This window comes from Bacteroides sp. OM05-12, from assembly GCF_003438995.1.
Lineage (GTDB): Bacteria > Bacteroidota > Bacteroidia > Bacteroidales > Bacteroidaceae > Bacteroides.
Window position 1 is genome coordinate 115,343 of the sequence record NZ_QSUN01000005.1, and the last position, 183,786, is coordinate 299,128.

145 protein-coding genes, 3 tRNA genes and 2 pseudogenes (1 of these 150 running past the window's edge) are annotated in these 183,786 nt (G+C 39.7%); 78 read left to right on the plus strand and 72 right to left on the minus strand.

What is annotated here, in order from left to right; all coding sequences use genetic code 11:
• Window positions 1-1,077, minus strand: the 5' portion of a protein-coding gene (locus DXB63_RS06475; RefSeq protein WP_158563648.1) for a LuxR C-terminal-related transcriptional regulator. The gene continues 669 nt to the left of window position 1, outside the view; 1,077 of the gene's 1,746 nt are visible here — the first part of the coding sequence; it begins with the start codon at window positions 1,075-1,077; its stop codon lies off the left edge, out of view.
• Window positions 1,078-1,190: 113 nt separating this feature from the next.
• Between DXB63_RS06475 and DXB63_RS06480 the strand changes: the two genes are divergently transcribed.
• A complete protein-coding gene (locus DXB63_RS06480) occupies window positions 1,191-2,825 on the plus strand; it encodes a hypothetical protein (RefSeq protein WP_122125594.1) in 1,635 nt (544 codons plus the stop codon).
• 156 nt (window positions 2,826-2,981) lie between these two features.
• Here the strand turns inward: DXB63_RS06480 and DXB63_RS06485 are convergent, their stop codons facing one another.
• From DXB63_RS06485 to DXB63_RS06495, 3 genes are read right to left on the minus strand one after another with little or no spacing between them, the layout of a single operon-like run.
• Window positions 2,982-4,568, minus strand: a complete 1,587-nt coding sequence (locus tag DXB63_RS06485) for a hypothetical protein (RefSeq protein WP_122125595.1) — start codon at window positions 4,566-4,568, stop codon at window positions 2,982-2,984.
• 3 nt (window positions 4,569-4,571) lie between these two features.
• Complete coding sequence (locus tag DXB63_RS06490; protein WP_122125596.1) at window positions 4,572-5,606, minus strand: HlyD family secretion protein; 1,035 nt, start codon at window positions 5,604-5,606, stop codon at window positions 4,572-4,574.
• Window positions 5,607-5,617: 11 nt separating this feature from the next.
• Window positions 5,618-6,937: a TolC family protein gene (locus DXB63_RS06495; RefSeq protein WP_122125597.1), complete on the minus strand. Its 1,320-nt coding sequence runs from the start codon at window positions 6,935-6,937 to the stop codon at window positions 5,618-5,620.
• A gap of 558 nt (window positions 6,938-7,495) precedes the next feature.
• On the opposite strand from DXB63_RS06495, the gene DXB63_RS06500 reads away from it, so the two are divergent.
• From DXB63_RS06500 to DXB63_RS06510, 3 genes are all read left to right on the plus strand, one after another.
• Window positions 7,496-7,567, plus strand: a tRNA-Glu gene (locus DXB63_RS06500).
• Between the two features lie 659 nt (window positions 7,568-8,226).
• Window positions 8,227-8,988, plus strand: coding sequence for a CDGSH iron-sulfur domain-containing protein (locus DXB63_RS06505; protein ID WP_122125598.1), 762 nt, complete (start codon window positions 8,227-8,229; stop codon window positions 8,986-8,988).
• A 137-nt stretch (window positions 8,989-9,125) separates the two neighbouring features.
• Window positions 9,126-9,707 carry a Crp/Fnr family transcriptional regulator gene (locus DXB63_RS06510; RefSeq protein ID WP_122125728.1) on the plus strand — a complete coding sequence of 194 codons (582 nt, stop codon included), beginning with the start codon at window positions 9,126-9,128 and terminating at the stop codon, window positions 9,705-9,707.
• Between the two features lie 139 nt (window positions 9,708-9,846).
• On the opposite strand, the gene DXB63_RS18205 is transcribed toward DXB63_RS06510, so the two are convergent.
• From DXB63_RS18205 to DXB63_RS06550, 9 genes are all read right to left on the minus strand, one after another.
• Entirely contained in the window at window positions 9,847-10,587 is a 741-nt protein-coding gene (locus tag DXB63_RS18205; RefSeq protein WP_233522812.1) for a hypothetical protein, read from the minus strand.
• Between the two features lie 2 nt (window positions 10,588-10,589).
• Window positions 10,590-11,315, minus strand: a complete 726-nt coding sequence (locus DXB63_RS18210; RefSeq protein ID WP_233522813.1) for a DUF3943 domain-containing protein — start codon at window positions 11,313-11,315, stop codon at window positions 10,590-10,592.
• 15 nt (window positions 11,316-11,330) lie between these two features.
• Window positions 11,331-12,716, minus strand: coding sequence for an LA_2272 family surface repeat-containing protein (locus DXB63_RS06520; protein ID WP_122125599.1), 1,386 nt, complete (start codon window positions 12,714-12,716; stop codon window positions 11,331-11,333).
• Window positions 12,717-12,903: 187 nt separating this feature from the next.
• Entirely contained in the window at window positions 12,904-14,562 is a 1,659-nt protein-coding gene (locus DXB63_RS06525) for an AMP-binding protein (protein WP_122125600.1), read from the minus strand.
• 130 nt (window positions 14,563-14,692) lie between these two features.
• The gene (locus tag DXB63_RS06530) at window positions 14,693-17,314 is read right to left on the minus strand and encodes a M6 family metalloprotease domain-containing protein (RefSeq protein ID WP_122125601.1); all 2,622 of its coding nucleotides are present in this window, start codon (window positions 17,312-17,314) and stop codon (window positions 14,693-14,695) included.
• A 145-nt stretch (window positions 17,315-17,459) separates the two neighbouring features.
• Window positions 17,460-18,440 carry a dihydroorotate dehydrogenase-like protein gene (locus tag DXB63_RS06535; protein ID WP_122125602.1) on the minus strand — a complete coding sequence of 327 codons (981 nt, stop codon included), beginning with the start codon at window positions 18,438-18,440 and terminating at the stop codon, window positions 17,460-17,462.
• Between the two features lie 11 nt (window positions 18,441-18,451).
• Window positions 18,452-19,117, minus strand: coding sequence for a YggS family pyridoxal phosphate-dependent enzyme (locus DXB63_RS06540; protein ID WP_122125603.1), 666 nt, complete (start codon window positions 19,115-19,117; stop codon window positions 18,452-18,454).
• Window positions 19,118-19,140: 23 nt separating this feature from the next.
• Window positions 19,141-19,623, minus strand: a complete 483-nt coding sequence (locus DXB63_RS06545; protein ID WP_122125604.1) for a DUF4494 domain-containing protein — start codon at window positions 19,621-19,623, stop codon at window positions 19,141-19,143.
• A gap of 290 nt (window positions 19,624-19,913) precedes the next feature.
• Window positions 19,914-21,149 carry a fucose isomerase gene (locus DXB63_RS06550; RefSeq protein ID WP_122125605.1) on the minus strand — a complete coding sequence of 412 codons (1,236 nt, stop codon included), beginning with the start codon at window positions 21,147-21,149 and terminating at the stop codon, window positions 19,914-19,916.
• A 171-nt stretch (window positions 21,150-21,320) separates the two neighbouring features.
• On the opposite strand from DXB63_RS06550, the gene DXB63_RS06555 reads away from it, so the two are divergent.
• The gene (locus DXB63_RS06555; RefSeq protein ID WP_122125606.1) at window positions 21,321-22,520 is read left to right on the plus strand and encodes a pyridoxal phosphate-dependent aminotransferase; all 1,200 of its coding nucleotides are present in this window, start codon (window positions 21,321-21,323) and stop codon (window positions 22,518-22,520) included.
• Window positions 22,521-23,765: an ABC transporter permease gene (locus DXB63_RS06560; RefSeq protein ID WP_199604173.1), complete on the plus strand. Its 1,245-nt coding sequence runs from the start codon at window positions 22,521-22,523 to the stop codon at window positions 23,763-23,765.
• Window positions 23,766-23,784: 19 nt separating this feature from the next.
• On the opposite strand, the gene DXB63_RS06565 is transcribed toward DXB63_RS06560, so the two are convergent.
• Together DXB63_RS06565 and DXB63_RS06570 are read right to left on the minus strand one after the other, a co-directional pair.
• Window positions 23,785-24,957: a glycosyltransferase gene (locus DXB63_RS06565; RefSeq protein ID WP_122125608.1), complete on the minus strand. Its 1,173-nt coding sequence runs from the start codon at window positions 24,955-24,957 to the stop codon at window positions 23,785-23,787.
• 72 nt (window positions 24,958-25,029) lie between these two features.
• Window positions 25,030-25,872 (minus strand): AraC family transcriptional regulator, encoded by an 843-nt coding sequence (locus tag DXB63_RS06570; protein ID WP_122125609.1) that lies wholly within the window; start codon window positions 25,870-25,872, stop codon window positions 25,030-25,032.
• A 147-nt stretch (window positions 25,873-26,019) separates the two neighbouring features.
• Here DXB63_RS06570 and DXB63_RS06575 point away from each other — a divergent pair, with 147 nt between their 5' ends.
• From DXB63_RS06575 to DXB63_RS06590, 4 genes are read left to right on the plus strand one after another with little or no spacing between them, the layout of a single operon-like run.
• The gene (locus DXB63_RS06575; RefSeq protein ID WP_178300636.1) at window positions 26,020-27,225 is read left to right on the plus strand and encodes a multidrug effflux MFS transporter; all 1,206 of its coding nucleotides are present in this window, start codon (window positions 26,020-26,022) and stop codon (window positions 27,223-27,225) included.
• Between the two features lie 30 nt (window positions 27,226-27,255).
• Complete coding sequence (locus tag DXB63_RS06580) at window positions 27,256-28,377, plus strand: efflux RND transporter periplasmic adaptor subunit (RefSeq protein ID WP_122125610.1); 1,122 nt, start codon at window positions 27,256-27,258, stop codon at window positions 28,375-28,377.
• Window positions 28,374-31,571 carry an efflux RND transporter permease subunit gene (locus DXB63_RS06585; RefSeq protein WP_122125611.1) on the plus strand — a complete coding sequence of 1,066 codons (3,198 nt, stop codon included), beginning with the start codon at window positions 28,374-28,376 and terminating at the stop codon, window positions 31,569-31,571. Before DXB63_RS06580 ends, DXB63_RS06585 begins: the two co-directional genes overlap by 4 nt.
• A 22-nt stretch (window positions 31,572-31,593) precedes the next feature.
• Window positions 31,594-32,961, plus strand: coding sequence for a TolC family protein (locus tag DXB63_RS06590; protein ID WP_122125612.1), 1,368 nt, complete (start codon window positions 31,594-31,596; stop codon window positions 32,959-32,961).
• A 548-nt stretch (window positions 32,962-33,509) separates the two neighbouring features.
• Here the strand turns inward: DXB63_RS06590 and DXB63_RS06595 are convergent.
• The 4 genes from DXB63_RS06595 to DXB63_RS06610 form a co-directional block, all read right to left on the minus strand.
• Window positions 33,510-34,925, minus strand: a complete 1,416-nt coding sequence (locus tag DXB63_RS06595) for an alkaline phosphatase (RefSeq protein WP_122125613.1) — start codon at window positions 34,923-34,925, stop codon at window positions 33,510-33,512.
• A gap of 54 nt (window positions 34,926-34,979) precedes the next feature.
• Window positions 34,980-35,237, minus strand: coding sequence for a hypothetical protein (locus DXB63_RS06600; protein WP_122125614.1), 258 nt, complete (start codon window positions 35,235-35,237; stop codon window positions 34,980-34,982).
• 7 nt (window positions 35,238-35,244) lie between these two features.
• Window positions 35,245-35,607: a phage holin family protein gene (locus tag DXB63_RS06605; RefSeq protein ID WP_122125729.1), complete on the minus strand. Its 363-nt coding sequence runs from the start codon at window positions 35,605-35,607 to the stop codon at window positions 35,245-35,247.
• A gap of 81 nt (window positions 35,608-35,688) precedes the next feature.
• The gene (locus DXB63_RS06610; protein WP_122125615.1) at window positions 35,689-35,892 is read right to left on the minus strand and encodes a YtxH domain-containing protein; all 204 of its coding nucleotides are present in this window, start codon (window positions 35,890-35,892) and stop codon (window positions 35,689-35,691) included.
• Window positions 35,893-36,093: 201 nt separating this feature from the next.
• Between DXB63_RS06610 and DXB63_RS06615 the strand changes: the two genes are divergently transcribed.
• The 28 genes and pseudogenes from DXB63_RS06615 to DXB63_RS06745 all read left to right on the plus strand — a co-directional run bounded on the left by DXB63_RS06615 (window position 36,094) and on the right by DXB63_RS06745 (window position 63,744).
• On the plus strand, window positions 36,094-36,861 hold the full coding sequence (locus DXB63_RS06615; protein WP_122125616.1) for an SDR family NAD(P)-dependent oxidoreductase: 768 nt from the start codon (window positions 36,094-36,096) through the stop codon (window positions 36,859-36,861).
• A gap of 46 nt (window positions 36,862-36,907) precedes the next feature.
• On the plus strand, window positions 36,908-37,405 hold the full coding sequence (locus tag DXB63_RS06620; protein ID WP_122125617.1) for an SPOR domain-containing protein: 498 nt from the start codon (window positions 36,908-36,910) through the stop codon (window positions 37,403-37,405).
• A 50-nt stretch (window positions 37,406-37,455) separates the two neighbouring features.
• A tRNA-Ser gene (locus DXB63_RS17895) sits at window positions 37,456-37,543 on the plus strand.
• 252 nt (window positions 37,544-37,795) lie between these two features.
• The gene (locus tag DXB63_RS06625; RefSeq protein WP_122125618.1) at window positions 37,796-38,608 is read left to right on the plus strand and encodes an AraC family transcriptional regulator; all 813 of its coding nucleotides are present in this window, start codon (window positions 37,796-37,798) and stop codon (window positions 38,606-38,608) included.
• Window positions 38,609-38,725: 117 nt separating this feature from the next.
• Entirely contained in the window at window positions 38,726-39,556 is an 831-nt protein-coding gene (locus DXB63_RS06630; protein ID WP_122125619.1) for a carboxymuconolactone decarboxylase family protein, read from the plus strand.
• Window position 39,557: 1 nt separating this feature from the next.
• A complete protein-coding gene (locus DXB63_RS06635; RefSeq protein WP_122125620.1) occupies window positions 39,558-40,124 on the plus strand; it encodes a flavodoxin in 567 nt (188 codons plus the stop codon).
• A gap of 231 nt (window positions 40,125-40,355) precedes the next feature.
• Window positions 40,356-40,595 (plus strand): annotated as a pseudogene (locus tag DXB63_RS06640) (5-amino-6-(5-phosphoribosylamino)uracil reductase); the annotation flags it as partial.
• 49 nt (window positions 40,596-40,644) lie between these two features.
• Window positions 40,645-41,715, plus strand: coding sequence for an alpha/beta hydrolase (locus DXB63_RS06645; RefSeq protein WP_122125730.1), 1,071 nt, complete (start codon window positions 40,645-40,647; stop codon window positions 41,713-41,715).
• A 1,032-nt stretch (window positions 41,716-42,747) separates the two neighbouring features.
• Window positions 42,748-43,560 (plus strand): 3'(2'),5'-bisphosphate nucleotidase CysQ, encoded by an 813-nt coding sequence (gene cysQ, locus DXB63_RS06650; protein WP_122125731.1) that lies wholly within the window; start codon window positions 42,748-42,750, stop codon window positions 43,558-43,560.
• Window positions 43,561-43,582: 22 nt separating this feature from the next.
• Entirely contained in the window at window positions 43,583-45,139 is a 1,557-nt protein-coding gene (locus tag DXB63_RS06655; RefSeq protein ID WP_122125621.1) for an SLC13 family permease, read from the plus strand.
• A 14-nt stretch (window positions 45,140-45,153) separates the two neighbouring features.
• Window positions 45,154-45,762 (plus strand): adenylyl-sulfate kinase, encoded by a 609-nt coding sequence (gene cysC, locus DXB63_RS06660; RefSeq protein WP_122125622.1) that lies wholly within the window; start codon window positions 45,154-45,156, stop codon window positions 45,760-45,762.
• A gap of 15 nt (window positions 45,763-45,777) precedes the next feature.
• Window positions 45,778-46,686: a sulfate adenylyltransferase subunit CysD gene (gene cysD, locus DXB63_RS06665; RefSeq protein ID WP_122125623.1), complete on the plus strand. Its 909-nt coding sequence runs from the start codon at window positions 45,778-45,780 to the stop codon at window positions 46,684-46,686.
• Window positions 46,687-46,715: 29 nt separating this feature from the next.
• Window positions 46,716-48,146, plus strand: coding sequence for a sulfate adenylyltransferase subunit CysN (cysN, locus tag DXB63_RS06670; protein ID WP_122125624.1), 1,431 nt, complete (start codon window positions 46,716-46,718; stop codon window positions 48,144-48,146).
• A 6-nt stretch (window positions 48,147-48,152) separates the two neighbouring features.
• Entirely contained in the window at window positions 48,153-49,259 is a 1,107-nt protein-coding gene (locus DXB63_RS06675; protein ID WP_122125625.1) for a sulfotransferase, read from the plus strand.
• A gap of 76 nt (window positions 49,260-49,335) precedes the next feature.
• The gene (locus tag DXB63_RS06680) at window positions 49,336-50,268 is read left to right on the plus strand and encodes a PCMD domain-containing protein (RefSeq protein ID WP_233522817.1); all 933 of its coding nucleotides are present in this window, start codon (window positions 49,336-49,338) and stop codon (window positions 50,266-50,268) included.
• Window positions 50,269-50,271: 3 nt separating this feature from the next.
• Entirely contained in the window at window positions 50,272-50,688 is a 417-nt protein-coding gene (gene ruvX / locus DXB63_RS06685) for a Holliday junction resolvase RuvX (RefSeq protein ID WP_122125627.1), read from the plus strand.
• A 16-nt stretch (window positions 50,689-50,704) separates the two neighbouring features.
• On the plus strand, window positions 50,705-51,259 hold the full coding sequence (gene def / locus DXB63_RS06690; RefSeq protein WP_122125628.1) for a peptide deformylase: 555 nt from the start codon (window positions 50,705-50,707) through the stop codon (window positions 51,257-51,259).
• Window positions 51,260-51,488: 229 nt separating this feature from the next.
• Entirely contained in the window at window positions 51,489-53,495 is a 2,007-nt protein-coding gene (locus DXB63_RS06695) for a tetratricopeptide repeat protein (RefSeq protein ID WP_122125629.1), read from the plus strand.
• A gap of 79 nt (window positions 53,496-53,574) precedes the next feature.
• Window positions 53,575-55,515: a threonine--tRNA ligase gene (gene thrS, locus DXB63_RS06700; protein ID WP_122125630.1), complete on the plus strand. Its 1,941-nt coding sequence runs from the start codon at window positions 53,575-53,577 to the stop codon at window positions 55,513-55,515.
• A gap of 118 nt (window positions 55,516-55,633) precedes the next feature.
• On the plus strand, window positions 55,634-56,197 hold the full coding sequence (infC, locus tag DXB63_RS06705; protein WP_122125732.1) for a translation initiation factor IF-3: 564 nt from the start codon (window positions 55,634-55,636) through the stop codon (window positions 56,195-56,197).
• 64 nt (window positions 56,198-56,261) lie between these two features.
• On the plus strand, window positions 56,262-56,459 hold the full coding sequence (rpmI, locus tag DXB63_RS06710; RefSeq protein ID WP_122125631.1) for a 50S ribosomal protein L35: 198 nt from the start codon (window positions 56,262-56,264) through the stop codon (window positions 56,457-56,459).
• Window positions 56,460-56,561: 102 nt separating this feature from the next.
• Window positions 56,562-56,912, plus strand: coding sequence for a 50S ribosomal protein L20 (gene rplT / locus DXB63_RS06715; protein ID WP_122125632.1), 351 nt, complete (start codon window positions 56,562-56,564; stop codon window positions 56,910-56,912).
• A gap of 1,089 nt (window positions 56,913-58,001) precedes the next feature.
• Window positions 58,002-58,964 (plus strand): PstS family phosphate ABC transporter substrate-binding protein, encoded by a 963-nt coding sequence (locus DXB63_RS06720; protein WP_369869583.1) that lies wholly within the window; start codon window positions 58,002-58,004, stop codon window positions 58,962-58,964.
• 5 nt (window positions 58,965-58,969) lie between these two features.
• The gene (gene pstC / locus DXB63_RS06725) at window positions 58,970-59,878 is read left to right on the plus strand and encodes a phosphate ABC transporter permease subunit PstC (protein ID WP_122125633.1); all 909 of its coding nucleotides are present in this window, start codon (window positions 58,970-58,972) and stop codon (window positions 59,876-59,878) included.
• A 12-nt stretch (window positions 59,879-59,890) separates the two neighbouring features.
• Window positions 59,891-60,739 (plus strand): PstA family ABC transporter permease, encoded by an 849-nt coding sequence (locus DXB63_RS06730; RefSeq protein WP_122125634.1) that lies wholly within the window; start codon window positions 59,891-59,893, stop codon window positions 60,737-60,739.
• Window positions 60,739-61,608, plus strand: a complete 870-nt coding sequence (locus DXB63_RS06735; protein WP_122125635.1) for a phosphate ABC transporter ATP-binding protein — start codon at window positions 60,739-60,741, stop codon at window positions 61,606-61,608. The genes DXB63_RS06730 and DXB63_RS06735 overlap by 1 nt, the downstream gene beginning before the upstream one ends.
• 12 nt (window positions 61,609-61,620) lie before the next feature.
• A complete protein-coding gene (locus DXB63_RS06740; RefSeq protein WP_122125636.1) occupies window positions 61,621-62,958 on the plus strand; it encodes an alginate export family protein in 1,338 nt (445 codons plus the stop codon).
• Window positions 62,959-62,967: 9 nt separating this feature from the next.
• Window positions 62,968-63,744: an EFR1 family ferrodoxin gene (locus DXB63_RS06745; RefSeq protein ID WP_122125637.1), complete on the plus strand. Its 777-nt coding sequence runs from the start codon at window positions 62,968-62,970 to the stop codon at window positions 63,742-63,744.
• A gap of 126 nt (window positions 63,745-63,870) precedes the next feature.
• Here the strand turns inward: DXB63_RS06745 and DXB63_RS06750 are convergent, their stop codons facing one another.
• From DXB63_RS06750 to DXB63_RS06765, 4 genes are all read right to left on the minus strand, one after another.
• Window positions 63,871-64,455 carry an indolepyruvate oxidoreductase subunit beta gene (locus DXB63_RS06750; RefSeq protein ID WP_122125638.1) on the minus strand — a complete coding sequence of 195 codons (585 nt, stop codon included), beginning with the start codon at window positions 64,453-64,455 and terminating at the stop codon, window positions 63,871-63,873.
• Complete coding sequence (locus DXB63_RS06755; protein ID WP_122125639.1) at window positions 64,452-66,050, minus strand: thiamine pyrophosphate-dependent enzyme; 1,599 nt, start codon at window positions 66,048-66,050, stop codon at window positions 64,452-64,454. The genes DXB63_RS06750 and DXB63_RS06755 overlap by 4 nt, the downstream gene beginning before the upstream one ends.
• A gap of 74 nt (window positions 66,051-66,124) precedes the next feature.
• Window positions 66,125-67,156 carry an endolytic transglycosylase MltG gene (mltG, locus tag DXB63_RS06760; protein WP_122125640.1) on the minus strand — a complete coding sequence of 344 codons (1,032 nt, stop codon included), beginning with the start codon at window positions 67,154-67,156 and terminating at the stop codon, window positions 66,125-66,127.
• A 21-nt stretch (window positions 67,157-67,177) separates the two neighbouring features.
• Window positions 67,178-68,002 carry a DNA/RNA non-specific endonuclease gene (locus DXB63_RS06765; RefSeq protein WP_122125641.1) on the minus strand — a complete coding sequence of 275 codons (825 nt, stop codon included), beginning with the start codon at window positions 68,000-68,002 and terminating at the stop codon, window positions 67,178-67,180.
• 218 nt (window positions 68,003-68,220) lie between these two features.
• Here DXB63_RS06765 and msrB point away from each other — a divergent pair, with 218 nt between their 5' ends.
• Window positions 68,221-69,189, plus strand: a complete 969-nt coding sequence (msrB, locus tag DXB63_RS06770) for a peptide-methionine (R)-S-oxide reductase MsrB (RefSeq protein ID WP_369869585.1) — start codon at window positions 68,221-68,223, stop codon at window positions 69,187-69,189.
• A 628-nt stretch (window positions 69,190-69,817) separates the two neighbouring features.
• On the opposite strand, the gene DXB63_RS06775 is transcribed toward msrB, so the two are convergent.
• The 3 genes from DXB63_RS06775 to asnB all read right to left on the minus strand — a co-directional run bounded on the left by DXB63_RS06775 (window position 69,818) and on the right by asnB (window position 72,583).
• Window positions 69,818-69,890 (minus strand) — tRNA-Thr (locus tag DXB63_RS06775).
• A 120-nt stretch (window positions 69,891-70,010) separates the two neighbouring features.
• Window positions 70,011-70,775, minus strand: coding sequence for a glycerophosphodiester phosphodiesterase family protein (locus tag DXB63_RS06780; protein ID WP_122125643.1), 765 nt, complete (start codon window positions 70,773-70,775; stop codon window positions 70,011-70,013).
• 140 nt (window positions 70,776-70,915) lie between these two features.
• A complete protein-coding gene (gene asnB / locus DXB63_RS06785) occupies window positions 70,916-72,583 on the minus strand; it encodes an asparagine synthase B (RefSeq protein WP_122125644.1) in 1,668 nt (555 codons plus the stop codon).
• Between the two features lie 447 nt (window positions 72,584-73,030).
• Between asnB and DXB63_RS06790 the strand changes: the two genes are divergently transcribed.
• The 3 genes from DXB63_RS06790 to DXB63_RS17900 all read left to right on the plus strand — a co-directional run bounded on the left by DXB63_RS06790 (window position 73,031) and on the right by DXB63_RS17900 (window position 76,693).
• Complete coding sequence (locus DXB63_RS06790; protein WP_122125645.1) at window positions 73,031-73,783, plus strand: DUF4469 domain-containing protein; 753 nt, start codon at window positions 73,031-73,033, stop codon at window positions 73,781-73,783.
• A 268-nt stretch (window positions 73,784-74,051) separates the two neighbouring features.
• Entirely contained in the window at window positions 74,052-76,391 is a 2,340-nt protein-coding gene (locus DXB63_RS06795; RefSeq protein WP_122125646.1) for a leucine-rich repeat domain-containing protein, read from the plus strand.
• A 155-nt stretch (window positions 76,392-76,546) separates the two neighbouring features.
• Window positions 76,547-76,693, plus strand: a complete 147-nt coding sequence (locus tag DXB63_RS17900; protein ID WP_158563649.1) for a hypothetical protein — start codon at window positions 76,547-76,549, stop codon at window positions 76,691-76,693.
• Between the two features lie 57 nt (window positions 76,694-76,750).
• Here the strand turns inward: DXB63_RS17900 and DXB63_RS06800 are convergent, their stop codons facing one another.
• The 3 genes from DXB63_RS06800 to DXB63_RS06815 all read right to left on the minus strand — a co-directional run bounded on the left by DXB63_RS06800 (window position 76,751) and on the right by DXB63_RS06815 (window position 84,541).
• Window positions 76,751-78,157, minus strand: coding sequence for a glutamate synthase subunit beta (locus DXB63_RS06800; protein ID WP_122125647.1), 1,407 nt, complete (start codon window positions 78,155-78,157; stop codon window positions 76,751-76,753).
• Window positions 78,158-78,322: 165 nt separating this feature from the next.
• Window positions 78,323-82,864 carry a glutamate synthase large subunit gene (gene gltB, locus DXB63_RS06805; protein WP_122125648.1) on the minus strand — a complete coding sequence of 1,514 codons (4,542 nt, stop codon included), beginning with the start codon at window positions 82,862-82,864 and terminating at the stop codon, window positions 78,323-78,325.
• A 921-nt stretch (window positions 82,865-83,785) separates the two neighbouring features.
• Window positions 83,786-84,541, minus strand: coding sequence for a hypothetical protein (locus DXB63_RS06815; RefSeq protein WP_122125650.1), 756 nt, complete (start codon window positions 84,539-84,541; stop codon window positions 83,786-83,788).
• A 255-nt stretch (window positions 84,542-84,796) separates the two neighbouring features.
• Between DXB63_RS06815 and glmS the strand changes: the two genes are divergently transcribed.
• On the plus strand, window positions 84,797-86,641 hold the full coding sequence (gene glmS / locus DXB63_RS06820) for a glutamine--fructose-6-phosphate transaminase (isomerizing) (protein WP_122125651.1): 1,845 nt from the start codon (window positions 84,797-84,799) through the stop codon (window positions 86,639-86,641).
• Between the two features lie 31 nt (window positions 86,642-86,672).
• Here the strand turns inward: glmS and DXB63_RS06825 are convergent, their stop codons facing one another.
• A complete protein-coding gene (locus DXB63_RS06825; protein ID WP_122125652.1) occupies window positions 86,673-87,713 on the minus strand; it encodes a TQO small subunit DoxD in 1,041 nt (346 codons plus the stop codon).
• A gap of 169 nt (window positions 87,714-87,882) precedes the next feature.
• Here DXB63_RS06825 and pnuC point away from each other — a divergent pair, with 169 nt between their 5' ends.
• From pnuC to DXB63_RS06880, 10 genes are all read left to right on the plus strand, one after another.
• Window positions 87,883-88,455, plus strand: coding sequence for a nicotinamide riboside transporter PnuC (pnuC, locus tag DXB63_RS06830; protein WP_122125653.1), 573 nt, complete (start codon window positions 87,883-87,885; stop codon window positions 88,453-88,455).
• A complete protein-coding gene (locus DXB63_RS06835; RefSeq protein WP_122125654.1) occupies window positions 88,448-89,092 on the plus strand; it encodes a thiamine diphosphokinase in 645 nt (214 codons plus the stop codon). Before pnuC ends, DXB63_RS06835 begins: the two co-directional genes overlap by 8 nt.
• A 59-nt stretch (window positions 89,093-89,151) precedes the next feature.
• Entirely contained in the window at window positions 89,152-89,799 is a 648-nt protein-coding gene (pdxH, locus tag DXB63_RS06840) for a pyridoxamine 5'-phosphate oxidase (RefSeq protein WP_122125655.1), read from the plus strand.
• A 98-nt stretch (window positions 89,800-89,897) separates the two neighbouring features.
• Complete coding sequence (locus DXB63_RS06845; protein ID WP_122125734.1) at window positions 89,898-90,401, plus strand: RNA polymerase sigma factor; 504 nt, start codon at window positions 89,898-89,900, stop codon at window positions 90,399-90,401.
• A gap of 325 nt (window positions 90,402-90,726) precedes the next feature.
• The gene (locus tag DXB63_RS06855; RefSeq protein ID WP_122125657.1) at window positions 90,727-92,610 is read left to right on the plus strand and encodes an amidophosphoribosyltransferase; all 1,884 of its coding nucleotides are present in this window, start codon (window positions 90,727-90,729) and stop codon (window positions 92,608-92,610) included.
• 184 nt (window positions 92,611-92,794) lie between these two features.
• The gene (gene carA, locus DXB63_RS06860; protein WP_122125658.1) at window positions 92,795-93,949 is read left to right on the plus strand and encodes a glutamine-hydrolyzing carbamoyl-phosphate synthase small subunit; all 1,155 of its coding nucleotides are present in this window, start codon (window positions 92,795-92,797) and stop codon (window positions 93,947-93,949) included.
• Window positions 93,950-94,253: 304 nt separating this feature from the next.
• Window positions 94,254-94,661 (plus strand): endonuclease domain-containing protein, encoded by a 408-nt coding sequence (locus tag DXB63_RS06865; RefSeq protein ID WP_122125659.1) that lies wholly within the window; start codon window positions 94,254-94,256, stop codon window positions 94,659-94,661.
• Window positions 94,662-94,689: 28 nt separating this feature from the next.
• The gene (carB, locus tag DXB63_RS06870; protein WP_122125660.1) at window positions 94,690-97,935 is read left to right on the plus strand and encodes a carbamoyl-phosphate synthase (glutamine-hydrolyzing) large subunit; all 3,246 of its coding nucleotides are present in this window, start codon (window positions 94,690-94,692) and stop codon (window positions 97,933-97,935) included.
• 76 nt (window positions 97,936-98,011) lie between these two features.
• A complete protein-coding gene (locus DXB63_RS06875) occupies window positions 98,012-99,103 on the plus strand; it encodes a transglutaminase domain-containing protein (protein ID WP_158563650.1) in 1,092 nt (363 codons plus the stop codon).
• Window positions 99,104-99,221: 118 nt separating this feature from the next.
• On the plus strand, window positions 99,222-101,558 hold the full coding sequence (locus DXB63_RS06880; protein ID WP_122125662.1) for a PAS domain-containing protein: 2,337 nt from the start codon (window positions 99,222-99,224) through the stop codon (window positions 101,556-101,558).
• A gap of 59 nt (window positions 101,559-101,617) precedes the next feature.
• Here the strand turns inward: DXB63_RS06880 and DXB63_RS06885 are convergent, their stop codons facing one another.
• The 5 genes from DXB63_RS06885 to DXB63_RS06905 form a co-directional block, all read right to left on the minus strand.
• On the minus strand, window positions 101,618-102,046 hold the full coding sequence (locus DXB63_RS06885) for an Hsp20/alpha crystallin family protein (RefSeq protein WP_122125663.1): 429 nt from the start codon (window positions 102,044-102,046) through the stop codon (window positions 101,618-101,620).
• Window positions 102,047-102,246: 200 nt separating this feature from the next.
• Complete coding sequence (locus DXB63_RS06890; protein WP_122125664.1) at window positions 102,247-102,708, minus strand: hypothetical protein; 462 nt, start codon at window positions 102,706-102,708, stop codon at window positions 102,247-102,249.
• Between the two features lie 3 nt (window positions 102,709-102,711).
• Window positions 102,712-103,569: a DUF5074 domain-containing protein gene (locus DXB63_RS06895; RefSeq protein WP_233522814.1), complete on the minus strand. Its 858-nt coding sequence runs from the start codon at window positions 103,567-103,569 to the stop codon at window positions 102,712-102,714.
• A 386-nt stretch (window positions 103,570-103,955) separates the two neighbouring features.
• A complete protein-coding gene (locus tag DXB63_RS06900) occupies window positions 103,956-105,431 on the minus strand; it encodes an MBOAT family protein (protein ID WP_158563651.1) in 1,476 nt (491 codons plus the stop codon).
• A gap of 8 nt (window positions 105,432-105,439) precedes the next feature.
• Complete coding sequence (locus tag DXB63_RS06905) at window positions 105,440-106,234, minus strand: SGNH/GDSL hydrolase family protein (protein WP_122125666.1); 795 nt, start codon at window positions 106,232-106,234, stop codon at window positions 105,440-105,442.
• Window positions 106,235-106,562: 328 nt separating this feature from the next.
• Between DXB63_RS06905 and DXB63_RS06910 the strand changes: the two genes are divergently transcribed.
• Window positions 106,563-107,648 carry an HpaII family restriction endonuclease gene (locus DXB63_RS06910; RefSeq protein WP_122125667.1) on the plus strand — a complete coding sequence of 362 codons (1,086 nt, stop codon included), beginning with the start codon at window positions 106,563-106,565 and terminating at the stop codon, window positions 107,646-107,648.
• Between the two features lie 184 nt (window positions 107,649-107,832).
• On the opposite strand, the gene DXB63_RS06915 is transcribed toward DXB63_RS06910, so the two are convergent.
• The 4 genes from DXB63_RS06915 to thiD form a co-directional block, all read right to left on the minus strand.
• Entirely contained in the window at window positions 107,833-109,530 is a 1,698-nt protein-coding gene (locus tag DXB63_RS06915) for an alpha-amylase family glycosyl hydrolase (RefSeq protein ID WP_122125668.1), read from the minus strand.
• Window positions 109,531-109,558: 28 nt separating this feature from the next.
• Window positions 109,559-110,365, minus strand: coding sequence for a patatin-like phospholipase family protein (locus DXB63_RS06920; protein ID WP_122125669.1), 807 nt, complete (start codon window positions 110,363-110,365; stop codon window positions 109,559-109,561).
• 121 nt (window positions 110,366-110,486) lie between these two features.
• Window positions 110,487-111,368, minus strand: a complete 882-nt coding sequence (fabD, locus tag DXB63_RS06925; protein ID WP_122125670.1) for an ACP S-malonyltransferase — start codon at window positions 111,366-111,368, stop codon at window positions 110,487-110,489.
• Between the two features lie 62 nt (window positions 111,369-111,430).
• The gene (gene thiD, locus DXB63_RS06930) at window positions 111,431-112,264 is read right to left on the minus strand and encodes a bifunctional hydroxymethylpyrimidine kinase/phosphomethylpyrimidine kinase (RefSeq protein WP_122125671.1); all 834 of its coding nucleotides are present in this window, start codon (window positions 112,262-112,264) and stop codon (window positions 111,431-111,433) included.
• Window positions 112,265-112,445: 181 nt separating this feature from the next.
• Here thiD and DXB63_RS06935 point away from each other — a divergent pair.
• Window positions 112,446-113,384 (plus strand): annotated as a pseudogene (locus DXB63_RS06935) (UDP-glucuronic acid decarboxylase family protein).
• Window positions 113,385-113,411: 27 nt separating this feature from the next.
• Window positions 113,412-114,548 (plus strand): response regulator, encoded by a 1,137-nt coding sequence (locus DXB63_RS06940; RefSeq protein WP_122125672.1) that lies wholly within the window; start codon window positions 113,412-113,414, stop codon window positions 114,546-114,548.
• 152 nt (window positions 114,549-114,700) lie between these two features.
• On the opposite strand, the gene DXB63_RS06945 is transcribed toward DXB63_RS06940, so the two are convergent.
• Both DXB63_RS06945 and DXB63_RS06950 read right to left on the minus strand, forming a co-directional pair.
• On the minus strand, window positions 114,701-115,729 hold the full coding sequence (locus DXB63_RS06945; RefSeq protein WP_122125673.1) for an endonuclease/exonuclease/phosphatase family protein: 1,029 nt from the start codon (window positions 115,727-115,729) through the stop codon (window positions 114,701-114,703).
• A 37-nt stretch (window positions 115,730-115,766) separates the two neighbouring features.
• Window positions 115,767-116,942, minus strand: coding sequence for a glycosyltransferase family 2 protein (locus tag DXB63_RS06950; protein ID WP_122125674.1), 1,176 nt, complete (start codon window positions 116,940-116,942; stop codon window positions 115,767-115,769).
• A 139-nt stretch (window positions 116,943-117,081) separates the two neighbouring features.
• Here DXB63_RS06950 and DXB63_RS06955 point away from each other — a divergent pair, with 139 nt between their 5' ends.
• The 4 genes from DXB63_RS06955 (at window position 117,082) to DXB63_RS06970 (ending at window position 123,000) form a co-directional block, all read left to right on the plus strand.
• Window positions 117,082-118,248: a glycosyltransferase family 2 protein gene (locus DXB63_RS06955; RefSeq protein WP_122125675.1), complete on the plus strand. Its 1,167-nt coding sequence runs from the start codon at window positions 117,082-117,084 to the stop codon at window positions 118,246-118,248.
• A gap of 7 nt (window positions 118,249-118,255) precedes the next feature.
• Window positions 118,256-120,055 carry an asparagine synthase-related protein gene (locus DXB63_RS06960; protein ID WP_122125676.1) on the plus strand — a complete coding sequence of 600 codons (1,800 nt, stop codon included), beginning with the start codon at window positions 118,256-118,258 and terminating at the stop codon, window positions 120,053-120,055.
• A gap of 148 nt (window positions 120,056-120,203) precedes the next feature.
• Window positions 120,204-121,718, plus strand: a complete 1,515-nt coding sequence (locus DXB63_RS06965) for an oligosaccharide flippase family protein (RefSeq protein WP_122125677.1) — start codon at window positions 120,204-120,206, stop codon at window positions 121,716-121,718.
• Window positions 121,719-121,836: 118 nt separating this feature from the next.
• Complete coding sequence (locus DXB63_RS06970) at window positions 121,837-123,000, plus strand: polysaccharide pyruvyl transferase family protein (protein ID WP_122125678.1); 1,164 nt, start codon at window positions 121,837-121,839, stop codon at window positions 122,998-123,000.
• Between the two features lie 905 nt (window positions 123,001-123,905).
• On the opposite strand, the gene DXB63_RS06975 is transcribed toward DXB63_RS06970, so the two are convergent.
• From DXB63_RS06975 to DXB63_RS07030, 12 genes are all read right to left on the minus strand, one after another.
• On the minus strand, window positions 123,906-124,757 hold the full coding sequence (locus DXB63_RS06975) for a glycosyltransferase family 2 protein (RefSeq protein WP_122125679.1): 852 nt from the start codon (window positions 124,755-124,757) through the stop codon (window positions 123,906-123,908).
• Window positions 124,758-124,840: 83 nt separating this feature from the next.
• Window positions 124,841-125,776 carry a phosphoribosyltransferase family protein gene (locus DXB63_RS06980; RefSeq protein ID WP_122125680.1) on the minus strand — a complete coding sequence of 312 codons (936 nt, stop codon included), beginning with the start codon at window positions 125,774-125,776 and terminating at the stop codon, window positions 124,841-124,843.
• 19 nt (window positions 125,777-125,795) lie between these two features.
• Entirely contained in the window at window positions 125,796-126,431 is a 636-nt protein-coding gene (locus DXB63_RS06985; RefSeq protein ID WP_122125681.1) for a DapH/DapD/GlmU-related protein, read from the minus strand.
• A gap of 5 nt (window positions 126,432-126,436) precedes the next feature.
• A complete protein-coding gene (locus tag DXB63_RS06990) occupies window positions 126,437-127,642 on the minus strand; it encodes a glycosyltransferase (RefSeq protein WP_122125682.1) in 1,206 nt (401 codons plus the stop codon).
• Window positions 127,643-127,662: 20 nt separating this feature from the next.
• Window positions 127,663-128,775 carry a glycosyltransferase family 1 protein gene (locus DXB63_RS06995; protein ID WP_122125683.1) on the minus strand — a complete coding sequence of 371 codons (1,113 nt, stop codon included), beginning with the start codon at window positions 128,773-128,775 and terminating at the stop codon, window positions 127,663-127,665.
• Window positions 128,776-128,786: 11 nt separating this feature from the next.
• Complete coding sequence (locus DXB63_RS07000; protein ID WP_122125684.1) at window positions 128,787-129,986, minus strand: glycosyltransferase family 2 protein; 1,200 nt, start codon at window positions 129,984-129,986, stop codon at window positions 128,787-128,789.
• Between the two features lie 3 nt (window positions 129,987-129,989).
• Window positions 129,990-131,444, minus strand: coding sequence for an O-antigen ligase family protein (locus DXB63_RS07005; RefSeq protein ID WP_122125685.1), 1,455 nt, complete (start codon window positions 131,442-131,444; stop codon window positions 129,990-129,992).
• A 16-nt stretch (window positions 131,445-131,460) separates the two neighbouring features.
• Window positions 131,461-133,347 (minus strand): hypothetical protein, encoded by a 1,887-nt coding sequence (locus DXB63_RS07010; RefSeq protein ID WP_233522815.1) that lies wholly within the window; start codon window positions 133,345-133,347, stop codon window positions 131,461-131,463.
• Window positions 133,348-133,634: 287 nt separating this feature from the next.
• Window positions 133,635-134,408 carry a TolC family protein gene (locus tag DXB63_RS07015; RefSeq protein ID WP_122125687.1) on the minus strand — a complete coding sequence of 258 codons (774 nt, stop codon included), beginning with the start codon at window positions 134,406-134,408 and terminating at the stop codon, window positions 133,635-133,637.
• A gap of 3 nt (window positions 134,409-134,411) precedes the next feature.
• Window positions 134,412-135,575: a sugar transferase gene (locus tag DXB63_RS07020; protein WP_122125688.1), complete on the minus strand. Its 1,164-nt coding sequence runs from the start codon at window positions 135,573-135,575 to the stop codon at window positions 134,412-134,414.
• Window positions 135,576-135,587: 12 nt separating this feature from the next.
• Window positions 135,588-135,950, minus strand: coding sequence for a PleD family two-component system response regulator (locus DXB63_RS07025; RefSeq protein ID WP_122125689.1), 363 nt, complete (start codon window positions 135,948-135,950; stop codon window positions 135,588-135,590).
• Window positions 135,951-136,116: 166 nt separating this feature from the next.
• Complete coding sequence (locus DXB63_RS07030; protein WP_122125690.1) at window positions 136,117-138,267, minus strand: LruC domain-containing protein; 2,151 nt, start codon at window positions 138,265-138,267, stop codon at window positions 136,117-136,119.
• A gap of 360 nt (window positions 138,268-138,627) precedes the next feature.
• Here DXB63_RS07030 and DXB63_RS07035 point away from each other — a divergent pair, with 360 nt between their 5' ends.
• From DXB63_RS07035 to DXB63_RS07045, 3 genes are all read left to right on the plus strand, one after another.
• Window positions 138,628-140,946, plus strand: coding sequence for a polysaccharide biosynthesis tyrosine autokinase (locus DXB63_RS07035; RefSeq protein WP_158563652.1), 2,319 nt, complete (start codon window positions 138,628-138,630; stop codon window positions 140,944-140,946).
• Window positions 140,947-141,069: 123 nt separating this feature from the next.
• Window positions 141,070-141,864, plus strand: a complete 795-nt coding sequence (locus DXB63_RS07040) for a polysaccharide biosynthesis/export family protein (protein WP_122125692.1) — start codon at window positions 141,070-141,072, stop codon at window positions 141,862-141,864.
• A gap of 24 nt (window positions 141,865-141,888) precedes the next feature.
• Window positions 141,889-144,285, plus strand: coding sequence for a tyrosine-protein kinase (locus DXB63_RS07045; protein ID WP_122125693.1), 2,397 nt, complete (start codon window positions 141,889-141,891; stop codon window positions 144,283-144,285).
• A 61-nt stretch (window positions 144,286-144,346) separates the two neighbouring features.
• Here DXB63_RS07045 and DXB63_RS07050 read toward each other — a convergent pair whose 3' ends face one another.
• The 8 genes from DXB63_RS07050 to DXB63_RS07085 form a co-directional block, all read right to left on the minus strand.
• A complete protein-coding gene (locus DXB63_RS07050; RefSeq protein WP_122125694.1) occupies window positions 144,347-144,535 on the minus strand; it encodes a hypothetical protein in 189 nt (62 codons plus the stop codon).
• 324 nt (window positions 144,536-144,859) lie between these two features.
• Window positions 144,860-145,360 (minus strand): NUDIX domain-containing protein, encoded by a 501-nt coding sequence (locus DXB63_RS07055; RefSeq protein WP_122125695.1) that lies wholly within the window; start codon window positions 145,358-145,360, stop codon window positions 144,860-144,862.
• A gap of 52 nt (window positions 145,361-145,412) precedes the next feature.
• On the minus strand, window positions 145,413-146,912 hold the full coding sequence (gene hutH / locus DXB63_RS07060) for a histidine ammonia-lyase (RefSeq protein ID WP_122125696.1): 1,500 nt from the start codon (window positions 146,910-146,912) through the stop codon (window positions 145,413-145,415).
• Between the two features lie 2 nt (window positions 146,913-146,914).
• The gene (locus DXB63_RS07065; protein ID WP_122125697.1) at window positions 146,915-147,547 is read right to left on the minus strand and encodes a cyclodeaminase/cyclohydrolase family protein; all 633 of its coding nucleotides are present in this window, start codon (window positions 147,545-147,547) and stop codon (window positions 146,915-146,917) included.
• A gap of 42 nt (window positions 147,548-147,589) precedes the next feature.
• Complete coding sequence (gene hutI / locus DXB63_RS07070; protein WP_122125698.1) at window positions 147,590-148,834, minus strand: imidazolonepropionase; 1,245 nt, start codon at window positions 148,832-148,834, stop codon at window positions 147,590-147,592.
• Between the two features lie 3 nt (window positions 148,835-148,837).
• On the minus strand, window positions 148,838-149,740 hold the full coding sequence (ftcD, locus tag DXB63_RS07075; RefSeq protein ID WP_122125699.1) for a glutamate formimidoyltransferase: 903 nt from the start codon (window positions 149,738-149,740) through the stop codon (window positions 148,838-148,840).
• A gap of 25 nt (window positions 149,741-149,765) precedes the next feature.
• Complete coding sequence (locus DXB63_RS07080; RefSeq protein ID WP_122125700.1) at window positions 149,766-151,760, minus strand: urocanate hydratase; 1,995 nt, start codon at window positions 151,758-151,760, stop codon at window positions 149,766-149,768.
• 210 nt (window positions 151,761-151,970) lie between these two features.
• On the minus strand, window positions 151,971-153,194 hold the full coding sequence (locus tag DXB63_RS07085; RefSeq protein WP_122125701.1) for an S-adenosylmethionine:tRNA ribosyltransferase-isomerase: 1,224 nt from the start codon (window positions 153,192-153,194) through the stop codon (window positions 151,971-151,973).
• Between the two features lie 116 nt (window positions 153,195-153,310).
• On the opposite strand from DXB63_RS07085, the gene DXB63_RS07090 reads away from it, so the two are divergent.
• Complete coding sequence (locus tag DXB63_RS07090) at window positions 153,311-154,357, plus strand: DUF2027 domain-containing protein (protein WP_122125702.1); 1,047 nt, start codon at window positions 153,311-153,313, stop codon at window positions 154,355-154,357.
• A gap of 191 nt (window positions 154,358-154,548) precedes the next feature.
• Here the strand turns inward: DXB63_RS07090 and DXB63_RS07095 are convergent, their stop codons facing one another.
• The 4 genes from DXB63_RS07095 to hemW form a co-directional block, all read right to left on the minus strand.
• Window positions 154,549-155,148, minus strand: coding sequence for a histidine decarboxylase, pyruvoyl type (locus DXB63_RS07095; RefSeq protein WP_122125703.1), 600 nt, complete (start codon window positions 155,146-155,148; stop codon window positions 154,549-154,551).
• A gap of 440 nt (window positions 155,149-155,588) precedes the next feature.
• The gene (locus DXB63_RS07100; protein WP_122125704.1) at window positions 155,589-156,191 is read right to left on the minus strand and encodes a lysine exporter LysO family protein; all 603 of its coding nucleotides are present in this window, start codon (window positions 156,189-156,191) and stop codon (window positions 155,589-155,591) included.
• Window positions 156,188-156,463 (minus strand): LysO family transporter, encoded by a 276-nt coding sequence (locus DXB63_RS07105; RefSeq protein WP_122125736.1) that lies wholly within the window; start codon window positions 156,461-156,463, stop codon window positions 156,188-156,190. Before DXB63_RS07105 ends, DXB63_RS07100 begins: the two co-directional genes overlap by 4 nt.
• A 24-nt stretch (window positions 156,464-156,487) precedes the next feature.
• Complete coding sequence (hemW, locus tag DXB63_RS07110) at window positions 156,488-157,618, minus strand: radical SAM family heme chaperone HemW (protein ID WP_122125705.1); 1,131 nt, start codon at window positions 157,616-157,618, stop codon at window positions 156,488-156,490.
• 95 nt (window positions 157,619-157,713) lie between these two features.
• On the opposite strand from hemW, the gene rfbA reads away from it, so the two are divergent.
• The 8 genes from rfbA to DXB63_RS07150 all read left to right on the plus strand — a co-directional run bounded on the left by rfbA (window position 157,714) and on the right by DXB63_RS07150 (window position 167,372).
• Window positions 157,714-158,598 carry a glucose-1-phosphate thymidylyltransferase RfbA gene (gene rfbA / locus DXB63_RS07115; RefSeq protein WP_122125706.1) on the plus strand — a complete coding sequence of 295 codons (885 nt, stop codon included), beginning with the start codon at window positions 157,714-157,716 and terminating at the stop codon, window positions 158,596-158,598.
• 10 nt (window positions 158,599-158,608) lie between these two features.
• On the plus strand, window positions 158,609-160,066 hold the full coding sequence (locus DXB63_RS07120) for a capsule assembly Wzi family protein (RefSeq protein WP_122125707.1): 1,458 nt from the start codon (window positions 158,609-158,611) through the stop codon (window positions 160,064-160,066).
• A gap of 8 nt (window positions 160,067-160,074) precedes the next feature.
• On the plus strand, window positions 160,075-160,494 hold the full coding sequence (locus tag DXB63_RS07125) for a lipocalin-like domain-containing protein (protein WP_122125737.1): 420 nt from the start codon (window positions 160,075-160,077) through the stop codon (window positions 160,492-160,494).
• Between the two features lie 104 nt (window positions 160,495-160,598).
• A complete protein-coding gene (locus DXB63_RS07130; RefSeq protein WP_122125708.1) occupies window positions 160,599-161,657 on the plus strand; it encodes a mannose-1-phosphate guanylyltransferase in 1,059 nt (352 codons plus the stop codon).
• 18 nt (window positions 161,658-161,675) lie between these two features.
• Window positions 161,676-162,758: a GDP-mannose 4,6-dehydratase gene (gene gmd / locus DXB63_RS07135; protein ID WP_122125709.1), complete on the plus strand. Its 1,083-nt coding sequence runs from the start codon at window positions 161,676-161,678 to the stop codon at window positions 162,756-162,758.
• Window positions 162,758-163,831 carry a GDP-L-fucose synthase gene (locus tag DXB63_RS07140; protein WP_122125710.1) on the plus strand — a complete coding sequence of 358 codons (1,074 nt, stop codon included), beginning with the start codon at window positions 162,758-162,760 and terminating at the stop codon, window positions 163,829-163,831. The genes gmd and DXB63_RS07140 overlap by 1 nt, the downstream gene beginning before the upstream one ends.
• A gap of 359 nt (window positions 163,832-164,190) precedes the next feature.
• Complete coding sequence (locus tag DXB63_RS07145; RefSeq protein ID WP_122125711.1) at window positions 164,191-167,031, plus strand: bifunctional fucokinase/fucose-1-phosphate guanylyltransferase; 2,841 nt, start codon at window positions 164,191-164,193, stop codon at window positions 167,029-167,031.
• A gap of 5 nt (window positions 167,032-167,036) precedes the next feature.
• Window positions 167,037-167,372 (plus strand): L-rhamnose mutarotase, encoded by a 336-nt coding sequence (locus DXB63_RS07150; RefSeq protein ID WP_122125712.1) that lies wholly within the window; start codon window positions 167,037-167,039, stop codon window positions 167,370-167,372.
• Here the strand turns inward: DXB63_RS07150 and DXB63_RS07155 are convergent.
• Window positions 167,369-168,772 carry an undecaprenyl-phosphate glucose phosphotransferase gene (locus DXB63_RS07155; protein WP_122125713.1) on the minus strand — a complete coding sequence of 468 codons (1,404 nt, stop codon included), beginning with the start codon at window positions 168,770-168,772 and terminating at the stop codon, window positions 167,369-167,371. The genes DXB63_RS07150 and DXB63_RS07155 overlap by 4 nt on opposite strands.
• Before the next feature lie 228 nt (window positions 168,773-169,000).
• On the opposite strand from DXB63_RS07155, the gene tpx reads away from it, so the two are divergent.
• Window positions 169,001-169,504 (plus strand): thiol peroxidase, encoded by a 504-nt coding sequence (gene tpx, locus DXB63_RS07160; RefSeq protein ID WP_122125714.1) that lies wholly within the window; start codon window positions 169,001-169,003, stop codon window positions 169,502-169,504.
• Between the two features lie 95 nt (window positions 169,505-169,599).
• Here tpx and DXB63_RS07165 read toward each other — a convergent pair whose 3' ends face one another.
• The 4 genes from DXB63_RS07165 to gadC all read right to left on the minus strand — a co-directional run bounded on the left by DXB63_RS07165 (window position 169,600) and on the right by gadC (window position 175,230).
• Window positions 169,600-170,229 (minus strand): DedA family protein, encoded by a 630-nt coding sequence (locus tag DXB63_RS07165; RefSeq protein ID WP_122125715.1) that lies wholly within the window; start codon window positions 170,227-170,229, stop codon window positions 169,600-169,602.
• 25 nt (window positions 170,230-170,254) lie between these two features.
• Window positions 170,255-171,682, minus strand: a complete 1,428-nt coding sequence (locus DXB63_RS07170) for a tetratricopeptide repeat protein (protein ID WP_122125716.1) — start codon at window positions 171,680-171,682, stop codon at window positions 170,255-170,257.
• A gap of 61 nt (window positions 171,683-171,743) precedes the next feature.
• Window positions 171,744-173,483 (minus strand): glutamine--tRNA ligase/YqeY domain fusion protein, encoded by a 1,740-nt coding sequence (locus tag DXB63_RS07175; RefSeq protein ID WP_122125717.1) that lies wholly within the window; start codon window positions 173,481-173,483, stop codon window positions 171,744-171,746.
• A 235-nt stretch (window positions 173,484-173,718) separates the two neighbouring features.
• Window positions 173,719-175,230 (minus strand): putative glutamine/gamma-aminobutyrate antiporter GadC, encoded by a 1,512-nt coding sequence (gadC, locus tag DXB63_RS07180; RefSeq protein ID WP_122125718.1) that lies wholly within the window; start codon window positions 175,228-175,230, stop codon window positions 173,719-173,721.
• 178 nt (window positions 175,231-175,408) lie between these two features.
• On the opposite strand from gadC, the gene DXB63_RS07185 reads away from it, so the two are divergent.
• On the plus strand, window positions 175,409-176,188 hold the full coding sequence (locus DXB63_RS07185) for a potassium channel family protein (protein WP_122125719.1): 780 nt from the start codon (window positions 175,409-175,411) through the stop codon (window positions 176,186-176,188).
• Window positions 176,189-176,290: 102 nt separating this feature from the next.
• Entirely contained in the window at window positions 176,291-177,382 is a 1,092-nt protein-coding gene (locus DXB63_RS07190; protein WP_122125720.1) for a hypothetical protein, read from the plus strand.
• A 144-nt stretch (window positions 177,383-177,526) separates the two neighbouring features.
• Here the strand turns inward: DXB63_RS07190 and glsA are convergent, their stop codons facing one another.
• Complete coding sequence (glsA, locus tag DXB63_RS07195) at window positions 177,527-178,492, minus strand: glutaminase A (RefSeq protein WP_122125721.1); 966 nt, start codon at window positions 178,490-178,492, stop codon at window positions 177,527-177,529.
• Between the two features lie 205 nt (window positions 178,493-178,697).
• Window positions 178,698-180,122, minus strand: coding sequence for a glutamate decarboxylase (locus DXB63_RS07200; protein ID WP_122125722.1), 1,425 nt, complete (start codon window positions 180,120-180,122; stop codon window positions 178,698-178,700).
• Between the two features lie 208 nt (window positions 180,123-180,330).
• Here DXB63_RS07200 and DXB63_RS07205 point away from each other — a divergent pair, with 208 nt between their 5' ends.
• The 3 genes from DXB63_RS07205 (at window position 180,331) to phoU (ending at window position 183,238) form a co-directional block, all read left to right on the plus strand.
• Window positions 180,331-181,545, plus strand: coding sequence for an MFS transporter (locus DXB63_RS07205; RefSeq protein ID WP_122125723.1), 1,215 nt, complete (start codon window positions 180,331-180,333; stop codon window positions 181,543-181,545).
• A gap of 10 nt (window positions 181,546-181,555) precedes the next feature.
• Complete coding sequence (locus DXB63_RS07210) at window positions 181,556-182,467, plus strand: DMT family transporter (RefSeq protein WP_122125738.1); 912 nt, start codon at window positions 181,556-181,558, stop codon at window positions 182,465-182,467.
• A gap of 84 nt (window positions 182,468-182,551) precedes the next feature.
• Entirely contained in the window at window positions 182,552-183,238 is a 687-nt protein-coding gene (phoU, locus tag DXB63_RS07215) for a phosphate signaling complex protein PhoU (protein ID WP_122125724.1), read from the plus strand.
• Window positions 183,239-183,786: the final 548 nt, after the last annotated feature.

Here is a 183,786-nt window from a genome sequence, read left to right on the forward strand (position 1 = left end):
GCGTCCTTCGATTTTGTTTATTTCAATAATCTTATTATTTCCTGCTAATGAGTCTTTACAAAGATTATGATATTTCAAATAATAATAGGCGCTGTCTGATTGATTTAAGCAATCATAACAATCAGAAAGTCCCTGTAGGATATTAGCGGTAATATATGCATCGTTGTTTTTCTTCAGATAATTGTATGCTTTTTGATAAAAATATAGGGCGCTGTCATGTTTATTGTCATATCGGAGGTAATAACCTCCCAGATTAACTGAGGTATACATTAAATAGTATTCATTCTTTAATTGTTCTGCCATTTGGTAGGCTTTCTGTGCATATTTCTTGTGCATTTCTTTCGTCATTTCCATACAATCTGTGGAAACGATGACGCTTATAAGAAATAGTGTGTCATTTTGAACTATATCTTCTTTTAAAAGATTATTCAGTATCTCGATAGCCTTCTCATGTTTACCTTGTTGGGACAAGACATTGGCAATATTTAATTCGTTTTTAATGGCTTGTATTTCATGATTTCCTTTTATAAAAGCTTCTTTAGCCTTTTGGAGGTAGATTAACGGCTCTTGATATTCTTCTAATCCATTCAATATGTATCCGATGTTGATACATGTTTTACCTAGGAACAGGTAATCTTCGATCTCATTGAAATAATCTTCTAACTTTTTGTTGAGTAAATATGCCTGTAAATATTTGCCGTGACTTATCTGTATGTTGCTATAATTGAAAAGTATTCTTGCATAATCATATTTGTATTGGATAGTGTCTACTTTTTCTAGTGCTTCTTTAATCAAAGTTTCGGCAGAGTCTTTGTCGTTTTTCAACTGAATCCAAGATTCCCAGTATAAAGTGCGGGCTAATAAATTATCGTTTTTCTTTTGCTGCGCTATCCGATACATTTTATTCACTATGGGATAATATTGTGACGGGGTATCATCGGAACGCATCGCTTCTTCTAATTGAATGTTTAGACTGTCGAAACCGGGACTAATAGCTTTCCATTGGAGGTTATTCCCTCCAAAAGTATAAAATTGACAGATAAATAAGGCTAGAATAGACAAATAGTAATTTTTCATATAACAAAGGTATAAAAAAAGAGAGATGTAGAGTGCTTGTCTATCCGGTTTTTTTGTGAGAGTAGGCATTTAAGCCTATTTTTGCGTATATCGATAATTAAAAAAATAGAGTTATGAGAAAAGGATTACTATTTACTTTATGTATGTTTGGTTTCACATTAGTGAATGCCCAACATTTAAATTCAGACTTTTCGCTAAAGAATTTACCGGTAACAGCTGCGTCTGACGAGAACCAATTACGTTGTGACAGTATTGTGGCTAAAACTCCGGATGGCAAGAGTTATGATAAGATTATGAATGAATTTGATGCCGATGGAAATTTGATTGGCAGAACTCGAGTAATTTGGGATGATTTCTCCGAAACATGGATACCTGATTACCGTTATGTTTATGAATATGATGCGAATAAGAATGTGACATTACAAATGTCTTTGTCATGGAGTCAATCTTTAAAAGATTGGGTGTATCAGGAAAAGCAGGTGAGCGCATATAATGAATTGAATAAAATCCTTTCTATGGATGGATATGTCTGGGGGGGCAGTGATTGGATACCTTCTTTTCAAGGTAGGGCAACGTATGATGAACGGGGAAATCAGCTGACAGATGTAACTTTCATGTGGGATAGTGAAAGTTCTAAATGGATGTCTGTAGTCAAAAATGAGTGGGAATATAATGATAGAAACCAGATAACAATGGCTGCATTTTATGCTAATGTAAGTGGAACTGATCAATTTTCCCCTAGTTTTAAGACGGACTATACGTTTGATGCGAACGGAAATATGACGGAAAGATATATGCAGGATTGGGATATTGATTTGCAAAAGTATACAGGCACAACAAAAGAAACATTTGTTTTTGATGAGGCTGGTAATGAAACTAATTATGTCTTTTTTACTAAGAATTATGATACGGGTGAGTTACTTGAAACAGCGAAGCACGAAAAGTCTTATGATTCCCGTGGGAATATGCTTCAAAAATTATTCTATAATAAAGATACGGATAATAGTTGGGTTTTAAGAAACAAGGAAGAATATACTTATAATGAGATGGATAGTGTTCTACAGAAAATAACTTATTCTGCTGATTTTATGACAAAAGAACTTGTTACCGATTTTAAAAATGAGTATCAGTATGATGCGAATGGAAACCGAACATTGAATATTAATTATTATTGGGATGCAATGAGCGGTAGCTGGTCGAATTCTTCTAAAAATGAGTGGAGCTATAACACGAATAGTAAGTTAATTGCAGAAAGAAGGTATTCCTATGTAATAACAGATTTTGAATTAATGACAGGTGATTGGAGAGAGGATTATAAAGCTGATTATGATTATGATATTTATGGAAATAGAATATCTACGGCTATTATGGTTTTCGATGTAATGCAGAATTTCTGGTATGGACAATCTAAATCTGAAAACAGATATGATGAATATGGCAATCTTTTAGAAGAAAAAGTGTATCAATGGTTAGACTCGGCAGAGGATTGGAAATTAGTTGGTAGTATTGTTTATTGTTACTCAGCTCCTCCGACAGGTATTACCGACATGGAAATATCTTCATCAGAAGTTACGGTTCGTGATGGAGTGATTGAGATCTCTTGTCAGGAACAGACTGCAATAAGGATTTATAATGTTGATGGTAGACTGATTTCACAGAATCAGACTTCGGTTTCTGTTCGTCCGGGTTATTATATTATTGTTGTGGGCGACCGGAAGTACAAGGTTGTATGTCCTTCTGCTTTTTAGCTGATTTCACTGCCGGGACTAAGTGCCCGGCATTTTCTTACTTTTAAGCACCTTGATGTTTTTTTAAAACATCAGGACGATTGGTTACAAACGTACGGTCCTTTGTTTGCAAACTTCTATCGTTTGTAAACAAAGGACCGTATGCTGAAAATCAGTTTATATTTTGTTTTTACTGATTCGTAATTCATGTTTGACGTATCTTCGAATGGCCCTGTATCTAGGATGGATTGCATGTAATGGTCGGATAGAGTTTTCGTTTATCCAGAATAGGAAAAGACAAAATAAACTAACGATGGTAAGCCACCCATACAGTTCTTTCATGGAAACCATCAAAGCCTGCTGTTGTAATGTGCCATAGAGTTCTCCTGTAGATAATTGATTGGCCAAAGGGTTTACGTGGTCTAATGTCGCTCCCAGTTGGATCGTATTCTTCTTGACTGTCACGTTTAGTAAATGCCCCAATATTGAATTACCTATTGCTCCTCCTAGTCCGGCACTTACAAAACCTTGGATGGAAACGGCTTGAAAGAAATATTCAAAAGGTACACGGGATAAAGCGGTAATAAAACAAATGGCAATGATTACATAACCGAAACTACGTAAGAAAATAGGGAATATCAGAGTTTCTTTCGGTAGATTATAATCAATCGTGAAATATAAAATCATCAAATAACCTGTAATTGCCATAAATGCTATGACTGTCATAGTTCTATAACACCATTTATGGATTGCAAATGTATGATAGGTAAATACACTGCCGACAATAGTTCCCAAAACGATTACCCAATTGAGAGAAATGATATTTAGTGAATCATAACCAAGGATAGATTCCATATAAATATGTTCGAATAGATGTGCCGGAGCCAGTAAGGTATCAATGAGTATATATAACAAAAAAGTTGTATATACTACTTTGAAACGCCAAGTTGCCAGCGCAAAAAACGGATGGCGTATGAAAGAGGATCTCCATATATTTAATAGCAGCATTATGATAGCTGCAATGGTTGTTGCTTGTATATAACCGGAGTGATACCAGTCATAGTGCTCTCCATATACAGATATAAATATGATACATAATGCAATTGCTGCCCACATCATAGCACCTAACCAATCGATTCCCCATAATGGGAGTTTACGCATGGAACGGTAATTCCGAAACAACAGCATTGTAGCCAGCATTACAATGAGCAATAGACCTATTATCAACCAATGCATATATTCCCATTTAGTCCAAAACGCAGTATATACAGTTATTAATCCGGATAATTGGATACATGTTTGCACCAGTAAGTAGATGTAACAGAAGAATATGGATAAATCTCGTTTAGGCGTTATCCATAATTGGATGGTTGAATTACATTCAAATGTGCCCCACATCCTGAAGATCCCGGCAATAAAACAAGTGATGACGAGTAAGGGAATACTACGGGTGTACATACATATCAGGTTACAAATGATTATGGCTATACAACAGGTCATTAAAGATGTTTTGGAGGAAAACCGGAATTTTAGCCGGAACATAATGTTGAATGTTAATGCCATACCAACCATGGAGGCATACCCTGCCATCATGATATCTTCTTGCATTAAAGCTAGAGAGCCGACCATTTCGCTGACTGCGGCTAAATATATTCCTCCTGAGAATTGAAAGACAATAACAAATAAGATGATAATCCACGGTCTGATTCCTTTCGGTACGAAATCTCGGATGGCAGGAATTGAAAAAGGAGTTATTTCATGCATAAATTAATAGTTTACTACACATTCTACATTCATACCGGCACGTAAACGTTTCATATCTTCCGGTTTATTTGTATCCGAGAATTCAATGCGAACAGGAATTCGTTGTTCTACTTTTACAAAATTGCCTGCGGAATTATCTTGTGGAATAAGCGAGAAACTAGCTCCTGTAGCTTGTGATACGGACTTTACATAACCTTTGAAGATGATGTTTGGTATAGCGTCGACTTCAATATCTACTTCATTTCCTTCTTGAATATTGGATGTTTGTGTCTCTTTATAATTGGCAACAATCCATTTATCATTATCGTCTACCAAATCGACAAGCGTTTGTCCGGGCTGTATCAGTTGTCCTTCCTGTATTTCTTTTCTACCGGTTTTTCCATTGCACGGAGCGATGATTACGGTATAGGAGAGATTCAGTCCGGCTATTTTTAAAGCAGCTTCGGCAAGTTTTATATTTGCTTCTGTTTGTTCCAAACGTTGAGTCTGCTCCTGTTTAACAAGAGATGTTGATTTCTTCTGGCGTACAAGAAGCTCATATCTGGCTTTGGAGGCTTCATAATTAGTTTTTATAGCATCATATTGTTGCTTGGTGACGGCGTCTTTTTCCAATAGGTTCTTATAACGATTATATTCGCGTTCGGAATTATCAAGACGTATTTTAGCTTCCTGTACCCCGGCATCAGATACGGAAATATTATTTTGAGTGGTGTTGATAGTCGAGGTCATGACTGTTTTGCCGGATAATGCGTTTTGATAGTCGGCTTCGGCTTGAGCCAATCTGAAACGGAATTCAGAATCTTCGATGAGTGCCAAAGTATCTCCTTTTGATACATTTTGATATTCTGTAAAATATATCTTTTTTATAAATCCCTGTACACGGCTATTGATTGGAACTATATGCTGGCGCACTTGTGCATTGTCGGTGAATTCTACGTTACCTAAATGAATGAAGTGCGAGCAAACCCATACAATGGCTGTTGCTAATGCTATGATAACAATGATATTAAATGCGAGTTTCTTATTTCTTTTATTCATGATGATCTGTTTTATAATGTTCCTGAAATATATAGAAGTTTGTAATAATTGTAGATGATGTTGATTTGTGCATTGACTAATTGTACCTCTGCTGTCAGTTTGGAATTGCTGGCGTCAAGCATATCGGTAATCAGTGCCATATCATTTTTATATCGATCCCGGATAACTGTATAGTTTTGATTTGCTAACTCCACGCTTTTTTGTTGTGTATTTAGTTCTACATAAGTTTCCAGATATTTGATATGATCTGCTTTGACGGCTAGTTCAATTTGTTCTTTGGTATCTTCGTATTGTTCGACATTTCGTTGGATGGAGAATTTACTCCGGCTGACTGCTTTATTCGTTTTGTACAATGAAGAGATATTATACTTCAAACCGACTCCGACATACCAGTAATTGAAATTCTTATTGATAGGTGGTACCTCGATAATAATCGGACCATCGAACTTATTTCCGGCGAATAAAGCCAGCTTCGGTATCCGTTCCGATCTGATTATTTTATCCTGATATTTACTCATTTGCACGGCTAAAGATGCTTGTCTTAAAGTAGGAGAACTTGTAATGGTCGTTGTAATCCAACTTTCTTCATTATTTATAGGTAGTACCCGTGACAAAATAGTAGTATCAGGTGTCAGCATTATATTATTGGACAATCCTAGAGTTGTGGTCAGATGATTATTTAAGATTGTTATCGTATTTTGTATTTGTGTATGGGTAAGTTCAAGATTGGATAAAAGGAGTTCATATCTCGTTATATCGTTTTTCAGAACAATACCTTCACTTCCTTTTGCCTGAAGTTCTTTTAATACCTGTTTAGTTTGCTCTATATTCTTTTCATATACTTTGAGCATATTTTGTTGCTTAAATAGGTCCAGATAATATCCAACTAAGAGAAAGCGTACTTTATTACGGTTATCTTCCAGGCTTAGAACGGCATTTTCTTCTTGTAATTTGGCTATTGCTATCCCATTGGAGACAGCTCCACCTGTATAAATAACTTGCGATGCTTCTATCGCGAAGTTATTGCCGAAATGGGGCATTGGGGCATTGGTGCCATTAGAAAAATCCCGGTCTGTCATGAAACCATCTCCTATATAACTAAATGACAGTGCAACATCGATTTCCGGTAAACGGGCATTTTTAGCTACTTTTACACCTTTGCTCGCCTCATTTATTCCTGTAGCGAACGGACGCAATGATTTGGAGTTTTGGTCGGCAAGTGAAAATATGTCATTGATAGACATAACCTGCCTGACCACTTCTTGGGCATATATACCCGTAGTGCATAATGACGTGTAAAACGACATTATGAACAAAGTGAATTTGCTCATACGTTATTAATATTTAATGAATTTGAACTACGAAAAGATTTTTAAGTATGAAGAATACTTAATCGGAGTTTTCTCTTCCCCATTGATGGAAGAGTGATAGTTTGGTTAGCACACCATTAAAAAAATATGAATACGGCTTTTGATTTTGCTTTTTCATTTATTGCATGGAACTTTATGCTCCATTCGGGTGCGAAGTTACAAAAAAAGATGTGATTAATAAAATAGGAGATAGAAATAAAATTTGTATTAGTGGCGTAAATTGAATGCATAACTACCTACTATTGCAAAAGTGTTGCGGGAACTTGTAAGTAAAGATAATCCGGATTCTTTTATTTGGGATGATGTGTTAGGTGCTAACGTTTAATGGGGTTATTGGATTTTTCTTGTATATTAAATATGTCTTTGTAGATAACGAGAAAGAAGATACTTTGGAACTTTACTTTCGTGAAGTATTTGAAACTATCTTCTTTCTTTATCTGTTTAAATTTGTAACATTTTAACGTTCGCATCCTTGTTGCCTTATTATTTTTGCTTATCTTTGCAGCGCAAAAATAGCTTGGTGGATTCGTCTAACGGTTAGGACGCATGCCTCTCACGCATGAAATACGAGTTCGATTCTCGTATCCACTACAAGAAATGAAAATTAAATTTTAGATATAGACAGAGGTTCTGCATCTTAATTTTACTGCTTCTATATTTTATATGTTTTATACCCCCTAGTTTATTTTTGTCGCGGAGCTCATTATCAATACTTTATCTTTTAAAAAGCCTCAAAAAAGAAAACTTGTGACATTAATCTCCCTTATGAGCGTTGAAAATTTGTCGCGCTTTTTGCATGGGAATGCACTACATCTTTATGTATGACACACTACGTCTTTATCCTTGATGCACTACGTCTTTTGGAACATGCCTATAAAGGAATACGGTTAGGCATAGGGACGAAAAATGATACTACTAGTGAAGACAACCTTTAATGGTATTGATGCTTGAAACAAGATATGCAGGCTTTCTAAAAAATAAGAATGATTAAAAAACAATAGTCGACCGTATGCTGAACAACAGGCGTCCTAAACCAATAAGGAGATGCCCCCAATAGATAAATGCATGGTTTTATACGAAAGCCAATTTACATTTATTCCCGACAATTATCGGTGAGTCTAATTATATTTTTTCAGGTAAAGATATGAATTTGCGAAATGATAAATTGGAACTAGGAACATTTCATTAAATTTGTTTGTTTATTATATGAGATAGAATATCCTTATACATTCTCCTTAATTCGTATTATTATGACTAGAAATGAATCAGTTCCGGTAGAAAAGGGTAGCAAGCAGGCACCCGAAAAGTTTTTTATTAAGATTACTGCAGATGGTCCGTATTTAATTTATGGAAATCCGCCTATTGATCAGGAGATTATACTACCAAATGAAGAAGGTTCTTCATGGGTGTATCAAAAAGGTAAAAGTTTTGATAATTCTGAGAATCCGGTGCATTTATGCAGATGTGGTTATTCAAAGCATAAACCTTTTTGTGACGGCTCGCACACACATGCCGATTGGGATTCTGCTGAAACAAGTTCGAAACATCCTTTGTTGGAGGGTGCAGAACAGTTTGAAGGGCCGACCATGATACTTGCCGATAATGAGAAATATTGTGCTTTTGCTCGTTTCTGTGATGCCTACGGAAGAATATGGAATCTTGTTCAAACAGCGGAAAGTGAGGAGGAACGTAAACTAGTTCGGCATGAAGTCGGTCACTGTCCGGCTGGCAGATTGGTCTTGTGGGATAAAGAAACGCAAAAGGTTTTTGAACCACCTTTTGATCCTTCCATCGGTATTATAGAAGATCCGGGAATAAAAGTGAGCGGACCCATTTGGGTAAAAGGTGGAATCCGTATTGAGGGAGCTGATGGGAAAAGTTATGAGATTAGGAACAGGGTTACTCTATGTCGTTGCGGACAATCATCTAATAAACCTTTCTGTGACGGTACGCATGCGAGTATGCATTTTCATGACGGACTGCCTTTAGAGAAGGGGAAGGGAGAATGGTAGCATTTGTTTTTGTGTGATAAGTAAAAAGATAGATATTTATTTGATTAAGGAGACTGATTCGAAAATAGATTCAGTCTCTTTTTTATTTTATGTTTGGAAAAGTCGTATATTTGGCAAATGTTAAAACAGTGGTTTACATGGAAACAAACAAATCTATCGCAAAAAGGATAATAGAATCATATTCATTATCATTCAATAATGAGATAACATCTCGGTTGGCTGATATTGTGTATTCGCGAGAATTGGGTAGGGGAGAGCTATTTCTTGATGAAGGCCAGGTAAGTAAAAGCATGGGATATGTGGAAAAGGGAATTGTACGTCAGTTCTATTATAAAAATGGTAAGGATTTGACGGAGCACTTTTCTTCGGAAAACAGATTGTTTATTTGTATTGAAAGTTTTTTGAAACAAGAACCTACCCGTTTGATGGCGGAGGCTTTAGAACCGGCATTAGTGTGGGGTATTCCGCATGATGCTTTTTTTCAACTGGTATCCGATAGTCCGGAAATGGCATTGCTTTATCGCAAGATGTTGGAACATTCGCTGATTGAATCTCAGGTTAAGGCTGATATGTTTCGTTTTGAAACGGCTCATGACCGTTATGAGAAGTTTTTAAAGTTGTTTCCTGAGCCGGCAAAAAGGGCTCCTTTAATACATATTGCTTCTTTCTTACAAATGACTCCGGAGACATTGAGTCGTGTTCGTGCCGGTTTACTTTGATTTTTTGATATATGTCAAGCTCTCTTTTGAGGATAAAACTTACTTTTGTGATGCGATAGAGTTAAGTTTTAGTTTTCATAGGTAGATGTTTGATTTTGAAGTTAAGAGGCAACGTTTTAGCGTTGTCTTTTTTCTTTTGCTATTGAAAATGGTAGCTCATGCCAAGGCGGGTTTCGAATGTGCGATAGCTGATGTCTTTATAGGCTGAATAATGAGTTTGTCTCAAATAGTAGTTTGCTTCGACGTTCGCTTTTATATGTTTTGTAATATTAAGTTTAATTGTTGGATTAATGACTGTAAGCATCGTGTTTCCTTTGTCTCCTTGTGCATTTAAGTAGAGGGGATCTATGTGCTCAAGATCCTTTCCTTCATATCCTTTCCATGTGAAAAGGTGGAAATGGTGCAGATTCAGAATAAAATCACCATAGCGCCCGAAATCAATCTTAGTTCTGTTTTTGATACTGAATCCACTTCCCATATTATAGTTCCGGTCGATTACATTGTAATAATCAGTGAGACTTCCACCCAATAAAATACCGTTTACGAATACTCCTTGTTCTACTTTCACGAAGTTGTTAACCACTGGAAATTTATAGATCATGCCTGGACCGAAACTGGCGGCTTCTGATATTTTAAAAGGGATTTTGCTGGTATTGTCAATTACGGCTTCCGAATCGAAATAATTGAAATGTTGAAAAATTCCGAATAGCATTTCCATTCCGGTAGTAGTTTTAAGAGGTTTTCCCCACAACTTAGCCATAAGATTTACTTCGCTGATGATAGGTTGGTTTCCTGTAATGTTGAATAATGCGTCCAGCATAAAATGATCGTATGGAGCTGTTTCTTCCTTACTGAATGCATCTCCATAATTTAAATTCATTTCTATATAAGCAGTATGTTCCCCTTTAAATAAGAAATTGTCATCGGCAAGATAACGATCTCCTGTTCCGATAGAAAAGTCAACGGGAAGCCTTTCGAAGTTATGATATTTATAATGTGTCGTTTTATGCTTCCACATATATCTCCGGTAATGAGTCGGTTAAATCCTCTGACCGGTGAAGTTACGAATCCTACAACTTCTCTCCATGCGCGACTGAATCCGTACTTCGAATCGTCCAATACCAATAAAGACATACGGTTAGTGACTTCTCCCAATGCAATACCGCTGATGGTGGTTGCTATCAAATCATTAATGGCAGGCGGTTCTATTTCAGCAAAAAATTCCCAAGTTAAACTACCTGCAAATGAATAGGGTGCCGATTGCCAGAAATTCAGGCCATTGCTTCTTGCTGTATTAAAATATAAACTTCCGTGATATGGATGTGCAAATAAGTTGGTGGAAAATTGATCGTTATCCCAAACAAAACCGGTCTTAAAATTTCTTTTTATTGTCTTAAAGTTTATTCGAGCAAAATCTTCGTTCATGGCAAAGCGGTCAAATCCCCATACGAGTACATTCAAACCGATTGTTTCAAAGCCTGCGCGCCATGGATGTTTCTTTATTTGATAAGTGCTGTCATTATATACATAAGCAGAAGCGGGCAATTGAGCGTTCAATTCTATTACCGTGGATAGTATGATGATAAAACAACATAGTATCTTTCTCATAGATTGAGTCTTTTATTAGAACAGCACAATACCGAATTCAATGATGGGTTTCTTCTCATACATTTTGTTTTTATCATAATAACGGGTAACTCCGTAACCTCCTGAGGCGAAAAGACCGAATTTCTTTGTAAAATGATATTCCAAGTTAACCCGTGCCTGAAGTGAATACATTCGTTCCGGAGTATTGTCGTCTTTGTTTTCAAAGTTCTCAATATGATAATAGCCTAAATCACCGCTAAGGCGGAGGTTCTTTACGATTTCCCAATGAAGTCCGGCGCGGTAAAAGAGTGCTCCTGAAAATTTGTCGTCAAGATGTAGATAGGGAGTTCCCATGCCAAGCATCGTATATGTCAATTTGTTCTGGAAGCGGACAGCGGCATTAAACTTTGCTGCATTTCCACCATATACTAACATTTGTATCCGAGTTTTTGGGTTGACATTAACGAGACCGATTTTAATGGTAGATGTGTCTTTACTATGATTAATGAGTCCTATTTGTACCCCTTTTACTTCTCCACCACAGATATTCAGTAAGCCTATTTGTGTTCCTTTCACTTTCGTTGCATAGTTTCCCAAACCGATTTGTGCTCCTCCCATTCCTTGCATACAAATATTGGCTAGTGGGGCTATTTGTACTCCCTTATCCATCTTCATTGCGATGTTTACCGCTGCACAGGTTTGCAGACCGGTCATTTCTGCTGCAACAATGTTACTGACACCGGCTATCTGTAGGCCTTTTAAGTTGACACTTACATTGCCCAATGCAGAGATTTGAGCCCCTATCGCATCATTTCCGCTAACATTTAATAAGGAGGAAATTTGTACTCCTTTTAAATCACGGGCATTTACATTCATTAATCCGGAAACAGCAAGACCTTTTTTATCTCTTCCCGAGATCCCTGCCAGTCCTGTTATTGATATTCCTTTTGTATCTTCACCTGCTACATTTATTAATCCTCCCAATACCAATCCTTGCATAGATTTACCCGTAACGTTTAACCCTCCGGTAAATATTAGTCCATTAGCGTTATTTCCTGTAAGGTTGATTAATCCGGATGTTGCTATTCCATTCGTATTGTAACCGTTAATGTTTGTAATACCTGCCAATTGAACACCGTTCATCGTTTGTCCGGCTATATTTGCCAAACCGGAAATCTGCGCACCGCTTACTTTTGTCTTTGCTGTACTTGATATCAAATTTATACCTACTCCTTTTACTTGGTATATATTTGTTAGTAGCCCTAGGTTAAAATAAGCTGTTTTAGTAGAATCATTGATAGATTTCCCTATATTTAATGATACGTTCGGAGATTTGCGCTTTTTCTTTGGTTGCGCTGAAGCTGGTAAACTTAATGTAATACAGAATAGTATTAGAGTGATATTTTGAAAATTTAGTCTCATACAGATCCTTTATTTAACAATGAGAGTACAATATTAGCTATTTTTACTCAATTCTTCCGCAATATTTGTAATTAATGGTTCGCGTTAAATAAGATTTTGTTTAGTTAACAATATAGAGGGGTATACAAAAACAATCGCCTCTACATGATAATAGTCATATAGAGGCGAACAATGTATGTTTTTGATTTTATCCTTTAGCTTCCTGATATAAGAAACGTTTAATGCTCTTTTTAGGAGTCTTTTCAAACTCTTCCGGATAAATCTTTATTTTGGCTATTTGCGAATAAGCCGGAAGTTCACCATTTAACGCAACACGGTTTTCTTCCATAGTTCGTTCTATGTCTTCATTAGTCAGTCCGTGAGCAAATGCATCGTCAAAGTCCGGATATATTAATCCTACCAGCTTTTCATTCTGCTGTACAACAATACTTTCTGCCACGTAAGGCATATTATTAAGTTTATCCTCAATCTCTTCAGGGTAAATATTCTGTCCGGATGCTCCAAGCAGCATATTCTTACTTCTGCCTTTTATGGTAATGTTACCTTCTTCATCTATTATACCGAGGTCTCCGGTATGCATCCATCCATCTTTGTCAATAACTTGTTCGGTAGCTTCTTCATTTTTGTAGTAGCCTAGCATTACATTAGGGCCTTTGCATACTATTTCACCGACAATGCTTTGAGGATCGGGGGACAGAACTTTAACTTCCATTCTTGGAGCTGCTTTTCCACATGAATACGGTTTAAAACGTTTCCAATCTTCGTAAGCAAGGATCGGACCGCATTCAGTCATTCCATAACCTACGGTGTAGGGGAAGTCTATCATTTTGAGGAACGTCTCTACATCATGGTTGAATGCTGCTCCGCCGACAATAATTACTTCAAAGTTACCTCCGAAGCTATTAATAATCTGTTCGCGTATAGTTGATTTGATTTTATCATTGACAATCGGAACCTTTAATAACAGTTTCATTGCCGGAGTCTCCAACTTTGGCAACACATTCTTCTTGATTATTTTCTCAATGATTAATGGAACTGATATAATAAGGTTGGGTTTGATTTCAGCGAAAGCCTGGAAGATAATCTTTGGACTCGGCATACGTGTCAGGAAGTATATATGGCAACCAGCAGAGAACTCATACAAGAATTCGAAAGCCATTCCATACATGTGTGCCATTGGCAACATGGAGACTAATTTATCTCCGGGTTTCATGGATAGCACTTCAAATGCGAACTTAGTATTTGACCAAAGGCTGCTATAAGGAAGCATTACTCCTTTGGAATAGCTGGTTGTTCCCGATGTGTAGTTTATTACAGCGAGTTCTCTCGGTTGGTCTTTGTGGTAATTGATGTGTTCTGTGCGGAAATTCTTTGGATATTTCTGTCCGAACAGTTCATTCAAGTGTTCACGGGCATGAGTTAGCTTTTCAGAGCGCGACACCAATAAGGTGAAGTCATTCATTAAAATAACCCCTTCCAATAACGGCATTGCTGATTCATTCAGGTTTTCCCAAACCACATCACCAACAAAAAGTAATTTGGCTTCCGAGTGATTTACTATATTATGAACGTTGTCTGCTTTAAATTCGTGAAGGATTGGAACGGCAACCGCTCCGTAGGTTAATATGGCAAGAAAAGTAACTCCCCAATGGGAACTATTGCGACCGCAAATAGCTATTTTATCTCCTTTTTTAATTCCACTTTCTTCAAAGATAATATGAACTTTTTCAATTTTTCTAGCGACATCTTTGTATTGAAGAGTTGCACCTTTGTAATCGGTTAATGCATCTAAATCCCAATTATTTTTGATACTTTCTTCAATGTAAGCAATAAAACTTTGTTCCATGGTTTTTGCACATTCGTTTTTAGATTGTGCAAATATATACCTTTACCTTTACTTTGCAAATAAAAAGGAAGAGAAAATGCCATCAATAGCATTTTTTCTTCCTTAGTATTATGATCAGTTAATTTAAAGATTATTTGCCCGAAACTACTACTTTGACGGATTGATTACCTATTCGAACAATATAAATTCCATTTGCTGCAGTAATATGGTTTTCTCCGTTTTCTGTAACAATACTATTTCTCAATACTCCGTCGATGGAATAAACCTGAACTAGTTTACCAACTTCTGTAGAAACGATGATTTCATTATCATTTGTATAAACTAACTTGGCTACTTCTAGCGGATCACATGAGATGCCGGTAGCCATACTCAAATCTACTTTGATTGTATTAGAGAATGTAGATTCCTTATTTTCTTTGTTTGCCTTGACACGGTATGTATAAGTGGCATTCTCTTCTAGTCCTGTAACTTGATAAGATGTTTCTGATGTGGTGAATGTCATATCTTCTTCAGAAGCTGCTTTAGCAATAGATGTTTTTTGCTTTTTGATTAACTTGGATTTATCAGTTTTAGTTACGAGGCGTTTGATGTTTTGTGCATCCAATGGCATACTTATATCTCCTGAATAGATGGTTATGTCATCGATATATACACGAGGTTTTGTTCCATCTGTTTCCAGTTGGATATATGAGGTAGCATCACCGCCATTCAAAACTGCATAATACTTTTCTAATTTATCTGTTAGTTCTGTTTCTGCTTCGTCAATAAGTTCTTCCTCATCCATATTGGCTAGTCCGATAAATAATGTGGGAGTATTATCTTTTGAGTTGAATTTTCCAGCAGTGATTACTACGGTTACCGCTTCATTACCTGAAAGGTCGTAATTAGGTGTTAATAGATATCCTGCATTTTTGGCTGTACCGATTCTGCATTGATCTTTTTTACTCTCATTATTGCTACTATAAATGTAATCTCCTTCCCATCCGGGTTCTTTAGTATATAAATCCAAGTCAGTAACTTCTGCGTCTTTATTAAGTGTTGCAAATCCGGAGAAATCTTCATCCATAATGAGCTCTCCTTCCATCACTTGTTTAGCTTTTGTTACTACTAAGGTGTAAGACTCTGCATCTTCTACTGCCTCCCAGTTTGCAATAAAACTTGTTGTCGTAAGATTGCTGGCTGCTTGAGCAATAGGAGTCTCAATAGAACCTTCCATGAAATCAAAAGAAATTATTTCATCGTTTTCTTTGATATTCGTGATAGGGGTAGTTAATGGTGTTCCTGTAAATACTTTAAATGATAGAATAGAAGTGGTTTTCACAGTACCGGGATAAGGATCTCCTTCCAAGCTTCTTGTACTCAATGAACCATCTGCCGGAAGAATTGTCATACGTTGATGGCTTGTTGTATTATTGACCGTATTGCCGTTCCAAGCATTTGCATTATAGTCTACATGGATTGCAAGCATACCATGACCTGCCATTGCTGAATCCCATCCTGTCTGTTGCCTGTTCTCCAATAGATAATATTCATTTTTATTCGCACTATTAACAATCCGGTATGCTTGTCCGTCATCTGTATTCAGTGCATTCAGTTTGATAGAAGCCGGAGTGTCTAATGTTGTAATATCCATCCATCCCATAAATTCGCGTTCGTAAGATGTATATCCACATGGAGTGTGCCCATCATCATTATATGAACCATAGTCCATAAGGCTCCATGCATTCATTCCAAAGTTATTTCCCACTGTATCATAGAAATCTGGTAGACCTAAGCAATGGCTGAATTCATGGCAGAAAGTACCGATACCATCTATTTCGTTACCATACAGTTCATTATTACATGCATATTTATCTATTTTTATACCTTTGGAAGAATCAATAGTGACAGCACCGCCTAATGCGCTTGATAACTCCCATTGGTGAGGCCAAATACTATTCGCTTCATTACTTGATGCTTCTCCCACTCCTGCATAAATAGTATAGACTACATCGACTGTTTTGTCTCCATCGTTATCATATACAGAAAAATCAGGAATTAATCCTTCATTTTTAGCTATTTCGCATGCTTCTTTAATCATTTCTCCCGGACGTACATCATCGCCATTGCGGTTATTTGCTCCATAGTATGCTCTATCGTTGCTTAGAGTTACAGGACCGATTACATCAAATTGAGGATCAAATTTACCTCTGGACTGTGCTATGAAATAATCTCTGACGCTTCCGTGATCTCTTCCGTCTGTATAATCTTTTTGGCTTATCCTTTTTGTATATTGTGCTTTAGTTTGGTTTCCCTCACTAAACTTAATATCATCATATTGTATAAGTAAGACGAGAATTCTAGGGGTTCCGTTATTCGGTACTTCCTTTACTTTGAGTGGACTGTTTCTTTTATTACTTTTAGCGAATCTGGAAGTAATTTTTTCTCTTATATCCTGATCGTTTAACTGATTAATGAAGTTTGTATCTATTGTTTTACGATTATCTTTGTTATGCGCAAGAATAGATGATGCTTCTACAATTCCATTATTATTAATAGTTGCGTAATAAAAATGTCCGTCTTCTCCTTTGCTTACCATTACTCCGTCTGTTGTAGCATAATAATGGAAATGCTCGTCACCTTGTAATACTACCGTAACAGTAGTACCGTCAGGTTGTGTAAATGTCATTGGAGTTCGTTTAGCCGGGATAGCCCATAATATAGAGGTACCCAAGCATAGAAATAATGTAAATGCTGTTAGAAATCTTTTCATATGTTTTAATTTTAGAATCGAATATGCAAATTAAGTAATTTAAATTATATTTTAAGACAAAAGGGCAAAAAAATAGACGCCTATTAGTTTTTTTAATATAAATAGGCGTCTTTTATCTATGAGTTCTTGACTCTGAACTTACTTTTTATTCTTTTGTTCCGAAATATTTCAGGAATTGAGTACGCTCAAACATATTGACTCCTTTTATAGTCTTAGCGTTCATCAAACCTTTGAATTGTGCGATATGCTCGAATCCTTTCTGATACATCCAGCTTTCTACGCGTCCCAGCATATCTTGTATGATTGCGTTCCCGTTCATATATATTGTGCTGCATATTTCAACGGCGGTTGCTCCTGCAAGAATTGCTTTAACAATGGCTTCACCATTGTGTATGCCGCCGGATGCCGCATAATCAATCTTATCGATTTCTGCGGATGAAATGCCTATCCAACGTATAGTGGTTGAGAGGTCTGCCGGAGTGCTGAATACTTCTCCTGATATATATTCCATTTTATCGATATTGATGTCCGGCTGGTAGAAACGGTTGAATAGTACAACGGCTGCTGCTCCGTTAGCATAAAGTTGATTGATCAATGATACCGGATTGGTCAGGTTTGTACCTAACTTTACGATAACGGGGATATTGACATGTTTTTTTATGCTGCTCAGAATATCAATATGGCGTTGCTCAAACTCTCCGTATTTATATTCCGGTGCAGTTTGTACGGCAAGGATATTTATTTCCAAAGCATCAGCTCCTGCCAATTCTATTTTATGGGCAAAGTCTACCCATTCAGCGTTTGTATAACAATTTATGCTGGCGATAATCGGAATATTGCAAACAGCTTTGCTTTCCTTGATCAGATTTATATATTCAGAAAGGTGATGCAAACGAACATAACCGCTTAGATATTCTTCTCCTTCAGGATATTGGGAGGTCGGGTCTTGCAATTGCTCTACTTGAAGCATGATTTGTTCTTCGAATAATGATTTAAGAACGATTGCGCCTGCTCCTGCTTCTTCCAGTTTTTTGTTTTTGGATGCGCTGTTGGTTAATCCTGAACTACTGATAATTATCGGATTCTTTAATTGTAGTCCGGCAAAAGTGGTTTTTAAATTGTTCATAACATTTGATTTTAATAGTTTCTTTCTCCGAATATTTTGCTGCCGACACGGACGAGGGTACTTCCTTGCTTAATAGCTTGATGGTAGTCATGGGACATACCCATTGAAAGTTCTTTGAACTCGGTGTTGTCGGTAAAATATATTTGTTTTAAGTCTTTGAAATAGTTATTTAACGAGCAAAACTCTTTGTTGATCTGTTCGATAGAGTCTGTGTTCGTTGCCATTCCCATTAAACCGCTGATACGGATGTTTTTAAGCGATTTCCATTCTCCGGCAGATAACATTTCCTTGCATTCGTCAAAACTGAAACCGAATTTCGTTTCTTCCTGTGCGATATGAATTTGTAGCAGGCAGGGAATGATACGGTTTACCTTTGCGGCTTGTTTATCTACTTCCGCCAATAATTTGTAAGAATCGATACCGTGAATCATTGATACATAGGGAGCCATGTACTTTATCTTATTTGTTTGTAAATGCCCGATAAAGTGCCATTCTATATCTTTGGGAAGTGATTCGTATTTCTGCGTCATTTCCTGTACTTTACTTTCTCCGAATATCCGTTGTCCGGCTTCGTATGCTTCTAATATCGCTTCATTGGGGTGAAACTTGGATACGGCAACCAGCCGTACCTGTTCCGGAAGTTCGGACAAAACGCTAAGTAAATTATCTTTTATCATACTTTATTAACGTTTTTGTCAATTTATTGTTTTGCTGCATCCGGGAATTCCGGCTTGTCGTTTGGTTCCGCACTATAGGGATATACATCCATGATGGCCGTTTCGGCTACGGATGCGATAACATAATCCGCCATTGTACCTTTCATCCCTTCATCCAACTTCTTTACGGCATCGCGCAGGTCACTGGCTTGAACGAGTACTTGGGTGGATGTTTTCTTTTCCGCACCGCTCTTTTCATCTAAAGTAATGAATAGGATTTTGCATTTAAACCAACGGTCGGCAGCATCTTCTTCACTGAAAAATAATTCGCTGTAATTGGCGCGTTTGATGTCTGAAACTGTAAATTCTCCGGATATAAACGGACTTATCTCCTCGATGATGCGTGCTTCCGCTTCTGTAAAGCTGAGTGCATCCACAAGGTATGGTTCAGTGACTTTTTTGTTCATTCCGTTTTCCATTACTTTCTCATATCTTATCTTGCACTCGAACCAAGTATGCATTGCCATAATTGTATCTTATTAGTAGGTTTATAAAAATGGTTTCTTCTTTTGATTCCGCAAATATAGTTTAAAATCATTTGCTGCCGTATCGCTTTCGGTCATTTATTTTGTATTTTTTTAGTGAGGACGGGATGTTTACATCGTTTCTCCTGATAAAAATGTATAACCACACGGACGAAACAAGAGTTTCACAATATATGGAACTCTTGTTTCAGATTTTGTGAAACTTTAGTTCCATATATTGTGAAACTCTTTACGCATAAGGGGGAATATATTAAAAGGTACGGGAGAGTTTATCATTCTACCCGTTTACAACAGTTGCCTTGCAGGAAGTCGTGTAATTTTTTCTCATGGTTTCCGAAAAGCAGGATATGATGATTGCCGATCGGATTGCGGAAGAAGTAATCTACGGGATTATCCAGTTGCACCCGTACTTGTGTACGGCATACGTTTACATAGTTGGTGTTTTCTATCAGTCTGCCTGATGATACGAAATATTCGTCCAGACATTCACCGCCGTATTTAACCAGTGTTATATCTCCGGTAGGTAGGATGCCTTGAATGGCTATGCCTGTTTCCGACTCAAAATGATTGCGGATAATAAACTGTTCGGTCAGTTTTGTTCCGATGGTGCAGTGAGCCAGTACCAATTCGTTGTTTTTCTCGTTGATAATGGATGGATTGGCCATAAACCCGGTTTGTCCCGTGATGATTTTTGCAGTCAGTAGCGTAAATATAGCCTGTAAGTCTCCTTCACATCCGGCTAAGATACCTTCGTCATTCAGCAGAGAAAGCGCCAGGCAGCCTGTTGTTCCCAGTTTTTCTATCAGTGCAAAGCAGTTGAGGGTAAATGCGTCCAGCTTTTCTTCTTCGCATATTCTTTTCACAGCTTTATAAAGTCGCATGGCTTTCAGCAGGTCTTGCGGTGTTCCTTCCCGGCAGGCTAATGCCTTTCCGGCGAACTCGGATGCCTGTTCACCTATTTCTTCTTCCGTCGTCTGTTTGTAATATTGGTAAACCCGTTCCAATGGTATATCCGTGTATTCCGTTCCCCAACGGCGTTTGGCAAGTAGATAATCTACGTTGCTGGCTACCAACCATGATGAAGACCCTCCGATGACGCCAATACGTTTCTCTCTGATCTCTTTCATCGCCTTGAAATTATTGTAACAAGCAAACAGTTGCAGCAGTGTTTGTTGGGTCTCTCCGTGAATAATCTGGGATTTTAAACTTTTACCTCGTATCCATGCGGCTATCTCGAGTGCTGCGGCTAAAGAATTTTGAAGCCCGTCCGTCAGTAGTATCGTGGGATGCGGAAGCTCTTCATAGTGCTGGGTGAATGTTCTTTCAACCCCTCCACTGGCGATGAACACCACCTTAAAGTCGTCTTCGTGCAGTTTGTCTATTTCCTGATAAGGAATCAGGTGTACTGTGAAATATTTTTCAATTTCACTCAGTAGTATCTGATGAGAGTTCTCGACTGCTCCTTGTTTATTTAGTTCGGATGAAAAAGTTATCAGGCTTATCTCCATTTCTTTTTTATTTTGTTGCAGAAGCAAACTTACATATTAATTTTGAATTGACATAAAATATATTAGATAAGATAACATTCGTTCATTTTGTTAAGCATTTGTTTGTTTGGTTACACTCGAAGTCATATCTTTGCACTTCAATTGCAAAATGTATTTTAATAAAACCAATATATGCCAATAATATCCGTCCGCGGGAATGAGATGCCCGCATCGCCAATTCGGAAACTTGCTCCATTGGCTGAAGCTGCAAAGCAAAGAGGAGTCCATGTGTTTCATTTAAACATCGGTCAGCCGGATTTGCCTACTCCGAAAGCAGCGTTGGATGCGATTAGAAATATAGACCGTACGGTACTTGAATATAGTCCGAGTGCAGGATATAGAAGTTACAGGGAAAAGTTGACGGGATATTATAAGAAGTATGACATAAACCTGACGGCAGATGACATCATCATTACGACAGGAGGTTCGGAAGCGGTATTGTTTGCTTTTCTTTCCTGCCTGAATCCGGGTGATGAAATCATTGTTCCCGAACCGGCTTATGCCAACTATATGGCGTTTGCCATTTCTGCCGGAGCTAAAATCCGGACGATTGCCACTACGATAGAAGAAGGCTTCTCATTGCCGAAAGTAGAGAAGTTCGAAGAACTGATCAACGAACGTACCAAAGGTATCTTGATTTGCAACCCGAATAATCCGACAGGCTATCTTTATACCCGTAAAGAGATGAATCAGATTCGAGATTTGGTGAAGAAGTATGATCTGTTCCTCTTTTCCGATGAAGTGTATCGCGAATTTATCTATACCGGTTCACCTTATATATCTGCCTGTCATCTGGAAGGCATCGAAGAGAATGTTGTTCTGATAGATTCTGTATCCAAACGCTATTCCGAGTGCGGTATTCGTATTGGAGCTTTGATTACGAAGAACAAAGAAGTGCGTGATGCTGTTATGAAATTCTGTCAGGCACGCCTGAGCCCTCCGTTAATCGGTCAGATTGCTGCTGAGGCCTCACTGGATGCACCGGAAGAGTATTCCCGTGAAACTTATGATGAATATGTGGAACGTCGTAAATGCCTGATTGATGGTCTCAACCGTATTCCGGGTGTGTATTCTCCTATTCCGATGGGAGCTTTCTACACCGTTGCCAAATTACCGGTTGACGATTCGGATAAGTTTTGTGCATGGTGCTTGTCCGAGTTCGAGTATGAAGGGCAGACTGTATTCATGGCTCCGGCTTCCGGCTTTTATACTACTCCGGGAGCAGGGAAGAATGAAGTGCGTATTGCGTATGTATTGAAGAAAGACGACTTGACCCGTGCGCTTTTCGTGCTTCGGAAAGCATTGGAGGCATATCCGGGTAGAACGGAATAAATTATGTTTGAACTCTTTATCGCTAAACGGATTTATTTGAGTAATGACAGTCGTAAGCAGGTGTCTAAACCGGCTGTACGTATTGCCATGCTGGGAATTGCTATCGGTTTGGCGGTAATGATTGTTTCGGTATCAGTGGTTATCGGTTTCAAGCAGGAAGTCCGTGAAAAAGTCATTGGCTTTGGTTTTCATATACAAATCAGCAACTTTGATTCCAATCAATCTTATGAAACTCGTCCGGTTGCGGCGACCGATAGTCTGTTGTCTGCATTGGCTTCGGTAGATGGTGTCTCACACGTGCAACGCTTTTCTACCAAACCGGGTATCATAAAGACAGATGAAGATTTTCAGGGTATGGTATTGAAAGGAGTAGGACCGGAATATGATTTGAGCTTTTTCCGTGGCCATTTGCTTGAAGGTGAGATCCCTTCTTTTTCGGATTCTTCGGCTACGAATAATGTTGTTATCTCCAAGGCTTTGGCCGATAAGCTCCAACTCAAGTTGGGAAACAAAATCTATACCTATTATATACAGGATGATGTGCGTGCCCGGCGTCTTACGGTAAAAGGCATCTATCAGACGAACTTTTCCGAATATGACAACTTGTTTATATTAGGGGATATTTATACTGTGAATCGCCTGAATAAATGGGAACCGGAACAAGTGAGCGGCATTGAGATTCAAATCGGAGATTACGACCAGTTGGATGACACAGAAGAAAGAATCTCTGCACAGGTAAACGGGCGTCAGGATGAATACGGGTCTACTTATTATTCACAAACCATCCAGCAATTAAATCCACAGATATTTGCGTGGCTCGATTTGCTTGATTTGAATGTGTGGGTAATTCTTATCTTAATGATTGGTGTGGCGGGTTTTACCATGATTTCGGGTTTGCTTATTATCATATTGGAACGTACGAATATGATTGGTGTATTGAAAGCTCTTGGTGCGAACAACCTGATGATTCGTAAAATATTTCTTTATTTCTCCGTGTTCTTGATAGGGAAAGGAATGTTATGGGGAAATATTGTAGGCTTTGCTATTTGTTTTATCCAAAACTATTTTCACGTGATTAAACTTGAACCGGAAACTTATTATGTAGATACCGTTCCTATCGGTGGGAATATATGGATCTTTCTTTTGCTTAATATCTGTTCATTATTAGTTTCCGTACTTATGTTATTGGGACCTTCCTATTTGATAACGAAGATAAATCCGTCCAAATCTATTCGCTATGAATAGATAAAAGTACTTGATAGCCTCACTTTCTCATGAAATTTCTTTTTCTTCTGAAACGACGGATTATTTTGAACCTAGCGTTGCATAATGGTTGTAAGAGGTCAAATATCGGTAGTGTAAACCAATAGCCTGATTCACCGAAGTCTTTCGTCGTTTTATTTATGACAATTGCCTGGCACATGTATCTGGTGATATAAATTAACGTACAGATACCTGTTATTCCCCATGATTTATTTTGTATGCTTAATACCAGAAGTAAGATAAATGATACATAAAAAAGCAGTCTGCTAAAGGTTTCCAAACCTAGCAGATATCTTTGTATTCCTTTATAATATTGGGATGTAACGGCATAACTGATTTTTTCCTCTTTCCATTGCTTTTTATATTCTATGGGTTTCATGCAGACACAAGCGTTCATGTCTGTCTCTACACGGGTATTCCCGGAAGTTGCTATTCTATTAATGAACAAATCATCGTCTCCCCGTTGTAAATTCAGGTGGGCAGAGAATCCTTTATTCTTGAAAAACAGTTCTTTACGATAAGCCATATTGCGTCCGATACCCATATAAGGTTTGCGGATGAGTGCAAAACCTAGAAACCGGATTGCATGGAAAAGATTATCGAATGAAACTTTACGTTGGAACCAACCTTTCCCACGTTCATATCCGCTATATCCGAGAATGATATCTGTTTCATTAGTGAAGTTCCTTGCTATTAGCTTCAGCCAGTCCTTGCTGACAGGTTTGCAGTTAGTTTCTGTCATAACCAGCCAATCATATTTACTAGCTTTGATACCTACTGTCAATGCTAGTTTTTTATGGCTGATATATCTTGCACTGTCCGGTGTGAAGGTATGGTATAAATGTGGATACTTATTTTCCATTAGAGTGAGCAGGTCTTCGCTTTCATCGGATGAGTTGTTATTAACGACGATTACTTCAAACTCGGGATAATCCTGTTCCAGTATGGAAGGCAGGTTCTCTTCCAACTCTTTTGAAGCATCTTTGGCACAAATGATGACGGAAAGTGGGGGATATTCTGTTGAGAATGCGATTTTCCCTTTATTGGCTGAGAGGTTATGTCGATGTATTCTATTATATAAGGTGGAATAATAAATTATCTGTGTGAGAAGTGTAATTCCGAGAATAGATAGAATGATAACTTCCGTATTATTGGCAATAAAAATATCCGTCATAATTCATTTCATTTATTTGGGACACAAAGGTACAATTAAAATTTGTACTCCTAAATTTATAAAGATATTAGTTTATGAAAACTTCTTTCGATATTCCATTGGAGATATTCCTTCGTGGCGTTTGAAATATCTTCCTAAATAAGATTGATCAGGAAAGTTGAGCTTATCCGCAATTTCTTGTACTGTTAATTCTGTGGATTGTAATAGAACCTTTATTTCCAGAATCATAAAGTCGTCGATAATCTTTTTGGCAGAATCTTTCGTTTCGTTACGGCATATACTTGTCAGGTACTTAGTCGAAATGCAGAGTTCGTTTGCATAGAAACTGACTTCCCGTTCTGTACTACTGTATTTATGGATTAATTGCATAAATTTACCGAATAGTTCATTTTGGCGGTTACCTCCTTCTATTTGTTTACGAGAGAAAAAACGGTAAACTTTATCATAAATATCTAATAAAAAGCTTTGCAAATGGTTTTTGGCTATTTGGTTCCTAAATCGGTTTTCTCGATCAATGTAAATTGCATAGGTGGCTTTCATCAATCCATTGACTGCTCCGGTATTTTCTTCCGGAAGTATGTAATGGGGATTATTTTTTATGAACTGGAAAAAAGTGGATTCCAGCCTCATCACTGCTTCTGCAAACATAGTTCCTGAACAAGTGAAGTAGGATGCATGGAAATCTTTGCTTGTTTCATCGATACTTAGTACACTATTAGGCAATAAGACAACTTGTGAATTCCTTTTTATTTCATATTCCTTTAAATCTATCGTAAATTTAGCCCGACCATTATGACAAAATAGGATGGTTGAACCTTTCTGTTTACATAAGCGGTGTTCAAATTCTGCCAGATTGCCGGTTCCGGCTATGAATAGTTCTTCGGTATCAGTAAGTAATGGGTTCTTTTTGTTCATCTTTTATTCTTTTATGAAAAGCAAAAGTAAGCTTTTATAGCGAATACTTCAATAAATTACTCCTAAAATGAACAATACTGTGCAGATAATGAAATTTTTGTAATACCGGAAAGGATTTACCTTTGCGGCGTATTAAAGAATAAAAATATGAAAGGTAAAAAGACTAATTCAAAGAAATTTGTTCTGATATTTGCTGCTTTACTTTCAGCATTTGGACCATTTATGACTGATTTGTATTTGCCGGCTTTCCCTGAAATAAAAAACTATTTTGCAACAACAGCTTCGTTGGTTCAGTTAAGTCTTACATTCGGAATGATTGGGCTTGCCGGAGGCCAGTTAATTATTGGACCTTTAAGTGATAAATATGGTAGACGCTATCCATTGGTTTTATCATTGGTTATATTTGTAGTTTCTACAATCGTATGTTTGTTTAGCCGAACTATAGGGCTTTTTATTTTATTTCGTTTATTCCAAGGCCTTTCTGCTGCAGGAGGTGTGGTTATAGCCCGTTCAATAGTTGTAGATTTGTACGAAGGAAAAGAATTTAGTCATTTTTTTGCTTTGTTGAGTGGAGTACAAGGATTAGCACCGATAGTAGCTCCGGTAATAGGAGGAGCATTGCTTGAAATAACGAATTGGCAGGGAATTTATATGGTATTGTTATTAATAGGTGTAATAATATTGCTCATGTCAATGCGTTTTAGGGAATCTTTGTCTATGGAAAAGCGAGTTACAGGGAGCGTTATGGCAACTTTTGTCCGTTTCCGTTCAACAATTAAAAATAAACGTTTTATTTGTTACGTATTAGTATTGTCATTCGCAATGAGTGTCATGTTTGCTTATATATCAGCTTCACCTTTTATTTTTCAGGTACACTATAACTTGAGTCCGATCATGTATAGTTATTGTTTTGCTTGTAATGCATTTGCTATAATGATAGGGAATCTGTTCGTCAGTCGCTTTTCCAGTGGACGGAAACCTCTTTTCATGGCAGCTATTTGTCTTCCGGTTGTAGCTATGGCAGTAGTTGTAGGCTTAGTTGGTAATTTTTCTATTTTTTATGTTGAGTTGATGCTTCTCCTGCTTTTATTTTTTGTGGGAATGATCTTTGCGTCTTCTACTGCTCTTGCATTGGATTCGGAACGTCAGAATACAGGAAATGCTTCAGCTATTTTGGGCTTTTCTCAATTTCTATTTGCTGGTTTGGTAGCCCCTCTTGTCGGAATAGGTAATGTACTTCATACTACGGGTTATGTTATTTTAATAGGAAGTTTCATTGTGTTGGAACTTGTTTATCAATTGAGAGTACGGGATAAAAAGTCCGTTTTTTCTACAGTTCATTTAAAGGAATAATCATATCATTTTAATTATATAAACAGACAAATGAAAATTCAAGTATGTAAATTATGCCAGACGGCAATTGCCGTCTGTTGTTTTGTAGTGGCAGGATGCCGTCAGACAGCTCCGACAGTAGAAGATGCCGGGTACGAAGTTATGACAGTAAAACCTACCGATAGAATATTAAAGAGCATTTATTCAGCAACGATTCGCGGACGTCAGGATATTGAGATTTATCCACAGGTTTCGGGATTTCTTACGAAAGTGTGTGTGAAAGAGGGGGAAAAAGTAAAACGTGGTGAAACATTGTTTATTATAGATCAGGTTGGTTATGAAGCGGCCTTGCAAACGGCAAAGGCTAACGTGAATGCTGCTGAAGCAACATTAGCTACAGCACAATTAACATATGACAGCAAATTAGAACTCCATCGTCAGAATGTAGTTTCTGATTTTGATCTTAGTACGGCAAAAAACTCTTTATTAACGGCAAAAGCACAGTTGGCGCAAATGAAAGCGCAAGAAATTAGTGCTCGTAATAATCTTTCATATACGGTGATAAAAAGTCCGTCGGATGGGGTCGTGGGAACGTTACCTTATAGGGTAGGTGCTTTAGTTAGTGCCTCTTTGCCGGAAGCATTGACTACTGTTTCTGATAATTCAGATATGTATGTCTATTTTTCAATGACGGAAAACCAATTATTAGATCTTATTCGTCGTTACGGTTCTAAAGAAGAAGTCTTACAGGAAATGCCTTCTATTGATTTATTACTGAATGATAAATCCGTTTATCAGGAAAAAGGGAACATTGAAACGATTAGTGGAGTGATTGACCGTTCTACGGGTACGGTAAGTCTGCGTGCCGTTTTTCCAAATAAGAATGGATTGTTGCATAGTGGTGGAGCCGGTAATGTTGTTATTCCGATACAAAAACAAAACTGTTTGGTTATTCCGCAGACGGCTGCATTTGAGGTCCAGGATAAGGTATTTATCTATAAAGTGGTAGATGGTAAGGCACAATCTATTCCTGTGAGTGTAACTCGTGTGAATGGCGGACAAGAATATATAGTAGAAGATGGGCTTGCTTCCGGCGATATTATTGTGACCGAAGGTGTAGGTTTACTTCGTGAAGGTATGCCCGTAAAGATAAAAGGAGGAGAGAGCAAATGACATTAAGAACTTTTATCGAACGGCCCGTATTGTCGGCTGTCATTTCTATCTCAATTGTAGTAGTAGGCATCATTGGTTTGTTTAGTTTACCGGTAGAGCAATATCCGGATATTGCTCCACCGACAATTCAGGTAAGTACTACTTATTTTGGTGCTAGTGCCGAAACTTTGCAGAAGAGTGTTATTGCTCCGTTGGAGGAGGCTATTAATGGTGTGGAGAATATGACTTACATTACTTCCACTGCATCCAATGCCGGTACGGTTTCCATTACTGTGTATTTTAAGCAGGGTACGGATCCTGATATGGCAGCTGTGAATGTACAAAACCGCGTATCAAAGGCTACGGGGCAGCTTCCTGCTGAAGTGACACAGGTAGGTGTAACTACCACTAAACGTCAGAGCAGTATGCTTCAAATCTTTTCTTTGTATAGTCCGGATAGCTCATACGATGAAAATTTCTTAGGTAACTATATCAGTATCAATTTGAAACCTGAGATTCTCCGTATTTCAGGTGTTGGAGAATTGATGATTATGGGAGGTGATTATAGTATGCGCGTATGGATGAAGCCCGATGTTATGGCTCAATATAAACTGTCTCCGTCAGATGTAACAATTGCACTTGGAGAACAAAATATTGAATCGGCAACGGGATCGATGGGAGAAAACTCAAAAGAGACCTATCAATACACCATGAAATATAAGGGGCGTCTGGTTACGCCGGAAGAATTCGGCGAAATAATAATACGTTCTACTCCGGATGGTGAAGTACTGAAATTAAAAGATATAGCCGATATAGAATTAGGAAAGGAAAGTTATGCTTATGTTGGTCAGACAAATGGTAAGCCGGGTATTTCATGTATGGTGTTTCAAACAGCAGGCTCTAATGCAACTGAAGTAAACAATGCCATAAATGATTTTTTGGAGGAAGCGCGTAAGGATTTACCTAAAGGTGTTGAAATAGTTCCGTTAATGAGTTCCAACGATTTCCTTTACGCTTCTATTCATGAAGTAGTCAAAACCTTGCTTGAAGCAATTTTGTTGGTGATTCTCATTGTTTATATCTTTTTGCAAGATGTTCGTTCTACTTTGATCCCGTTGGTAGGTATAATTGTTTCGCTGGTCGGTACGTTTGCTTTTATGGCCGTTGCCGGGTTCAGTATTAACCTGATTACATTATTTGCACTTGTTTTAGTAATCGGTACGGTAGTGGATGATGCCATTGTAGTGGTAGAGGCGGTACAAGCCAGGTTTGATGTGGGGTACAGATCTTCTTACATGGCAAGTATAGATGCAATGAAAGGCATCAGTTCCGCTATTATTTCGTCATCATTGGTGTTTATGGCAGTGTTTATTCCCGTATCGTTTATGACTGGTACTTCGGGTACATTTTATACCCAGTTTGGTTTGACAATGGCTGTTGCCGTTGGAATTTCTGCTGTTAATGCTTTGACATTGAGTCCGGCTCTATGCGCTTTGTTACTAAGACCATATATTGATGAAAATGGAAAAGAGAAAAATAACTTTGCAGCTCGTTTCCGTAAAGCATTTAATGCCGCCTTTGGAGTGATTATAGAGAAATATAAATATTGTGTATTGTTCTTTATCAAACGCCGTTGGTTAACTTGGTCATTATTAGTCTGTTCTCTTGTGATTTTGACACTATTGATGCGGAGTACAAAGAGTGGGTTAGTACCGGATGAGGATCAGGGAGTTGTCTTTGTTAATGTAAGTACAGCTGCCGGGAATTCATTGGCGACAACAGATAGAGTAATGACTCGTATAGAAGAACGTATTAAAAATATTCCGCAAGTGAAAGCTTATTCTAAAGTAGCGGGATACGGTTTGTTGGCAGGTCAGGGTAATTCATTCGGTATGTTCATCCTGAAACTGAAACCTTGGGATGAACGCCCGGACAAGGAAGATGCGGTTCAGACTGTTATCGGACAAATCTATGGGCGGACGGCAGATATAAAAGATGCTTCTGTGTTTGCGATTGCTCCGGGTATGATTCCGGGATACGGTATGGGAAATGCGTTGGAAATGCATATGCAAGACAAAACTGATGGTGATCTGACAACTTTCTTCAATACTACTCAACAGTATTTGGCTGTTCTGCGTGAACGTCCTGAGATTGCGATGGCATATTCTACTTTTAGTATTAACTATCCACAATGGATGGTAGAAGTTGATGCTTCGAAATGTAAACGTGCGGGAGTGACCCCTGATGCTGTATTGGGTACGCTTTCCGGTTATTATGGGGGACAATATGTTTCTAACTTCAATCGTTTTTCAAAAGTCTATCGTGTGATGATTCAAGCAGCTCCCGAATATCGTTTGGATGAGGCTTCTTTGAATAATACTTTTGTGAAGGTCGGCAATGAAATGGCACCGCTTAGTCAGTTTATAACATTGACCAGGGTATATGGTGCAGAAACTTTAAGTCGCTTTAATATGTATAATTCGATAGCGGTCAATGCCATGCCGGCGGACGGATATAGTTCAGGTGATGCCATCAAAGCGGTGAAGGAAGTAGCCGGGACATCTTTGCCAAAGGGGTATAGTTTCGATTTCGGTGGCATCACCCGTGAGGAAAATCAACAAGGTAGCGGAACTACAATTATAATCTTCGCAATCTGTATTCTGATGATCTATTTAATTTTAAGTGCTCTTTACGAGAGCTTTATCATTCCGTTTGCTGTTATTCTGAGTGTGCCTTGCGGATTAATGGGAACTTTTCTTTTTGCTAAAATGTTTGGGTTAGAAAACAATATCTATTTGCAAACAGGATTGATTATGTTGATAGGTTTGTTGGCAAAGACGGCTATCTTACTTACCGAATATGCAGCTGAACGCCGTGCGGCAGGTATGGGGTTAATTTCTGCTGCTCTTAGTGCTGCCAAAGCTCGTTTGCGCCCTATTCTGATGACTGCGTTGACTATGATATTCGGTTTGTTGCCATTGATGGTTTCAAGTGGGGTAGGAGCCAATGGTAACCGTTCATTGGGTACAGGTACTGTCGGTGGTATGGTTATCGGTACGTTGGCTTTACTCTTTATTGTTCCTTCATTATTTGTAGTTTTTCAATATTTACAGGAAAAAGTTCGTCCGGTTCATATAAACGAACATCCGGATTGGGAGATACAGGTAGAAAAAGAAAAGAGTGAACAGGAGAAAAAAGAAGTCGGTAAAAAATAATATTCATAGATAAATAGCAAGTATGAAAAGAATAATCATATTATCTGTCGCAGCCCTTATTATGAGTGGTTGCGGCATCCATACCAAATATAAATCGGTGACGGAAGTACCTAAAGAACTTTATGGAAATACTGATTCCATAGTTGTGGCAGATACGACAAATTTCGGTAACCTTAGTTGGCGTGACGTATTTACAGACCCATATTTACAGGCATTGATAGATACAGGATTGCAACGTAATACTGACTTGCAGACTGCTCATCTGCGTGTGAAAGAGGCGGAAGCTGCATTATTGTCGGCTAAACTTTCTTTTTTACCATCTCTTTCGTTTGCACCGGAAGGCTCGATCAGTAGTTTTAATCATAGTAATACAACAAAGACTTACACCTTGCCTGTATCTGCAAGTTGGGAGATTGATGTATTCGGTCGGCTTGCAAATGCAAAACGTAGTTCCAAAGCTGCTTATCTGCAAAGTAAAGAATATATGCTTGCCGTACAAACCCAACTGATTTCCGGGATAGCTAATACTTATTATACATTGTTGATGCTTGATGCGCAACTGGAAATAACGGAAGCTACTGAGGTTAATTGGAAAGAAAGTGTAAGGACTACCCGTGCCATGAAAGCTGCAGGAATGGTGACAGAGGCAGCATTGGCACAAACGGAAGCTACATATTATAGTATTCATACAACATTATTGGACTTGAAAGAACAGATTAATCAAACGGAAAATTGTTTGTCTTTACTTTTAGCTGATGTTCCTCATTGTGTGCAACGTGGGAGGTTGGATAATCAGCAATTGCCACGACAATTCTCTGTCGGTATTCCTGTGCAAATGCTTACTAATCGTCCGGATGTAAAAAGTGCAGAACTTTCTCTTGCACAAGCTTTTTATACGACTAATGCTGCCCGTTCCGCTTTTTATCCGGCGCTGACTTTGGGCGGAACTTTAGGGTGGACCAATTCTGCCGGTTCGATGATTGTCAATCCCGGAAAGTTAATTATGACTGCTTTTGCTTCATTGACTCAGCCTTTATTTAACCGTGGAAAGAATATTGCACAGTTAAAAATAGCGAAAGCACAACAGGAAGAGGCTAAATTGGCTTTTCTGCAAACCTTGCTTAATGCCGGTAGTGAAGTTAACAATGCATTGACACAATATCAGACAGCCTGTAGTAAATCCGAGTATTTCGCTAAACAAATAGCATCATTGGAAACAGCTACCCACAGTACGAAATTGCTGATGAAACATGGAACAACTACCTATCTTGAGGTCTTGACGGCACAGCAAAGTTTACTTAGTGCGCAGTTAAGTCAGGTTGCTAACCGTTTTGCAGAGATTCAGGGAGTGATAAACCTCTATCAGGCACTTGGTGGCGGAAGAAAGTAACTAAATAACTAAAGCTACGCTCACCCGATAATTATTTGGGATAGTAAAATCTGTTTTCAGCATACGGTCGATTGATGGCAAACTCCTATCGTTTGCAGACAATCGACCGTATCTTTGTCTACAAACGTCTTGATGTTTTTTTCAATCAACCTGATGTTTTTAAAAAACATCAAGGTGTTTATAAGTGAAATACAGTGTAAAAAACGAATTACTCTCAAATAACCTTCAATCTTTCAGTTTACGAATTTAGGTTTGATTATCAGTGCGTTATCCTGAACCATCTTTAGAAAAAAGGTTCAGCCGATAATGAATGATGAGTATATCTGCTGAATGATTCCATCTTTCAGGATAACTCATTCAGTATCAATATAAAATTGGTAAACTGAAGGATGAAGCTTACAGGTAATTGTTGCACTGAGAGTATACAAAAAAAGGGATATCTGTGTTCATCCCCTATAAATATCGGGTGAGCCTAAAGCTACGCTGTACAACATGATTTATTTGATTGTACAGCGTAGCTTTTTATTTATTATAGATAATAGCAATGTTTAATATCCGGCAGCTTTTGATATGAATTTTGGAATATCGGTGTTATCGATTCTTCCGTGAAATTGTTCAGCGCCTACTCCGATAGCGAATACCGGTACATATCCATCGGAATGACCTCCACTGGTCCAGCCAACCAAAGCTATGTCGTTCAGAATCTCTTTTGCCAAAGCAGCCATAGGCTCATCTTTGAAATATTCGCTTTCTTTCATTTTAACTTCTTTTCCGGAAAAAGAGTGTTGATACTCTTCTTTCAAAAGTTGTTCCTGTTTTTCATTTAAAGTAATAGCATCCCAGAATCCCATATTTTCTTTGAGTAATGCTTGAATATCTTCCCAGGAAACTTGATTCTTTTTGTTCTTTCTTAATTCATTAATCTTTTTGGAAAGTGCTTCTTGTGATATTTTCTGATTAGCCAATGCCTTTAGGTTTAATTTATAAGGACCTTTCCCAAGAACGATTCCTCCGGTTTCATGATCGGCAGTGATAACGATAAGTGTTTCATCGGGATGCTTTTGGTAAAAATCGTATGCCAGTTTGACGGCGTTATCCATATCTATTACTTCTTGGAATACAGTTGCTGCGTCATTACTATGACATGCCCAATCTATTTTTCCGCCTTCTACCATGAGAAAGAATCCCTTATCTTCACCTTTGGTAAGGAATCGTATCGCACTTTCCGTAATTTGTGAAAGAGTCAAGTCATCAGCTTTACGATCAATAGCAAAAGGCAAGCTGGCATTGTCTTTTCCATCCTTTTGCATCAGAATCATTTTATCTGTTTGCTGGCATTTCATGTTAAATTCGTCAAAACCTTTGGTTATGGTATAACCGGACTTGTCAAATAAAGTATAGATGTTTTCAGCATTTTTATCTTTTTTGCCGGTTGGTTGAAGAAAACCTGAGCCTGCATAAAAGTCAAAACCGGCTTTAGGCAAATCGGTTGCTATTTCATAATACATTTTTCTGCTTGGTTGGTGGGCATAGAACGCTGCAGGCGTGGCATGGTCAATGCTGACACTTGTTGTAATACCGACTCTTCTTCCGGCTTCTTTTGCTTTAACTGCAATGCTATATATGTTAGTAGTGTCTTCGTTTACACCGATTGCGCTATTATAGGTTTTTTCCCCTGTGGCAAGGGCTGTACCTCCGGCTGCGGAGTCGGTAACTCCATTGGTTGCAGAGAAAGAAGTAGCCATTGTAGCCATTGGGAAACTGGCAAAGCATAAAGGAACTGTTCCTATTTTTCCTTGAAGTTCTCCCAAATACATTTCTGTACCATTTACTTGGTTCACACCCATACCATCACCAATAAAGTAAAATACGTATTTAGCTTGCTTGCCTTGAGCAACTCCTGCTGTTGTAAAGCTGAAAAATGCAATGAATGCAAATGCCAGCACATAAAATCTTCTTTTCATTTAATATGGTTTTATATTCTTTGGGGACAAAGGTCGTAAAAACGTTTGAAATAGTTATTTCATTCGTTTTAAAAAAGCTTTAACTCGTCTCATGATTTTAATTCCTGTCATAACGCCGTCAAATATGGCCAAACCGGTATTGAAACTTTGCATGATAGGATGGGCGGCTTTTTCAGTGGGGGTAGGAGCAAATGTCTTTTTTACAGATGAGATAATCACACTTCTTTGTTTCTCTATTTGCAGACGGAGCGCTTCTTTACGCTTGCCGATTTCTTCCAAAGTGATTGTTTTCTGTTGAGTCGTATTATCCATAATCCGTCTATTTATTTGAGTCATTAAGAAATAAGTTGGCGAGGAAATTAACCATCGGGTTTATGAATAACTTCTTTCTGAAAAAATAGGCGATTGCCATTAACAAGAATGTTATTCCGGCTATAATGACAAAACTGTATTGTAATCCGCCAACTATGGGAGCGAGAAAGTGGGCGAAAGCAAATAATAGATAAAACAGGGCTATCATTCCCAATACGACAAGAATCAGCACCATTGTAAAGGTGGAGATGAGAATTGTCATCTTTTCTACAATTTCCAGTTTGGTATAATCCTTTTGTAGGATAATATACTTTTTAATGTCAGCATATAACTGCTGTAGGTTATCTATATTTTGGTCGTCTGAGAACATTGTTTTGTTATCTATAAGAGTATACAACATAATAAAGAGTGTCTAAAAAGAGATAATCACTTTTTAGACACTCCATTTAATTCATTCTTCACCTTTAATTTCGGATGCGATCTGATCGACCAACTCGTCCATTTCGTTACGATTTAATTTGATTCCTTTTTTACGAAGGATTTCAACGATTCTTGCACGAGTGTCTTCTCCTTTCTCTGGAGCAAATAAGATACCAAGGGCAGCTCCTACGGCAGCTCCGCCTAAAAATGCTGCTAATACACTTAAACTTTTCATAATTTTTTTGTTTTGAGTTTCTACAAATCTAACGAATTTATCGTGAAGTTGTTCGATTGTTAAGTTATTTTTTATAAATAATGAGTTGCTAACAGATGAATCTATAAATTCGTGACTTCGGTTAAATAAATTTAACCTGTTTAATCGTTCTCTCTATTGAATATAGCGTACTTTTGCCATATTTAATAATGTTAGAAAATCATGAAGGATAAAATAGTATTAATAACAGGTGCAACAAGCGGTATTGGCGAAGGCTGTGCGCGCAAGTTTGCCTCACAAGGAGCTAATCTTATTCTGAATGGAAGAAACATTCAGAAGTTGGATGCTTTGAAAGCAGATTTAGAGAACCGCTTTGGTGTCCGGATATTACTTTTGCCTTTTGATGTACGTGACCGCGAAGCTGCTACGACAGCGATTGCTTCTTTATCGGGTAAATGGGCTGACATTGATATTCTGGTAAATAATGCCGGTTTGGTTATTGGTGTAGATAAAGAATTTGAAGGTAATCTGGATGAATGGGATATTGTTATCGATACGAATGTGAAAGGATTGCTTGCTATGACACGCCTTGTTGTACCGGGTATGGTAAAGCGTGGACGCGGACATATTATTAACATCGGCTCTATTGCCGGAGATGCCGCATATCCCGGCGGAAGTGTGTATTGTGCAACAAAAGCTGCTGTGAAAGCCCTTTCCGACGGACTTCGCATTGATTTAGTGGATACACCCTTGCGTGTGACAAATATAAAGCCCGGTATGGTGGAAACAAATTTTACGGTGGTGCGTTATCGTGGTGATAAAGAGCGTGCCGATGAATTTTATAAGGGTATCAGACCGTTGACCGGTGATGATATTGCCGAAACGGTTTATTTTGCAGCTTCTGTTCCCGAACATATTCAAATTGCAGAAGTGTTAGTTATGCCTACCCATCAGGCTACCGGTACGATTTCGTATAAAAAGATAGATTGAATAATAGTTGAATAAGGTAAAATATTAATTAAAGCAGAGAATAGATATGAAAAAGTTAGCGATTTTAGGTGTCGGACTTTGTGTAGTGCTGGCATTTACCTCTTGTAAGTCTAGTGAAAGTGCGTATAAGAAAGCGTATGAGAAAGCAAAACAACAAGAATTGGCAGAACCGGAAGTTACGGCTCCTGTAGAAGTTGCTCCGGTGGTAACGGCTCCGGTTGAAGCTCCTAAAACTACTTCGACAGCTTCCGTACGTGAAGAGAAAGTGACAGTAGTGACCGGTGACGCAAACGGATTGAAGAATTACAGTGTTGTTTGCGGAAGTTTTGGCTTGAAAGCAAATGCCGAGAGTTTGAAGGATTTCTTAGACGGACAAGGATATAATGCAATTATTGCATTCAATGCGGATAAAGCGATGTATCGTGTGATTGTCAATACATTTGATGACAAAGCGTCTGCTGCCAATGCAAGAGATGCATTCAAAGCAAAATATCCGAATCGTGAAGATTTCCAAGGTTCTTGGATCTTATATCGCGTATATTAATAAAGGGATTAGGTTCCGGTGGTAAGAGTTTTTTCTTATCACCGGTTCAAGGAAAGATGCCAGAGTGATCGAATGGGGCGGACTCGAAATCCGCTATACGGCTTTGCTGTATCCAGGGTTTGAATCCCTGTCTTTCCGCTTTTAATATTGAAAAACAATAAGTTATGGAGATGGAACTTGTGGGTTCTATCTCCATTTTTATTATGAGCATTTATTGGAAACATACTTCTTATGAGTGGTTTTAGCAAGAATGTTTAGAATATGTTTAGAGAATAATCAGTGTTCGCTAAATACAGTTTTATAAATATTCTTCTGATGTAAAAATGAGCTTTACAGCAAATAATATACGAAACTAACGCGTTATATTTGCAAAAATAAAAAGCTAATGATATGGAACAATTAGATGTATTCGATTGCTCGAATGTGCTTATAGCGTGTTATTTTACTGATGATCGGGGATGTGCTCACGAAAACCGGGAACATACGCTTATTTACTTGTGTTCCGGAGAATTGGAAATAGAGGAACGTGGAAAGAAAACTATTTTGCATCCTGGAGATTGCGCCTTTATGCGACGTGACAATCGAATGTGGTTACATAAAAGAGTCAAGGAAGGTAAACCGTATCGTTCTGTTGTACTGAAGTTTTCAAGGGCTTTTCTTCGAGAATTTTATCAAACACTTGGTCGGCAACAAGTTCCGACAGATTCTAAACGAGAAAAAGTAAGTCTGCGTGTATTGCCGAAAAACAGATTGGATATACAATCATTGTTTGGATCGGTTATTCCGTATTTTGATGCGGGTAAGAAACCTTCAGAGGAGGTTTTGAAACTGAAGATGATTGAAGGAGTCTATGTCTTGCTCAATACAGACAGGAATTTCTACGCTTCTTTATTTGATTTTGTAGAACCTTGGAAGATTGATATTATTGATTACCTGAATGAAAATTACATGTGTGATCTTTCCATGAATGAAATTGCAAGTTACACAGGACGTAGTCTGGCTACATTCAAAAGAGATTTTGCCAAAGTGAGCGATTTAACACCCCAAAAATGGATTATCAAACGACGTCTTGAAGCAGCACATGATTTAATTAAATCAGGGAAAAAGAAAGTTACCGAAGCCTGTTTCGATGTGGGATTTAAGAACTTGTCTCATTTTTCCAGAGTATATAAGGAAACCTACGGTGTTGCACCGTCATGGTAGAATGAATCTTTCAATAAAAAATGAGCTTTTTGGCAAATATCGTAAGACTCTTTTGGCGTTTTATCATGAAAGTTAAACATTGATCATTGTGAATGTCTGATTTAAAAATCGTATGATATGAAAATAAGAGTAACTTCATTCGTTTTATTATTAATTTTAATATTTCCTGTAATGGTAAGATCACAAGTTAAAATCCAGCAAACGGTCGGGCATGATGCACTCGGCGATTTTGCACCCGAGTTTGCGCGTCTCAATGACGACATTCTTTTCGGAGAAGTGTGGAGTCGAAATGACCTTCTTTCTCTCCGGGATCGTTCTGTAGTAACTGTTGTTGCGCTTATGGCACAAGGACTGACCGATTCTTCGTTTAAGTATCATCTTGAATCGGCAAAAAAGAACGGAGTAACAAAAGATGAAATAGCGGAAATCCTCACTCATGCCGCTTTTTATGTGGGGTGGCCTAAAGCGTGGGCGGCTTTCCGTATGGCAAAGGAGGTATGGACCGGTGATGCTGAAAGTATCGCTATTGATTCACTTAATGCGTATGCACAATCTATTATTTTTCCGGTTGGTAAACCGAATGATGCCTATGCTAAATATTTCATCGGGAAAAGCTATCTCGCACCTATTGTGGCGACAGGTGTTCCCATCGCTAATGTTACTTTTGAACCGGGTTGCCGTAACAATTGGCATATACACCACGCTACTAAAGGCGGCGGACAAACACTCGTATGTGTTGGGGGTCGCGGTTATTATCAGGAATGGGGAAAGGAACCGGTAGAGCTATTGCCCGGTGATGCTGTTCATATTCCGGCAGATGTAAAACATTGGCATGGAGCAGCTCCTGACAGTTGGTTCTCTCATCTTGCCATAGAGGTTCCCGGTGAGAATAGTAGTAATGAATGGCTTGAGCCTGTTAATGATAAAGAATATTTTAAATTAAAATAAGATGAAACATATAATATTGATATTTATGAGCCTTATCTGTTTTAGCTGTTCGTCAAAAGCACAGAAACAAACAGCAGATATTAACGCACAGTCCGACAAGAGAATTCTTGTCGCCTATTTCTCTTGTACCGGAACCACTGAAAAGACGGCAGATGCCATTGGTAAAGCGGTTGGTGGAAAGCTCTATCGGATTACTCCGGCCGAAGCCTATACATCGGCAGATCTTGATTGGAACAATAAGGCAAGCCGAAGTTCAGTTGAAATGACTACTGAAAACTCACGTCCGGAGTTAGGCGGTGAGCAGATTGACATTGAGGATTACGATGTAGTATTTCTCGGCTATCCGATATGGTGGGATTTGTGTCCGCGTCCTGTCAACACATTCCTTGAAAAGTATGACTTTTCCGGTAAGACTGTTATCCTGTTTGCTACTTCTGGAGGAAGTTCAATAACCAATAGTGTAAAACAGCTCAAGAAACTTTATCCAAAGATCGTATGGGGAGAAAGCCGATTACTTAACGGAGGTGTCAAGCAAGCCGGAGAATGGGCGAAACAAGTGATTGAATAGTCTTGTGGAAGAACTTTGCGTCGCCGTGGATTTCTCATGATAGTTGCATTGGCTACCTACCGGACTTGATTAGTTTTCTGCTTATTGGAGATCGTTATAATGCCGAATAGCAGAAATAGGTAGAACGAAAAAATCAGCAAAAAAGGTAACTTAATCCGTGATTTGTTTAATATCGGAGCAGATAAACTGTACTACCTTTGTTCCATATTATTAATTAAACAACAAAAAGATATGAAACCTTACATTATCAGTCATATGATGACATCTGTTGATGGCCGTATCGACTGCCCAATGGTTGGGCAACTGAGTACAGACGAATATTACATTGCATTAGAAAAACTTGGCTCTTGTTCAAAACTGTCAGGACGTGTAACCACTGCATTGGAATGTTCGGTAGTAAAAGAGGAAGGAACCCCGATGGTGGGAAAAAAGATTGGCGGAAAATCGGTACATGTTGCCCGGCAGTCAGATATAGTCTGGTTACGCTACAAAATGAAATGAAACTAATTATGTAAAAATGATGAAGATACAGACAATTGCCATCCTGACGTTTCTAACCTTTACAAACGTCATAGCATCAGAAATAACAACGGTAAAGGATATAAAATCAATTGATATGGATACATTAGAATTAACGCAAGAGTGGGATAAGAGATTTCCGCAGAGCGACAAAGTGGAACACTCTAAAATAACCTTCCATAACCGCTACGGTATTACGCTTGCCGCAGACTTGTATAAACCGAAAAATACGCAAGGACGTCTGGCTGCTATTGCGGTAAGCGGTCCTTACGGAGCTGTGAAAGAGCAGGTTTCAGGCCGTTACGCACAGATTCTTGCCGAGCGTGGCTTCTTAACCATTGCATTTGATCCTTCGTTCTACGGAGAGAGCAGTGGTACACCCCGTTACCTCACTTCGCCCGAGATTAGCACGGAAGATTTCAGTGCGGCAGTCGATTATCTGACTATCCGTGATGATGTAGATCCGGAACGTATCGGCATCCTTGGTATTTGCGGTTGGGGTGGTTTCGCCCTCAATGCCGCGGCTAATGACCCGCGCATCAAGGCTACAGTAACCTCGACCATGTACGACATGAGCCGTGTGAATGCCAACGGGTATTTCGATACCATGAGTGCAGATGACCGTTACAGGTTGCGTGAACAACTCAATGCGCAGCGCACCGAAGATTATCGCAACGGCAGTTATGAACGCAACGGTGGTGTGGTAGATCCTGTTCCTGAAGATGCCCCGCTTTTTGTTCGTCAGTATCACGACTATTATAAAACGGCGAGGGGATATCACCGTCGTTCGCCCAATTCCAACGAGGGAATCAGTAAGACCAGTTCTTTGGCATTTATCAATATGCCGCTCCTTACTTATATCGGTGAAATACGCAGTGCCGTCCTGATGGTACATGGAGCTGAAGCTCATTCACGGTATTTCAGTGAGGATGCCTACAAACGGTTGATGGGTGATAATAAAGAACTTTTGATTATTCCCGGTGCCAATCATGTCGATCTATATGATAACCTTGATGTAATACCTTTCGATAAGATAGACGAATTCTTTAAGGAAGCCTTGAAAGGAAAATAAACACTGAACTTCCGAACAAAGCAAATTGAGCCTCGCAACAAAGACGTTGTGGGGCTTTACTTTTACTTTTGTACCAAACTAATGGATAAAAGCTTATTCTTTTTGAGTAGCAAAGAATTAACTTGGATCAGTTAATGTTTGGATGAGTACGGTCGATTGTTTGCAAACGATAGGAGTTTGTCATCAATCGACCGTATGTTTGTTTACAAACGTCCTTATGTTTTTTTCAATCAACCTGATGATTTTAAAAAACATCGAGGTCATTTTTAGAAATTTCATGCTGTATTTGCATAAATCGAAATTACTTTTTTCTACCTTCACCTTATCACTTTTGCTGTTTTATTATTGATTGGTAGCTTGTTGCGGTGAAGGTACTTTTTTAGTTGAGAGTAGAGAAAGCCGATGGTTTACGGATGACACGGATGGAGCTGATGAAGACGGATTTCTTTTTATTAATCTGTTATAATCAGCCTAATCAGTGTTATCCGTGTACCAAGTTCTCTAAATCTCTTGTATAAAAAGTTGATCTATATTTTTGCAGTTCAATTCTGAACTACTTTCACTGTAATCGTTTGTTTATAAATGATTTATGCTCGAATGGTGAAGAGTGAAGGCAAGATGAGTTAAATTACTCAAATAAGCAAATTAAAGAAAAAACAGGTTGAAAACACCTAAGGGAGCGCTGCCCTACGCCTAAGAGGGTGTTGCCTTACACCTAAGGGAGCGTTACCTTTCGTCCCCTTGTGCGTAAGCCATCACTTACGGGGGCGATAGATGATGACGTGTGGATGCGCGTAGATTGTTCTATTTCTAAAGAAAGTGTTCTGTTTGAAATATACTTTTAGTTAAAGTTTTGCATAGTAAAAAGATGTAGTATAATTAATAATCAAATATTTGCATCCTGTTCATTTTTTGTCTACTTTTGACGCCTCAATCGAAAAAGTAGACGGATGAAATGTCTGCTTTTTATTTGTCATTACGCCCTTTATGAAAACTTTTTTTGTTTGTGGCGTTTTTACTAAGATGAAAAAGATGGATAAAGATACTTTATTTAGTGCAATAAAGGCTGCATTGAGAGCCGGATTCGATATATTAGAGATTTATAATGATCCCTTATCTGATTTTGGTATTGAAAAGAAAGCAGACAATTCACCCTTGACAATTGCAGATAAAAAAGCGCATGAGACAATTGCTTCGTTTCTTGTAAATACACCTTATCCGATATTGAGCGAAGAAGGTAAAAAGATGGATTTTGCAGAACGTGAGAATTGGAATACTTTATGGATCGTAGATCCGTTGGACGGAACAAAGGAATTTATCAAGAAAAACGGTGAATTTACGGTGAATATTGCATTGGTGAAAAATAGAGTTCCGGTGATGGGAGTGATTTATGTGCCGGTAAAACAGGAACTTTATTTTGGGGAAGAAGAGTTAGGGGCTTTTAAATTGTCGAATATTTCTTCTTTGGATGAAAATGACTCGATAGATAAATTGATTGCCCGTTCCAATAAACTGCCTTTGGATAGTGCGAACGATGATGACACGTATGTTGTTGTTGCATCCCGTTCCCATCTAACTCCGGAAACGGAAGCCTATATCGCAGAGGTACGAAAAGAACATCCGTCTGTTGAAATGGTATCCAGTGGCAGTTCCATCAAAATATGTTTGGTAGCTGAAGGAAGTGCAAATGTATATCCTCGTTTTGCTCCTACAATGGAGTGGGATACGGCAGCGGGACATGCTATTGCGAGAGCCGCCGGAAAGGAAATTTATCAGGCGGGAACTAACAAGCCTCTTGTATATAATAAGGAGGATTTGTTGAACCCTTGGTTTATTGTAAAGTAGAAGTAGAAAGGTAAAGAGATACATGAACTTTGAAGTCATATTTGTATTACTTGTATTAATCGGGATGGTAGCCGCTTTGGTCTTAGACAAGATGAGACCGGGTATGGTACTGTTTTCTGTCGTTGTTATCTTTCTCTGTGCCGGTATTCTTTCTCCTAAAGAGATGATTGAAGGGTTCAGCAATAAAGGGATGATAACAGTTGCCATGCTTTTCCTTGTAAGCGAAGGGGTACGCCAAAGCGGAGCATTGGGACAGGTGATTAAAAAACTGTTACCGACAAAGAAAACCACCGTTTTTAAAGCGCAAGCCAGGATGCTTCCGACGATTGCCGTTATTTCAGCTTTTCTGAACAATACGCCGGTAGTGGTTATATTTGCACCGATTATCAAACGTTGGGCGAAGAAGGTAAACCTGCCTGCTACAAAATTTCTTATTCCTTTATCATATGCGACAATATTGGGAGGGATTTGTACTTTAATCGGTACTTCTACCAATTTGGTTGTTCACGGTATGGTATTAGAGGCCGGCTATGAAGGTTTTACAATGTTTGAACTAGGTAAAGTCGGTATTTTTATAGCTATAACAGGTATTGCCTATCTGTTTTTATTTTCCAGTAAATTATTACCCGATTCACGTGCGGATGTTGCCGGAGCGGAAGTGGAAGAAGAAGCGGAAGTAGAACATTTACACCGGGTAGAAGCAGTATTAGGACCTCGTTTCCCGGGTATAAAAAGAACACTGAAAACCTTTGACTTTAAACGTCACTATGGAGCTGAGGTGAAAGAGATAAGGAGAGGTGGACGCAGTATTGTAACGGGGATGGATGAAGTTGAGTTACGTGAAGGTGATACGCTTGTTTTGTTGGCCGACAGTTCCTTTATTCCTACATGGGGAGAGTCCTCTGTCTTTATCATGCTTGCCAATGGAAGTGATGTGGACCCTTCTGCCGGAAAAAAGAAACGCTGGTTTGCACTTGTTTTATTGATTTTTATGATTGTAGGTGCTACAGTCGGTGAACTTCCTGTGACAAAAGAAGCTTTCCCCAACCTTAAACTGGATATGTTCTTTTTTGTCAGTATTACCACCGTATTGATGGCTTGGACAAAGCTTTTCCCACCGAAGAAGTACACGAAATATATATCTTGGGATATTCTTATCACGATTGCTTGTGCTTTTGCTATTAGTAAGGCGATGGAGAACTCCGGTTTTGCGGCTCTTGTTGCTAAATATATAATAGGTCTTGCCGACAACTACGGACCTTATGCCTTGTTGGCAGTTGTGTTTATTATCACTAACTTATTTACTGAGTTGATAACTAACAATGCGGCAGCGGCGTTGGCTTTTCCGGTAGCGCTATCTGTTGCCGACCAGTTGGGAGTGAGTCCTACACCGTTCTTTGTCGTTATTTGTATGGCTGCATCGGCTTCGTTCTCCACACCGATTGGTTATCAGACGAATTTAATTGTGCAAGGTATCGGCAACTATAAGTTTACGGATTTCGTAAAGATTGGTTTGCCGTTGAATATAATCGTATTTTTATTATCCATATTTTTAATTCCTTTATTCTGGAAGTTTTAATTTAATGTTTTAAGATGGAAGACAACCACATATATCCGATATTTGACCGTATGCTGGGTCGTAAAGATAAAGAAGAAATGCTGAAACAGCATAGTGTGATGATTTGGTTTACCGGACTGTCCGGTTCCGGAAAAAGTACGGTAGCCATAGCATTGGAACGAGAGCTTCATAAAAGAGGATTACTTTGCCGTATCCTTGACGGAGATAATATCCGTAGCGGTATCAACAATAATTTAGGTTTTTCAGAAGCAGATCGTGTTGAAAATATCCGTCGTATAGCCGAAGTCGGGAAATTGTTTATAGATTCAGGTATTATTGCCATAGCCGCTTTTATCAGTCCGAATAATGATATACGTGAGATGGCTTCCAATATTATCGGAAAAGATGATTTCTTGGAAGTATTTGTGAATACGCCGTTGGAAGTGTGTGAAGAAAGAGATGTGAAAGGTTTGTATGCAAAAGCCCGTAAAGGTGAAATTAAAAATTTTACAGGTATCAGTGCTCCATTTGAAGCACCGGAACATCCGGCCCTTTTATTGGATACGTCCAAATTGTCTTTGGAAGAATCAGTCAATAAATTATTGGAACTGATATTGCCTAAAGTATGTAATTGTAGAAAATAATATAATATATAAAACATGTCAGAGTATAAATTAAGCCACTTGCAGGAACTCGAAGCTGAGTCGATACATATTATCCGCGAAGTGGCGGCGGAATTTGAGAATCCTGTAATGCTTTACTCCATCGGAAAAGATTCGTCAGTGATGGTTCGTTTGGCGGAAAAGGCTTTTGCGCCCGGTAAGGTACCGTTCCCGTTGATGCATATCGATTCAAAGTGGAAGTTTAAGGAAATGATTCAGTTTCGTGACGAATATGCTAAAAAATATGGTTGGAATCTGATTGTTGAGTCCAATATGGAAGCATTTCATGCCGGCGTAGGTCCGTTTACTCATGGAAGTAAGGTACATACGGATTTGATGAAGACACAAGCATTGTTGCGTGGATTAGATAAATATAAGTTTGATGCAGCCTTTGGAGGTGCACGCCGTGATGAAGAGAAAAGTCGTGCGAAAGAGCGTATCTATTCTTTCCGTGATCGCTTCCACCAATGGGACCCGAAGAATCAGCGTCCCGAGCTTTGGGATATTTACAACGGACGTGTACATAAAGGTGAGAGCATCCGTGTATTTCCGTTAAGTAACTGGACGGAACTTGATATCTGGCAATATATCCGATTGGAGAATATACCTATTGTTCCTCTTTATTTTGCAAAAGAACGCCCTTGTGTAGAGATAGACGGTAATTTGATTATGGCGGATGACGATCGTTTGCCGGAGAAATATCGTGATCAGATTAAGATGCGTATGGTTCGTTTCCGTACTTTAGGATGTTGGCCTTTGACCGGGGCTGTGGAGAGTAATGCAGATACAATCGAAAAGATTGTGGAAGAAATGATGACGACGACTAAGAGTGAACGCACTACCCGTGTCATTGATTTCGATCAGGATGCAAGTATGGAGCAAAAGAAACGTGAAGGGTACTTCTAATTATGAAGAATTAAAATCAAGAATTAAGAATGGATACAAAATTAGATATAAAGGCTTTCCTCGACAAAGACGAACAAAAAGACTTACTTCGTTTGCTGACTGCCGGTTCTGTGGATGATGGAAAGTCAACGCTTATCGGTCGTTTATTATTCGATAGTAAAAAGTTATATGAGGATCAGCTCGATGCCTTGGAAAGAGATAGTAAACGAATGGGTAATGCCGGTGATCATATTGATTATGCATTATTACTTGACGGTCTGAAAGCAGAGCGTGAGCAGGGCATCACAATTGATGTGGCTTATCGTTATTTCTCTACTAACAATCGTAAGTTTATCATTGCCGACACTCCGGGACACGAACAATATACCCGCAATATGATAACCGGCGGTTCGACTGCCAACCTTGCAATCATTCTCGTCGATGCCCGTACAGGTGTGATTACACAAACTCGCCGACATACTTATCTTGTTTCCCTGTTAGGAATCAAGCATGTGGTTTTGGCTGTCAATAAGATGGACTTGGTAGATTTTTCAGAGGAACGTTTTAATGAAATAGTGGGTGAGTACAAGAAGTTTGTGGAACCGCTTGGTATTCCGGATGTAAACTGTATTCCGTTGTCGGCTTTGGATGGCGATAATGTTGTGGAGAAGTCTGACCGTACTCCATGGTACAAAGGCATTTCTTTATTAGACTTTTTAGAAACGGTTCATATAGCTAGTGACCATAACTTCGATGATTTCCGTTATCCGGTTCAGTATGTATTGCGTCCGAATCTTGATTTCCGTGGTTTCTGCGGAAAAGTAGCTTCCGGGGTTGTTCGTAAAGGAGACACGGTGATGGCATTACCTTCAGGGAAAACGTCCAAGATTAAGAGCATCGTAACTTATGACGGAGAACTGGACTACGCATTTCCTCCCCAATCTGTGACGCTTACATTGGAAGATGAGATAGATGTGTCTCGTGGAGAGATGCTTGTACATCCCGATAATCTTCCGATGGTAGACCGTAATTTCGAAACGATGTTAGTGTGGATGGATGAGGAGAATATGGATATGAATAAACATTTCTATATCAAGCAGACCACAAATTTAACCCGTGCTCATATCAGCAATATTCGTTATCGTGTGGATATCAATACAATGGAACATATTGAAAACGTTCCGGCGTTGAAGTTGAATGAGATTGCCAATGTGGTATTGACTACAGCCAAACCTTTGTTCTTCGACTCATATCAAAAGAATAAAGCGTGCGGTTCTTTTATTTTGATAGATCCGATTACTAACAATACCAGTGCGGTAGGTATGATTATCGACCGTGTGGATTCTAAAGATATGATATCAGAAGAACTTCCTGTATTGAATCTTCCGAAGTTAGGAATAGGAGAGGAACATTATGAAGCGATTGAAAAGGCTTGTAAAGACCTCGAACGTCAGGGAGTAGCCATAAATATAATAAAGTAAAGAAAGATGGGATTACTTGAATTTAATAAACTGCCGATTAATACATTGGTAGGAGCAGATTGGAAAACCTTTCATGATATTACGAAAGGAAGGGATATTGATAAAGGTTACCGTCAGAAGTATTATTTAACGAAAGGTGTATGCCGTTTATTAAGTCTGTTGAAACCTATACAGGATAGCAAATACAGGAAATTATTGGCAGATAAACCTTTGGAAAATGACCCGGTGTTTATTTTAGGACATTGGAGAAGCGGTACAACCTTTGTTCATAATGTATTTTCTTGCGACAAGCATTTCGGTTATAATACCACTTATCAAACCGTTTTTCCTCATTTGATGATGTGGGGACAGGCATTCTTTAAAAAGAATATGTCTTGGTTGATGCCGGATAAACGTCCGACGGATAATATGGAATTGGCTGTGGATTTGCCGCAGGAAGAAGAGTTCGCTTTGTCGAATATGATGCCTTATACGTATTATAACTTCTGGTTTTTACCTAAATATATGCAGGAGTATTGTGATAAATATTTGCTCTTCAATGATATTCCTGAAGAAGAGTTGAAAGTATTTGAGGATGTCTTTACAAAGCTGATTAAAATTTCGCTTTGGAATACAGGCGGTACACAATTCCTTTCAAAGAATCCTCCTCATACCGGACGTGTAAAGGAGTTGGTGAAGATGTTCCCGAATGCGAAGTTTATCTATCTGATGCGTAATCCTTATACGGTGTTTGAAAGTACACGCAGTTTCTTTACGAATACGATTCAACCGTTGAAACTTGAGAATATTTCTAATGAGCAGATTGAAGAAAATATTTTGTCTGTTTATGCAAAGCTTTATCATAAATATGAAGAAGATAAAAAGTTTGTTCCAGAAGGGAATCTGATTGAAGTGAAGTTTGAGGATTTTGAAGTTGATGCGATGGCCAAGACAAAAGAAATCTATGAGAAATTGTCTATCCCGGGTTATGAAGCTGCTAAAGAGGATATTGAGAAATATCTGGGACAGAAGAAAGGATACAAGAAAAACAAGTATACCTATGATGCCCGTACCGTGCAATTGGTAGAAGCAAATTGGGATTTTGCTTTGAAAGATTGGGGATATACGTTATAGTTGGCGAATAACCATATTACTGAGAGATTTGAGTATTAATAAAATAAATAATAATATGTATAAGAAATTAGGCTTAATGTTATTTCTGGGAAGCATGTTCGTTTTTATGCAAGCTCAGGAGAGAGTAGTACCGATACCTTTTGGCGATATGAATAATTGGGTGACTAGAAAAATACACGAATCAGGAATTATAGGTGGTGCTACGAAATCTGTTTATGCCGTTGGTCCTACCCAAACAATAGAAAAAAACGAGGCTTATGAGAACTTGGGCGGTTCTCCATGGGCTACTTCCAATGTTTTTGCAAAAGTAGCGGGAATCAGTAAAACAAATGTTTCCGTGTTTCCTGAAAAGCGGGGTGACGGATATTGTGCCCGTTTGGAGACGCGTTATGAGAGTGTGAAAGTATTCGGATTAGTTGATATAGAAGTTATTGCTGCCGGCTCACTCTTTACAGGAAGTGTGCATGAGCCCATCAGTGGAACAAAAAATCCGATGAGAATGTTAAATATGGGTATTCCTTTTACGGAAAAGCCGAAAGCGCTTCGTTTTGACTATAAAATAAAAATGTCGGGAGAATCGGATAGGGTTTGTTCTACAGGATTCAGTAAAAAGACGAAAGTAAAAGGAACGGATTATCCGGTGGTTGTACTCCTTCTTCAAAAGAGGTGGGAAGACGGGAAAGGAAATATTTATGCTATACGTGTAGGCACGATGGTGCTACGTTATGACAAAAGTACCGATTGGGTCAATGGAGCCACTTATCCGATTCATTACGGGAATATCACTAAAGAACCTTTCTATGTGGAAGAATGGATGAAGATACAGGATCAAGAACGATATTCAACAAATAGCAAAGGTAAAAGCGTTCCTGTAAAGGAAATGGGATGGGGTACGGCAAATGATATGCCTACACACATGGTGTTGCAGTTCGCTTCCAGCCATGGAGGAGCATATATCGGTTCACCGGGTAATGCGATGTGGGTGGATAATGTTGCATTAGTCTATTAATTCATGGGGAGGATATTGGCTCTGGATTATGGAAGGAAGCGTACAGGTGTTGCCGTAAGTGATCCTTTAAAGATTATAGCGAACGGATTGACTACTGTGCCTACTCATGAGTTACTTGTTTTTTTGCAAAATTATATGGTAAAAGAACAAGTAGAAAGGATTCTTATCGGCCTTCCTAGGCAGATGTCCGGAGAACTGTCTGAAAGTATGAACTATATACGACCGTTTGTAGCCCGTTTGAAGAAAACATTTCCTGATATTCCGGTGGAGTTCGTTGACGAACGTTTTACTTCCGTCTTGGCACATCAAGCCATGCTCGACGGGGGATTAAAGAAAAAAGAACGGCAGAATAAGGCATTGGTAGATGAGATCAGTGCAACGATTATTCTTCAGTCTTATTTAGAGAGTAAAAGAACATAATTAAAAAACGATAAATATGATATTACCTATTTATACATACGGGCAACCTGTATTACGCAAAGTTGCGGAAGATATAACTCCTGACTATCCGGAGTTGAAAGAATTGATTGCCAATATGTTTGAAACAATGACGCATGCGGAAGGTGTGGGACTTGCTGCTCCGCAGATAGGACTTCCTATTCGTATAGTAACGATTGACTTGGATGTGCTTTCAGAAGATATGCCTGAATATAAAGATTTCCGTAAGGCATTTATTAATGCGCATATACTTGAAAAAGAGGGGGAAGAGGTTTCCATAGAAGAAGGTTGTTTGAGTTTGCCTGGCATTCATGAAGCAGTTAAGCGTAAAAACCGTATTCATGTAAAGTATCTGGATGAGAATTTGGAAGAACATGATGAATGGGTGGAAGGATACTTGGCCCGTGTAATGCAACATGAATTCGACCATTTGGATGGTAAAATGTTTATTGACCATCTTTCTCCGTTGCGCAAACAGATGATTAAAGGAAAATTGAATGCCTTGCTGAAAGGTAAAGCGCATTGCACCTATAAGGTAAAGACCGTGAAGTAATCGGTATGTCGGTATGACCCTGCCGTGGGTCACCCTGCCACCCTGCTGTGGGTTGCTTCATCACCCTGCTGTGGGTTACCTTACCACCCTGCCGTGAGTCGTCATGTCGCCCTCTGCAGGGTGTATTATGATTGCCGGACAGATCTTTGTTGCTGTGAAAAAAAGTTATATCCCTTGCCACTTCATTCTAAATCATTACTTTTGCTAACTATTGATAACTAGAAGGTAAATGGTGAAAAGAATTATAATATGCCTCCTGTTGTATCCGGCTTTGTTGTGTGCACAGATCAATACAGACAGGGTGATGACAATAGGACGGAACGCTTTATATTTTGAGGACTACGTATTGTCTATCCAATATTTCAATCAAGTGATAAATGCTAAACCGTATTTGTCCGAACCTTACTTCTACAGAGGTTTGGCAAAGATAAATCTGGATGATTATCAGGGAGCGGAAGAGGATTGTTCGGAAGCGATTAAGCGCAATCCTTTTGTGGTTAGTGCTTATCAGGTGAGGGGTTTGGCAAGAATTAAACAGGATGATTACAAGGGGGCGATAGAAGATTATAAGGTTGCTTTGAAATATGATCCGGAAAATGTAGGTATCTGGCATAATATGGCGCTTTGTGAGATTCAGGAAAAGAATTATGATCAGGCAAAGGATGATTTAAACAAGTTGCTTAAAATATCTCCTAAATATACAAAAGCTATTTTGATGCGTGGAGAAGTGTCTCTGAAACAGAAAGATACGATTCAGGCAATGAAAGATTTTGATTTGGCGATTGAAATGGATAAGTATGACGGTGATGCGTGGGCTTCGCGTGCGATACTGAATCTGCAGCAAGAGAGATATAAAGAGGCTGAAGGTGACTTGGATCAGGCTATTCATTTGACACCTAAGAATGCAGGTAATTATATCAATCGTGCATTAGCGCGGTTCCATCAGAATAATCTGAGAGGTGCAATGAGTGACTATGATTTTGCGTTGGATGTAGATCCGAATAATTTCCTTGGACATTATAACCGTGGTTTGCTTCGTGCACAGGTAGGTGATGATAACCGTGCTATCGAGGACTTCAATTTCGTTATCGAAATGGAGCCGGATAATATGATGGCTATCTTTAACCGTGCCGTATTGCTTGATCAGACAGGAGATTATAAGGGGGCAATAAAAGACTATTCCAAGGTAATCGAGGAATATCCTAACTTTTTGACCGGCTATCATTATCGTGCTCAGGCTCGTCGTAAGGTTGGTGATATCAAAGGTGCGGAAGCTGATGAGTATAAGGTGTTGAAAGCAGAGATTGACCGTCAGAATGGTGTAAAACAGAATGATGTCGCTGATGCTAACGGGGATAAGACCCGTAAGAAGTCGGATAAGAATATGAATAATTACCGGAAAATTGTAGTAGCCGATAATTCGGATTCCGAACCTACTTATAAGAGTGAATACCGGGGAAAGGTACAAGATAAGAATGTCACTATTACGCTTGAACCGATGTATGTGCTGACTTATTATGAGAAGCCGAGCGAAGTCAGACGTCAGGTAAATTATTATAAATATATTGATGATTTAAATCGTAGAAAAGCGTTGTCTTCCAGATTGTTGATAACTAATCAGGAAACAGCTCTGACGGAAGCACAGGTGAAAGAGCATTTTGCCTCTATCGATGAACATACTTCTGTTATCGTAGAGCATCCGAATGATGCGATAGCCCGTTTTGCACGTTCACTGGATTTCTATCTGGTGCAGGATCTCGACAATGCAATTGCTGATTTGACACAAGCTATTATCTGTGATGGTACATTCTTCCCCGCTTATTTCAACCGTGCGCTTATCCGTTATAAACAGTTAGAATACAATAAAGCGGAAGATGAAATGAACCGTACTGCGGGTAATGCTGTAATACCTAAACCGGAAGTGAAGGTGATGGATTATGATATTATAAAGAATGATTTGGATAAAGTTATAGAATTGGCTCCTGATTTTGTCTATGCTTATTATAATCGTGGTAATGTGCTGTCAGTCTTGAAAGACTACCGTGCGGCGATTGTGGATTATGATAAGGCTATAGCTTTAGATCCTAATTTCGCAGATGCTTATTTCAATCGAGGGTTGACACATATATTTCTTGGCAATAATCGTCAGGGTATAGCAGATCTGAGTAAAGCGGGCGAATTGGGTATTGTATCAGCTTATAATATTATAAAACGTTTTACAGAACAAAAGGAATAACATTTTTTAGATAAAAGAGAAGAAACTAAAAAGAATTAGTTATTTTTGCGTTTCAATTAAAGAGTATAAACATAAAATTATGATAAAGATAACATTTCCTGACGGCTCTGTTCGTGAGTACAACGAAGGAGTTACCGGTCTGCAAATAGCAGAAAGTATCAGTTCGCGCTTGGCGCAGGACGTTCTTGCTTGCGGCGTAAACGATGAAACACGTGATTTGAATTTTCCTATTAATGAAGATGCAACAGTTGTTCTTTATAAATGGGAGGACGAACAAGGTAAACATGCATTTTGGCATACGAGTGCCCACTTATTGGCAGAGGCTTTGCAAGAACTGTATCCGGGCATTCAATTTGGTATCGGTCCGGCTATTGAAAACGGATTCTATTATGATGTAGATCCGGGTGAAGCTGTAATCAAAGAAGCCGATTTGCCTGCTATTGAGGCTAAAATGGCAGAATTAGCTGCAAAGAAAGAGGTTTTGGTTCGTCAGAACATTGCTAAGACAGATGCTTTGAAGATGTTTGGAGAAAGAGGTGAAACTTATAAATGTGAGTTGATCTCCGAATTGGAAGACGGCCATATCACAACTTATACACAAGGTGCGTTTACAGACCTTTGTCGTGGACCGCACTTGATGAACACAGCCCCTATTAAAGCGATTAAGTTACTTTCTGTGGCTGGTGCTTATTGGAGAGGGCATGAAGATCGTAAACAGCTGACACGTATATATGGTATTACTTTCCCGAAAAAGAAAATGTTGGATGAATATCTGGCAGTTTTGGAGGAAGCAAAGAAGCGTGACCATCGTAAAATCGGTAAGGAGATGGATTTGTTCATGTTCTCTGATACTGTGGGTAAAGGACTCCCTATGTGGTTGCCGAAAGGTACTGCATTGCGTATCCGTTTGCAGGATTTCTTACGTCGCATTCAGGCACGTTATGATTATCAGGAAGTGATGTGTCCGCCTATTGGTAATAAACTGTTGTATGTTACTTCAGGGCATTATGCTAAATATGGTAAAGATGCTTTCCAACCTATTCATACTCCGGAAGAAGGAGAAGAATATTTCTTGAAACCGATGAACTGTCCGCATCACTGTATGATTTATAAAAATACGCCGCGTTCGTATAAGGATCTTCCTTTACGTATTGCTGAATTCGGTACGGTTTGTCGTTACGAACAAAGTGGTGAACTTCACGGATTAACCCGCGTGCGTAGCTTTACACAGGATGACGCCCATATTTTCTGTCGTCCGGATCAGGTTAAAGATGAATTCCTTCGTGTGATGGATATTATCTCTATTGTATTCCGTTCAATGAACTTTGAAAACTTTGAGGCACAGATTTCTTTGCGTGAGAAAGTGAATCGTGAAAAGTATATCGGTAGTGATGAAAACTGGGAGAAAGCAGAACAGGCTATTGTTGAGGCTTGCGAAGAAAAAGGATTGAAAGCGAAAGTTGAATATGGTGAAGCTGCATTCTATGGTCCAAAACTCGACTTTATGGTGAAAGATGCTATCGGTCGCCGTTGGCAGTTGGGTACTATTCAAGTGGATTATAACTTGCCGGAACGCTTCAATCTTGAATATATGGGATCTGATAACGTGAAACATCGTCCGGTAATGATTCACCGTGCACCGTTTGGTTCAATGGAGCGTTTTGTTGCTGTTCTAATCGAACATACGGCAGGAAAGTTCCCGTTATGGCTTACTCCGGAGCAAGTTGCTATTTTGCCTATCAGTGAGAAATTCAATGATTATGCAGCAGATGTAAAGAAATATCTGGCTACTCAGGATATTCGTGCGATAGTTGACGATAGAAATGAAAAAATCGGTCGTAAGATTCGCGATAACGAAATGAAACGTATTCCATATATGCTGATTGTCGGTGAAAAAGAAGCAGCAAACGGTGAAGTTGCGGTTCGTAAACAAGGTGAAGGAGATAAGGGAACCATGAAATATGAAGAATTTGGTAAGATTTTAGCCGAAGAAGTTCATAATATGATAAATAAATGGTAACTTTGTCGCCGCTTATAAAAGCATGGACATATTGTATGTCTGTAAACGTTGCTTTTAAGCTTAACTAATAAACAATTTGATAATAAACAAAAAACAAACAGGTACTAAAGGTTATTTAATGAAGAATGACAGTTTAAAAGGGCAACATCGAATTAATGAACAAATTCGTGCCAAAGAAGTCCGCATAGTGGGCGATGATATTGAATCTGCGGTTTATCCGATCTCTCAGGCCTTGAAGATGGCTGAAGAGCATGAGATGGATTTAGTTGAAATCTCTCCAAATGCCGTTCCACCCGTTTGTCGTATTATTGATTATTCAAAATTTCTTTATCAGTTAAAGAAGCGTCAAAAGGAACAAAAAGCAAAACAGGTTAAAGTAAATGTAAAGGAAATACGTTTCGGGCCTCAGACAGATGACCATGATTATAACTTTAAGTTAAAACATGCAATTGGTTTTTTGCAGGATGGGGATAAAGTGAAAGCTTATGTATTCTTTAAAGGCCGTTCTATCCTTTTCAAGGAACAAGGTGAAGTGTTGTTGCTTCGTTTTGCCAATGATTTGGAGGATTATGCAAAAGTAGAACAGATGCCGTTATTGGAGGGTAAGCGAATGACGATTTTTCTTTCTCCTAAAAAGAAAGATGCTCCTAAAAAAGCAAAGCCGACAGAAACAGAAGAATAAAATGTGTAACGTGCAGGTATAGTACGTTGCCATATAATTTAATAATTTAAAATAAATAATTAAGATGCCAAAGATCAAGACTAACTCCGGTTCTAAAAAAAGATTCGCTCTTACCGGAACAGGTAAAATCAAAAGAAAGCACGCTTTCCACAGTCACATTTTGACTAAGAAAACTAAAAAGCGTAAAAGAAACTTATGCCACAGCGGTTTAGTTGATGCAACTAACGTAGCACAGGTTAAGGAACTTTTAGCAATGAAGTAATCATAAGCGTACAACGTATTATTTTAAGTATTAACCGAATGCATTAGCTTGAAGTTCGCTACGTGAAGTAACGACGCTAACATTCAAAAAAGAATTAAAACTATGCCAAGATCAGTAAATCATGTTGCTTCAAGAGCAAAAAGAAAGAAAATTTTAGGACTTACCAGAGGTTACTTTGGTGCAAGAAAGAATGTATGGACAGTAGCAAAAAACACTTGGGAAAAGGGTTTGACCTACGCATACCGTGATCGTAAGAACAAGAAAAGAAATTTCCGTGCTTTGTGGATACAGCGTATTAATGCTGCTGCTCGTTTGGAAGGAATGTCTTATTCTAAATTAATGGGTGGTTTGCATAAAGCAGGTATCGAAATAAACCGCAAGGTTTTAGCCGATTTGGCAATGAATCATCCGGAAGCTTTTAAAGCGGTGGTTGCTAAAGCTAAAAACGCTTAATAAGAGATTTTTAAGAATTAATGAGGGACTGTTTACATTGTAGGCAGTCCCTTGTTTTTTATTATTAGTCCGAATGATATTTGCTAGTGTGAGTAAATTTTTCTTTTGATTGAAATCTAATTATCAATATACAGTCGATTGTTTTCAAACAATAGGAGTTTGTGAACAACGGACCGTATGTTTGTTTTCAATCGACCGTATGTTTTAAAATCATTAAGGTGCTTTCTTAATTCATCGGGATGTTTTTTTTATTCAACCGGCTTGGGGTAAATGCTGCATTTTGCTGACATAAATACCAGTTAAAACAGAATTATTCTCATTCATCCTTCAATCCTTCAGCCTCTGTATATTATATCTGATTATCAGTGAGTTATCATGAATCTTTATCATGGAGAAGATTCAGCCGATAAAACAGATTGCCCTACATATCTTCTGTCGAAGACTATCCTGTTGTAGGTTTCTCAAATATCTGTTTACTCAGTCTTTCAACTGAAGGATAGCATCCTTCAGTCTAATGTGTTATGAATCAAGCGAAAATCCGGAAACTGAAAGATGAAAGAGCTTTGAACGAATCAGAATTATCTATGGTTTGGTTGTCTTTCTGTTTAAACAGTTTTAGCTTTTATAAGCAAAGAAAAAGGGGCGTTTTCTTGCTTATTTAAAGCAAAACTTCTATATTTGTGTTAGTAAAATATTAGCCGCATTGGTTTGACTGGGAAACTCATCAAGTAAATCAGAAAACCGAGACAAGCTTCGCTTCTCAATGGCGGGCCACACCTTAGGGTAGCATTTATGCCAGTGGATTACAAAGAGGACGAGCACTCAAAACATGTCATTCGGAGTTTCATCACATCTATACCGGTGCGGCTTTTTTATGTCCTTTTTTAACGAATTGTGTCCGATTCTTAAAATGTCCTATTCCTAAGAAAAGTATTCTGATAATTAAAAACTGTCATTAAATTAATTGATTTAATAATAAAATCATATTATATTGATGAAAAAAGTTAGTGAAAACTTCATTTGTTTTAAAAGTTTGCTACCTTTGCCGCTATTCTTGTTAGTGGTAAATTCATTAAATTCAATTTAATTATGATGAAAAAAATGTTTATCGGTGCAATCTTGGCTGCATATATGTGCACTCCTTTGGGTAGTCAACAAGTAGTGGCTCAGCAAAAAGATAACTTGAAAGGAGAGATTTCATTATCCGGTGCTTTTGCTCTTTATCCAATGGTAGTGAAGTGGGCGGAAGAATTTAAAAAGATTCATCCTAATGTGCGTATTGATATCTCCGGGGGTGGTGCCGGAAAAGGTATGACGGATGCACTTGCAAAAGTCGTTGATTTAGGGATGGTTTCTCGGGATATTCATGATGTTGAGATAAAGAAAGGTGCGTTTGCTTTTGCTGTGATAAAGGATGCGGTTGTTCCGACTATCAATGCAAATAATCCTGTTATGGAAGATATAAAGAAGAAAGGATTAAGCCGTGAAGTTGCATTGAAACTTTGGAATGGGGAATATGAAACGTGGGGACAAGTATTAGGTACTGACAGTAAAGTTCCGGTTCATGTTTATACACGTTCGGATGCTTGCGGGGCTGCAGAAACATGGGCTGCTTGGTTTGATAAACGTCAAGAAGATTTGCAAGGTACGGCTGTATTCGGTGATCCGGGTGTAGCATCAGCTGTTCAAAAGGACAAGGTCGCTATCGGCTTCAATAATATAGCTTATGCTTTCGATCAGAAATCCAGACAACCTTATGAAGGTATGGCTATTATTCCTTTAGATGTTAACGGAAATGGAAAAATAGATCCGGAAGAAGATTTTTATTCAAGTTCCATGCGTTTGATTACTGCTATTATTAAGGGACAATATCCTTCTCCTCCTGCACGTAATCTGTTTTTGGTTGGTAATGGTGTGCCGACTAAACCTGAGGTAATAGAATTTATTAAGTTTATTCTGACTGACGGACAAAAATATGCTTTGGGTACAGGGTATATCCCTTTACCGAAAGCCACAGTACAACAAGAATTAGCTAAACTTAAAAAGAACTGATTCTCATGTCATTTTCTCTATTAAAACGGAGGATTTATAAAGATAACTGTGCAAAATCGTTGATGTTTACATTGACGGTTTTGTCTTTATTCCTCTTAGTCTTTATGGGAGTAGGGTTATACCTGAAGTCCCGTATGATTTTGGATGAATATTCCTTGTGGACATTGCTCTCTACGGCTGATTGGAAACCTTTGAAGGGTTCGTTTGGCTTTTTACCTTTCATTGTTGGTACATTGGCAGTAACGGCTCTTTCAATTTTAATAGCGTTGCCTATTGCTTTATTAACAGCATTATATCTATCGGAGTATGCTTATTCGTGGACCAAACGGGTGGTTTTTCCGGTATTGGATATATTGGCCGGTATTCCTTCTGTCGTATATGGGGTGTGGGGTACTTTAATTATTGTTCCATGGATTGCCGATAGTTTAGGGCCGAACTTTGTTGATTATACTAGTGGATATACGGTGTTGGCTAGTGGTATTGTTCTGGGTGTCATGATATTGCCGATTTTAGTAAGCCTTTTCATAGAGATATTTACGATTGTTCCGCAGGATTATAGAGACGCGGCTGCTTCGTTGGGAGCTACTAAATGGCAGATTTCCAGTAAAGTTATTTTGCGCAAATCATTACCGGGTATTATTGCTGCAATAGTACTTGCCATATCGAAAGCATTTGGAGAAACAATTGCGGTATTAATGGTGTGCGGTAATTTTGCTGAAATTCCTCGCTCATTGTTTGATCCTTGTTATCCGCTTCCGGCTTTGATCGCTAATAATTATGGAGAAATGCTTTCATTGCCCTTATATGAATCGGCTTTGATGTTTGCTGCATTTATTTTATTCTTTATTATATTGGTATTCAATGTAATATCTCGTATTATGCTACAGAAAATAGAAAAGAGTTTTAAACTATAAGAATAATGTGATATGAAGCTAAAATTTATAAAAGATAAACTGTTTCGGGTTCTGATGATTATTTCCATGCTTATAGTTTTTGCTTTTCTGGGAAGTATTCTTATCACTATACTGAAAAACGGTTGGCCTGCAATGTCTTGGGATATGGTTACTAAACTTCCGGGCGGTGGTTTTTATATCGGTAAAGAAGGTGGTGTCTTGAATGCTATTGTCGGTTCGCTTTATATTGTAGGAGCATCTACGGTATTGGGCTTGATAATCAGTATTCCGATTGTGTTCTTTATTAATATCTATTTGAAAAAAGACTCTAAGTTGGCAAACGTTACTCGTTTATCGTTTGATGTACTTTATGGTATTCCTTCTATCGTTTATGGAGCTTTTGCTTTCACTATCATGATATTCTTCGGATTGCGTACTTCGTTATTGGGAGGTATTATTGTAATTACTTTGCTTATTATACCGATATTTGTCCGTTCGATGGATGAAGTGGCCCGTCAACTGCCGAAAGATTTGTTGGATGCTACTTATTCGTTGGGAGCGACTCGTTTTGAAGTGATAAAAGTTGCCATTCGGCAAATAGCGCCGGGTATTGCTACTGCTACACTCTTATCTATTGGCCGTGCTATTGGTGATGCAGCAGGAGTTATGTTTACGGCAGGATTTACAGATAGTATACCGACTTCTTTGAATCAACCGGCGGCAACGCTACCTCTTTCAATATTCTTTCAATTAAGTAGTCCGACGCCGGAAGTAAGGGAACGAGCCTATGCAGCTGCATTGCTTTTAACGATCATCGTACTGATACTAAGTATAGTCGGGAGAATGATAACACATAGATTTTCAAAAAATAAGATAAAATAATGGAGAAAGAACCTTCAAATTTTGCGAATGCTTTCCAGCGTTTCCAGGAATGGAAAGACGGGAATAAAGAGAATAAACCGGAAGGTATTGATATAATAGGAGATAAACCTAAAAAAGATGCTACGATAGATATAGAGAAACTGCATGTTTACATACAGGATAATCATATTTTAAAAGATGTGTCTTTGAAGCTTTATGATAAAAAAATCACTTGTATCATAGGGCCCTCGGGTTGTGGTAAGACCACCTTGTTGAAGAGTATCAATCGTATGATAGATACAACCGAACATATTCGGGTGGAAGGAAGTGTTTTGGTAGATGGCGAGAATATTTATGATCGTAAGGCGGAGATTACCCATATTCGAAAGAAAATCGGATTATTATCCCAACGTCCTACACCATTGCCGATGTCTATTTATGATAATATTGCTTTTGGATGTCGCATACATGGAACTCGTAATAAGAAAGTGTTGGATGGTATTGTGGAAAAATACTTGCGTGCTACGGGATTATGGGAGGAAGTGAAAGATCGTTTACATAATGCTGCGTCTGCACTTTCCATTGGGCAACAGCAACGTTTATGTTTAGCAAGAGGATTGGCTGTTGAACCACAATTCATATTGGCAGACGAATCCACTTCTGCATTAGATCCGGTTTCAAGTAAGCATATAGAAGATTTGTTTATGAAACTTCGTGAACGTTATGGAATTATTATGGTGACACATACCTTGAGGCAGGCATTACGTATCGCAGATTATGTCGTATTTATGTATTTGGGTGAGGTAATAGAACAAGGTACGGCGGATGAACTATTTAATAATCCTAAACATGAGTTGACTAAGCAATATTTAAGCGGAGTATTTAGCTAAAAATATATATCTATGGAAAAGGCATATCTTTATCGGTTATTGAGTTCTCTCTCCCTGGGAGTGATATGTTTGTCTGTATTCGCTCAACATGAGTTTGATTTGAATGCCGAATATAGACCGAGAGCAGAGGTAAGAAGTGGTTATTCACAACCTTTGGCAAAAGATTTATCTCCTGATTTGCTGATGATGCAACGGGTAAGATTGAATGCCGCCTATAAGTCTAAGCTTATAAATGCACGTCTTTCTATCCAAGATTCCCGGGTGTTTGGTGAAGCCAATCAGAAAGGAGCTGCTGTGAATAAAGACGTAAAGGCTCCAAATCTCTTTCTTTATGAAGCGTGGGCGGAATTGGTCTTTCCTAAAGGAATTGCATTTCGTATAGGTCGGCAGGCTTTGAGTTATGATGACCAACGTTTACTCAGTGTGTGTAATTGGAATAACACAGGAAGTGCGCATGATTTGGCGTTGCTTACCTATCGTTTTAATGGGTTTAAAGCTGACTTGGGTTATGCATATAATAATGATCAAAGTAATCCTTTGACCTCCGATTATGATTATGGAACTACTTCGTTTTATAAAACGATGGCTTATCTTTGGTTATCTCAACGTTTTGGACATTCAGGGTGGAACATATCTGCCATTGCTGTCAGTACCGGCTTTCAGGAAACGATAAAAAATGAAGAGGGAGTGGAGTCTTACCAAAACCATTATAAATATACGTATGGTGGTAATGTAGAGTTTAAAAAGAAAGATATTCCTTTTAGTTTATATGCTACGGCTTATGGACAGTCAGGGGAAACGAATAAAGGTGTCGATTTGAGTGCTTTTATGCTTGCCTTAAAGTTGAATTATCAGATAGTGAAACCTTTGGATATAACGGGAGGTATAGATTATTTTTCGGGAACATCTAAAGATGTAGGCAAGAAGAAAAGTAATACTTTTACGGGACTTTATGGTACAAACCATCGCTTTAACGGAGCAATGGATTATTGGACTTCAACGGCGTTGCCTACCGGAGGTTTGATGGATTTATATCTTTCTGCCCGTTATAAGGTTTGTGACCAAGTGACTTTATTGGGCTCTTTTCATTCATTCCGTTTGGCGAAAGAAATGGAAATCAGTTCTAATAAAGGATTGGGTAATGAGATTGATTTGGATATGACCTATAAATTCTGTAAGATTGCTACGATACAAGCCGGATGGAGTACCTATCTGACTTCGGACTTAACGAACGTGGTTAGAGGAGTGACGGGCGTAGCATCGCCGACAAAAGATACGGATACTCGTTTGGCTCAATGGGCTTATCTGTCATTGACAATAACACCGGATTTTTTTACATTTAAAAAGTAAGGGCTATATATGATATTTTATTTCTCAGGAACAGGTAATTCTAAATGGATTGCGCAGCAATTAGCACAGGTGCAGCAGGAAGAACTTATTTCGATAGCAGCAGAATTGCAGCAAAAGGATAATCCGTTCAGGTATCAGCTTAGGAATAATGAAAAGATAGGCTTTGTCTTTCCGATATATTCATGGGGAATACCACCCATTGTATTAGAGTTTATCAGGAAGATTGATTTGGTAGAGTATCATCATCATTATTTGTTTTTTGTATGTTCCTGTGGAGATGATATCGGGCTTGCTAAAGAGATGTTTATAAAATCTGTCCATCGGAAAGGATGGGAATGTCAGTCCGGCTTTTCTGTAATTATGCCCAATAATTACGTGTTAATGAAAGGATTTGATACGGATTCCAAAGAGGTGGAACAAAGAAAACTGGAAGAAGCGGTTCCAACAGTTACAGAGATAAACGATTTATTGGCTAAACGGGTACAAAATACTTTTCATTGTGTAAAAGGTAAGTTTGCCTATGTCAAGACTCGTCTAATTTATCCGCTTTTTGTTAAATATCAGATTACTGCGAAACCGTTCTATGCAACAGATGATTGTATTGCTTGTAAGCTATGTGAGAAAGCTTGTCCGGTAAAGAATATAAAAGTAGATGGTAAACCGATATGGAGTAATAATTGTACTTCTTGTTTGGCTTGTTATCATATATGCCCTCGACAAGCTATTCAATACGGAAAAGAGACCAGAGGGAAAGGACAATATTTTAATCCGAATGTCCGGATATAAATATCTTTATTTTGTAGTAGGACGGAAGAAAATGATCGACCGTATGTTTGAAATCAATCGACCGCACGATTGTTTACGATCATACGGTCGATCGTTTTCAATCGACCGTATGCTGTAATTTGCTTATTATTTGATTAAACTTTGAGCAATTTCTCTGCCGGCAGCAAGTGCTTTCAGATTCATCTCCACAATGTCTTCTCCTTTGCGTCCGAATATATCTCGGATACTGGTTTGTATCTTTTCATAGTCAATACCAAGGAAAGGAGTAGTAGCTCCGAGCAATACGATGTTTGCTACACGTGTAGAACCTAATTCTTTAGCAACTTTGTCCACGTTGAGAACGATCTTATGGGGTAGCTTGTTGATTTCCGTCATAACTTTCTCCTGTTCCGGATAGTTCGGAATATTGATAAACGGTGTTTCATTGGTAACTAACCAACCATCCTGACTCAGATATTCTACATAACGAAGGCTTTCCATGGGTTCGAGCGATATAATCAGGTCGCATTTACCGTGAGGAATAAGGTCGGAAGAAATAGGACGGTCGCTAATGCGCAGGTTAGACTGTACGTCTCCGCCTCGTTGACTCATTCCGTGTACTTCTGCCTGTTTCATGTATAAATTATCTTTCAAGGCAGCCTGACCGATGATTGCTGCGATGGAGAGGATACCTTGTCCTCCCACACCGGATAGAATTATATCTTTTTTCATTTCTTACTTGCTCTTTTTTTTCTTGCCAATGTTTGGATACACTCTCTGCGAGGAATGATGACTGATACTCCTTTGTATTCAATCTCTTCCCGGATAATCTGTTTCATTTCCTCATAGTTCTTTTTCAAAGGAATGACCACGCGGATATGTTCGGGACTTACTCCCAGACCGATGCAGATAGATTCAATCTTTCCGGTTCCGGCAGAATCTTGACCACCTGTCATGGCAGTAGTCTCATTATCAGAGATAACGATAGTTACATTACTGTTCTCGTTGACACAATCCAATAAACCTGTCATCCCGGAATGTGTGAATGTAGAGTCACCTATCACAGCTACGGCAGGGTAGAGACCTCCGTCGGCAGCACCTTTTGCCATAGTGATGGAAGCTCCCATGTCCACGCAAGAATCAATGGCATTGAATGGGGCCATGGAACCGAGTGTATAGCAGCCGATATCACTGAATACTTTATGTGTTGGATATTCTTCTCTTAGCACTTGTGTTAATACGGTATACATATCTCGATGTCCACAACCTTCGCAGAGGGCAGGAGGACGCATTTCGACTAAATTAGGTACGGTAAATTCCGATTTGTTTTCTTTACCTACGGCCTTTGCTACGGAGTCCGGATTCAGTTCACCATCGCGTGACAGAGTTCCATCCAAGCGACCTTTTACTTTGATACCTATTCCGAGATAACCTTTCAGCATACCTTCTACAACCGGTTGACCGTCTTCGAGCACCAATATTTCTTCGCACTCGGAAACAAGTTTCATTAACTGTTTCTTCGGCAGTGGGTACTGACCTATTTTTAATACCGGATATTCGCAACCGTCAGGGTAGTTCTCCATCAGATAGTTGTAACCGATACCGCAAGCGATGATACCGAGTTTTTTATTCGGTGCATCGATGTATTTGTTATAGGGAGATTCTTCGGATGCTTTAACGAACAAGTCTTGCTTTTCGAGCAATACCTTGTAACGTTTGCGTGCGATACCCGGAAGAAGAATAAATTGTTTCGGGTCTTCGCTTAAAGATAGCTTGTTCTGTTCCTTTACGTTTTTGCGTTCCACACCGGAACGGGAATGTGCCAAGCGTGTTACCATGCGCATCAGAATAGGTTCACCCATCTCTTCGGAAAATTCAAATCCGCTGTACACCATGTCGTAAGCCTCTTGCTGGTTGGATGGTTCGTACATCGGTATCAATGCAAAGTCTCCGTAGAAACGGCTGTCTTGCTCGTTCTGTGACGAGTGCATACTGGGGTCGTCAGCTGCAATAACAATTAATCCTCCTTTTACGCCGGTGATGGCTGAATTAACAAAACAATCGGCTGCAACGTTCATGCCGACATGCTTCATGCAAACTAATGCCCGTTTACCGACAAAGGACATACCCAATGCTGCTTCCATTGCCGTTTTTTCGTTGCTGCTCCAGCGACAATGGATGTTTCTCTCCTTTGTGAGAGACGACAGTTGGATATACTCGGTGATTTCTGTGGAAGGTGTTCCCGGGTAAGCGTATACGCCGGACAGGCCTGCATCGATGGCAGCCTGTGCTATGGCTTCGTCACCCAATAAAAGTTGTTTGCTCATACCTTTTAAAAGTGTTAGTCATTTATTAGATACACAAAGGTAATTAATTAAGTGATATTTCAATAGCAAACAGGCTAAAAAATCTTCTTTTTGTTAAGCGCTCTTTGGTATTTTCGGGCGTTGACCTGGTGTTCAGCGTACGTTTTGGCAAAATTGTGTGTTCCGGAGAAGTCTTCTTTGGCACACATATATATATAAGGATGGTGTGTATAGTTGAGCACACTGTCTATTCCTTTTATTGATGGAATGCGAATAGGACCAGGAGGTAATCCTTGATTCTTATATGTATTATAAGGTGAATTTATATTGAGATGTATACCGTATATGCGTTTCAGACTAAAGTCTTGCAAAGCAAACTTTATAGTAGGGTCTGCCTGCAAGGGCATTCCTTTATGCAGACGGTTTATATAGAGTCCGGCTACCATTGGTTTCTCTGCATTATTGTTCGTCTCCTCTTCTACAATGGAAGCAAGAGTACTGACTTCTTCGGGGGTGAGTCCTATTGCTTGGGCTTTATCCAGTCGCTCTTTCGTCCAAAACTTACCATGCTCCTTCTGCATACGTTCAAAGAACTCATCTGCACTGATGTTCCAATACATTTCATAAGTATTGGGTATGAATAGGCTGACAATAGTTTCCGGTCGATAACCTAATCGGGCACAAAAAGCGGAGTCGGATAAGCGGTCGGCTATTTCGGCAGAATCAATCATCAATTGACTACCGATTCTCTGTGCAAACTGTTCTCGTGTACGGATATTATTGAATGATAAGTTGATAGGTGTCTGATGACCTCTGGATATTCGTAAGTATACATCAAGCATATTATCCGAGGACGAAATGGCATAACGTCCTGTACGTACTTGCTTGTAGCCGTTATATTGGGCAAGCCATTGAAACCCTTTTATACTGACAGGTGCTATGATTTTCTCTAATTTATAAAGAACAGAGTCTATATTGTCGTCACGGTCAATATATACGTAGGCTGTTTCTGTCATTCGGAAAGATTTGGAGAAAATAGAATGATAGACAATACCTCCGGTTATTATGGCAAGGATGATAAGGCAGCCGATGACGGAAAGCAGGATATTTCGTTTCTTTTTATTCATGTTATTCGTCGTTAATTGCAATTATAAGCCCCATTCTTCGGGTTGGGTTTTGGCTTCCACTTCTTTCTCGATAGCATCCGGCAGTTCCGGAAAGAAATCAATACCGGTTAGGCTTTCGATACTGTCTACACTGACAGCATAGGAGCGCAATGGATGGTTTCCTTTTTGGTGTTTCATAATGAAACCGATAGCCCTTGGTGTGGAAAGGTAGGGCGCAAGTATTACTTTATAGAAAGCGTCCGGTACAGCAACCTGACTGACACCGATTCGTTTCGGATTATCCCCGTTGATAATAGGACCGCTTACGATAATAATGGCACTGTCCCGTTGTGCCCATTCGCGTACTTTTTCTTCCAACTCTTTCCAATCGCCTGCATTCAAGTTATGTAGTTGCGGACATATATTGCTGAAGTAGAAAGATTCTTTCATCGCTTGTGTGCTCCATTTCATATCAGCGGCAGGAGCCATATGTCCACGGTCATAGCCGGAATGGGAATAATCTTGGTTATCGGCACTGATACCTTGTACAAGCGGATCAGGCTGGAAATGTTTGGCACGTGCCACTGTTCCTGTTATCTTTTCTCGTGTCAGCTCATAGCCTACCCAATTAGGTAACCGCAATAGCTCATTATAAGAGACTGAATATCCTGTATGATGAATAATTTGTTCTTCATGGTCAAAAAGCCGTGCGGGTATTTCCAGTCCTTCGTATTTTGTAGTAGGTTGGGAGAGTGGAACTCCTTTCCATTGCGTAGCAAAAATAGTGGAAATACCTATGATTAGTATTCCTAGTAGCCATTTGCTGAATGAACGTTGGGACTTTCTTTTACCTTTCTTCTTTGCCATTTTTCTTTTTTGAAACGAGTTGCAAATATAATAATATTATGGGGAGAGAATATATTATTTTTCATTTTATAAGATTATATTTGTCATGTGCATCAAACCGTTGGGTCGGTATGTGTGTTACAAAAGAAACAAGAGATATGAATGTATTGGTAACGGTAGTTTTGTTGTGCATCGGCGGATGGTTGGGTGTACAACCGGATAAAGCAAAAGATCAGATAATGGAAAATCAGAAGGAAATTTATTTTGCCGGAGGATGCTTTTGGGGAACAGAGCATTTTATGAAGCAAATCAATGGAGTAGAAAGTACACAAGTGGGTTATGCAAACGGAAATATTAAGAATCCGACGTATAAAGAGGTTTGTTCGGATCGGACGGGGTTTGCGGAAACAGTGAAAGTTGTGTATGATCCGCAGGTAGTAGGGCTGGATTTGTTGATTGATCTTTATTTTAAGACGATAGATCCTACTAGTTTGAACCGTCAAGGCAATGATAGGGGAAGTCAGTATCGTACAGGTATTTATTATACGGACAAGGCTGATCTTACTTTAATTGATTCGGTAGTGGGGGCATTGGCAAAGAACTATTCCCAACCTTTGGAAGTAGAAATAAAACCGTTGGAGAATTTCTATCCGGCGGAAGATTATCATCAGGACTATCTGGATAAGAATCCCGGAGGTTATTGCCATATCAATCCGGCTTTGTTCGAGTTGGCGAGGAAGGCAAATCCCTCCAAAAAGAAAGAATATAGGAAAGCAGATGATGCGACACTTCGCTGGAATCTGTCTCGCGAGCAATATGCCGTGACACAGCAAAATGCTACGGAGCCGGCATTCAAGAATGAGTATTGGGATGAAAAGCGTGAGGGTATTTATGTTGATATTACTACCGGCGAACCTCTGTTCATTTCTACTGATAAATTCGATTCCGGTTGTGGTTGGCCGAGCTTTTCAAAACCGATTGATAACCACTTAATCAAGGAGAATCATGATACTTCACATGGCATGCACCGGATAGAAGTCAGGAGTAAAACAGGGGATGCACATCTCGGACATGTGTTCAATGATGGTCCTGTGGATAGAGGAGGTTTGCGTTATTGTATTAATAGTGCTTCCCTGCGCTTTATACCAAAAGAAAAGATGAAAGAAGAAGGTTATGAAGCATATCTTCCTTTGTTGGATAAGAAATAATTGAATGATATCTTTTCTTATCAGCAGTTTGTCTGGCGTCTATATACTCTTTATTGAGCTTTCTTTCAGATTTATTATAGCATACGGTCGATTGTTTGCAGACGATAGGAGTTTATAATCAATCGACCGTATGTTTGTCTACAAACGCCCTGATGTTTTTTTCAATCAACCTGATGTTTGTTAAAAACATCAAGGTGGATTTTTACAGACTTCACTAGTAATTTATCAATTAGCAGATAAAAAACTGTATAAAAACAAATAGCTCTCTTTTATCCTTCAATCCTTCAGTATGTGAATTATTGTTTGGCTATCAGTGCGTTATTCTGAACCTTTCTTCGGAGAAAGTTTCAGCCGGCAGAAAGAGCAGAATAATATGCTGAATGATTCCATCTTTCAGGATAACTCATTATGTATCAATATAGAATCGGTAAACTGAAGGATGAAACTTATAGTCAATGATTAATCTGAGAGCATGCAATAAAGAGATATTTGTACTTGTGGAATACACTACATCAGGATTCAGTATAAGATTTAGATTTATAATGGCTAGACCATTCTGTTCTTTCTTTTACTGTCTTTATTACATAAAAAAAGCAGTTACTAAAATTGTAACTGCTTAATTATCAAGAGCCGAAACCCGGACTCGAACCGGGGACCTATTCATTACGAATGAATTGCTCTACCAACTGAGCCATTTCGGCAAACTGTTGTAATCGCTCTTGATTACGGGGTGCAAATTTACATCTTTCTTTGAATATATGAAGAAAAAAGAGATGTTTTTTTGTACATCTCCTTATTTTATCCTATATCTATGGTTAGGATTAACGTGATAATAGTTGCTGGAGTAGAAGAGGGTTGTTTGTTGTGATAAAGTCTACTCCGTTGTCAATCAGCCATTTCATTTGACTTTCCTTGTTGATTGTCCATGCATTGACCTGCATTCCCATATCATGAGCTTGTTTTATCCACTCAGGATTTTTCTTGATAGGTCTTAATGGATAGTCGAATCCCGCACAGCCGATGGCTTTTAATTCTTTTGGAGATAGTTCACCATTCAGGTAATAGACCGGAGTGTCGGGAGACTGACGGATGAATTCTTTGGTGGCATGCAGAGAGAAGGATATATATTCTATACGGTCTTCCAAACCGTACTTCTTCACCATTTCCACAATGCGTTTTACAGCTTCTGTTTCTCGTTGTTTCTTGTTATGTTCCTTTAGCTCAAGGATTAGTTTGGTTTTGTTGGGGAGTGTTTGGGCTGTCTGGAAATATTGTTCGAGAGTAGGCATATTTTCACCGTTGCTAAGTTTCAGAGCGGTAAGCTCTTGAGCAGTGGATGTCTCCATCCGTTTGCCTTTGAAGCGCGGGTCATGGTTAACGATAAGTACATTGTCTTTGCTGAGCCAAACATCGAACTCGCTACCATAGCAACCGATGGAGTCGGCTTTGATAAGGGCGGCTATGGAATTTTGTGCAGAACCGGGCGTATCCCAGAAACCGCGATGGGCTATCACTTTAGTTTGTGCTATGAGGGATAGAACGGATAGGCTCATGGCGAGGACTAATATACTTCTTTTAGTGTTCATAATATTAATGTGTTATATATTTGAATACATTTGCTTATCGCTTTAGCTGTGGCAAATATAGCAATTCCGTATAACGATAAACGGAACATCCCGACTATTGTTTGAAATGTTCCGTTTATTATGCAGATTATGTTACAATCCTATGAATAGGCTTCTTCATGTACTCCTTTTACGGCACGTCCGCTCGGTTCGTTGAGGTTGGAGAACTGTGTGTCCCATGCGAGGGCTTCGGCGGTGCTGCATGCCACGCTGGGGACACTCGGTACGCTGAGGGCGGCACTTCGGCTTGGGAAATGCTCCTCGAAGATGCTACGGTAGTAGTACTCTTCTTTGTTCATCGGGGGATTGACAGGGAAGCGTTCCGCAGCATGCGCCATTTGTTCATCGGTGACGGCTGCGTTGGTGACGGCTTTCAGGGTGTCTATCCAGTTGTAGCCTACGCCGTCGCTGAATTGTTCTTTCTGACGCCATACCACGCTTGCCGGCAGCATATCCTCGAAGGCTTCGCGGACAATCTTCTTCTCGATGGTCTTGCCGGGAGCCATCTTTGCCGACGGGTTGAGACGCATGGCTATGTCGAGGAACTCCTTGTCGAGGAAGGGTACACGTCCTTCCACTCCCCATGCTGCAAGGCTCTTGTTGGCACGGAGGCAGTCGTATAGGTAGAGCTTGCCGAGTTTGCGCACGGTTTCCTCATGGAAGGCACGGGCATCGGGAGCTTTGTGGAAGTAGAGGTAACCGCCGAATATCTCGTCTGCTCCCTCACCGCTGAGTACCATCTTAATACCCATGCTTTTGATGACACGGGCGATGAGATACATCGGGGTAGAGGCGCGTACGGTGGTCACGTCATAGGTCTCAATGAAGTAGATGACATCCCGGATGGCATCCAGCCCTTCCTGTACGGTATAATTGATTTCATGGTGAACGGTACCGATATATTCTGCCACTTCACGTGCCTTGGCGAGGTCGGGTGCGCCTTTCAGACCGATGGCAAAGGAGTGCAGACGGGGCCACCATGCATCCTGTTCATTATTTGTTTCAATGCGTTTGGCGGCATATTTCTTGGCTATGGCGGAGATGACGGAACTGTCCAATCCCCCGGAGAGCAGTACGCCGTAGGGTACGTCGCTCATCAGCTGACGTTGTACCGCCTCTTCCAATCCCTTGTAGACTGCCTCGATGGATGCGTCGTTGTACTCCACTGCGGAGAAGTCTGTCCAGTCACGGATGTACCAGCGATGCATTTGTCTTTCCTTACTCCAATAGTAGTGTCCGGGCAGGAAAGGTTCGTATTCATCACAGAAGCCTTCGAGTGCTTTCAGCTCACTTGCACAGTAGATATGTCCATCCTTGTCATGCCCTATATATAAAGGTATCACTCCGATGGGGTCGCGGGCGATGAGGTACTCGTCGCGTTCCTCGTCGTAGAGTGCAAAGGCGAAGATGCCGTTGAGATCTTCAAGGAAGTCGATGCCTTTGTCGCGATAGAGGGCAAGGATGACTTCGCAATCACTGCCTGTTTGGAACTCGTACTTGCCTTTGTAGCGGGCACGGATGTCACGATGGTTATAGATTTCACCGTTTACGGCGAGCACCTGCTTGCCATCGGGTGAGTAAAGCGGTTGCCCGCCGGATTCGGGATCGACGATAGAGAGGCGTTCGTGGGCAAGTATCGCACTGCCGCCTACGTGGATGCCGCTCCAGTCCGGTCCGCGATGGCGTATCTTCTGCGCCATCCGTAATGCTTTCTGCCTGAGTTCGGGCGTCTGCTCCTTGATATTAAATATGCCTACTATTCCACACATATTGCTTCTTTTGTTATTGCTGTCTTACTAATTGATAGCAAATATATGAATTATATTTCATATTATTACAAATATGGGATAATGTATGTCATATAAATAGCATGGTGCTTGTGTATGCTTACTATATGCTGTATAATGGCGGTGTGTGGTAACAGATTGTAGGCATTCCGGCGGCGGATGCTTATAAACCGTAAGTACGGGTAGCTCCACAATATTTCTCCACAATCTCCTTGCATCCAATGAAATAATCCATACCTTTGCAGCACATGACAAATATCTACACCATATTAACCACTATTAACTCCGCACATTTGTATGTCCCGGATGATTATATAATAAAAGTGACTCCTGCAAGAGGGCGCATCGCCTGCCTGCAGGAGTTCTTGCATATACCCCCAAAAAAGGGAAAACAACAACAGTATTCACATTTTTAAACCCCATTACATTATGGCAAAGAAAGTAAAACCAGGCAAGCTGCGTGGCAACACAACTCCCAATCTATTAACCGACGACCCTAACGACTTTATCCTCCAACTTATCGGTGGCATGAAGTATAGCCTCGCGGACATCGTTCAACTCGTGCTGCTCGACGGCGCGACCGTTAAAACCGCGCAAGACCTCGAAGAAAGCTTCCGCATGGTGATGGAGAAAGGCATCGAGATGTCCCTGATGGGCAACAACGTGAGCCTGGACTACATCCAGATGCGCGCCAGCGTGAGCGGCGTGTTCAACTCCTCCACCGAGCCCTTTTCTCGCCCCAAGCATCAGGTAAACCCCGTCTTGACGGCCGGACAAGCCTACTTGGAAGCCGCGCACAATACGCTGGTGGACAATATGGGCCCTGCGCAGAACAACCTCATCGCCGAAATCGTGAACCGCACCACCAAGCAGGTGAACACGGACATCACCGCCGGCGGCGTGCTGGAGCTGCACGGCAAGGGACTGAAAGTGGTAGGCAGCGAGGAGTACGCCGCATACGTCTACCTGATAAATGCCGACACCGACACCATCGCCGCGAGCGTCCCTGCTGATGACTTGCTGACGAACACCCCCACACAAGTGATGTTTCAAGTGCCCGCCAAGTTGGAAGCAGGCAAGAAGTACCGTGTGAAGATCATCACGCAAGCCAGCTCCGACCGCAGCAAACTGCTCAAACAGCCGCGCATGATACTCTCGGACATCACGCTGACCTGCGTGTAAAATCTGACGGGTACGTCACCCTCTAAGCTTACGCCCCCGTCATCCCCTAAGCTTACGCCCTCGTCACCGTATAGGCTGACATATACGTAAGCGTACAGGGGGGAGGAGGCACAGCCTCTCTTGATTCGCCAAGCGATGATAGGGGGCGAGTAGCCCAAAGTTCTCCCTCCGTTTGTAGCGGGAGTACCCCGCAGGGGGGGGAGGACAAGAGCACCTCGCGGCTAGAGCGCAAATAAACGAATAATATCGATTGATTAACAAGATAAGTATGAACATAAGAGAATTACTGAAAAAGACCACCCTTGCGGCAATCCTGTGCGCAACGATGGCAACAAGCGCATGGGCGCAATCCGTAGCCTGGACTACCGCCAAAGGCGCGCAATCCCCGATAGACTTCAGCACCGAGCAAGCCGTCGGTGCGCTATCCACCGCCACCACCATCACCGCGACCGGCACATGGAGTGCGGCGCAAGTAACCAACCTGCAGGCGGCCCTGAAGAGCGACGGCAACATCGAGACCGACAACAGCACTCTGCTCACGGTGGATATGAGCGCCGCCGTATGGAGTGACGGGGTTACTGCCGCCAGCCTGTTCCGGCAGTGCACGGCACTCACGAGCGTCATCCTGCCCGAAGCGGATAATGCCAACAGCATCAGCTTCTTCTGTACCTTCTATTACTGCGAATCGTTGAAGAGCATCACGAACTTAGAGAAGTTCACCAATGTGAATTACTTTTACAGCACCTTCTATGATTGCTCGTCATTGGAGAGCATCACCCTGCCGGCGGGCACCAGCTATGCCGGCATCAACTTCTCATGTGCCTTCTATGGATGCAGATCGTTGAAGAGCATCACGAACTTAGAGAAGTTCACCAATGTGAGTAGCTTTAACACGACCTTCTATGATTGCTCGTCATTGGAGAGCATCACCCTGTCGGCGGACACCAGCTATGCCAGCATCAACTTCGCACTTGCCTTTACTAACTGCACGGCATTGACGAGCGTCACGAACTTAGAGAAGTTCACCAATGTGAGTAGCTTTGAGACGACCTTCGAGGGTTGCAAAGCATTGACGAGCATCACCCTGCCGGCGGGCACCAGCGATGCCAGCATCAGCTTCTCCTATACCTTCGATGGATGCACGGCATTGACGAGCATCACGAACTTAGAGAAGTTCACCAATGTGAATAACTTTTTCCGCACCTTCTATGGTTGCACGGCATTGGAGAGCATCACCCTGCCGGAGGGCACCAGCTATGCCCCTGGCATCAACTTCTCAGGTACCTTCCTGGACTGCAAATCGTTGAAGAGTATCACGAACTTAGAGAAGTTCACCAATGTGAGTAGCTTTGATAAGGTCTTCTGTGGTTGCTCGTCATTGGAGAGCGTCACCCTGCCGGCGGGCGCCAGCGATACCAGCATCGGCTTCGCAGTTGCCTTTGATGGCTGCACGGCATTGACGAGCGTCACGAACTTAGAGAAGTTCACCAATGTGGGTAGCTTTGATCAGACCTTCGAGGGTTGCTCGTCATTGGAGAGCATCACCCTGCCGGCGGGCACCAGCAATGCCAGCATCAGCTTCTACTATACCTTCGATGGATGCACGGCATTGACGAGCATCACGAACTTAGAGAAGTTCACCAATGTGAATAACTTCAGATATGCCTTCCAGAATTGCTCAAACCTCACCTCTGTGGAGCTGGGAGTCGTGCCGACTAATAATATAGTGGATATATTCAAAGGCACCGACCCCAACTGCCTGAAGTACCTGCCAGCAGGCACAACCACCGTCCCCACCAATTGGACAAACTGCATTGCCGACGGCAAAGCCCTTGCCGACATCACCCTGACGGACGAAAAGCCCTTTCACTGCCCGCAGGCATTCTCAATGGACGGGCACACCATGACCTACACCCGCACGTGGAAGTACGCCACCAAGACCGGCGGCTGGAACACCCTCTACCTGCCCTTCGCCGCTACTGCCACTGCCGATAATACGCCTCTTACCCCCGCCACCGGAGGTGCGGACGGCGACTACATCCTCAAAACCCTTACCGGCAGCACTACAGGTACACTCACCATGACCTCCACCGGTACGGTGCAGGCCTACACTCCCTACCTCGTAGCCCTGCCTGGCAATACGTTCGGCGATGCAAGCTTGGAAGGCAAGACGGTGACGCTCGTCAGCGCAACGGATGCCGTCATCCCCGCCACCCCCGAGCAGACCGAGCAGGCGGGTGCCTACACCATGTACGGCACACTCGCCGACTATCAGGCGGACAACCTCTACCTGCTCACCAATGAGGCGGACGGCAGCAGCTTCGACCTCTACACGGACGGTGGCGGCGTACATGCTTTCCGTGCCTACATCACCGCAAACAATGCCAATGCCTTGAAAGCCCCGAGATTGGTGATAGGCGATGGCGGCGGTGTTACGGGGATACGCAGTGCCTCCGTCGGCACTAAGGAAGTGCCTGCCATCAGTCATGTATACAGCATAGACGGGCGTTTGCTCCGTACTGTCCCGGCTGAGGAATACGCTCATCGATTGGATGGTCTGGACAGAGGCATCTACATCGTGAACGGGGTGAAGGAAGTGGTAAGGTAATCAAGCCTCCCCGCTTGAGCGGGGATTGAGGGGTGTGTGAGGGTCTTAGACCCTTCCGTTTCGCCAAGCGGTGAGGGAAGATTCACACACCCCCTAACCCCCGCTCAAGCGGGAGGACAGGAACAAGAGTAATAATATTGAGAACAATAACCGATATGAAAATAATAGAATACATCGCTCCTGCGATAGAAGTCATAGAGATAGAGATCAGTGAAGCCATCATGATAGATTCTGATGATGTGAAGAACCCGGACATGGACGAGAGCGAGACGCACTCCGGTCAGAACTTCTGGGGAGACTGAGTAAACTCCCCTCCCCGATAAGGAGGGGGATGGAATGCAGATGACGCGGGTTAGGATTTAGTCTCTAATCCGCGTTTTTTGTGTCATCCACCTATCCATCTCTTCCGCCACCTGCCGTCCGCCGGCCATGGCTCGGACTACAAGGCTCGCTCCGCTCGCCACGTCGCCTGCCATGAACACGCCTTCGGGCAGCTCCATCGGTTCGGGGCGCAGGAAGCCCATGGCGAGCAATACCATATCCGCCTCGATGATTTCTTTCCGTCCGGTGGGCTTCATCACAGGGCGTGAGCCGTCAGCAGACGGTAGCCATTCCACTTCTTCCACTTCCACGCCGCACACCTTGCCGTTCTTACCGATGAAGCGGTTGCTGGTGAGGCTCCAACGGCGGGTGCAACCTTCTTCATGGCTGCTGGTGGTCTTGAGTATCTGAGGATACATGGGCCATGGGGTGGCGGGGTTTTCTCCTACAGGGGGTTGGGGCATGATTTCTATCTGGGTGACGAACGTGGCTCCCTGACGGATACTCGTGCCGATGCAGTCCGACCCCGTGTCACCGCCACCGATGACGAGTACCCGTTTGCCTTTGGCATTCACCAGTTGTTCTTTGGGGAAGGCGATGCCTGCCAACACCCTGTTCTGTTGTGCCAACATATCGAGGGCAAAATGAATACCTTTCAGTTCACGTCCTTCTATCGGAAGGTCGCGCGGGGTTTCGGCTCCGGTGCAGAGGCACACGGCATCGAACCCTTCGGCATCCTTCAGGGTGGGGAAGATGAACTTGCCATCCTTCCCTCTCTCTATCCTGTCTTTGAGGGGGATGGCGGTGGAATAGCGGAAGCGGATGCCTTCCTGCTCCATCAGTGTGATGCGGCGGTCGATGACGGCCTTGAGCAGTTTGAAGTTGGGTATACCATAGCGGAGCAGACCTCCGGCGGCTTCATGCTTCTCGATGACGGTTACTTCATAACCCTTGCGGTTGAGCCGGTTGGCAACGGCAAGTCCCGCAGGACCCGAACCGATGACGGCTACCTTCTTGCCGTTGCGTCGGATGCTTAACGGGCGGATATATCCTTCGCGCCATGCCACTTCGATGATGGCGGCTTCGTTCTCACGGATAGTGACGGCATCCCCGCAGGAGAGGCGTACTACGCAGCTCTTTTCACAGAGGGCGGGACAGATGCGTCCGGTAAACTCCGGGAAGTCGCACGTCTGTTCCAGCACCCGGTAGGCCGCTTCCCACTTGCCCTTGTAGAGCAGGTCTTGCCATTCGGACTGCTTGTTGCCGAGCGGGCATGCCCAGTGGCAGAAGGGCACGCCGCAGTCCATGCAGCGCGATGCCTGTTTGCGCCGTTCGTTACTGTTGAGGGTTTGTTCCACTTCTCCGTAGTCACGGATTCGGTCGTGCAGGGGGCGGTATCCTGCCTCCTGACGCGGTATCGTTATAAATGCTTTTGGGTCTCCCATTGTTATTTGGTTGTTATAGGGTTGTTGTTCTTGTTCTTATTCTGAATGCCGATGGTACGCGGATGACGCTGATGGAGCGGATGCAGACGGATTTAATCTGTTCATCCGTTCTAATCTGCCAGATCCGTGTCATCCGCGAACCTTGTTCTCAGGCTGATTAATCCATCAATAGTCCCGCTGCATATCTGCAATCTTCTGCTGGAGCTTGCGCATCTGCTCCTCTTGCAGCACCCGTTTATACTCGATGGGCACTACTTGAATGAACTCGCCTACATAGCGTTCCCAGTTGTCGAGCATCGTCTTGGCAAGCTGGCTTCCGGTGTAGAAGTAGTGTGTGCGAATCAGCTCGTGCAGCTCCTTGCGGTAGCTAGTCTCCTCGATGAGCGAAAGCTCTACCATCTCCATGTTACAGAAGTAGTCGAAGTCGCCGCGCGGGTTCCACACGTAGGCCACACCGCCACTCATACCGGCGGCGAAGTTGCGCCCCGTCTGTCCGAGCACTACCACCCGTCCACCTGTCATGTATTCGCAGCAGTGGTCGCCTACACCCTCCACGACAGCCGTTGCACCGGAGTTGCGCACGCAGAAGCGTTCGCCTACCCGTCCGTTGATGTACACCTCGCCGGAAGTTGCGCCGTAGAGCAATGTATTGCCCGCAATGGTGTTCCGTTCCGCCTCGAAGTTACTGCGGATGGGAGGCTTCACGGCTATCAGACCACCACTCAATCCCTTGCCGAGGTAGTCATTTGCTTCCCCCTCGAGGCGGAATGTAACGCCTCGCATCAGGAATGCACCGAACGACTGCCCGGCAGAGCCTTTGAACTTCAGGTTCAGGGTATGATCGGGCAATCCTGCCGCACCGTATTTTCCGGCTATGATACCGCTCAACATTGCACCTACGCTTCGGTCGGTATTGGCGATGGCATATTCCAATGACACCTCTTTGCCCTGCTTGATGGCATCTTGTGCAGCTTCGATGATGCTGACATCCTTCACATGGTCGATGTTATGCTGTTGGTTTATGACGTGCCGGATAGCTGCCTGAGAGTCCACCTTGTAGAGCAGTTTGGAGAAGTCCAGCAAGGCATACTTGCCGCCCTCTTTGACGGGCTTGCGATCGATAAGCTCCGTGTGCCCGATGATATCGTCCAGCTTCGTGAAACCCATCTCGGCAAGGTATTCGCGCACCTCTTGTGCGAGAAAGGTGAAATAGTTTACCAAGTATTCATAACGTCCACGGAAGCGGCGGCGCAGTTCGGGGTCTTGTGTTGCCACACCTACCGGACAAGTATTCTGGTGGCACTTGCGCATCATCACACAGCCCAGCACGATCAGGGCGGAGGTGGCAAAGCCGTATTCCTCCGCACCGAGCATCGCCATCAGGATAATGTCCCGTCCGGTCTTTAGTTGTCCGTCCACTTGCAGCGTCATCTGTCCGCGCAGGCCGTTCAGTACGAGCGTCTGTTGCGTTTCACTCAATCCCAGCTCCGGCGAGATACCTGCATACCGCACGGAGGAAGCAGGCGATGCACCTGTTCCCCCCTCTGCACCGGAGATGACGATGAGGTCGGCCTTTGCTTTTGCCACCCCTGCGGCGATGGTGCCCACACCACTTTCCGCTACGAGCTTCACACTGATGATGGCATGCGGGTTCACGTTCTTCAGGTCGAAGATGAGCTGTGCAAGGTCTTCGATGCTGTATATGTCATGGTGGGGCGGGGGAGAGATGAGCGAGATACCCGGAATGGAATGACGGGTTTTGGCTATCACCTCATCCACCTTGAAGCCCGGCAGCTGACCGCCTTCACCCGGCTTCGCGCCCTGTGCCACTTTAATCTGTATTTCATCGGCATTGACGAGGTATTCCGCCGTCACTCCGAACCGTCCGGATGCCACCTGTTTGATGGCGGAGCGCATCGGTATGCCGTCTTGTGTCTCGGTGAAGCGTTCGGCATCCTCGCCGCCCTCACCCGTATTGCTTCGTCCGCCTATCTTGTTCATGGCGAGTGCCATTGCCTCATGCGCTTCTTTGCTGATGGCACCGAACGACATGGCTCCCGTGACGAACCGACGGAGGATATTCTCTACCGGCTCTACTTGCTCAATGGGTATCGGGTTGCTGCGGAAACCAAGAAAGTCACGCAGGAAGATTGGTACTTCCTTTCCGTCCACCAGCCGAGTGAACTCCTTGAACTTTGCATATGACCCCGTTCGGGTGGCAAGTTGCAGGGTAGCTATCGTCTCCGGATTCCAAGCGTGCTGTTCGCCGTCTTTGCGGTAAGCGTAGATACCTTTGTCGGGGAGGAGTAGCTCTTCATTCTTCATTCTTAATTCTTCACCCTTCACTCCGAAGGCTTCCTCATGGAAAGCGGCGGCATCCCTCGCTATCTCGTCGAGCCGTATACCTCCGATGGTGGAGTTGATACCTCCGAAATAAGCATCGGACAGTTCGCTGCTCAGTCCTACCGCTTCGAATATCTTTGCCCCGCGATAGGAACGTATGGTACTGATGCCCATCTTGCTCATGATCTTGAACAGACCCTTGCAGATGGCTTTGATGTAGTTCTTCTCCGCCGTATCATAGTTGAGCTGTATCTCACCCTTGCGCACAAGGTCGTCCAGCACGGAAAATGCCATGTAAGGGTTGATGGCACTTGCGCCGAAACCCAGCAACAGGGCGGCGTGCATCACCTCGCGTATCTCGCCGCTCTCTACGATGAGGGCGGTCTGCACACGCTTCTGTACGGAAATCAGGTGATGGTGTACCGCACTCACGGCAAGCAGCGATGGTATGGCGGCATGCGTCTCATCCACATCGCGGTCGGAGAGTACGATATAGTTCACCCCGTCCGTCACCGACTGCTCCGCCTGTTTGCACAGGTTGGCGATGGCTTCCTGCATACCTGCACGTCCTTTGCTCACTTCAAAGAGAATAGGCAACTTAATGGTGTTGAAGCCCTTGTAGCGAATATTGCACAGGATGTCCAACTGTCCGTTGCTCAATACCGGGTGGTTGAGGCGTACCATCTTGCAGTGCGCTTCGCTGGGGGTGAGTATATTCATACCCACCGCGCCGATGTATTCCGTCAGGCTCATGACAAGCTCCTCACGCAAGGGGTCGATAGGCGGGTTGGTAACTTGTGCGAACTGCTGACGGAAGTAGTTGTAGAGCAGTTGCGGCTTCTCGCTCAACACGGCAAGCGGAGTATCGTTGCCCATAGAGGCGACGGGTTCCGCACCGGTGGTGCTCATCGGGATAAGGATACGTGCGATGTCCTCCTTCGAATAACCGAACGCACGGAGCATGCAGTCATAATGCTCTACCTTATGCTCCACCTTACGTCCGCTTTTCAGTTCGTCCAGTTCTATACGGTTGTTGGCTAGCCATGTGCGGTAAGGTTTCGCTTCGGCAAGCTCCTTCTTCAATTCGCTGTCATAGTATATCTCGCCTTTCTCCGTATCGATAAGCAGTATCTTGCCCGGTTGCAGGCGTCCTTTCTCCTTAATCTCGGATGGCTCGAAGTCCATCACGCCTACTTCGCTCGCCACCACCATCATATCGTTGTTGGTAATAAGGTAACGCGCCGGACGCAGACCGTTACGGTCCAGCATCCCTCCGGCATAACGTCCGTCACTGAAAAGCAACGCCGCAGGTCCGTCCCACGGTTCCATCAGGATGGAGTGATATTCATAAAACGCCTTCAAATCCTCGCTGATAGGATTCTTCTCGTTGAACGATTCCGGTACGAGCATCGCCATGGCGTGTGGCAGACTCATGCCCGACATGACAAGGAATTCCAATACATTATCAAGTGAAGCACTGTCACTCATACCCTCCTGAATGATAGGACGTATGGTGCGTATGTCGCCGAGAGCGGGAGAGGAAAGCACGCTCTCCCTTGCTTCCATCCATGCCCGGTTGCCGCGTATGGTATTGATTTCACCATTATGCGCCAAGAGGCGGAATGGCTGTGCAAGGCTCCATGTAGGGAATGTGTTGGTGCTGAACCGTGAGTGCACCAATGCCAGCCCGCTTGTGAAGTAGCTGTTCGTTAGGTCGGGATAGTAATGCCGCAGTTGCAGTGATGACAACATCCCTTTATAGATAATGTTACGGCTCGATAGCGACACGATGTAGAAGTCGCGGTTGCTTACCCGTTTCTCTATACGCTTACGGATGAGGTAAAGCTGCCGTTCGAGGTTCTCCACATCCGCACTGCCGGTAATGAATACCTGTTTGATGTCCGGCTCATTTGCCAGTGCATCCTTACCGAGAATCTCCGGGCAGGTGGGTACGTTGCGCAAATGCATCAGCGTCAGTCCGTCCTTCTCGATCTCGTCGATCATGATACTGAGGATGTCCGCCTGTTCCTTTTCGTCTTTCGGCAGGAATACCAATCCTGTGCCGTACTTTCCCTTTTCCGGTACGGGGATGCCTTGCAGCAAGATAAATTCGTGGGGAATTTGGAGCATGATACCCGCTCCGTCTCCTGTTTTGTTGTCGGCCCCTTCCGCACCTCTGTGGCGCATATTCTCCAATACCTTGAGTGCCGAGTCCACTATTTCATGTGATTTGTTACCGTGGATGTTCACCAACATACCTACTCCACATGCGTCATGTTCATTTGCAGCATCATATAGTCCTTTGCATTGCTGCTGGAAAGGTACAGCCCCTCCGTCGCTGTTAAATTGTTCTCTTTTTACCATGGTTGTTTCACTATTGTATGATAATCGTTGTATTTGCTTTCTAATTGACGGCAAAGATAACTATAATCTTTCATATTGTTATGAATTAAACGGTAAGGGGAAGCAATAAAATACCTGTATGTAGGTGATTGCTTACAATATGCCTTGTGAAAGTATGGTATTGTGATAGATTGTAAGTAAATTAAGTCTATTGTGTTTTATATTGTTAGAAGTGGATTGTGAAAAATAGAGGGTTACCTTATAATTACTGTATGGATTATGTGACTGTTTAACATACGGTCGTTTATTTGCAAACGATAGGAGTTTGTCATCAATCGACCGTATGTTTGTCAACAAACGACCTGATGTTTTTTTCAATCAACCTGATGATTTTTTAAAACATCAAGGTGTTTGTGAGAAACATCGAGATCATTTTATAAATTGCCTAAGGGAGCGTTGCCTAACGCACAAGGGAGCGATGGCTAACGCTCAAGGGGGCGATAGCTTACATCTACGGGAGCGTAAGCCATCACTCCCTTAGGCGTTTTAGCTTGCTCGTTTTGCTGATTCTGCTATTTCAACTTTTACTTTGATTTGCCTTCACCTTATCACTTTTATTCTTTCGTCGCTGATTTATAAATAGTTGCAGTGAAAGTAACTTTTTGTGACAAGCGATAAAAAGCTCTCCCTCTGTTTATAGAGGGAGTACCCGCAGGGGGAGGGAGTTCTTTCTTTAAGTTGAGAGTTGAGAGTGGAAGAACTCCTCCGTCACTACGTGACACCTCCTCTATAAACAGAGGAGGAGCTTTAACACACGCAGGAGGAGCTTTAACTCTCAATTCTCAACTCTTAATTCTCAACTAAAAAACAGCCTTCACTGCAATTACTTGTGTCATAGTATGTTCGTCCAAAAAGTGAAGACGTGAAGGCAAGAATAACTGATTAATAATCTATCTTTTGATGCTCCGAATAGGTGAAATTGGCTTTGGTTTTGTTTATTTCTTCATCAGTAATTCCTGTTCGCTCAATGATGTTCTGTCTGATATTTTTCAACATATTGGTGAACATACCGAGCACGACCGTGTGCGCTTTGTGCATCAGGAAATAGTGAGCGGTATAAGGTGCCTCCTGCAACGCTTCCATCAGTTCCTGAGCTCTTTCGTAATCACTGAGTGATTTCCTGTCCATGAAACTGTAGAGCACCTTTTCCCGTTCCTTTTTGTCTTCTGCTATTACATTGCTGAATTCGTCTTTTATCGCCTTACTGTTATTGATAAAGGCCAACAAAGAAAGGTCGGTCATGTTTTTAAGCATTTCGCTATTACTGTCGATAATATTTTTCGTGGGTATGGTGATAACGGAAATATCGGCGGTCAGGAATGTCGACAGGCAGATGTCTATCGAATCTTTCGGCATATCTTCGGCATCATTTTCATTAATGTAGTTGTATATACTGTCTTCATATAGGAATTTGTTGTACAAGCGTTCCATATCATGTATCTGATTACCGAAGTCTGCGATGGACAGGACTAATAAATTTCTCTCCATTTTCTTTTGCGTACGGTTATCCAGATATTGCGATGTTCCGAAAGTAACGATGATACCAAGACAAGACCCCAGAAATCCGCACATTAAGTTGCCCCACCAGCTTCTGCCGGGAAGTAAGGATTGCAACTTCTTTTTGATATTGTTTTTCATACAGGTAACAGATTGATTATTTATGCAAACATACATACTTTTGTCGAGATATATTGAGGTAAAAAGAAAAACATTAATATATTACCTCTTTTTGACTGTAGTTTGTATCTAAAAGGCGTGATATGTCTTTGCTTTGCTGTTAAATTGATACGTTTATATGTTTTCTATATATTTTTGTTGATTATTTATTCGGAACCTTATCAATAAGTAACCGGATATTTCTATATTTGCAACTGAAACTAAATTTAGGAGTTTATGTGTGGAATAGTCGGTTATATAGGTAACAGAAAAGCCTATCCTGTTCTGATAAAGGGATTGAAGCGGTTGGAGTATCGTGGTTATGACAGTGCCGGTGTGGCGCTGATTAGTGATAACAAAGACTTGAACGTCTATAAAGCGAAAGGTAAAGTGTCCGAGCTGGAAGCCTTTGCAGCGCAAAAAGATATCTCCGGTACCATCGGCATAGCCCATACCCGTTGGGCTACTCATGGCGAACCTTGTCAGGCAAATGCACATCCTCACTACTCTTCTTCCGAAAACCTTGCTCTTATTCATAACGGTATTATTGAAAACTATGCCGTGTTGAAAGATAAACTGCAAAAGAAAGGATATACTTTCCGTAGCACCACGGATACGGAAGTGTTGGTGCAACTGATTGAATATTTCAAGGTGACAAACCATCTCGACTTGCTCACCGCCGTACAGCTTGCCTTGCATGAAGTGATTGGCGCGTATGCCATTGCTGTGCTCGACAAAAGTAATCCCGACGAGATTATTGCTGCACGCAAGAGTAGTCCGTTGGTGGTAGGTATCGGAGCGGATGAGTTTTTCCTTGCTTCGGATGCGACTCCTATTGTGGAATATACCGATAAGGTGGTTTATCTGGAGGATGAGGAGATTGCGGTGATTAAGCGAGGAGAGGAACTGAAGGTGGTGAACCTGAACAATGTCCTGATGAAGCCGGAGGTAAAAACGGTTGAACTGAATCTCGGACAATTGGAGAAGGGAGGTTATCCGCATTTCATGCTAAAAGAAATCTTCGAGCAGCCGGATTGCATTATGGACTGTATGCGCGGTCGTATCAATGTAGAAGGTACGAATGTGGTCTTGTCTGCTGTTATCGATTATAAGAAAAAACTATTGAAGGCACGCCGCTTTATCATTGTGGCTTGCGGAACGTCGTGGCATGCCGCCCTGATAGGCAAACATCTCATAGAGAGCTTCTGCCGTATTCCGGTGGAAGTGGAGTATGCTTCCGAATTTCGCTACCGTGATCCGGTGATTTATCCGGATGATGTAGTGATTGCCATTTCGCAGAGCGGTGAGACGGCGGACACACTTGCTGCCGTGGAGCTTGCCAAGAGTCGTGGTGCATTTATTTACGGTATCTGTAACGCTATCGGGTCTTCCATTCCCCGTGCTACGGATACCGGTTCCTATATTCACGTTGGTCCTGAAATCGGTGTGGCGTCTACCAAAGCTTTCACCGGACAGGTGACGGTACTTACTATGCTTGCCCTGACACTGGCAAAGGAAAAGCAGAGCATCAGCGAAGAGCTGTTCCTAAGCATTGTGAAGGAACTGAACCATATCCCCGGTAAGATGAAAGAGGTTTTGAAGATGAACGACAAGATAGCCGAGCTGTCCAAAATGTTCACCTACGCTCACAACTTTATTTATCTGGGTCGCGGATACAGTTATCCCGTAGCATTGGAGGGAGCTTTGAAGTTAAAGGAAATATCCTATATCCATGCCGAAGGTTATCCGGCTGCCGAAATGAAACATGGCCCGATAGCCTTGGTAGATGCCGAAATGCCGGTGGTAGTTATCGCTACGCACAACGGTATGTATGAAAAGGTGTTGAGCAATATTCAGGAGATAAAGGCGCGCAAGGGACGTGTTATAGCTTTGGTGACCGAAGGTGATGAAGTCATCAGCCGGGTGGCCGATGACTATATCGAACTGCCTAAGACGATTGAATGTCTCGATCCGCTGGTAGCTACCGTGCCTTTGCAACTATTGGCGTATCATATTGCCGTATGCAAGGGTAAGGATGTAGACCAACCCCGTAATTTGGCAAAGAGCGTGACGGTGGAATAATCAATCGGTTAAATTATGCGGTACAGGTGGGCTACTTGGGCGTCACCTGTACGTTGCTCGTCCATGTTGCTCCGCTAATGTCTGTGAGTACCAGCTCATAATTACTTGCGGGCAGTTCTTTTGGTACGGCGTTCTTGCATGTCAGCACCGCTTTGGCTCCCAAGGGGATTACGAGACTGTGTTTTCCCGGTGCAACTTTGGCTACATATTCGTTGCGGATATCGTTGACCGGAAATTGCGCCAGTTCCTCTCCGTCTTTGTGATAGACTGTTTGTCCGTCCTTGTCTTTCAATGTGATGCCGATAAGGAATGAACCATACACATCGACGCCCTCCACACGATAGATTTCGAATGACAGTGTACCGTTATTAAGTTGTGCATCGGTTATTTCTACGATAGGTTTTACTGATTTGTTGTGCAACGGACCCCATACGCCGTTGTGAAAACTCTGGTTGGTGAATAAAGTCAGTGCCGAAAGCGTCACCGCCCCAATGACAGAGACACGTGTAATGTTTTTGATACTGACGGGCAATCTGCCGGAAGTAATCCACGTCATCCATCGTGTACGGGGACGTGAGGTTGCTTTACTGAACAGTAACCTGTCCAGCGAAAATCTGCCACCTCCGGAGAGGAAAATAGTGAACCCCGCAGCAACGCCCAAAATGCCTATCTGCCATTCGTCAAGGCAAGTAGTACCCAGCCATCCTGAGCCGAGCAGGATACCGAAGGCAAGGCCGAATACGCCGATACTCATTAATCGGGTGAAGAACCCCAACATATAAAGTAGTCCCACGATGCCTTCTATAAGGGTGAAAACTACCATCGCCCACCAAAGCAGTTCGGGGTGAGTGACAAGATATTCGATTATCGGTTTGATGCCCAGTGAATTGGGAAGAAAGTGGTTGAATTTCTCTCCGATGTAGCCGGCCGTGTCGGGAATCAATTTGTTCTCAAGTACTAATCTTCTCCAGAAAGCGGAGAAATACGTCCATCCTACAATCAGCCGCAGGGATAAAGTAAAAATACCGGCCAGTGTGTAGGCTTTCCATTGTTCTTCTTGTTGTTGTGTCATATTGTTTATAATTGGTAATTAATAAGACGTGTTTTATAGTTAACAGTTGTGCCTTTTAAATTGTTTTAAAGATAGTAATAATCTTATTGATGGGGTATATTAGAAGGATATTTCTTGCATAATAGGATAAAAATATCGTCCTTTACCATCCAATATACTATTTATTTATATGAACTACCTTGAAATAATAGGCGCATTGATCGGGTTGATTTACTTATGGCTCGAATATAGAGTAAGTATCTGGCTATGGTTGGCGGGAATCGTTATGCCTGCCGTCTATATTGTGGTGTACTATCAGGCGGGACTATATGCCGATTCGGGTATCAGCCTCTACTACCTGATAGCAGGTGTGTATGGTTGGGTGATATGGCAAAGACGTCCTGCACGGCAGGAAGAGCGGCAGATTACACAGACTCCTTGTTGCCGGTGGCTGCCTATGGCGGTGGTGTTTGTCGCCTTGTTTCTCGTGATAGGGGAAGTGTTGGTGAGATTTACGGACAGCACCGTACCTTGGCTTGACAGCTTTACGACAGCTCTGAGTTTTGTAGCCATGTGGATGCTGGCACATAAGTACTTGGAACAATGGCTTGTGTGGATTGTTGTAGATGTGGTAAGTTGCGGATTGTACATATATAAAGAACTCTATTTCACTTCCGTGCTGTATGGACTGTATGCCGTGATAGCTGTATTCGGATATATGAAATGGAGACAAATCATGAAATCAGTGGATACAAATGGATAAATATCTTCTTCCGACTTTGACGGATGTGCCGGAGACGATCATTCTTGCCGACGGTGATTTTCCTGTACATCCCTTGGTGGTGGCGTTACTCGATGCCTGCCCTTACGTGGTTTGTTGTGACGGGGCAGCCAATCGGTATATCCGTTCGGGGCGGATGCCGGTTGCCATTGTCGGTGATGGTGATTCACTCTTGCCGGAGGTCAGGGAACAGTATGGTTCGCTTATTCACAGTGAGGCGGAACAGGACACGAACGATCTGAGCAAGGCTTTCCGTTTCTGTCTCTCGCAAGGGCGTAGGAATATCCTGATACTCGGTGCAACGGGTAAACGCGAGGATCATACACTGGGAAACATCAGTTTGCTGATGGACTACATGGATTTGGCTACCGTCAGTATGCTAACGAATTACGGTGTCTTTACTCCGGTAAAAGGAAATGCAGAGTTTCAGAGTTACCCCGGTGAGCAAGTATCTGTCTTTAACATGGGTGGTTGTACATCGTTATCCGCGCGGGGGCTGATTTATCCTTTGTCGGTCTTTACCAACTGGTGGCAAGGTACGCTGAACGAAGCTGCCGGAGGGAACTTCACAATCCTGACGGATGGGAAGATTCTTGTCTTTCGGACATATATCCCATAGTTTGTCTAAACAAATAGGGAGGGTAGATTGTCTGTATTTATATAGTAGCTTGAACGAATATGAAACAGAATGAAATCTCCGGAATCCGACGTGAATATACCAAAGGGAAGCTGACAAAATGCAGTGTTTCCGACAATCCTTTTACACAATTCGACGAATGGCTGGACGAGGCTGTTGCGATAGAAGAGGAAGAACCTACCGCTATGATTGTGGCAACTGTCTCTCCCGAAGGACATCCTTCTACACGTACTGTTTTGCTGAAAGGTGTGGAAGACGGTAAATTTATTTTCTATACCAACTATGAGAGTCGTAAAGGACAGCAGTTGGCGGCTAATCCGTACATCTCACTCTCTTTTGTGTGGCATAAGCCGGAGAGGCAGGTGCACATCGAAGGTAAGGCGGAGAAGTGCTCACCGGAGGAATCGGATGCCTACTTTGCGAGCCGTCCTTATAAAAGCAGGATAGGGGCACGAATCTCACCTCAAAGTAAAGTGATAGACGGTCGCATTGGTATTATTCGTGCTTTTGCTCGTGAAGCGATCCGCTTGGCAGGGCAAGAGGTGAAGCGTCCGGATAATTGGGGCGGTTTTGCTGTCACACCCACTCGAATGGAGTTCTGGCAAGGCAGAGAGAACCGTTTGCACGACCGTATATTATACACTCGACTTGCCGACGGGAACTGGAAAAAGGAGAGGTTGGCACCATAAAGGGAAGAATTGCTAACTTATACGGCAAAATAGCCATTGGTTTACAGACTTAAATCATCGACCTTTGCATACACATAATATAGAAAGGTAATAAGATGATGGAGAACTTCAATTTTAATGAGAGAGTCGTTGGTATGCAGGCAGAGTTATATCGTTTTGCCTATAAGTTGACTACCGATTATGATTCGGCAAACGATTTGTTGCAGGAGTGCAACCTTAAAGCCTTTAGCAATAGAGAGAAACTGGTGATGACGGATAATTTCAGGGCATGGATGTACACAATCATGCGCAATATCTTTATCAATAACTTCAGAAAGTCGGCACATGAGGTGATGCTGACCACACCGGAATATGACGAATATCTGAAACATACCCTGCTGAGTCCCGATGCCGACCGCTTTGATACGATTTATGATCTGAAAGAGCTGCAACGTGTACTTAATTCCATGCCGAAGGAGTATAAAAAGCCCTTCTTTATGTTTGCTTCGGGCTTCAAATACAGGGAGATCGCCGATAAGATGAGACTTCCTATCGGGACGGTCAAGAGTCGCTTGCATTTCATACGTGGGAAACTTCAGGTGGAGCTGAAAGACTTTGTCTGAGTACAAGTCCGGGCACGAGATTTCCTAATAAAATTTCACTATGCTATAACAAATATTTAAGGAATCTCTTGCTCAAATTTAACTGATAGTTTGTATATTTGCAGTCGAAATGAAATATACATATCAACAGCCATGCGAAGTACTGTAGGCAATAGGGATAAACGGAAACTGCCTACTCCGCCAATAGCGGAAGTCGGCGTATTTGTTCTTTTTCGTTCCGTTTCCTGTTCCTTTCCCTTTTTTCCTACTTCTTCTTTCTTCCCGGTTGCTTTTATTTCCTTTCCTTTTATTTATTCCGATTCTCCTCACTTAATACATAATAACAATGGAATCCTTGAAACATGAATGTGGTGTGGCAATGATACGTTTGCTGAAACCACTGGAATATTATCAGCAGAAATACGGTACATGGATGTATGGGCTCAATAAGCTCTACCTCTTGATGGAGAAACAGCATAACCGCGGGCAGGAGGGAGCCGGACTTGCCTGTGTGAAACTGCAAGCAAATCCCGGCGAAGAATATATGTTTCGCGAACGTGCCATGGGGGCGGGAGCCATCACCGAGATATTCGATACGGTAGGAAGCAATTTTAAAGGTCTTACACCGGAGCAATTGGCAGATGCCGATTATGCTAAACGTTGCCTGCCTTTTGCCGGAGAGGTCTACATGGGGCATTTGCGTTACAGCACTACCGGAAAGAGTGGTCTGTCTTACGTACACCCCTTCTTGCGGCGCAATAACTGGCGGGCTAAAAACCTTGCCTTGTGCGGTAACTTCAATATGACGAACGTGGAAGATATATTCGAACAGATTACTGCCATCGGGCAACACCCGCGCAAGTATGCCGATACGTACATCATGTTGGAACAGGTGGGGCATCGCCTTGACCGTGAAGTGGAACGTCTTTACCGGAAGTTTGAGGACGAGGGTTTGCGGGGGATGGAGATTACTAATGCCATTGAAGATAATATCGACCTTGCCAACGTACTGAAGAAGTCGAGCCAGATATGGGACGGCGGCTATGTCATCTGCGGATTGACGGGTAGCGGAGAGTCTTTTGCTGTGCGTGACCCTTGGGGAATTCGTCCGGCATTTTGGTATATGGACGACGAGATTGCGGTGCTTGCTTCCGAACGTCCTGTGATACAGACGGCATTGAATGTATCGGCAGAATCCATTAAGGAATTGCAACCCGGTCAGGCATTCTTCCTCAACAAAGCAGGCAAGATGCGTCTGGCACAAATTAATAAACCGAAAGAGTACAAGGCATGCTCATTTGAACGCATCTACTTCAGTCGTGGTAGTGATATGGATATATATAAGGAGAGAAAGCAACTCGGTGAACAGCTGGTGGAACCTATCTTGAAAGCTGTTGGTCATGATGTGAAGCATACAGTGTTCTCATTCATTCCCAATACGGCGGAAACAGCCTTTTACGGTATGCTCGAGGGGTTTGATAACTACCTGAACGAGCAGAAAGTAAAGGAGATAGAGGCACTCGGTCACAACCCGGATCATGAAGAATTGGAACGGATATTATCGTGGCGTATCCGTAGTGAGAAGGTGGCTATCAAGGACATCAAACTTCGCACGTTCATCGCCGAAGGCAACAGCCGGAATGACCTTGCCGCCCATGTGTACGATATCACTTATGGCAGTCTCGAGCCTTATAAGGACAACCTCGTTATCATCGACGACAGTATCGTACGCGGTACAACCTTGAAGCAAAGCATCATCGGCATTCTCGACCGTCTGCATCCGAAGAAGATTGTCATCGTGAGTTCGTCGCCACAGGTGCGCTACCCTGATTATTATGGTATTGATATGGCACGTATGAGTGAGTTCATCGCTTTCCGTGCTGCCATCGAACTGTTGAAAGAACGGGATATGAAAGATATTATCGCCGCAGCTTATCGCAAGAGCAAGGATCAGGAGTCATTGCCGAAGGAGCAGATGGTGAACTATGTGAAAGAGATATACGCACCTTTTACGGATGATGAGATTTCTGCCAAGATGGTGGAAATGCTTACTCCTGCCGGAACTCAGGCAAAGGTACAGATTGTCTATCAGACGCTTGAAGGTTTGCACAGGGCTTGCCCTACGCACAAGGGGGATTGGTACTTCTCCGGTGATTACCCTACTCCGGGTGGGGTGAAGTTGCTCAACCGGGCGTTTATCAATTATATCGAGAAGGTGTATCAGTTCTAGGAGAGTCACAGACCCTTCTGTTTCGCCAAACGATGTCTAAGAGCTTGGTTCGCGGATAACGCGGATCAATCAGATGAATACGGATTTAACAGATCCGTGTAAATCAGCTCAATCCGCGTTATCCGCGAACCATCGGTTTTGAAGGAAGTAAGAATAACAATAATATAACATATATAAAGGAGTAATGCAACAAAAAGATGTAACCTTAATCCTCGACGACGGGAGCCGATTCAGCGGTAAGTCGTTTGGCTACGAGAAGCCGGTAGCCGGAGAAGTGGTGTTCAATACGGCCATGACGGGTTATCCCGAGAGCCTGACAGATCCTTCTTACGCAGGGCAGTTGATGACCCTGACTTATCCGTTGGTGGGTAATTACGGAGTACCTCCGTTCACCATCGAAGCGGACGGAATCCCCACCTTTATGGAAAGCGCGAAGATACATGCCGAGGCCATCATCGTGGCAGACTACTCGGAGGAGTACAGCCATTGGAACGCTAAAGAGAGCCTTGCCGAATGGTTGAAACGCGAACAGATACCGGGCATTACAGGTATTGATACTCGTGCGCTCACTAAAAAACTCCGCGAACACGGAGTGATGATGGGACGTATTGTGTTTGAAGAAGTGGAGAGCGGAGAGTTGAAAGTGGAGAGTTATGAGGATATTAACTATGTAGACCGTGTGAGTTGCAAGGACATCATTGTCTATGCCGGAGGTGAAAGCTATGCTTACAGCATCGACACTCCCACAGCCGAGCTTAACTCTCAACTTTCAACTTTCAATTCTCAACAGAAGAAGAGAGTAGTGCTTGTGGATTGCGGTGTAAAAGCGAATATTATTCGCTGCCTGTTGAAGCGCGGCGTAGAGGTGATTCGTGTGCCTTGGGATTACGACTTCAACGGATTGGAGTTCGACGGATTGTTCATCAGCAATGGTCCGGGTGATCCTGATACCTGCGATGCTGCCGTACAGAATATCCGCAAGGCGATGCAGAACGAGAAACTCCCCATCTTCGGTATTTGCATGGGCAATCAGTTGCTTGCCAAAGCGGGTGGTGCGAGCGTATACAAATTGAAATACGGACACCGCAGTCACAACCAACCTGTGCGCATGGAGGGAACCAACCGCTGCTTCATCACGAGTCAGAATCACGGCTATGCAGTAGACAATAAAACATTGGGCGAAGATTGGGAACCCCTGTTTACCAATATGAATGATGGTTCCAACGAGGGCATTCGCCACAAGCGCAATGCATGGTTCTCGGCACAGTTTCATCCGGAAGCCGCGTCAGGACCTACGGATACCGAGTTCCTGTTCGATGAATTTGTCCGGTTGCTATGAACGCCTGTGTACCGGTACCCCGAAACGTACGTGTATCGATACCCCGAAACACATACGTTTCGGTACCCCAGAACACATACGTTTCGGTCGACCAAACTAAAAGAGGGGAACTCCTCCGTCGCTTTGCACAACCTCCTCTATAAACAGAGGAGGAGCTTTGGATAGCTTTGGTTATCATCGCTTGGCGAAACAAAAGGGTCTGAGACCTAAGCTCTCCCTCTGTTTATAGAGGGAGTACCCCGTAGGGGGGAGGGAGTTCTTAAAGTAGAGAGTTTCTCGAACAAAAGTAACGAATGAATATATAATGGATAATAACAACCATACAAACCAACCGCATCTGCAGGAACAACGCCGTCAATTACGTAAGGAAAGTACTCCGGCGGAGGTGATGTTGTGGAAGATGCTCAAGAATAATCAGGTGGAAGGTGTGAGGTTTCGTCGTCAGTTCAGTGTCGACAACTATATCCTCGACTTCTATTGTCCGCAAGTACGTTTAGCCATCGAACTGGATGGCGAGGTGCACAATCAAGCCGGGGCTGCTTATTCTGATGAGGAACGGACGCTTTATTTGAAGGAACGATTTAATATAAAGGTAATACGTTTTGAGAATAGCGAGGTGTTTGACTATCCGGAACGTGTGGTTGAAGAAATACGTGAAGAACTCCTCCGTCGCTTACGCGCCACCTCCTCTATGAACAGAGGAGGAGTTTAAATAGTAAATAATAAAATAATAAAAAGATATGAAAGACAAGAACATAAAGAAAGTCCTGCTGTTAGGTTCCGGTGCGCTGAAGATAGGCGAGGCGGGAGAGTTTGACTATTCAGGCTCGCAGGCACTCAAGGCGTTGAAAGAGGAGGGGCTGGAAACCATCCTCATCAATCCGAATATCGCAACGGTGCAGACCTCCGAAGGTGTGGCGGATAAAGTTTACTTCCTGCCCGTGACCCCCTATTTCGTGGAGAAGGTCATAGAGAAGGAACGTCCCGAAGGTATCCTGCTGGCATTCGGCGGACAGACGGCATTGAACTGCGGTGTGGCACTCTACAAAGAAGGTATCTTGGAGAAGTATAACCTGAAAGTGCTTGGTACCCCCGTGCAGGCAATCATGGATACGGAAGACCGTGAATTGTTTGTTCGTAAGCTCGACGAGATCGATGTGAAAACCATCAAGAGCGAAGCGGTGGAGAATATCGAGGATGCCCGTCGTGCGGCTGCCGAACTTGGTTATCCCGTCATCATCCGCGCTGCATACGCACTCGGCGGACTTGGTTCCGGCTTCTGCGACAACGAGCAGGAACTCGACATACTTGCCGAGAAAGCCTTCTCTTTCTCCCCGCAAGTGTTGGTGGAGAAGTCGTTGAAAGGTTGGAAAGAAGTAGAGTATGAGGTGGTACGCGACCGCTTTGATAACTGTATTACGGTCTGCAACATGGAGAACTTCGACCCGCTCGGCATCCACACGGGTGAGAGTATCGTCATTGCTCCGTCACAGACGCTTACCAACAAGGAATATCACAAGCTGCGCGAGCTTGCCATCCGCATCATCCGTCATATCGGTATCGTGGGTGAGTGTAATGTGCAGTATGCTTTTGACCCTGAGAGCGAAGACTATCGCGTCATTGAGGTCAACGCCCGCCTGAGCCGTTCATCGGCATTGGCATCTAAGGCAACCGGCTATCCGTTGGCATTCGTGGCTGCCAAGTTGGGCTTAGGCTATGGGCTGTTCGACTTGAAGAACTCCGTGACCAAGACTACCAGCGCGTTCTTCGAGCCTGCCCTCGACTACGTGGTCTGTAAGATACCCCGTTGGGACTTGGGTAAGTTTCATGGCGTAGACCGTGAGTTGGGTAGCTCCATGAAGTCCGTAGGCGAGGTGATGGCCATCGGACGTACCTTCGAGGAGGCCATCCAGAAAGGACTTCGCATGATAGGTCAGGGTATGCACGGCTTCGTAGAGAACAAGGAACTGGTTATAGAGGACATTGACAAAGCCCTCCATGAACCTACCGACAAGCGTATCTTCGTTATCTCCAAAGCCATGCGTGCCGGCTATACCGTAGACCAGATACATGACCTTACCATGATTGATAAGTGGTTCTTGCAGAAACTGAAAGGCATCATGGATACGGACAATGAATTAAGGAGTAAGAGTGAAGAGGTAAAAGGGGATGAAACACTCTTAACTCTTCCTTCTTCCCTCTTAACTAAAGCGAAGCGACAGGGCTTTACCGATTTCCAGATAGCCCGTGCACTCGGTCTGGACCACCACATGGATAGCGAGGAGGCTATTTTGAAAGTTCGTGCCTATCGCAAAAGTCTCGGCATCCTTCCGGTGGTGAAGCAGATAGATACCCTTGCTGCCGAATATCCTGCGCAGACTAATTATCTCTATCTGACATATAACGGCACAGAGAATGACGTCACTTACTTGGGCGACCATCGTTCCATTGTTGTGCTTGGTTCGGGTGCTTATCGCATCGGCTCCAGCGTGGAGTTCGACTGGTGTGGTGTGCAAGCGTTGAACACGATCCGTAAGGAGGGTTGGCGCAGTGTAATGATTAACTATAATCCCGAAACCGTGTCGACCGACTACGATATGTGCGACCGTCTCTATTTCGACGAACTTACCTTTGAACGGGTGATGGACATCCTTGAACTTGAGAACCCGCACGGTGTTATCGTGTCCACCGGAGGTCAGATTCCGAATAACCTTGCCATGCGTCTCGATGCCCAGCAGGTGAACATACTCGGCACTACCGCTAAGAGTATTGACAATGCCGAAGACCGTGACAAGTTCTCTGCCATGCTCGACCGCATCGGTGTAGACCAACCAGAATGGAGTGCACTTACTTCGATGGAGGACATCAATGCGTTTGTGGCAAAGGTGGGTTTCCCCGTCCTTGTGCGTCCCAGCTATGTACTTAGCGGTGCAGCGATGAACGTTTGCTCTAATCAAGAGGAACTGGAACGTTTCCTTCGTCTCGCTGCCAACGTTAGCAAGAAGCACCCGGTAGTGGTTAGCCAGTTTATCGAGCATGCCAAAGAGGTGGAAATGGATGCTGTAGCAGATAAGGGAGAGATTATAGCTTATGCTATCAGCGAACATATTGAGTTTGCCGGCGTACACTCTGGTGACGCTACGATACAGTTCCCGCCACAGAAACTTTATGTGGAGACGGTGCGTCGCATCAAGAATATCTCTCGTCAGATAGCTAAAGAATTGAATATCTCCGGTCCGTTCAACATTCAATACTTGGCGAAGGACAATGACATAAAGGTGATTGAGTGTAACCTACGTGCCAGCCGTTCGTTCCCGTTTGTGAGCAAGGTGCTGAAGCTGAACTTCATCGAGCTTGCTACTAAGGTAATGCTTGGCATCCCCGTAGAGAAGCCCAACAAGAATATCTTCGAACTGGATTATGTAGGTATCAAGGCAAGTCAGTTCTCTTTCAACCGTTTGCAGAAGGCTGACCCGGTACTTGGTGTGGATATGGCGAGTACAGGTGAAGTGGGTTGTATCGGTAGTGACACATCTTGTGCCATTCTCAAGGCGATGCTTTCCGTAGGCTATCGCATCCCGAAGCAGAACATTCTGCTCTCCACAGGTAATATGAAGCAAAAAGCCGATATGATGGATGCCGCAAGACTTTTACAGCAGAAAGGTTATAAGTTATTTGCCACTAAAGGTACACACCAAACCCTTGCCGAAAGCGGTATAGAGAGCACTTTAGTCTACTGGCCGAGTGAAGAAGGACAACCGCAAGCATTGGATATGCTCCATCGCAAGGAGATTGACATGGTCGTGAATATACCCAAGAACCTTACTGCCGGCGAGCTCGATAATGGTTATAAAATACGCCGCGCCGCCATCGACTTGAATGTTCCGTTGATAACGAATCCAAGATTGGCAAGCGCTTTCATCAATGCGTTCTGCACGTTGAGCGTGGATGATTTGGCTATTAAATCATGGGATGAGTATAAGTAGGAAGGAGAGGTTTATGCCACGATTATATGTGCTATTATTTGCTATTGTCTTCTGTTTATATTCTCGAGCACAGGATATGGAAGAATATCGGACTGTTGATAGTCTTGCTCTTGCCATACCTGATGCCCGGACGCATTCCACAGAAGCGATAGCAAGTTATATCAACCGTCACTTTACTACTACAGATGATAAACTGCGTGCTGTCTATACATGGCTTGCCTATAACATTCGTTATGATCTCAGTATGCTTAAACTGACGGAGCAGGAAAAGGATGTGGATGCTCTTGTCAGTCATGCACTGAAGGAGAGGCGGGGAGTCTGCTTTCAGTTTGCCGGGTTATTTCACGAGATAGCCGGAAAGCTGGGTGTGAAAAGTTATACGGTGAGCGGCTATACCAAAAAATATGGTAAGGTGATGGACGATTCCCACCAGTGGGTGGCTGCACAGGTCGGTGATGATTGGTATTTCTATGATCCGACATGGGCTTCGGGTTATCGTGATGAGAAGACCAAGAAGCAGGTACAACACTTTAATGGGGCCTACTTCAGAGTGTTGCCGCAAGAGTTGATTCAGTCACATATGCCTTTCGATCCTCTTTGGCAGTTCTTGGATTATCCTTTGACTTATCCGGAATTTGATGTAGCGGAAACAATACGTATGGATAGTGTCTATTTCAATTGGCGGGATACATTGGCTGTGTATGAACGCGGTGACGAACGGACATACTTGCTGGATGAAACGAGGCGTATGCGTGCCAATGGCACTCCCAACCGGTTAGTGGAGGAGAAGATTGCATTGAATGATCATAACATATCGGTTGATAGTTATAATAACGATGTTGTGCTTTTTAATGAAACCGTTAAACTCTACAATAGCAGTGTAGAACAGTTGAATCGCTTCATTCATTATCGCAATGCCACCTTTGTGCCTGAAAAAGAGGAAAGTGAAGTACGGGGTATGCTTACTGTTTGTGATGAAAATATTGGGAAAGCCTTGTATAATCTTTCTATTATCAGGATGAATGAGGGTGAGATTGCTACGGCTGTGGCGAATTTAAAACGGCAGATTATCACTCTTCATGCAGAAGTCGGGAAACACCAAGCGTTTTTGGATACCTATTACAGTACTCCGTTGGAGAATCGTAAATCATTGTTTCTAAAGCCTTGAAAGGGAAGCATGTTAGAACTATAGCTATTGTTTTGTATATCATGTAAAAAAAGTCTATATATTGTATGGTATTGTGCGAAAAGTTTTTCTATCTTTGATTCGCTAATAACTTAAAATAATGGACGACAAAAGGAAGTTAGAGGAACTGCAGCAGGAAATTGCACAGCTCAAGAAAGAAAACAAGGTATTGCACGACGAAAACAAAGCCCTCAGAGAAGAAGGCGGTAAGTCTGCTACGTTTAAAGAAAAATATGCCGTTAAGATATTGGAGTCATTACCCGATATGTTGACGGTATTTGATCATATGGGATATAACGTCGAAGTTGTGTCCAACGAGGAAAGTAATCATGTAGGGATAAGCAATGCTGAATTAATAGGGCGTAAAATGTGCGATATTGTTCCGGAAGAAGCGTATCGAAATATCTGGAGCAATATGCAACGGGCAATCAATACCGGCAAAGTTTCGGCGGCACATCACGAATTGGATGTCAATGGAGAACACCATTACTACGAGAACCGTATATTTCCGCTTGATGAGAAATATGTACTTATAATGTGCCGTGATATTACCTCACGTGTAGATGTAGAAAGTGAGATGCAGACCTATAAACGGGTGCTTGACCGAGTGAGTGACAGTGTATTGGCACTTTCGACGGATGGCACGTTGGTCTATGCTAATAAGAAATTTATAGAGGAATATCACGTCACGCAGGAGTTGGGGAAACAGAAAATTTACGATCTTCCCGTGACGATTAATACCCCTGAATTATGGGCGGCAATGTTGGAAAGAATCCGTAACCATGGGGGAAACTACTCCTACCGTGCTGATTATCGTAAGTCGGGTAAGAATAGTATTTGTCAGGTCTCTACTTTCCTTAACCGTCAGGGACAGGAAGAAGTTGTGTGGTTTTTTACACAAGACATTACTGACGTTATCCATTTCCGTGACGAGCTTCGCGAGCAGAATTACTTGTTGGAGAGTATCTTGAATAACATACCTGTCTACCTTTTTGTTAAAGATCCTGCAAATGAATTCCGTTACCTCTACTGGAATAAAGCCTTTGCAGCCCATTCCGGTATACCTGCATCCAAAGCTATCGGGCATACAGACATTGAAATATTCCCCAATAGGGAAGATGCCGATAGGTTTCATGCTGACGACCTTGAGGTAATACGTACTAAAAAACGGATGGATATGCAGGAAACGTACGTTTCCACTAGTGGGGAAACACGTGTTGTACAGACGATGAAAACACTTGTACCGATGGATGGTCGTGAATCTCTTATCATTGGCATCTCGTGGGATGTAACCGATATGGAGAACATTGAACAGGAATTGATTAAGGCACGTATCAAGGCTGAACAGTCTGATCACCTTAAAACCGCTTTCCTTGCTAATATGAGTCATGAGATTCGTACGCCGCTTAACGCTATTGTAGGCTTCTCTAAATTGCTTACTGAAGCAGACAACCCTGAAGATGAGAAACTCTATTCTGACATTATCAACCAGAATTCCGAAATCTTGCTGCAGCTCATTAACGATATTCTTGATCTTGCCAAGATAGAGGCTGGTACATTGGAATATGTTAAGCATCCGATGGATCTTGGTGAACTGTGTCGCAATGTTTACGAGATACATAAAACCCGTGTACAAGATGGCGTGACATTGGTGTTGGACAATGATAAAGATGCGCATCTGATTATTAACGAAGATCAGAATCGTGTTATGCAGGTTGTTACTAACCTCATTAATAATGCTATCAAGTTTACCATGAAAGGTGAGATTCATTTCGGTTATGAGGTGAGGGATGATGTTATTGACTTCCATGTCTCCGATACCGGTATGGGTATACCTGCAGACAAGGTAGATCGTGTATTCGATCGTTTTGTCAAGCTAAACGATTTTGTACAGGGAACCGGGCTTGGTCTTGCTATCTGTAAGATGATACTCAAGAAAGCGGGAGGAAATATCAGTGTCACTTCGGAAGAAGGTAAAGGTACTACATTCCATTTTATTGTACCCTATGAAATGGGGCGCTGTCGTGCTGAAATACAGAAAAATACCAAGCAAAAAGTAGATATGCAGAATCTTTCAGGAGGAATGAAAACTATCCTTATTGCTGAGGATGTAGATAGTAATTATCTGTTGTTAAAGTCGATTATTGGTAAGTCCTATAATCTATTATGGGCGAAAGATGGCGAACAGGCGGTTAAAATGTTTAAGGAAAATGATCCTGACTTGATCTTGATGGATATTAAAATGCCGAATATGGATGGTTTGGAAGCCACCCGAATTATTCGTTCCTATTCTATGCTAATTCCTATTGTAACCCTGACAGCCTATGCTTTCGAGTCGGATAGAGAACAAGCATTTGAGGCCGGTTGTAGTGACTTCCTGACTAAACCAGTTCAGTCTGGGGAATTAAAAGCTGTGTTGGGGAAGTATTTGGAATAATATAGAGAAAGGGGCTCCCATTAGTTGAGAGTCCCTTTTGTTCGTTTATACCGCGCATTTTATTTGATTTCGATAGTTTTTGTAGTCTTAACAGTTTCTTCAGGTTTACGCTTCGGAAGCTCGATAGTTAAAACGCCATTTTCTACTTTAGCGTCGATTTTGTCTTTATCCACATCGTCAGGTAAGATAAGAGTCTGTTGATATTTGGAGTAAGAAAATTCACGGCGTAAATAGCGTGCTTCCTTATTCTCATCTTTTTTTTCCTCTTTTTTCTCCATTGAGATAACCAAGTCGTTATCCTCGTTTACATGGATGTTGAAATCCTCTTTCTTCATTCCTGGAGCAGCTACTTCAACCTTATAATCTGTAGCAGATTCAATTACGTTGATTGCAGGAGCTGTTGCGTTAGCTTTAACCATCCAATCGTTATCAAAGAAATCATTAAAAATACTCGGTAACCAATTCTGAGTTCTTCTTACAGGCATCATAGTTCTAATCTCCTATTATTTAGTTATACATTAATTGTTTCTAAACTTCGGTTTTTTCAACCGTCGTTCACTGATAATAATGCAAATGAAGTGCCAAAAGTTCATTCTGACATTTTGTATCTAAATAATGTCCTTATAATGCAATAATGTCTTATAATATGACAAAATATGCTGTATTATTAAAATAATGAAGCATTTGTTTAGATAAGTTTAAATCTTATCCGAAGAATGCCATTGTTATAATCATAGCTGATTATCTTAAATATTCCTATTTCTGAAGTGTTTTCTACATGCGTACCGATACAAAGGCATTCATCATAGTCGCCTACATGTATGATACGTACAGTTTCAGAAGCATTTTCCGGTAGACGTTTCATATCAAACCGTCCAACAGCCTCTTCTTGGGTGATGAATTCAGTAGTGACGGGTAAATGTTGTGCTATTACTTCATTAACCGTTTTTTCTATCTTCTCAATATCCTCTTCACTTGGTTGCTGTGGCAAAGCAAAATCCAATTTGCTCTTTTTCCTTTCAATATGTGCGGAGACTGCCCTTCCGCATCCGAAAAGGTTCACCATTGTACGGTTTACAATATGTTCGCAAGTATGCATCGGCGGATGTTCCTGCTTGTTGTGATCGTTGAGTTGAATTTGTTGTTCCATAAGTTACTTAGTACGATTAATAATATATTGATTAAACATTTCCATATGGAGACCTGTACATTTAACTTTTACAATATGTTGTTTATCTGTTAAAAAGCAGGTGGGGGTAGCTTGTGCGCCATATTTAATTTTCATAGGACTTGCATCTTGTTTGAAGTCTGAAATGAAAATATATTCTGAAGGATATTCTTCTTTTAATTTTTGTAAGTCCTCCAATGAACTACAAGGCCAGTATACTAAAATCAAGAGATCGTTGCGTGACGTTTGATTATATAATAATTCAAGTTGTTCACGTCCTTGCTTTCCCATGCAGCCGAGTCCACCATAAAGTATAAGTAGTTGTTTGCTATTTGTTATATTCCAGTCAAATTCTTTCCCGTTTATTTGAACACAAGGAAAGTTATAAATCAAATCGCCCTCTTGAATCTGTTTGGTTTGTAGATGTTCCCTGATATTTTTGCCGTAAAAAGATTGCTGAATCTGAGTATCAAGCGAATTTAATATGTTTTCCAAAGTATCTTTGGATATATCAAGGCGAGTCATGTATAAACGTTGTAGTCCACTGGGTACTGATGCATATTTGATTGCTAACTCTATATTGGTTTTAGATGCCTTCTCTAAAATTTCATCGAAGATATTCTGGATACTGTCTCTTTTATCAGGCATTGTTTCCCAATACTGACTTAATGTATTTTGCTGATTCTCAAAATTACTCCATAAAATACTGTCTTCTTTTAGATAGTTAGCTTCAGTTATTATCTCTTGTGAATGGAGTTTTGTAATACTCAATAAACATATACTTACTAAGTATAATTTGTTTATAATAGTATTTTTAATGTTTTGAATTGTTGTTTTAGTCATCTTCTTTGTTTTTTGTAAAGGTAGAGCTATATTTTGAAATGTGAAAGAAATGCATCATTTTTCAGATTAGAGAGTATTTTTAAATTCTTCTTTAAAACGATGGGAAGTTGTGGATTGTCGACCACATGTTCGTATTTCAAAGAAACGGACTGTATAGACATAAAAAAAGGAGTCACGCTTGACTCCAACCTTTGTTAACCTTAAATCTAATACTATGAAAAACACATTGCAAAGATACGGACTTTCGGATAATCTGCAAATATTTTGCTTTGAAATGTATGCTTTATAACATGATTTAGTATTTTGCCATTATAAATGTTTATATAGATAAAAGAAAACTGTTTGTTTTGATTGCCTGTTATTGTTTTTGATCGCATCCTTTTTTACTAAAACTGGAAATAAATGAAAGGTTGAACGTTTCCGGATTGGAATTGGATAACTAATTGTACGGTAATGGTGAAAATGATAACTTTCACTATCCAAGAGGCATTAATAAAATACGTTTTAACTTTTTCGTATTGCTGCATGCGAATACAATGGAAAAGATAGATGAGAAGAATGAATATGCACCAAGTAGTTCGTGCCTGGAAAAAAGGCAAGCAATGTGCCAAGTCGAAATCTTGTGCTATGTGCTTGATTAATAAGATGCCTTGTTGCAGATTCTCAGCCCGGAAGAATATCCATAAGAAACTGACGAATGAAAAGGTAAGTAACCACGAGAAGAAATTGAAGACTGGAGTATTGGGCAGCCGGTTTAACCATGGCTTATTGAGTTTCTGGATGATGAGACCTACTCCGTGAAGTCCTCCCCAAATAATAAACATCCACGAAGCTCCATGCCATAATCCGGCTATAAGCATGGTTGTTATATTGTTAAGGTAAGTGCGGAAACTTCCTTTTCGGTTGCCTCCTAAAGGGATATAAATATAGTCTCTCATCCAGGTAGACAGGGAAATGTGCCATCTTCTCCAAAACTCTTGCAGATTAGTAGATTGATAGGGAAGGCAAAAGTTCTTGCCTAAATCAAATCCCATGACAGAAGCTATTCCGATACTCATATCGCTATATCCGGAAAAGTCGCAATAAATTTGAGCACTATATCCTATGACGGCCATTACCCCCTCGAAACCGGAGTATTGTAACGGAGCATCGAACACCCAGTTATTGTATTGTGCAATGTAATCAGCAAATACTGCTTTCTTGATAATTCCGATGATGATAAGCCATAGTCCGCCATATATCATCTCTTTGCTGATGTATCTTTTACTCTGTATTTGTGGGAAGAACTTATCCGCCCTCATGATAGGTCCGGCAAGTATTAATGGGAAGAAAGACAGATAGAAGAGGTATTGCAGGAAAGAATTGGTCGGCTTAATTTTTCCCCGATATACATCAGTTATATAACTGATGGTTTGAAATGTATAAAAGGATATGCCGATAGGCAGGAATATGTCGAATGGCTGCAGGTTATTTGCCAGTAGATTATTCCATGTCTCAAGGAAAAAGTTACTGTATTTGAAACTGAACAAGATACCTGTGCTGAGGCAGATGGAGTAAATAAGGTAGAATCTTCTTTTCCATTGGCTTTGAGACTTATGAATAAGAATAGCCAATGCCCAGTCGATAAATGCAGTGCCGGGTAATATGAGAAACATAAATCCGTTAGCCCGATAGTAAAAGTATAGACTGAAAGCTGTAACATAAAGCATCATTTGCACTTTCTGCCTGCGTATGAGCGAGTAGACAGAAATAAATACGATAAATATGATCCAGAAAGTTCCGGAAGAAAACAATATCGGTTCTCGCGTCTGTAGAGAGAATACAGATTGTAGTGAAGTCAATATGTTGTTGAGGATTTCCATGCTTGTCATTATTTAATTGGTGCAAGCAAAATCGTATTTCCTTGCCGTGGGGCTTGTCTGTCGGGTTTGTCTAAACGGATTGGATATTTGCTTTCATGTACTATCCATGAAGCGATACTGTCCATCCATTGGGAGGCGGAAGCTAAAGTAGGATGTGCTCCGTCTGACGAACGTTCGAAAGATAAATTGAACGATGGGAAGAAACGACCTTCCCCTGTTTGCTCATAAATCATTCTATTGATACCGGTATCTTCTTTCCAATTGGGAGGTCCGATCCATATATAAGGCTTATTATCAATCTTTTTGATAATGCTTTGGATATATTTACTTCGTTTATCCAAGTCTCTTACGAATAACTCATTGGCACCAAGACATAATATAATGTAGGTAGGTTGGAACTGCTCTAAATAATAAGATAATGTATCTGTTCGTGCCCATAATCGGGTGGAAGAGCTATACCAGATTACATTCAAAAGCTCATGTCCATTGAGATAAGCATATTGTCTCATGCGTTTGCTGAGTCCTTCCAACATAGAGTCTCCGAAGAATAATATACGTTGTGAAGTAGTGTCTGTGGTGAGAGTGTCTTGTGGTGTGGAAGTAATCGTATCTGTTATAATAGGTATATCGGGGATGTTTTCTGCGGGAAGTATTTGTTTCCCTATTTCGCTTTTTTCCAGCGTGAAGTTGCCTATGGATATTTCTTTGTCGGATATGGAATAGGATAGTATGAATAGTAAAGGTATTACTAAAATACCGATTAGCTTTGCATATAAGAATCTTTCGGGCTTCTCCTTCTTCATATCTATCCACTTCAGATGTATGCAAATGTAAAATTATACATTGGCTTTTCCAAATGAAATAGTGGATTGTTAGTGTTTGGGCATAAAAAAAGGAGTACCGCTGTACTCCAACCTTTGTTAACCTTAAAATCTAATACTATGAAAAACATGCTGCAAAGATACGGACTTTTCTGTTGTTTGCAAACGTTGCATTCGAAAATATATGTTTTCTAACATAGTTTAATAGTTGGATTATTCGTATGCTTAATTCCTATTGGTTAAAAACTCCATTTCATTAGTTTTATGTATCTTTGCCTATCTATTTAGAAATACATAAGTTTATATAGCAATGGCATTTGAAGCAACAAAGAAGGAGTGGAGTGAGATTTATTCTGTTTTACGTCTTTTGTCGGACGGTGCAGTTTACGCCGGAACGTCTGAAGTAAAAAGGAATGAGGCCGAATATCTGCCTGTGGCAATGTTACAACGTGAAGAGCACGATGGTACACGTTGCTACATTGTAGAGGGTGACGATATTCATATAAAAGGTGAGAAGATTGATAAGTTGGTTCCTCGAGAAGATTTCGGTGAAGCGGCCGGACGTATACTTAAAGCCATGAAAGAATCTTCCGATGATAGCGTGGAATCCCCTGAAGGGGTAGAAGAGTTCTTGGATGAAGTGTTGATTTATGACCTTGAAGCAAAGACCGATGATCGTACGGATTATTATCTCTCTTTTTATACCGTGGACACACCGCCGATAGGTTTTTGTGTTCGTTCCCGTATCGGGTTGTTGGTTCCTTTGCTGGATGGGGGAAGAAGTGCCAATTTTAAATTTGAGTTGACCGGCGTGAAATTTGCCGTTCCTACGGTTAATAAAGTCAATGCTTTAGAGTCTCCCAATGAGGTGGTGGATCGTATGTTGATGATAGAACGCTTAGGTGGAATCTTAAAATACAACGATGTATCGGATAAAGTGTTTCGTTCCAATTTATTAATGATTGATCTTCATTTTCCCCGTTTATTGGCGGAAATGCTGCGGGTCATGCAGTTGGATGGTGTGACGAAAGTGAGTGAGCTGGTGGAAAAGATGAAAGAGATAAATCCGTTGAAGATAAAAGATGAGCTGATAAACAAACACGGATTCTATGAATTCAAGATGAAACAATTCTTGCTTGCTTTAGCGTTAGGGATGCGTCCGGCAAAGATTTATAATGGGGTTGATTCTGCCGTATCGGGGTTTATTTTTGTCGATGGTAACGGACAGTTACTTTGCTACCGGAAATCGGATAAAGAAACCTTCGAAGACTTCCTTTATTATAATACCCGATTGGAAAAGGGTTCTGTAGAGAAAGATAAGTATGGTTATCTGGAGAGAGAGAACGGGGTATATTATTTTAAATTGAATTTAAAGATCGGTTTGTTGAAAAGATAGAGAATTATGTCTTTGAATAATCTTTGAACTTGGTGGCCTGTATCTTTGAATCGTTCACCCTTGGAGAGCTTTTCGTTTAACCATGGGTAAACGACAGGTTGCCCATGCCTGAACGACAGGCTTGCCAAGGGCAAACGAATGGAAAGTGCAGACGAATAAATTTATCCGTCTGCTTTTTTGTTTATCAGTATGTGATCTTTAGGACTTTACCGTTCATCGCTTTCAATGAAAGCTCTGTTGCTTTGTAGGGTAGCATGCTGATTGTTTCTTGTTCTCCGGTCAACAAATCAGTTGCGGTATAATTCTCGTTTTGTGGTATACCCAGATAATCAAATGCGTGCGTAGGAATGTTTATGGCAATATTTACTGCAATCTCATCAAAATTCACGACAATCAGTAGAAGTTCCTGCTCATATTGGCGCATGAATGCGAATTGTTTGTGTTCATTGAACTTCCAGCCGTTCAGGTTGGCATACATCAGATCGAAAAACTTACCTTCGGAGATGGCTTTCTCTTCATTGCATAAATTAAGTAAACGATTGTAGAAAGCGTGCAATGCCTTTGCCTCCTCGCTCATCATCTTTCCGTCGAATTTTCCTCCGTTCCTCCATTGGCGAATGGTATTTATACTCCAATAATCGAAAATAGTAGTACGTCCGTCTCGTCCGCTGAAACCTTCCGTATCCATACCGCGCTCTCCAAATTCTTGTCCGAAGTAAATCATGACAGGATTTGTGTTTATACAAGCAGATACAATCATTGCAGGAATACCACGATGCCCGCTTCCTGCAAAAAAATCAGAGGCAATACGTTGCTCATCATGATTTTCCATGAAATTGAGCATCTTTTTTTCTATTCCTCCCAGGTTTTGCCAACAGCGTGTAATGGCTGTTGCTGATTCATATCCGCAGGTGATGCCGCGTAAAGTGTCATAGAGACCAACTTTATCGTATAAATAATCAAAATGTCCTTTGAAGAGATAGTTATGATAATCTGCCGGATTATATACTTCGGCAATGAACAGCATATCAGGATATTCCTTTTTGACTTGCGGAATCACCCATTCCCAAAATTCTACAGGAACCATTTCTGCCATATCACAACGGAAAGCATCGATATCTTTAGAAGCCCAGAATAGTAGGATCTCTTTCATTTTCATCCAAGTATCCGGAATCGGGTTAAAGTGACAGCCTCCTCCGTTTGCATAATCCACACCGTAATTTAGCTTCACGGTTTCATACCAATCGTTTATGCATGGATAGGCATCGAAACGATTGTTTCCCGTAGCTTTGGCCGGGTATTCATAATAGGGCTCTTCGGCTCCGGCTTGCATATTAAACTGGCCTTTTAATGAAGTGGATGGGATATAATAGAAATTGTTGTATGCACTGAAGGCTTGCGATGAGTCATCCGTAGCTCCAAGATCTGTTATACCATCAGGTTTTGCATCCGATTCATATTGGCGGGCAACATGATTGGGAACGAAGTCGATAATAACTTTTAGTCCGGCACGGTGTGTACGTTTTACCAGATTCTCAAACTCTTTCATTCGTTTGAAAACATCATTGGCCAAGTCAGGGTCTACGTCATAGTAGTCTTTAATGGCGTATGGTGAACCGGCTTTACCTTTTACTACGGCCGGATGGTCGGGACGAATACCGTAACGGCGGTAATCGGTTTGAGTGGCGTGTTCAATAACTCCGGTGTACCAAATGTGTGTAGTACCCAGTTTTTTGATTTCTCCTAAAGCCTTGGGAGTAAAGTCGGCAAATTTACCACACCCGTTATCTTCAATAGAACCATTCGTGATACAATGGTTGTTTGTATTTCCAAATAAACGGGTAAATACTTGATATATAATTATTTTATTTCTTTCAGCCATTAGATTTTGTCTGTATATTAGTATTGATTTATTTCCAGATAGTTCCTTTCTCTTGTATCAGTTTATCCAGTACTTCATTACCGGTTTTGTAACCTTGCTCAAATATTTCTTCGGCTTTCTCCAGCTCTGTGTTGCTATATCCCCTCAATCCATACGGCTCAATGAGTAAATCGCATATTTCCTTATCAGCGAATGTGTTTGCACGAAACATGAAATGATAAGAGCGCATGGCTATGTTGATTACATTCCTTTTATATTCTTTTGCAGCGATAGGACTGACGTTGACGGCAATTACTTTCTCGCATTCTTTTCGAATAATGGAAACCGGTAGATTCTTAAACACACCACCGTCTACATAGTCGGTGCCGTTTATCGTGACCGGAGCAAACATAACAGGCATACAACAGGATGCAGCGATACGTTCTGCTATTTTCCCTTTCCGGAATTGTACACTTTTACCATGGTCGAGGTCTGTTGCAGTAACAATAAGAGGAATCTTTAGGTCTTCCAAGCGTTTTGCTTTAAGGTTACTGTTGAGGAAATCCATGAAGTCGTTCAGCTTAAATAGTCCGGCTGTTGTTCTGGCCCAACTCGTTAAATCCATGAATTTATGATTGGAGAAAAACTCAACAACTTTATGTGGCTCATTCCCATCAGCATAAAACACCCCTGCCAAAGCTCCTGCACTAACTCCGGAAATAATATCCGGTTTAATATCATGCTCTAATAAGGCCTGCATTACTCCAAGATGTGCGAATCCTTTTATAAATCCTCCACTAAGTGCGTAGCCTACTTTATAAGGTTTGTCTGTATCAAAGTTGTTATAGTTACTCATATTGTTTTTCTCGCTTATTTTCTATAATCGGTACGAAATTAGTTAATTTATTGGAAGATAAAACAAAAAAAGACCGGACTTTTAGTAAGCTCCGGTCTTTTTTATGAATATTAAATTAAATTTACGCAATTCCGTGCGCATTTACGTTGCTGTCAATTTTCTTAATTAATCCTTGAAGTACATTGCCCGGACCACATTCCGTGAAATCGGTTGCACCATCGGCAATCATGTTTTCTACGGTTTGTGTCCAACGTACAGAGGCTGTAAGCTGGGCTACTAAATTCTTTTTGATTTCTTCAGGGTTAGTATGAGGTTTTGCATCTACATTCTGATAAACAGGGCACTTAGGAGTGTGGATTTCTGTTGCGTTGATAGCAGTTTCCAATTCTACTTTTGCCGGATTCATCAAAGGAGAATGGAATGCTCCACCTACTTTTAAAGGAAGTGCACGCTTTGCACCGGCAGCTTTCATCAATTCGCAAGCCTGATTGATTCCTTCAATAGAACCTGAGATAACAATCTGTCCCGGGCAATTGTAATTTGCAGGTACACAGACTTCGTTTTGGATAGAAGCACAGATTTCCTCTACTTTATCGTCCGGCAACGCAATGATAGCAGCCATTGTAGAAGGAGTTGCTTCACAAGCTTTTTGCATAGCCATTGCACGTGCGTAGACAAGTTTTAATCCGTCTTCAAAAGATAATGCCCCGGCGGCAACTAAAGCGGAGAATTCTCCGAGAGAGTGTCCGGCTGTCATTTCCGGTTTGAACTCATCTCCCATGCATAAAGCTGAAATAACAGAATGTAAGAATACAGCCGGTTGAGTGACCTTTGTTTGACGTAGGTCTTCGTCTGTACCCTCAAACATAATATCCGTAATGCGATATCCTAAAATTTCATTAGCCTTTTCGAATAATTCTTTTGCCAAAGGCGAGTTTTCATATAAATCTTTACCCATGCCCACAAATTGTGCGCCTTGTCCGGGAAATACGAATGCTTTCATAATTAATTATGTTTAATGATGTTTTTATAAGCGGCGCAAATGTAGCAATAAAATTCTAAATATTACTCATTTGTTTGGATTATGTGCATTTTTGTCGGGTTATAAAAATGGTTTAATGGGCCGTTTCCATGTCCTATCATTATATCTTTTCCTGCATCAATGGCATTTGCTACATACTCTTTAGCTTTGCTTACAGCTTCCGGCATATCAAGGCCGTAAGCAAGGAAAGTGGCGATAGAAGAAGACAAGGTACATCCTGTTCCGTGCACGTTTTTACTTTCTACATGTTGTCCTGTGAATATGTATGGTTTTTCCCTATCTTTAAGCTGTAATACATCATACATGTTTTCTCCACTTAAATGTCCTCCCTTTACTAAGACAGCCTTACTTCCAAAAGCCAATAACTCTTTGGATGCTATTTCCATTTCTTCCAGATTTTGTATCTTCTTCCCGGTCAGAACAATGGCTTCATCTAAATTAGGGGTGATCAGGTCGGTTAGGGGCATTAATTCTTTTGTAAGTGCTTCTATGGCATTGTCTTCAACTAGTTTACAACCACTGGTTGATACCATGACAGGGTCAAAGACAACATGTTGTGGATGGTATTTGCGAATACTTTCAGCGATAACATGTACTATTTCAATATCGTTGATCATGCCTATTTTTATTGCATCCGGCATAATATCGTCCATTACGGCTTCTATTTGTCCTCGAACATATTCTGAAGGAATGGCATGTATCGCCCGTACTCCCGTTGTGTTCTGAACTGTAATAGCAGTTATGGCAGTGGTGCCATAAGCACCTAATGCCGAGATTGCTTTTAAATCAGCTTGGATACCGGCACCGCCACTACTGTCGGAACCTGCTATACTTAATATGATTGGATATTTTTTCATTTGTAATTCAATTAATAGTCTGCAAATGTACATTTTTTAGCAAAAAGGTCGTCTTTAACCGAAATTTTTATTTTATTTTTAAATAAGTTTGAGCTCTTCTTGTGTAGTTTGATGAAATAGCTTACTTTTGTAAATTGTTAGAATGTCCAGTTACATAGTAAATTGTAATGTTAAATATTGAATGAAAAAGGTTTTAGTAAGTGGAGGTGCCGGTTTTATTGGCTCGCATCTTTGTACCCGGTTGGTTAATGAGGGGCATGAAGTGATTTGTTTGGATAACTTTTTTACGGGTTCAAAAAAAAATATTGAGCATTTGTTTGATAAACCTAATTTCAGATTAGTAGAACATGATGTGATTTATCCATATTGTGAAAAATAGATTGATGAAATTTATAATCTGGCCTGTCCGGCTTCACCAATACATTATCAATATGATCCGATTCAAACAACGAAAACTGCTGTAATTGGTGCATGGAATATGTTAGGTCTTGCTAAACAAACGGGAGCTAAAATTCTTCAGGCTTCTACAAGTGAAGTTTATGGTGACCCGGTAGTTCATCCGCAGCCGGAGAGTTATTGGGGAAATGTGAATCCGATAGGGGAGCGTTCTTGTTATGACGAGGGTAAACGTTGTGCAGAAACATTGTTTATGGATTACCATCGGAAACATGGAATTAGAATTAAGATTGTACGAATCTTTAATACTTACGGTCCCAATATGTTAGCACATGACGGACGGGTTGTCTCGAATTTTGTAGTGCAGGCATTGAACAACAAGGATATAACAATATATGGTGATGGTATGCAAACGCGTAGTTTCCAGTATATTGATGATTTTATAGAAGGAATGGTTCGCATGATGGATTCTCGAGATGATTTTATCGGACCGGTTAATATCGGTAATCCCGGTGAGTTCACGATATTGGAGTTGGCTGAAAAAGTTATAAAACTAACAAATTCAAAATCGAAAATCATCTTTCAACCATTACCTTTTGATGATCCGAAACAAAGAAAACCGGATATTACGTTGGCAAAAAAAGAATTAGGCTGGGCTCCTTGCATTCCTTTGGACGAGGGCTTGAAGAGAATAATCTCTTATTTTAAAAGTGTAGATGTATAATATAAAGGTATGCTAAATAGTTGAGATATGGATATGGAAATAAATAGATCGGAATATAAAATTCTGATTGTCGATGATGTAATGTCGAATGTTTTGTTGCTAAAAGTATTATTGACTAATGAAAAGTTCAATATTGTTACGGCCACAAATGGTCAGCAGGCATTAGAGCAAGTAAAGAAAGAAAATCCGGATTTAATACTACTGGACGTTATGATGCCGGATATAAGCGGATTTGAAGTTGCTCAACGTTTGAAGTCAGACATTGAGACAAAGGATATCCCTATTATATTTTTAACTGCTCTTAATAGCACTGCCGACATAGTTAAAGGATTTCAGGTTGGTGGAAATGATTTTATATCTAAACCCTTTAATAAAGAAGAACTGATAATCCGTGTTACCCACCAGATCTCATTAGTTGCTGCAAAACGTATTATCTTGAAACAAACGGAAGAATTGAGACGTACCATAATGGGGCGTGATAAATTGTATTCTGTTATTGCTCATGATTTACGTTCTCCTATGGGATCTATCAAAATGGTATTGAACATGTTGATTCTGAATTTACCGAGTGAAGTGATTGGGAAAGATATGTATGAGATGCTGAACATGGCGAATCAGACTACGGAAGAAGTCTTTTCTCTCTTGGATAATCTATTGAAGTGGACAAAGAGTCAAATAGGTAAACTGAATGTTGTTTATCAAGATTTTGATATTGTAGGAGCTGTAAGAGGTATTTTGGAGATATTCTCAATGGTGGCTGCTGTGAAACATATTGATATAGAACTAAAAGGTGCAGATGAATTGAAATCCTTGGATGTACATGCAGATGTTGATATGTTGAAGACCGTGATGCGTAATTTAGTAAGTAATGCTATTAAATTTAGTAATCCGGATAGTAAGGTCATCGTACAAATTCATAAAGAAGAGGATATGGCTGTTGTTAGTGTAAAAGATAGTGGTTGTGGTATTAGCGAGGAAGATCAAGGTAAGCTTTTGCATACGGATACTCATTTTAGTACATTTGGTACAAATAATGAAGAGGGTTCGGGATTGGGCTTGTTATTATGCCAGGACTTTATTGTAAAGAATGGAGGAAAACTTTGGTTTGAATCTCAAAAAGGTGTTGGTTCTACCTTTAGTTGTTCTGTTCCTTTAACGAAATAAATAATCATAGAAAAGATTACCTGAGTTTGGTAATAATTTCGGATTAAGAACGAAGAATTTGTTTTCATATAGAGGAATGCAAATTCTTTGTTTTATTTTTGAGAAATTATTTTTTATAGTTCGACTTTCATAATGATCGGATTATGGTCACTCTATTTTAAAGATGGAGAATAGTATTCTATACCTTGAAGGTTATCTGAATGGAAAATATAATCAATACGAAGCAAGTGCAATAATCCCCTAAAAGTGTATCCATAACCTTTGCCGCAAGTCCTAAATCCGTCTTTTAGATTACTTTTTAATGTTCTGTAAGTATAGGAAGCTGGCGTGTCATTGAAATCGCCACAAAGTATGATAGGTTTTTCTGTTTTCGTGATGTATTTTTCTATTAATTTGGCCTGATTAGCCCGTATCTTTTGATTGTTTACGATTTGTCGATTTATATTTTCAAGAGCCTCTTTTTCTCTTTCGCTGTCACTGCTTTGTACTTCTTTGGCAAGGATATGACGGTTCCGATTAAGCTCTGTTGTTTGCATATGTACATTGAATAGCCGTATGTCTTTTCCTTTGACTTTAATATCCGTCCACATGCCGCAATTATTGCTATTATCGAAAGAAATGTATAAGGAATCTTTTATCGGGTATTTACTGAATATAGCAATACGTGTTCCGCCATTAGATTGTCTGGGAATATATTTATAAGGATATTTTTGAAAAGTATTATATAAGCTATCCATATTAAAATATCTATTTGCATTAAATTCTTGGAAACAAAGAATATCAACTTGCTCTTTTTGCATATACCCGGCTATTTGCTTTGCCGAGTATCCTGTAGGCTCATTATTGAAACCTCGTATATTATAAGTGGCTATTTTGATTGTGGGTTCTGTATTTTCTTTGTCAAAAGAATATTGGAACATTGAAGTGATAAATCCCCAATTAACCAATACGCCTATTAATGAAAACCATATCCATATTCTACCTCGTATCCACCAATATATAATATAAAACAGATTGATTAAAATAAGTATTGGAAGAATAGTTCCGATATACCCTAATAAAGGATGCTTATTAGGGTCTGTGTATGATGAGAAGGCACCGGCAACAGTTATTGCCATGAATGTTAATGAAATAATGATAGAACATAGATAAACTAATTTTGATACAGCTTTAGTCCCCATCTGTTTTAAATTATATTGGTTTCTTACTATGAAAATTTTATGCTCTTTTGGCTTTTTCCCATACACCACTCCCTTTTTTCTTCATTAAATAGAAGAAACCTCTAATTACATTGACGTTCATAAATAAGAAATAATAGGGTATGAATAAGAATTTGTTTTTAATAGATTTTGTAGATAAATAGTATCCCCATAATCCGGCTATATAAAATAGACATTGGAGAATTAGTATTATTATATATGGCAATGGATTATAACAGTATAAGGCTAATATAAGATTTATGGGAAATAAAAGAAATAATAAGATAGGAGTGAGAGACCATCTCAATACTCGATGTGATACATACTGAAAACTAAGCATTCCATAACGGAATATATTTAATAATGAACGTAGACGCCAGATAGATTGTAAACCTCCTGCAGCTATACGGACTTTACGCTTTTCTTCATCCTGCATACTAGCTGAAGCAGTTTCTATTGCATAGGCAGTATCACAATAAGCAATTTTATATCCTTTTTGCGCAATCCGGAGAGATAAGATGAAATCATCCAATAGTGTATCATTTTCCATCTTTTCGAATAACTCTTTTCGAATGGCAAATAACTCCCCTGCCGCACCTACGGCAGAGTACAATTGTGAATCTAGTGATTTTAAAGTAGATTCATATTTCCAATACAGTCCTTCTCCTCCGGCTGTGGCCCCATCCTTGTCTTTTACAAGAATACGTTTTTCTCCGGCTACACAGCCTACTTTTTTATTAGCAAAGCAATTTACAATTTCTCTTATAGACTCCTTGTTAATCATTGTATTAGCATCTGTAAACACAATGATGGGAGAGGTTACATATTTCATTCCACGATTGATTGCAGCCGTTTTTCCTCTCCGTTCAGGTTCGTATAATACAATTACATTTGAATATGCTTTTAGAAGTTCATTTGTTTTATCATTACTTCCATCAGTAACCCATACTATCTTTAATGCATTTTCGGGATAGTCTATTGCAAATGTATTTTCCATTTTGTCTTTGACCACCTCTTCTTCATTATATGCGGCAATAAATAAGGTTACTTCAGGCGTGTCTTGTTCATAATAGTATATGGGCTTATGGAATATATTTTTTAATTTGACCATAAAATACAATAAAATGCCATATCCTAAATAGGTATAAAAAATAACGAAAAGGCTTATCCAAAAAATGACTTCTAGAGTTTTCATATATTATTGTTTTTGCAAATGTAGATACATATTTCCATATTAAAAAGAATATTTTTTTATTTTCTTTTAATACTTAATTTAAATGCACTTTTTTTTATACTTTTGTACTGCTCTTTGCTAAAAATAAGAAAATCATTATATGTTCATAGTAATTTCTGTTATTGAGTTTTTGTTATTCATATGCTTTTCAATAAATATTATTTATTTATTGTTCTTCAGTGTAATGTCTTGTAAAAAATGTGAGAAGAATGCTGATCCTATATCTGTATATAAAAAGATTGCAATATTAATACCAGCCTACAGAGAAGATAAAGTCATATTAGAATGTGTAAATTCTTGTTTGCAGCAAAATTATCCGAAAGAAGCATATGATGTTGTAGTAATTTCAGATAGGATGAAAGATGAAACAAATAACTATTTGTCTTCTTTACCTATAGAGCTTGTTAAAGTCTTCTTTGAAAATAGCACAAAGTCAAAAGCCCTGAATTTAGCGATGGAACAGATTGGCGATTATGATATTGCTTTAGTTCTTGATGCAGATAATACGATTGAAAATGATTTTCTATGCCAAATAAATGAAATTTTTGCTAATCCGTCCGTACAGATTGTGCAGGCCCATCGTACAGCTAAAAATACAAATACGAATATGGCTTTATTGGATGCAGTAAGTGAAGAAATTAATAATAGTATTTTTAGGAAAGGACATGTTAATGCCGGTTTTTCGGCAGCATTGATTGGCTCGGGAATGGCTTTTGATTATTGCTTGTTTAAAGAAACAATGGAGTCAGTTGATGCGGTAGGAGGGTTTGATAGAGCTTTGGAATTAACTCTTTTATATAATGAGAAAAGAGTTCATTATTTGTGTGATGCAGATGTTTTAGATGAAAAAGTACAATATCGTGATGCTTTTTCTACCCAACGGCGCAGATGGTTGTCTGCGCAAGTTCACTATTTAATGCGTTTTCTAAATTATTTTCCGCAAGCTTTATTTAGTGGAAAATGGGACTTCTGTGATAAGCTTTTCCAGCAAATGAGTATTCCTCGTTTAATACTCTTAGGTTCTACTTTTATTATAGCAGTTTTATTCTCTTTTTTGAATTGGGATATTGCTATAAAATGGTGGATATTATTTGCTATTCTAATTTTTTCCTTATTTCTGGCAATACCACGTCGAATGTATAGTTGGCGTTTATTTGCCGCTTTGTGTGAGTTGCCTTATTCTTTCTGTCTTATGTTTTATAATCTGTTTCGCTTAAAAGGAGCTAATAAGAAGTTTATTCATACTTCGCATGGAGTAGAAAAATGAGATAATTATGTTTATAGGAAGATTTAATAGTAGTTTGCAATACCCGAAAGATTATCAGGACAGTCATCTGGAAGATTTAGTAACTGATGAGAATTTCTATTGTTGTAAAACTGTAGAATTTAAGGTATATTTTTTCGGAATGATTTATAATAGGTTTGAATTAGGTTATACTTCTACTGATAATAATGCGGAAATTGTTGCTAAGCTCTATAAAAATGGAGGATATAATGCTTTTTCTTCTTTAGATGGGACTTTCACTGTTATGTTTTATTTTGCAGATGGAACGATAGCTGTTATTCGTGACCATCACGGAACTCATTCTCAGGTATATTATAATGATAAATATTTTGCATCGTCATTATCATTACTTCGACAAACACCTGATTTTAGTATAGAGCCTAATTATTCAGCTTTAGGTTCCTTTCTTACCATTGGTTATATTGCGACTCCTGATTCTTCTTTCAAGAATGTATTTAAATTACCCGCAGGACATGTTTTAATAACGAAGGGAAACGACTGTGAGGTTAAAGTTATCTTTAATACGGATAATATAGAGCCAGTTACATCTGATAAAAGTTTGGAATCTTTGTCAGAGGAATATGGATATTTGCATAAAGAAGCGATACGTCGCCGAATAGGAGATAGTCATAATGTTGGTATTTTATTAAGCGGAGGATATGATTCCGGTTGTAATCTTGCTGCTCTTCGTAGTTTTTATGGCGGTAGTATTTATTCTTATTCTATTGGATTTAAAGGAGATAACTGGACTGAATTACCTTTGGCGCGTTGTATGTCTGAGACATTTCAAACGGTTCATCAGGAATATGAAATCAATGGGAGTGAGATAATGAATCTCCCGAAAATTGTGGAGTATTTAGGAGATCCGTTTGTAGAGGGTGGATTAATGGTAAATTACGCGGCCATGAGTATGATTGGTGATTCAAAACCGGATATTATCTTAGGTGGTGATGGTAGTGATCAATATTTTGGCACATCGGGAAGAGAAGTTGCATTACATTATTTAGCGGCTAAATATGGAGTGAAACTGATCTTAAACTGTATATATAAGATATTGAATCGTGCTCCTTTTGAAAAGAATATAAAACCGTATCGTGTTCGTTTTCATTTAGATAAGATATTGCATATATTGGATGGAGATTTATTTGGTTTTCCTACTTTTTTATTGAAAGACTTAATCTTGAGTGAGGACTTTATGTCTATATCTCATTCCTTAATTCCTGATTTGCGAAGTTTTGAACATTTGTATACTCAGCATACTTATAAAAGTGACATTGAAAAGATCATTAATCAGGTTATATTGTTTAAAGCTTCAAAAATGGCATCCATGTTTGGTAATCATATCGCTTTCCCTTATATGGATACTACTTTATATCAGTTTTTGCAAAGATTGCCGGTAGAGTATAAGTGTAGAGGTAATAGTGTTACGGAAATAGCTAGAGGACATGCTGTTGCCAAATTTTTATTGAAATATCGTTATAAGCCGATATTACCGGAGGTGATTACGACAAAGAAAAAGCAAGGAGGTTTTGCACCGATGCCTATATTTTTTAAAGATGCAGCTCAAAGAGCTAAATTAGCTGACTTTATTCTTTCTTCTTCTGTTACTGTAGATTATTTACGTAAAGATAAGATTGAAGAGTTTATTCGAAATTATGATAAAGAAGCGACTGAGACAGGGAAATGGTTTTGGTACAATCAGAATAAGGCTATACAATATTTTAATTTATTATCTTTGTCTGTATGGTGGGAGATCTTTGTGAAGGGTGAGAAAAATATTAGTTTTTAATACAGTTTTATCCTATGGTTTCGATAATAACTATTAATTATAATGGATATAAGGGTACATTTGAATAAATCTATATAAAGATAAACGCTTATTTTCAATTGTAAAAAGGAATATAGATGGTTTGTTAGATCTGAAATAATTAGTTATAATGGCTATAAATCAATTAAAAACAGGAGCATTATTATCTTATATATCAATAATTCTAAATAATATAATCGGATTATTATATACTCCTTTTATGTTGAGAATGATGGGACAATCTGAATATGGATTATACTCGTTGGTGGCTTCTGTCGTTGCCTATTTAACTATTTTAGATTTTGGCTTTGGTAATGCAATAATACGATATACTGCTAAATTTAGAGCTGAGAATAGATTAAAAGAACAGTATGAAATGTTTGGAATGTTTCTTTTTCTTTATTCTGCTATTGGTATATTTACTTTATTAATAGGGCTTTGCTTATATTTTAATGTGGATTTTTTATTTGAGCGTTCCATGAATATGGAAGAATTGAATAAAATCCGTATTATGATGTTACTAATGGTCTTTAATATTGCTATAACATTTCCTTTTAGTATTTTTGGTTCTATTATTACTGCTTATGAGAATTTTATTTTTCAAAAGGCTATAAATATTGTTCGGATTATTTTAAATCCTATTGTAATGTGTGTTATGTTATTGATGGGATATAGAGCTATAGGGATGGTAGTAGTAACAACATTATTTAATGTTTTAACTTTATTGATAAATTGTTGGTATTGTTATCATAGGCTCCATATTCATGTCATAATAGGACGTTTTAATTGGACTTTTTTAAAAGAAATAATGATCTATTCATTTTGGATATTTTTAAATGCCATAATGGATCGTATATATTGGAGTTCAGGGCAGTTTATATTGGGTATATACGCGGGAGCCAAAGCTGTTGCTATTTATGCTGTTGCTATAAGTTTGGAAAATATATATATGAGCTTTTCTACAGCTATTTCTGGAGTTTTTCTTCCGAGAATAACTTCTATGATTACTCAGAAAGAGAATGAAAAGTCAATGTCTGATTTATTTATCAGGACAGGGAGAATTCAATATATTATTATGTCATTTATATTGATTGGATTTATACTTTTCGGAAAACAGTTTATTATAATTTGGGCTGGTAGTGATTATTCTGAAGCATATTATATAACTTTGCTGTTTTTTGTCCCATTAACAATTCCATTAATTCAAAATTTAGGCATAACAATTTTACAGGCGCGTAATCAAATGAAATTTAGATCTGTGTCATATGTAATAATAGCCATTATAAGTTTAGGCTTATCTGTTTTTTTAGTAAGATATTATGGTGGGATAGGTTGTGCATTAAGTACTGCATTTGCATTGTGCATAGGTCAAATATTGATAATGAATATTTATTATTTTAAGAAAGTTAATATTGATATTCCTGCTTTTTGGAGAGAGATTGGGAAGATGTCTGTTGTTCCTATTTTGATTGGTATAGTTGGATATGTTTTATTAAACTATTTTCGGATTGAATCAATATTAACTTTATTTTTAGGCATAGTTCTTTTCTCTATAATTTATTTACCTGCTTTTTGGCATTTAAGTATGAATAGCTATGAACGTAACCTCTTCTTAAAGCCTTTAAAAAAAGTCTTAAAAAAATGATTATATGATCGATTAATAGAAAAATATTGAAACCCAATTGAGGTGGGGTGCTTTAAAAAGTGATAGTTGTAGGTTTTATTGGTTGTTATAAGGTGCGTAAAATACTAATTGTTCTAACATGAAAATAGCTATATTGACATTACCTTTTCATTCTAATTATGGTGGAATACTTCAAGCATATGCGTTACAAACAGTTTTAAAGCGGATGGGTCATGATGTTCTTATTGTTGATCTTCCTTTTAAAAAAGAAGGGTATAGAGTTGTATTGTTGACATATTTGAAGCGTTTTATTGCTAAATGTTTTTTCTTATCAGACAAACCTGTACGTGCTTGGGCTTCAGAAAAAGAGTTAAAAGTGATCAATAAGAATATTCTTGATTTTATAAATAGGTATTTGTCAGTCATAAAGTGCAATAAATTGTCTGCATTATCAGTCTTGATTAAACAGGAACAAATCAATGTTTTTATTTTTGGTAGTGATCAGATTTGGCGACCAAGTTACACTCCAGATGTTTATACTTATTTTGGAAGTTTTTTATCTTCTTCGAGTAATATAGAAAAAATATCATATGCTGCATCGTTTGGTGTAGATTTTTGGGAATATACCCCAAAGCAGACATTAAAGTGTAAAGGTCTTGTGAAAACTTTTAAAGCAGTTTCTGTGAGAGAAGATTCTGCTATTCATTTATGTAGGCAATATTTAGATATAAATGCGGTGCCTGTTTTAGATCCGACAATGTTATTAAATAAGGATGATTATGTTGAATTGTTAAAGTCTTATGATAATTGTATAAAAAAGGAGCTTGCTGTATATCTTTTAGATTGGAGTGAACGAAAGAGAGATTTGGTAGATAAAATATCAGGTTATAAAGAATTGGACATAAATTATATTAATGTTCAAAATAAGTATTGGAATGTAGGAGCAAAAAAAATAAATGAATGTATTGTTCCTCCTATTGAAAATTGGCTTAGAGGTTTATTATGTGCTGATTTTGTTATTACAGATTCTTTCCATGGAGTTGTTTTTTCGATATTATTTCACAAACAATTTTATTGTATAGTGAATTCAATGCGAGGAAGCACCCGATTTACTTCTCTACTGAGATTATTGAATTTGGAAGATAGGATTGTTTCTAATATAGGAAATTTTGATTTGAATAGCTTGAATGAGGATATTGATTATGGTGCAGTTGATTCTCTATTATTTAGAGAAAGAGAAAGGTCTCTAGATTTTTTGAGAAAAGCTTTAGTTAGTAGGGATAGTCTATTTTCTGAAATATAGATGATTAAAAAATCCTTCGTTCCTTCTGAAATTAAATAAATGCATCAATTATATATATTGAATAGTTGTGGTGAAAATTATTTAGGATATAAATAGCTATATAGAACCTGATATACATTTCCTATTTCCGTGTGTACTTTTTCCATTCAGATAATCGTCAGCTTTCTGGCTAAAAAGTGACTTGCTTTTTCATTGTTGTAGGAGACGTTTTCTTTAATTAATTGAAGATTTCGCTTGGACTTAATAACAAACATGGTTCATTTTTTTCGAACATTGCGAAAGGGGAAAAGAAAGCTCCCGTTCCCATATCTTTATGGTGGGTATTATTTTGCATTATTTCAGTTTCTTCTTTGTTGTTAAACTAGTATTTGTTTCCAGATAGTAATTCATTTTTTGTTATACATAAATTTGTTGATGGTCAATATTCGAACAATTAATCAGTTTAGTTATCTCAATATAGAGAAGACGTCTGCTTCCTGTATATCAGTAAACCTTTTGCGGTTGATGTCATAATCAAAGATGTGATACGAGGTATGGGATGATAATTTTTCTTATATACTTTATGAATATTTAATCCTGTCATTTGTCTCATATTTTTTATAAAGTCATTTTAGATGGAAATCTTATCCATTTCATCTGAACTGAAAAACTGAATATTGATAACTTTTGTTCTTTTGGGAGTGGTACGCTCTAGTAATAGCTGCCCGTATAATATTGTTGTAACTTTTAGAGTAATAGTGATTTGCTGTTGTGCAATTTTCTAATCTATCTACTCGTTACCAATAATTATCAGAAGTAAATTTCGATTGGAAATTCCTATCATTCAGCCTAAATAATTGTAAATCAAATAGAGTTTGGTTAGACTAAATGATGAAAAAATACGAATTTATTTTATATATAAGTTGTTATTTAATAATGTTGGATTCTTGATCCATATACTTTGATTTTTTCTTAAAAATACAAAATCCATTTTTCATTGCTTTTATCGCACGTTTCTTAAAACTGTTAAAAAAAGATCCATCTATATTCATAGTTCCATATCCTGTAATAGCTCTAGCTTTTTTGTTGTGTAAAAAAAATAATTTGCCGTATTTCTTTAATCCTAAGGCCAAGCTACCATCTTCCCCCCTTTTTATATCAACTCTGAAACCAACTTTTTTCCCTTCTTCAATTCTATAAGCAAAAACCATTCCTCTGACATTTAGTTCTGGACGCTTAAAAGATTGTAAGAATAAATAGAGATCTCTTAAACTTTCATATATTTTTAATCCTAAATAAGAATGATTATTGTCTGGGAAGTAACTCCATAATGAGTAGACACCAATGTTTTGAGGTGAGCAAATAAGTTTTTTACTCATAATCTCAACATAATGTGGTGGATATATAGTATCAGCATCCATACATACACAATATTTCCCTTTTGCATGATCCATACCGGATTGTCGAGCATAACCACATCCATGTCTTTCTTCTTTATAGTATTTTACTCCTGTATTTTTGTATATATCTGCTGTTGCATCCACAGAGTTATTGTCAATGCCAATAATTTCTATAGGATAATGGCAAATTGTATCACTCAAAGACCATAAATTTGCTAATAAGTGTTTTTCTTCATTATAAGCAATAATAACAATTGACACAAGTGGATTATCGTTTTGCAATTTGGTTATTTTATTTCTTACTTCATTAATGGTTTCTATAGGGATGTCTTTATACTCTTTTTCGTATATTGATAAATATTTCTTGTACCATTTCATAGTATAGTAATTAATTTATGTTTTAAAGATTCTTAAACTGTATTTTGTCAATTGTTATTGTGCTCTGAAAATGATCTATCAGATTAGTGTTTTTTTATTATATTTCTTAATTTCAATAATCCATTTCTTATAAAAGAGAGATTTTGTCCGCTTTTTATGTTGTATAGAAAGGACTGAGAGTTAAAAACCATTTGGAAATTCTCGGTACACAATACAGGTTTTTTTGTTAATTGATTAATTTCTATAGCTTGTTTCATAGAACTTTCAATAAAAAGCATATAGTTTTTATCTTGATATTCTTTAGCTTTATGTAATGCATGGCAATTCGCTTTGACTCTAGCTTCTTTGTTTGGTAAATTTAACATTACCAATTTGTTATATTTTATCTTATTCTTTTCTAACCATACCTCAGTTTCTTTTCTGTATTTTTCTAATCGTGATGTTACTAAAGTTCCTATTGGAGCACCGGGAATGAATAAGGGTTTTGCATGTAAAATAAAATCAACATACATTTTCCCATCATCATTTTGCTCAGGGGTTGGATCTACACATAGAACTCCGTCAATATCCAAACAAGATTTACTTAAGATGCTGTGATTAAGTATATTCCATTGGAAATAACGTGGAAGAGGCACTATATCAAAAAAATAGTTTACTAGTTTTTCTTTACCGGGTATAACATAGATTGCTGCATATTCTATAGTATAAGATTGTTCTAACTCTTGCAATTCTTTTTTACATGTAAGAATAGCGGATCCGGATGCAATGCTATCATCTACAACAAGGATCTTGTTAAAGCTTTTTGTATCAATAAATTGTCCTCTTGCACCTGATTTATAGATATGTCCATTTTTGAAAGAATTAAGATCAGCTATAGGTTTATTTAAATATAATGCTATTAAATTTGCAGGAAACATACCACTTCTCGGTATGCCTACAATTAAGTCAAAATCTCTCGGAAGGATATGTAGGCGTTTTAGTATGACCTGATTCATATCTTCTATTGTTCGATAATTCATATTCTTAATATGTGTATTGTTATTGATATATTCTTATCCATTCGTGCTTTTCTGAATCATACTGCTTCATTATTTTTGCTGGATTTCCAGCCACAATACAATATGAAGGAACATCTTTAGTGACAACACTACCTCCTGCAATAATAGAATGTTTGCCAATATGTACTCCAGAAGTAATAATACTATTTGCTCCAATCCATACTTCATCTCCAATGATGATTGGATTTACAGAAACACCTTGCATTCTGATTGGTATATCAGGATTATCATATTTATGATTTAAACCGGACACCACAACATTTTGTGCAAGAATTGTGTTATTTCCAATCTGTACAGGACCGATAATTGTATTACGGAATCCGATTCGTGTGTTATTCCCTATATGTACGGCACCAACTCCATTGTCAATTAATGAAAAATATTCAATTACACTATAATTGCCTAAACTAAAAGGATTAATAGGGCTGATATTCATTATTGTATGTTGTCTGATTTTCGCTTTTTTTCCTCTATTTTTAAAAAAGAAGATTGGATTGATAAACCATTTGATCCATATTCTCGGGCAGGCACCTTGGGAATTCATCATTAATTTATGAATAACTTGTTTCCTTTTAGGGTCCTGATTTATTATTAGTTTTAATTTATTTAAATCCATTGATTTTATATCTTACTATTCTTAAATAGTTCAATGCTGTGATATATTTTGTTGACGCTATTAGTCCAACTATGTGTATGAGCAAAATCAATTCTTTCTTTCTTTTTCTCTAAATCATTGATTTCTGTTAACGCCTGATCTATAGCAGTTAAATATTCATCTACATTAGTCGCTAAAAATACATATTTGCTAAATATGTCACGCATGGTATGAGTTTCTGTTGCAACAGTTGGTTTTCCCATTGCTAGATATTCATCTATCTTTAAAGGATAATTACCTATGGTGATATCATTTAATATTTGGGGATTCATACATACATCAAATTGTTCAATATAGTCCGGAAGTTCTTCTATATCTTTGCCTCCTAAGAAATAGACATTTTTTAATTTGTGTAATGGATGTTGAATGAAAACATTATCTTCAGGACCAACGAATACGAAATTATAATTAGTCCTTTGTTGAGCAATTTGATATAATAACTCAATATCTAAACGTATTGTTGTCAAGGAACCGACATATCCGATAATAGGAGAGGGAATGTTTTTTATATCTTCGGGAATATGCCGTTGCTTTGTTATATCGTAAAGCTCTAAGTTGACTCCTGTTTCTAGACCATAAGTATTAGGATTGAGTTTTATAAAGTGCTCTACAAAATAGGAGGAATTAGCTAAAACTAAATCTGATTTTTTTGCTAATAAAGGTTCTAATCTTGTTCCGTTTTTTTTCCAATATTTAGTGCCGATAACAAAGTCTCTGCAATAATAGATTGAAATGTCTGGTTTAATTATTTCTTTTAGATATTGACTACGATATATATCAGTATCTATAAGATGAATGAAGTTTCTAAAATTTAATTCTTTTACAACCTTTAATATGAAATTTCCAATTTTTTTATTGTTGCATTTATTGAAATAATCAAATAACCATGCAGTTGGTAGCATATTAATAGACGGAATTATGAAAGGACAGTCTGCAACCCAAAGGTTTTTTTTAATTTGTCGAATATATGCTTGACGTTTCTTGATAACATCCACTTTATAATGATATGCAGCATTTTTGTTCCTTTTTAGCAATGTAGCATAATCTAAAGGGGTATTAATATATAAAACTCTATTGTTTTTAGATATTTCTAATGCTGTATTTTTTATGGTACTACCGATTTCGATATCCCATGGTTGTAAACTTGTAATTACAAAATCTTGATTAATCATAATAGATATATATTATAAGGTTATATTTCTTTGTATATATTTAATAGGGCTTCAGCCGTTTTTTTCCATGAAAAGTTTTGTATATGTTGTAAACCATAATCGACTTGTTGCCGATAAAATTCAGAATTATTTTCTAATTCTAACAGTTTCTCCGATATATCTTCAGGTTTCATCGGGTTCACTAATATACCATCTTTTCCTGCAATTTCAGGTATGGCCGACGTATTGCTGGTGATGACAGGAGTACCACAAGCCATTGCCTCTAAAATAGGAATTCCGAAGCTTTCTCTTAAAGAAGTATACAGGAAAGCAAAGGCTCCGTTATAAATATATGCAAGATCTTTGTTAGGGATATATCCGGGACAAAAGATATAAGGTTTTATCTCTTTGATATTTTCTTCATTCAAAATAGCATCTACTATGTCTTCTTTAAGATCAGCTATTAATAAAGGACGTTTGTGAACCGATTGTTTTAGATATAAACTATATGCTTTTAGAGTACGTGACGTATTCTTCTTAGGATCAGTATTGCCTAAGAAAAAAATGAATTCCTTGTGGGGTATATATTTATGAGTAACAGTTTCCGGTAATTCTATTTGCTTGAAATGTTTGCTGAAGCCATTATAAACTGCTGTAATTTGTTGCTTGGGTAATTGTAGTGCTTCTTGTATTCGGTTACACTCAAAATTGGATACAGTTATTATTTTCTTGCACTTAGGTAATATTCTAGGAACGATAAAACGTCGGTAGATTCTTCCCATATTTTGATACCACGATTTGTTCTCATTTTGTTTGGGCTCTAAAAAGATGATATCATGTAGGGTCAGTATTAATGGTACGCTACAGAATAAAGGAGCTGTATTACTTGTACAGTGCAATAAATCTGGTTTTATTTTATGAACAGCAAGGGGTAAGGCTATTTGTTCCCAAAGTGGATATGTAGGGCAATTCAATTCTATAATGTGGACATTCTCTGATTTGATCAGACATCTATCTTCGCCACTTCCTACAAAAATGTAATATTGATTGGTCTTATCAATTTTCTGTAACTCCCTGATGGCTTCAAGAATTACAAAATCCATACCATGTTTATTTGTACGGAAGATTCGTTGTGCTTCAATTGCTATTTTCATACTATTTTGTTTTAGTTGCCATGCTCTGTATGTATAAATTGCTTGTTTGCACCTCGTAGGCGGAAAAAATTAAAAAACATGAGTATAAATAAAACTGGAATATTGAGTATTGCTTTGGCTAGTTTCCTGTTAATTAAATAATCGGGTATAGCTAATGCGAATGTTATACATAATAAAGCAAATAGTCCCCACCATTTGACAGCCATAATCCAGTTGGTTACAGTCAGGATGCATGCAATAATAATGATAGAACCGAATAAAATAACTCGGGGTGGCATCATCCATTGAAATAATTTATCGCAATAATCCCAATTCCCTTTAAATATTGCACTGGGGAATGAGAATAGTCCGGAGAATAGATTGCTAAACTGGGTTGATAACCACCTTCGGCGCTGATTGTAGAATTGAGAATTGTTTTTTACTTTCTCATCATAGGTGTATACTGTATTTAAATATTCAATGTAAATATTCTGTTTTAATAGTAATATTTCTAGCTGTTTGTCGATGCCTACATGTTTTGCGTGTTGCATACAATCTTTAAATAACTCATATTCGAATGCCATTCCTGAACCGATAAGAGCAGAAGAAAATCCTAATTGGGTGTGTCCTTTTCTAAATATAGAGTTGTTTATTTCTTCGCTTACAGCATCCAATATTGCAGTATTGGTCTCAAGGTTTTTGGCAACTCTATGAGTTTGTATAGCAGAACAACCAGAATAAAAAGCATTGTTTAATTGTTCTAAATAATTGGATTCAACGACATTGTCTGCATCCAATATGACAACGTTGTCATATTGGGGTTCATGGCTCTCAATATAATTGATAGCTTCCAGAAGTGCATTTGTTTTGGAACTATATTTTTTTTGAATAGGAATGACTATTGCTGAAAGAGTTTCCAACTGTTTGTTTGTCTCATTTTTCATATCTTCAGCAATAACAAATATGTCATATTTGTCTCTAGGATATTCCTGCTCTAAAAAACTTTGTACAGAATTGACAATAACTTTATCTTCTTTATAAGCAGGAAATAAAACTGCATATTTATATTTCTTTTTAGTCACAGGATAAGTGTTCTTAGATTTTCTAAGTGAGTTAACAGCAAATATAAATAAATATAATACGGCTATGGCAAATAACAAAAATAAAATCGCATCAACCATGCTAAAGACACGTTCTCCGCTATCTGAGTTTATAATAAATAAATAATCCATATTTTATATCTTTATTATTAAGTTTTTATTATTGATCTGTTGTTCTACATATTCTCCATTTAAAATCATTGATAATCCCACAAATGCAATAATCATTGTGGGATATTGCCCCCAAAAGGCGTTACCGTATGCACTAAGCATCATGCCGAATATACCGCAAAGTAATCCGCTATATATTCCTTTAAGCTCTTTACTTTTTATTTTGAACATAATAATCCACATACATTTAAAAATTACTATTAAAAGTCCTCCTAAATATAAAATGAGACCTATAATGCCTGTTTCTACCCATATTTTTACGTACCAGGAATCATGAGGAATATTGGTTGTAAAGCGGATAGATACTTTTTTATTTTCTACACCTGATAATCCAAGTCCTTCTCCTATTGGTTTATATTTAAGATATTCAGCTAGACGTTTTTGATTTTCGCGACGGACATTGAAAGATGCATCTTCTGTTGGACGGAATGATGTACGCATTCTCCGAATCTGGGGGTTGTTTTGTCCTATATAAGTATAAGCGAAAAAAATATAAATAAACACTAATAAAAAGCCTCCTATAAATATTGCTTTGTAATTTTTACTAATAATAATATATAGAGCTAATCCGCCTAATGGGACAATCATTGCACCTCTTGTTCCGGATAAAAACATGGCGTAAATAGAGAGTAAAGATATTATGGCATAGTATATTTTACTGACTTTTTGAGGTGTGATAAAAGCAATTATGCCAAATACTACTCCTGCACAACCCATATTTGAACCAAAATTCCCGGCATCTGTAAAAAATGAGAAATATCGTGTCCCGGAACCAATAATGTGTGTGAGAGCTCCGCCTCCTGCTAACCATGCTTGTTCAAATGAATCAAAACCAATAGTTTTCTGCATGATAGCTTTTCCTACAGCCAGTAATGTGAGTATAGAATATAATAGAATAATGATTTTTACTTGTTTTATTCTTGTTATAAGGAGTGTAGATATTAACGATATTATCAATCCATTAAAAATCAGTCCTCTGGATAATACCCATGCTTCAAGCATTCCTGTTGGATTGGCTAACTCTATAATACAATAGATCATCCATATAAATGTTACTATTGTTAAAATGTTTAAACCGTTTTTCCACGGTATGTCTTGTTTTAATGCACTATGAATCCATATTAATATGAGTTGGCTGACCAATATTGTATCCATAACGGCACTTATACCTTCGAGATTTATGTATCGACCAATTCCCATGATTAGATAATTAAGAATGAATGTCGTATATAAAAGGATAGGAGGATATTCTAAAAAAGATAGTATAAATATAATAATTAAAGGAATAAAAATAATAGCTCCTGTTAATATAAAAGATCCAAAAGATGAAGATAAAATGATTCCAGCCAAACCAATGAAAATGGCAAGACGGGATAAAGAGTTTCTTCTAGATATATTATAATAATCAACTTTATTCATTCTTGTAAACTTAAGTTTATTTAACAGGTGCCTTTTTGGCAGTTAATCCCATATGCATCATTTGTGTTGCTAATGAGTGCTGAGATGAATACGGAGGAAGTTCTCCTGTAAAGTCTTCTACTGCGTATCTGTTGGCATTATTCAGATATATTACAATAGGTGCTTCTTTTATGATGTCTTTAAGGTGAAATAATAGTTCTTCATCGCTTTTTTTCCATACTCTTTGTGCATTGGCTATTAGTAGATTAATGGCTGCTTTGTTCAATAAAATAGGAGGTAAGCAATTATACTGAATTGCGGGATATTCAATTAGAACAATATCGCTTTTTTGAGTTGTTTCCGTAGAATAAATATCAGAGAAGTTACTAGCAAGTAAAAATGTAGCATCATCTGTTGGAAAATCTTCTCCTGCTTTTAAATATTTCACTTTTAATCCTAGATTTTCCCATTCTTCTATCATATATTTCCCTACAAAACTTTTCCCTTCACCTTTTTCAATGCTCAGAAGATTTATATAAGTAGTTTCATGTGCTTTTAAAAAACAGTTTAGTTTATTACATGCGTAAGCTGCAGAAATTCGATGCCAGGCTTTGGAATATCCTCGGAAGCGTAATTGACCTCTACCGGAAAATGCGCCAAGTACTTTAATTCCTGTTAAACGTTGGGTGCGGTCTGCGTCTCTTAAAGTGCGATCTAATAATTCTATAAGCAGATTATATCCAAGAATGAAAATTATACTTCCTAGGAATGCAGCAATTATAAATAATAAACGTTTACCCCCGTTTGGGAAAAGAGGGAAAGCAGGCTCTGTAATAGTATCTAGTCCGGCCGTAGTTAGTTGAATATTTCTTTTACGTAAATAAGCAAGATTAAGAGCATGAACCATTTCTAAATATGTTTGTTCTGTTACATTAATTTCTCTTTCTCTGCTTTTTATTTCAGTACCTACTGGAGAAAAAGTTGAATATATTGTTTGATAATCTTTACGTCGCTTATCCAAAACTTTTATTTCTGCCTTAGCTTTTGTGTTTTGAATAAGAGCATTTAACCATTGATCTACCATGTTATTTATGGCTATACCTTCCTTGGAGTATTGATAAACATTTATGTTGTTAGAAATATCAGCTATTTCTTTTTCTGTATTTTTTAATTCATGCTTATAGTCTTCCAATTGAGGGTTGTTGAGCTTTGATTTTTCAGAAGAAAATGTCTCTATTTCTGTAATTTTCCCATTAATGGTTGCTATATCATCTAGTTTCTGAATAAAATCTTTATTGGTTTGGAATAACTTAGTTCTTGTTTCCATTTGTTTTTCCAAGTCATTTAATAGCTTACTGCTACTTTCTAATTCTCTCTGGATTGCTTCATATCGATTTTCAAAATCAGTAAAAGAAATAGCTGTTGCCTTAGTTTGTTCTTGGTAATTAATAATATTATTTTGGATATTATAATTAGATAGAGAGACTTCTTGCCCTTTTAATATTTCCCGATATTTTTTTACTTGTGCTTCAAAATAAGCTATAGCATCGTTTGTTGCCCTATATCTTAATTCATTATATGAATTGAGTAACTCTTCACTTAACAACTTCACAGTATTAGTCGTTATACCTGGGTCGTCTGATTGATATGAAAGTTCAAGAATGTCACTGTTACCTATACGTTTAATTTGTACTTTATTGAGGGCGGCATAACTATAATGAGGATTATTGCCATTAAGTAGTATGTATAAGAAATTTTGTGGAGAATATTGTTTGTAATTTTTAAGATTTTCAATTGTTTTTTCCTCTGATTCCTTATTAATTAGTGCTTTTATTTCTTCAGGAACCATGCTTTGCAATTTTTTAAAGTTTTTGGCCGTAATATACATGTTATCTTCTTCTAGACTTCCATGAATCATATTCATGGTGAATAAATGTAACGATACGTTTTCTAAAGTAGATTTAGACTTAATCAAATTGATTAGATTATCATAAGTGTTGTTGACTACCTGAAAATTAGGAGTCTCGTCTCCAGTTAATGAGGTACTGGATACAATGCCCGTATATATAGTGGTATCTACTGTATATGTTTTTGATAAAAACTGAGTAAAGTAGGCTACTAACAATGTAACAATTAGACTACCAAATAATAGTTGATAACGTATTCGGTAAATGAAACGGGATATAAATAATGATATATTCATAGATAAATTTATCTTTTCATGATTTTTACATTTGTTAGTAACTCCAGCAAGGTAATTGCGTTTTGTAGAGATACTTTGCCTGATTGATATTTTTCTAATGCGGCAGAACGTCTACCTCTTTCCAAAGATAATGCAATAATATCAATTTTCCCATTGATGAAATCTTGTTCGGATATTTTCATTTGTGCATTATATAAGGCAGCTGCCTCAGCCTTAGATTTCATAACAGCTAATTCTTGTAATACCTTATTATACGCTTCTAAAATAACTAATTTCCTTTCTTCTACAGTAATTGCATATTCATAATCCATTTGTTTGAATTTAGCCTTTCTGGCACGTACTTTTTGTTTTTGACTGACTAAATCTCCTAAGGGTATTGAGAGGGAAAGACCAATATAGTATTGATTTTGGGATATTCCATTAGATGTGTAATACATTGGAGTATCTGAGTCGGAGAAACCATTAACAGAAACCATTCTTCCATATTGATAACTACCTATTCCTCGTAGATAGTTTAGCCATTGTCTTCTAACAACTTTCAACTCGGCATTTGCTTCATCTCTTTTTGCTTCATATATTCTTACGGATGGATGGTCCTGAACCGATGCTAAAAATGCAGACAAAGGAGGTAACTGTATTTTTTCATAATCATCTAACATTGCATTTATTGAATCTGTAGTAGAAGATACAATTACAGTTTCCGGTTTCGGCATTTTTCCTTTTTGTGCAAAGACTATACCACCTAATGATAAAAATAAGATGCAAATCCAAAATTTCTTCATAAATTATACATTTTCTTTTTGAATAAAAGCTGTGATGGTTTTCAAAATAATTTTTATATCCATCCAGAAAGAATAATTTTGTGCATATTTTATGTCTAATTGTTTACGTTCTTCTGCTGATAGTTTACCGGCGTCACCTCTTTTTTCTACTTGCCATAATCCGGTAAGTCCGGCAGGAGCCATGAAACGGTCGATATAATCGTCTTTAGTTAATAATTCAGCCTCATAGAGAGGGAGAGGGCGATTGCCTACTATTGACATATCCCCTTTTAAAATATTGAATAATTGCGGTAATTCATCTATACTATATTTTCTTATGAAATGTCCGACTTTTGTTATACGTGGATCATTCTCTAATTTCACAAAAGAATTTTTTTGTTCATTATTCCGTTGTTCCAAATAATCTTGCTCCTGTATGAAACATTCATCTGAAACTAATATCATATCATCGTCTCCAAAACTCATAGAATCAATTTCATTTATAGAGATATGTTTTTTTTCTTCTTTTTCTACTTCTTCTTTGTATTGGTTTAATTTATCGAATTCTTTGAGTCGTTTGTCTGCTCCATTATACATAGAACGAAATTTAAGAAAATCAAAAATTTTATAGTTACTTCCCACTCGCTTCGATTTATAGATAATTTTACCTTTACTTTCTATTCGAATTGCGATAGCCACTACAATTAATAACGGAGATAAAATAATGATTGCGATGCTTGCAAATATAATGTCAAATAATCGTTTCCACATGGGCAAACGGAAAGAGGTTAGCGGGGTGGACTTTAAAAAATCAGGTAATAATTGCTCATATCTAGCTATGATAAATTCGATACTCTTTTGATATCTTACTTTTTCAACGTCAGGTGTTATTGTATCGTTTATCCCATTTTTTAGATATGTGATTTTTTCTTCTGTCTTTAATAAATCTGATGTTACAAGTACGATATAAACCCGATTGGATTTCTTTTTTAAATAGGATATATTGGGAATGTCCTGTTTTAGTGAAGTCCTTTCATATAAAATAATTATAGGATCATTACCAGGGAAATTAGAACATAATTTGCTAGCTTCTTTGATATGGTTAGATATTAATAATGGAGTATCTAATATATCTTTGAAATGAGAAATCGTTTGCTCATTACTACCAATATAGATAATTCTAATCATTATTTATCTTTATCAAGTATCTTTTTTTATTCTTATTTTTAGCTCCATGGGGTTGAAAGGCTTTAAAATATAGTCTTCAGCTCCTTCTTCTAGGAGACGTATACGTTCACTCGTACTTTCTTCACTTGATAACATTACGACTGGAATGGATTTAAACAACTCATTCTGTTTTACATAATGTAAGAATTCATCCCCGCGCATTTCCGGCATACGAATATCTGAAATAATTAGATCTGGTATATTACCTTCTTGTAACCATCTAATTCCCTTTAATGCATTTTCAAAATATATGAAATCATAATCTCCTGCAAGATAGAAATACACTACTTTTGCAATTGTTTCTTTGTCGTCTAATAAAAGAATTTTTTTCTTCATTTTGTATCAATTGAGAGATTAACTACTAATCATTTAATTCCTCTGAAAGAATTGAATTGTACAAAGATATATAATATTTAATTTATAAATTATGTTTCATCTGTTTTTTTAAAAAAAAGAGCAGAAATACTAAAAATCCGCTCTTTTTTTATGGTGCTATTATTAGTTATTTCGTATAAATATATTCCTTTCGGCCATTTTCTATTTTATACCAATCTTTACTTTCATTTCCTTGAGATGTAACCCAAGTCTCAAACATTGGATATGCCTTTTTAATATTTTGATATTCTGCAGGATATTGAAATTGTGTATTCTTATTGCTAGGTACCATCAATCCCCAAATAAGATTGTCTTTACTTAGGTAAGGAGCTACGTTATAATCATCGCAATTACTGCCTAATAACTTTCTGGAAGCTCTTTGGGTTGGTTCGAATCCTTTTAAATGAACTTCTTTTCTAGCTTGTTTTTTGCCATCTGTGACAATGAAGAAATTGAGATTATTAACATTTATATCTTCTGTCTGGATGTTTTTATTAAACTTAATCAGAACTTTGAATGTCTTTTCATCCGCTTCGTAATCTTTCTCCAAACGGGTGTTTATTGTCTTTCTTTCTGTTGTAAGGCCTAATGCTTTGTGTGCATTATCAAAGAACGGTATTACTGCGTATTCCTGATTGTTTTCTGTTCCATTCGAACAAACGAATATGCTTTCATCAAGTTCACGCTGGTATGAGTTATCATCTTCTACTTGTTGGATATCAGTCCTTTTGACCTTGTCTAATTGAATGGCTGCACCGATATTTTTTGTTGCTCCGACAGCACGTAATGTAGCTATGATTCCTAACTCACTTGCATAATCATTATCTTCTAATTTATAACTAAGTTTTATATCCATAACTAAGTCGTTCATGTCATAGTCTCCATATACAGGCCAATTATCTTCCATTAAGAATGTATATGAATTATCCGGAGATACGATAATTGGGAAACCAGATCCTCCTGGTTCGTCAGCCGGAACATTGTTTCCTTCTCCATTACAGCCACTTGCAGGAATTCCGATTGTTTCTTCTTCAGAGAATACACTGGTTACCTGATCATTTACTTTTATATAATTAGAATCGTAATCATGTCCGTTTTTGAATAAAACTTGTAGCTTATCTTTTAAATATAATCCACCCCACTTTACCTTAATATCATTAAATATAGCTAGAGCTGTTAGAGGTGCTCCATCGTCGCTAGCTTTAATATCATTGTTATAATCAAAAAAAGCACTCTCGGTTACTTTTAAGATGGCATTATAATTTAACGAGATAGTGGAGTTGTTCATTTTAAGGTTTTTGCATAATAACATTGCTTCTTGTCCTATAGTGAAATTTCTATTACCTTGTATATCTAGGTCGTCTACACTTGTATAACAGTAATTGAAAAAACGAGAATCACTGGTCGTAGTCATCTTAGTAGCAGTGAATTGCCCATAATTAAAAAATGCGCTCCCCGAATTGTCTATCCTTATTTCGTCGATGTTAACAATTCCGTTATTGATGAAATCACAATTACTATTAATTAGAAGATATTCACTGTGATAGACACCACTTTTTCCAACGTATACATCGCATCTGTTATTAATCTCTTGCCGGTTTTGAGGTGCAAGAGTTCCCATGATGTAAATTTGGGAATTTTGGCATGAATACCAATTTAATATTCCATTAAATGTTGTATTTTCTTCGATTACATAGTTTTTACCTTGCTCAATCGTGAAAGTTCCATTTCCTTCAATTTTTATAGCATCTGCAGGAACATTGATTTCCCGTTCTTCTGTTGGGGATTTCATTATACTCTTAGACGCATTACTTTGACTGTTTCCGGAAATAGTATTAGTAAAGTCACATATGATTTCTTTGTTGTCTACAGTAATTATTTTTAGCGCATTTCGCTTTTTCCCGTTTTTCATTATCATAGTCTGACATACATATAATTCTTTCGAATCTTTGGGAATAGTAAGCACGGTTGAGAAGTCTTTTCCTTTTTTAGCAAGCCCTTTTGTCAGTAATTGGGCATTTTTATTAGAAAATGGATTTTCGTCATAAACTGAAATCTCATAATAAAACTTACCCTCATATTCATCATTTGCATTGACGGTAAGGGATATTTCGTTAGTTGTAGACCAATCAAAATTTGCAGTGGTTTGTAATTCTGGCATTGGAGATGGTGTACGATAGTTAGGATCATATACATCGTCCTGACAACTTGTAAAAATGCTACTCACAATTAAAGTGATGGCAGCTGCATTGAATAATTTGTTAATAGATAAAATCATAAGCCTTTTTTAGTTTTGGGGGTACATTAAGTTTTTGTTTTTTAATATATTTCTGTGCAAAGGAAACAAATATAATTTATATACCAAAATAAATTAGTTGCAAATTCTGACTTGTAGTCTGTTTTTAACACTTATGTACTTTGATTATATGCTGTAAACTAGCTGTAACGGCTATTTGCTGGACTTATAAATTCTATTCGATTTTGACAGGAAAGGGTGTACGCAGGTGTTGTATCTATAATATTTTCTTAATTATTTCTTTTTGCCTATTTTTAATTTCAATATAAATAATATTATCTTTGGCGCGGAATCGGTTATACATAATGCATTAACACAAAGTTTTTTTATTAAAAAATGAATATGAATTTAGAAGAGGAAGAAGAACACATCGATTATTTGGAAATTATTCGTAGATATTTAGTACATTGGAAATTGATAATTTGCTCATTGTTAATTTGTATGACGATTGCTTTCATTTATCTTCGTTATGCTACGCCTGTTTATAATGTATATTCCATAATAATGCTAAAAGATAACGAGAGGGGAGGACGTGCGGATGAGTTGTCTGTTCTCCAAAGTTGGGGAATTATGGGAGCCGGTGATAATGTGGATAATGAATTGGAAATACTTAGATCATGGAATTTGACTCGTGAGGTAGTTAAAGAAATGCAATTATACATTACTTATAATTATAAGGGACATTTTAAATATGAAGATTTATATAAAAGTTCTCCAATTAATGTATTTGTGAATGTTGAGTCATTGGATACTTTATCTGCTCCATTAAAAATGACTATAAGAGAAAGTGGTAATGGACAGATAATAGTGGAAGGGAAATATAGGGAAGACTCCTTTAATAGAACATTAGAAAAATTGCCTGGTGATATATTGACTCCTATTGGTAAAATAACATTCGTGCGGAATCCTGATAATCAGTTGGAATCCGGAAATACGTTGTATGTTAAAGTTTTGAATCCGAATATTATTATAGGCTCTTTTCTTGGACGTTTAAGTGTTGAAACTACTTCTAAAACCACATCTGCTATTTGCCTTTCGATAAATGAGACCAATGTAGATCGCGGTATTGATTTTGTTACTAAATTAGTAGAGGTTTATAATCGTGAAGCTATTGAAGATAAAAATAAAGTGGCTCAAAATGTAGAAACGTTTATTAATGAGCGTCTGACAAAAATAGGAGTCGAACTTAGTTATGTAAAAGAGGATCTTGAAAATTATAAAATAAATGAGGGAATCATAGATGTGAAGGTTAATGCTCAACTTTCTTTACAGGAAAATACACTTTACCGGAAAGAGTTGGTGGCTTTGGAAACCCAGTTGAAATTGGTAAAGTATTTGGAACAGTTTATGAAAGAAGATAATGGAGTTGAGCGATTGGTGCCTACTAATGTCGGGATTGAAGATCAAACTTTGCAGGAGTTGATAAAGGAATACAATACGAAATTGATGGAACGTAATCGTCTGCTTCGTGCATCTTCAAGTCAAAATCCTACCGTTTTGATATTAACGAAAACAATCACTGAATTAAAAAAAGATTTATTATCGTCAATTTCCAGTATACAAGATGCATTGATGATATCCAGGGATGATTTGAATAAACAGATTTTAATATATAATGATCGTATAATAAATGTTCCGACACAAGAGCGGGAACTGTCGGAGAGACTGCGTAATGAGAAAGTGAAAACGGATCTTTATGCTATATTATCCCGAAAACGAGAAGAAAATGCATTGACTATGGCAATTTCTTCTGAAAAGGCACGTGTTATTAATGATCCTATGATAACCGGGCCTGTTTCACCTAAGCGTTCTCATGTGTATATATTGGCATTTGCATTAGGTTTTGCAATTCCGGTTGGAGGGCTTTATTTATATAATCTGTTAAATATTCATGTTCGGAATCGTAAAGAACTTGAAGCTTTGACGGATGTTTCTGTGTTAGGAGAAATACCGGTTTATGCGAAAAAAGAAGTAATAGCTGTCAAGGAAGGGGTTAATGACTTAATGGCGGAAGCATTTAGAACTGTCCGTGCCAATCTTCAGTTTATGGGTGGTAATGCTGCTTCGAAAGTAATAATGGTTACTTCTTCCATGCCCGGTGAGGGGAAAACTTTTATTTCTGTGAACCTTTCTGTCAGTTTGGCATTAATAGGGAAAAGAGTTTTATTAGTGGGAATGGATATTCGTAAACCAATGCTGGCAGAAATATTAAGTTTGAATCCTAAAAAAGGCGTTACTGATTATTTAGCCTGTATACGGAATGATGTTAGTGAATTAGTCCAACCGTCGGGAATACGTTCTAACTTTCATGTTTTAGTTTCCGGTACAATTCCTCCTAACCCTGCGGAGTTGTTGCAAAGTGAGAGGTTAACCGAATTGATGGAAACTTTGCGACAGGAATATGATTATATTATTGTAGATTCTGCTCCGATTGGGTTGGTTTCCGATTCGTTTTTAATGCATTCAGTGATAGATTCTACTATTTATGTAACCCGAGAAAATTATACGGAAAAGAAGCATTTGGAATGGTTGAATGATATTGCCGGAAATAAAAAGCTACCTTCTCCACATATAATAATAAATGCGGTAAGTCTTGAAAATATAGGAGGCCATGGAGCCAGTTATGGTTATGGAGGCTATGGAGAGAATACCGTGTCTTAATGAATATGAAATATTTTAATCAGAGGTTTATACGTTTTTTAATGAATTATTTAATATGCAAAATAAAAGTCTTATATTTGCGCCCGTAAAACATGGTATACCTAATTTATAACATTCGAATTTATGAAAATCTTCACTAGATTATTATTACTGTTATTGATATTTTCTTGGTCAAGCTGTAATTCTTATAAAAGGATTCCTTACATGATGGACTCGGAGAGTTTGACGATAGAGGAGACTGATAAAGCTAATCTTTATGATGCTCGTATTATGCCGAAAGATTTGTTGACTATCACTGTTAGCTCTACGGAACCCGAGGCTGCAATTCCTTTTAATTTGACGATTCCGACTATTCAATCTACTCAAACCAGATCTCTTACTTCGCAACCTGTATTGCAAACTTATTTGGTGGATAATAGTGGTGATGTGGAATTTCCGGTTTTGGGAAGAATACATTTAGGAGGCTTAACGAAATCAGAAGCAGAGAAATATATTGTTGATAAATTGAAAGGCTCTTTCAAAGAAACTCCGATTGTGAATGTACGTCTTGTTAATTATAAAGTTTCTGTCTTGGGCGAAGTTAATCGTCCGGGAACGTTTACTGTGGCGAATGAAAAGATTAATCTGTTTGAAGCATTAGCTTTGGCTGGAGATATGTCTGTCTATGGAAAACGTGATAATGTGAAACTGTTGCGCGAAGATAATAAAGGCAGAAAAGAAATTGTTACTCTTGATCTGAATAAAAGTGATATTATAAATTCCCCATATTTTTATTTACAACAAAATGATGTGATTTACGTTGAACCCAATAAAGCAAAATCAAAAAATGCCGATATAGGACAAAGTACCACCTTATTACTGTCCGGCACATCTATTTTGATTTCACTGGCTAGTTTGATCGTAAACATTGTCCGTTAGTCTGTTCACATTAATAAAATTAAAATGGCAAAAGAACAATTTTATAATAATCCGGAGGAAGAAGAGGACAGAATTGATTTTCAAGAGATTATTTTTAAATATTTATCTTATTGGAAGTGGATTGTCGGTTCCGTAGTTATTTGTATGATAGGTGCGTTCTTCTATTTAAGATATACTGCACCTGTTTATAACATATCATCAACTATCCTTTTAAAGGATGATAAAAAAGGTGGTGGTGTGGATGAATTATCTACACTTCAGGATTGGGGAGTGCTTAGTAGTAAGAACAATGTTGATAACGAAATTGAGGTTCTTAAGTCTAAGAATCTACTTAAATCAGTTGTAAATGAACTGAAATTGTACACGAGTTATTCTTTAGAAGGTAACATACGTAATACGCAGCTTTATAAAGATTCTCCTCTTTACGTTGATTTAAATTATAATTCGCTGGATTCTCTTATTGCTCCTGTTTTGTTGGAAGTTCAAATGTCAAGCGATGGGAAAGCCAAAGTTACGGGCAAATATGATGATGTAGAATTTGGTGAGACCATAACAGAATTCCCTGCTATCATGGAGAGTCCTGCAGGTATGATTACTTTGGCTCTGAATCCTGTAGCCGAACCTGTATATGATCAAAAAATATTGGTAACTATAATGAATCCGTTAACTGTTGCCAGAGGTTATGCAGGCGGATTGGAAATAGCTCCGACTTCTAAGACAACATCTGTTATTAATATTTCTTTACCTGAAACGAACAAACAAAGAGGAAAAGACTTTTTAAATAAATTGGTCGACGTTTATAACCGTGAGACTATCGAAGATAAGAATCGCGTTGCTAAAAATACAGAGACTTTCATTGACGAACGTCTTGCTAAACTTGATATTGAGTTAGGAAGTGCAGAACGTGATTTGGAGTCTTATAAGAAAAAAGAAAAGATTACCGATATACAGACGGATGCCCAGCTTGCGTTGCAGACTAATAGTGAGTATAAGAAAAAGCGGGTAGAGGTTGAAACACAATTGAGCTTAGTGCAATATTTGGAGAATTATGTTAGAGGTGATAAGGATAAAACAAAGTTAGTGCCTGCTAATGTTGGTATAACTGATCCTACTTTATTGGCTTTGACTTCTAAGTATAATGCTTATTTATTGGAGCGTGATCGTTTGTTGCGTATTTCTTCTGATAGCAACCCTGCTGTACAGAGTTTAAACAATACGATTGATGCGATGTATGAGAGTATCCTGGCTTCTTTGTCGAGTGTATATCAGGGATTGGTAATCTCTAAGAAAGACTTGGACCGCCAGGCTCAACTGTTTGATACTCGTATAGGCAATGTGCCTACTATGGAACGTGAATATACGGAAAAGGCACGTCAACAGCAGATTAAATCGGAGTTATTCTTGATCCTGTTGCAGAAGCGTGAGGAAAATTCATTGGCATTGTCTATTACAGCTACAAGTGCGAAGGTTATTGATGATGCATTTGCCAGCGGACCTATTTCTCCAAAGCGTTCATTAATTTATATGATTGCTTTTGTTTTAGGATTTGCAATTCCTATTGCAGTAATTTATTTAAGAGATCTGTTGAATTTCAGAATAGGAAATCGTCATGAGCTAGAAAAGCTGACTTCCGTATCCATGCTTGGCGAAATTCCTTTAACGAAAGACGAAGAATATGTTGCCGTTAAAGAGAATAAGAATGACAGTATGGTAGAAGCTTTTCGTGCTGTCCGAACGAATCTGCAATTTACACTTTCCGGGACGGGACATAAGGTTATTATGGTTACTTCGTCTATGCCGGGTGAAGGTAAAAGCTTTATTGCGATTAACCTGGCTGTAAGTCTTGCATTGATCAACAAGAAAGTGTTGCTTATCGGTTTGGACGTTCGTAAACCGACACTTGCCTCTTATTTAAGTATTGATAATAAGAGAGGTGCTACCAATTATTTGGCAAGTATGGAGGATGATCTGAGTAAATTGATTCATCAGACTAGCTTTAACAATAATCTGTATGTACTTCCGGCAGGTCCTATTCCTCCTAATCCGGCAGAGCTATTGTTAAATGACCGTTTAGATGAGATGGTTGGCACTTTGCGTAAAGAATATGATTTCATTATAATCGATACAGCGCCGATAGGTTTGGTTAGTGATTCGTTAATTGTGGGTCGTGTGGCAGATGCAACTATTTATGTAGCCCGTGCGAATGTAACTTATAAAAAGCATATGGAATGGTTGAATGATTTATATAGTACAAGCAAACTTCCTGCTCTATCCGTATTATTGAATGGAGTTACAATTGAAAAGAGTGGCTATTATGGCTATGGTTACGGATACGGATACGGCTATGGTTATGGATACGGTTACGGTGGTTACGGCGAGGATAAGGATGGTAATCATCAACATCGTCATCATAGAAAATAAGATAAATATTATACTAAAAAAAACCGGAATAACTTTTCTAATGTTTATTCCGGTTTTTGTTTTATCCTCTGCTTCCAAGACTGTTTGGATCGGGGTTCAGTTCTTTCACGGCATTTTTTACATCCTTTTTATTGGGAGCTTCATCACCCACCTGCTGTACCGGATATTCTATGTCTTTAAGTTCTTCAACTGAAGATTCTGTTTTTCTTTTATGTAAAACAGTTTGTTTAGGATTGTTTTTATTCTCCATTTCTCAATTAAGTTTTAGGTTTAGTCATTCAACATTTAAGTCTATTATATGGTTCAGGGAGAACCCATGAAAGTGAAAGTTAAACCTGCTAGCTGTTAAATATATGACTTAAAACGCCTAAGGGAGTGATGGCTAACGCTCCAGTAGATGTGAGCTATCGTTCCCTTAGGCGTTAGCCAACGCCCCCTTGAGCGTATGGCAACGCTCCCTTGGGTGATTGAAAAAACATACGGTCCTTTGTTTTCAAACGATAGGAGTTTGTGAACAAAGGACCGTATGTTTGTTTTCAATCGACCGTATGCTGAATTTCAGGTGTCTATATCATCATTCAAGATTGACTTTTCTTATTTCATTCTCAAAATTTGGAGTGAATACATTCTTACCGATATTAGCTTTTATTTCTTCTATGCTCCAGAAACGTCCGCCGTCCAATTCGTCACTGGGATTGATTGGTCCGTCATATACAGTTTTATGTACATAAACAAGTTCGCGTTCGTGAGCTGACTCGAATACGTATGAAGTAATTTGTTCGTAATCGAAATCTGTGATACCGAGCTCTTCGCGAACTTCCCGCTTGAGGGCTTGTTCTACATTCTCTCCCAAGTCGATATGTCCGCCTACGGCAGTATCCCATTTGCCGGGTTGTATATCTTTCCACTCCGGACGCTTTTGTAAGTAGAGTTCTCCTTTACTGTTGAATACATGAAGGTGTACGACGGGGTGCAGTTGCTTGCTGCCACTATGGCATTCTCCCCGTGTAGCTGCATCGATGATATTCCCGTGCTCGTCTACAATGGGAAATAATTCTTCTTTGTTGTCTTGCATTTTATGAAAGTAAACGTCCGCAAACTCTGGGGGATGCGGACGTTGGTTATTGTTAATAGTTAAATTTATAACGTTTCAGGAAGGCTACCGTCTTATGTATCTCTTTGTACATGACGATATCCTCTTTTACAAACGGCACTTCTTTGCGGTATGCCGTCATGAAATGTTCGAGCAGAGGAGAGGTCTTGGTCGGACGGCGGAAATCAAGCCCCTGAGCAGCATTCATCAGTTCGATGGCAAGAATATGCTCCAAATTGTCCATAATCTTATAGAGCTTTGTTGCGGCATTTGCTCCCATGCTGACATGATCTTCTTGTCCGTTGCTTGATACGATAGAGTCGCTGGATGCAGCGAAACAGTACATTTTATTCTGGCTAACCATGGATGCGGCAGCATATTGCGGTATCATGAAACCGGAGTTCAATCCCGGCTCTGCAACAAGAAACTCCGGCAAACCACGGAATCCCATAATGAGTTGTGCAACACGGCGTTCACTGATATTACCAAGCTCGGCCAAAGCAATAGCAAGGAAGTCGTATGAAATGGCAAGCGGTTGTCCATGGAAATTTCCTCCAGAGATAATCAGGTCTTCTTCCGGGAAGATGGTCGGATTGTCCGTTACGGAGTTGATTTCCGTGAGCAATACTGAGGATACATAGCGGATCGCATCTTTTGTAGCGCCATGCACTTGTGGTATGCAGCGGAACGAGTAAGGGTCTTGTACATGCTTTTTAGGACGTGCGATAAGTTCGCTGCCATCTAAAAGTTTACGGAATGCTTCGCCCGTTTCTATCTGACCTTTATGCGGACGCATCTGTTGGATACAGTCCATGAACGGATCGATACGTCCGTCGAATGCTTCAAGAGAAAGGGCACCGATCATGTCGGCACCTTTCATAATGCGACGTGCGCGGATGATAGCGTATACACCGTTGGCACTCATAAATTGTGTACCGTTGAGTAATGCCAAACCTTCTTTGCTCTGCAATTTCACCGGTTCCCAACCGAATTCATCCAATACAGCGATAGCTTCGCAACGTTTACCTTTATAATATACGTCGCCCACGCCGATAAGCGGGAGGAAGAGGTTGGCAAGAGGAGCGAGGTCGCCCGATGCACCGAGCGAACCGCGGTCATACACAATCGGCATGACATCGTTATTGAAGAAGTCGATGATGCGTTGTACGGTAATAACCTGTACGCCGCTATGCCCCAATGATAAAGCATGAGCTTTGAGCAGGAACATCAGTTTGACAATAACAGGAGGAACTTCTTGTCCTACACTGCATGCATGACTTTTTACGAGATTTTCCTGAAGCGTGCTTAAATCTTCCGGAGAAATGGTATGGTTACAAAGCGAACCGAATCCGGTAGTGATACCGTAAAGTGGAACTTCGGATTCTACTGCTTTCTTATCCAGATAGTCACGGCACTTTTGAATACGTTCTTTGGCTTCGGCAGATAGCTCCAGTTTCAGATTCTCATTGATAATGCGTTCGATAAGCTCGAATGTCAGATCTCCTGATCCTATTTGATATACGTTCTTTGCCATGATTAGATTCCAATTTGTTCTTTTACATATTTCATTATTTCAGCCTCTTGTTCGATCGCTTCCTTTTCAAGTTGATTCGCTTCCTTTGCCATTTGCGCAACGAACTCTTTATCGTCTATTGAAGTCAGGTTGATGCGAACGTTGAGTAATGCTCCGAGTACGGCATTGCGGGCACACATCATAGCCACGCAAGCATCGGTCACAGCATTTTGATTACCTTTGCGGGCAACCGTTGCGATTGCCGGCAGTATTCCGGCTACGGCACGCGCTACTTCCATCGGTACTTGTGCCGCGTAAATTGTTTCACGTTGGATGGCTTGTTTACGCAACTCTTTTTCTTCATCAGTTTCTTTCGGAAGTTTGAAGGCATCGAATACACGGTTGTACGCGTCGGAGTCACGGTCAATATCCTGCACCATACGTTCGCGCAAAGCATCAAACTTAGGAGCAAGCTCTTTCATGATATCTTCTACTTCCACGTATTTTTTACGTCCGATAGTCAGGTTGGCTACCATTTCAGCCAAAGCGGATGCTATGGCACCATTAAGGGCAGATATACTTCCACCGCCCGGTACGGGTTCGTTACTTGCTGTTTTATCAAGGAATCCTTTTACTGTCAGGTCTGCTAATTGCATATTATTATAGGTTTTGGTTCTTTAATATGGTTATTTAAAATATCAGAAACGGGTTGAAACGATGCGTCCTTCTTTAATAGTCATTTCAACCGAGTTCATGCCGGTATAATACGGCAGTACATAATAGGTATCGGTATCCAGTAAAGTAAGATCTCCCTGTTTGCCTGTTTCAATACTTCCGATACGGTGGGCACGTCCAATGGCGGCAGCTCCATTCAAGGTCAATGCTGTTATGGCTTCCTCTACCGATAAGTGCATATAGATACATGCCAGAGCAAAGGTTAACGGGATACTACCGGAGCAACAACTACCCGGATTAAGGTCGGTAGCCAAAGCAACGGCACAGCCGGAATCTATCATCTCGCGTCCTCGTGCGTAAGGTTCACGAAGAGTAAATGCCGTGAGGGGAAGGAGTGTGGCTACAACATCATTGGCAGCCATAGACCGGATACCTTCATCCGAAGCGTGGAGCAAATGGTCAGCACTGAGAGCATGTAATTCTCCGGCGAGTTCGGCTCCGCCAAAGGATACTATTTCGTCTGCGTGTATTTTTGCTCCGAATCCCATATCCTTTGCTGCGGATAGCAAACGTCGGGATTGTTCAACGGTAAATACGCCTTTTTCACAGAATATATCACAGTTCTCTGCTAAATTACGCTCTTTAACTTCCGGTAACATGACATTGATCAGATAGTCAATATATTCCTCTTCTCGTCCCTTGTATTCGGGCGGAAGGGCATGGGCGCCGAGAAAAGTCGTGGCAATATCTACTTTACGGTCTGTTTTATCATTAATGTCACGCATCACTTCCAACTGTTTTATTTCAGCATCATGATCGAGTCCGTAACCGCTTTTTCCTTCTACAGTGGTGACACCCATACGACTCATTACGTCGATAAACCATTCTGCTTTTTGCAAAAGTTCTTCATGGGATGCTGCTCGGGTAGCTTTCATGGTATTGACGATGCCTCCGCCACGTTCCATGATACTCATGTAGCTATCACCTCGCATACGCCACATAAATTCTTCAGGACGATAACCGCCGAAAACAAGGTGAGTATGTGAGTCTACAAACCCCGGTAAGAGAACTTTGCCATGTGCGTCGACTGCTTCATAACCTTCAGGCAGGGTAGGCCGATGCTCGCCGACATAGGTGATGATACCATCCGTTATCTCTACCGTACCATTAGGAATAGTGAGCAGCTCGTTCATCGCTTTGCCCCGGCGGGCAGTATTGCCTGTCGGGGTGACGATGTTGGCATTATATATAATAAGGTTGCCTTTCATGATTTACTCCATAACTCGTGCTTCAAGCACTTGTTGCATACTGAAGTTTTCCAGCCCTAAATAATAGGAGGCTGTATCAATAAGTGCTTCCATGGGGACAAGACCGATAATTTCACTACCTACTATACTTACTCCATAACGGCGTGCTTCGAAACGAACCATCTCCATAGCGCGGTAAAGGGCTGTTTTTGTATAGTCTGTCATATTGATGGAGACTTGCGTAATACCGCGATCTTTCAATTCTACCCCCATTGCTTTACAATAGCGTAAGCCGCCACCGATAAAACGAATCTTCTTAGCAATGTCATGGGCAATCTCAAGGCTTGGTGTATTTAGATTGATATTATAGGCAACAAGAGGCATACGTGCTCCAATGGCTACTGTGCCTGCGGTAGAATGACGCTCTGCCGGACCAAAATCCGGTTGCCATTCGGGAAGATGTATCTTTTCCGCCATGCCTTCGAACTCACCTTTACGGATAGCAGCAAGGTTCTCACGATGTGGAGCAGTCGCCGATTTCTCGTATAAGAATACCGGAAGTTTATATGCTTCTGCAACGCGTTGGCCTACTTCTTTCGACAAGGTGATTGCGTCGTCCATTGTACAGCCTTTTATCGGGATGAACGGCACTACATCAACTGCTCCCATGCGTGGATGTTGTCCTTGGTGGTGATTCAAATCAATAAGTTCTACGGCAATGCCGATAGCTTCTATCACAGCTTCTTTCAGTGCGTCAGGCTGACCTACTACGGTTACTACAAGACGGTTATGATCTTCGTCATTGCTATAATCCAATAGTTTCACGCCTTCTTTGGCGCGGAAAGGTGCTACAATCTTATCTATCTTTTGCAAATCACGTCCCTCGCTGAAGTTGGGTACGCATTCCATAATTTTTGACCAGTTCATAGTTATTCGTTGTTAATGTTATTATTTATTTTATGCTATTTTCTATTGTTTGTTTTATCAGTTCGTCGTCAGCTATATAAGGCATTGTAATATGGTAACCATCAGAATGTGTATTATTAAACTCTTCTGTCGTTTCCATTGCATGCTGGTTACGTGCCCATGAACGACGTGCCACACCGCCCATTACGTCCCATAACATAGAGGAACGTAGAATATTGTCAACACGTTCGCTTCCGTCGCATACCATGCCGAATCCACCGTTGATTGCCTTTCCGATACCTACGCCACCACCATTATGGAGAGCTACAAGACTCATGCCTCGTGCACAATTACCAGCAAAGCATTGTACTGCCATATCTGCCATTACATTACTTCCGTCTTTGATATTGGACGTCTCGCGGAATGGAGAATCCGTACCGCTTACATCGTGATGGTCACGTCCCAACATAATAGGACCTACCTCACCGTTGCGTACCATTTCATTGAATTTCAAGGCGATATTCATACGTCCCAAAGCATCCTGATAGAGAATACGCGCTTGTGTTCCTACTACCAGATTGTTCTTTTCTGCATCGCGTATCCAGTTGTAGTTATCCAAGTCTTGTCCTCGGCGGTTAGGGTCTATACATGACATAGCGGCATGATCAGTTTTAATCAGATCTTCATGCTTCCCACTCAGACATACCCAGCGGAATGGACCATAGCCATAATCGAACAATTCAGGTCCCATAATATCTTCCACGTAAGACGGGAAAATGAATCCGTCTTTTTCGTCTATTCCGTTACGTGAAATCTCTTTGACGCCTGCATCATAAATTGCTTTCATAAATGAATTTCCGTAATCAAAGAAGTATGTTCCACGGCTTACCAGTTCCTTTACAACGGAAAAATGGCGTCGTAAAGACGCATCTACTAAGCGGCAGAACTGTTCGCGGTCTTCTTTTAGCATCTGGGTACGTTCTTTGAATGTCAGTCCTGCCGGACAATAACCACCTTCATATACGGCATGACAGGACGTTTGATCGGAAAGCAGCTCTATTGCTTCATTCTGTGCTACGGCATATTCCAATAAATCTACAATGTTGCCATGATAGGCAATAGAGCATGGTTCTTTTTTGTTCATGGCTTCGTGTGCCAAACGGAAAGCTTCGGGAATGTCCGATGTGATATGTTGTACCCATCCCTGTTTATGCCGCGTTTCTATGCGTGATGCATCTACCTCGGCAATGATTGCTGCCGCTCCTGCTATTTCGGCTGCTTTGGGTTGTGCACCGCTCATACCGCCCAAACCGGAAGAAATGAAAAGATGTCCGCGCAGATCACCGTTTTGCGGTATGCCGAGTTTCATTCGTCCGGCATTTAGTAAGGTATTGAATGTACCGTGTACGATACCTTGCGGACCAATGTACATCCATCCGCCGGCTGTCATCTGACCATAGTTTGCCACTCCCATTTGTGCCGCTATTTCCCAATCCTTTTGGTTGTCAAACAGACCTACCATCATGGAATTGGTGATAATAACACGTGGCGCTTCGGGTTTTGATTTAAATAAACCTAAAGGATGCCCGCTTTCTACTACCAGAGTTTGGTCTTGTGTCAGTTCTTCGAGATACATCTTTATGAGACGGTATTGCATCCAGTTTTGGCATACCTGTCCTGTTTCGCCATAGGTTACTAATTCATAGGGGTAGAGGGCAATATCAAATGACAGATTATTATCTATCATAACTTGAAAAGCCTTTCCTTCGATACATTTTCCTTTATATTCGTCGATAGGTTTTGCCTTGAGATCACCTTCGGGACGGAAGCGGTAACCATATATCTTACCACGTGTCAGCAATTCGTTCATAAATTCGGGAGCGAGTTGTGCGTGAAGTTCGCGTGGAATGTAACGTAGTGCATTCTTTAGTGCAGTCTTAGTCTGTGCAGGTGACAACTTATAGCCACGATCCGGTGCGCGACGGATACCTTCCACGAATACTGGAGGGTCGGGTAGTTGATTAGATAATGTGAATTTCATATCATTTTTTGGTTTAGTGATGTGCAAATGTAATAAATATACCTGATTATTGTACGTATCAGAGTATATTTAATAACATATTGCTAAAAGTTTATGTAGATGCAATGCCGAAGAATTGCTCAGATATGCAATTCTATATAAGATTTCTTATCCGGATTTAATGTTGTCCGGTCAATTGTAGTATTGTTAAGTTAATGATGTCTGATACTGTTATGGTATGAGCAATGATGAGTCGCCATAACTTAAAAAACGGAATCCGTGACTAAGTGCATAATCATAGATAGTACGCCAATTACCGTTGACAAATGCTGAGACGAGTAGCAGCAAGGTACTTTGCGGTTGGTGAAAGTTGGTTACCATCATGCGTACGATACGGTATTCATAACCCGGTGCGATAATGATTTGCGTACTGGTGTGCAGTGCTTCCATACCGTGTCTGTCAAGATAATTAAGAATAGCTTGAAGCGCTTCAACAGAGGATAGTCGAGAAGGAGTTTCATAAGGTTGCCATTGGTGCACGTGAAGTTCTTCTTCTGTTGCGTCGGGATTGTTGTGTAGTGTTACGCCTATATGGTATAAGCTTTCCAATGTACGTACGGAAGTTGTGCCGACTGCAACGCAATGCCCACCGTGAGTTATCAGTTGTTCGATGGTGTGACGACTAACGGAAATATATTCCGTATGCATCTCGTGCCCTTCTATTTCTTCACTCTTGACAGGCTTAAATGTACCGGCCCCTACATGAAGTGTAAGTTCTTCCAGCTCTATTCCTTTATTCTTTAACGCACTGAGTACCCGTTCTGTAAAATGTAGTCCGGCAGTTGGAGCGGCTACCGAACCTTTTATCTTGCTGTATACAGTCTGGTATGTTTCTTTATCGCTTTCTTCTGTTTCCCGGTTTAAATAAGGTGGGATAGGCAGTTCACCGAATACTTCAAGTATGTCAGCGAAGGTTATCTCTGAATTGTTCCATCGAAAGTCTATCCAATGGCTTGTACCGCAACATTCACCTCGTGTAGCGGTTAGTGTGACAGTCTGTCCTTTTATAATCATTTCCCGACTTAACGTTCCTTCTTTCCATTTCTTTAAATTGCCTATCATGCAAAGCCATGCGCAATGTTCCGTTTGTTGGAAAGAGAGTACATAATCATTCGGGGCAATGGGTTCGAGGCAGAACACTTCGATTAATGCTCCTGTCTCTTTACGAAAATGCAGACGTGCCTGAATTACCTTTGTATTGTTGAATACCATCAATTCGCCTTCCGGTAGATAGTCCGGTAAAGACGTAAATATACTTTCTGATACATTATCATGGCGGTATACAAGCAGTTTGGATTGGTCGCGGACGGGTAACGGAAATTTGGCAATACGTTCGTCAGGTAATGGATAGTTATAATCGCTTATATGTATATGCTTAGGATCTTGACTTGTCATAGTGTTCTGATATTTTCTTTACTTGCAACATTCCAATGTTCGCGCAAAGGTACATACTTTTTCGCTGAAATACATTATCTTTGTAGACTGATAAATCAATAAAATAAGTAGGAAATATGAAAATAGGAGATAAAGTACGCTTCCTTAGTGAAGTAGGAGGCGGCATTGTGAAAGAATTCCGTGGGAAAAATATCGTGTTGGTAGAAGATGGAGATGGATTCGATATTCCAATGCCGGTGAATGAATGTGTGGTGATTGATACGGATGATTATAATATGAAGCGTAAGTCTGCTCCTCAACCGAAACGACAAGAAGAACCTGTACGTAAAGAGGTGGAGAAACCTGTCACGTATCGTCCTGCTGAAACACGTGAGGGAGAAACATTGAATGTGGTGTTGGCGTACGTGCCGGAAGACGTGAAATCAATATCTGCTACGGGATTTGATACTTATTTGGTGAACGATAGTAATTATTATCTGTATTATACGTATCTCAATGCCGAAGGGGCTGCTTGGAAAGTGCGTGCATCCGGTTTGCTTGAGCCTAATACAAAAGAATTGCTGGAGACTTTCACCAAGGATAGTCTGAACGATTTGGAACGTGTGGCAGTGCAGTTGATACCTTTTAAGCAGGAACGTACATTTCTAATGAAACCTGCTGCCAATGTTGAGTTACGGATAGATACGGTAAAGTTCTATAAACTGCATACTTTTTCAGAGTCCGTTTATTTTGAGGAACCCGCATTGATTTATGACATTGTAAAGAACGATGTTCCTGTAAAGCAGATATTTGTGAATGCCGATGATATAAAGGAAGCACTATTGCAGAAACGGAATGTAGATGAACCGGTGAAGTTACAGAAGAAACAACCTGTAAAGCAAGATATTGTTGAGGTTGATTTACATGCAGCGGAATTACTGGATTCAACGGCCGGCATGAGCAATAGCGAAATACTTAATTATCAACTTGGTAAGTTTCGTGAGGCTATGGAACAATATAAAGGGCGTCGCGGACAGAAGATTGTCTTTATCCACGGTAAAGGTGATGGAGTATTGCGTAAAGCTGTGATAGATGAGCTGAAGCATAAATATAAAACGTGTACTTATCAGGATGCTTCCTTTCGGGAATATGGGTTTGGGGCAACAATGGTGACAGTGAGATAAACCAAGAGGTTGTCTAAACTATCTCAATTCCCCCGCTTGAGCGGGGGTAGGGGGTGTGTTACTTTTCTAACAGTTTAATAAGCAAAGAAAGATTACACACCCCTTAATCCCCGCTCAAGCGGGGAAACTTGAATGCTTTGACTTTTGACCCCTCAATATAATTTCTTATGTCTTTGTAAAACCATCTTAACCTACAATTCTTTTACTTTAGCTTTACCAACCTGTTCCGGTTCGACAAACACGTATTTATAAGCAACACGCATGGCGGCTAATGGTAATTCATACAATTTGGCACGACGTACAAGGCGGGCGGTCATTTCATGTAAGCGGCCGTCAATGAAACCAATCATGTCGCTTTCGTTACTGCTTTCCTCTCCGAAAGTGTCGGCTGCTTCAATAACTAGAAACGGATACTCACTGCCTTCGGTTGCATATCCTACTGCGATAGCAGCCCAAACCCATACCGGACCGTGTGCTATGACTTTGCGACCGGTGATTATTTTGCTTTCGCCACGTTCCATTTCATGTCGGCAACAGCAATCTTTTTCTTCCAATGGCTCTCCGGCTTCATATGCAGGAACTTTGGCGGAATCGGAGATCGGTTGGTCATAACGCTTTTTTTCGTTTTCTTTCGGGAACATAAAACTGTAAACGTCATATTCCATTTTCATTTCATCTTTATTTCCGGCAAGTGCAGTGCCTACTGCGAGTTTTACCACAGGATATCCTCCATTCCGGTTCTTTTCATATACTGCGTCGTTGATAACGGCGTAATCTGTCAGCTCTTTCATAATCCAATGTTTTTAATGTTTTCCACTATCAACAACAAACGAGCTGAATAGATTGGCTGGAAATGGCTAAATAAGTGGAAAGAATATGAAGAAAAGTTTCATTCTACTGTCTTATTTTAATATGTTTTTTATACCCCCTCGTTTATTTTTGTCGCGGAGCTCATTATCAGTGTTTTATCTTCTAAAAAGCCTCAAATAAGAAAACTTGTGACATCAATAGTCCTTATGACTGTTGAAAATTTGTCGCGCTTTTTGCATGCTTCTCTAAAATGCACTACATCTTCATGCCCGATGCACTACGTCTCTTTGTCGAATGCCCTAGATCTTTCGGGGGAAAGGTATGGGAGAAATCGTTTAGTCATCAGGAAGAAACTTATTATCCATAGGGAGAAGAAGCGTTACTTACCTTGTTCGTTTTAATATTTGAAGGTTATATGATTTTAGATTGAACAAAACAGGGTAACGAGAAACGGTACGGAAAAATCCGTCAGGCATCCGTGAAAGACGGATACTACAATATATTTTTGTCCGGATGCACGTGTGATAATGGGTAGGGTAGTGTCCATAGTTGTAGCGCCACCTACGGAAATAGGGGCGAGAGGCCCGAACCATTTTGCCAATAATGGGGCAAAAAGTAAAGCGATGATTTCGCGAATGATATTGCTCATTAATGCAATCGTACCTAGCTCTGCTCCTTTATATTCCGTTATGATTATGCTGGAAAGTGAGTAATAGCCAAGTCCGGAACCTACTGCACAGGCATCGGTGGCTGAATAATTATTAAGGAAAAGAGAGGCAACGGTGCATCCGGCCAGTGTGCCGAGTATAGTCATTAAAGGCAGTAAGGCAAAACGCGGGTTCAGGCGACGAAAACTAAATAATGTATTCGGATCACTACCCACGCTGATTCCAACACAGAACATCAATCCGCAAAGAGCATAAAAACTTAAATTGTATTGATGGAAATTAACCGGAATTATGTTGTAGAGGCTTGATAAGATTCCGAGCACGAAGAAACCGATGATGATGAGGCTTCCTTTCATAAACCACCTCCTTTCTTGGAAATATAAACCCAAAGCCCCCATGCTGCCAAGATACTTCCTGCTACTCCCGCTAATGTGAGGAGTAGAGCTTGCAGACCGATGGTGTGCAAACCTTTGATGATGGCTTCATTATGACCGACTTCTGTGCCGAGTAGGAATAGTAATATCCAGATAAGTGTGGTAACGATTTGTTGTATAAACTTTAAATTATGCTGCCGGAAGATATATCCGATACATATCCCGGTGAGCATAAGTGATATAATAATGATGATAAACATATTGATATTCTCTTGTTTTTACTCTACCCAAAGTAAGTCACTCATGATTCCATCTGAAATGAATATTCCCTCCTTACTTATATATAAGGTATTGTCACGCATAATAAGTTTGCCTGTGGTAAGGTGTGGTTGGGCATTGGTCAGGCAATAATTATATAATTCTTCTCCGAATTTCAGTTTTAAGGCTTTGAGAGTAAGTCCCCACATGGTTCTTAAAGATGTGATTATAAAATCATTGTATCGGGTAGTGAGGTCTAGTGCCTCTATTTCCACCTTTGGTTGGCCGTTTTCTATTCCTGTTATATATTGCTCCAGAGAAGCGATATTCCATTGACGATTGCTCCTGTCATACGAATGCGCAGATGGTCCGCATCCCAGATATTTTGTATCTATCCAGTAGCCGGAGTTATGGCGGGAATATTTACCCGGTCGGCAAAAGTTAGATATTTCATAATGTTCGTATCCTGCTTTTGTAAGCTCATCTATCATCATGGCAAAGAAGTCTACACTGCTGTCTTCATCTATTTCATCTACTTTATGTTGCTCACGCATTTTCCAGAGTGCAGTACCTTCTTCATAAATAAGATGGTAGGCGGATATATGTTCTACATCCATGGATATGGCCCGGCGTAGGTCTGTCAGCCAACTTTGCCGGTTTTCTCCGGGTAGTCCGTATATCAGGTCGATACTGATATTCTCAAACCCGGCTTTTCGGCATTCTTCCACTGCTTGAATAGCCTGCGCAGCGGTGTGTCTGCGGTTGAGCAGTTGAAGTGTTTTATCATTAAATGTTTGTATACCGATGCTGATACGGTTGAAAGGCAATAAAGCTAATTGTTGTATGTATGCCTTGTTAAGATCATCCGGGTTGGCTTCCATTGTAATCTCTTTGCAATAATCCATGCCATATACACGGTCTATTGTATCAAATATTTTATTAAAGGCTTCCGCCGATAATAACGAGGGTGTGCCCCCTCCGAAATAAACTGTTTCAATCTTTTCTCCTTTTAAGTAGGATGCTCTCATTTCCAGTTCTTTGCATAATGCATCGATATAGCGATCCTGCCACTCTTGCATGGTGGTAGAGTAGAAGTCGCAATAGATGCAGCGCGTTTTGCAGAAAGGTATATGTAAATAAATTCCGGCCATCTTTTTATTATTGGATTGCAAATGTATCTATTTTAGATAGATATATGAAATATTTTATCGTATCTTTGTCCGCATACAAAAATACTGAATAAAAGATGAAAGGCATAGTTTTAGCAGGAGGTTCAGGCACACGCTTGTATCCCATTACAAAAGGAGTATCCAAACAACTTCTTCCGATTTTTGATAAGCCGATGATTTATTATCCCATCTCGGTGTTGATGTTGGCAGGCATTAGGGAAATATTAATTATTTCTACTCCTTACGATCTTCCGGGCTTTAAACGTTTATTAGGTGATGGTTCTGACTATGGAGTAAAGTTTGAATATGCAGAACAGCCTTCTCCTGACGGCTTGGCACAGGCTTTTATTATTGGAGAAGAATTTATAGGGAATGATTCGGCATGTTTGGTCTTGGGCGATAATATCTTTTATGGTCATGGCTTGACTGAAATGTTGAAGGAAGCTGTTCTTACAGCGGAAAATGAGAATAAAGCGACGGTTTTTGGCTATTGGGTAAATGACCCCGAGCGTTATGGCGTTGCGGAGTTTGATAAAGAAGGCAATGTACTCAGTATAGAAGAAAAGCCGAAAGAACCTAAATCAAATTATGCAGTTGTCGGTTTATATTTTTATCCGAATAAAGTGGTGGATGTGGCAAAAGCAATTAAGCCGTCTGCTCGTGGTGAATTGGAAATAACAACCGTCAATCAACGTTTCTTGGAGGACAAAGAACTAAAAGTACAGTTGTTGGGGCGTGGGTTTGCATGGCTCGATACCGGAACTCATGATTCTTTGGCCGAAGCTTCTACTTTTATAGAAGTAATAGAAAAACGTCAGGGATTAAAGGTGGCTTGCCTGGAAGGAATCGCATTAAGACAAGGATGGATTACTCCCGAAAAAATGGCGGAATTGGCTAAGCCTATGTTAAAGAATGAGTATGGGCAATACTTGATGAAAGTTATAAAAGAATTGGAACGATAATATAAGATATATGCGCAAACACATTTTTGTCTTGTTTTTACTTTCGGCTACTATTTGTAAAGGGCAATTCCTGAAAGAATTGGATTATGGAGTGGAAACAGGAATTTCTTTTAGTGGAGGGAAACATACTCCTCTATGGCTGACTGCCAATAAACATGGTTTAGGCTCTATACAGAAAAACAACGGTTATTTGATGGCTGGTGTATTTCGTCCGATGGAGAAAGATAAAACTTTCTCTTATGAATTAGGGTTGGAGTTGGTAGGAGCTTACAACTTTGAATCGAATTTTTATGTACGGCAGGCTTATGTAGATTTGAAATGGCATTTCTTAGGTTTGAGTGTCGGAAGCAAAATACGTAATGGCGAATTAAAGAACCAAGAGTTATCGAGTGGGGCTTTAACTTTTTCCGGTAATTCATTACCTATTCCTCAAGTACGTATCGGAATACCTGATTATGTTGCTATCCCGGGTACTAAAGAGTGGTTCTCTGTCAAAGGACATATTGCTTATGGCATTTTTACGGATGGACGTTGGCAGGAAGATTTTACCGGTGGCAAACATAATTATGTGAAGAAAGCATTATTCCATGATAAAGCAATTTATTTTAAGATAGGTGACGGCAAATTCCCGTTGATATTGGAGGGAGGGCTGGAAATGCCTGCACGTTTTAGCGGAACAGCCTATTCCTATAATGCGAGCAAGCAAGAAATGAAAGTGGTCGATATTCCTCATCGTCTGAAAGATTTCTGGAATGTGCTGATACCTTCCAAAGGTGATAGCGAAACATTGGGAATGGACCAAACCAATATTGTTGGTGATATGTTAGGCAGCTGGAATTTTTCGTTGACTTATAATCTGAAGGATTGGAAGCTACGGGCTTATTTTGAACATCAGTATAATGATCATTCGCAATTATTTGGAGAGTATGGATGGAAAGATGGCTTATGGGGAGCAGAAGTGACGCTTCCAAAGAATCCGTTTGTATCTTGTCTTGTATATGAACATTTGTATAGTAAGGATCAAACAGGACCTGTCTATCATGATACGGATAAAATAATACCGGATCAGATAAGTGGCTCAGACGATTATTATAATCATGGAGTTTACTCCGGATGGCAACATTGGGGTATGGCGATAGGTAATCCTTTATTTGTATCTCCTGTGTATAATGAGAATGGTAGTCTGTATTTTCGTAGCAATCGAATTATAGCCAACCATGTAGGAATTACAGGTAATCCAACGGATGAATTTAAGTATAGAGTCTTATTTTCTCACGCGCGGCATTGGGGAACTTACAGTAATCCGTTACCTGATATAAAGTATAATATGAACGTGATGGCGGAACTTGCTTATTCTCCTAAAGCATTTAAACATTGGACTTTCATCGGTTCGATAGCCGGAGATAAGAGTGACTATATCACTGGTAATAGCTTGGGAGGTATGTTGACTATTCGTTTTAATAAATGAGAATTGATATGAAAGACTTTGGATGTTTTTTGAAAAGGGCAGGGCTGTTTCTATTGGTGACTTTTATATTCTCTTATTGCGGCAAAATGCCGATTAATGGTAAGTTGGACGGTCGTTGGCAGTTGATGGTTATAAATTATCATGCGGATGGAGAACAGGAGAAACCGGAATATACCTATTATGATTTTGCTTTGCACTTAATGCAATTCAGACAAACACGTGCTACAGACGGTGGATATGGCTATATCAATGGTCGGTTTAATCATGTAGGCGATTCGTTACATGTACGGATGATAAGACAGAATAAAAATGTAGCCAAACGATTTGGTCTAAACGATACTATTCAGCATTTCTCAGTAGAGAAATTAACGAATAAGAGAATGGTTCTTAATTCTGATTATGCGAGATTAGAGTTCAGAAAGTTTTGATTTTTGATTTTATTTCAGCATAGATGAACAAACAGTAGGGTATTTTCTTTATTAATCAGATAAAATGCTGTAATTTTGCACTTAATAAATAAAACGCAGACTATATGAGTGTTGAAAATCATTTAGTTATTATGGCCGGTGGCGTAGGAAGCCGTTTTTGGCCGATGAGTACACCGGAGTGTCCGAAACAGTTTATAGATGTTTTAGGATGCGGACGTACATTAATTCAATTGACGGCAGATCGTTTTAAAGGTATTTGTCCGCCGGAGAATATATGGGTTGTAACGTCAAAGAAATATGCAGATATTGTAAAGCAACAGTTACCGGAATTGCCAGAATCAAATATTTTGCAAGAACCTTGTATGCGGAATACAGCTCCTTGCATCGCTTATGTGAGTTGGAAAATAAAAAAGCAACATCCGAATGCCAATATCGTTGTGACTCCTTCGGACCATATCGTTATGAATGTAGAAGAGTTTCAGCGTGTGATAAAGTCCTCTCTTAATTTTACAGCGAATTCAGATGCCATACTAACGCTTGGCATGAAGCCTACGCGTCCTGAAACAGGTTATGGATATATTGAAGCGGATTTGTCGTGCGCTTCTTCTACCAATAAAGAGATTTATCGTGTCGATGCTTTTAAAGAGAAACCGGATAAAGAGACCGCTGAGAAATATATTTCCCGACCTAATTTCTTTTGGAATGCCGGTATCTTTGTTTGGAATGTGGATACAATTGTTAATGCAATGCGTATTTATCAGCCGGAGATAGCAGATATATTCGAGTCGATGCTTCCTTATTATTACACGGATAAGGAACAGGAAGAAATAGATAAACAATTTCAGGATTGCAAGAATATATCGGTGGATTATGCTATTCTGGAAAAAGCTGATGAGATATTTGTTTTCCCTGCGGATTTTGGATGGAGTGATTTGGGTACATGGGGTTCTCTGCATGGTCAGTTGGAGAAAGATAGGGATGAAAATGCTTGTATCGGTGAGAATGTGAAGTTGATAGAAAGCCGGAATTGTGTTGTGCATACTTCTCAGGAGAGGAGAGTCGTAATTCAAGGTTTGGATGGCTATATCGTTGCCGAAAAAGATAATACATTGCTTATTTGCAAGTTGAGCGAGGAACAGCGTATTAAAGAGTTTTCAAAGTAAGATTATAATTATATTTGTATGAAAAAAGTAGCATTAATTTCTGGTATTACAGGTCAGGACGGTTCTTTTCTGGCTGAGTTTTTGATTGACAAAGGATATGAAGTACACGGCATTTTACGCAGATCTTCCTCTTTTAATACAGGACGTATCGAGCATTTATATTTAGATGAATGGGTACGTGATATGAAACAAAACCGTTTGGTTAATTTGCATTATGGAGATATGACTGATTCAAGCTCATTAATCCGTATTATCCAGCAAATTCAACCGGATGAAATATATAATCTGGCAGCCCAGAGCCATGTGAAAGTCAGCTTCGATGTTCCGGAATATACTGCTGAGGCTGATGCCATCGGTACATTGCGTATGTTGGAAGCTGTTCGTATTTTAGGATTGGAAAAGAAAACAAAGATATATCAGGCATCTACTTCTGAATTATTCGGATTGGTGCAGGAAGTTCCACAAAAAGAAACCACTCCTTTCTATCCGCGTTCTCCTTACGGAGTAGCAAAGCAATACGGTTTTTGGATTACGAAGAACTATCGTGAGAGCTACGGTATGTTTGCTGTAAATGGTATTTTGTTTAACCATGAAAGTGAGCGTCGTGGTGAGACATTTGTAACTCGTAAGATTACTTTAGCAGTATCCCGTATTGTCCAAGGATTTCAGGATAAACTGTATCTTGGTAATTTGAATTCTTTACGTGACTGGGGATATGCCAAAGACTATGTAGAGTGTATGTGGTTGATTCTTCAGCATGATAAACCGGAGGATTTCGTTATTGCAACAGGAGAATATCACACGGTTCGTGAGTTTACTACTCTTGCATTCAAGGAAGTTGGCATTGAATTGAGATGGGAAGGTGAAGGTGTTAATGAGAAAGGTATCGATGTGAAAACCGGTAAAGTATTGGTTGAAGTTGATTCTAAATATTTCCGTCCTGCTGAAGTAGAGCAGCTGTTGGGTGATCCGACTAAAGCCAGAACTTTGTTAGGATGGAATCCAAGAAGGACTTCTTTCGAAGAACTGGTAAAAATCATGGTTTCCCATGATATGAAGTTTGTAAAGAAGCTCTATCTGAAATCAAAAATAGAGGAATAATGGATAAAAATGCCAAGATATATGTAGCGGGACATCACGGCTTGGTGGGTTCTGCTATATTTAAGAATCTGCAGAAGAAAGGTTATACCAATCTGATAGGGCGTTCTCACAAGGAATTAGACCTTTTGGATGGTTTGGCTGTGAAGAAGTTTTTTGATGAAGAGCAACCGGAATACGTAATCTTAGCAGCTGCTCATGTGGGGGGCATTATGGCGAACAGCCTCTATCGTGCGGATTTTATTTATAAGAATCTACAGATTCAGCAGAATGTTATTGGTGAGAGCTTTCGTCATAATGTGAAGAAATTACTGTTTTTAGGCAGTACTTGTATCTATCCTCGTGATGCGGAGCAACCGATGAAAGAAGATGCGTTGCTGACATCTCCGTTGGAATATACCAACGAACCATACGCTATTGCCAAAATTGCAGGATTGAAGATGTGCGAAAGCTTTAATCTTCAGTATGGTACAAACTATATTGCTGTGATGCCTACCAATCTGTATGGTCCGAATGATAATTTTGATTTGGAACGAAGTCACGTACTTCCCGCAATGATTCGTAAGATTCATTTAGGAAAGTGCTTGCATGAAGGCGATTGGGATGCTATACGCAAAGACTTGAATCATCGTCCGGTAGAGGGGATAAATGGCGATAGCTCGAAGGAAGATATTCTTGCTATTTTGAAGAAGTATGGTATTACTGAAAACGAGGTTGAATTATGGGGGACAGGTAAACCGCTTCGTGAATTCCTTTGGAGTGAGGAGATGGCGGATGCAAGTGTTTTCGTAATGGAACATGTTGATTTTAAAGATACTTATAATCCGGCGGACAAGGATGTGCGTAACTGCCATATCAATATCGGTACCGGTAAAGAGATAACAATCGGTGAGCTTGCTAAGTTGATTGTTCAGGAAGTAGGCTATAAAGGTTTATTGACTTTTAATACTTCTAAGCCCGATGGAACGATGCGCAAGTTGACAGATGTGACCAAGTTGCATGATTTGGGATGGCATCATAAAATCGAAATAGATGAGGGCGTAAAGAAAATGTACGATTGGTATCTGAATAATTGATATCGGATTATTTAGAATCGAATAATTTATAAAGCCGAGGTTTTCCTGATGATTATGATGGAGAACTTCGGCTTTTTTGATTGCATATCATTTTTGAAAAAAAGACATACGGACGATTGAAGACAAAGGTACGGTCGATTGTTTGCAAACAATAGGAGTTTGTAATCAATCGACCGTATGTTGAACAGCAGGTATTTATTGTAGCTGAATCGAGTAATCGGATAATCATATTAATTTTATCGGTCATATTTACTTGTTCGTATTTATCGCATTTAATAACTGTGCTGAAAACAGTTATAGATAAAGGCTAAATATTTATCTTTGCTAGATAATATGAACTTTTCAAAGAATTAGATATAATGAAAAAACTTTTATCACTTCCACCGAATTTGGTGAATTGTTTTCATGAGATTGAGAAGGCTGACCGTAACGAATGGTTTTGTACGTCTGATCCTATCGGAGCAAAACTAGGTTCCGGTGGTGGAACTACTTGGTTGTTAGAGGAATGTCAGCAAGCAATGGAGCCGGAAATAGATTTTATGACTTGGCTGGGAAAGGATAAAAGGATATTGCTTCACGCAGGAGGGCAGAGTCGTCGGTTGCCGGGATATGCACCCTCCGGAAAGATATTGACACCGGTTCCGGTATTCCGATGGGAGCGCGGACAGTGCCTCAAGCAGAATTTACTTTCTTTGCAGCTACCTCTTTATGAGCGAATCATGGAAAAAGCACCGGACTCACTTCATACGTTGATCGCAAGTGGTGATGTCTATATCCGTTCGGGTAAACCTCTTCAGAAGATACCGGAAGCAGATGTCGTTTGTTACGGTTTGTGGGTAGACCCTAATTTGGCGAAGAATCATGGCGTGTTTGTCTTGGACAGGAAGCAACCGGAAGAACTTGATTTTATGTTGCAAAAGCCGACAGTTGAAGAAATGAGTAAGTTGATGCAAAGTCATTTCTTTTTGATGGATATAGGTATCTGGATATTGAGTGACCGGGCTGTTGAATTACTGATGAAACGGTCTAAGAAAGATGATTCATTGAGATATTATGATTTATATTCTGATTTTGGACGGGCTTTGGGCGGTAATCCCAAAGTAGAGGATGATGAATTGCGTGAATTGAGCGTGGCAATATTGCCGTTGCAGGATGGGGAGTTTTATCATTACGGTACAAGTCGTGAATTAATATCTTCTACAGTAGCTGTTCAGAATTTGGTGAATGATCAACGTGCTATTATCAATCGTAAAATAAAGCCACATCCGGCCATGTTTGTACAGAATGCTGAGGTGAAGTATAAGCTCTCGGCAGAAAATTCAGAGGTATGGATTGAAAATAGTTACGTCAATGAGAACTGGTTGTTGTCGAACAGGAATATTATAACAGGAGTCCCCGTTAATGATTGGGTATTGTCTTTACCGTCAGGTGTTTGTGTAGATGTTGTACCTTATCAGGAGACGGATTATATTGCTCGTCCTTATGGATTTAATGACGCATTTAAAGGTGATGTCCTGGCAGAAACCACCCTGTTTATGGGGCGTCCGGTAAAGGAATGGATGCAAGAACGCCGATTGGATGCGGCACTTTTGGAGCATACGAATGATTTGCAGTCGGCACGCCTGTTCCCTGTTTGTCATTCAGTCGATGACTTAGGTAAAGTGCTTCGTTGGATGATAAATGAACTTCAGTGCCGGGAGGGTAGAGATATATGGTTGCAAAGTAAACGGCTTTCTGCCGATGAAATATCTTCTTATGCCAATTTGGATCGTTTGTACAAGCAACGGGAAGAGTTTCGTACAAAGAATTGGCCGTTGTTGGCAGATAATTATGAGAAAAGCGTATTCTATCAGTTGAATCTGAAGGATGCGGCTAAAGAGTTTGTAGACAATCACATCACATTGCCAAACGATTTACCGGATACCGCTCCGTTGATGACCCGCATACACGATCATATGTTTCGTGCTCATGTAATGCAGTTAAAAGGTGAAGATGGGAAAGAAGAAGAAAGTAAAGCGTTCGGTTTGCTGAGAGAAGGATTGATAGATTCCATATCAGGGCAAAAGCAATATCCTAAATTGGCTGTTTATTCCGACCAAATTGTCTGGGGAAGAAGCCCGGTGCGTATAGATCTTGCCGGTGGATGGACTGATACGCCTCCTTACTGTCTTTATTCAGGTGGTAATGTAGTCAATATGGCGATAGAGTTGAATGGTCAGCCACCGTTACAAGTATATGTGAAACCGAGCAAGGAATATAAGATAATCCTTCGTTCGATAGATTTGGGAGCTATTGAGATTATAACCTCCTATGAACAGTTGATGGATTTTAATAAAGTAGGTTCTCCTTTTTCTATACCTAAAGCCGCGTTGACTTTGGCGGGATTCTCTTCTGTATTTCAAGGAGAATGTTATCATTCATTGGAAGAACAATTGAAAGCCTTCGGTTCCGGTATTGAGATTACTTTATTGGCTGCTATTCCTGCCGGATCAGGTTTGGGTACAAGCTCCATTCTTGCCTCAACGGTATTGGGAGCTATTGCCGATTTTTGTGGACTGATGTGGGATAAGAATGAAGTATGCCGACGTACATTATTATTGGAACAGATGTTGACTACCGGAGGTGGTTGGCAGGATCAATACGGTGGTGTGCTTCATGGGGTTAAATTGCTTCAGACACAGGCTGAATTTGAACAATCTCTTTCAGTCAGATGGCTACCTGATTTCTTGTTTGCCAATCCGGAGTATCAGAAATGTCATTTACTCTATTATACAGGAATAACCCGAACAGCGAAAGGAATTTTGGCAGAGATTGTGCGTGGAATGTTTTTAAATGACTCGGAAAGATTGTCTATTCTTGCTGATATGAAAGTACATGCATTAGATTTGTACGAAGCCATACAACAAGGAAACTTTGAAGAGATGGCAAAATTGGTCGGCAAGTCATGGATGCAGAATAAACGCTTGGATTCAGGAACCAATCCTGCTGAAGTAGAAGCGATTATTGATATTGTGAAAGATTATTGTTACGGATATAAATTGCCGGGAGCCGGTGGGGGAGGTTATTTATATATGATAGCTAAAGATCCGGAAGCTGCTGCAAGAATACGGACTATTCTTACACAGAATCCTCCTAATAGTTGTGCACGTTTTGTGGATATGAGTTTGTCTAATAAAGGATTACAAATAAGCAGATCATAAAGGATATGAAAAGGTATTGTCAGACTTTGAAGTTAAGAGATAATTCGGAATTGATAAAAGGGTATGTGGAGCAACATAAGCAAGTGTGGCCGGAGATAAAAGCAGGTATTAAATCTGTAGGTATATTGGATATGCAGATTTATATATTGGGTAATTTGCTTTTTATGATTGTGGATACAGTTGATGGGTTTGACTGGGTTGAAGATAATAAACGTTTAGCCGGCTTGCCGAGACAAGCCGAATGGGAAGCCTATATGGCCAAATTCCAACAAGCTGAACCGGGTATGGCTTCTAATGAGAAATGGCAAATGATGGATAAAATATTTGGATTGAATGATTAGTAGGCATTCTTGTCTCCGCGCATTACGTTTACTACTGTTTTATACATGATTCGCAAGTCAAGTAGGAATGACCAGTTTTCAATATACCAAATGTCTTTCTTGACACGTCCTTCCATTTGACTTAATTCTTTCGTCGCTCCTCGGAAACCGGTAACTTGTGCCCATCCTGTAATACCCGGTTTTACGAGATGGCGTACCATATATTTATTGATTAGTTTGGAATATTCATCAGTATGTTTTAGCATGTGAGGTCGTGGACCTACCAACGACATTTCACCCTTCCAAACATTGATAAACTGTGGAAACTCATCTATATTCGTTTTCCGCATAAAGTCTCCGAACTTAGTTTTTCTCGGATCATTTGCTGTTGCTTGCAGTTTATCACATTCCGTATTGACTTTCATAGAACGGAATTTGATACATTTGAATATACGCCCTTCTTCACCGCTTCGTTCCTGTTTGAAGTAAATGGGACCCGGTGATGTTATTTTGATAATGCTTCCTACAATAATGTACATAATAGGATATATAGTACATAGGAATATACTGGAAACTAATAAATCAAAAGAACGTTTCAATAATTTGTTTTCCGGTTTTAAAAGCGGTTCGTCACGTACATATAATACCGGAATGTCACCGAATAATTCTAATTTCATCTTTCTTTTCAGGTAGTTTCTGACATTTGGTACGCTATAAAAGTGTACCATATTGTTTTCGCAGAAATTAATGATTGGGACGATTTCTGCTTCTCTGGATGAGGGGAGACAGCAAAATACTTCATTAACATGGTGTCCTTCTAGAAATGGAATAATCTCAGATACTTTACCTAAGTATTTTACATTTTCCGGAAAATTTCTAAGTGGTTCATCATCAAATACTCCCATAACACGATAACCAAAAGAAGTATCATCAGAAATCTCGTGATATAGTTCTACCACATTGTTTGTACTACCTATTATTATGGCATTTCGCGCATTTCTACCGTTTTGTCTGAAACGTTTTACCAGTCTACGCATACTTAAACGCCAAAAACTAATACATACTAATAATGTAATATAGAGTGTAAATATTAAAGGCTTGGATATTTCTGTTTGTATAAGTGATAAACATGACACAAATAGAAATATAAATGTTGTTGTAGAGAAGAATACGCGTCTTATTATTATTTCAGGTGTGATAATTCGTTTATGCAACACAACTTTAAAGATGGATATACATGGGATATAGCCTAAGTTAAGAAGAACTAAATATTTTTGAAATGTATGCCCTATATTTGTGTTATATTGAAATTCATTAAATATAAGATATATAAAAATAAATATTGTATTGAGGATAAAATAATCACCAATAATAGTTATTGTCCTAATCATTTTAGATGTTTCAGTGGTAGCCTGTCTCATAGAAAATAAATTCAAAAATCCTGTTTGTCTTTTATAAATGGAAAATCTACTATTACCTGCAAAGTTATGTTATTTTTATAGTAAAAACAATATTTGGTGAGTGTAAATTAAAATATTAACGTATTCTTTTCGATATATGGCGTAAGATGTTGAATTCTTATGAATGTTTGAACATTTAATTTGGTAGATTGTTTATTAGATATATATAATAATAAAATATAAAACATTATGTCAAGAACAGCTTTTAAAGGTCAACCGGTTGAATTATCCGGTGAATTTGTTCAGGTTGGTGATTTAGCTCCTGATTTTCATTTGACTAAAACAGATTTGGGAGGTTTATATCTAAAAGATTTGAAAGGGAAAAATGTAGTATTAAATATCTTCCCGAGTTTAGATACAAGTGTATGTGCAACTTCTGTGAGAAAATTTAATGAAATTGCAGCACAATTACCTGATACGGTCGTACTTGCTATTTCTAAAGATTTACCTTTTGCACATGCACGTTTTTGCACAACGGAAGGTATCAAGAATGTTATAGCATTGTCTGATTTCCGTTCTTCTGATTTTGGAGAAAATTATGGGGTTCTAATGGAAGAGGGACCTCTTTATGGATTGTTGGCGCGTGCCGTAGTGGTTATTAATCCGGAAGGAAAGATAATATATACGGAACTTGTACCTGAGATTGGGACAGAACCTAATTATGAAGGGGTGCTAAAAGCTCTAAAGAAATAAAACTTCTCAAATTATTGTGTAGAGAATAGAGTAGAGGGGTAAACTGATAACGTCCTGATAGTTGAAACTGTCAGGACGTTTATGCATAATGTCAGTTATTTCTTTTTCATTCCTTTATAAACAAGAAATCCAACAATCAGGATGGCTATAGCTATGAAAACATACCCTATCTCATGACTATATTCTGTTACTTTTCCCATAAGCTGGTCTTCCGGAATGACTGATTCCAGATAATAGCCGATAGCTGCAAGAATCGAGTTCCATAATCCGGCTCCTAATGTGGTAAATAGCAAGAATGTTGATAGTTTCATTTTAGCCAAACCTGCCGGAATAGATATTAATTGACGGATAGCCGGGATTAGTCTGCCGATGAAAGTTGATATCGCTCCATGATCATCGAAATATTTTTCTGCCTTTTCAACTTTGGCTTCATCAATCAGACACATATGACCGAAACGACTGTTTGCGAATTTGTATACTAACGGACGACCTACAATTTTGGCAATATAGTAATTGATGAGTGCTCCGATGTTTGCTCCTATGGTTGCAAATAAAACAACCAAATAGACATTCAATTCTTGATTTGCAGCAGCTCTGTAAGCTGCCGGAGGTACTACAACTTCTGAGGGAAAAGGAATGAAAGAACTTTCGATAGCCATTAATAAAGTAATGGTCCAGTAATTTAGATGATCTAAACACCATTGGATAAATGCAACAGATTCCATTGATTTTCTCGTTTTAAATTGTTATTTAATAATTTTCTTCTATAGATTGTTTCAAATTAAGGATTAGTTCCTTAATCTCTGCTTGATCAGAAGATAATTGATTGGTAAATTGTGTAATGTTATTAGGATTTTGTTCCATTGCTTTCATAAAATATTCTTTGAATTTGTCTTTGTCGTTCTTTAAAAGATAGATGTAGGCAATGTATATATATGAAAGTCCGTGTCCGGAATAAGACTCTTGTAAACCTATCAGGTATTTTAGAGCAAGATCGAAAAGATTGTTATCATGATAAGCTAATGCGATACTTATATAAGAATCCGGATTTTCAAAGTTATCCAGCTCGAGAGCCTCCTGAAAGATTTCATTTGCTGAATCAAATTCTTCTTGACGTAGGAATATGGAGCCTTTGGTAATCAATAGATCCGCATTCTTATAATCCAGTTGGATAGCATTGTCAATCGCATCAAGGGCTTTGGCATGATCATTTTTATGGATATAGCATCCTGCCATATATTGGAAGGCATCTACTGTAAAGTAATCCAGCAACGGTTTCCTTTGAGTCGCTTTTAAGAAACATTCTAATGCTTCTTCATAAGATCCTAAGTTGTAGTAGCATATTCCGGCCATATAATATGGTCTTTCTTCATCCGGATTATATTCCGTGTATTTTAAATAGAGTTCGGCAGCTTCAGTATAATTCTCTATTTGGGAATATGCGTGTGCTTTCAATAAGATGGCGGCAGTATGGTTGGGATTAATGGCCAATACAAAATCAAAAGCCTCGATTGCTTTCTGGAAATCATCATTCATGCTGTAAGACTTTCCCAATCCAAACCAACATTCTGTGGAATAGGGGTCTTCATCCAACACCTTATTATACCATACTATGGCCCGCTCAATATTGTTGGTTCGAAAACAACATTCCGCATAGTCTTGTTGGATAGTCATATCACCGGGAACCAGCTTTAGAGCTTTTTCAAACCAAGGAAGAGCCTCTTCCGGATATTCATTATCCATAAAAACGTATGCAGCATCCAAATAACTCTCTTCATCAACTTCCTCTTCTTCCTCAATCATCCTTTGCAACATTCTTTTGGCTTCGTCTATTTTATTCTCCTTGGTAAACAATAGTGCTTTCAGCCGTTTAACGTCATATTCATAGTCGGGCATTGAATAAGCAATCTCTTTGGCCTCTTGAATATGATCTGTTTCTATTAATAAATGTGCTTTAAGGGTAAGAATCTCTATTGTACCCGGATGTATTTTTAATGAGAATTCTATTACATCCAATGACTTTTCGTAATCATCCAAAGATGCGTAATATTCGGCAATCTCGGTTAACTGGTCTGCATCGAAATAGGCGGGTTGCTTTCCTGATGCCATTTCTTCGTACTTAGCAAGAAGTTTTTTAAATTCATCTTTTCCAAATGACGAAGAAAAACTGTTGTCCATGTTGTTTATAATTTATAGTTTGCCAACTAATCGGTTCACCAATTAGTTGACAAACTTTATTCTACTTATTTATTTTACTCCAAGTATCTTTTAATGATACCGTACGATTGAAGATCAGTCTCTCCGGAGTGCTATCTTTATCGACGTTAAAATAGCCGATACGTTGGAACTGTAAATAGTCGAGCGGCTTGGCATTTGCCAAGAACTTTTCGACGTAACAGTTGGTTAGTATGGTCAAAGAGTCCGGATTGATTATTTCTTTCATTGCTTCTAATGCGGAGCAGTCTTTTGCTTCGCGTATAGCGGCCAATTCGTCACGAGGATTTTCTACTTTCCAGAGACGGTCGTACAAACGTACTTCGGCAGGTATGCAGTGTGCGCAGCTCACCCAGTGCAATGTACCTTTTACTTTTCGGTTGCTTTCCGGCATACCGCTTTTGGTATTCGGGTCATATTCGCAATAAACTTCTTCTATTTCGCCTGCTTCGTTTTTCTTGCATCCCGTACATTTCACGATATATGCATTCTTTAAGCGTACTTCTTGTCCCGGAGTCATACGGAAATATTTCTTTGGAGCATCTTCCATGAAATCTTCTCTTTCCATCCAAAGTTCGCGACTGAACTCAATCATGTGTGAACCTGCTTCAGGGTCTTCCGGGTTATTAACGGCTTCCATTTCCTCTACCTTTCCTTCCGGATAATTCGTAATGATAAGCTTTACCGGATTAACGACAGCGGAAACACGGGTGGAACGTATATTCAAATCTTCACGAACGGCACTTTCCAACAATGCGAATTCGTTTAGGGCATCGTATGTGGTATATCCGATTTTGTCGATAAATTTGCGGATTGCTTCCGGAGAGTATCCGCGACGACGGAAACCGCAGATGGTCGGCATTCGAGGATCATCCCATCCGTCTACAAGACCTTCTTTTACCAGAGTAAGCAGATTTCGCTTGCTCATAAGCGTATAACTTAAATTCAGTTTATTGAATTCAGTTTGACGGGGACGGTTGTCTTCCAAGTCTTTACCGTCTTTCAGCCAGTCAATGAAAAGATCGTATAACGGGCGATGAACAACGAACTCCAATGTGCAAAGAGAATGTGTTACACCCTCGAAATAATCGCTTTGTCCGTGGGCGAAATCATACATCGGATAGGCTTTCCATGTATCGCCGGTGCGGTGATGAGGAGTCTTCACAACACGATAAATAATCGGGTCGCGGAAGTGCATATTCGAATTTGCCATATCTATTTTTGCGCGAAGCACCATTGAACCTTCTTCTGCTTCACCACTATTCATTTTGTTGAACAATGCGAGGTTTTCTTCAATCGGTCGGTTACGGTAAGGGCTCTCTATACCCGGCTGGGTAGGAGTACCTTTTTGCTGAGCGATTTCTTCGGATGTCTGCTCATCTATATATGCTTTGCCTTCTTTGATAAGGCGTACTGCAAAGTCCCATAATTGCTGAAAGTAATCGGATGCATAGTATTCATTACCCCATTGGAAACCTAACCATTGGATATCTTCTTTGATAGCATCCACGTATTCCAAATCTTCTTTTGTCGGGTTCGTATCATCGAAGCGAAGGTTACATACGCCTCCGTGCTTTTCTGCTATACCGAAATCCAGACAAATAGCTTTTGCGTGCCCTATGTGTAAGTATCCGTTAGGTTCCGGCGGGAAGCGAGTTTGTACTCTTCCTCCGTTTTTACCCTCTTTCAAATCTTTTTCTACAGCTGCCTCTATAAAGTTAAGGCTTTTCTTTTCTGTATTCTCTGAAACATTGTTATCAGTCATTGCAGTATGTTTTTACACTTTAAGGTGCAAAAATAGAAATTCTTTTTCATAGTGTTAAGCATATCTCTCTGAAAACATATAAAAAAGATTAAGGAGATTGATTTAAGGCTCCTGTTCTTTCATTCGTTTGTCCGGGGAAAGCTTATCGTTTACCCATGCTTAAACGCAAGGACGTCCATGCCTAAACGCAAGGACGCCCATGGTGAAACGATTCAAAGATAAGGTGGTTACTATCTTATTTTACCGTAGTTGTGGTTTGAGTATCGGTAGTTGCCTGAGTATCAGCAACGGTCTTTTGCTCTTCCCAATGGAACGGTTCGAATTGAGTATTCGGATCAACCCATGTGGATTTACGTGATTTATAGATGATGAACGGAGCAGCCACAACAACCAATGCACCGATGATAAGGACAGCAAACCATACTGTGTTGCTTCCGGTAGAAATCTGGCTGGGTGGGATAAAGCTCAGTACGAACGCCAATAGTGAACCGCAGAATCCGAGACCGCCAACAAACCATATCAGTCCGTTACCTTTGCCTCCGATACGGAACGGACGGTTTGCCTTCTTCATGTTATAACGCAAATAGATGGCTCCGGAGAACATCAGCATATACATGATTAAGTAAAGAAGTACGGTGAGCTGCGATAGAATTTGGTAGAAACTCTGTACGGACGGCATAACTACGAACAATAAACTTAATAAGGTAACGGCGCCGCCTTGTACGAACAAGATGTTTTTCTGTACACCGATTTTATTCGTTTTCTGGAAGAATGGAGGCAGATAACCCGCTTTACCTACGGCAAAGATACCTTTGGAAGGACCCGCTACCCATGTCAATACCCCGGCAAGCACACCGAAAGCAAGGGCTACCGCGATAATTGGAGACAACCATGACATACGGATATACTGGAAGTAGTTGTCAAAACCTACCAACAGGCTTTGTGTCAGGTTAATATCCTTTTCCGGTATAATGATACCCAGTGCAAATGTTCCTAATACGAAGATGACTACAGTGATTGCAGAACCGATAAATACGGCTTTCGGATAGTTCTTTGCCGGATTCACCATATCTTTAACGTGGATACCGCCCATCTCCATACCGGCATAGAACAGGAAGATACTGGATGCCAATACCAGATTGTCGAACTTGGTGAAGTCGGGGAAGAAGTTGCTATGGAAATCCATATTGGATTGTCCTCCCGTAGCCAAATAGATAACACCTAATATAATAAGGAGAGCAGCGGGAATAATTGTACCGACCATACCGCCCACCTTAGCTACTTTACCTACCCAGCTTAACCCTTTCAAGGAAATGAATGTTGCCAGCCAATAGATGATAAGTACCACGACCAGTGTGTAGAGCTTGTTGGATGCCAAAGACATATCTCCGGTGTGATTCATGCCGATGAATGCGATGGATACTGCCCCGAAAGTCAATACGGTAGGATACCAAATGGTACTTTCGATCCATTGCAGCCAGATAGCCAAAAAGCCGAACTTCTTACCGAACGCTTCGCCTACCCAACGGAACACACCGCCTTGCTTGTCCTGAAACATGGCTGCAAGTTCGGCAGCGACCAATGCCGTGGGGATAAGGAATACAATAGCTGCGAATAAATAGTAGAATGCAGAACTTAAACCGTATTCAGCTTCGGCAGGAAGTCCACGGAGAGATACTACCGCTGTTACGTTCATAATAGCTAAGGTAAACACCCCTAGCTTTACAGTTTTTCCAATATTTGCCATAATTGATATGTATTTAAAGATGAAACAATAATCTGGTTCGTCTAGTTTTGTGTCTATAACAAACGCTTTTGGGCTTGGTTTAATCATCTGTGTAAAACAAGGTTAATTAACAGTTTGGGCGGGAAAACAAAGCGCTTGTCTGAATTGTTCTCTTTACCATAATAAATAATTATAGAGTATGAAGTCAGCTTTTAGCGATATCGTGTATCAAAAGAGAGGTATTTATGGGGTGCTGCACGTTATGATATTATTAATGTGCCTTTTCCTTATTGTCAGTATATCCGTGGATACTTTTCATAATATACCATTTCTTACGCAAGCCCGGTATTTGAAGATTCAGTGGTGGATTTGCCTCTTTTTCCTGTTTGATTTCTTGTTGGAGTTCATCCTTTCCAAAGATAAATGGTACTATGTGAAGACCCATTTTATCTTTCTCATCGTAGCTATTCCTTACCTTAGTATTATAGACTATTATCATATATCTTTTTCGCCGGAAATTACTTACTTTATTCGTTTTATTCCTTTGGTACGAGGCGGATATGCATTGGCAATAGTTGTCGGTTGGTTAACAAATAATCGTGCGTCGGGCTTATTTATTTCATATCTTACAATGTTGATGGCTACAGTGTACTTTTCCAGTTTGATTTTCTTTGTTTTGGAACATAAATCCAATCCGATGGTACATGAATATAGCGATGCGCTTTGGTGGGCATTCATGGATGTGACGACAGTCGGTTCAAATATTTATGCGGTAACCCCCACAGGAAAGATTCTATCGGTTGTACTGGCAGCTTTGGGTATGATGATGTTTCCAATATTTACTGTATATGTAACTAGTTTAGTTCAAAAAGCTAATCAACGGAAACAAGAATATTATGAGAAAAATAAGGATACTACTGCTATTGATGATATAGGAAAACAGGCTGACCCATCTTCTAAAAAACAGTCTGATAAATAATTATCTATCTTTAGGTTATATAAAATAAAGAATGATTCTTGTTCTTGGTAGGTAATTTAAAATAATCCTTTATCTTTGTCTCCGTAAAGATAAATAAATAAGATGAGTAGTAAATATGTCTGGATTGTGTCTGCCATGAGTTTCATACTTGTGGGGAGTGCTATTGCGAATGATGGTTCTTTAAAACGGGTGAATGGTTTGGACATTCCCGTTACCAAAGAAGCTACCAATGTGACGGATAGCGGGTTCACCGCCAATTGGGAGCCGGCGGCTAAGGCGGATTGGTATGGCGCATACGCTGTGCTTACCCATCGGGCAAAGAAGGACAGCGTCTATTATTTGGTAGACGAAGACTTTCACCGGATCACTTCCGGCACTTTTGAAGATCCCAAAGTGGGAGATTCCGATTTTGAATACTTGGATCAATACATGAGCCGTACCGATTGGTTTGCTTGTATGCCTGAGTATATAGTCGGCATATTGGGCTTGGACAACTTTTTCAGTCCTTATACTCCGGCGGCGCTATTATCCCCGATCTATGATTTATCCCATGACGGCGGCACAGTGACCGTGACACTCACGTTTAAAGGAGCCGGGATAGATACGGTAATAGTCTCCTTGTGCGATGTAAATGATGATGTGATCGATATGAAGCGGTCTCCGGTCACTTCGGAGTGGACTACGGTTGCCTTTGAACTGCAAGGGGGCTTGGAAGAATCTTATATCGGTATTACGATGGAAGGAATGGGAGAACTGTATATTGATGATTTAAAGGTCTCCCAAAACTTAAAAGCCGGAGAATCCATCAGTTTACTGTATGCATACGGGACGACTGCCGACACTTCCTACGACTTCCTGACACCTGATAAATCGGACGGGGATTCCTATTCGTTTAAGGTGGCTGCTTTTGTGAATGATTCCGGAGAGATCATTCAAAGTGACTTCTCGGAACTCAGGCCTGTAGTTTCTCCTATTGATATGGTTTCAACCCCGGCAATTGATGATACTAAAGTCTTTGTGAAAGAGGATTTGCATGTTGTTCTTCCTGATCCGTCATTGATAAAGGTCTATTCTTCCAATGGGGTGTGCATCGCCTCTCAAATGGGAGAAGCAGGGGACAACCGTATAAAACTCTCGTCGGCAGGAATGTATCTGGTGAGAGTGGGGGACGAAATCTTCAAGGTTATCAGATGAATACAAGAACTCTTTTCTTTGCAGAATGATGTAATAGAAGAACGAGGTTCGCGGACAACGCGGATGAAGCGGATAGGAACGGATTAAAATCCGTCTTTATCTGCCCGATCAGTGTCATCCGCGAACCTTCGGCATTATTCTTTATCATTCTATGATCGTAACTCTGTCTCCGCTAAACACAGACAGACCGAGTTTATTCATGATATATTTGATAGCCAATTGAGCTTTGACGGAATTGCCCGAACCATCCAAAGGAGGCGCGAAAGCGGAAATACCGAATACTCCGGGCATAACACCCATTACACCACCGCCTACACCGGTCTTTGCAGGAATGCCGGAAGTGTACATCCAGTCTCCCGTATGCTCGTAAAAGCCGACGGTAGCGATGAGGGAAGTGATCTTCGATGAAAGTCCGGCTTCAAAAACCCTTTGTTTCGATACAGGATTCAATCCGTCTCCGGCTATGGTGGCTGCACATACAGACAGTTGCTTGGCCGTGATGCCCAATGAACATTGGCGGGTATATAAATCCAGCGACATGGACGGATCATCGTAGATACGGTTATAGTTCTTCAACAGCCATGCAATAGAGCGATTGTTGAAGTTGGTAGCCGATTCCGATTTATACAGTTCGTCGATAAGTTGAGGTTCGCTGCCGCAAAGCTCCGTGATATTCTGAACGATAGCTTTCCATTTCTCATCAGAGTTGCCTACAGGTTTCACCATACTGTCGGCCACGATAGCTCCGGCATTGACAAGCGGAGTAGACGGATGATCGTTTTCCAGCAAGATGGCGAATATGGAGTTGAACGGCAATCCCGTAGCATCTGCTCCGATCTGCTCGAGAAGAGCTTTTGCCCCGTATTGACGTAGCACAAGGATAGCCGTATGTACTTTTGAAACGGACTCGATACCGAATTTGTATTCAGAATCTCCCAGCTCGATGGTTTGTCCGTTCAGCAGACAGATACTGATGCCGAATAAGTCTTTGTTGATATTGGCCAGATAAGGAATGTAATCGGCGTTCTTCCCGTCGGTGTTGGTTCTCACACTATTATAAGCCTCTTCCGCAGCTTGTTTAATCTGTGAGATGGTTATTTTCTGATCCATAATTGTGATTGTTTATTATTGTAGACGAGACCGGATTCGGAGTATTACCAGGACAGCATAAGTAGAGTTGTCATTGCCTACCTGATAGGCAACGCTATGCTATATTTGTTCACTTTACAAGAGATCGCCCTTCAGGTCGGCAATGGCAAATGGCAGTGACAAATGTCGGGTAGTAATACTTCCGGTCCGGTCTCGGAAAATTTAATTATTTACCGGTGTGATTGAATACCTTAGTCGTGACCTTCTCACTCTTATCTTGAGCGATACGGGTAGGAGTAGGATACTCAAGTTTCTCGAGTTCGGTTATTGCAGACTTGATATCATTCAATAACATATCTGCCATATCGCGGCTGAAACCTTGACGGACAACAACACGCATGACTACGTAGTTCTCCAAGTTGTCCGGCAATGTGTATGCCGGAACCATCCAGCCCTTTTGACTCAGTTTATCCTGTAAGTCATAGAGAGTCCAGTTGGCTTTCGATGCATATTCCGGTTTCAAGTACCAGATGAATAACGGGTTGACTACATCTTCGCTATAATTTACGAATGGAGCCATCTTAGCTATTTCTTGGTGGATATACTTTGTAATCTCCATACTGTTGTATTGGATTTCCTTGTATCCTTGGAATCCCAAGCGGATGAATTGATAATATTGACCAAGAATCTGTGCAGCAGGGCGGGAGAAGTTCAAACCTACCTGAGTGATTTCGGCGCCTAAGTAGTTTACGCTGAAAGCCATGCTTCCCGGCAGATATTTCTTGTCTTTCCAGCAAACCCAACCTAAGCCCGGATATACCAAACCGAACTTATGTCCGGATGTACTGATGGAAAGTACCCATTTCAGACGGAAGTCCCATTTTGTTTCAGGATTCAGGAACGGAAGGATAAAGCCTCCGGTTGCAGCATCCACGTGAATAGGAATGTCATAACCGGTTTTGGCATTGTAAGCGTCGAGTGCTTTGTCAAGCGCTTCTACATCATCATTCAAACCTGTCCACGTAACCCCTTGGATAGGCACGATACAAATGGTGTTCTCGTCGCACATCTTCAATGCTTCTTCCGGGTCAAGCGTTGTTTTCTCAAGTGTCAATGGTACTTGGCGCATTTCTATTTGCCATAACTGCGCGAACTTTTCCCATACAACTTGGAAACCGGAAGAAATAACGAAGTTTGGTTTATCGGTCGGTTTGCCTTGGGCTTGTCTTTTCTCGCGCCAGCGAAGCCATGCTGCAACACCTCCCAACATACATGCTTCCGAAGAACCGATAGCCAAAGCTCCTGCTTTCCATTTAGCTTGTTCCGGGCTATTCCACAGGTTTGCCATGATGTTGATACATTTAGCATTCATCAGGGCAATACGGGGATATTCAGTTTCATCGATGTAGTTAATGTTGATGGCTTCATTCATCAATTTGGTGGCATAGTCATCCATATAAGTAGTGACGAAAGTCGCTAGATTAAGACGGGGTTGAGTTTGCGCAAAAGTCTCGTCTTTTACCAATTGATAGGCAATTTCCGGTGTGGTAGGCCCATCAGGGATTTTATCTACCGGAGCCGGTTGCAACATCTTGTCCGAGCCAAAAATACTAGTTTTGGCATCACCTTTTCTCAAATTAAGATCTTCCATTGTTCTTGGTTTTAAATGGTTAATAATTCAACGAATGGAAACGTCCTGTTTCCGTTGTTTATGGCATGAACACTCGCTAAAAACAAATGTTTCCGGGTTTTACGTTCTCATACATAATTTGGAGTTTATTATATTAATCGATTGATAGACTGTGATTCGTGAACTTTATGTTTCCTTGTTTTGTTTACAGCAGAAATTTGTAAAGCTCATGAAAATCCAGACAGGGCGGGATACTATCCCGTTGATAACATTAATAGGTATATGGTCTATTTCCGCATTAAATGCATTGCCGGGATTGGCTGTTTCACCGATTCTAGGGAAACTTTCCACCATCTTTCCCCATTCAAGCGAATTGGCGATACAAATGCTTTCGTCGCTGCCTTCATTGCTTATTATACCTATTATTATATTGTCCGGGAAACTCACGGAACGGGTGAACTATATTCGTTTGTTGCAGGTAGGGTTGATTGTTTTTGCTTTGAGCGGGATTCTCTATTTGCTTTCGACGAAGATGTGGCAACTTGTTGCTGTAAGTGCTCTATTGGGTGTCGGCTCAGGTTTAATCGTTCCTCTTTCCACCGGATTGATTTCACATTTCTTTGTCGGCAAGTATCGGACGAAACAGTTTGGCTTGAGCTCTGCCATTACAAATATTACATTGGTTTTGGCTACTACTTTAACAGGTTATCTGGCAGAAGTAAATTGGCACTTGCCTTTTATTGTTTATCTCTTTCCGTTGATCTCGCTGGTGCTTACTTCTTATTTAAAAGGTGGCATCGCAGTTTCTTCCAAAATAGAACCGACGGATGATAATGATAGTAAGAGCATAGGGAAGAAGGGTATTGATATTCCTAAGTTGGTGCAACTCATGTTGTTTTATGGCTTGGCGACTTATTTGGTGATCATCATCAGCTTTAATCTTCCGTTCCTGATGAAAGAGTATCATTTTACAAGTGGTAATTCGGGCATTATGATCTCTCTGTTCTTTTTGGCAATCATGGCACCGGGGTTACTTCTTGATAAAATAATCCGGGTATTGAAAGAGAAGACAAAGTTTTATAGTCTCCTTGCAATCGCCGTGGGGATGGCATTGATAATCATTGCCCCTACGGAATGGTTGATTGGCCCGGGATGTATCCTTGCGGGGCTGGGGTATGGAGTTATCCAGCCTGTAATATATGATAATACCACACGTATTGCGGTTCCTAAGAAAGTGACTTTGGCATTGGCGTTTGTCATGGCAATGAATTATCTGGCAATATTGTTATGCCCGTTTATTATAAATGCGATTGCGTCCGTATCCCATATTCATACCCAGCAATTTGCATTTATTTTTAATTGCGTTGTTGCGTTGGCTGCCTCTGTTTGGGCGTATGTGAAACGGAAAAGTTTTTTGTTTAATGATGGATTAAGTATTGAATGAAATAGTATATATGGAAAATAAAAAAGTAGAAGCTAATATTAGTATGGTGATTTCCAAAGTATTCAGTGGGTTGAATATGAATGCTTTGAAATATCTTCTTCCTTTTTGGATGACGCCATTGACCGGAGTTACTATCAGATGTGTCTTTGCGGCAATTGCTTTTTGGATTATCGGTCTCTTTGCAAAGCCGGAGACTTCTTCTGCTAAGGATAAGTTCTTATTGTTTTTACTGGGCGCCTTGGGGATATATGGATTTATGTTCTTTTATTTGGTAGGGCTTAGTAAGACAACTCCGGTTTCAAGTTCTATATTCTCCAGTTTACAGCCCATTTGGGTGTTTCTGATTGCAGTGTTATTCTTTAAAGAAAGAATTACGTCTCTTAAAGTTTTAGGTATATTGGTAGGACTCGGTGGGGCATTGCTTTGCATCTTTACCCAGAAAAGCGACGGCTATGCTTCTGATGCTTTTATGGGTAATATGCTTTGTCTGGTCAGTTCCCTTGCTTACGCTATTTATCTGGTGGTAAGTAATCGTATACTTAAATCGGTCGGAGTGTTTACGATGCTAAGATATACATTTAGCGGTGCGGCTTTCTCCAGTCTGATCGTGACGGCTTTTACGGGATTCGATGCTCAGGTGTTATCTGCACCTATTCATTGGCAGCCTTTTCTTTTATTATTGTTTGTGCTCATCTTTCCAACGGTTATCAGTTATCTTCTGATTCCCATAGGACTGAAATATCTGAAAACAACTTTAGTCGCTATCTATGGTTACTTGATTTTGATTGTTGCAACTGTTGTTTCACTGTTAGTAGGGCAAGATAAATTCCGATGGAGTCAAATGATAGCGATTCTTTTGATTTGTGTCAGTGTTTATTTGGTGGAAGTGGCGGAGAGCAGAGATAAATCTTCCGGTAAATAAAAGCGGTGTAATAAGAATGTAATACATTTGAAATGTGTTATTTCATTGGAATGAACTTTCTTTGCAATAAATACGGATAAGTTTATGGTAAAGTTTATAGAATCGGAATTGGAACTTCTTAAAAAAGAAGTCGATGAAATGTGGAATCTAGTGTATAACCAGATGGATCGTGCTCGGGAGGCTGTTTTGGATATGAATGTAGAGCTGGCTCAGCAGGTTATAGTGCGTGAAAAGAGGGTAAATGCTTTCGAACTAAAGATTGACAGCGATGTAGAAGACCTCATTGCCCTTTATAATCCGGTAGCAGTGGAATTGCGTTTTGCATTGGCTATGTTGAAGATCAATACAAACCTTGAACGGATAGGTGATTTCGCGGAGGGCATTGCCCGTTTTGTGGAAAACGAACGAAATCCGCTTGACGCCTCGTTGATTGAAAAGTTACGTTTGAAGGAAATGTTTGATCAGTGTCTTATGATGCTTAAGATTGCCCAAAAGGCTTTAGAGGACGAAAATATAGAAATAGCCACTTCTGTTTTTGCGAAAGATAACTTATTGGACGAAGTAAATGCGGATGTAACAAGAGTAATGACCGAATATCTGTCAGACCATCCGGAGAATATGCTATCCTGTTTGAATTTAGTTAGCGTCTTCCGTAAATTAGAGAGAGCCGGTGATCATATTACCAACATAGCAGAAGAGATTGTATTTTTTATTGATGCTAAAGTATTGAAGCATAATGGCAAGGTGGATGAGAAGTATTCTCTTAAATAAAAATAATCCTTAGGGATAAGGTTTATTAAAATATTTTCTTTAATTTTGTAGAGTAAACGCTGGGATGATGGGACCTTTGAGTTGGTTTTTGCATAAAATATTAAAGAATTCTCAAAAACATGTTATATGACATACTTTATTATTTGCTGCATCCAAATAAAAGACCCATATTTGCAACGTTATCCTGAAAACAATCTTTTTACCTTAAAAAAAACTAATACCTATTGAAAACTTAAAAACGGGACTTTGTGAAAAGTCCCGTTTTTTGTTTATCTACTTCTTATATTAATGAGGAACAGTCCGAAAATCAGGATTGGCCGGAGAAAGTTAAATGTGCTGATTGAGATAATTATTAAAGGTAAGTATAGATTTCTCTTTCTTTGTGCACTCTCAGAGCAATAATTATCCCTAAGTTTCATCTTTCAGTTTGCCTATTTTATCTTAATACAGAATAACTTATCCTGAAAGATGGAATCATTCAGCAGGTACCGGATCAACGTAAAAACCTGAGGGATTAAGTCTAAATTCTTATCTTTGCCTCCCAATTA

Coding starts and splice junctions, on each gene's coding strand:
- asnB (WP_122125644.1), bottom strand. CDS start 72,583: ATGTGTGGAATAGTAGGCATATTTAATATCAAGGAGCAGACGCCCGAA.
- DXB63_RS06570 (WP_122125609.1), bottom strand. CDS start 25,872: ATGAACAAAAAGAACCCATTACTTACTGATACCGAAGAACTATTCATA.
- DXB63_RS06720 (WP_369869583.1), top strand. CDS start 58,002: ATGATGAAAAAAATGTTTATCGGTGCAATCTTGGCTGCATATATGTGC.
- DXB63_RS06990 (WP_122125682.1), bottom strand. CDS start 127,642: ATGATTAATCAAGATTTTGTAATTACAAGTTTACAACCATGGGATATC.
- DXB63_RS06905 (WP_122125666.1), bottom strand. CDS start 106,234: ATGAAGAAGGAGAAGCCCGAAAGATTCTTATATGCAAAGCTAATCGGT.
- DXB63_RS06920 (WP_122125669.1), bottom strand. CDS start 110,365: ATGAGTAACTATAACAACTTTGATACAGACAAACCTTATAAAGTAGGC.
- DXB63_RS06940 (WP_122125672.1), top strand. CDS start 113,412: ATGGATATGGAAATAAATAGATCGGAATATAAAATTCTGATTGTCGAT.
- DXB63_RS06730 (WP_122125634.1), top strand. CDS start 59,891: ATGAAGCTAAAATTTATAAAAGATAAACTGTTTCGGGTTCTGATGATT.
- DXB63_RS06695 (WP_122125629.1), top strand. CDS start 51,489: ATGGTGAAAAGAATTATAATATGCCTCCTGTTGTATCCGGCTTTGTTG.
- DXB63_RS06595 (WP_122125613.1), bottom strand. CDS start 34,925: ATGAAAAGAAGATTTTATGTGCTGGCATTTGCATTCATTGCATTTTTC.
- cysC (WP_122125622.1), top strand. CDS start 45,154: ATGGAAGACAACCACATATATCCGATATTTGACCGTATGCTGGGTCGT.
- DXB63_RS06890 (WP_122125664.1), bottom strand. CDS start 102,708: ATGGAACAACAAATTCAACTCAACGATCACAACAAGCAGGAACATCCG.
- DXB63_RS06855 (WP_122125657.1), top strand. CDS start 90,727: ATGGAATCCTTGAAACATGAATGTGGTGTGGCAATGATACGTTTGCTG.
- phoU (WP_122125724.1), top strand. CDS start 182,552: ATGGTAAAGTTTATAGAATCGGAATTGGAACTTCTTAAAAAAGAAGTC.
- DXB63_RS07200 (WP_122125722.1), bottom strand. CDS start 180,122: ATGGAAGATCTTAATTTGAGAAAAGGTGATGCCAAAACTAGTATTTTT.
- DXB63_RS07085 (WP_122125701.1), bottom strand. CDS start 153,194: ATGACAAGTCAAGATCCTAAGCATATACATATAAGCGATTATAACTAT.
- cysD (WP_122125623.1), top strand. CDS start 45,778: ATGTCAGAGTATAAATTAAGCCACTTGCAGGAACTCGAAGCTGAGTCG.
- gmd (WP_122125709.1), top strand. CDS start 161,676: ATGAAAAAAGTAGCATTAATTTCTGGTATTACAGGTCAGGACGGTTCT.
- DXB63_RS06875 (WP_158563650.1), top strand. CDS start 98,012: ATGGAAGAATATCGGACTGTTGATAGTCTTGCTCTTGCCATACCTGAT.
- DXB63_RS07005 (WP_122125685.1), bottom strand. CDS start 131,444: ATGAATAAAGTTGATTATTATAATATATCTAGAAGAAACTCTTTATCC.
- carA (WP_122125658.1), top strand. CDS start 92,795: ATGCAACAAAAAGATGTAACCTTAATCCTCGACGACGGGAGCCGATTC.
- gadC (WP_122125718.1), bottom strand. CDS start 175,230: ATGGCAAATATTGGAAAAACTGTAAAGCTAGGGGTGTTTACCTTAGCT.
- DXB63_RS06655 (WP_122125621.1), top strand. CDS start 43,583: ATGAACTTTGAAGTCATATTTGTATTACTTGTATTAATCGGGATGGTA.
- DXB63_RS07170 (WP_122125716.1), bottom strand. CDS start 171,682: ATGGACAACAGTTTTTCTTCGTCATTTGGAAAAGATGAATTTAAAAAA.
- DXB63_RS06915 (WP_122125668.1), bottom strand. CDS start 109,530: ATGGCTGAAAGAAATAAAATAATTATATATCAAGTATTTACCCGTTTA.
- DXB63_RS06525 (WP_122125600.1), bottom strand. CDS start 14,562: ATGGAACAAAGTTTTATTGCTTACATTGAAGAAAGTATCAAAAATAAT.
- DXB63_RS06520 (WP_122125599.1), bottom strand. CDS start 12,716: ATGAGACTAAATTTTCAAAATATCACTCTAATACTATTCTGTATTACA.
- DXB63_RS18210 (WP_233522813.1), bottom strand. CDS start 11,315: ATGAGAAAGATACTATGTTGTTTTATCATCATACTATCCACGGTAATA.
- DXB63_RS06750 (WP_122125638.1), bottom strand. CDS start 64,455: ATGAAAAAAGATATAATTCTATCCGGTGTGGGAGGACAAGGTATCCTC.
- DXB63_RS06950 (WP_122125674.1), bottom strand. CDS start 116,942: ATGAAAACTCTAGAAGTCATTTTTTGGATAAGCCTTTTCGTTATTTTT.
- DXB63_RS06620 (WP_122125617.1), top strand. CDS start 36,908: ATGAAAAAGTTAGCGATTTTAGGTGTCGGACTTTGTGTAGTGCTGGCA.
- DXB63_RS06505 (WP_122125598.1), top strand. CDS start 8,227: ATGACTAGAAATGAATCAGTTCCGGTAGAAAAGGGTAGCAAGCAGGCA.
- DXB63_RS06995 (WP_122125683.1), bottom strand. CDS start 128,775: ATGAAAATAGCAATTGAAGCACAACGAATCTTCCGTACAAATAAACAT.
- DXB63_RS06815 (WP_122125650.1), bottom strand. CDS start 84,541: ATGAAAAACAATATCAAAAAGAAGTTGCAATCCTTACTTCCCGGCAGA.
- hemW (WP_122125705.1), bottom strand. CDS start 157,618: ATGGCCGGAATTTATTTACATATACCTTTCTGCAAAACGCGCTGCATC.
- DXB63_RS06865 (WP_122125659.1), top strand. CDS start 94,254: ATGGATAATAACAACCATACAAACCAACCGCATCTGCAGGAACAACGC.
- DXB63_RS06590 (WP_122125612.1), top strand. CDS start 31,594: ATGAAAAGAATAATCATATTATCTGTCGCAGCCCTTATTATGAGTGGT.
- DXB63_RS07030 (WP_122125690.1), bottom strand. CDS start 138,267: ATGATTTTATCTATTAACAAATTATTCAATGCAGCTGCCATCACTTTA.
- hutH (WP_122125696.1), bottom strand. CDS start 146,912: ATGGCAAAGAACGTATATCAAATAGGATCAGGAGATCTGACATTCGAG.
- DXB63_RS06945 (WP_122125673.1), bottom strand. CDS start 115,729: ATGGGGACTAAAGCTGTATCAAAATTAGTTTATCTATGTTCTATCATT.
- DXB63_RS06970 (WP_122125678.1), top strand. CDS start 121,837: ATGAAAATAGCTATATTGACATTACCTTTTCATTCTAATTATGGTGGA.
- hutI (WP_122125698.1), bottom strand. CDS start 148,834: ATGAAAGGCAACCTTATTATATATAATGCCAACATCGTCACCCCGACA.
- DXB63_RS06565 (WP_122125608.1), bottom strand. CDS start 24,957: ATGACGGATATTTTTATTGCCAATAATACGGAAGTTATCATTCTATCT.
- DXB63_RS06680 (WP_233522817.1), top strand. CDS start 49,336: ATGTTATTTCTGGGAAGCATGTTCGTTTTTATGCAAGCTCAGGAGAGA.
- DXB63_RS07205 (WP_122125723.1), top strand. CDS start 180,331: ATGAAAATCCAGACAGGGCGGGATACTATCCCGTTGATAACATTAATA.
- DXB63_RS07100 (WP_122125704.1), bottom strand. CDS start 156,191: ATGAAAGGAAGCCTCATCATCATCGGTTTCTTCGTGCTCGGAATCTTA.
- DXB63_RS07090 (WP_122125702.1), top strand. CDS start 153,311: ATGAAAATAGGAGATAAAGTACGCTTCCTTAGTGAAGTAGGAGGCGGC.
- glsA (WP_122125721.1), bottom strand. CDS start 178,492: ATGGATCAGAAAATAACCATCTCACAGATTAAACAAGCTGCGGAAGAG.
- DXB63_RS06490 (WP_122125596.1), bottom strand. CDS start 5,606: ATGAATAAAAGAAATAAGAAACTCGCATTTAATATCATTGTTATCATA.
- DXB63_RS07045 (WP_122125693.1), top strand. CDS start 141,889: ATGGCAAAAGAACAATTTTATAATAATCCGGAGGAAGAAGAGGACAGA.
- DXB63_RS06615 (WP_122125616.1), top strand. CDS start 36,094: ATGAAGGATAAAATAGTATTAATAACAGGTGCAACAAGCGGTATTGGC.
- pstC (WP_122125633.1), top strand. CDS start 58,970: ATGTCATTTTCTCTATTAAAACGGAGGATTTATAAAGATAACTGTGCA.
- ruvX (WP_122125627.1), top strand. CDS start 50,272: ATGGGGAGGATATTGGCTCTGGATTATGGAAGGAAGCGTACAGGTGTT.
- DXB63_RS07010 (WP_233522815.1), bottom strand. CDS start 133,347: ATGAATATGATTCATGGAAGTCTAGAAGAAGATAACATGTATATTACG.
- DXB63_RS06575 (WP_178300636.1), top strand. CDS start 26,020: ATGAAAGGTAAAAAGACTAATTCAAAGAAATTTGTTCTGATATTTGCT.
- cysN (WP_122125624.1), top strand. CDS start 46,716: ATGGATACAAAATTAGATATAAAGGCTTTCCTCGACAAAGACGAACAA.
- DXB63_RS06480 (WP_122125594.1), top strand. CDS start 1,191: ATGAGAAAAGGATTACTATTTACTTTATGTATGTTTGGTTTCACATTA.
- DXB63_RS06900 (WP_158563651.1), bottom strand. CDS start 105,431: ATGGAAATCCTCAACAACATATTGACTTCACTACAATCTGTATTCTCT.
- DXB63_RS07120 (WP_122125707.1), top strand. CDS start 158,609: ATGCGCAAACACATTTTTGTCTTGTTTTTACTTTCGGCTACTATTTGT.
- DXB63_RS07050 (WP_122125694.1), bottom strand. CDS start 144,535: ATGGAGAATAAAAACAATCCTAAACAAACTGTTTTACATAAAAGAAAA.
- DXB63_RS06545 (WP_122125604.1), bottom strand. CDS start 19,623: ATGGCAATGCATACTTGGTTCGAGTGCAAGATAAGATATGAGAAAGTA.
- DXB63_RS17900 (WP_158563649.1), top strand. CDS start 76,547: ATGAAAATAATAGAATACATCGCTCCTGCGATAGAAGTCATAGAGATA.
- msrB (WP_369869585.1), top strand. CDS start 68,221: ATGGAAAATCAGAAGGAAATTTATTTTGCCGGAGGATGCTTTTGGGGA.
- DXB63_RS06955 (WP_122125675.1), top strand. CDS start 117,082: ATGTTCATAGTAATTTCTGTTATTGAGTTTTTGTTATTCATATGCTTT.
- DXB63_RS06755 (WP_122125639.1), bottom strand. CDS start 66,050: ATGAGCAAACAACTTTTATTGGGTGACGAAGCCATAGCACAGGCTGCC.
- DXB63_RS07125 (WP_122125737.1), top strand. CDS start 160,075: ATGAAAGACTTTGGATGTTTTTTGAAAAGGGCAGGGCTGTTTCTATTG.
- DXB63_RS06510 (WP_122125728.1), top strand. CDS start 9,126: ATGGAAACAAACAAATCTATCGCAAAAAGGATAATAGAATCATATTCA.
- pnuC (WP_122125653.1), top strand. CDS start 87,883: ATGAACTACCTTGAAATAATAGGCGCATTGATCGGGTTGATTTACTTA.
- DXB63_RS06910 (WP_122125667.1), top strand. CDS start 106,563: ATGGCATTTGAAGCAACAAAGAAGGAGTGGAGTGAGATTTATTCTGTT.
- DXB63_RS06540 (WP_122125603.1), bottom strand. CDS start 19,117: ATGATAAAAGATAATTTACTTAGCGTTTTGTCCGAACTTCCGGAACAG.
- fabD (WP_122125670.1), bottom strand. CDS start 111,368: ATGAAAGCATTCGTATTTCCCGGACAAGGCGCACAATTTGTGGGCATG.
- cysQ (WP_122125731.1), top strand. CDS start 42,748: ATGGATAAAGATACTTTATTTAGTGCAATAAAGGCTGCATTGAGAGCC.
- DXB63_RS07095 (WP_122125703.1), bottom strand. CDS start 155,148: ATGAAAGAGCTGACAGATTACGCCGTTATCAACGACGCAGTATATGAA.
- DXB63_RS06985 (WP_122125681.1), bottom strand. CDS start 126,431: ATGGATTTAAATAAATTAAAACTAATAATAAATCAGGACCCTAAAAGG.
- DXB63_RS06630 (WP_122125619.1), top strand. CDS start 38,726: ATGAAAATAAGAGTAACTTCATTCGTTTTATTATTAATTTTAATATTT.
- DXB63_RS06790 (WP_122125645.1), top strand. CDS start 73,031: ATGGCAAAGAAAGTAAAACCAGGCAAGCTGCGTGGCAACACAACTCCC.
- DXB63_RS06845 (WP_122125734.1), top strand. CDS start 89,898: ATGGAGAACTTCAATTTTAATGAGAGAGTCGTTGGTATGCAGGCAGAG.
- DXB63_RS06825 (WP_122125652.1), bottom strand. CDS start 87,713: ATGACACAACAACAAGAAGAACAATGGAAAGCCTACACACTGGCCGGT.
- DXB63_RS06745 (WP_122125637.1), top strand. CDS start 62,968: ATGATATTTTATTTCTCAGGAACAGGTAATTCTAAATGGATTGCGCAG.
- thrS (WP_122125630.1), top strand. CDS start 53,575: ATGATAAAGATAACATTTCCTGACGGCTCTGTTCGTGAGTACAACGAA.
- DXB63_RS06645 (WP_122125730.1), top strand. CDS start 40,645: ATGAAGATACAGACAATTGCCATCCTGACGTTTCTAACCTTTACAAAC.
- DXB63_RS06960 (WP_122125676.1), top strand. CDS start 118,256: ATGTTTATAGGAAGATTTAATAGTAGTTTGCAATACCCGAAAGATTAT.
- DXB63_RS06635 (WP_122125620.1), top strand. CDS start 39,558: ATGAAACATATAATATTGATATTTATGAGCCTTATCTGTTTTAGCTGT.
- DXB63_RS06485 (WP_122125595.1), bottom strand. CDS start 4,568: ATGCATGAAATAACTCCTTTTTCAATTCCTGCCATCCGAGATTTCGTA.
- DXB63_RS06795 (WP_122125646.1), top strand. CDS start 74,052: ATGAACATAAGAGAATTACTGAAAAAGACCACCCTTGCGGCAATCCTG.
- mltG (WP_122125640.1), bottom strand. CDS start 67,156: ATGAATAAAAAGAAACGAAATATCCTGCTTTCCGTCATCGGCTGCCTT.
- DXB63_RS06535 (WP_122125602.1), bottom strand. CDS start 18,440: ATGAACAATTTAAAAACCACTTTTGCCGGACTACAATTAAAGAATCCG.
- gltB (WP_122125648.1), bottom strand. CDS start 82,864: ATGGTAAAAAGAGAACAATTTAACAGCGACGGAGGGGCTGTACCTTTC.
- rplT (WP_122125632.1), top strand. CDS start 56,562: ATGCCAAGATCAGTAAATCATGTTGCTTCAAGAGCAAAAAGAAAGAAA.
- DXB63_RS07065 (WP_122125697.1), bottom strand. CDS start 147,547: ATGCAATTAGCAGACCTGACAGTAAAAGGATTCCTTGATAAAACAGCA.
- DXB63_RS06610 (WP_122125615.1), bottom strand. CDS start 35,892: ATGAAAAGTTTAAGTGTATTAGCAGCATTTTTAGGCGGAGCTGCCGTA.
- carB (WP_122125660.1), top strand. CDS start 94,690: ATGAAAGACAAGAACATAAAGAAAGTCCTGCTGTTAGGTTCCGGTGCG.
- DXB63_RS06880 (WP_122125662.1), top strand. CDS start 99,222: ATGGACGACAAAAGGAAGTTAGAGGAACTGCAGCAGGAAATTGCACAG.
- DXB63_RS07165 (WP_122125715.1), bottom strand. CDS start 170,229: ATGGAATCTGTTGCATTTATCCAATGGTGTTTAGATCATCTAAATTAC.
- DXB63_RS07025 (WP_122125689.1), bottom strand. CDS start 135,950: ATGAAGAAAAAAATTCTTTTATTAGACGACAAAGAAACAATTGCAAAA.
- DXB63_RS06980 (WP_122125680.1), bottom strand. CDS start 125,776: ATGAATTATCGAACAATAGAAGATATGAATCAGGTCATACTAAAACGC.
- DXB63_RS07175 (WP_122125717.1), bottom strand. CDS start 173,483: ATGACTGATAACAATGTTTCAGAGAATACAGAAAAGAAAAGCCTTAAC.
- infC (WP_122125732.1), top strand. CDS start 55,634: ATGAAGAATGACAGTTTAAAAGGGCAACATCGAATTAATGAACAAATT.
- DXB63_RS06580 (WP_122125610.1), top strand. CDS start 27,256: ATGAAAATTCAAGTATGTAAATTATGCCAGACGGCAATTGCCGTCTGT.
- ftcD (WP_122125699.1), bottom strand. CDS start 149,740: ATGAACTGGTCAAAAATTATGGAATGCGTACCCAACTTCAGCGAGGGA.
- DXB63_RS07150 (WP_122125712.1), top strand. CDS start 167,037: ATGAAAAGGTATTGTCAGACTTTGAAGTTAAGAGATAATTCGGAATTG.
- DXB63_RS06495 (WP_122125597.1), bottom strand. CDS start 6,937: ATGAGCAAATTCACTTTGTTCATAATGTCGTTTTACACGTCATTATGC.
- rpmI (WP_122125631.1), top strand. CDS start 56,262: ATGCCAAAGATCAAGACTAACTCCGGTTCTAAAAAAAGATTCGCTCTT.
- DXB63_RS06740 (WP_122125636.1), top strand. CDS start 61,621: ATGGAAAAGGCATATCTTTATCGGTTATTGAGTTCTCTCTCCCTGGGA.
- DXB63_RS07210 (WP_122125738.1), top strand. CDS start 181,556: ATGGAAAATAAAAAAGTAGAAGCTAATATTAGTATGGTGATTTCCAAA.
- rfbA (WP_122125706.1), top strand. CDS start 157,714: ATGAAAGGCATAGTTTTAGCAGGAGGTTCAGGCACACGCTTGTATCCC.
- DXB63_RS07155 (WP_122125713.1), bottom strand. CDS start 168,772: ATGAGACAGGCTACCACTGAAACATCTAAAATGATTAGGACAATAACT.
- DXB63_RS07185 (WP_122125719.1), top strand. CDS start 175,409: ATGAAGTCAGCTTTTAGCGATATCGTGTATCAAAAGAGAGGTATTTAT.
- DXB63_RS06800 (WP_122125647.1), bottom strand. CDS start 78,157: ATGGGAGACCCAAAAGCATTTATAACGATACCGCGTCAGGAGGCAGGA.
- DXB63_RS06605 (WP_122125729.1), bottom strand. CDS start 35,607: ATGTTCTCAGACGACCAAAATATAGATAACCTACAGCAGTTATATGCT.
- DXB63_RS06885 (WP_122125663.1), bottom strand. CDS start 102,046: ATGATGCCTGTAAGAAGAACTCAGAATTGGTTACCGAGTATTTTTAAT.
- DXB63_RS07140 (WP_122125710.1), top strand. CDS start 162,758: ATGGATAAAAATGCCAAGATATATGTAGCGGGACATCACGGCTTGGTG.
- DXB63_RS06550 (WP_122125605.1), bottom strand. CDS start 21,149: ATGGAGATAAGCCTGATAACTTTTTCATCCGAACTAAATAAACAAGGA.
- DXB63_RS07015 (WP_122125687.1), bottom strand. CDS start 134,408: ATGAAGAAATTTTGGATTTGCATCTTATTTTTATCATTAGGTGGTATA.
- DXB63_RS07055 (WP_122125695.1), bottom strand. CDS start 145,360: ATGCAAGACAACAAAGAAGAATTATTTCCCATTGTAGACGAGCACGGG.
- DXB63_RS07035 (WP_158563652.1), top strand. CDS start 138,628: ATGAATTTAGAAGAGGAAGAAGAACACATCGATTATTTGGAAATTATT.
- glmS (WP_122125651.1), top strand. CDS start 84,797: ATGTGTGGAATAGTCGGTTATATAGGTAACAGAAAAGCCTATCCTGTT.
- DXB63_RS06555 (WP_122125606.1), top strand. CDS start 21,321: ATGCCAATAATATCCGTCCGCGGGAATGAGATGCCCGCATCGCCAATT.
- DXB63_RS06625 (WP_122125618.1), top strand. CDS start 37,796: ATGGAACAATTAGATGTATTCGATTGCTCGAATGTGCTTATAGCGTGT.
- DXB63_RS07040 (WP_122125692.1), top strand. CDS start 141,070: ATGAAAATCTTCACTAGATTATTATTACTGTTATTGATATTTTCTTGG.
- DXB63_RS07190 (WP_122125720.1), top strand. CDS start 176,291: ATGAGTAGTAAATATGTCTGGATTGTGTCTGCCATGAGTTTCATACTT.
- DXB63_RS06735 (WP_122125635.1), top strand. CDS start 60,739: ATGGAGAAAGAACCTTCAAATTTTGCGAATGCTTTCCAGCGTTTCCAG.
- DXB63_RS07080 (WP_122125700.1), bottom strand. CDS start 151,760: ATGAAATTCACATTATCTAATCAACTACCCGACCCTCCAGTATTCGTG.
- DXB63_RS18205 (WP_233522812.1), bottom strand. CDS start 10,587: ATGAATTTAAATTATGGAGATGCATTCAGTAAGGAAGAAACAGCTCCA.
- DXB63_RS07020 (WP_122125688.1), bottom strand. CDS start 135,575: ATGATTAGAATTATCTATATTGGTAGTAATGAGCAAACGATTTCTCAT.
- DXB63_RS06835 (WP_122125654.1), top strand. CDS start 88,448: ATGGATAAATATCTTCTTCCGACTTTGACGGATGTGCCGGAGACGATC.
- DXB63_RS06765 (WP_122125641.1), bottom strand. CDS start 68,002: ATGGCAAAGAAGAAAGGTAAAAGAAAGTCCCAACGTTCATTCAGCAAA.
- DXB63_RS06585 (WP_122125611.1), top strand. CDS start 28,374: ATGACATTAAGAACTTTTATCGAACGGCCCGTATTGTCGGCTGTCATT.
- DXB63_RS06530 (WP_122125601.1), bottom strand. CDS start 17,314: ATGAAAAGATTTCTAACAGCATTTACATTATTTCTATGCTTGGGTACC.
- DXB63_RS06675 (WP_122125625.1), top strand. CDS start 48,153: ATGGGATTACTTGAATTTAATAAACTGCCGATTAATACATTGGTAGGA.
- def (WP_122125628.1), top strand. CDS start 50,705: ATGATATTACCTATTTATACATACGGGCAACCTGTATTACGCAAAGTT.
- DXB63_RS06895 (WP_233522814.1), bottom strand. CDS start 103,569: ATGACTAAAACAACAATTCAAAACATTAAAAATACTATTATAAACAAA.
- DXB63_RS07130 (WP_122125708.1), top strand. CDS start 160,599: ATGAGTGTTGAAAATCATTTAGTTATTATGGCCGGTGGCGTAGGAAGC.
- pdxH (WP_122125655.1), top strand. CDS start 89,152: ATGAAACAGAATGAAATCTCCGGAATCCGACGTGAATATACCAAAGGG.
- DXB63_RS06965 (WP_122125677.1), top strand. CDS start 120,204: ATGGCTATAAATCAATTAAAAACAGGAGCATTATTATCTTATATATCA.
- DXB63_RS06600 (WP_122125614.1), bottom strand. CDS start 35,237: ATGGATAATACGACTCAACAGAAAACAATCACTTTGGAAGAAATCGGC.
- thiD (WP_122125671.1), bottom strand. CDS start 112,264: ATGAAAAAATATCCAATCATATTAAGTATAGCAGGTTCCGACAGTAGT.
- DXB63_RS07145 (WP_122125711.1), top strand. CDS start 164,191: ATGAAAAAACTTTTATCACTTCCACCGAATTTGGTGAATTGTTTTCAT.
- DXB63_RS06975 (WP_122125679.1), bottom strand. CDS start 124,757: ATGAAATGGTACAAGAAATATTTATCAATATACGAAAAAGAGTATAAA.
- tpx (WP_122125714.1), top strand. CDS start 169,001: ATGTCAAGAACAGCTTTTAAAGGTCAACCGGTTGAATTATCCGGTGAA.
- DXB63_RS07000 (WP_122125684.1), bottom strand. CDS start 129,986: ATGGATTATTTATTTATTATAAACTCAGATAGCGGAGAACGTGTCTTT.
- DXB63_RS06780 (WP_122125643.1), bottom strand. CDS start 70,775: ATGAACACTAAAAGAAGTATATTAGTCCTCGCCATGAGCCTATCCGTT.